At 48.0% G+C, this 224504-nt stretch carries 227 protein-coding genes, 1 tRNA gene, 6 pseudogenes, 1 riboswitch and 2 other annotated features; of the genes and pseudogenes, 52 read left to right on the top strand and 182 right to left on the bottom strand.

The window, feature by feature from the left end:
* The 3 genes and pseudogenes from BLS58_RS17825 to BLS58_RS07280 all read right to left on the bottom strand — a co-directional run.
* Positions 1-196: pseudogene (locus BLS58_RS17825) on the bottom strand (IS4 family transposase); the annotation flags it as partial.
* Between the two features lie 568 nt (positions 197-764).
* Positions 765-2576, bottom strand: coding sequence for an ABC transporter ATP-binding protein (locus BLS58_RS07285; protein WP_090397470.1), 1812 nt, complete (start codon positions 2574-2576; stop codon positions 765-767).
* 17 nt (positions 2577-2593) lie between these two features.
* Entirely contained in the window at positions 2594-4342 is a 1749-nt protein-coding gene (locus BLS58_RS07280) for an ABC transporter ATP-binding protein (protein ID WP_090397468.1), read from the bottom strand.
* Positions 4343-4577: 235 nt separating this feature from the next.
* Here BLS58_RS07280 and BLS58_RS18340 point away from each other — a divergent pair, with 235 nt between their 5' ends.
* Positions 4578-4811 (top strand): DUF2512 family protein, encoded by a 234-nt coding sequence (locus BLS58_RS18340; protein ID WP_090397466.1) that lies wholly within the window; start codon positions 4578-4580, stop codon positions 4809-4811.
* Here BLS58_RS18340 and BLS58_RS07270 read toward each other — a convergent pair.
* Positions 4794-4895, bottom strand: a pseudogene (locus BLS58_RS07270) (helix-turn-helix domain-containing protein); the annotation flags it as partial. The gene BLS58_RS18340 and the pseudogene BLS58_RS07270 overlap by 18 nt on opposite strands.
* A 201-nt stretch (positions 4896-5096) precedes the next feature.
* On the opposite strand from BLS58_RS07270, the gene BLS58_RS07265 reads away from it, so the two are divergent.
* The gene (locus tag BLS58_RS07265) at positions 5097-5813 is read left to right on the top strand and encodes a TspO/MBR family protein (protein ID WP_342705517.1); all 717 of its coding nucleotides are present in this window, start codon (positions 5097-5099) and stop codon (positions 5811-5813) included.
* Between the two features lie 8 nt (positions 5814-5821).
* Here the strand turns inward: BLS58_RS07265 and BLS58_RS17205 are convergent, their stop codons facing one another.
* From BLS58_RS17205 to BLS58_RS07250, 3 genes are all read right to left on the bottom strand, one after another.
* Positions 5822-6127 carry a hypothetical protein gene (locus tag BLS58_RS17205; protein WP_143018885.1) on the bottom strand — a complete coding sequence of 102 codons (306 nt, stop codon included), beginning with the start codon at positions 6125-6127 and terminating at the stop codon, positions 5822-5824.
* Between the two features lie 385 nt (positions 6128-6512).
* Positions 6513-6824, bottom strand: a complete 312-nt coding sequence (locus BLS58_RS07255; RefSeq protein ID WP_090397460.1) for a reverse transcriptase family protein — start codon at positions 6822-6824, stop codon at positions 6513-6515.
* A 383-nt stretch (positions 6825-7207) separates the two neighbouring features.
* The gene (locus BLS58_RS07250) at positions 7208-7615 is read right to left on the bottom strand and encodes a YugN family protein (protein WP_090397457.1); all 408 of its coding nucleotides are present in this window, start codon (positions 7613-7615) and stop codon (positions 7208-7210) included.
* A gap of 344 nt (positions 7616-7959) precedes the next feature.
* Here BLS58_RS07250 and BLS58_RS07245 point away from each other — a divergent pair, with 344 nt between their 5' ends.
* Positions 7960-8415: a TIGR02328 family protein gene (locus BLS58_RS07245; RefSeq protein ID WP_090397455.1), complete on the top strand. Its 456-nt coding sequence runs from the start codon at positions 7960-7962 to the stop codon at positions 8413-8415.
* Here the strand turns inward: BLS58_RS07245 and BLS58_RS07240 are convergent.
* A complete protein-coding gene (locus BLS58_RS07240) occupies positions 8321-8809 on the bottom strand; it encodes a DUF1722 domain-containing protein (protein ID WP_176764653.1) in 489 nt (162 codons plus the stop codon). The two genes, BLS58_RS07245 and BLS58_RS07240, sit on opposite strands and share 95 nt — an antisense overlap.
* A gap of 43 nt (positions 8810-8852) precedes the next feature.
* On the opposite strand from BLS58_RS07240, the gene BLS58_RS07235 reads away from it, so the two are divergent.
* On the top strand, positions 8853-9476 hold the full coding sequence (locus BLS58_RS07235) for an NAD(P)-dependent oxidoreductase (protein ID WP_090397452.1): 624 nt from the start codon (positions 8853-8855) through the stop codon (positions 9474-9476).
* Here BLS58_RS07235 and BLS58_RS07230 read toward each other — a convergent pair.
* Positions 9473-9937 carry an SRPBCC family protein gene (locus tag BLS58_RS07230; protein ID WP_090397450.1) on the bottom strand — a complete coding sequence of 155 codons (465 nt, stop codon included), beginning with the start codon at positions 9935-9937 and terminating at the stop codon, positions 9473-9475. The two genes, BLS58_RS07235 and BLS58_RS07230, sit on opposite strands and share 4 nt — an antisense overlap.
* 485 nt (positions 9938-10422) lie before the next feature.
* Between BLS58_RS07230 and BLS58_RS07225 the strand changes: the two genes are divergently transcribed.
* Positions 10423-11538: an IS4 family transposase gene (locus tag BLS58_RS07225; protein ID WP_090397513.1), complete on the top strand. Its 1116-nt coding sequence runs from the start codon at positions 10423-10425 to the stop codon at positions 11536-11538.
* A gap of 198 nt (positions 11539-11736) precedes the next feature.
* Here BLS58_RS07225 and BLS58_RS07220 read toward each other — a convergent pair whose 3' ends face one another.
* From BLS58_RS07220 to BLS58_RS07200, 5 genes are all read right to left on the bottom strand, one after another.
* Positions 11737-12057 (bottom strand): acyl-CoA thioesterase, encoded by a 321-nt coding sequence (locus tag BLS58_RS07220; RefSeq protein WP_245723086.1) that lies wholly within the window; start codon positions 12055-12057, stop codon positions 11737-11739.
* Positions 12058-12152: 95 nt separating this feature from the next.
* Positions 12153-13331 (bottom strand): iron-containing alcohol dehydrogenase, encoded by a 1179-nt coding sequence (locus BLS58_RS07215; protein ID WP_090397448.1) that lies wholly within the window; start codon positions 13329-13331, stop codon positions 12153-12155.
* 15 nt (positions 13332-13346) lie between these two features.
* On the bottom strand, positions 13347-14825 hold the full coding sequence (locus BLS58_RS07210) for a sodium:solute symporter family protein (protein WP_090397446.1): 1479 nt from the start codon (positions 14823-14825) through the stop codon (positions 13347-13349).
* A gap of 105 nt (positions 14826-14930) precedes the next feature.
* Positions 14931-15419 carry a hypothetical protein gene (locus tag BLS58_RS07205; RefSeq protein ID WP_090397444.1) on the bottom strand — a complete coding sequence of 163 codons (489 nt, stop codon included), beginning with the start codon at positions 15417-15419 and terminating at the stop codon, positions 14931-14933.
* Between the two features lie 42 nt (positions 15420-15461).
* On the bottom strand, positions 15462-16460 hold the full coding sequence (locus BLS58_RS07200; protein ID WP_090397442.1) for a LacI family DNA-binding transcriptional regulator: 999 nt from the start codon (positions 16458-16460) through the stop codon (positions 15462-15464).
* A 230-nt stretch (positions 16461-16690) separates the two neighbouring features.
* Here BLS58_RS07200 and BLS58_RS07195 point away from each other — a divergent pair, with 230 nt between their 5' ends.
* Positions 16691-18103: an NAD-dependent succinate-semialdehyde dehydrogenase gene (locus BLS58_RS07195; protein WP_425433676.1), complete on the top strand. Its 1413-nt coding sequence runs from the start codon at positions 16691-16693 to the stop codon at positions 18101-18103.
* A gap of 242 nt (positions 18104-18345) precedes the next feature.
* Here the strand turns inward: BLS58_RS07195 and BLS58_RS07190 are convergent.
* The 31 genes and pseudogenes from BLS58_RS07190 to smc form a co-directional block, all read right to left on the bottom strand.
* Positions 18346-19686 (bottom strand): annotated as a pseudogene (locus BLS58_RS07190) (IS4 family transposase).
* A 79-nt stretch (positions 19687-19765) separates the two neighbouring features.
* Entirely contained in the window at positions 19766-20827 is a 1062-nt protein-coding gene (locus tag BLS58_RS07185; protein ID WP_090397437.1) for a tartrate dehydrogenase, read from the bottom strand.
* An 82-nt stretch (positions 20828-20909) separates the two neighbouring features.
* Positions 20910-21116 (bottom strand): hypothetical protein, encoded by a 207-nt coding sequence (locus BLS58_RS07180; RefSeq protein WP_090397436.1) that lies wholly within the window; start codon positions 21114-21116, stop codon positions 20910-20912.
* Positions 21117-21208: 92 nt separating this feature from the next.
* Positions 21209-21409 carry a hypothetical protein gene (locus BLS58_RS17975; RefSeq protein ID WP_245723085.1) on the bottom strand — a complete coding sequence of 67 codons (201 nt, stop codon included), beginning with the start codon at positions 21407-21409 and terminating at the stop codon, positions 21209-21211.
* Positions 21406-21744: an MDR/zinc-dependent alcohol dehydrogenase-like family protein gene (locus tag BLS58_RS18335; protein WP_425433673.1), complete on the bottom strand. Its 339-nt coding sequence runs from the start codon at positions 21742-21744 to the stop codon at positions 21406-21408. Before BLS58_RS18335 ends, BLS58_RS17975 begins: the two co-directional genes overlap by 4 nt.
* A 175-nt stretch (positions 21745-21919) precedes the next feature.
* Positions 21920-23194, bottom strand: a complete 1275-nt coding sequence (gene hisD / locus BLS58_RS07170) for a histidinol dehydrogenase (protein ID WP_090397433.1) — start codon at positions 23192-23194, stop codon at positions 21920-21922.
* A 4-nt stretch (positions 23195-23198) separates the two neighbouring features.
* A complete protein-coding gene (locus tag BLS58_RS07165; RefSeq protein WP_090397431.1) occupies positions 23199-24740 on the bottom strand; it encodes a class I adenylate-forming enzyme family protein in 1542 nt (513 codons plus the stop codon).
* A gap of 24 nt (positions 24741-24764) precedes the next feature.
* A complete protein-coding gene (locus tag BLS58_RS07160) occupies positions 24765-25712 on the bottom strand; it encodes a 3-hydroxyacyl-CoA dehydrogenase family protein (RefSeq protein ID WP_245723084.1) in 948 nt (315 codons plus the stop codon).
* Positions 25706-26482 carry an SDR family NAD(P)-dependent oxidoreductase gene (locus tag BLS58_RS07155; RefSeq protein WP_090397429.1) on the bottom strand — a complete coding sequence of 259 codons (777 nt, stop codon included), beginning with the start codon at positions 26480-26482 and terminating at the stop codon, positions 25706-25708. The genes BLS58_RS07160 and BLS58_RS07155 overlap by 7 nt, the downstream gene beginning before the upstream one ends.
* Positions 26483-26540: 58 nt before the next feature.
* Positions 26541-27812, bottom strand: a complete 1272-nt coding sequence (locus BLS58_RS07150) for a TRAP transporter large permease (RefSeq protein ID WP_090397428.1) — start codon at positions 27810-27812, stop codon at positions 26541-26543.
* Positions 27813-28307, bottom strand: a complete 495-nt coding sequence (locus BLS58_RS07145) for a TRAP transporter small permease (RefSeq protein ID WP_218126179.1) — start codon at positions 28305-28307, stop codon at positions 27813-27815.
* A gap of 911 nt (positions 28308-29218) precedes the next feature.
* A complete protein-coding gene (locus BLS58_RS07140; protein ID WP_090397425.1) occupies positions 29219-30256 on the bottom strand; it encodes a DctP family TRAP transporter solute-binding subunit in 1038 nt (345 codons plus the stop codon).
* A 738-nt stretch (positions 30257-30994) separates the two neighbouring features.
* Positions 30995-32593: an acyl CoA:acetate/3-ketoacid CoA transferase gene (locus BLS58_RS07135; protein WP_090397424.1), complete on the bottom strand. Its 1599-nt coding sequence runs from the start codon at positions 32591-32593 to the stop codon at positions 30995-30997.
* A gap of 117 nt (positions 32594-32710) precedes the next feature.
* Entirely contained in the window at positions 32711-33586 is an 876-nt protein-coding gene (locus BLS58_RS07130; RefSeq protein WP_090397504.1) for a 3-hydroxyacyl-CoA dehydrogenase family protein, read from the bottom strand.
* Between the two features lie 27 nt (positions 33587-33613).
* Positions 33614-34354 carry a 3-oxoacyl-ACP reductase FabG gene (fabG, locus tag BLS58_RS07125; protein ID WP_090397422.1) on the bottom strand — a complete coding sequence of 247 codons (741 nt, stop codon included), beginning with the start codon at positions 34352-34354 and terminating at the stop codon, positions 33614-33616.
* 19 nt (positions 34355-34373) lie between these two features.
* Positions 34374-35555: a thiolase family protein gene (locus BLS58_RS07120; protein WP_090397420.1), complete on the bottom strand. Its 1182-nt coding sequence runs from the start codon at positions 35553-35555 to the stop codon at positions 34374-34376.
* Positions 35556-35573: 18 nt separating this feature from the next.
* Complete coding sequence (locus BLS58_RS07115) at positions 35574-36647, bottom strand: LacI family DNA-binding transcriptional regulator (RefSeq protein ID WP_245723083.1); 1074 nt, start codon at positions 36645-36647, stop codon at positions 35574-35576.
* A 529-nt stretch (positions 36648-37176) separates the two neighbouring features.
* Positions 37177-37545 carry a thiol-disulfide oxidoreductase DCC family protein gene (locus BLS58_RS07110; protein ID WP_090397419.1) on the bottom strand — a complete coding sequence of 123 codons (369 nt, stop codon included), beginning with the start codon at positions 37543-37545 and terminating at the stop codon, positions 37177-37179.
* Positions 37546-37619: 74 nt separating this feature from the next.
* Positions 37620-37808: a hypothetical protein gene (locus BLS58_RS07105; protein ID WP_090397417.1), complete on the bottom strand. Its 189-nt coding sequence runs from the start codon at positions 37806-37808 to the stop codon at positions 37620-37622.
* Between the two features lie 45 nt (positions 37809-37853).
* On the bottom strand, positions 37854-38621 hold the full coding sequence (locus BLS58_RS07100) for a ribonuclease HII (RefSeq protein WP_090397415.1): 768 nt from the start codon (positions 38619-38621) through the stop codon (positions 37854-37856).
* Between the two features lie 20 nt (positions 38622-38641).
* The gene (ylqF, locus tag BLS58_RS07095; RefSeq protein ID WP_090397413.1) at positions 38642-39487 is read right to left on the bottom strand and encodes a ribosome biogenesis GTPase YlqF; all 846 of its coding nucleotides are present in this window, start codon (positions 39485-39487) and stop codon (positions 38642-38644) included.
* A gap of 73 nt (positions 39488-39560) precedes the next feature.
* The gene (gene rplS, locus BLS58_RS07090) at positions 39561-39905 is read right to left on the bottom strand and encodes a 50S ribosomal protein L19 (protein ID WP_090397411.1); all 345 of its coding nucleotides are present in this window, start codon (positions 39903-39905) and stop codon (positions 39561-39563) included.
* 247 nt (positions 39906-40152) lie between these two features.
* A complete protein-coding gene (trmD, locus tag BLS58_RS07080) occupies positions 40153-40869 on the bottom strand; it encodes a tRNA (guanosine(37)-N1)-methyltransferase TrmD (protein WP_090397407.1) in 717 nt (238 codons plus the stop codon).
* Positions 40866-41393: a ribosome maturation factor RimM gene (rimM, locus tag BLS58_RS07075; RefSeq protein ID WP_090397405.1), complete on the bottom strand. Its 528-nt coding sequence runs from the start codon at positions 41391-41393 to the stop codon at positions 40866-40868. The genes trmD and rimM overlap by 4 nt, the downstream gene beginning before the upstream one ends.
* On the bottom strand, positions 41374-41799 hold the full coding sequence (locus BLS58_RS07070; RefSeq protein ID WP_090397403.1) for a YlqD family protein: 426 nt from the start codon (positions 41797-41799) through the stop codon (positions 41374-41376). Before BLS58_RS07070 ends, rimM begins: the two co-directional genes overlap by 20 nt.
* 56 nt (positions 41800-41855) lie before the next feature.
* Positions 41856-42086, bottom strand: a complete 231-nt coding sequence (locus tag BLS58_RS07065) for a KH domain-containing protein (RefSeq protein WP_090397401.1) — start codon at positions 42084-42086, stop codon at positions 41856-41858.
* 8 nt (positions 42087-42094) lie between these two features.
* Positions 42095-42367 carry a 30S ribosomal protein S16 gene (gene rpsP / locus BLS58_RS07060; protein WP_090397399.1) on the bottom strand — a complete coding sequence of 91 codons (273 nt, stop codon included), beginning with the start codon at positions 42365-42367 and terminating at the stop codon, positions 42095-42097.
* A gap of 97 nt (positions 42368-42464) precedes the next feature.
* A complete protein-coding gene (gene ffh / locus BLS58_RS07055) occupies positions 42465-43820 on the bottom strand; it encodes a signal recognition particle protein (RefSeq protein ID WP_090397397.1) in 1356 nt (451 codons plus the stop codon).
* Positions 43821-43831: 11 nt separating this feature from the next.
* The gene (locus tag BLS58_RS07050) at positions 43832-44161 is read right to left on the bottom strand and encodes a putative DNA-binding protein (protein ID WP_176764656.1); all 330 of its coding nucleotides are present in this window, start codon (positions 44159-44161) and stop codon (positions 43832-43834) included.
* A 256-nt stretch (positions 44162-44417) separates the two neighbouring features.
* A complete protein-coding gene (ftsY, locus tag BLS58_RS07045; protein ID WP_090397394.1) occupies positions 44418-45407 on the bottom strand; it encodes a signal recognition particle-docking protein FtsY in 990 nt (329 codons plus the stop codon).
* A 68-nt stretch (positions 45408-45475) separates the two neighbouring features.
* Positions 45476-49069 (bottom strand): chromosome segregation protein SMC, encoded by a 3594-nt coding sequence (gene smc, locus BLS58_RS07040; protein WP_176764652.1) that lies wholly within the window; start codon positions 49067-49069, stop codon positions 45476-45478.
* An 86-nt stretch (positions 49070-49155) separates the two neighbouring features.
* On the opposite strand from smc, the gene BLS58_RS07035 reads away from it, so the two are divergent.
* Positions 49156-49389, top strand: a complete 234-nt coding sequence (locus tag BLS58_RS07035) for a DUF1128 domain-containing protein (protein ID WP_090397390.1) — start codon at positions 49156-49158, stop codon at positions 49387-49389.
* A gap of 53 nt (positions 49390-49442) precedes the next feature.
* On the opposite strand, the gene rnc is transcribed toward BLS58_RS07035, so the two are convergent.
* The 10 genes from rnc to BLS58_RS06985 form a co-directional block, all read right to left on the bottom strand.
* Positions 49443-50204, bottom strand: a complete 762-nt coding sequence (rnc, locus tag BLS58_RS07030; RefSeq protein ID WP_090397388.1) for a ribonuclease III — start codon at positions 50202-50204, stop codon at positions 49443-49445.
* A gap of 77 nt (positions 50205-50281) precedes the next feature.
* Positions 50282-50524: an acyl carrier protein gene (gene acpP, locus BLS58_RS07025; RefSeq protein ID WP_090397386.1), complete on the bottom strand. Its 243-nt coding sequence runs from the start codon at positions 50522-50524 to the stop codon at positions 50282-50284.
* A 58-nt stretch (positions 50525-50582) separates the two neighbouring features.
* Complete coding sequence (gene fabG / locus BLS58_RS07020; RefSeq protein ID WP_090397385.1) at positions 50583-51326, bottom strand: 3-oxoacyl-[acyl-carrier-protein] reductase; 744 nt, start codon at positions 51324-51326, stop codon at positions 50583-50585.
* Complete coding sequence (fabD, locus tag BLS58_RS07015; RefSeq protein WP_090397384.1) at positions 51327-52274, bottom strand: ACP S-malonyltransferase; 948 nt, start codon at positions 52272-52274, stop codon at positions 51327-51329.
* Between the two features lie 6 nt (positions 52275-52280).
* Positions 52281-53273: a phosphate acyltransferase PlsX gene (gene plsX, locus BLS58_RS07010; protein WP_090397383.1), complete on the bottom strand. Its 993-nt coding sequence runs from the start codon at positions 53271-53273 to the stop codon at positions 52281-52283.
* A 28-nt stretch (positions 53274-53301) separates the two neighbouring features.
* A complete protein-coding gene (gene fapR / locus BLS58_RS07005) occupies positions 53302-53859 on the bottom strand; it encodes a transcription factor FapR (RefSeq protein ID WP_090397381.1) in 558 nt (185 codons plus the stop codon).
* A gap of 77 nt (positions 53860-53936) precedes the next feature.
* A complete protein-coding gene (recG, locus tag BLS58_RS07000; RefSeq protein WP_090397379.1) occupies positions 53937-55979 on the bottom strand; it encodes an ATP-dependent DNA helicase RecG in 2043 nt (680 codons plus the stop codon).
* Positions 55980-56009: 30 nt separating this feature from the next.
* Complete coding sequence (locus BLS58_RS06995; RefSeq protein WP_090397377.1) at positions 56010-56870, bottom strand: DegV family protein; 861 nt, start codon at positions 56868-56870, stop codon at positions 56010-56012.
* Positions 56871-56893: 23 nt separating this feature from the next.
* Positions 56894-58597: a DAK2 domain-containing protein gene (locus tag BLS58_RS06990; protein WP_342705504.1), complete on the bottom strand. Its 1704-nt coding sequence runs from the start codon at positions 58595-58597 to the stop codon at positions 56894-56896.
* A 20-nt stretch (positions 58598-58617) separates the two neighbouring features.
* Entirely contained in the window at positions 58618-58980 is a 363-nt protein-coding gene (locus BLS58_RS06985; RefSeq protein ID WP_090397375.1) for an Asp23/Gls24 family envelope stress response protein, read from the bottom strand.
* A 150-nt stretch (positions 58981-59130) separates the two neighbouring features.
* On the opposite strand from BLS58_RS06985, the gene rpmB reads away from it, so the two are divergent.
* On the top strand, positions 59131-59319 hold the full coding sequence (gene rpmB, locus BLS58_RS06980; RefSeq protein ID WP_090397373.1) for a 50S ribosomal protein L28: 189 nt from the start codon (positions 59131-59133) through the stop codon (positions 59317-59319).
* A 175-nt stretch (positions 59320-59494) separates the two neighbouring features.
* Here rpmB and spoVM read toward each other — a convergent pair whose 3' ends face one another.
* The 15 genes from spoVM to BLS58_RS06905 all read right to left on the bottom strand — a co-directional run bounded on the left by spoVM (position 59495) and on the right by BLS58_RS06905 (position 75990).
* The gene (gene spoVM, locus BLS58_RS06975; RefSeq protein ID WP_090397371.1) at positions 59495-59575 is read right to left on the bottom strand and encodes a stage V sporulation protein SpoVM; all 81 of its coding nucleotides are present in this window, start codon (positions 59573-59575) and stop codon (positions 59495-59497) included.
* 276 nt (positions 59576-59851) lie between these two features.
* On the bottom strand, positions 59852-60496 hold the full coding sequence (rpe, locus tag BLS58_RS06970) for a ribulose-phosphate 3-epimerase (protein WP_090397369.1): 645 nt from the start codon (positions 60494-60496) through the stop codon (positions 59852-59854).
* Positions 60497-60499: 3 nt separating this feature from the next.
* Positions 60500-61363 (bottom strand): ribosome small subunit-dependent GTPase A, encoded by an 864-nt coding sequence (rsgA, locus tag BLS58_RS06965; RefSeq protein WP_090397368.1) that lies wholly within the window; start codon positions 61361-61363, stop codon positions 60500-60502.
* An 18-nt stretch (positions 61364-61381) separates the two neighbouring features.
* Positions 61382-63334 (bottom strand): Stk1 family PASTA domain-containing Ser/Thr kinase, encoded by a 1953-nt coding sequence (pknB, locus tag BLS58_RS06960; protein ID WP_090397364.1) that lies wholly within the window; start codon positions 63332-63334, stop codon positions 61382-61384.
* Positions 63331-64077, bottom strand: a complete 747-nt coding sequence (locus BLS58_RS06955) for a Stp1/IreP family PP2C-type Ser/Thr phosphatase (protein ID WP_090397500.1) — start codon at positions 64075-64077, stop codon at positions 63331-63333. Before BLS58_RS06955 ends, pknB begins: the two co-directional genes overlap by 4 nt.
* Before the next feature lie 5 nt (positions 64078-64082).
* The gene (rlmN, locus tag BLS58_RS06950; protein ID WP_090397362.1) at positions 64083-65153 is read right to left on the bottom strand and encodes a dual-specificity RNA methyltransferase RlmN; all 1071 of its coding nucleotides are present in this window, start codon (positions 65151-65153) and stop codon (positions 64083-64085) included.
* Positions 65150-66466, bottom strand: coding sequence for a 16S rRNA (cytosine(967)-C(5))-methyltransferase RsmB (rsmB, locus tag BLS58_RS06945; protein ID WP_245723082.1), 1317 nt, complete (start codon positions 66464-66466; stop codon positions 65150-65152). Before rsmB ends, rlmN begins: the two co-directional genes overlap by 4 nt.
* Positions 66450-67400 (bottom strand): methionyl-tRNA formyltransferase, encoded by a 951-nt coding sequence (fmt, locus tag BLS58_RS06940; protein ID WP_245723081.1) that lies wholly within the window; start codon positions 67398-67400, stop codon positions 66450-66452. Before fmt ends, rsmB begins: the two co-directional genes overlap by 17 nt.
* 15 nt (positions 67401-67415) lie before the next feature.
* Positions 67416-69815, bottom strand: coding sequence for a primosomal protein N' (priA, locus tag BLS58_RS06935; protein ID WP_090397360.1), 2400 nt, complete (start codon positions 69813-69815; stop codon positions 67416-67418).
* Positions 69787-71013: a bifunctional phosphopantothenoylcysteine decarboxylase/phosphopantothenate--cysteine ligase CoaBC gene (gene coaBC, locus BLS58_RS06930; RefSeq protein ID WP_090397359.1), complete on the bottom strand. Its 1227-nt coding sequence runs from the start codon at positions 71011-71013 to the stop codon at positions 69787-69789. Before coaBC ends, priA begins: the two co-directional genes overlap by 29 nt.
* A 158-nt stretch (positions 71014-71171) precedes the next feature.
* A complete protein-coding gene (rpoZ, locus tag BLS58_RS06925; RefSeq protein WP_425433672.1) occupies positions 71172-71372 on the bottom strand; it encodes a DNA-directed RNA polymerase subunit omega in 201 nt (66 codons plus the stop codon).
* 3 nt (positions 71373-71375) lie between these two features.
* Positions 71376-71990, bottom strand: a complete 615-nt coding sequence (gmk, locus tag BLS58_RS06920) for a guanylate kinase (RefSeq protein ID WP_090397492.1) — start codon at positions 71988-71990, stop codon at positions 71376-71378.
* 36 nt (positions 71991-72026) lie between these two features.
* On the bottom strand, positions 72027-72287 hold the full coding sequence (gene remA / locus BLS58_RS06915) for an extracellular matrix/biofilm regulator RemA (RefSeq protein ID WP_090397356.1): 261 nt from the start codon (positions 72285-72287) through the stop codon (positions 72027-72029).
* A gap of 22 nt (positions 72288-72309) precedes the next feature.
* Complete coding sequence (locus tag BLS58_RS06910; RefSeq protein WP_090397354.1) at positions 72310-73182, bottom strand: YicC/YloC family endoribonuclease; 873 nt, start codon at positions 73180-73182, stop codon at positions 72310-72312.
* Positions 73183-73296: 114 nt separating this feature from the next.
* Entirely contained in the window at positions 73297-75990 is a 2694-nt protein-coding gene (locus tag BLS58_RS06905) for a cation-translocating P-type ATPase (RefSeq protein ID WP_090397352.1), read from the bottom strand.
* A 96-nt stretch (positions 75991-76086) separates the two neighbouring features.
* Here BLS58_RS06905 and BLS58_RS06900 point away from each other — a divergent pair, with 96 nt between their 5' ends.
* The 3 genes from BLS58_RS06900 to BLS58_RS06890 all read left to right on the top strand — a co-directional run bounded on the left by BLS58_RS06900 (position 76087) and on the right by BLS58_RS06890 (position 79761).
* Entirely contained in the window at positions 76087-77790 is a 1704-nt protein-coding gene (locus BLS58_RS06900) for an Rqc2 family fibronectin-binding protein (protein ID WP_090397350.1), read from the top strand.
* Between the two features lie 226 nt (positions 77791-78016).
* The gene (locus BLS58_RS06895) at positions 78017-79165 is read left to right on the top strand and encodes a cation:dicarboxylate symporter family transporter (protein WP_090397348.1); all 1149 of its coding nucleotides are present in this window, start codon (positions 78017-78019) and stop codon (positions 79163-79165) included.
* A 248-nt stretch (positions 79166-79413) separates the two neighbouring features.
* The gene (locus BLS58_RS06890; protein WP_090397346.1) at positions 79414-79761 is read left to right on the top strand and encodes a hypothetical protein; all 348 of its coding nucleotides are present in this window, start codon (positions 79414-79416) and stop codon (positions 79759-79761) included.
* A 131-nt stretch (positions 79762-79892) separates the two neighbouring features.
* On the opposite strand, the gene pyrE is transcribed toward BLS58_RS06890, so the two are convergent.
* The 39 genes from pyrE to BLS58_RS06695 all read right to left on the bottom strand — a co-directional run bounded on the left by pyrE (position 79893) and on the right by BLS58_RS06695 (position 121309).
* Positions 79893-80546, bottom strand: a complete 654-nt coding sequence (gene pyrE / locus BLS58_RS06885) for an orotate phosphoribosyltransferase (RefSeq protein WP_090397344.1) — start codon at positions 80544-80546, stop codon at positions 79893-79895.
* Positions 80539-81255 (bottom strand): orotidine-5'-phosphate decarboxylase, encoded by a 717-nt coding sequence (gene pyrF, locus BLS58_RS06880; RefSeq protein ID WP_090397342.1) that lies wholly within the window; start codon positions 81253-81255, stop codon positions 80539-80541. The genes pyrE and pyrF overlap by 8 nt, the downstream gene beginning before the upstream one ends.
* Entirely contained in the window at positions 81252-82178 is a 927-nt protein-coding gene (locus BLS58_RS06875; protein ID WP_281240997.1) for a dihydroorotate dehydrogenase, read from the bottom strand. Before BLS58_RS06875 ends, pyrF begins: the two co-directional genes overlap by 4 nt.
* Positions 82175-82957, bottom strand: a complete 783-nt coding sequence (locus BLS58_RS06870) for a dihydroorotate dehydrogenase electron transfer subunit (protein WP_090397341.1) — start codon at positions 82955-82957, stop codon at positions 82175-82177. Before BLS58_RS06870 ends, BLS58_RS06875 begins: the two co-directional genes overlap by 4 nt.
* Complete coding sequence (gene carB / locus BLS58_RS06865; protein ID WP_090397340.1) at positions 82951-86145, bottom strand: carbamoyl-phosphate synthase large subunit; 3195 nt, start codon at positions 86143-86145, stop codon at positions 82951-82953. The genes BLS58_RS06870 and carB overlap by 7 nt, the downstream gene beginning before the upstream one ends.
* A complete protein-coding gene (locus BLS58_RS06860; protein WP_090397338.1) occupies positions 86146-87072 on the bottom strand; it encodes an aspartate carbamoyltransferase catalytic subunit in 927 nt (308 codons plus the stop codon).
* A 1-nt stretch (position 87073) separates the two neighbouring features.
* Positions 87074-88408 carry a uracil-xanthine permease family protein gene (locus BLS58_RS06855; RefSeq protein WP_090397336.1) on the bottom strand — a complete coding sequence of 445 codons (1335 nt, stop codon included), beginning with the start codon at positions 88406-88408 and terminating at the stop codon, positions 87074-87076.
* Positions 88409-88570: 162 nt separating this feature from the next.
* Positions 88571-89110, bottom strand: coding sequence for a bifunctional pyr operon transcriptional regulator/uracil phosphoribosyltransferase PyrR (gene pyrR, locus BLS58_RS06850; RefSeq protein ID WP_090397334.1), 540 nt, complete (start codon positions 89108-89110; stop codon positions 88571-88573).
* A gap of 355 nt (positions 89111-89465) precedes the next feature.
* Positions 89466-90377: an RluA family pseudouridine synthase gene (locus BLS58_RS06845; protein WP_090397332.1), complete on the bottom strand. Its 912-nt coding sequence runs from the start codon at positions 90375-90377 to the stop codon at positions 89466-89468.
* Positions 90367-90918, bottom strand: coding sequence for a signal peptidase II (gene lspA, locus BLS58_RS06840; RefSeq protein WP_090397330.1), 552 nt, complete (start codon positions 90916-90918; stop codon positions 90367-90369). Before lspA ends, BLS58_RS06845 begins: the two co-directional genes overlap by 11 nt.
* Positions 90905-91555 carry a TraR/DksA C4-type zinc finger protein gene (locus tag BLS58_RS06835; RefSeq protein ID WP_090397328.1) on the bottom strand — a complete coding sequence of 217 codons (651 nt, stop codon included), beginning with the start codon at positions 91553-91555 and terminating at the stop codon, positions 90905-90907. The genes lspA and BLS58_RS06835 overlap by 14 nt, the downstream gene beginning before the upstream one ends.
* 78 nt (positions 91556-91633) lie before the next feature.
* A complete protein-coding gene (ileS, locus tag BLS58_RS06830; RefSeq protein WP_090397326.1) occupies positions 91634-94396 on the bottom strand; it encodes an isoleucine--tRNA ligase in 2763 nt (920 codons plus the stop codon).
* Positions 94397-94436: 40 nt separating this feature from the next.
* Positions 94437-94651: a binding site (T-box leader), on the bottom strand.
* Positions 94652-94708: 57 nt separating this feature from the next.
* A complete protein-coding gene (locus tag BLS58_RS06825; protein WP_090397324.1) occupies positions 94709-95236 on the bottom strand; it encodes a DivIVA domain-containing protein in 528 nt (175 codons plus the stop codon).
* Between the two features lie 27 nt (positions 95237-95263).
* Positions 95264-96040, bottom strand: a complete 777-nt coding sequence (locus BLS58_RS06820) for a YlmH family RNA-binding protein (RefSeq protein WP_090397322.1) — start codon at positions 96038-96040, stop codon at positions 95264-95266.
* Positions 96041-96056: 16 nt separating this feature from the next.
* Positions 96057-96311 (bottom strand): YggT family protein, encoded by a 255-nt coding sequence (locus BLS58_RS06815; protein ID WP_090397320.1) that lies wholly within the window; start codon positions 96309-96311, stop codon positions 96057-96059.
* A gap of 38 nt (positions 96312-96349) precedes the next feature.
* Entirely contained in the window at positions 96350-96760 is a 411-nt protein-coding gene (locus tag BLS58_RS06810; protein WP_090397318.1) for a cell division protein SepF, read from the bottom strand.
* A 22-nt stretch (positions 96761-96782) separates the two neighbouring features.
* The gene (locus BLS58_RS06805; RefSeq protein ID WP_245723080.1) at positions 96783-97475 is read right to left on the bottom strand and encodes a YggS family pyridoxal phosphate-dependent enzyme; all 693 of its coding nucleotides are present in this window, start codon (positions 97473-97475) and stop codon (positions 96783-96785) included.
* A gap of 5 nt (positions 97476-97480) precedes the next feature.
* Positions 97481-98296: a peptidoglycan editing factor PgeF gene (pgeF, locus tag BLS58_RS06800; protein ID WP_090397314.1), complete on the bottom strand. Its 816-nt coding sequence runs from the start codon at positions 98294-98296 to the stop codon at positions 97481-97483.
* Between the two features lie 64 nt (positions 98297-98360).
* Positions 98361-98618, bottom strand: coding sequence for a YlmC/YmxH family sporulation protein (locus BLS58_RS06795; RefSeq protein ID WP_090397313.1), 258 nt, complete (start codon positions 98616-98618; stop codon positions 98361-98363).
* Between the two features lie 136 nt (positions 98619-98754).
* Positions 98755-99537, bottom strand: a complete 783-nt coding sequence (gene sigG / locus BLS58_RS06790) for an RNA polymerase sporulation sigma factor SigG (protein WP_090397311.1) — start codon at positions 99535-99537, stop codon at positions 98755-98757.
* Between the two features lie 159 nt (positions 99538-99696).
* The gene (gene sigE, locus BLS58_RS06785) at positions 99697-100407 is read right to left on the bottom strand and encodes an RNA polymerase sporulation sigma factor SigE (RefSeq protein WP_425433675.1); all 711 of its coding nucleotides are present in this window, start codon (positions 100405-100407) and stop codon (positions 99697-99699) included.
* 36 nt (positions 100408-100443) lie between these two features.
* Entirely contained in the window at positions 100444-101373 is a 930-nt protein-coding gene (locus BLS58_RS06780; RefSeq protein ID WP_176764651.1) for a sigma-E processing peptidase SpoIIGA, read from the bottom strand.
* Positions 101374-101591: 218 nt separating this feature from the next.
* Positions 101592-102752, bottom strand: a complete 1161-nt coding sequence (gene ftsZ / locus BLS58_RS06775) for a cell division protein FtsZ (protein ID WP_090397305.1) — start codon at positions 102750-102752, stop codon at positions 101592-101594.
* 39 nt (positions 102753-102791) lie between these two features.
* On the bottom strand, positions 102792-104072 hold the full coding sequence (gene ftsA / locus BLS58_RS06770; protein WP_090397304.1) for a cell division protein FtsA: 1281 nt from the start codon (positions 104070-104072) through the stop codon (positions 102792-102794).
* A gap of 504 nt (positions 104073-104576) precedes the next feature.
* Positions 104577-105341, bottom strand: coding sequence for a cell division protein FtsQ/DivIB (locus BLS58_RS06765; protein WP_143018884.1), 765 nt, complete (start codon positions 105339-105341; stop codon positions 104577-104579).
* Between the two features lie 14 nt (positions 105342-105355).
* Entirely contained in the window at positions 105356-106444 is a 1089-nt protein-coding gene (murG, locus tag BLS58_RS06760; protein WP_090397299.1) for an undecaprenyldiphospho-muramoylpentapeptide beta-N-acetylglucosaminyltransferase, read from the bottom strand.
* Between the two features lie 21 nt (positions 106445-106465).
* Positions 106466-107569 (bottom strand): stage V sporulation protein E, encoded by a 1104-nt coding sequence (gene spoVE / locus BLS58_RS06755; protein WP_090397296.1) that lies wholly within the window; start codon positions 107567-107569, stop codon positions 106466-106468.
* Positions 107570-107679: 110 nt separating this feature from the next.
* Entirely contained in the window at positions 107680-109041 is a 1362-nt protein-coding gene (gene murD / locus BLS58_RS06750; RefSeq protein WP_090397294.1) for a UDP-N-acetylmuramoyl-L-alanine--D-glutamate ligase, read from the bottom strand.
* Positions 109038-110021, bottom strand: a complete 984-nt coding sequence (mraY, locus tag BLS58_RS06745) for a phospho-N-acetylmuramoyl-pentapeptide-transferase (protein WP_090397291.1) — start codon at positions 110019-110021, stop codon at positions 109038-109040. The genes murD and mraY overlap by 4 nt, the downstream gene beginning before the upstream one ends.
* Before the next feature lie 38 nt (positions 110022-110059).
* Positions 110060-111532: a UDP-N-acetylmuramoyl-L-alanyl-D-glutamate--2,6-diaminopimelate ligase gene (locus BLS58_RS06740; protein WP_090397290.1), complete on the bottom strand. Its 1473-nt coding sequence runs from the start codon at positions 111530-111532 to the stop codon at positions 110060-110062.
* A gap of 97 nt (positions 111533-111629) precedes the next feature.
* A complete protein-coding gene (locus BLS58_RS06735; RefSeq protein ID WP_090397289.1) occupies positions 111630-113549 on the bottom strand; it encodes a stage V sporulation protein D in 1920 nt (639 codons plus the stop codon).
* A 136-nt stretch (positions 113550-113685) separates the two neighbouring features.
* Positions 113686-115824: a penicillin-binding protein gene (locus BLS58_RS06730; RefSeq protein WP_090397288.1), complete on the bottom strand. Its 2139-nt coding sequence runs from the start codon at positions 115822-115824 to the stop codon at positions 113686-113688.
* Between the two features lie 30 nt (positions 115825-115854).
* A complete protein-coding gene (gene ftsL / locus BLS58_RS06725; protein WP_090397287.1) occupies positions 115855-116202 on the bottom strand; it encodes a cell division protein FtsL in 348 nt (115 codons plus the stop codon).
* Positions 116203-116215: 13 nt separating this feature from the next.
* Positions 116216-117160, bottom strand: a complete 945-nt coding sequence (gene rsmH, locus BLS58_RS06720; RefSeq protein ID WP_245723091.1) for a 16S rRNA (cytosine(1402)-N(4))-methyltransferase RsmH — start codon at positions 117158-117160, stop codon at positions 116216-116218.
* Between the two features lie 16 nt (positions 117161-117176).
* Positions 117177-117608, bottom strand: a complete 432-nt coding sequence (mraZ, locus tag BLS58_RS06715; RefSeq protein ID WP_090397488.1) for a division/cell wall cluster transcriptional repressor MraZ — start codon at positions 117606-117608, stop codon at positions 117177-117179.
* Positions 117609-118056: 448 nt separating this feature from the next.
* Entirely contained in the window at positions 118057-119679 is a 1623-nt protein-coding gene (bshC, locus tag BLS58_RS06710; protein ID WP_090397283.1) for a bacillithiol biosynthesis cysteine-adding enzyme BshC, read from the bottom strand.
* A 185-nt stretch (positions 119680-119864) separates the two neighbouring features.
* The gene (locus BLS58_RS18165) at positions 119865-120389 is read right to left on the bottom strand and encodes an RsfA family transcriptional regulator (RefSeq protein WP_090397281.1); all 525 of its coding nucleotides are present in this window, start codon (positions 120387-120389) and stop codon (positions 119865-119867) included.
* Positions 120390-120590: 201 nt separating this feature from the next.
* Positions 120591-120770 carry a 50S ribosomal protein L32 gene (gene rpmF / locus BLS58_RS06700; RefSeq protein ID WP_090397279.1) on the bottom strand — a complete coding sequence of 60 codons (180 nt, stop codon included), beginning with the start codon at positions 120768-120770 and terminating at the stop codon, positions 120591-120593.
* Positions 120771-120784: 14 nt separating this feature from the next.
* The gene (locus tag BLS58_RS06695) at positions 120785-121309 is read right to left on the bottom strand and encodes a YceD family protein (protein ID WP_090397277.1); all 525 of its coding nucleotides are present in this window, start codon (positions 121307-121309) and stop codon (positions 120785-120787) included.
* Positions 121310-121726: 417 nt separating this feature from the next.
* On the opposite strand from BLS58_RS06695, the gene BLS58_RS06690 reads away from it, so the two are divergent.
* A complete protein-coding gene (locus tag BLS58_RS06690) occupies positions 121727-122953 on the top strand; it encodes a nucleotidyltransferase (RefSeq protein WP_143018883.1) in 1227 nt (408 codons plus the stop codon).
* On the opposite strand, the gene BLS58_RS06685 is transcribed toward BLS58_RS06690, so the two are convergent.
* Positions 122950-123996, bottom strand: a complete 1047-nt coding sequence (locus BLS58_RS06685) for a YlbL family protein (protein WP_090397274.1) — start codon at positions 123994-123996, stop codon at positions 122950-122952. The genes BLS58_RS06690 and BLS58_RS06685 overlap by 4 nt on opposite strands.
* Positions 123989-124783, bottom strand: a complete 795-nt coding sequence (locus tag BLS58_RS06680; protein ID WP_245723079.1) for a patatin-like phospholipase family protein — start codon at positions 124781-124783, stop codon at positions 123989-123991. Before BLS58_RS06680 ends, BLS58_RS06685 begins: the two co-directional genes overlap by 8 nt.
* 183 nt (positions 124784-124966) lie before the next feature.
* Between BLS58_RS06680 and ylbJ the strand changes: the two genes are divergently transcribed.
* Positions 124967-126169 carry a sporulation integral membrane protein YlbJ gene (gene ylbJ / locus BLS58_RS06675; protein ID WP_090397270.1) on the top strand — a complete coding sequence of 401 codons (1203 nt, stop codon included), beginning with the start codon at positions 124967-124969 and terminating at the stop codon, positions 126167-126169.
* Here ylbJ and coaD read toward each other — a convergent pair.
* The 3 genes from coaD to BLS58_RS06660 form a co-directional block, all read right to left on the bottom strand.
* Positions 126162-126647, bottom strand: coding sequence for a pantetheine-phosphate adenylyltransferase (gene coaD / locus BLS58_RS06670; protein ID WP_090397268.1), 486 nt, complete (start codon positions 126645-126647; stop codon positions 126162-126164). The genes ylbJ and coaD overlap by 8 nt on opposite strands.
* Complete coding sequence (gene rsmD / locus BLS58_RS06665) at positions 126641-127243, bottom strand: 16S rRNA (guanine(966)-N(2))-methyltransferase RsmD (protein WP_281240999.1); 603 nt, start codon at positions 127241-127243, stop codon at positions 126641-126643. Before rsmD ends, coaD begins: the two co-directional genes overlap by 7 nt.
* A 376-nt stretch (positions 127244-127619) precedes the next feature.
* The gene (locus BLS58_RS06660; RefSeq protein ID WP_090397264.1) at positions 127620-127904 is read right to left on the bottom strand and encodes a YlbG family protein; all 285 of its coding nucleotides are present in this window, start codon (positions 127902-127904) and stop codon (positions 127620-127622) included.
* A gap of 146 nt (positions 127905-128050) precedes the next feature.
* Positions 128051-128266: a binding site (T-box leader), on the top strand.
* Between the two features lie 48 nt (positions 128267-128314).
* Between BLS58_RS06660 and proB the strand changes: the two genes are divergently transcribed.
* The 4 genes from proB (at position 128315) to BLS58_RS06640 (ending at position 132413) form a co-directional block, all read left to right on the top strand.
* Entirely contained in the window at positions 128315-129409 is a 1095-nt protein-coding gene (gene proB, locus BLS58_RS06655) for a glutamate 5-kinase (RefSeq protein WP_176764650.1), read from the top strand.
* Positions 129402-130658, top strand: a complete 1257-nt coding sequence (locus BLS58_RS06650) for a glutamate-5-semialdehyde dehydrogenase (RefSeq protein ID WP_090397259.1) — start codon at positions 129402-129404, stop codon at positions 130656-130658. Before proB ends, BLS58_RS06650 begins: the two co-directional genes overlap by 8 nt.
* 1 nt (position 130659) lies before the next feature.
* Positions 130660-131490 carry a pyrroline-5-carboxylate reductase gene (gene proC / locus BLS58_RS06645; protein ID WP_090397258.1) on the top strand — a complete coding sequence of 277 codons (831 nt, stop codon included), beginning with the start codon at positions 130660-130662 and terminating at the stop codon, positions 131488-131490.
* A gap of 110 nt (positions 131491-131600) precedes the next feature.
* Positions 131601-132413, top strand: a complete 813-nt coding sequence (locus BLS58_RS06640; RefSeq protein WP_090397256.1) for an ion transporter — start codon at positions 131601-131603, stop codon at positions 132411-132413.
* Between the two features lie 55 nt (positions 132414-132468).
* Here BLS58_RS06640 and BLS58_RS06635 read toward each other — a convergent pair whose 3' ends face one another.
* Positions 132469-133839 carry an aspartate kinase gene (locus BLS58_RS06635; RefSeq protein ID WP_090397254.1) on the bottom strand — a complete coding sequence of 457 codons (1371 nt, stop codon included), beginning with the start codon at positions 133837-133839 and terminating at the stop codon, positions 132469-132471.
* A 27-nt stretch (positions 133840-133866) separates the two neighbouring features.
* Positions 133867-134229 (bottom strand): hypothetical protein, encoded by a 363-nt coding sequence (locus BLS58_RS06630; RefSeq protein WP_090397252.1) that lies wholly within the window; start codon positions 134227-134229, stop codon positions 133867-133869.
* 169 nt (positions 134230-134398) lie between these two features.
* Here BLS58_RS06630 and cbpB point away from each other — a divergent pair, with 169 nt between their 5' ends.
* A complete protein-coding gene (cbpB, locus tag BLS58_RS06625) occupies positions 134399-134845 on the top strand; it encodes a cyclic-di-AMP-binding protein CbpB (protein WP_090397250.1) in 447 nt (148 codons plus the stop codon).
* A gap of 46 nt (positions 134846-134891) precedes the next feature.
* Here cbpB and BLS58_RS06620 read toward each other — a convergent pair whose 3' ends face one another.
* The 4 genes from BLS58_RS06620 to BLS58_RS06605 are packed head-to-tail and all read right to left on the bottom strand — an operon-like array spanning position 134892 to position 136493.
* The gene (locus tag BLS58_RS06620) at positions 134892-135332 is read right to left on the bottom strand and encodes a YlbF/YmcA family competence regulator (RefSeq protein ID WP_425433671.1); all 441 of its coding nucleotides are present in this window, start codon (positions 135330-135332) and stop codon (positions 134892-134894) included.
* A gap of 47 nt (positions 135333-135379) precedes the next feature.
* A complete protein-coding gene (locus BLS58_RS06615; RefSeq protein WP_090397246.1) occupies positions 135380-135769 on the bottom strand; it encodes a hypothetical protein in 390 nt (129 codons plus the stop codon).
* Positions 135770-135820: 51 nt separating this feature from the next.
* On the bottom strand, positions 135821-136045 hold the full coding sequence (locus BLS58_RS06610; protein ID WP_176764648.1) for a YlbE-like family protein: 225 nt from the start codon (positions 136043-136045) through the stop codon (positions 135821-135823).
* A 31-nt stretch (positions 136046-136076) separates the two neighbouring features.
* Entirely contained in the window at positions 136077-136493 is a 417-nt protein-coding gene (locus tag BLS58_RS06605) for a YlbD family protein (RefSeq protein ID WP_176764647.1), read from the bottom strand.
* Positions 136494-136635: 142 nt separating this feature from the next.
* On the opposite strand from BLS58_RS06605, the gene BLS58_RS06600 reads away from it, so the two are divergent.
* Positions 136636-136986, top strand: coding sequence for a YugN family protein (locus BLS58_RS06600; RefSeq protein ID WP_090397239.1), 351 nt, complete (start codon positions 136636-136638; stop codon positions 136984-136986).
* A gap of 50 nt (positions 136987-137036) precedes the next feature.
* Here BLS58_RS06600 and BLS58_RS06595 read toward each other — a convergent pair whose 3' ends face one another.
* The 6 genes from BLS58_RS06595 to cyoE all read right to left on the bottom strand — a co-directional run bounded on the left by BLS58_RS06595 (position 137037) and on the right by cyoE (position 142849).
* Positions 137037-137585 carry a DUF420 domain-containing protein gene (locus tag BLS58_RS06595; protein WP_090397237.1) on the bottom strand — a complete coding sequence of 183 codons (549 nt, stop codon included), beginning with the start codon at positions 137583-137585 and terminating at the stop codon, positions 137037-137039.
* Between the two features lie 220 nt (positions 137586-137805).
* Positions 137806-138150 carry a cytochrome C oxidase subunit IV family protein gene (locus BLS58_RS06590; protein ID WP_090397235.1) on the bottom strand — a complete coding sequence of 115 codons (345 nt, stop codon included), beginning with the start codon at positions 138148-138150 and terminating at the stop codon, positions 137806-137808.
* Positions 138151-138155: 5 nt separating this feature from the next.
* Positions 138156-138773 (bottom strand): cytochrome c oxidase subunit 3, encoded by a 618-nt coding sequence (locus BLS58_RS06585; protein ID WP_090397233.1) that lies wholly within the window; start codon positions 138771-138773, stop codon positions 138156-138158.
* A gap of 3 nt (positions 138774-138776) precedes the next feature.
* Positions 138777-140597, bottom strand: a complete 1821-nt coding sequence (gene ctaD / locus BLS58_RS06580) for a cytochrome c oxidase subunit I (RefSeq protein WP_090397487.1) — start codon at positions 140595-140597, stop codon at positions 138777-138779.
* Between the two features lie 78 nt (positions 140598-140675).
* Entirely contained in the window at positions 140676-141788 is a 1113-nt protein-coding gene (gene coxB, locus BLS58_RS06575) for a cytochrome c oxidase subunit II (RefSeq protein ID WP_090397231.1), read from the bottom strand.
* A 125-nt stretch (positions 141789-141913) separates the two neighbouring features.
* Positions 141914-142849, bottom strand: a complete 936-nt coding sequence (gene cyoE / locus BLS58_RS06570) for a heme o synthase (RefSeq protein WP_090397229.1) — start codon at positions 142847-142849, stop codon at positions 141914-141916.
* Between the two features lie 373 nt (positions 142850-143222).
* Between cyoE and BLS58_RS06565 the strand changes: the two genes are divergently transcribed.
* Positions 143223-144113 carry a COX15/CtaA family protein gene (locus BLS58_RS06565; protein ID WP_090397227.1) on the top strand — a complete coding sequence of 297 codons (891 nt, stop codon included), beginning with the start codon at positions 143223-143225 and terminating at the stop codon, positions 144111-144113.
* Positions 144114-144162: 49 nt separating this feature from the next.
* Here the strand turns inward: BLS58_RS06565 and BLS58_RS06560 are convergent, their stop codons facing one another.
* The 3 genes from BLS58_RS06560 to BLS58_RS06550 all read right to left on the bottom strand — a co-directional run bounded on the left by BLS58_RS06560 (position 144163) and on the right by BLS58_RS06550 (position 149224).
* Positions 144163-145338 carry a GNAT family N-acetyltransferase gene (locus BLS58_RS06560; RefSeq protein WP_090397225.1) on the bottom strand — a complete coding sequence of 392 codons (1176 nt, stop codon included), beginning with the start codon at positions 145336-145338 and terminating at the stop codon, positions 144163-144165.
* Positions 145339-145361: 23 nt separating this feature from the next.
* Positions 145362-148811, bottom strand: a complete 3450-nt coding sequence (pyc, locus tag BLS58_RS06555; RefSeq protein ID WP_090397224.1) for a pyruvate carboxylase — start codon at positions 148809-148811, stop codon at positions 145362-145364.
* 125 nt (positions 148812-148936) lie between these two features.
* A complete protein-coding gene (locus BLS58_RS06550) occupies positions 148937-149224 on the bottom strand; it encodes an Fpa/YlaN family protein (protein WP_425433670.1) in 288 nt (95 codons plus the stop codon).
* Positions 149225-149546: 322 nt separating this feature from the next.
* Here BLS58_RS06550 and BLS58_RS06545 point away from each other — a divergent pair, with 322 nt between their 5' ends.
* Positions 149547-150005: a hypothetical protein gene (locus BLS58_RS06545; RefSeq protein ID WP_090397222.1), complete on the top strand. Its 459-nt coding sequence runs from the start codon at positions 149547-149549 to the stop codon at positions 150003-150005.
* 161 nt (positions 150006-150166) lie between these two features.
* Here BLS58_RS06545 and BLS58_RS06540 read toward each other — a convergent pair whose 3' ends face one another.
* Entirely contained in the window at positions 150167-151495 is a 1329-nt protein-coding gene (locus BLS58_RS06540; protein WP_090397220.1) for a PhoH family protein, read from the bottom strand.
* A gap of 145 nt (positions 151496-151640) precedes the next feature.
* Between BLS58_RS06540 and BLS58_RS06535 the strand changes: the two genes are divergently transcribed.
* Positions 151641-151802 (top strand): YlaI family protein, encoded by a 162-nt coding sequence (locus BLS58_RS06535; protein WP_090397483.1) that lies wholly within the window; start codon positions 151641-151643, stop codon positions 151800-151802.
* 127 nt (positions 151803-151929) lie between these two features.
* Here the strand turns inward: BLS58_RS06535 and BLS58_RS06530 are convergent, their stop codons facing one another.
* Positions 151930-152187: a YlaH-like family protein gene (locus BLS58_RS06530; RefSeq protein ID WP_090397482.1), complete on the bottom strand. Its 258-nt coding sequence runs from the start codon at positions 152185-152187 to the stop codon at positions 151930-151932.
* An 84-nt stretch (positions 152188-152271) separates the two neighbouring features.
* Positions 152272-154107: a translational GTPase TypA gene (gene typA / locus BLS58_RS06525; RefSeq protein WP_090397218.1), complete on the bottom strand. Its 1836-nt coding sequence runs from the start codon at positions 154105-154107 to the stop codon at positions 152272-152274.
* 145 nt (positions 154108-154252) lie between these two features.
* On the opposite strand from typA, the gene BLS58_RS06520 reads away from it, so the two are divergent.
* Positions 154253-154447 (top strand): DUF5325 family protein, encoded by a 195-nt coding sequence (locus tag BLS58_RS06520; RefSeq protein WP_090397216.1) that lies wholly within the window; start codon positions 154253-154255, stop codon positions 154445-154447.
* 47 nt (positions 154448-154494) lie between these two features.
* Here the strand turns inward: BLS58_RS06520 and BLS58_RS06515 are convergent, their stop codons facing one another.
* Both BLS58_RS06515 and BLS58_RS06510 read right to left on the bottom strand, forming a co-directional pair.
* On the bottom strand, positions 154495-155283 hold the full coding sequence (locus BLS58_RS06515) for an inositol monophosphatase family protein (protein ID WP_176764646.1): 789 nt from the start codon (positions 155281-155283) through the stop codon (positions 154495-154497).
* A gap of 139 nt (positions 155284-155422) precedes the next feature.
* A complete protein-coding gene (locus tag BLS58_RS06510; protein WP_090397213.1) occupies positions 155423-155611 on the bottom strand; it encodes a hypothetical protein in 189 nt (62 codons plus the stop codon).
* A 182-nt stretch (positions 155612-155793) separates the two neighbouring features.
* On the opposite strand from BLS58_RS06510, the gene BLS58_RS06505 reads away from it, so the two are divergent.
* The gene (locus BLS58_RS06505) at positions 155794-156426 is read left to right on the top strand and encodes a YktB family protein (RefSeq protein WP_090397211.1); all 633 of its coding nucleotides are present in this window, start codon (positions 155794-155796) and stop codon (positions 156424-156426) included.
* Positions 156427-156619: 193 nt separating this feature from the next.
* Here the strand turns inward: BLS58_RS06505 and BLS58_RS06500 are convergent, their stop codons facing one another.
* The 3 genes from BLS58_RS06500 to BLS58_RS06490 form a co-directional block, all read right to left on the bottom strand.
* Complete coding sequence (locus BLS58_RS06500; RefSeq protein WP_090397209.1) at positions 156620-156904, bottom strand: UPF0223 family protein; 285 nt, start codon at positions 156902-156904, stop codon at positions 156620-156622.
* Between the two features lie 218 nt (positions 156905-157122).
* The gene (locus BLS58_RS06495; RefSeq protein WP_090397480.1) at positions 157123-157239 is read right to left on the bottom strand and encodes a GapA-binding peptide SR1P; all 117 of its coding nucleotides are present in this window, start codon (positions 157237-157239) and stop codon (positions 157123-157125) included.
* Positions 157240-157403: 164 nt separating this feature from the next.
* Entirely contained in the window at positions 157404-158231 is an 828-nt protein-coding gene (locus BLS58_RS06490; RefSeq protein ID WP_090397206.1) for a polysaccharide deacetylase family protein, read from the bottom strand.
* A gap of 231 nt (positions 158232-158462) precedes the next feature.
* Here BLS58_RS06490 and BLS58_RS06485 point away from each other — a divergent pair, with 231 nt between their 5' ends.
* Entirely contained in the window at positions 158463-158828 is a 366-nt protein-coding gene (locus BLS58_RS06485; protein ID WP_090397204.1) for a hypothetical protein, read from the top strand.
* 143 nt (positions 158829-158971) lie between these two features.
* On the opposite strand, the gene lpdA is transcribed toward BLS58_RS06485, so the two are convergent.
* The 5 genes from lpdA to BLS58_RS06460 all read right to left on the bottom strand — a co-directional run bounded on the left by lpdA (position 158972) and on the right by BLS58_RS06460 (position 164845).
* Positions 158972-160381 carry a dihydrolipoyl dehydrogenase gene (gene lpdA, locus BLS58_RS06480; RefSeq protein ID WP_090397202.1) on the bottom strand — a complete coding sequence of 470 codons (1410 nt, stop codon included), beginning with the start codon at positions 160379-160381 and terminating at the stop codon, positions 158972-158974.
* A gap of 3 nt (positions 160382-160384) precedes the next feature.
* The gene (locus BLS58_RS06475) at positions 160385-161680 is read right to left on the bottom strand and encodes a dihydrolipoamide acetyltransferase family protein (RefSeq protein ID WP_090397201.1); all 1296 of its coding nucleotides are present in this window, start codon (positions 161678-161680) and stop codon (positions 160385-160387) included.
* A gap of 59 nt (positions 161681-161739) precedes the next feature.
* Complete coding sequence (locus tag BLS58_RS06470; protein WP_090397199.1) at positions 161740-162717, bottom strand: alpha-ketoacid dehydrogenase subunit beta; 978 nt, start codon at positions 162715-162717, stop codon at positions 161740-161742.
* A 2-nt stretch (positions 162718-162719) separates the two neighbouring features.
* Positions 162720-163784, bottom strand: a complete 1065-nt coding sequence (gene pdhA, locus BLS58_RS06465) for a pyruvate dehydrogenase (acetyl-transferring) E1 component subunit alpha (RefSeq protein WP_090397197.1) — start codon at positions 163782-163784, stop codon at positions 162720-162722.
* A gap of 413 nt (positions 163785-164197) precedes the next feature.
* Positions 164198-164845: a YkyA family protein gene (locus tag BLS58_RS06460; RefSeq protein WP_090397195.1), complete on the bottom strand. Its 648-nt coding sequence runs from the start codon at positions 164843-164845 to the stop codon at positions 164198-164200.
* Positions 164846-165024: 179 nt separating this feature from the next.
* Between BLS58_RS06460 and BLS58_RS06455 the strand changes: the two genes are divergently transcribed.
* Both BLS58_RS06455 and def read left to right on the top strand, forming a co-directional pair.
* Positions 165025-165165: a YjcZ family sporulation protein gene (locus BLS58_RS06455; RefSeq protein WP_090397193.1), complete on the top strand. Its 141-nt coding sequence runs from the start codon at positions 165025-165027 to the stop codon at positions 165163-165165.
* A gap of 275 nt (positions 165166-165440) precedes the next feature.
* Complete coding sequence (gene def / locus BLS58_RS06450; protein ID WP_090397191.1) at positions 165441-165992, top strand: peptide deformylase; 552 nt, start codon at positions 165441-165443, stop codon at positions 165990-165992.
* Between the two features lie 34 nt (positions 165993-166026).
* Here def and BLS58_RS06445 read toward each other — a convergent pair whose 3' ends face one another.
* Positions 166027-166797 (bottom strand): Cof-type HAD-IIB family hydrolase, encoded by a 771-nt coding sequence (locus tag BLS58_RS06445; protein WP_090397189.1) that lies wholly within the window; start codon positions 166795-166797, stop codon positions 166027-166029.
* Positions 166798-167315: 518 nt separating this feature from the next.
* Between BLS58_RS06445 and BLS58_RS06440 the strand changes: the two genes are divergently transcribed.
* On the top strand, positions 167316-167525 hold the full coding sequence (locus tag BLS58_RS06440; protein ID WP_090397187.1) for a DNA-dependent RNA polymerase subunit epsilon: 210 nt from the start codon (positions 167316-167318) through the stop codon (positions 167523-167525).
* Positions 167526-169193, top strand: coding sequence for a ribonuclease J1 (gene rnjA, locus BLS58_RS06435; RefSeq protein WP_090397185.1), 1668 nt, complete (start codon positions 167526-167528; stop codon positions 169191-169193).
* A 78-nt stretch (positions 169194-169271) separates the two neighbouring features.
* Here rnjA and BLS58_RS06430 read toward each other — a convergent pair whose 3' ends face one another.
* Positions 169272-169730 (bottom strand): TlpA family protein disulfide reductase, encoded by a 459-nt coding sequence (locus BLS58_RS06430; protein ID WP_090397183.1) that lies wholly within the window; start codon positions 169728-169730, stop codon positions 169272-169274.
* 142 nt (positions 169731-169872) lie between these two features.
* On the opposite strand from BLS58_RS06430, the gene BLS58_RS06425 reads away from it, so the two are divergent.
* The 3 genes from BLS58_RS06425 (at position 169873) to BLS58_RS06415 (ending at position 172838) form a co-directional block, all read left to right on the top strand.
* On the top strand, positions 169873-170694 hold the full coding sequence (locus BLS58_RS06425) for a mechanosensitive ion channel family protein (protein ID WP_090397181.1): 822 nt from the start codon (positions 169873-169875) through the stop codon (positions 170692-170694).
* 82 nt (positions 170695-170776) lie between these two features.
* The gene (gene mgtE, locus BLS58_RS06420; protein WP_090397179.1) at positions 170777-172138 is read left to right on the top strand and encodes a magnesium transporter; all 1362 of its coding nucleotides are present in this window, start codon (positions 170777-170779) and stop codon (positions 172136-172138) included.
* A 40-nt stretch (positions 172139-172178) separates the two neighbouring features.
* On the top strand, positions 172179-172838 hold the full coding sequence (locus tag BLS58_RS06415; RefSeq protein ID WP_090397177.1) for a phosphatase PAP2 family protein: 660 nt from the start codon (positions 172179-172181) through the stop codon (positions 172836-172838).
* Positions 172839-172965: 127 nt separating this feature from the next.
* Here the strand turns inward: BLS58_RS06415 and BLS58_RS06410 are convergent, their stop codons facing one another.
* From BLS58_RS06410 to BLS58_RS06390, 5 genes are all read right to left on the bottom strand, one after another.
* Positions 172966-173484: a glycerophosphodiester phosphodiesterase gene (locus BLS58_RS06410; RefSeq protein ID WP_090397175.1), complete on the bottom strand. Its 519-nt coding sequence runs from the start codon at positions 173482-173484 to the stop codon at positions 172966-172968.
* Positions 173485-173489: 5 nt separating this feature from the next.
* Positions 173490-174620, bottom strand: coding sequence for an N-acetyldiaminopimelate deacetylase (locus tag BLS58_RS06405; protein ID WP_090397172.1), 1131 nt, complete (start codon positions 174618-174620; stop codon positions 173490-173492).
* A gap of 67 nt (positions 174621-174687) precedes the next feature.
* Positions 174688-175410, bottom strand: a complete 723-nt coding sequence (dapD, locus tag BLS58_RS06400; protein ID WP_090397170.1) for a 2,3,4,5-tetrahydropyridine-2,6-dicarboxylate N-acetyltransferase — start codon at positions 175408-175410, stop codon at positions 174688-174690.
* 80 nt (positions 175411-175490) lie between these two features.
* Positions 175491-176588, bottom strand: a complete 1098-nt coding sequence (locus BLS58_RS06395) for a mechanosensitive ion channel family protein (protein ID WP_090397168.1) — start codon at positions 176586-176588, stop codon at positions 175491-175493.
* 110 nt (positions 176589-176698) lie between these two features.
* Positions 176699-177463 (bottom strand): aminoglycoside adenylyltransferase domain-containing protein, encoded by a 765-nt coding sequence (locus BLS58_RS06390; protein ID WP_176764645.1) that lies wholly within the window; start codon positions 177461-177463, stop codon positions 176699-176701.
* A 267-nt stretch (positions 177464-177730) separates the two neighbouring features.
* On the opposite strand from BLS58_RS06390, the gene BLS58_RS17200 reads away from it, so the two are divergent.
* The 3 genes from BLS58_RS17200 to BLS58_RS17485 all read left to right on the top strand — a co-directional run bounded on the left by BLS58_RS17200 (position 177731) and on the right by BLS58_RS17485 (position 179059).
* A complete protein-coding gene (locus BLS58_RS17200; protein ID WP_143018882.1) occupies positions 177731-177964 on the top strand; it encodes a hypothetical protein in 234 nt (77 codons plus the stop codon).
* Between the two features lie 124 nt (positions 177965-178088).
* Positions 178089-178847 (top strand): hypothetical protein, encoded by a 759-nt coding sequence (locus tag BLS58_RS06380; RefSeq protein WP_090397161.1) that lies wholly within the window; start codon positions 178089-178091, stop codon positions 178845-178847.
* A 38-nt stretch (positions 178848-178885) separates the two neighbouring features.
* A complete protein-coding gene (locus tag BLS58_RS17485; protein ID WP_176764643.1) occupies positions 178886-179059 on the top strand; it encodes a hypothetical protein in 174 nt (57 codons plus the stop codon).
* Positions 179060-179183: 124 nt separating this feature from the next.
* On the opposite strand, the gene BLS58_RS06375 is transcribed toward BLS58_RS17485, so the two are convergent.
* The gene (locus tag BLS58_RS06375) at positions 179184-179780 is read right to left on the bottom strand and encodes an ECF transporter S component (RefSeq protein WP_090397159.1); all 597 of its coding nucleotides are present in this window, start codon (positions 179778-179780) and stop codon (positions 179184-179186) included.
* 173 nt (positions 179781-179953) lie between these two features.
* Positions 179954-180089: riboswitch (FMN riboswitch) on the bottom strand.
* Between the two features lie 160 nt (positions 180090-180249).
* Between BLS58_RS06375 and BLS58_RS06365 the strand changes: the two genes are divergently transcribed.
* A complete protein-coding gene (locus BLS58_RS06365; protein ID WP_090397155.1) occupies positions 180250-180573 on the top strand; it encodes a metal-sensing transcriptional repressor in 324 nt (107 codons plus the stop codon).
* Positions 180574-180621: 48 nt separating this feature from the next.
* On the opposite strand, the gene BLS58_RS06360 is transcribed toward BLS58_RS06365, so the two are convergent.
* Positions 180622-180852, bottom strand: coding sequence for a DNA alkylation repair protein (locus tag BLS58_RS06360; RefSeq protein WP_176764642.1), 231 nt, complete (start codon positions 180850-180852; stop codon positions 180622-180624).
* 115 nt (positions 180853-180967) lie between these two features.
* Between BLS58_RS06360 and BLS58_RS06355 the strand changes: the two genes are divergently transcribed.
* Positions 180968-181043: transfer RNA gene (locus BLS58_RS06355), tRNA-Val, on the top strand.
* Between the two features lie 200 nt (positions 181044-181243).
* Here BLS58_RS06355 and BLS58_RS06350 read toward each other — a convergent pair.
* The 7 genes and pseudogenes from BLS58_RS06350 to BLS58_RS06315 form a co-directional block, all read right to left on the bottom strand.
* Positions 181244-181711: a tetratricopeptide repeat protein gene (locus tag BLS58_RS06350; protein ID WP_425433674.1), complete on the bottom strand. Its 468-nt coding sequence runs from the start codon at positions 181709-181711 to the stop codon at positions 181244-181246.
* Positions 181691-182319 (bottom strand): annotated as a pseudogene (locus BLS58_RS06345) (IS1634 family transposase); the annotation flags it as partial. The pseudogene BLS58_RS06345 and the gene BLS58_RS06350, both read right to left, overlap by 21 nt.
* A gap of 200 nt (positions 182320-182519) precedes the next feature.
* Positions 182520-183860, bottom strand: coding sequence for a TrkH family potassium uptake protein (locus tag BLS58_RS06340; RefSeq protein WP_090397149.1), 1341 nt, complete (start codon positions 183858-183860; stop codon positions 182520-182522).
* A gap of 10 nt (positions 183861-183870) precedes the next feature.
* Positions 183871-184548, bottom strand: coding sequence for a potassium channel family protein (locus tag BLS58_RS06335; protein WP_090397147.1), 678 nt, complete (start codon positions 184546-184548; stop codon positions 183871-183873).
* A gap of 764 nt (positions 184549-185312) precedes the next feature.
* The gene (locus tag BLS58_RS06325) at positions 185313-186422 is read right to left on the bottom strand and encodes a hypothetical protein (protein WP_090397143.1); all 1110 of its coding nucleotides are present in this window, start codon (positions 186420-186422) and stop codon (positions 185313-185315) included.
* A gap of 214 nt (positions 186423-186636) precedes the next feature.
* The gene (locus BLS58_RS06320; RefSeq protein ID WP_090397142.1) at positions 186637-186819 is read right to left on the bottom strand and encodes a CsbD family protein; all 183 of its coding nucleotides are present in this window, start codon (positions 186817-186819) and stop codon (positions 186637-186639) included.
* Positions 186820-186872: 53 nt separating this feature from the next.
* Positions 186873-187046 (bottom strand): annotated as a pseudogene (locus BLS58_RS06315) (general stress protein); the annotation flags it as partial.
* A gap of 158 nt (positions 187047-187204) precedes the next feature.
* On the opposite strand from BLS58_RS06315, the gene cls reads away from it, so the two are divergent.
* Positions 187205-188647 (top strand): cardiolipin synthase, encoded by a 1443-nt coding sequence (gene cls / locus BLS58_RS06310; protein ID WP_090397140.1) that lies wholly within the window; start codon positions 187205-187207, stop codon positions 188645-188647.
* Between the two features lie 383 nt (positions 188648-189030).
* On the opposite strand, the gene BLS58_RS17820 is transcribed toward cls, so the two are convergent.
* The 3 genes from BLS58_RS17820 to BLS58_RS06290 form a co-directional block, all read right to left on the bottom strand.
* Entirely contained in the window at positions 189031-189261 is a 231-nt protein-coding gene (locus tag BLS58_RS17820) for a hypothetical protein (RefSeq protein ID WP_090397137.1), read from the bottom strand.
* A 135-nt stretch (positions 189262-189396) separates the two neighbouring features.
* Complete coding sequence (locus tag BLS58_RS06295; protein ID WP_090397135.1) at positions 189397-189597, bottom strand: C4-dicarboxylate ABC transporter; 201 nt, start codon at positions 189595-189597, stop codon at positions 189397-189399.
* Between the two features lie 77 nt (positions 189598-189674).
* A complete protein-coding gene (locus BLS58_RS06290) occupies positions 189675-191426 on the bottom strand; it encodes a GMC family oxidoreductase (protein ID WP_090397133.1) in 1752 nt (583 codons plus the stop codon).
* Positions 191427-191774: 348 nt separating this feature from the next.
* Here BLS58_RS06290 and BLS58_RS06285 point away from each other — a divergent pair, with 348 nt between their 5' ends.
* Together BLS58_RS06285 and BLS58_RS06280 are read left to right on the top strand one after the other, a co-directional pair.
* Complete coding sequence (locus BLS58_RS06285) at positions 191775-192023, top strand: hypothetical protein (RefSeq protein WP_090397131.1); 249 nt, start codon at positions 191775-191777, stop codon at positions 192021-192023.
* A 33-nt stretch (positions 192024-192056) separates the two neighbouring features.
* On the top strand, positions 192057-192260 hold the full coding sequence (locus BLS58_RS06280) for a hypothetical protein (protein ID WP_090397129.1): 204 nt from the start codon (positions 192057-192059) through the stop codon (positions 192258-192260).
* Between the two features lie 103 nt (positions 192261-192363).
* On the opposite strand, the gene BLS58_RS06275 is transcribed toward BLS58_RS06280, so the two are convergent.
* Positions 192364-193134 (bottom strand): gluconate 2-dehydrogenase subunit 3 family protein, encoded by a 771-nt coding sequence (locus BLS58_RS06275; RefSeq protein WP_090397128.1) that lies wholly within the window; start codon positions 193132-193134, stop codon positions 192364-192366.
* Positions 193135-193349: 215 nt separating this feature from the next.
* Here BLS58_RS06275 and BLS58_RS06270 point away from each other — a divergent pair, with 215 nt between their 5' ends.
* Complete coding sequence (locus tag BLS58_RS06270) at positions 193350-193946, top strand: DUF1640 domain-containing protein (RefSeq protein ID WP_090397126.1); 597 nt, start codon at positions 193350-193352, stop codon at positions 193944-193946.
* Between the two features lie 104 nt (positions 193947-194050).
* Here the strand turns inward: BLS58_RS06270 and BLS58_RS06265 are convergent, their stop codons facing one another.
* On the bottom strand, positions 194051-196105 hold the full coding sequence (locus BLS58_RS06265; RefSeq protein ID WP_090397474.1) for a catalase: 2055 nt from the start codon (positions 196103-196105) through the stop codon (positions 194051-194053).
* Between the two features lie 39 nt (positions 196106-196144).
* The gene (locus BLS58_RS06260; protein WP_090397124.1) at positions 196145-196714 is read right to left on the bottom strand and encodes a spore coat protein; all 570 of its coding nucleotides are present in this window, start codon (positions 196712-196714) and stop codon (positions 196145-196147) included.
* A 144-nt stretch (positions 196715-196858) separates the two neighbouring features.
* On the opposite strand from BLS58_RS06260, the gene BLS58_RS06255 reads away from it, so the two are divergent.
* Positions 196859-197158, top strand: coding sequence for a hypothetical protein (locus tag BLS58_RS06255; RefSeq protein WP_218126176.1), 300 nt, complete (start codon positions 196859-196861; stop codon positions 197156-197158).
* A gap of 88 nt (positions 197159-197246) precedes the next feature.
* Here BLS58_RS06255 and BLS58_RS06250 read toward each other — a convergent pair.
* The 3 genes and pseudogenes from BLS58_RS06250 to BLS58_RS06235 all read right to left on the bottom strand — a co-directional run bounded on the left by BLS58_RS06250 (position 197247) and on the right by BLS58_RS06235 (position 202061).
* Positions 197247-198847: pseudogene (locus tag BLS58_RS06250) on the bottom strand (long-chain fatty acid--CoA ligase).
* A gap of 130 nt (positions 198848-198977) precedes the next feature.
* Positions 198978-199985 carry a CaiB/BaiF CoA transferase family protein gene (locus BLS58_RS06245; protein WP_245723078.1) on the bottom strand — a complete coding sequence of 336 codons (1008 nt, stop codon included), beginning with the start codon at positions 199983-199985 and terminating at the stop codon, positions 198978-198980.
* Positions 199986-200429: 444 nt separating this feature from the next.
* Positions 200430-202061 (bottom strand): BCCT family transporter, encoded by a 1632-nt coding sequence (locus BLS58_RS06235; protein WP_090397118.1) that lies wholly within the window; start codon positions 202059-202061, stop codon positions 200430-200432.
* 233 nt (positions 202062-202294) lie between these two features.
* Here BLS58_RS06235 and BLS58_RS06230 point away from each other — a divergent pair, with 233 nt between their 5' ends.
* From BLS58_RS06230 to BLS58_RS06220, 3 genes are all read left to right on the top strand, one after another.
* Positions 202295-202414, top strand: a complete 120-nt coding sequence (locus BLS58_RS06230) for a YjcZ family sporulation protein (protein WP_143018880.1) — start codon at positions 202295-202297, stop codon at positions 202412-202414.
* Between the two features lie 95 nt (positions 202415-202509).
* Positions 202510-203175: an SOS response-associated peptidase gene (locus BLS58_RS06225; protein WP_090397114.1), complete on the top strand. Its 666-nt coding sequence runs from the start codon at positions 202510-202512 to the stop codon at positions 203173-203175.
* 12 nt (positions 203176-203187) lie between these two features.
* Positions 203188-204138, top strand: coding sequence for an arsenic resistance protein (locus BLS58_RS06220; protein WP_090397112.1), 951 nt, complete (start codon positions 203188-203190; stop codon positions 204136-204138).
* Between the two features lie 197 nt (positions 204139-204335).
* On the opposite strand, the gene BLS58_RS06215 is transcribed toward BLS58_RS06220, so the two are convergent.
* Together BLS58_RS06215 and BLS58_RS06210 are read right to left on the bottom strand one after the other, a co-directional pair.
* Entirely contained in the window at positions 204336-205625 is a 1290-nt protein-coding gene (locus BLS58_RS06215) for a putative glycoside hydrolase (RefSeq protein ID WP_245723077.1), read from the bottom strand.
* Complete coding sequence (locus BLS58_RS06210) at positions 205618-206268, bottom strand: YkyA family protein (RefSeq protein ID WP_090397109.1); 651 nt, start codon at positions 206266-206268, stop codon at positions 205618-205620. Before BLS58_RS06210 ends, BLS58_RS06215 begins: the two co-directional genes overlap by 8 nt.
* A 137-nt stretch (positions 206269-206405) precedes the next feature.
* On the opposite strand from BLS58_RS06210, the gene BLS58_RS06205 reads away from it, so the two are divergent.
* On the top strand, positions 206406-206843 hold the full coding sequence (locus BLS58_RS06205) for a YaiI/YqxD family protein (RefSeq protein ID WP_090397107.1): 438 nt from the start codon (positions 206406-206408) through the stop codon (positions 206841-206843).
* 43 nt (positions 206844-206886) lie between these two features.
* On the opposite strand, the gene BLS58_RS06200 is transcribed toward BLS58_RS06205, so the two are convergent.
* The 9 genes from BLS58_RS06200 to BLS58_RS06160 form a co-directional block, all read right to left on the bottom strand.
* On the bottom strand, positions 206887-207519 hold the full coding sequence (locus BLS58_RS06200) for a YusW family protein (RefSeq protein WP_090397105.1): 633 nt from the start codon (positions 207517-207519) through the stop codon (positions 206887-206889).
* 69 nt (positions 207520-207588) lie between these two features.
* The gene (gene cobA / locus BLS58_RS06195; protein WP_218126175.1) at positions 207589-209061 is read right to left on the bottom strand and encodes a uroporphyrinogen-III C-methyltransferase; all 1473 of its coding nucleotides are present in this window, start codon (positions 209059-209061) and stop codon (positions 207589-207591) included.
* Positions 209003-209710, bottom strand: a complete 708-nt coding sequence (locus BLS58_RS06190; RefSeq protein WP_090397101.1) for a phosphoadenylyl-sulfate reductase — start codon at positions 209708-209710, stop codon at positions 209003-209005. Before BLS58_RS06190 ends, cobA begins: the two co-directional genes overlap by 59 nt.
* 210 nt (positions 209711-209920) lie before the next feature.
* The gene (gene dinB / locus BLS58_RS06185; protein WP_281240995.1) at positions 209921-211024 is read right to left on the bottom strand and encodes a DNA polymerase IV; all 1104 of its coding nucleotides are present in this window, start codon (positions 211022-211024) and stop codon (positions 209921-209923) included.
* Between the two features lie 133 nt (positions 211025-211157).
* Positions 211158-211442, bottom strand: a complete 285-nt coding sequence (locus BLS58_RS06180) for a DUF1664 domain-containing protein (protein WP_090397097.1) — start codon at positions 211440-211442, stop codon at positions 211158-211160.
* Positions 211443-211543: 101 nt separating this feature from the next.
* Entirely contained in the window at positions 211544-212272 is a 729-nt protein-coding gene (locus BLS58_RS06175; RefSeq protein WP_090397095.1) for a metallophosphoesterase family protein, read from the bottom strand.
* Between the two features lie 60 nt (positions 212273-212332).
* Positions 212333-213532, bottom strand: coding sequence for a Bcr/CflA family efflux MFS transporter (locus tag BLS58_RS06170; protein ID WP_090397093.1), 1200 nt, complete (start codon positions 213530-213532; stop codon positions 212333-212335).
* Between the two features lie 123 nt (positions 213533-213655).
* Positions 213656-215302, bottom strand: coding sequence for an alpha-keto acid decarboxylase family protein (locus BLS58_RS06165; protein WP_090397090.1), 1647 nt, complete (start codon positions 215300-215302; stop codon positions 213656-213658).
* A 381-nt stretch (positions 215303-215683) separates the two neighbouring features.
* The gene (locus BLS58_RS06160; protein ID WP_090397088.1) at positions 215684-216640 is read right to left on the bottom strand and encodes an acetamidase/formamidase family protein; all 957 of its coding nucleotides are present in this window, start codon (positions 216638-216640) and stop codon (positions 215684-215686) included.
* 147 nt (positions 216641-216787) lie between these two features.
* Between BLS58_RS06160 and BLS58_RS06155 the strand changes: the two genes are divergently transcribed.
* From BLS58_RS06155 to BLS58_RS06145, 3 genes are all read left to right on the top strand, one after another.
* Complete coding sequence (locus BLS58_RS06155) at positions 216788-217381, top strand: hypothetical protein (protein WP_143018879.1); 594 nt, start codon at positions 216788-216790, stop codon at positions 217379-217381.
* A 143-nt stretch (positions 217382-217524) separates the two neighbouring features.
* Positions 217525-217812 (top strand): DUF3219 family protein, encoded by a 288-nt coding sequence (locus tag BLS58_RS06150; RefSeq protein WP_090397084.1) that lies wholly within the window; start codon positions 217525-217527, stop codon positions 217810-217812.
* 18 nt (positions 217813-217830) lie between these two features.
* Positions 217831-218817 carry an LLM class flavin-dependent oxidoreductase gene (locus BLS58_RS06145; RefSeq protein WP_090397082.1) on the top strand — a complete coding sequence of 329 codons (987 nt, stop codon included), beginning with the start codon at positions 217831-217833 and terminating at the stop codon, positions 218815-218817.
* On the opposite strand, the gene BLS58_RS06140 is transcribed toward BLS58_RS06145, so the two are convergent.
* The 3 genes from BLS58_RS06140 to BLS58_RS18160 form a co-directional block, all read right to left on the bottom strand.
* Complete coding sequence (locus BLS58_RS06140; RefSeq protein WP_090397080.1) at positions 218814-219149, bottom strand: nucleotidyltransferase domain-containing protein; 336 nt, start codon at positions 219147-219149, stop codon at positions 218814-218816. The genes BLS58_RS06145 and BLS58_RS06140 overlap by 4 nt on opposite strands.
* A 171-nt stretch (positions 219150-219320) precedes the next feature.
* A complete protein-coding gene (locus BLS58_RS06135) occupies positions 219321-219920 on the bottom strand; it encodes an Nmad3 family putative nucleotide modification protein (protein WP_090397078.1) in 600 nt (199 codons plus the stop codon).
* Positions 219883-220167, bottom strand: coding sequence for an Nmad3 family putative nucleotide modification protein (locus BLS58_RS18160; protein WP_090397076.1), 285 nt, complete (start codon positions 220165-220167; stop codon positions 219883-219885). Before BLS58_RS18160 ends, BLS58_RS06135 begins: the two co-directional genes overlap by 38 nt.
* A gap of 491 nt (positions 220168-220658) precedes the next feature.
* On the opposite strand from BLS58_RS18160, the gene BLS58_RS06125 reads away from it, so the two are divergent.
* The 3 genes from BLS58_RS06125 (at position 220659) to BLS58_RS06115 (ending at position 224195) form a co-directional block, all read left to right on the top strand.
* The gene (locus BLS58_RS06125; RefSeq protein WP_090397074.1) at positions 220659-221432 is read left to right on the top strand and encodes a DNA-methyltransferase; all 774 of its coding nucleotides are present in this window, start codon (positions 220659-220661) and stop codon (positions 221430-221432) included.
* A 13-nt stretch (positions 221433-221445) separates the two neighbouring features.
* Positions 221446-222528 carry a DNA cytosine methyltransferase gene (locus BLS58_RS06120; RefSeq protein ID WP_090397072.1) on the top strand — a complete coding sequence of 361 codons (1083 nt, stop codon included), beginning with the start codon at positions 221446-221448 and terminating at the stop codon, positions 222526-222528.
* Between the two features lie 74 nt (positions 222529-222602).
* Positions 222603-224195, top strand: a complete 1593-nt coding sequence (locus tag BLS58_RS06115) for an AAA family ATPase (protein ID WP_090397070.1) — start codon at positions 222603-222605, stop codon at positions 224193-224195.
* A 9-nt stretch (positions 224196-224204) separates the two neighbouring features.
* Here BLS58_RS06115 and BLS58_RS18155 read toward each other — a convergent pair.
* The coding region (locus BLS58_RS18155) for a transposase (RefSeq protein ID WP_176764639.1) at positions 224205-224504 on the bottom strand (300 nt) is incomplete at its 5' end.

The following is a 224504-nucleotide window of genomic DNA, read 5'->3' as shown; positions in this document are numbered from 1 at the left end:
TGTTTAAAAGCATTAGCGGAAACACCAACATTAACGTGATGATGTCGGTGACGGGATATCCTTGCTGTTTCTTGAATCCAACCTTATGACAAAGGGAGCGGAAGTTGAACGATTTCATAACATCCCTTACAATAGAATCAATTGAAAATCCATGAGTTTGAATTACTTTTTCAATCTCTTTGGTTTTTCCCCGCATGTGATAACACGTCCTTTTGGCATGATTTGGATTGGTACCTTAATTATACCAAAAGCCCTGTGTTCATGCGGGTTTTTTATGGATTTTATGCGGATTCAAAGGCCATTTTTTCTTGGTTTATCAAGGTGCGAAACTCGAGGAGCGAAAATGGGTATGTCCCTCGTGCGGGAACGAAGAATACAACGAATCTGCGATCATGCGCAATGTCGAAGCATTTACATTTCTTTTTCCAAACGAAAAGATTACAACCAACACGATTTACGACTGGTGCGGGGTTAAAAGTTCAGCAAGTAAAGTGAAAAGGGTTCTGGCGAAAAATTTTACGCGCTATAGCCATGGGAAAGGTTCGTATTATGGCTAGAAGGATTCGGTTGGAGCACTTTTTCGGGCTGATCACCATGCTTCACACTACAACGGATGTGGTTGGAACACTTTTTCCGGCTATACACCGCGATTCACGTTCCAACGCACTCGGTTGAAGCACTTTTTTCCGCAACATACCACGATTCACGCCCCAACGGACTCGGTTGGGTGCCCATTGACCGAGCTCGCACTCCAAGCGACCCCCTCACCCATCCAGCGCCTGGAACTGGCTCACGACGAGGTCATAGTATTTCCCCCTCTCCCGCATCAATTCCGTATGCGTCCCTTGCTCCAAAATCTGCCCCTGCTCCAACACAATAATATTATCCGCGTCCCGGATCGTCGACAGGCGGTGAGCGATCATCACGGAGGTGCGACCTTTTAATAGCCTCCCCAACGCCCTTTGTATTTTCAGCTCCGTTTCCGTGTCGATGCTGGCGGTGGCCTCGTCGAGAATAATGATTTTCGGGTCAGCCAGGAGCGCCCGGGCAAAAGAAAGCAGTTGGCGCTCTCCGACGGACAAGACGTTGCCCCGTTCTTCCACCTCGGTTTCAAAACCGTCCTGCAATTTTAAAATAAACTCGTCGGCACCGATGGCTTCCGCGGCTTGCATCACTTCTTCATCGCTCGCGTCCGGCCGTCCGAAGCGGATATTTTCCATAATCGTACCGGAAAAAATAAACGTATCCTGCAAAACAGTACTGACCTGTTCGCGCAATTCTTTTAAACGATAATCGCGTATGTCTTTGCCATCCAACCACACAACCCCGCCCGTGGGATCATAATAACGGGCAATCAGATTAGCGATCGTCGATTTCCCCGATCCTGTGTGGCCGACGAGCGCCACCGTCTGACCGGCAGGCATGCGAAGCGACACCTCATCCAGCGCTTTCCGTGAGTCATCGTAGCTAAACGTCACGCCCTCAAAAGCAATTTCTCCACGCAAATCACGTGCCCGGTCGCCGTCTTTTTTATCTACTACATTCGGCTCTTCATCCAAAAATTCAAAGATCCGCTCCGAGGACGCCATCGCCACGAGCAATTGATTGTACACTTGCCCGAGCCGGGAAATCGGCTCCCAGAACATGCCGAGATAAAAGGCAAACGAGACGAGCACCCCGAACTCAATCGTCCCTTGCGAAATCAAGTACGCCCCGTACCAAATGAGCACCGCCGACCCTAACGCGTTCGACATTTCCACAAACGGGCGAAAAAACGCGCTCTTGCGTGATGCTTCATCCCAGGCATCATAATTTTCGCGGTTAATCCCGTCGAAATAGCCCATGTTCGCTTTTTCCTGGCTGAAAGACTGCGTCACGCGCACGCCCTGAATGCTTTCGTTCAAATGGGAATTGAGCTTCGCCTGGCGAATGCGCACGACTTGCCAGGAACGCCGAATCCGCCGGCGCAATTTCGTGGAAATCACGAACATGATCGGCACGACAATCAACACGGCAATAGCCAGAGGCGGACTCAACACAAAAAGAATCACGATAATGCTTGCGAGCATGACAACATCCATAAGCAAATTGATGATCCCGTTCGTGAACAGCTCCTGCAAAGCATTGATGTCATTGACGACGCGCACTAAAATCGACCCGGCCGACCGCGAGTCAAAAAAACGATTGGAGAGCGTTTGAATATGGTTGAACAATTGTTTTCTCAATGCATGAATCGCATCCTGCCCGATTTCATTCGTCCATTTGATCCGAAAACGATTGGCGATTAAGGAAAAAATATATAATAATAACGCGAACACGGCGAGCTGCAGCATCAAGCCATAATCTTCGTTGGCAAGGGCGCTGTCCAACGCCCACTGACCGATGATGAGCGGAACGACAAGCCGAACCGCCGTCGTAATCATCATCGCGATAATCGCTTTCGGAATCAGCCCTTTACTCGTTTTCATATAGGCAAACAGCCGCACTAATTTTCCCCAGTTAAACGGCTTCTCGATCGCCGTATCCTGACTGTAGCGAAATCGCCCCATGACCCGCGGGCTCGTTTCTTGCGCCATAACTGTCCTCCCTCCTCTCAACTGGTCGTGTGCACGGCTTCCATATCCTGGTATTGAATATCGTAAATGCGACGATACAAACCGTTATTCGCCAGCAATTGCTCGTGACTGCCACGTTCTGAGATCTTTCCTTCATCCAGAACGAAAATATGATCCGCGTGCTGAACGCTGGAAATCCGATGGGCAATAATGAACGTCGTTCGCCCTCGCATCAGTTCCCGGAACGCGGCCTGAATTTTGAATTCCGTCTGCATATCAACGGCACTTGTCGCGTCATCAAGGATGAGGATACTCGGATTGATCAACAAAGCACGTGCGATGGAGATCCGCTGTTTCTGGCCGCCGGATAAACCCATGCCCCGGTCACCGAGCACCGTCTCATACCCATCCGGAAGCGCCTCTATAAATTCATGGGCATCGGCGCGCCGGGCGGCATCGATGATCTTCTCCATCGACACATCCGGCTCTCCGTAAGCGATATTGTCGCGAATCGTGGAGCTGAATAAAAACGGCTCCTGCAAAACGAACCCGATGTGCTCACGTAGCGACCGAACCGTGTAATCGCGATTGTCAACGCCATCAATAAGCACCTCGCCTTCACTCGGCTCATAAAAGCGGGCAACCAATTGCGTGATGCTTGATTTCCCGGCGCCGGTCGCGCCCATTAACCCGATGACTTCGCCGGCCCGGACTTGAAAGTCAATATCCTGAAGGGCTGCCTTTTCCTCTCCGGGATATTTAAACGTCACCCCTCGAAAAGCAACGTCGCCTTGAATATCTTTCGCCGGCCGTGCGTGTTCACGGTCATAAATATCTTCTTTTTCATTTAAAACTTCAAGCAATCGTTCTCCGGAGGCTTTTGATTGGCTAAACGTATTAATGATAAAGCCCAGATTCATGAGCGGACCCATGATGTACCAGACGAGACTAAAAAAAGCGACGAGTTCTCCGGGCCTGAGTGTGCCGTAAATCGCCAAATAACCGCCATAAGCAAGCAAGAAAACGACCGTCAAATTACCGATAAATTCCATGACCGGAAAGTAACGGGCCCATATGCCGGACGTATATAAATAGGTATCGCGATAATGCGTATTTTTTTCATCAAAACGATTCATTTCAAAATCTTCCCGCGATAACGATTTCACCGTACTGATCCCGCTCACATTTTCCTGCACGCGCGTGTTCAGGCTCGCCATGGAGATGCGTATATTTTTAAACGCCGGGTGCACGAACTTGTCAAACCGTTGCACGGTAAAAAAGAGCAGCGGCATCATCAACAAGGTAACAACAGCAAGCTGCGGCGAATAATAAAACATGACCACGAGACTGAACGTGACGATCAGGACGAAATTGAAAATTTGCGCGAAGCCAAAAGAAAGAAAAAAGCGAAACGCCTCCACATCAGCGGTGAGACGTGACATTAAATCGCCGGTCCTGGCGTTGTCATAATATCGGAAAGGCATAAACTGCAATTTTTCATAGAGCCCTTCCCGTAACTTGTAAACGGTGCGAATGCCGAAGACATCGCCCCAATATTGATTAAAATAAGCCGCGATCCCCTTGAGCAACATGATCAGGATGAAGCCGATGGATAGGAGCGGTATGATCGAGAAATTTTGATTGACGATCCCCTCATCGATGGCAAGCTGTAAAAAGATGGGATAAACTACGGTGAAACCGGTCACAAACAGTAAGGCAAAAATCGACCCAAAAAAATAACGCCGATACGGCCAGTAAAATCGGCTTAATTGTTTGAAAATATCCACAGCCTCACCCCGTACAATGATTTTTCACATAGCGGATTCCAATATATCGTGTTTCGAAATGAATTTCCATAATTATGTATGTTGATTTACTGGCCACATATGCCATAGACTTTAACATTCGCTGATTTTCAAACGATTGCTCCCTTTTTCATTAAACCCCGAGCTCCTTGGCATGTTATGACTGAAACATATGGGCACATTATAATAGAAAACGAATAGACTGGAGGTTGGATAAATGTATCATGTCTTAGCTTTAATCATTAAATTTCTTATGATCACTGCTGTACTAGAGCTGATTATATGTCCATTTTTCGGCATCACATTTGGGAATACCCTTTGGATCAGCCTTACTATAACAGGGGCAGCCTATCTCATCGGCGACTTGTGGATCTTACCACGATTCGGAAACGTTAATTGTACGTTTTTAACAAAAACTTCCAGCATTGCGGATAAAAAGGGCAGGTTGTGAAATATTGCATTTTGCGGCAATTTCCCTGGTCGTCACACCTCGATAGCCTTTTTCCATAAACAACTTTTCAGCTGTCGATAATATGCGGGCTCTTGTATGCGATTGATCTTCTTCATTTGTCGTTTACTCAATTCAATTTATTCCTTGTTAACGTTGTTATATAGCTTAGTATATATACTGGGGTTTCTCATGCCAAATAACAAGGGGTAAATGATTTTTTCCCACCATCATTTCGTGTATAATCTTAAGCCACTACATATGAAGGGGTTGACGACGTTGCAACCAGTGCTGCGAATATTCATCGTGAACATGGGGTTTTTCATTTTAATGTTATTCATCAATTATTCCGTAGGTTCAAGTGTCGGCGATGTCGCAAATGAGCAGCCCGCATTGATTCAACCGGCAGGTTATGCTTTTTCAATTTGGGGGCTGATTTATGCCCTGCTTTTCGTCTGGATCATCAGAGGTTTATTTGTACGTGATGAGAAAACGAATGTATATAGAGACACTCAGGCGCTTATCCCGATCAACTTTCTGCTGAACAGTGCTTGGATTATCACATTTACCCAAGAATATATCTTCCTTTCAACCGTTGTTATCTTTCTCTTGCTATTCTCCCTTATCCCTCTTTATCGTATCATTAAACGAAATCGAAACAGTGGTTTGATGGATCGTCTTCCGTTTTCCATCTATTTGGGCTGGGTATCTGTAGCCAGTATTGTGAACGTATTCACCGGCTTTTCCCGAAGTAATTTAACAACATTTTTAGGAACGGGGGAATTGGGATGGAGCGTTGTAATACTCATGATTCTGACTGTCGTTGCTATTTTGTTGACACGGCTAAACCGGGATATTTGGTATCCACTTGTGTTTATCTGGTCTTACCTGGCTATCTTTATCAGAAGTGATGAAGAGACCATCAGGTGGGTTGCTCTCATTAGCACCGTCCTTCTAGTTATCATCGTTTTGCTGCAGGTGATATATAACTTGAGAAGACGATGAACAATCAGTTAAGCAAGTAAGTGTAAAATCGCAAACAACAAGGGCAGTGTAAATGCAGCCGCAAGGCTTGGAATGAATACCGCGACCGAAGCGAGCGCAGCATCCCCGCCATAATTTTCCGCATACATACTCACAGTTGGCGCACAGGGAGTAGCAGATATAAGTACTGCGATCGCAAGCCAATGAAGGTACGCTTTCATCGTATGTAAGCAAAAGGAAATGGGCGCATCATTGAGTAAATCGAGTAGGAGGCGGTGACTAACCGCCGACCTCTCACACCACCGTACGTACGGTTCCGTATACGGCGGTTTCATTTAAATCCAACGCATGGTTTGATATCGTTTGAAAAGACTCTTGAGCCCTTGTTTGACCTAGTACCGGTCACCGAGGACTCTATGCAAGATAGGGCTGTGGGCCATTCGCCAATAAGCCTTTCTTGTTCATCTAGAACAATGTTGGAAAGGAGCGGACTTAACGGGCCGCCTTATGCAAAGCTTCGCATAACCCACCTTGCGGTGCGCCCAAGGGCGTATCTTCGTACAGCGCTCCTTCCATAACCCCTGCTTTCAAAAATTGATTGATGAGTTGAATAACAGAGCCATCCGTGACTCGTCTACGGAATTGGGTTTCCAAGCGGTCATGCGGGATCGTGTCAAAGTAACTTTGCAGATCCGCATCAATGACATACTCATAGCCCTCTCAGAGGTGTTTGCTTACCTGAGCAAGCGCCATATGAGCGCTGATATTTGGGCGAAATCCGTAACTGCACGACAGGAAGTCTTCCTCAAAGATCGGTTCGAGAATGTTTCGGATCGCCGCTTGAACCACTCGATCCTCCACGGTAGGAATCCCTAGCGGACGCTTCTTTCCATTCTCTTTCTCAATGGTTTTCCGGCGGACAGGTTTTGGATGATAGTCCTTCGTTTTCAGCTTTTGGTGGAGCACTTCTAGATTGTCCTCCAGCTCTGCCTCATAGTCTCCAATCGTTACCTTGTCTACGCCGGGCGCCATCCCGCTCGCGTGCCAACATGGGCCCCAATATGGGTTTCAGCTCTGTTCAGGGATTTGCTTTCAGATCCTCCGCACAATACCTCGCGGTCATCGCACTATCTGTTAGCTAATGCTTACCGGCTGTTCGGTTGCATTCGGGACTCGCACCCTATAATAGCGTATGTGCTGCCACTCGCGAAAAAGAACAAGCGAGTCACCTTCGCTTATTCTTTAGAAAAACTGCCATTAATACGTTTCTGCAGATATCGATATTTCCATTAATTTCCTTATATCAAAAGTTATCGACGTCATATTGTCCCTTTTCTGCAGTTTTGATAATGTCTTTTTTCGACACATTTGCATGAAAACATTGGAATTTTAAACTGGACACTATTTCAGCCATTCTATACCAATAGTGCCTGTTCCACCTCTCGGATAAGGTTCTTCCCTTCCTGAACGTATTGATCTTCAACATAGGCGTCTTTCTCTTCGGGGGAGGCAAATTGATTCCATAATGCGCTGAAAACCGGATTCGCTTCTTCGGCTATTCCGGCCTCATATCTGTGAGATAAAAGGAACGGTGTCCCTAAAACAACCTTAGTCTTGTCACTCCCGACTTCACCTTCGGTTGCGAAAAAAGGTATACGCAGAAATTGGTAGCCGTGATCGTCATCCTCGTCCATTTTATAATCCATATAGCCGTGATCGTACTCCCAGTTGCCTCCCATATCAAAGCCAAGCGGCTTTAGCCTTTGTTCCAATTCTTTTTCCGTCATTTCCAATCCGTTGATTCGTGATTCCAGCTCATACATCAAACACAACCCCCTACATTTGGCGTCTTATCCTTAATAAAATAGCATTCCTCACGGTCATCCAGTTATGCAGAAGACGTCGACTTGAAGGATTTTCCAAACTTTTATCTAAGAATACAGACATAAAAATGAGGAACGTTAATGATGAACTTAAAAGTAAGGGGATGAAAAATAGTGGCCACAGTCGCAATGAGTCAAGGTGCAACACTTGTACAGGAATGCATACAAACGTTCAAGGTACATTGAAAAACGAACGAAAGCCGTTCTTTCTTCGGGAAGATTGGCTTTTTTTACGGGCGAAATTGTGTCACAATGATAGAAATACCTCTGGAGGATTACATGAGATGCGCTTATGGCATGATGATTTAATTCCGTTTTTACCACGCCAGCAATTGCTGGGCCAGCATCGGGAATGTTGTGCATTACGGGGAAAAGGTTGGGACAAGCCCCATTCAACCGTGAATTATGTTTTCCAATACAGTCCTTACCGCCTTTATCTATATCACCAGCGCGTGATGGACGAAATGCAGGAGAGAGGATATCGCGTCGATGAATTATGGATAAATCCGCTGTATCGGGGAAAACACTGTGATCGCCATCACTCTTTGGAGCGCATTTCAATAAAGGAAACCCCTATATATCCTGAGCACAACGATACCTACCTGAACGAATGTCTTGAAAACCTGGAAGAGAAAGGGGTTATCATTACTCATGCTGCTTTAAATGATCCCCATACCACTTCCACGTATAAGGCGCATAACGACTCCCACCGATCTTCATCGCTACGGGAACTTCATTAAAACCGATTTGTCTCCGCCATAAACGGCAAGGCATTAAATACGGTTTCTCATGTTCAAAGGTGAGCTTTTCCAGATCTTGCAGTGCTGTCTCCGGTTTATTTGTAATCAATTGATTCATTTGTTGCCGTTCATCACGGCAAAGCTCTTTTTTGAAATAACCGAGCATATGATAGAGGGCATTGGTAAGCTCGGGGAGATTTGCACTGGCAACTGTTTGATGAGCACGTTCTATTTCAGATAACTGCTCATAAGCATGCAGCAGATCACGCTGATCGGGGCGAAAAGCCGTGCTAATTTGACGATATTGTGCTTGTGAACAAGCCATCACAAAATACTTATTCGCTGCCCATACTGCCTCTGCAGCTTTGCCGACGTTTTTCCGAGATGTGATCACTAACTTGAGGCTCCTTTTCAAATATATATGAGGTGATGCGAGGATGAAAATACTGCTTTTAGGTGCAACCGGAAGGGTTGGGAACATCATTGCCGGATTGGCAGTGAATGATCAACATCACATAAATGCGCTGGTTCGCAGCCCCGAAAAGTTGGATATTGCCAATGATCGTTTAACCATCCACCAAGGAAATGTCCTGGATCAGCAGAAGCTGTCAGAGGCGATGGTTGATGCGGATATTATCATCAATGCACTAAATACGGACAAAAATGACACCCTGTCCCGAAGCATGCCCTTGATCATTCAGGAAATGAAACACCATGGTATCAAAAGAATCATAACGATCGGTACCGCAGGTATTCTAAACAGCCGCACCGAAGAGGGACGATACCGATTTCAGTCCAGTGAATCAAAACGAAGATCAACCACTGCCGCCGAAGACCACTTGGCTGCTTACCACTATTTAAAAGAATCAAATCTGCAATGGCTGATCGTCTGTCCAACCGCTTTGATCAACGGCTCGGCCGAAGGGAATTACCGGGTGGAGGAAAATTATCTACCGGAAAACGGCAAACGAATCTCGGTCGGCGATACGGCGGATTTTGCTTACAGACAAATGAGCCAGCAGGAGGCGTTCATTCACACGCGCGTCGGAATCGCTTATTAATCCATTTTCCCAAAGTATGCTTCCAATTGCTTCTTGCGAAATGAAAAAATCTCCTCAAGACGTTTGTGAACGGCAAGTCGGTGAACGAGACGGCCGAATATGGAAAACGGCATCACATAATGCACCGTATCCCGCATCTCAACGCCACCTTCTATTTCATGAAATCGGTGTTGGTGATGCCAAAACCGAAACGGACCAAACCGCTGCTCATCCACGAAATATTCCCCTTCGCGAACGTGCGTGATTTCAGTGACCCAATGTACGTGAAAACCGGCGAAAGGCTGAATACGATAGCGAATGATCATACCTGCATACATCGGGTCGGAAAGTTCATCAAGAATTTGAAAAGACATATTATCAGGCGTGATGTTTCCCAACTGATTGGGATCAGAGAAGAATCCCCACGCATCGTCACGAGTAATGGGCAGCTGCAGCGTACTGTTTAATGTGTACATTTTCATCCCACGAATCCTCTTTCATCAATCATCTGTTAAAACTACGAACCACGCGTTTGATGCCTAATTAACACTGATTTCCAGCAGTTTTAAGTTTAACCTTTTCTGATGGCATTCATCAAACCTGGATGATGTCTGCGAAGCTTTAGATTGCGATAGCTCTGCTCCGATCCTCATGAAGCCTCATATGGTTTTTACTAATACTTCATCGTTCTTTACATCACGTCTCCACTCAAGATTTTTGTTTCATAAACACTACCATATAAGTCAGAATAACGGATCATCGCCTGAGCTCCCTTCCCCTACTTCAGAAACTTCTTCACGAGACCCAATTTATTTTTATAAGGTGGATCACTAGCATTGCATTAATTGAGACAGAATCATCATAAGACATCGAATGTTCAAAAATAAGAGGATTGGTGCATAAAAAAATCCTTTATAATGGAACGACGGGTGGTATCCTGTCCAAATCTAATATAAAGGACCATAATATGGACAAGCATACCCTATTTTCTTCATTTGGTAAATGGATCTCACCGATTAATTTTCAACAATTGCAAGAACAAGTGACGAGCCTACGTCAAGATGCCTATACGAAAAAGCTGACAACCGAAGCTTATATCAAATTGTTTCTCCTTGCACACCTACAAGAGACCGATAGCCTCGCGGCGATTTCGGACGGTTTGTTAGATGAAGACCTTCAACAGGCGGTTGGTTTCCGAGCCATTAGCCCTTCCCAACTGTCGCGGAAACATCGAGAGATCGATCCTTCCCTGTTGTCGACGATCTTTGTGGATCTCGTGCAACACATTCGGCACTTTCACCAACGATCATCCCCTCGTATGCCGTTAAAGACCATCGATTCAAGCACGATCCCTCTTGATCTCACGCGGTACAGATGGGCGGCGTTCAGGAAAACGAAAGCAGGTGTTAAGCTTCACTTGCGCCTGGTTTATATGGATCGCCACACCACCTATCCGGACAAGGCAATTATGACACCGGCGAAGGAGCACGACCGCGGACAACTCGAAGTGCTGGTCGATGACAAGGAAGCCATGTATGTCTTTGATCGTGGCTACATTGATTACGAACGCTTTGATCGAATGACCGATGATGGGTACTTTTTTGTTTCCCGGCTTCGGAAAAATGCCTTTGTACGTGTCCTTGAATCATTTTCTCTGGCTGAGGACAGTCCTGTGCTATCCGATCAAATGGTGGTGATCGGAACCTATCAAAACCGCACGGAGAATGGGTTTCGCCTTCTAAAAGTGGATGACACCAAAGGCAACCAACTTCTTCTGATTACGAATCGTTTTGATATAAGTGCGGAAGAAATCGCAGATTTGTATCGTGATCGTTGGGCGATTGAGTTATTTTTCAAATGGCTGAAACAGCATGTAAAGATCAAGTCGTTTTATGGATTCGACGAAACCGCTGTCCACAATCAAATCTTTCTTGCGCTTATTGTGTATTGTCTTCATGTACTTATACAGCTGGAGACAAACAGCGAAAAGAGAATTTTACAGATCTCCCGGTGGCTCAAAGCTGCCCTGTGGAAATCATCAAGGGTGTGGATACGCAAGTTTGACAACCGTTCCGTTCCATAAAAAACATCACTTGTTGTCGGCACTAAAGGTCTTAAATGTATAATTTTTCCAATTGGAAGCGACCCTTTGTTCAGGGCTATCTTTTTTTTACTCGATGACTGTAAACAATATTACTGAAATTTCTAACTATATTTATGCAACGCTAGTGTTGTTATATATATAATGCAGTACGTGAAATTTAAAAAATGTCATTTCTTCTTATTTCAGGTTTGAAAGGGCACAAATCGTACCACTTTGATGAATCTCTTCATCTAATTCTAGGCTTGAGTTCCCGATCCGCTTCACCCATGTGTACACGTCAACATTTGTTCCAAAATAAATCTGGCTTACATAATCAATCGATGTATGGAGGATAATCATTCGCCAGTTGTCAAATGAATCATCCGGTGTGAACAATTTAAAAATTGGATTCCGTGCTGCTTCCAACCAGACGGGTAAGGTGGTGTTATTGATATGGCCAACACCGTCTGTTTCAGAAACCCTCGGTTCTATTATTTTTTTGTACATATTTATAACCATGCCTTTCGGTGGACTCTTATGGCACAAAAAAGGGCGAGAAAACTGTCACTTTTAACAATGAGCCAACATCCCATCGGTGTTGGCTCATTGAGTAGTTATTCACCGAATTTTAATTCACCCTCAAAGGCAGCTCTATATCGATCCCGGATATCATCCTGAGTAAATGGCATAGGGCTTCTATCTAGTAATCTTTTCTGTTTGATACCTTCTTCCGCGAGCAAGTCCAAATCATTTTCTTTAACACCAAATGACTGCAAATTGCTCGGAATACCGACCTCTTTCACAATATTACTCAATTCACGAACTGCGGCAATAGCTGCTTCCCGTTTGCTCATATACTCTGTATTGATCCCTAATTTTTCTGCCATGACAGTCATTTTATCAATGCAAGACGGCCAAATAAAATCGTATATATATGGGAGGAGCACAGCATTCGCTTCACCATGAGGAATTTTATAAACGCCTCCTAATGGGTAGGCAAGCGCATGGACACCAGCCACCCCGGCGTTGTAAAAACTTAAACCGGCAATCATGCTTCCCCACGCCATATTTCTGCGTGCTTTTATATTGCCGCCATTCCATACAGCAGTTCGGATGTTGGAAGAGATACGTTCAATAGCATCTAATGCCAACGCATCGGTTAAAGGTGTCGCATTAACAGAAGTTAAGGATTCAACCGCGTGCGTGAGTGCATCAACGCCGGTTGCAGCTGTAATTTTCGGCGGTACCGTATAAGTCAATTCGGGATCCACCACTGCTACATCAGCAATTAAATGTTCATGTGTGAGGACATCCTTCGTATTTTCCAAAGAAAAAACAGCAATATCGGTTACTTCTGCGCCAGTACCGGATGTTGTAGGAATGATTATTTTAGGTAAGCCTTTATCTTTGATTGATTTTGTGCCGGATAGGTTTAAATAATCTTCCACATTACCTTCATGGTCCTTTAATACTGCGGCAGCTTTTGCAATATCAAGAGAACTGCCTCCTCCAATTCCGATGACAAGATCGGCATCAAATTTCTTTACCGCCTGTAAAGCTTTATTGCCTATATCTAACGGAGGTTCCGGTATAAGCTCTGAATAAATTTGATACTCTATCCCCTGCCCTTGTAAGTGCGTTTCAAGTTTTTGAACAACACCTGCATCAATAACCCCTGGATCAGCGTATACCATCACTTTTTGGGCATTAAAAGAATGAATGAGCGACGGAACCTGTTGCATTCCCCCTTCTCCTGTTACAAGTTTTTGCGGTGATACAAAAGATCGAGACATAATAACAGCTCCTTTTTATTTCGATTTATTATGGGGAGGAGATGTGAACATAGTAACAACGTACATCACGATCATACTGACCAAGACCGCTATACCTGCTGCTCCGAATGGATTGGAAAAATCGAAACCGAATGGCAAATACACAATCCAATATACAACATTGCCCGCCAATAGTGAAGATACGGCGGCTTGTTTCGTTGCTCTTTTCCATAGAGCTCCGACGATGATTGGACCGGCTGTAGCTGACATGATACCACCAATACCAATCCACATAAATATGGACAAATACTCTGGTGGTGTCCAACCAACTATAACTGCAGCAATAATAACAACAAAGGTACTGTATCTGCTAATTAAAAGTTCATTGCGTTCTGCCTTTTCTTTCGTGATTTGAATCCTCGGTACGATCGTTTTACGATATAAATCATTGGCAAACAGTTGAGTAATCGAAACGACTAGACCATCCGAAGTCGACATTACAGCAGACAACACCGCTATAGCAAAGAAAGCTGCTATGGCTGGCGGAAAAATTTCACTAAACAAAACTGGTATAATTTGATCCGGATTAATACCAGCATCACTGCCTATAACCGCGATTCCATGCATGCCGCCAAGCGCCATTAATGGAAGGGTGGTCGCAATGACCGTACAATACATGATAAGTTTTTTTAGATCGCGGCCAGATTTTACCGCCATAAATTTATTCCCTAAATGTGGTTGTATAGCAAAAGGAAGATGGGCAATAAACAACAGGGCTACTAGCCAAAAGGAACCGTAGGTGTCATCTCCGGGCAAGAATAATTGATTGAATCCACCTTGCGGTTTTTCTTCATCAATGGTTGAGAGCATATCGCCAAAGCCACCATCGACACCGACACTGCCAACGAAGGAAAAAAATACGACAACAGCGACAACAAGCATTAAAAACCCTTGAATAGCATCCGTCATAATGTCCGAATGCGAGCCGCCCATAAACACATAGATGGAAAGAACAACCCCTGTGATAATAAGGCCCGTTTCATATTCGACACCCATCATCGTTTGGAACATGGTGGCAGCCGCTACAAATTGGGAAACGACATAAAAGATTAATAAAATGGAAATGATCGTTAAGGCTATGCGCAAGAAGTCACTTTGATAACGTTCACCGATAAATTCCGGGATTGTTCTCGTCCCGTATTTATCACCGTATTTTTTGATAACTTTAGCGACAAATACCATCCCGATAACTGTTGCGATTGGGTAAAGTAATGGATACCACAAACTAGGTGTTCCTATATCATAGGCAAGGCCAGGCATCCCCATAAAAGTGGAACCACTCGAAATCCCCGCAGCGATCACAAGCGCGATCGTAAAAGGGCCGTAACTTGAACGGGCAGTGGCGAAATCGTCAGCTGTATTTGTTTTTTTCATTCCAACCCAACCCAGAACAAGCATCATCGCTATGAAAAGGGCCATAAATATCCAAGAATAGATAGTAATAGAATCAGTCATTGCTCAACGCCCCCTAATCATCATTTAATAAATTTGTTTTCCATAGAACAATTGCCATTCCTATCCAGGTTCCGACAATCATAACGGCTCCAATAACAAGAAAATTCATATTTTTCCTACCTTCCCTTCTATGAACTTATAAATCTCCGGAAACTTATCAATTTTATCTAAGGAATTGGACATTGGTTCGAATAAATAGGTTTTTGTTTTCTTGCTGAACCTTCCGGTTTTTTCGATTAATTGATAAGGTATATACACCCATTGACTTGCCAAAAGCTCTATCGTTGGCACACTCCAAGATTTTGCTCTATAAAGATAATGTCGGCGCAGTGTTTCAAATGCTTCCTCTATTGAGGCCTGTTCAGTTATCTTTTCTTCCATTACGTCGGACTCAATAATATCTTCTTTGCGAAGATAAGGAAGTTCATTGGCTATACCGCTGCCTCCCCTCACGCTATCTGTCATTGTAGTTACTTTCTCCTTCCGATGACCGTAAATGGAACGATAGGTAACCATCCACTCTGTATAGTAATGAGGATAATAAAAAGAGGAATAACCCTCTTGTTTTTTACAATCAAATACAGTGGCTTCCATCATGTGTTCACCTCAATTTTTTGAATGCGCATTCACAAAGTTTTATAATTTACGAGTCGTGTTTCTTTGATACAAAACAGGATCTAAAGTAATTTGCACAGGTTTTTGAGACGATTGGTCGCCCTCAATTGCATCGATTAGATACTCAATCCCTAACCTTCCTAAATTTGTGTTTATCTGCAGGCCTATTGTTGTCAGTTTAAAGGAATGATGACTTGAAATTCGTATGTTATCCATGCCGCAAATACTAATGTCTTCTGGAATGCTGTACTCTAATTCGATTAAGATGTCGATCACAAATAAAGCAATTGAATCTGTGCTGGCAAATATAGCCGTTGGTTTATTTTTTCTACTCAACATCATTAGAACGGCTTCCTTAACCCTTTTTTCGCTTGTATCCGTTTCCCTGACTAAGTGCTCGTCAATAGTCATTTGGTTCCTTTGCATTTCTCTCACAAATCCGGCATGCCTTCCATAAAAGGTAGATGTATGCAATGGGCCTCCAATAAAACCAATTCTCTGGTGACCCAATTCCAATAAATGTTGAGCGGCCATTTCCCCTGCTTTTTCGTTATCTATTTCTACAAAGTTCCCTCCTTTGTTATGTTTCCGGTTAAACATAATATAGGGCGTCTTTAAAGACATCAGGTCCTTGTAAACCGGATCATCCATAAATATGGAGGATATGATCATACCATCCACTTGCGCTGACAGTACCGATTCATAAATAGACAAGTTGTCTTCATCGTTTGCAAAAAAGACGTTGGTTTGGTAGCCATTTTCATTGGCGTAATTAACGATTGAGGTTGTTGTATCCACGAAAAAAGGATTGTGTAAGGGCCCGGAAATTAATGCAATCGTTTTCGTTCGTTTGTTAACAAGAGATCTCGCTATGGTGTTAGGACGATAATTCAATTCCTTCATAGCATTCCTGACTTTTTCCAGATTGGCTTTAGTTACTCTGTCAGGTTCATTTAACACGCGGGATACGGTTGATTGAGAAACACCGGCTCTGTTTGCTACATCCTTTGATGAAACCATAATGACTCCTTTTGTATGAATGCGCATTCAAAGATTTATAGCTATAATATTAAAACGAAGTCACTTTTTTGTCAATATGTAAGAGCTTACTTGCGTTAATTATTGACATATTTACTTTTTGACCTTGTATGTTTATAATGAAATTAGTTATGAATACGCATTCAAAGTTAAAGAGTGAGGGTACTTTATAATTCTTTAAAGAAAAGGCGGGTATAAGCATGAATCAAAAAATTTATATTAACAACCACTGGCAGGGAGAAGAACTGGAGCATTTCGACGTCGTTAATCCTGCAACGAAGGAAGTGATCGCAACGGTGCCGAACGGCGGCAGGAACGAAGCAGAGCAAGCCGTAGAAGCTGCTCATGCTGCATTTGAAACCTGGTCCGTATTAACGGCTCAAGAACGCAGCCAATTTTTAGCTAAATGGCATCAATTAATCGAAGAAAACAAAGAAAAAATTGGAAAAATCATGACCATGGAGCAAGGAAAACCTCTAAATGAAGCGATCGGTGAAGTCGGGTATGCCAACGGTTTTATCTCGTGGTATGCCGAAGAGGCCAAGCGAATTTACGGCGAGACTATTCCCGCTTCTCACACGAATAAACGAATATTTGTCCAAAAACAACCGGTCGGTGTGGTGGCAGCTATCACCCCATGGAACTTCCCGGCAGCGATGATCACCCGTAAAGTGGCTCCGGCCCTCGCCGCAGGTTGTACAGCAGTAATTAAACCGGCAGAGGAAACACCTCTGACTGCTTTGAAATTGGCAGAACTCGCTGAAGAAGCCGGAATCCCTGCAGGAGTAGTCAATTTTATCACCGGCAATCCACAAGAGATCGGGGATACATGGATTGAGGCCGAACGTGTCCGAAAGATCACTTTTACAGGCTCCACTGAAGTTGGAAAACAATTAATGAAAGGAGCCGCTGAAACGGTTAAAAAGGTGTCGCTTGAACTTGGCGGACACGCACCGTTTATCGTCATGGAAGATGCGGATTTAGACAAAGCCGTGGAACAGCTAATCGGCTCTAAATTCCGAAATTCAGGACAAACGTGCATTTGTACGAACCGGGTGTATGTACAAGCATCGGTCCTTGAAACTTTCAGCGAAAAATTCAAAGCTGCCGTTGCAAATATAAAGACAGGAAACGGATTAGAAGAAAACGTTGACCTCGGCCCATTGATTAATAAACAAGCGATTGAAAAAGTCCAGAATCATCTAGATGATGCGGCTGCAAAAGGTGGAGAGGTATTAATCGGCGGAAATAGCTTCGTGGAAAACGAGGGCCAATATTTTGAACCAACCATTATATCTGGGGCCACCGACAACATGCTTTGCATGAATGAAGAAACCTTTGGTCCCGTCGCACCCATTGCTTCTTTTCAAACTGAAGAAGAAGTCATTCAGCGAGCAAACAACTCCCCCTACGGCTTAGCAGCTTATGTTTTTTCGGAAAACATCGGTAAAGCCGTACGTGTGAGTGAAGGATTGGAGTACGGCATCGTAGGCGTCAATGACGGGCTTCCTTCTGTGCCGCAGGCGCCATTCGGGGGAATGAAAGAAAGTGGTCTAGGACGAGAGGGTGGTCACCATGGAATTGAAGAGTATTTGGAAGTGAAGTATATTTCTATAGGCGTTTAGATTTATGTAAAAGCGACATACAACTTACGGGGGAGTACTAGCGAGCAGTTTAACACCAATGCTTCTAGCTCCCCCGAGTGTTTTATCTTGATGATACACCAAAAATCCCCATATTATCTCCACTTTACAGAATCCCTTTGAGATTTATTGTGAATAGCTGCTCGATAAGGAGTATATTTAAGAAAATTAACAATGCATCACTGAGTCACTGCATCACTTTTAGCTATAGATAGATAAATAACTCAACTTTCGCAGCCCAAATAAGGCATGTACACCTTGATATAATTGGGTAGACCCGCGATCCATTGTTAGAGTTGACTTTTGATGAATGTTTTCATTTTCTTGTTGCTGTTGTTGAAGACATCTTCAAGAAGCTCGATAAGCTGCTGGAGAGCTACGGCCCAATCGAGCTCACTCACTTCATCACAGACGTCATAAAACATACCGCCAAGCGTTCTTTGGTCGGTGCTGCATCGGTTTTGCCATGCCAGTACGATATATCGAGCGAAAACAATGGTCGTATGGCTGATCAGGGAATCATACGAGCGCCCTTGGAACTCTTTTTGCAACTTTAAAAGGGACTTGCTCGTTTTGAAAAACACCTCAATATCCCACCGCATGCCGTAAATGCGGATGATCTCCTGATCGCTTAATGTACAATCTGTACTCAGAATCGCCAGCCAGTCACTCTTTTTATTTCGATTGCGGACAAAAACAACTTTGACAGGAACCCCGTTGGCCATCGTTGTATGAATGGAGCGAAGCAACGCCTTTTTCCCGGTTCTTGGGACAGCGAGGCGGTAGAGTTGTTCTAAATCAACCTGCTTGCCGTCCACGATATAACGCTGTTTCATTTTCTTGACCATGCCGATGACGTCGAGGCCCTGTTCCGTGATGGCTTGGATCAATGGCGGCTGTGTAAACCAACTGTCCATCAGTACGTAGGAGGCATCAATGCCTGCTTTCGTCGCTCTTTGAAGCATGCTCGGAATTTGTTCTGGAGCTGATTGCAGGGCTTCCAGTCGTCTTTTATAACCAGAGGTCCGTTTATCAATGTGACCAGAAATGCCGTTGATACACGATTTTTTAGAACTGAGCAACGAGAAGTCGACAGGCAGAAAGGTTGCTCCATCTGTCCATCCTAACGTGAGCATTCGAAACCCTTTGTAATAGCGCATCTTTTGAGAAGCATGATCAAAACAACGGGCTAATAATTTCACCTTTTTACTTCGGTTGCGATCGTAAGCGGAATCGTCTAGCACAAACACTTTTGGCCGATCATGACGGGTTAACCTTGTCACTTTTCCAATCGTGTGGGCACTCAGAAAGAGAAGAAATCGACGCCATGCAAAGGTGGGTTCGTCCAAAAATCGATAAACCGTGTCCTTAGCTGGAGACTCATCCGATTTCTTGCTTTCAAGAAATTGAAACCAGTTTTGATGTTCAAAAATTAAACAGAAGACCAACTGAAAAAGATATCCGCAAGAAAAGCCGAATGACTTCGTAATGCCAGCGTTTCGCAGGTGTTTGAGCATTTTTAACTCTTGAAACGTTGATCGCAGTTCGACTATCGAGACGTTCATTTTGCTGAAATCGATGAACGCATTACGAATATCGCTGCTAATCGGCACGGGTTTTTCATCGATGTTTACAATATTCATATTATGTTACCTCAGCTAACTGTTGGATGATTTCATCAGTCACTTCCGTCGTCGTCGCTTTACCGCCGATATCTTGTGTGACGATACCTTTTCGAATCACGCTTTCGATCGCCGTCAGTAGTTGATCGGCTATTTCGGTTTCCCCGAAGTGATCGAGCATCATCTTTGCCGTCCAAATTTGGCCGATCGGATTGGCCATCCCTTTTCCCTCAATATCAGGCGCCGAACCATGGACAGGTTCAAACATGGATGGATATTTTCCATTCATATTGATATTGGCCGCAGGCGCAATCCCAACGCTTCCCATGATGGCAGCACCTATGTCTGTTAATATATCACCAAACAAGTTGCTCGCAACAATTACATCAAACCTTTCCGGACGGGTGACAAAAGAGGCAGCGAGGGCATCGATGTGTTCCTTTTCTGTTTGGACCTCAGGAAAATTATCGGAGACATCTTTAAAGACTTCATCCCAAAAGGGCATAGTGTGGTAGATCCCGTTGGATTTCGTCGCGCTCGTCACTTTATTCCTGCGCTGTTCGGCTAATTCAAAGGCAAACTTCATGGCTCGTTCTGTACCTTTTCTGGAAAAAATCGCATTTTGAATCGCGACTTTGTCTCCCCCCTGGTGAATCGTGCCTCCTGCCTCGCTATATTCCCCTTCGCTATTTTCGCGGACAACGATGAAGTCGAAATCTTCGGAATTAGCCAATTTAGAGCTCAAACCTGCAAATGTTCGCGCCGGTCGGATATTAATGACTTGTTCAAAAGAACGTCTAATATTGATGAGTAATTCCCATAAAGAAATATGATCCGGCACGATGTCCGGGTTACCGACCGCGCCTAGAAAGATAGCGTCAAAATGTTTTAAAGTACCCAAACCATCCTCCGGCATCATCTGTTGATGTTCCAGGTAATATTCACTTCCCCACGGATATTCGCTAACTTCAAATTTTAGTCCGCCATGTATGTTTTCCACCTCACGTAATACCCTTATGGCAGCGGGAACAACTTCTTTTCCGATCCCGTCACCGGGTATTGATGCTATTTTATATGTTTTCATTGTGTACGCCTCCGTTTTTATAAAAATATTAAGAATTCTACTATAAAAACTAATAAATGGTAGAGGGGCGAGCAACAAACGATCACCCATCCTTTTGGCTTTTCCTCTTTTCCATATATAATTGCAAAAAAGGATAGAGCAGCCCGACGAGCGCAAATAATATAATCGCCAACACGATCCCTTCCATATTATCGGTTAAGGTCCAATTCACCACGATTAATATTATCGCTCCAAAAAACACGCCAAAAAGCCATTTGAAATAGGCCTGTACATAATATTGAACACTCAAGGTAAACCCTCCGTTTGTGATCTTCTTTCATCATATCACTTGGTGAGAGGGTATTGCCAGAGAGCGGGAAACGTCGTTTCATTACCTCACATCTACAACCAACTTTCCATACGTCTTCCGATCCCCAATAAGGCATGTGGAACTTCATCAAAAGAGAACTGCTCATAAATCAACGGATTAATTTGGCCTTCATCGTACATGTCACAAAGGGTATGATGTATGCGCACCATCTCTTCTTCATAGAGTCTAGCAATATACCCCCAGTGAACGCCGACGATCGAATAGTTTCTCACCTACGCGTGATTGGTGGGTGCTTCCGGAATCCGTCCGCCGGCGAAGCCGACCACCAGGATGCGCCCGGCGAAAGCGATACATTTACGGGAACGATCGAACGTATCGCTTCCGACAGGATCAAAGATGATATCAGCGTCCCGACCGTCTGTTCTTTTTTGACAATATCGACGAAATCGGCGGCTTTGTAATCAATGGCGATGTCGGCGCCTAAATCTTTACATACTTGGACTTTTTCAGGCACTGCCGCGGTAGCATTACACGGGTGCCGACGGCTTTGCCTAGTTGTATGGCGGCGGAACCCACGCCCGCCGGAACCGGTGTGGACGAGCAGCACTTCACCAGGCTTGATATTCGCTCGATCGTTCAGCGCATAATAGACGATTTGATTTGTGATATATATCGCTGCCGCTTCTTAAAAAGACAACACGAGAAGGACAGTTAAAAACCTAATAAAATGTCAAAAAGTTAGCTAAAGAAAATCAATTGTAAAGCGCTGTTAAAACACTGATCTACTTTTCATAACGGCGAACACGTAAAGAAGCTTGTTTTCTGTGCCCTATAAACCCTTCCAAATCACATAGCCTTTCAGCATACCTACCAATTTCCACGCTAGCTTCTGGGGTAACCCTCTGATACGTGCAGTTTTTTAAAAATTTACCAACCCAAAGCCCACCGGTATATCTAGCTGCTTGTTTTGTAGGAAGGGTATGATTTGTGCCTATAACCTTATCACCGTAAGCAACATTTGTTTCAGGACCAAGGAATAGTGCTCCATAGTTCGTGAGGTTATTCAAGAAATACTCTGGATCTTCTGTGATTACTTCGACATGCTCAAAGGCGAGCTTATCAGCTTCATAAACAGCTTCTTCCTTGTCTTCAACTATTATAATTGAACCATTATCTCTCCATGCGATCCTTGCAATATCTGCCGTAGGTAATGTATTTAATTGTCGAGAAATCTCATCTTCCAGTGATTCAGCCAAGGATTGAGACGTTGTGATTAATGCGCCTGGAGACGTGGGACCATGCTCTGCTTGTCCCAAAATATCAGTTGCTACCATTTCCACATCGGCTGTATCGTCAGCAATCACTAGGACTTCTGTAGGGCCTGCTAATAAGTCAATGCCAACACGTCCAAAAAGTTGACGCTTCGCTTCTGCTACAAAGGGGTTACCGGGGCCTACTATCATATCTACCGAATCTATTGTTTCTGTTCCTACCCCCATGGCTGTCATCGCCTGTACGCCACCTAACAAATAAATATCATCAGCCCCTGCCATATACATGGCAGCGACAGTAGCAGATGGAACTCTTCCGTTTGCCGGAGGGGTGCATGCAATCACACGTTCTACACCAGCCACTTTTGCTGTGATAATACTCATATGAGCAGACGCAACCATTGGATAACGTCCACCAGGTATATAACAGCCGACACTGTTAATCGGTATGTTTTTATGCCCAAGGAATACACCTGAATGGGTTTCTACTTCGATATCTTTAATCGATTCACGTTGATGATTGGCAAAATTTTCTATCTGCTCTTGTGCGAATTTGATGTCATGGATAACATCATCCGGTAATTCAGCAATCGCGGTATCAATATCTTCTTTAGAAAGACGAAAGTTTTTCGGAGACCACTGATCAAATTTTTCCGAGAGTTCTCTGACAGCTGTATCACCACGTTCTTCAATTTCTTGAATGATTTCGCTTACTGCTTCCTGAACTTTCGTGTCAGCTGCTCGTTTTTCCGAATTTGTTTTTCCTTGTTTTAGAAAAATTGTCATTGATCTATACGCTCCCTTTTTTTAATTGAGATTTCAAAACTTTTCCCCCAGGATTTTTTGGAAGTTCATCCACAATTTCAATGAATTCCGGAACTTTGTATTTTGCTAATGATTTAGAAGAAAATTCTTGGATATCTTCAAGATTAAGATTGTCAGATTTTGGCACTATATATGCTTTTACTGCTTCCCCGTACAAAGAATGAGGAATCCCTATGACTGCAACTTCATCTACTTCGTCATATCTACTTAAAACATTCTCTATTTCTATTGAATAGATATTTTCTCCACCACGATTAATCATATCTTTTTTTCTATCCTTAATATAAACATATCCATCTTTATCAATAGAAGCATAATCACCAGAATACCAGAATCCTTCAATAAAATTTTTTTGGTTAGCCTCTTCAAAATTCCAGTATTTTTTTATAATCATCGGACCCTTTATTAATAGCTCGCCAGTTTCTCCTGGCTCACACTCTTTTCCGTCGTTATTTATAACTTTCAACTTAGCTTGAGAAACTGGCAATCCTACTGATTCTACTTTAGACTCTAAAAAATTACGTGGCATTATGGTAGCTGGTGAACAGGTTTCTGTTGCTCCATAACAATTGTGTAAATAGGCATTTGGAAAAATTGCTTTAATTTTATTAAAAAGAGAAGTTTGCATAGGCGCACCTCCAAAAGCCACGGTTTGCACGTGCGCTACGCTTGATATTTTTTCCTTTTCCATGGTCGAAATCAACATAGTGTAAATAGTTGGCACATTAAATAAAAAATCAGCTTGTTCTTTTATCATTTTTTCAATAAAAGGCTTTGTTTGGTACCTTTTTAAAATTATAGAGGTTCCCCCTGCAAAGAATACATGAATTAGCTGACCGATTAAACCAGTTACATGAAATAGCGGTACTGCTATAATTGTTTTAGTGCTAGCATGTGTTTGAAAACAATGGTAGTAGTTCAATACACTGTGAATGACGCCTCCATGATGTAGAAGCGCACCTTTTGGTCTCCCTGTGGTCCCTGATGTATAAATTAAGAAAGCTGGATCTTCTTTATCTATAATTATATCTGGAGCTTTTATAGTTTTTTGCTTTTTTAATAATAATAAATCTCTGCTATAGAGTATCTCCCAATCATTATTCCTTGGAAGATTATCAGCCAAATCAATATCTACAATACATACTTTTGGTTGCGCATCACTTAAGATGTATTGCAATTCATTTTTTTTGAGATTAACATTTAATGGAAGTAAAACAGCACCTATTTTAATGCAACTAAAAACGAGACAAGCATATTCGATGGAATTAGACATCATCGCTGCCACTCTGTCTCCCTTTTTAACTTTTAAAGTTCCCAGTAGATAACTAGCTATATTCCCGCAATGATAATTGGTTTGATTATACGTTAATGTTCGATCATCTTGTTTAAACGCTAGACCATCTTTATTATTTTCCGCAGACATAGAAAATAAGTGATTTAAATTAGAGATCGATTTTTTTTGATTAAACATTTCCCAGACAATTTCTTCATCATATAATTTTTTCACTTTCTTATGCCCTCCCTAAAAAACCTATCTATCCTTTTTTAGAAAACGAACTAATTCTTTTTCTCTTTTCGCATTCATTTCATCATTAAAATCTTGGGACCATTTATAATAACCGTTGCCACTTTTTTGTCCATAATTACCCTTGGCAACATGGTTGTGTAGGTTTGGTAATGGGGATCTATCAATCGCTAGATCTGGAAAGATATATTCTGAAATCGATTTAAATACGTCCAACCCTCCCATATCTGCAGTTTTAAAAGGGCCAGTTTCTCCTAGCCTTCGGCCTATACTTGTTTCGACTGCAGTATCAATATCTTCAACAGAAGCGACTTTATTTTCTAGTAAATACTGGGCTTCACGAAACAACGCATACTGAAGTCGATTACCGACAAACCCTGTAATTTCCCTTTCCACTTTTATCGCTTGCTTTCCTATCTGCTTCATCAATTTCATCGACCGTTCTACAACTTCTTCTGATGTATGTTCTCCTTTAACAATCTCTACTAAAGGAATTAAGTGTGCAGGATTCCAAAAATGAGTAACCATTATACGGTCTTGAAATTCTAGTTTTTTACTTATTTCCGTTGGCTTTAGACTCGAGGTATTACTAGCAATTATCGCATCCCTACTGCATAGCATCTCTATGTTATGAAATAGGCTTTGCTTTAACTCTAAATTTTCTGGTACTGCTTCAATGATAAAAGATGAATTTTTTAGAGCATATGAAAGAGAGGTAGTAGAGATAATATTTTTGGGTATGCTTTCAACATCTGCCTTCGAAATTAGTTCTGATTGATACAAAAACATGACTTTTTCTTTTATTAATCTCACAGCCTTGTGAATTTCTTCATTATTTATTCCATACATTTTTACTTGAATGTTTGAAGACGCGAAGTTCAGGGCAATAGATGATCCCATAGTTCCCGTACCAATGACTACCACATTTTCTTCCACTTCATTACTAACTACCAAGCGGTCCACCCACCATCTACTTTTAATGACGTTCCAGTTACTAAATTAGACATATCCGAAGCCAAATATAGAACAGCTCCTACCACATCTTTCGGTTTGCCTATCTTCTTCAATGGAATATTGTTTATTACTTTTTCTTTAAAATAATCGTCTTTAAAGTACTCTTCAGTAAGTGAGGTTTCAATAAACGTTGGTGCAACCGTGTTTATCTGAATATTGTATTCAGCTAATTCGACCGCCATTGCCTTTGTCATTAGTTCCAAACCACCTTTGCTAGCGCAATAAGCTGTTCTTCCGTAATAACCTACGTGTCCCATTTGTGAAGATATATTAATTATTTTTCCACTCTTTTGTTGAACCATTTGATTACATACTTCTTGTGATAAAAAGAAGGCTCCTTTTAAATTTATATCTAAAATTTGATCCCAATCTTCTTCTGTTATTTCTAGGGTACTTTTAGGTCTATTTATTCCAGCGCTATTAACCAACACGTCAACACTACCAAATGCTGTTACTACTTTTTGAAGTATCTGCTTATTCTCTTCCTGATTAGAAATATCCCCCTGAATTCCAACTATATTTTCATTACCTGTTTTTCTCAGTAATCGTACAGCTTCTTGGATATCCTTACCATCTCTAGCTAAAACAGCTACTTTAGAACCGTTTTCAGCAAATGCTAGAGCAGAATGATAACCAATCCCTTTTGATCCACCCGTTACAAGAACACTACAATCTTTCAATGATTCTTTAAAGTTCCAATTACTGTACAAATTATATCATCCTCTCTTTGAATCATATTTATTTCTTGTGTCATCTTACCCTAATCTTTCATCTCAAGGAAGGAAGCCAAGTTGACAAAAATGGCATGAAACTAATAATCAACACATTAATTAGTAGAATAGCCACAAAAGGAATCACTGCTGTTGTTAATCTCCCAATACTTACATTCGAAATTTGTGAAGCCACAAATAAATTTAATCCTACTGGAGGTGTGAATAGCCCCATAGCTAAATTAACCACCATAATGATTCCAAAATGCACAGGGTCAACACCAAATTCGACAGCAATTGGTAGAAGAATAGGGACAAATATGAGAATGGCTGCTGCTGCTTCTATAAACATACCGACAATAAGGAGAAGAACAGCAGACAACAAAAGAAAAATTATCGGACTTGCAACTGTTCCAACTACTGCATCTGACATCATATTAGGCACACGAAGATTTTGCATAATATAACCGTATAAACCCGCTGTTCCTATAACGCTTAGTATAATTGCCGTCATACTAGCGGATTTTCGAAATATTTCTATGATATCTCTAAGCTTGATTTCACGATAAATAATAACTCCTACAATAAAAGCGTAGATTACTGCAACGACTGCAGCTTCTGTCGGTGTAAAAATACCTCCATAAATACCTCCTAATACTAGGAATGGCATAAACAGTGCCAAAATTGCCTTTCGACCTGCTATAAAGATTTCTTTAAATGAGGTTTTTTTTACACCTACGTACCCTTTTACTTTAGAATATAAATAAGCAAATATAATTAACGACATTGTTACTAGGATTCCTGGTAATATCCCTGCTATAAACATATCTCCTACTGAAACATTAGCTGATACTGCGTAGAGAATTAATGGAATACTCGGTGGAATAATTACTCCTAATGCACCTGCAGAAGCTTGGTTTGCAGCAGCGAATTTTTCGTCATATCCTTTTGTAACCATAGCTGGAATTAAAATAGACCCGATTGCTGCTGTTGTTGCCGCTCCTGAACCGGAAATAGCTGCAAAAAACATAGATGTAATTATTGCTACAATTGCTAGCCCTCCAGATATATTGCCTACTAAGGTATTAGAAAAGCCTATAAGCCGCTCTGATATTCCTCCACTTTGCATTAAGTATCCAGCTAAAATAAAAAACGGGATAGCCATTAAGGGGAAAGAATTGATTGAGTTAAATATTTGCTGGACTACGACCACCATTTGAGTAAAGTCACCCTGCCAAACTGTTATTACGGATGCTAACCCTAAAGCAAAAGCTATAGGTACTCCTAAAAGCAAAAACACTCCCAATAATATAAAAAGTAAACTCGCCATTTAACTATCTCCTTTCTCTATGAATTCATCAATGATCAAAGCAATGGAGTTAAATAATATTAAGATGCCTGAGATAGGTATGGCTAGATTTGGCCAAAACATAGATATTCTAGTACTTGGCGCTGTTTGCGAAGATACTCTGTCAAGTAGATCGAAACCGTAAATAATCAGCGCTAACGCGAAAATAATGCTTATAAATGGCACAAGTATGTTTAGTGACTTGGTAATCTTTCGACCAGTAAATTCAATCAGCACATCTACAGATATTAGGGTTCCTTTTCTATATGCATAAGCAGCACCAATCATAGTCAGCCATATCATTATAAATCTTGCAATTTCCTCAGAAAATTCCAACGGTGAGCCCATAACGAAACGTGCAAATACTTGCCAAGAAATCAAAATTGTCATAACTACTAGCAAGATAGCTATAAACCATCCAGCAATTCTATTTACCCTATCGATTATGGAGTTGTAAGTTGAAAAGACGGTTTTCAATTTTGATTCCTCCCTCAATATAATAAGATTTTCTCCAACATGCTCGTTAGTTCTCAATAATTCACGGGTGTCTGATGGAAGCTACCTCGTAGGACACTTGAGAGCACACACTTTCGGAATATTCCGAAGGGGTGAGATACGGCCTCCCAAAACTCCCCTGCAGGGTAGTTTTCAGCAATTTCTATGATCTCGCTTCTATATCACTCCTCGATCCTCTCTACTTATTTGTTTTTCATGAACCACTCTATAGACTACACTCGACTACACTCTAGATGTCATTGATATAGCCTAAATCCCCTTAGAGCATAGTTCGGGGAATTTTGCATCAATATTTCAGAGTGACAGAAATAAACTTTTGATTCATAGATCTTTATCTTCTCGTTTTACATTTTCTTCCTAATCGGACTGCTTACCAACTTTCAACTTTTGTCTCATGGACTTGATAAAGACATTGAAATTTCTTCGACTACGCCATAGAATTCATTATAACCTCATAATTTCTTATTATCATTTTCTAAGTAATTCACCTCGTATTGCTTTTACTGTTCCTAAGCACTTGCTCGTGTAGCGCAGGACTTAATACTTGGAGGTAGTATCATTCAGTAAAACTCTACCAGCAGACCATTGGGTTTTCCTCGCTCTATTTGTCTGTCCAGTCCACCATACAAAGGCCTGCTGGATTCCCTTGTTCTTCACAACACTGCCACTAAACTACACGATCTTTTCTTGTACAGCCTTACACATAATCTCCTGTCATGATCTGTTCGGGTATTTTCCTCAGATTCTCTACAGACTCTCTACGGTCATCACACTATCACTATCTGACAGCGAACTCTTATGACTACATGGATATATTTAGGATTTCTATTGTACTGCCACTAGTGAGATAAGAGAATAGTCTCCTCTCGTATTTAGTAATCCATGTTAAGAGCAGCTTCTACAAGATCTTCACCGACCGTTGGAGCCCACTCTTCAATTACAGGCTCTGCGGCCTCTTCAAAAGGCTCCAAGTCTGGTTCCGTTACTTCCATACCTTCCTCCTCTAACTCAGCTACAAACTCTTCTTCTTGTCTCATACTTTCCTCTCTTTGTATTGGCAATGCATGTTGTGCCGCTTCTATAATAGCTTCTTGATCTTCTTCAGAGAAGGATTCAAATAAATCTAATCCCATCATTAGAGGAGCTGGTGAATACACATGTTGAGTTAAGTTCAAATAATCCTGTACTTCCCAAAAGTTCATGTCATAAATCGTAGGTAGTGGATTCTCCTGACTATCCATAACCCCTTGCTGGAGGGCAGTATATACCTCATCCCAAGCCATTGGTGTAGCATTTGCTCCAAATGCTTCCCATGTATCTACCTGGACTTGGCTTTCCTGGGTTCTATGATCTATACCCTGCAAGTCATCAGGGTGTTCTATAGGTCTTACATCGTTTGTGTTATATCGAAATCCATTTTCCATCCAAGCCAAGACCTTTACATTCGCATCTTCTTCCAACCTCTGCGCGAGTTCATCACCATGTTCACTGTCTAAAAAGGCATACACATGCTCATTATTATCGAAGATGTAAGGAAGATCAAAGAGTAAAAACTCATCCACAAAACCACCAATGGGTCCAGTTGACGAAATCCCTGCGTCTACTGTCCCTACACCCATTCCTTCTACTACTTCTCTCTCAGCTCCGAGGGCATTGTCGTAGTGAGGTTCAATTGACAGCCTGCCATCTGTTAGATTTTCAAGTTCTTCTCCAAATTCTAGAACCCCTATTCCTTGTTGCGAATCTGGTCCTAGTGGCAAACTCACATCGATAACTTGCTCTTCTTCGTCCCCGTTTTCTTCCCCATCTCCCTCGTCACCTTCTACTTCCTCGCTATCTCCACAAGCGGAAATTATCAAAAGTAATGTAATTGCCACGATTACGTCTCGTGAATTTTTGAAATGCTTCATAATATTTATCCTCCTTAATATTTTTGTGCATATTTGCGAACAAAACCCTTGCAATCAAGTAATTCAATGTGCCAATTTTTCTCACATTACCCTTGCCTTCAATTTTTTCACCTCCCATAAACAACTCCGTTCATTGTTATAATCATGCGTATATTGGTGTTCAATAATCGCTTGATAGTTTTAGCTATCCAAATTCACACCCACCCTAGCCACCACTCCCATTGCCCACGATTCCTGTCTCTAGCAAAACGTTTAGCTATATTATAAAAGCGGATTTTTTTGCCTACACTTTTTTGCTGAAAGATATTAGATGTAATGGCTTAGTCGTTTCCGAATTCTGTTCAAGGATCTTCACGCATTAATTTACCTACCCAAAATCAACTTCCCCTTCGCCACAAGCGGTTATCATAAACACTATTGGAAGTACAATAGTAATTATAGACCATTTCCTGTTTTTCATTTCTTACCCTCCTCGTACAATATCGATCCCAGGTGATGTGCTAGTCATCTCCCCTAAAATACAAATCAGAACAGTATATTTTATAGTTGCTGTATAGTAAGCCTATCATTAAACGTTTCTTCTAGTTTCTTCTAGTTTCTTCATAGTAATATACTTACGCTTCCCATCTTGATAGAGTTAGAAGTATCATACTGTAATCATTTTAGGTTAAACCATATGTTCAAAGATAAACGTCGAGAGATGAATAGAACAGACCCTTGATTGAATGCTTTCAATGATTATATCCTTTCTAGTTGTTCACTTTTTTTCATAAATTCTTTTTTAAATCCCATGGAAGACTTTTGAAATAGACTTTTATCCATCTTCTTCACTTGGGGGTGTATCAATGGTCGAAATTTCATTTGCTTTAATATATCTTCTTCAAGGGATATTCCCGGTGCAATTTCTGTAAGCATGATTCCATCCGTTGTCAGCTTAAATACAGCCCGTTCCGTTACATAAAGTACCTCTTGCTTTTGGTCTCTTGCATAATCTCCACTGAAAGTTACTTGATTTAAGGTGTCGACAAATTTTATAAATTTGCCTTCTTGAGTAATCCGAAGTTCCCCACCCTCCATGGCAACTTGTAAACCGCTTGCCGTAAAGGTTGAACAGAAAATGACTTTCTTGGCATTTTGGGTAATATCTATAAATCCACCACAACCTGTTGTTACCTTTCCGAATTTACTGACGTTGACACTTCCGATACGGTCAAATTCAGCGCCCCCCATAAAGGTGATATCAACTCCTCTGCCATTATAATAATCAAATTGATTGGCATGCTCAATAATCGCTTCCGGACTTCTTGATATTCCGAAATCCGTACCCCCGAGGGGGATGCCGCCGATAGCTCCAGATTCAACTGTTAGATTAATATACTGAAGAATGCCCTCTTCACTAGATACGGGACCGACCATATCTCCAGGAATACCAGTACCAAGATTTACAATAGCCTCGGGAAACAATTCTTGAACAGCCCTGCGTCCAATGACTTTTCTTACATTTAACGGTTTGGGCTCCATTTCCTGATCCGGAGCTTTTTTTGCTCCAGTATATATTGGTGTATAAAAAGACCCGGACGTTTGGCGGTGATTGTTTTCCTCATCTTTCGTTTCAACAATATAATCAACGCATGTTCCCGGAATAATCACATCTTTCGCAGCAAGCGTGCCTCTTTTTACATAGTTCTTTACTTGAACGATGACCAAACCACCATACCTTTTTGTCGATTGCGCAACAGAAAGTGTTTCCAATTTGAGCGCTTCATCTTCCATTGTAATGTTCCCAAATTCATCAGAAGTTGTTCCACGGATGATACAAGCATCTATGGGAACTTGATTATAGAAAAGATACTCTTCATTCTTGATTTTAAGGACATCAACTAAGCTTTCTTTTTGCAACGCTTTTTCATTGACTCTGCCGCCTTCTAAACGTGGGTCAATAAAAGTTCCAAGACCAACTTTTGAATATGTGCCCGGTTTTCCACCAGATGTGTCTCTAAATAAATGAGTCAGTTGCCCTTGTGGTAAACAATGTGCCTCGACTTTGTTCGCAGATATTAGGTCCCCCCATTTTGGTGCCAATCCCCAGTGTGAGCCGATAATTCTTTCTACAAGACCTTCATGGGCTAAATGCTCTATCCCGTTTTCCCGATCACTATGGCCTGCCGCATGAAGAAGGGTTAAGTGATTTGGAGAACCCTCCCGTAGAAAGTTTGATTCAATCTCCCGCAAAATATCCTCGCATGCACCCATAAGGGTAAAGCCGCAGACGGCCAAAGTATCTCTATCTTTTATATTCTTAATAACATCATAAGGCTCAATTTTCTTTCCTTTCATACTTATACCTCCATACCAACGATTCAAGAAGTCATATAAAGCTACATGGAAGGGAAAAGCAGTAAATCAAGGAGATATTTCCATTAAGACCTTCCTGTTACGTGTTACCCAGACTCCTTAATTGTGAACAGGCTCTACTTTTTGTCCATTTTTATCGTATTGATAGAATCCTCTACCACTTTTAACACCATAGTTCCCCGCTTCTACCATTTTCTTTAGAAGTGGGCATGGCCTGTATTTAGAATCACTGAAACCTTCGCATAACCCTTCCATCGTTGCTAGCAAGACATCCAGTCCCACGAAGTCTGCCAACGTGATAGGACCCATACGATGATTAGCTCCAAGTTTCATCGCTTCATCTACATCCTCGGGCTTCGCTCCTTCCATGACGCAGAAAATGGCTTCATTGACCATAGGAATCAACAAGCGATTGACGAGAAATCCGGGATAATCATTACACTTTACTGGTTGTTTCCCAATTTCTAAAGCAAATTGCATCATATCCTTAACTGTTTTACTTGATGTCATGATTGAAGGGGTGACTTCAACAAGCTTCATGATTGGAACAGGATAGAAATAATGAAATCCGATCACCTGTTCTGGTCGTTGGGTGGCTGCTCCGATGGAAGCGATTGAAAGCCCGGAAGTATTGGATGCCATTAAGGCATCTTTAGGTGCCTTGTCGTCTATTTCTTTAAACACATTTTTTTTCACGTCCATGATTTCCGGTACGGCTTCAATGACAAGTTGAACATTACGAATGGAATCAAGATCCACTTCTAGGTTGACTTTCCCGAATACTTCATCTGCTTCTGCTTGCGTTATTCTTTCTTTTGTTACTTTTTTGTTTAGCTGTTTCTTTATCGTTTGGAGGCGTTGCTCGCCTCGTTGTTCATCAATCTCAACCAGGGTTACCTTCTTACCGGCTTCAGCTGCACTTTGTGTGATACCAGCACCCATAAGCCCACCACCAACAACGGCAATTCGATTAATCAACTGTAATCACCTTTCTTCGTTGTTTTAAAGAACCATTCCTCCGCCTACGTTGATTACTTCTCCCGTAATGTATCCCGCTTGGTTCGATGACAAAAATGCGATACAATTGGCAACGTCTTCTGGATCCCCCGGTTTCCCCATAGGGACTTTTTCTACCATCGTTTCCCATGCCTTTTCTGGCATCGACCGTGTCATGTCCGTATCAATGAATCCGGGGCAAATGGCATTTACCGTAATATTCTTTTTCGCAAGTTCTCTAGAGGCAGTTTTAGTGAGTCCAACAACACCTGCTTTCGCTGCAGAATAGTTTGCTTGGCCAATGTTACCGAGCCAGCTTGCGGAGGATATATTTATGATTCGACCTCGTTCTCTTTCTCTCATGTGCTGTGATGCCGGTTTCATAGTATTAAATACCCCGGTTAAATTCACATCTAAAACTTGCTGCCACTGCTCATCATCCATTTTATGGAGCATACCGTCTCGATTAATACCAGCATTATTCACCAGAATATCAATCTGATTATGAGTAGAAATGGTATATTCGATCAGACCCACAGCTTGCTCCGCGTTTGCAACATTACATAAGTAACTGTTTGCTTCCCCCCCGTTCTGGCGAATGATCTCTACCGTATTTTCTGCCTCGTCCTTCTGCAAATCACTCACAACGACATGAGCGTTTAGATCGGCAAGTTTTAACGCAATACCCTTACCGAGTCCTCGGGCGGCACCAGTTACCACAGCAGTCTTACCCTCTAAATTGACCATCATTATCCCACCCTTAACCTTATTGATTTATTTCAAACAAAGTCGCAATTCCTTGCCCTCCCCCAATACACATAGCGGAAATCCCACGACTTTGGTTCCTTCGTTTTAGTTCATGAAGAAGTTTTACAGTAATAATAGCTCCAGAAGCCCCAATAGGATGACCCAGTGCAATTGCTCCTCCGTTAACATTGACCTTTTCCTCAGCAATATCTAAGTCATTTAAAACAGCTACTGATTGGGCTGCAAAAGCCTCATTCAATTCCATTAAATCAATATCATTTAATAAAATGTCACTTTTTTCCACAATTTTATTGACTGCCGGGGTTGGTGCATACCCCATCACTTCCGGATCTACCCCAGCTACGCTTTGCTCACAAATATAAGCCATTGGAGTTAAACCAAGCTCTTCCGCTTTCTCCTCGGCCATTACTACCAGAGCGGCAGCTCCATTGTTCACTCCGGAGGAGTTTCCAGGAGTTACCGTTCCTCCTTCTTGGAAAACAGGGCGCATTTTACCCAATTTTTCTACACTTACTCCTCTGCGCGGGTGTTCATCTGTATTGATAGTTTTTATGTTTCCTTTTCTATCAGTGATTTCTACCGGAACTATCTGGTTGTTAAAGTATCCTTCATCAATGGCGTTTATCGCATTTTGCTGGCTTCTCATCGAAAAGTTATCCTGGTCATCACGACTAATACCATAACGTTCGGCAACCTTTTCCGCGGTTACACCCATATGATATTGACCAAAAGGGTCTGTAAGAGCCGTCAGTAAACCATCCTCAAGTTCGCCGTGGCCCATCTGATAGCCATACCTTCCTTTTCGTACATAATATGGAAGCTGATCCATATTTTCAGTGCCACCCGCCACAACCACATCAGCTTGATTAGTTTGGATTTGTTGAGCTGCATTATTAATCGCCTGTAATCCAGACCCACATAAGCGGTTTACGGTGAAGGCATTTGATGAAGTGGGCAAACCTGCACGCAATGCACTCATTCTGGAAATAAAGGCATTTTCAGCTACCTGCCCAACACATCCCAAGATTACTTCATCGACCTGGTTATGATCGACCCCTCCTCTTTCTAAAGCTGAACTAATGGCTATTGCACCAAGGTCAGCAGCGTGAACATCTTTTAATTCACCACCCATAGTTCCTATTGGTGTTCTGGCAGCGCTTACAATTACGACGTTCCTCATTTTAAAAAAACCTCCCATTTATAGTATTGATAAAGTGCTTGATCTCTCTATCAATTTTGGATCTAATAATATTTGTTGATGTGAATAATTCCCTTTATTCTTGATCAGCTCATTTAATAATTCAAACCCTCTCCTTCCAATATTCCTAGATTGGACGTCAACAGTTGTCAATGGTATTCGGAAGTCTTTCGAAAATGGAATATTATCAGCTCCTATAATTGATATTTCTTCTGGAATTTTCGCTCCATTATCTAAATAGCCTCTTGCGACAGCAAAAGCCATCATATCACTAGCAGCGAAAATTGCTGTGGGTCTTATATCTTTAGGCAATTCATACAATTTTTTTGCTATTTTATAAGTTTTATTACTATCATAATCCCCGTCTATAATTAGGCTTTCGTCAATTTTCAAACCATGGTGATTCATTGCTTTACGAAATCCTTTTTCCCTATCAAAACTGTTTTGTCTTTTGCCACCCACAAAAGAAATTCGTTCATGGCCAAGTTGTATTAGCTTCTCAGTTGCAGTTTCTCCCACCTTTATGGAATCGACACATACCATACTATGATTGTAGTGAGCTGGTGCACGATTTATTAAAATATACGGAATGTTTTCATCCTCAACAAGTTTAAGTGTATTAGATTCATGATTATCAACTGTGCTTAAAATAATGCCATCAACACCTTGGTTTAGCATCGATTCTAGCAATCGATATTCTTTGTCCTCATCATCCCCTGTTGTGCTTAAAATCAAATTATAATTCTGCTGATAAGCTAAATTTTCTATTCCTTTAAGCATATTAGGATAGAATGGATTCGTCAGTTCAGTCACAGTCACACCTATAAGGTTCGTTTTTTTTCCTTTCAACCTCCTTGCAACACGATTGGGACGGTAATTTAACTCTTCAATTGAATCTTCTATACGCAACCTTAACTCTTCACTCACATACTTATTCTGATTAATAACTGCTGATACTGTGGCTGTAGATACACCTGCTTTTTTGGCTACTTCTTTAATACTAGTCATGTGATCCTCAACTTTCAATACAGTCGTTGCTAATATTACCCACTTCGCATTATTATAAGCAATCATAAATACTTTTCTAAAAAAACGTTTAGCTAAACGTTTAACTATAAATTAAACTACATAGACCATACTGTCAAGAGATATTTAAAAATTTTTTTCAGAAGTCAAATGTAAAAAGCATTAAATACATATCATGAGCTAAAACTTCAGTTTTATGGAGTAGGCGCTAACGGAAAGACAATGTTAAGTAAAAACCCCGTATCCCTTTTCATGTCATAGGCTTCCGGATCAAGTTGGCCGAAAGGTGGACAGCTCAATTTCTCTTGCCATTCCCCGAAAGACAATAGAGTAAGTAAGGTTAAACGCCTTTTTGCTTTGGTGGCGTCATAAATTTCTTAAATTCCAATTTTTATGGCGTCATAGACTTGGGGTGACACAAATAACTGATCGGATTCTAATATTATGGCCACATTAGGCTCCACGGTGACGCTATTATCTACCCTAATCCCAATTATTATGGTTTCTTGGATCGCGTCGATGGGATGCGTTCAAAGGCCGTTAATTGCTCGGATAAACCGAGTTTCCGAACCCTATCTCACCCCCGCTCATAATCCACCCGCCCAAACCACCGATACCGCCGTCTCGAAAAATAACGATAAGCGGGCGAGCCAAGCACGCGTGTGAACGGCATATACATCAGTATGGCGACGGGAAATGTGGCCGGCAGCAACGATAGGAGCTTACGCACGGTGTTGTAGCCGGTCAAAAGCTGTTTATCCGTCGTGAGCATATAAATTTCATCATACATATTTTTGTAGGCGTTGGCTTTTTCCCGCGTCGCTTCGCTCACTTCCTGCACGGGGAACCAGTCGACGGCGTCCAGCCAGTCGAGCTTTTGTAAAATAAACTTCACCCAGCGACAGAGCGGGCACTCGGCATCATAAAAAACGACATGTTTGTCCATCGAACGACCACCTCTTTTTGCTACCGTACCACGAAAAAGCAGATGCGCCAACGCGCACCTGCTTTGCTCAAAAACTAACACCCCTGGTCGTCGCTTTCATCCTCGTCTTTTTGTTTCCTTACTTTTTTCGTCATATCCTTGGCCATCGCGTCGGTCTGCTGGACCGAGTGAAAAACGCCGAATTCCCCTGCCAGTTCTTCTTTGTAGCTGTCTACGAAATCCTGGCTAGCTTCTACATCCAATAAATTTTTATTCTTAGCCACACATAAAACCTCCTTTTGGTTTTAGTGTGTACGGATTCAGGGATTTTACGCTTCTCTTGCCGAGACCGGCTGGAACGAGCGACGGTGTACGGGACATGGCCCAAGGCTATCGAGGGCTTCCAGATGTTCTTTCGTTCCGTAACCGGCGTTGCGGTCAAACCGATAAGCGGGGTATTGGTCATGTAATGTTTTCATATATGTATCCCGGGTCACTTTCGCGACGACGGAGGCAGCGGCAATGCTCACGCTTTTGGCATCCCCTTTGATTAGCGGCGTTTGCGGAACATCAAGCGGTAAGTCCATGGCGTCGATCAGAAGGTGGTCAGGTGGATGCACTAAATCTTTTACAGCGCGCACCATCGCCTTACGGGAAGCTTGATAAATGTTGATCTCATCGATTTCCTCAGGCGAAGCCATCCCGATGCCAACATCACCGGCAGTAACGATTTCATTATAAAAAAGTTCCCGCTGCTCGGCTTTTAACATTTTCGAATCCGTTAGTCCCGGCAATTCAAATGCGACAGGCAAAATAACCGCTGCTGCCGTCACCGGCCCGGCTAGCGGTCCTCTCCCCACTTCATCAACGCCCGCCAGTTGGGCGCCCGGAAAACTGAACCCACTTTCGTACACGCGCATGTCTCTAAACTGTTGCAGCTGCTGGGCTTCCCGTTCACGAATGCGTTCGTAACGAACGAGCAATTCCTGAACCCCTTTTCGCTCATCCACGCGCAGTTCTTCCAGCCAAGTTTCCGCTGGCGCAGTTTCCGCGAATAGACGCTCCTTGATTTGCCTGATGGATAATTTTTTCGCCAAGCGGCATTCACCTCTTTCTTTTATTCAGGTTTCTCTAGTGAAATGGGACCCAGTTTTTCGGAGCGGAAATCACGAAGGATCACTTCCGCCGCCTGGTCAAAATCGACATCGCCGCCGGCGATGAGGCAGCCCCGCTTGCGCCCGATCGTTTCAAAGATGTCCACCCCTTCGCTTGGCAGTTCGGACAAGTTGTAGCGCTCCTCCAGTGCTTGCGGATACCACTTTTGCAGCTGTTGAATTAAATAAAGAACGACGTCCTGAAAGTCGAGGCGTTCATCTTTAATCGCGCCCGTGATCGCAAGTTTATAGCCAACCTCCTGGTCTTCGAATTTCGGCCACAAGATTCCGGGCGTGTCGAGGAGTTCCATTTCGTTGCTCACTTTCAGCCAATGATTGCCGCGTGTCATCGCGGGCCTGTCTCCTGTCTTGGCTTGATTTTTACCGACGAGGCGATTGATGACGGTCGATTTGCCCACGTTTGGCACGCCCACGATCATAGCGCGCACCGCGCGTTTTTTTATCCCTTTTTTTTGCAGGGCTTGCATTTTCGGTTGCGCCAGTCTTTTCACTTCCTGAATGAGTTTGCCTGACCCTTTGTTATGCTTCGCGTTCATGAGGACGACGTTTTCCCCGTTTTGTTCAAAATGTTGTTGCCATTGTTTTGTGACAGTTTCATCGGCCATGTCTGTTTTGACCATGGCGAGCACTTTGGGGCGATCGGACAGGACATCATTGAGGACCGGATTACGCGATGCCTGGGGAATACGGGCATCGGCCAGTTCAACGACCACATCCACGCGCTTGATCCATTCCTGGAGCTCGCGCGTCGCTTTGGCCATATGACCCGGATACCATTGGATCGTCATGTGTGTCACCTCCCTAAAGTTTTATCAGCTAAATAAAAAAGAGCCTGGGCCGCCCAAGCTCTTCTTGCGATCATTAACGAAGTTCCTTGACTTTCGCGGCTTTTCCTTGCAGTTTCCGCAAGTAATATAGTCTCGATTGACGAACGCGGCCGCGACGCTTCACTTCGATTTTGTCAATGATAGGGGAGTGGACAGGGAATGTCCGTTCAATGCCAATGCCGGAAGTGGCTTTACGTACGGTGAACGTTTCGCTCACGGAACTTCCGCGGCGTTTTAAAACAACGCCCTGAAACACCTGAACACGCTGGCGTGAACCTTCCACAACTTTCACGTGTACGGCTACCGTATCTCCCGGACGAAAGTTAGGAACGTCATCTTTTAGTTGTGATTTATTCACTTCCTGTATCAAATGGCTCATTTTAGTTTTCCTCCTTTCTTCTCGGATGCTCTTACGGGGTTTTTCTCCTTCCGAAGCGGAACATCGGATTCAAAAGCGTGTTGCCAAGATAAATCATAGCATAGGGAACGCCGTTCAGCAAGAAATGATTTCACGAATCGTTCGGGAGTCATTGCCAGCAGCTGCGGTTGGAATACTTTTTCAGGACACGTTGTCCGTTTCACGCTCCAACGCCTCCGATTAAAACACTACTATCGATCCTACGCCATCATTGCTCTTCAAATTCCCGGAGCCACCTTGTTTCTTCCGCATCCAGCTCGCGCCCTGCAAGCAAGTCGGGACGCCGCTCCCATGTCCGCCGCAATGTCTCCTTCTTCCTCCACTCTTCAATATGGGCATGGTTGCCGGATAACAATACCTCCGGGACTTCCATGCCCCGAAAATCGGCGGGCCGTGTATAGTGGGGGTGCTCCAACAGGCCTGTCGTGAATGATTCTTCGTGCGCTGATGTCTCATTACCCAGCACACCCGGCAGTAGACGAATGACACTGTCGGCTACGACCATGGCCGGCAATTCCCCTCCCGTGAGGACATAATCACCGATGGATATTTCTTCGTTCACGACCGAACGGATGCGTTCGTCATAGCCTTCATAATGCCCACAGATAAAAATCAACTGCTCCTCTTTTGCCAGGGCTTCTGCCTTTTGTTGGGAAAACGGAGCCCCTTGCGGAGTGAGCATAATGACGCGCCCACTGCTCGCCACATCATCGATGGCATCGACCAACGGCTGGGCGCGCAGCACCATCCCCGCACCGCCGCCGTAAGGGTAATCATCCACCTTGTTGTGCTTGTTATCCGAATACGCGCGAAAATCAGTAACCTCGTACTCGGCAGCGCCTTTATCGCTCGCCTGCTTCCAGATCGAGGATGCCGTGATCCCCTGAAACATCTCCGGAAAAAGGGTGAGAAAATGAAGCTTCATTCCTCCAACAGCCCTTCCAACAAGTGCACCGTTACACGCCGATTTTCGATGTCTATCGCTTGCACCACCTCTGACGTGTACGGGAGCAGCAAGTCCTTCCCGGCTCGCTCGACCACCCAGACGTCATTGGCGCCGGGAGATAGAATTTCGCGCACCGTGCCAAGATGATCACCGTCATCCGCGTAAACGTCCGCTCCGATGATTTCATTATAGTAAAATTCATCTTCCGGCAAGGGTTCACGCCGTGATTCATGGACTTCCAGATCTCCGCCTTTTAACGTCTCCGCGTCCGCTTGTGTTTCATAGCCTGTAAAAAGAAGCAGATAAAATTGTTTATGTTCGCGTTTAGCCTGAATTTCGAGCATAACCGTGTCCCCATTTTCTGCTACGAATCGCAGTTCGGAGCAGACGGCAAAACGATCCTCGGGAAAGTCTGTTGTAGCAATGACGCGTACTTCCCCGTTCACGCCGTGTGTATTTACAATTTTCCCAACGTGAAAATAATCAGTGTTGGACGCTGTCATCCCCGTCTTCTCCTTTGGAACGAATCTCGCGGACGATATCATCCTCGATAATAATCTCATCTTCCAGCCGGTGTGTGGCCCAGCGGTCTCCGACCTGGACATCCGTGAACCTTTTCACGGTTTCACCGGTGACAAGTGAACCTGTCGGCAAGGTTTTGACTTTGCTTTCCCTAAAGTTCAAGCTTTCAATCCGTTGCCTGCGCTTGTTCAGTTCGGACGTAAATCTTGATTCAATCGCCGATTTATTGCGGGAATTCGATTCTTTTAACTGCTTTTGATACTGGAACTGCAATTGTTCGTTTTCGGTATTCAGGCGCTCTTTCTCGGAAGCGATTTTTTTTAATAGTTTCTCGCGGTAATCTTCGGTAAGGACGTGGCGAACGAGTACATTTTTTTCAATTCTCATTGCTTCACCTCGTTTGGATTCAGGGAGTGAAAAAAGGAAGGCAGAGCCTCCCCCGTCTAATCAGCAATATTGAGTCGGACTTTGCCCTGGTTTCGGCTCGCAGCTGTTAGCACATTCCGGATCGCGCTCGCGACCCTCCCTTTCTTGCCGATGACTTTCCCGATATCTTCCTCGTGTACGTACAGGGTAAGGACGATGATTCCATCGATTTCCTCTTCTTTCACATCCACGTCATCAGGGTAGTCCACAAGTGCACGGGCAATCGTTAAGACGAGTTCTTTTAGCATAAAACGGCCTACTTGCCGTTTTTGGCGTGATGAACTTTTTCCATCAGGCCTTGCTTGGAAAAGAGATTGCGCACGGTGTCTGATGGTTGCGCCCCTTCGAGCATCCATGTAAGCGCCCGTTCTTCATCCACTTTGAAATCCGAGGGTTGGGTAAGCGGATTGTACGTGCCGATTTCTTCAATGAAACGACCGTCCCTTGGCGCACTGGATTCCGCGACGACGACGCGGTAAAACGGCCGTTTCTTCGAGCCCATTCTTTTTAAACGAATTTTTGTAGCCATTGTATATTCCTCCATTTTTCTAGTAGTCACATATTCACATTTGCATATTATAAATAAGTTTCCCTGGCTTGTAAAGGGTTTTTCCTTTCCATCCTTCTCAACGCATAAAGGGCATTTGCATGCCGCCTTTGCCTTTGCCTTTCTTTTTGCCGCCGCCGGAAGACATTTGTTTCATCATTTTTTTCATGTCCTCGAATTGTTTGAGCAATTTGTTTACATCCTGGACCGATGTGCCGCTTCCTTTGGCGATGCGGCGCTTGCGGCTCGCGTTCATCAGCTTGGGATCCTGCTTTTCTGCCCGAGTCATCGAGCGGACGATCGCCTCGACGCGGTCGATCTGGCCTTCATCCATTTGCATGTTTTTTAGGCCTTTCATTTTGCTGGCACCCGGGAGCATCCCGAGTAAATCTTCGAGCGACCCCATGCCTTTCACTTGTTCCAGTTGTTCCAGGAAATCATCGAAGGTGAGGTCGGCATTGCGCATTTTCTTTTCCAGCTCTTTGGCACGCTCTTCATCCACGTTCGTCTGCGCCTTCTCGATCAGGGACAGCATGTCTCCCATGCCGAGAATACGCGAGGCCATGCGTTCGGGATGAAACGTTTCCAGCTGGTCGATTTTCTCGCCCATCCCCGCGAACTTGATCGGCTGGTCGGTGACCGCGCGAATGGAAAGAGCCGCACCGCCGCGGGTGTCTCCGTCCAGTTTTGTAAGGACGACGCCGGAGACGGGGAGTTGCGCGTTGAACTGTTCCGCAACGTTGACCGCATCCTGACCGGTCATGGCGTCGACGACGAGAAGGACCTCATGGGGCTCTACCGCGTCGCTCATTTTCTGCAGCTCTTCCATGAGCGCTTCATCCACATGCAGACGCCCGGCCGTATCGAGGAGCACATAATCATGGTTTTCCGCTTTGGCCTGCTCGACGCCTTCCCGGACGATATCTACCGGGTTTGCGTCTGTGCCTTTGGAAAAAACAGGCATGTCCAATTGCTTCCCGAGCGTATTCAACTGGTCGATGGCCGCCGGGCGGTAGACGTCAGCGGCGACGAGCATGGGATTGCGGTTCTTTTCCTTGCGTAAGTGATTGGCGAGCTTCGCGGCGGTCGTCGTTTTCCCCGACCCTTGCAGACCGACCATCATGACGACCGTTGGGGCTTTGTCCGCCTGGGCCAGTTTGCTTTCTTCTTTTCCCATCAAGTCGGTCAATTCTTCATTGACGACTTTGATGACTTGCTGGCCGGGGGTTAAACTTTTCATCACCTCTTGCCCGACGGCCCGCTCCCTGATGCGATTGACAAATTGCTTGACGACTTTGAAATTGACATCGGCTTCGAGGAGCGCCAGGCGGACTTCCCGGGCCATCTCCTTGACATCCGCTTCACTGACCTTCCCCTTGCCTTTAATCTTCGACATCGTCGCCTGCAATCGTTCAGCTAAACCTTCAAAGGCCATTGTGTCCCCCCCTATTCTTCAGATCGTTCCAATGCGTCGATGATGGAAAAAAAAGCAGGTGATGTTGACGCGTCAGCTTCTTCCCGAAGTTTTTGATAGAGCTGTTGGCGTTGGCGATAACGCTCGTCCAACCGCAATTTCGCTTCGTATTCTTCGAGTACCTGTTCACTGCGCCGGATGTTGTCATACACCGCCTGGCGACTCACGTTAAAGTTCTCGGAAATCTCACCGAGGGAGTAATCATCGTAGTAGTAAAGGTGTAAATAATTGCGCTGTTTCTCGGTTAATAGAGGGTGATAAAAATCGAACAGCGCGTTCATTCGCATCGTTTTTTCCAGCAATGGCTTCACCTTGTTCATCTGTTAAGTGTAATGCCTTTACAAGGATACAGGGGAAACCTTGAAATGTCAAGGTTTCCGATCACATCTTTGGCTGAAACGTTGACGACCTAATGGCATTCGTCATAACACGTTAGATCGCCATATGCCCTGGATGACGACCTAACGGCTTCCGTCTTGACGCGTTAGGTCTTCATGAGCCTTGGTTGACGACCTAACGGTCTCCACTATAACTCGTTAAGTCGCCAATGACCTAACTCTAGCCGCGATCGTCATCCTCCGCGAGTTCCCGGAACAGCCCATACGTAAACTGTTCGGCATCAAACGGCTGCAGGTCATCAAGCCCTTCGCCGAGGCCGACGAATTTCACCGGAATATCGAGTTCATTGCGAATCGCCAGCACGATGCCCCCTTTCGCTGTTCCGTCCAGCTTCGCAAGCGCGATGCCGGAGACATCTGTGGCTTCTTTAAACGTTTTCGCCTGGGTCATCGCGTTCTGGCCCGTCGTTGCATCGAGAACGAGAAGGACCTCGTGGGGGGCCGACGGTATTTCGCGACTGATGACTCGTTTCACCTTTTCCAGCTCTTTCATCAAGTTCACTTTGTTTTGCAAGCGTCCGGCCGTGTCGCAAAGCAGGACGTCGGCTTTTTTGGAACGGGCGGACTGGATGGCATCGTACATGACGGCCGCGGGATCCGAGCCTGCTTCCTGCTTAATGACGTTCACGCCAACCTCTTCGCCCCAGACAGCCAGCTGTTCAATGGCGCCGGCCCGGAACGTGTCTCCTGCCGCCAGGACGACGTTTTTGCCTTCGGATTTAAAGCGGTGGGCGACCTTGCCGATCGTCGTCGTTTTTCCGACCCCATTGACTCCGACAAACAGAATGACCGTCATGCCTTCGTCATTCATATTCAGGGTGTAATCTTCGCCGCTATAGTCGAGTTTGGCGGTTAATTTTTCACTAATGATCGGCAATACGTCCCGGGGTGACTTGACATTTTGCCGTTTCACTTCCGTACGGAGCTCTTCGGTCACTTCCATGACGGTGTGGACCCCGACATCGGCAGATATGAGCAGTTCTTCCAGTTCTTCAAAAAAATCTTCATCCACTGTCCGATATCTCGCCGCCAGCTCGTTCATCTTCTCCGCGAAAGAATGGCGCGTTTTCTCCAGGCCATCCTTGAATTTCGTAGTGACGGTATCGGTTTGTGATGACACGCGTTCTTTTAGTTTCTTGAAAAAGTTCATGCAGTGTCGCGTCCTCCATTTAAAATTTTTTTACCGGCGATCTTGGGTCGGTTAGCGGCGAACTCTCCTCATCCGCCTGTCTGCAACACGCCTTCGGCTTCATCATAGGCGTAATCTTCCAGCTTCACGGATACGAGGCGGGAGACGCCTGATTCTTCCATGGTTACGCCGTATAAAATGTCGCTGGCGATCATCGTTCCTTTGCGGTGGGTGATGACGATAAACTGGGTTTGGCTGCTAAAGGTGCGTAAATAATTGGCAAAGCGGTCCACGTTTGCCTCATCAAGGGAGGCTTCGACTTCATCAAGGACGCAGAACGGCACCGGGCGCACGTGCAGGATCGCAAACAGGAGGGCGATGGCGGTCAGGGATTTTTCTCCGCCCGAAAGCAGACTTAACGATTGCCGTTTTTTCCCGGGCGGGCGCGCGTAAATGTTGATCCCCGTCTCCAATAGATCGTCGGGGTCTTCCAACAGGAGATCCGCTTCCCCTCCTCCAAACATAGCCGTAAATGTCTCCTGAAAATACGTGCGAATCAAGGCGAAGGTTTCATTAAATTTGCGGGTCATCTCTTCATCCATTTCCCGGATGACCGTTATGAGCGTATCCCTCCCCTCTGTTAAGTCTGCCTGCTGCTCCGTTAAAAACTGATAGCGTTCATTCACGCGCTCGTATTCATCGATAGCTCCTATGTTTACGCTGCCGAGCTCGTCAATACTTTTTTGCACGAGTTTTAAACGTTTTCGCGCGTCCTCCACCGTTTCTTCCTCGAAAGAAGGCCGTTGCCGGGCGGCTTCATAGGAAATCTCATAATCGGCCTGCAAACGTTCGAGCCGCTGGTCCAGTTCCATATCGAGGTGTTGATATGAGACCTGTAATTGGTAACGATTCTCTTCCGCAGCAGCCACACGGTTTTCCAGCGTTGAAAGCTGGTGCTCCTTCTTTTCAATCGCGCGTTGCTGTTCTTCCCGCTGTTGCTTCAAAGCATCGATTTGTTGTTCCAGTTCGCTTTTGCGTTGCTTTAACTGTTCGATCTCCTGATCGAGAGAGTCGGAGCCCCCCTCGACTTCCTGCAGGCGTTGCTCGAGGTTCTCCCGTTCTTTTGTGGCGGCTTGCAAATCTTTCTGCTCAGCGGCAACATCACTTTTCAGACGGTCTACCGTTTGTCTCTGACTGTCCATTTGTTCTTTTCTCGCCGCAGCCTGTATGCGCAACTGGGTAAACTCTTCCTGCAAAGCCTGTTCGGATTCTTCCTGCTCTTCCTTTTCTTTTTCCTTCGCATCTATGTCTGCCTGCAGCCGTTCATTTTCTTCCGTTTCCCTGGCTACTTTCGCCTCCAGGTCTCTCATTTGCTCAGCCCATTGGGCTTGTTCCGCTTCCAGTGATTCCTTTTCCTTCCTGTACAGGGAAAGCTCCGAGTTCATTTTACCCGATTCGGCCTGCAAGTGAACGTGGGCTTCTTTCGCCTCCGCCAGGCGTGTGCGCAGATCGTCGACGGTTTGACGGTGATCGCTCACCGCTTTGTCGGCAGTTTCTACTTTCTTCTTTACAGCGGCTACATTTTTCTCGAGTTTTTCGGTTTCCGCGTCCAGTTGTTTTAACTTTTCTTCCAGTTCTTCTTGTTCCCGTTGCCGACTTAACAGTTCCATTCCCTTGCGCTTGTCGCTGCCACCGGTCATGGAACCGCCGGGATTAATAACCTCACCATCGAGCGTTACGATGCGGTTGCGGTATTGCACCATGTTTGCCAGGCGGTTCCCGCTTTCCAGGTCAACAGCGAGCACCACATGGCCGAGGAGATTTTCGATGACATTCGCAAACCGTTCATCAACCGTAAGCACGTGTGCGGCCACACCGCAAAATCCTTCATCTCCGCGTAATCGGTCCAGCACGGCGCCCGGGATATACCGCGGTTTCATAACGGTGCGCGGTAAAAATGTAGCCCGTCCTTGCCGATTCATTTTTAAAAATTGAATCGCCTGGCGCGCGTCTTTCTCCTGTTCCACGATCACGTGTTGCATCGTCGCGCCCAATGCGGTTTCCACCGCTTTTTCAAAACGTTGTTCCGTTGCAATCAACGCCCCTACCGCACCGTGAATCCCTGCCAGCTTCTGTGCTTCCCCGGCTTGCAGAACCGCCTTTACGCCTTGATAGAATCCGGCATGTTCTTCGTCCATGCGTTGCAAAAGCTGTAAGCGGGAGCGGGCATCTTCACCTTTACGGTAGTTTGCATATAACTTTTGTTCAGCATCATTCTTATCTTCCTGCACTGCCGTCAAATGGGTTTGAGCTTGTTCATACGATTGATTTTCAGTTTGCAGGCGCTCTTCGATCTCCTCGCATTCCCGCTTAGCCTTTTCTTCTTCCCGGACCTGGTCTTCCAGGCGCTCTTGCTCTCCTTCGTTTTGCGAAAGTAACCGTTCCAGCCGCCCCTGGATTCTCTCCTGTTGCTCTTTCGTATAGCGCAGTTCATTTTTGCTCGCTGCCTGTGTATTAAGGGCATCGATATACTTTCCCTTAAGGTCCTCGAGTTCTTTTTCCACATCTGCCTTTGATTTGTTCAATCTTTGCTCGATGGCTTGCAGCTGCTCATTATTTTGTTGTTCCGCGCTTATTTTTTCGTTCAGCGTTTCGGTTTCCTCATCCAGTTGCTTACGTTTTTCTTCCCAGGCTTGCTGAAGCTCGCGGATTCTGCGGTCCAACTCGTCCAGACGCTCGTGGGCATTGCTGCCTCGTTCGACCATGAGGTTGCGATGGCCTTCCTGTTGCTGCAGCGCTTCACTCGTCTCCAGCCATTCGTTCTGCCGCGTATCCAGTTCGCTTTCCAGGTGAGCAAGCGTTTCTTTTTGGCGGGACAGGGCGCCTTTCTCTTCATCGAGGTTCTGTTTTTCGGTTTGCCATTCTTTTTCGATATCGGCCAGCGACTCTTTATATTCTTGCCAGGAGGCGTGCTTCTCCTCGATGTCATGGACGAGAATCCCGATGTCCAACCGTTCTTTTTCTTCCTGGTGCTGTAAGTATTCCTTCGCTGTCGAGGCTTGCTGTTCCAGCGGCGTCAATTGCTCTTCAAGTTCATATAAAATGTCTTGCACCCGATTCAGATTGTCCAGCGTCTCCTGCAGTTTTTTCTCAGACTCATATTTACGGGACTTATATTTTAAAACCCCGGCGGCATCCTCGAAGATCGTTCTGCGGTCTTCCGGCTTCGAGGAAAGGATTTGGTCTACTTCCCCTTGCCCGATCATGGAATAGGCATCTTTTCCCAAACCGGAATCGACGAGCAGGTCGACGATATCCTTTCGGCGACAAGGTTTACGATTTAAAAAATATTCGCTTTCACCGGTGCGGTAAAGGCGGCGGGTTAAGCTGATCTCACTGAAATCGCTCATCATATATTCATCTTCATTGTCAAGTATCAGGGAAACCTCGGCGATGTTGACTCTTTTTCGAGAGTCGCTTCCGGCAAAAATGACATCTTCCATCTTCGCCCCGCGCAGTTGTTTGGCGGATTGTTCACCGAGGACCCAGCGAATGCCGTCGGCCACATTGCTTTTGCCGCTTCCGTTCGGCCCGACAATCGACGTGATCCCTTCGTTAAAATCTATATCCAGGGGAGCGGCGAACGATTTGAAACCGGTCACTTCCAGTCGTTTTAAATGCAAAGGCGCTCCCTCACAATCTTTTTGCCATGAAACCTTTTCAAACAGGCTCATCCCTTCTACAATAGAACTAGAAAAGGAGGCTCGCCATGAACCTTGATGAAGCAACAGAAGAGAATCTGAACTACATTTTTGAAAAACTGCAGGAAAACCTGCAAGTCGTTAACGCGGTTGTTCTCGACCCGGCGTCCTACGACCTCTACTACTACGATGATATTAAGGAGATTTATGACTACGTCACCGGCCAGTCAAACATTAGTGTCAATGAAATGGAGGCCCTCGTTTCCGAGTTGGGAAGGATAAAAGTCGCAAGCGATAAATAACCCCCCGCCCACCTCTCACTTCTCACTTCTATCCCCGGGTGTGCACCCGGGGGTTATGATTCGTTTTCTGTGCTAAAATGCATCAGTGCTTTTTGGGCGGCATGTTGCTCTGCGGACTTTTTCGTTTTCCCTGACCCTTCCCCATGATGATCGCCATCGATGAATACACGGGAGACAAATTCCCGACTGTGCGCCGGTCCTTGTTCAGCAACGATCTCATACGTCACCTTTCCCGCGGCTGCTCGTTGGACAAACTCTTGTAACTGGCTTTTAAAATCCATCACATCCGTGTAGCTGCCGGTTTCGATTTTTTTGTAAACCGTACGCTCAAGAAACGTATCGACGGCCTCCAGCCCCTGATCGAGGTAAAGAGCGCCTACGAAAGCTTCGAAAACATCCGCGAGCAAAGCGGAACGTTCCCGCCCCCCGGTCATGCCCTCTCCTTTGCCGAGAAAGACGAGGCTGCCAAAATCATACTCCCGGGCGAGTTCAGCTAATGATGGTTCGCGCACGACAGCCGCGCGCAATTTCGTCATTTCCCCTTCCTGCATCGTACGAAATCGGCGATAGAGATATTGGGACACGCATAGTTCCAGGACGGCGTCCCCCAAAAATTCCAACCGTTCGTTATCGCTGTCTCCGCCAATCTTCTTTTCGTTCACATAGGATGAATGGGTAAAAGCCTGATACAACAATTGATCATCAGAAAATGTCAATTCCAGCCGGTTTAATAAATCCTGAAATTTTTGTTTATGCTTGCTATCTACGTGTACGTTTTTTCTTTGCCCCTGCCGACGGTTTGAAGTTGATTTCATTCCCTCTTTTTTGCCTCCTTTTATGCAGGAATGGGAAAGCAAGCTTCACCCAACGGTGAAACTTGCTTGCAATCAGATTACTGGGACTGGGCCTCTATGTAGTTGACAACATCAGCGACAGTCGCGATTTTTTCAGCTTCTTCATCGGAGATTTCCATATCGAATTCATCTTCGAGTTCCATCACAAGCTCAACGACGTCCAAAGAATCAGCGCCCAGATCATCTTTAAACGTTGCCTCTCCGATCACTTCCGATTCATCGACCCCCAAACGGTCAACCACAATCTTTTTCACTCTTTCCATCGTCTCTGCTTCTGCCATTTTTCTTCCTCCTTTATGAACGATTATATGATATTTGCCTGGAAAAAACCAGCCTGACTTATGGCATATACATGCCGCCATCAACATGCAGGGTTTGGCCTGTCATGTAGCGGCTCTTGTCGTCGGCGAGAAAACCGACCGCCTCTGCGACATCTTCCGGGCGCCCGAGTTCGCCAAGGGGGATTTGCGAAAGCAAGGCCTCGGTCTGCTCTCCTTCCAGCACATCCGTCATTTCTGTCTCGATAAATCCCGGTGCGACGACATTTACGCGGATGTTCCGGGAAGAAAATTCCCGTGCCAATGTTTTCGTCAATCCAATGACGCCCGCTTTAGCCGCGGTATAGTTGGCTTGTCCGGGATTTCCGAGGGAGCCGGTCACGGAGCCGATATTGATAATCGAGCCCGCGCGTTGCTTCATCATCGGGCGGACAGCGGCTTTCGAGCAGAGAAATACCCCTTTTAAATTCGTGTCCATCACCTCGTCCCACTCGTCGGCTTTCATGCGCATCATTAAATTGTCCCGCGTTATGCCGGCATTGTTCACGAGCACATCCAAACCGCCGAATGAATCGACGACCGTTTTAAAGAGCGCCTTCACTTCCTCTTCATCCGCGACATCAGCCTGGATGGGAAAGGCATTTACCCCGTAGCTTTCGCATTCTTTCGCGGTTTCAGAGGCCTTTTGTTCACTTCCCGCGTAATTCACGGCTACATCCGCGCCGTTTTTCGCAAGGTGTAAGGCAATCGCCCGGCCAATGCCGCGCGAGGCACCGGTGACGAGCGCTTTTTTTCCTTCTTGCATTTACGAACCCCCTTTAATCGCTTCCGCACATGCTTCAACATCGGCCCGGCTTTCCACCGAAAACACATGCACATCACGCCGTTGTATTTTTTTCACCAAACCGGAGAGCACTTGGCCGCTGCCGATTTCTATAAAGGTATCGACCCCATCGGCGAGCAGGAAACGAATGGTATCTTCCCATAAGACAGGGGCAGTGACCTGGGTGATTAAGGCTTGCTTTAATGTTTCAGCATCGGTGGCCGATTCCGCGTACGCGTTCATCACGACGGGAACGTCGCTGTTCTGGAAGGAGATCGGTTCCAGCACATCCTGCAACTGCTCACGGGCAGGGGCCATGAGCTGGGAATGAAACGGACCGCTCACATTTAAGGGAACGACACGACGGGCGCCGCGGCTTTTCGCCCGTTCGCCCGCTTCCTTGACCCCTGCAGCCGAACCGGAAATCGCGATTTGGCCGGGGGCATTCAAATTCGCCAGCTGCACGGCCTCACCTTCCGCGCTCACCTCGGTGACCACTGCTTCCAGGTCGTCCCTGTCCATACCCATCACGGCCGCCATGGCTCCCTGACCGGCAGGGACGGCTTCCTCCATAAATTCGCCTCTTTTGCGCACACACATGACAGCATCCCGAAACGCCATAGCGCCAGCGGCAACGAGGGCGCTGTATTCGCCGAGGCTGTGGCCGGCCACGTAGTCCGGCCGGATACCGACAGCGGAGAACAGTTGCAGGGATGCTGTACTGGCGGTTAACAACGCCGGCTGTGCATTCATCGTTTTTTTCAGTTCGTCCTCGGGTCCGTTTTCCATGATCCCGGTAAGGTCAAAGCCAAGGGTTTCGTCGGCCTGTGTCATAATCGCCTGCGCTGCTTCGCTATCATCAGCAGCTGCCGATCCCATGCCCAGCGCTTGTGAACCTTGGCCCGGAAACAAAAAGGCAATTTTTCCCATATCGAATCATTCCCCCCTCTGTTTCTGCAAATCCGCAGCGATAATATGAGCCACCTCTTCGGATACCATCTGTCTCGCCTGGCGAATCGCATGGAAGAAGGCGGTGTGATCGGATGATCCGTGAGCTTTGACGACCGGTGCCTTTAAGCCGAACAATCCCGCTCCCCCGTAATGGGAATAGCTTAATTTCTGCTGGACATTTTTAAAAGATGGCTTTAACACGGCGGCGGCCATTTTATTTTTCATCGTCGAGGCCAGTTCCGACTTTAAGATGGAAAAAAGGGATTCCGCCGTGCCTTCGATCGATTTTAATACAATGTTTCCGGAAAATCCATCGCAAACGACGACATCACAACCTCCGTTTAATACATCGCGAGCTTCCACATTGCCGACGAATTCAAAGTCAGCATCCTGCATCTGTTCATAGGCCTGCTTTGTCAACTCGTTGCCTTTGCCTTCTTCGGCTCCGATATTAAGCAAGCCCACCCTGGGTCGTTTGCGGTTCTTTACTTTCCGCATATAAACGTCACCCATAATGCCGTACTGGAGTAGGTGAGCCGCACGGGCTTCAATATTCGCACCCACATCCAGCAGAAGAAAACCTTCACCGTCAAGCGTTGGCAGCATCGGTGCCAGCGCCGGGCGTTCCAGGCCTTCAATACGCCCGATTTGCAGTAATCCGCTTGACATTAGCGCGCCCGTGTTTCCCGCGGATATACAAGCGTCGGCCCGGTTTTCGCGCACTTCCCTGACGGCGAGGACCATCGATGAATCCTTTTTGCGTCGCACAGCCTGGGTGGGCATTTCATCGTTTTCGATGACACTCGTCGTATGTAACAGTTTAATGCGGTCATGGCCGGACAGGTGGGGTTGGATCTTTTCCTCATCACCGACGAGCGTCACCTCAAGATCTTCAAACGCACGTACGGCCGCCAATGTTCCGGCTACTTGTGCTTTCGGCGCATGGTCTCCTCCCATCGCGTCAATGGCAATTTTCATGGTCGATTTGACTCCTTTAATAGCAAATTCACATTTCTTTTCCCGTGGACATTACAAATTCCCCTTTAAAAACAAGGGTTTGGTCGACGTAGCTATCGACGGTAATGACCGGCCACTCATCCCGTTTTTTTGTCACCCTTGCTTTGGCCACGACACGTTCGCCCGCGTAGACTTGTCGCGAAAAGCGGACATTCGCCCGACCGGTTACCGCGAACTTATCATCGATGATCGCAACCGCCAGCGAATTCGCCTGGGCAAAGAGATGGTGGCCTCTGGCAATGCCATTGCGAACGAATACATGATCCTCCGTAATATCGAGGATGGAAATCGCCGTTTCATTCAGTTGCAAATCCACGACCTCTCCGATAATCTCCTCATTCTTCAATGCTCTGACATCATCATGATTCGTTTCGGCCAGCTGTTTAATGCGTCTCCTGACTTCCGGAATACCCAATTCGGAACGATCGAGGCGAATGGTTTGTACACTGACGCCAAAATGCTCAGCAAGAGCGTCATCGGTAATGAAGGGGTTGTGTGCGATCATCTCTTCCAAATGTTGTTGTCGTTTTGCTTTCCCTCGTTTCATGCTGCTGGCACCTATTTCTATCACTTGGTCCTAACTGTAGTTTGAATCATCGCCAGGTTAAATTCAAGTTTCTCTCTTTAATCCAATTTTTTTCCGGAGATCGCCCCGGTCTCCTCTAAATCATTGCGGAGCGGCTCGTAGTCGGCATGATGCCAGAATGAGTCCGAATCCAGGAGCGCACTGGCATCTTGGCGTGCCGTCTCCAGGGCTCTGTAATCATGAACAGGGTCGGCAAGGCGAAAGTCAGGCATGCCGCTTTGCTTCTGGCCGAGCAGATCTCCCGGGCCACGCAGCTGCAGGTCTTTTTCCGCCAAAATAAACCCATCCGTCGTCTCGGTCATGATCCGCATGCGTTCTTTTCCCGTTTCCGAAGAGGGGTCACTTAGCAAAATGCAATACGATTGCTCGGCTCCCCGCCCGACCCGGCCGCGAAGTTGATGGAGCTGCGAAAGGCCAAACCGGTCCGCATCATAGATAATCATAACCGTGGCGTTCGCGACATTGACACCCACCTCGACGACGGTTGTGGCGACGAGGACATCCATGTCGCCCTTGGTGAAGCTATCCATGGCCCCTTCCTTATCTTCAGTGGGTAAGCGACCATGCAGGAGGCCGACATGATGAGCGGGCAATAGCGTTTGCAGGTGAGCATGGAGATCCACCGCATTTTGCACGTCCAGTTGCTCGCTCTCCTCAATCAGGGGGCAAATGAGATACGCCTGCCTTCCCGTGTCCGTTTCTTTACGGACAAAATCAACGACCCGCTCGAGCATATCCGGCTTTACCCAGTACGTTTTCACGTCTTTACGGCCGCACGGCTGTTCATCAATACGCGAGACATCCATATCCCCGTAAGCGGTAATCGCGAGCGTTCGCGGAATGGGCGTGGCGGTCATAAACAGGGCGTCCGGATTGCCCTTTTCCCTTAAGGCTCGTCTTTGTTCCACTCCGAAGCGATGTTGTTCGTCGGTGATGACAAGGCCAAGATCCTGAAAAGGCACGCTCGCCTGGATCAAGGCATGGGTACCGACGATCACCGAAATCGTGCCATTCGCCAACCCCGCATGGATTTCCCTGCGCCGGGCTGTTTTTGTCGAACCGGTGAGAAGCGCGAGTTCAATGCCATAGGGGTGAAAAAAATCGGCAAGGCTCTCCGCATGCTGGGCGGCGAGGATCTCGGTCGGAACCATTAATGCGGTTTGCTTACCTGCACTGACAACCGCGTACATCGCGCAGGCTGCGACGACGGTTTTCCCGGAACCGACATCCCCTTGCAACAGTCGGTTCATTTTAAAGTCAGCGCGCAGGTCATTCATGATTTCCTGCAGCGACCGTCTCTGGGCATGGGTAAGCGAAAACGGCAGACTTTCTGTGAAGGGTTGGGTGGCTTCGGCACTGATGTTTAGCGGCACCGCCCGCTCGCTTTCCCTGCGTGTGCGTTTATAGGCCTGAATGCGCAATTGGAAACGCAGAAATTCTTCGTATACGATGCGACGTCTCGCATTTTTCAAGGCTTGGGCGCTTTCCGGTTGATGGAGCGCGACAAGGGCCTCGGCCATCGCGGGCAGTTTGTACCTGTCTCTTATCGACAAAGGAAGCACCTCCGGCGGAAACACTTCTTGCTGGAGCACTTGCTTGATCCATTGTTCCAGTTGCCGGACGTTAAGTTTTCCGGAGATGGGATAGACAGGGGAATAGGCACGCGTTTCGTCAGGTTCCCCGACCTCCAGGCGTTGAGCCGTGAGCACCGCGCGATATCGATCCCATTTTCCGGTAGCGGTCACGGTCGTATCCGGTTGCAGTTTATTCTTGAGAAACGCGCGGTTAAAAGCAACGATCTGCACGAGATGACCACCCGTAAAGAGGCGAAGAGACAGGCGGTTTTTCTTGGCACCATAGTGCCTGACCGCAGGCGGCCCCTGAACGGTACCGACGAGGGTAGCCTGTTCGTCATGTTCCAATTCCTCTACAGGTCGGATTTCCACATTTTCATACCGATGGGGCAAGTGCCAAAGCAAATCTTCACATGTAAAGATGCCGAGGCGTTCCAGATCTTTTTTCATTTCTGCCCCTACGCCTTTCAATGCCTCTACACCTGTTTGCAACTGTAAAGTAGTCATGATTGTTCCAGGAACCCCTCGCTTGAAAAATTATTGATCATCGTTTTTTGCTGGAGCTACTGTAACGGCTATCGTTCCCGGACCGACATGGGCACCGACAACGGCCCCGATTTCCGCTGTCACTTCCGTCTCGACATTAAGTTTCTCCCGCACTTGTGCGGTAATCGTTTCGGCCGTATCGCCGGCGACCGCGTGCATAACGCCGAGTTGCACAGGCTGATTTCCGTAGGTTTGTTCAAGATGGGACACGATGCTGTCAAAGGCTTTTTTCCGACCGCGTACTTTTTCATAGGGATAGATTTCGCCTTCATCCGTAAGCGAAAGGATCGGTTTCATTTTAAGAAGGGACCCTACGAGTGCCGATGCTTTGCCGATTCGGCCGTTCTTTTGCAAATAGTCGAGGGTGTCGACCATGAAAAAAACACTCGTATCCTGCATGAGCTGCTGCAGTCGCTCCCGACATTCATCGCTGTTTGCTCCGTTTTGAGCCAGGCGGGCGATATCGGTCACGATGATTCCGAACGCGTAGCTTGCCCCTTTGGAATCGATAACTTCAACGCTTGTGTCCACTTCTTCCGCGGCGATCGTGGCCGCCTGGTAAGTACCGCTTAATTGCGCGGATAAATGAATGGAAAAGATGACCGTATCCTCAGATGCCAGCTCACGGTACAACGTTTCAAAATCATGCGGTGTCGGTTGGGAGGTCGTAGGTATCTCATCACTGTTTTGCAGCTTCTCGTAAAAACCTGACGGCGTTAACGTTTCCCCATCCGTATACGTTTCCGTTTCCCCGAAATTCACTTTTAACGGAACGACAGCAATGTCCAATGCTTCCACCAAATCTTTCGGTATATCAGCAGTACTGTCGGTGACCACTTTTACGCTTGCCATATATATCCCCTCTCCCCTCGCTTTTACTCGGCAGCGATAATATAATGATAGAGCGGTTGTTTGCCGTCATGCACTTCCGTTTCCACTTCATCATATTGGTCCTCAATATGATCGACGAGCGCTTGTGTACAGTCTTCGTCCGCATCTTCGCCGACGATAATGGTGACCATTTCAATCTCATCATCGATCAAGGATGCGGCGACTTTTTGCAGCGTTTGCTCCAGGGATTCTCCGGAACTGACGATGTTATCTTCGACAATGCCCATGTAGTCGTTTTCTTTTATTTCAATACCCTCAATGGTGGTGTCACGGATCGCCGTCGTCACCTGCCCGCTTTTCACCTCGGAAAGGCCCTCGTTCATCGCCTGTTCGTTCGTTTCTGCATCCTGCTCTTCATTAAAAGCGAACATGGCCCCCAAACCCTGGGGAACGGATTTCGTCGGAATCACCCGAACGTCAACCTCTTCACACTCGTCAGCTGCCTGTTGCGCCGTCATAACGATATTCCCGTTATTGGGAATGATAAAAACATGGTCGGCATGCAAACGGTTAATGGTTTCAAAAATTTGCTCGGTACTGGGGTTCATCGTCTGGCCGCCTTCAATGATCACGTCGACCCCGATACTTTTAAATAACTCTTCAACCCCACCGCCCATCGTGACAGCAACGAAGGCATACGTTTGCTTCTCCTGCTGTTCGTCGCCGGGCGGCTCCTGCTCCGCAGCCTCTTGCTTGTTTTTTTGCGCTTCCGCGTGCATCGAAGAGAGCTCCGCGTGTTGTTCCCGCATATTTTCAATTTTAACGTTAGTGAGTTCCCCGTATTTTTGTGCTTCGTTCATCACATACCCAGGATGTTCGGCATGAATATGTATTTTGAGTAAATCTTCATCGCTCACGACGAGCAAAGAATCTCCATACGCACTTAACGCTTCGCGGAAATCTTCGTCATTGTATGGGTTCTCTTTTGTTTTCTCCTCGTCAAAGCGGATCATAAGTTCCGTACAATAGCCGAACTCGATATCCTCTGCCGACATTTCGCCCTGAACATAATGATGTTCATCTCGCACGAGCTCATCCATCGAAGGCTGTTGCTCGGGCAATGGTTCGGCTGTCGCCTCGCCTCTTAAGGCCGCCTGCATGCCTTCATAGATATGCACCAGGCCCTGGCCGCCCGAATCAACCACGTCAGCCTCCTTTAAGGCCGGGAGTAAATCGGGAGTTCGTTCTACAGAACGCTTCGATTCAGCAATCACTTCCGTGAGTACGGCATCGACATCGTTATGCTTGCGCGCTTCTCTTTTCGCTGCTTTTGCAACGTCTTTGGCTACCGTTAGCATCGTCCCTTCCACCGGTTTCATGACCGCGCGATAAGCGGTATCGACGCCATGTTCAAAAGCGGCTGCGAACGCATGCCCATCCACTTCATTTTTTTCAATTCCTTTTGTAAAACCGCGAAACAATTGGGAAAGGATAACGCCCGAGTTGCCGCGTGCGCCCATCAGCAAGCCCTTGGAAAAGCGTTTCGCCACTTCCGGAGCCCGAAAATCCTCTCCTTCCCGCATCTCCTTTACACCGGAACGGATCGTCAAGCTCATATTGGTTCCCGTATCGCCGTCCGGTACCGGAAAAACGTTTAACGCATCAACGCGTTCAGCATGCCGGTCAAGGGCTTGTGCGCCACCGGCAAACATATCGATTAGCGTTTCACCGTCAATATTCGTCGTCACTGTTCATCCACCCCGTTTTACTAAGGGCTGCTTACGCGCACGCCCTGCACAAAAATATTCACAGATTCTACTGTAAGTCCCAGCATTTGTTCCAGTTGATACTTCACTTTCGTCTGCACATTATAAGCCACTTCCGATATCTTCGTCCCATAACTGACAATAATGTACATATCGATATGAAGGTCATCGTCGATCTCACGGATGACGACACCACGAGAAAAATTTTCCCTTCTTAAGAGTTCGGATATTCCGTCCTTGATTTGTTTTTGTGAGGCCATCCCCACAATGCCGTAACAATCGGTGGCGGCCCCTCCGGCAACGGTGGACACCACTTCCCTGGATATATCGATGGATCCCAATTGAGAATTCATTTCAAGAGCCATAACCATCCTCCTATTCATTCCTCAACATGGTGAACTACTGTTATCATACTATATTTTTGTTTTTCCAACAATGAGCATTGATATAAAGCCCCGCGATGTGCTAATATATTGGGGTGTAATGACTGAAGCGAGATAAAGGGGGTTATATTAATGTCAAGAAAATGTGTCGTAACCGGACGCGGTCCTTCATCCGGAAATAAACGTTCACACGCAAATAATGCAACGAAACGCCGCTGGGGCGCCAACGTACAAAAAGTTCGCATTATGGTAAACGGAAAGCCAAAACGTGAATATGTCTCCACGAAAGCATTGAAAGCCGGCAAAGTCACGCGCGTTTAAAGCGCTGACCGCCGGCTTTTTTTGCTGGGGGACGGGAATTAAAGAAAACTTGGCTCATCGCCATGCCTTTAAGGCGATAAGCCTTAGTTGCGCTTATGCAAGATAAGAAAGTGGTTTATACTTTCTTACCTGCCGAAAAAAGCACCGGCGCAACGGTGCTTTTTCCTTCTCTCTGTCATTCTTTTTTAAAAGAACTGAGAACCGCGCGCACAACTCCTCCCAGAAATTTCGGCAGCTTGATCGTATAAAATTTCATTACTATTCCTCCTTGAAGGCCAGCTTTAAGAAAGGACAATCAGTGACGGCACATACGGATTCTTCTATATGTATATTCACCATAGCCGAAATAGTACATTATTTTTTTCAGGAATTTTAAGGGGATTTACTGTGGCGTGGTGAAGGGAGGGCGAAAATAACGCGGCCAGGGGCATGAAGGAGCTAGGGTGGCGCCATTCGCCGGACGCTATCCACGGTTTTTGGCTTCACTCGGACGGGGTGATCCCACGCTCACTGTTGTTGGCCGGAACGCCCTTCACCCCCGCAATCGCTCGATGGCTTCCCGACGATCGTCGTGTTTAAATACATAGGAGCCGGCGACGAGAAGATTCGCGCCCGCTTGTTTGCATAACGCGGCCGTCTCCTGATCAATCCCGCCGTCCACCTCGATCCAAAGGTTTTTATTCACGTCGGCGGCCATTTTTTCGACAGAGGATATTTTTTCCAAGACGCCGTGGATAAATGATTGGCCTCCGAAGCCGGGATTAACCGTCATCAGCAAAACCAAATCAATATCTTCCAGCACATGCTTAAGCCCCTCGATAGGGGTATGGGGGTTAATCGCCACCCCCGCCTGGGCGCCCTGCTCCTTGATCAAATGGATCGTTCTATGTAAGTGGGGGCACGTTTCCGCGTGAACGGTCACCATATCTGCGCCGGCCTGCACAAACGCCGGGATGAATGCTTCCGGCTGTTCGATCATGAGATGAACGTCCAGCGGCAACGAGGTAGAACGTCGCGACGCTTCCACGATCAGCGGGCCGATCGTAATGTTGGGCACGAAATGACCATCCATCACATCGACATGAATCATATCGGCTCCCGCGTTTTCTACCGATACAATGTCTTCTTTCAATGACGTAAAATCGGCTGCTAATATTGAAGGGGCTATTTTCACCATCGCTTAATACCTCCTGCTCTCTTCAACTTCATTAAAAAATTGCCGGTAATGCTCGTAACGGCTGCGCGCAATGTCCGCTCTTTCAACGGCCGCTTTCACCCCACAGCCGTCCTCTTTTCGATGGGTACAGCCCCGATACTTGCATTCTGTTCTGGCTTCGCTAATTTCCGGAAAACAATCCTGGACCAACGCCGGCTCGATGCCGGTGAAATCGAGAGAGCTAAAGCCCGGGGTATCGGCCACGCGTCCGCCGCCGACACTTAACAATTCCACTTGTCTCGTCGTATGCTTTCCACGGGCCAGCCCCTCGGATATCTCTCCGGTTTCCAGTTGCAACTCGGGCGCGAGTCGATTTAAAAGGGCGGATTTTCCTACCCCGGACTGTCCGGCCAAAACGCTCACGCGCTCGTACATATAAGGCAATAACGTGCGCCGGTCTTCATCATCATCCCTGCTGACGACGGTCACCGGATAGCCGAGATCTTCATATATTTTCCGATAAGCGTTAAATGTGTCCATGTCTTCCGCTGTCGCTATATCCTGTTTCGTGACCACAATGACAGCCGCGACATTCAAAGCCTCGACGTGGACGAGGATGCGGTCAAGCAAGTACGCCGAAAAGGCAGGCTTCGTAATGGAGGAGACAAGAAAAACCTGATCGATATTGGCGATCGGCGGCCGGTGCAGCTCGTTCGTGCGCGGCTCTACTGTTTGAACGTAGTTATCTGCAAACGCGACGTAATCGCCGACCAATGGCTTGATATTTTGTTTTCTGAATAAACCGCGCGCTCGGCACCTAAAAATCCCCTCGTCATTTTTCACATCGTAAAAACCGCCGACTGCTTTCACAATTTGCCCTTCCTGCATGGAACCTCCTTTTATGACTCAGTCTTCATATGAAAATGAATTGGATTGCACTTCATCCCCATTCACATACAACGTATACGACCCGTCGGTATCCGGGGTGACCTCAAGGGGGACGCGATACGTCGTCGATGAGGTGATTTCCTCTTCTTCGTAGACCTCGGTTCCGTCAGTCGTAGAATCTTCATATTCAATTTCAATCTCAAAAACGTCCTGATCATCATTCATTTCCGATACTTCCACGGGAATGACCGCTTCCACCGTTTGCACCGGCTCCTCTTCTTCCTCTTCCGGAGGCGGACCATCAGAGACGATAAAGTTTATTTCATCGCCTTCTTCAACGGTATCATACGGACCGGGATCGTGAGAGATGACACTCCCTTCCGGTACAGAATCGGAATGGTTCGTTTGGAAAGAACCGTTTAGGTTGTTCGACTCCAAATAATTATCGACGCCTTCCTGAGTCGTGCCGGTTAAATCTTCAAGCGTTATCTCCGGGGTTTCACTGTAGACGAGCTGCACCGTCGTTTCATTGGGGACGACCTCTTGATCGGCACTCGGATTTTGTTCCATCACTAAATCGGCAGCGACATTCTCCGCTGGTTCGGAGGTGACATCCACATCCTCGAAGTCTTCCAACTCTTCAACCGCTTGCTCAATCTGTAAGCCTTCAACGTCAGGCATCTCCACCGTTTCCTGGCCTTCGCTCACAAACAGTGTCACGGCTTGCCCTTCAAGCACCGTCCGACCTGCGTCCGGATCCTGATTGAAAACAACCCCTTCTTCTGCCACATCATGAAATTCATACTCGGTATCAGCTTCCAGCCCCAACGACTCCAGCTGCGTGGTCGCCTCTTCTTCCTGGGAGCCGACGAGCTCGGGAACGTCAGCCTCATCAGGGCTTAATAAGGCAGGAACGACCGTAAACGCGGCGATAATAGCCAGAAGCAGCAAGAGAGCAAGCCCTGCGATCTTCCAAAACCTTCGTTTCTTTTTTTCCTTTCCATCATCCCCGGGCTCTTCTTCAGAAGCTCCTTCGTCCCCTTCACCATTCGCCACTTTCGTATCTTCGACATCTTGATGGGGGCCAACGGCGGGGATCGGCCGCGTGCTCTCTTCATCACTATCATCTACAGTTATCGGCGGTTCATGAAACCGCTCCGGCAATAAAGCCGTTTCTGCATCCTGCCGCATCTCTTCAACATTCTCATAGCGTCGCAAAGGGTCTTTGGCTGTCGCCTTCCGAATCATATTGTTAATGCTCCCGGGCAAGTCAGCGCGCAAGTCGCCCGGATTCGGAAAGGGCTCCTGCAAGTGCTTGAGCGCGATGGAAACGGCCGAATCCGCATTAAAAGGAAGCAGACCCGTGACCATTTCAAAAAGAATAACCCCGAGGGCGTATATATCCGTTTTAGCTGTCAGCGTCCCCGCGCGTGCCTGTTCCGGAGATAAGTAATGAACCGATCCGAGCACTGAATTCGTATGGGTGATCGTCGCTGCCGAAGACGCGCGCGCAATCCCGAAATCAGTCACTTTCACGCTTCCATCTTCATCAAGCAATATGTTTTGCGGCTTCAGGTCCCGATGAATAATACCCTGGTCATGAGCGTAAGCAATCGCCACTGCCAATTCGGAAAAAATGCGCATCGTTTCCGGAAAAGACAGCGCCCCCTCGTTTACGATCTTTTCCTTTAGCGTGTTCCCTCCTACATATTCCATGACAATATAAAAAAGACCGTCTTTTTCGCCCAAATCATAAATATCAACGACATTGGCATGCACAAGGCTCGTGGCTGCCCGCGCCTCCCGCTGAAAGCGCCGCACAAACTCGTCATCCTCGGCGTGCTGGGGCTGCAGCACCTTGACAGCGACGTCCCGTTCAAGAATGATGTCGCGGGCACGATACACATGGGCCATCCCGCCGCCGATATAGGCTTTCACCTCATAACGTCCATCGATACGCTCGCCAATCATGAATCGGTCCCCTCCTCGTTCATATCACGGTGAGCGAGGATGAGACTGATGTTGTCTTCGCCGCCACGATCAAGCGCTGCCTGTATGAGGGCATCGGCAGCTTCAGCAACCGTGTTTTTGCTGCGCAAGGTTTCTTCTATATCTTTTTGTCCAAGTCGATCGCTCAGTCCATCCGAACAAAGCAATAACGTCGCAGTGTCCGGAAAATCAAATTCGCTGATGTCCACGTCGATCTCTTCTACAGTCCCAAGGGCACGGGTGAGCACATTTTTTCGGGGGTGATTTTCTGCTTCCTCGGACGGCAGTTGCCCCGTTTTTACCATTTCATTCACGAGGGAATGGTCACTCGTTAATTGTTCCGACGTTGAAGAGTGAAAACGATAGGCTCGGCTGTCCCCCACATGAGCGATGATCATGGCGTTGTCGTAGATGACTGAAGCCACCAGCGTCGTCCCCATGCCTTTAAAAGCGTCGTCTGCCAGCGATTTTTGAAAAACGGCATAGTTCGCTTTTTTAATTTCGGCCTTTAGCCACGCGTCGATCTCGCCTCGCTGCGGCGGACGCTGCTTCCAGGCTTCCCGCAACGCCTCCATAACCATTTGACTCGCAACATCCCCGGCTTTGTGCCCACCCATACCGTCGGCCACGAGCGCCAGGGTCATATCTTCATCGTCGAATATTCCCCCCGCATCTTCATTATGGGCGCGCATTTTACCCACGTCGGTTCTGAACACCGCTTCCATCTGCTTCACCCCGTTTCCTTCTGCCGTTCCTTCGCGCGCAATTGCCCGCAGGCAGCATCGATGTCATGCCCTTGTTCCCGACGGATCGTGACATTAATGCCGCGCGCTTTTAACGTGCGTTCAAAGGCAAAAATATCTTCCCGTGTCGAGCGGACATAGTCTTGTTCAGGTACGTCATTCACCGGGATTAAATTGACGTGCCCTTTCGTATGGCCGATTAAATCCGCGAGTTCTTCGGCGTGTTCGACTTGATCGTTCACCCCGCCGAACAACCCGTATTCATACGTGACGCGGCGATTCGTTGTCTGTTGGTAGTAATCGATCGCCTCCATTAATTTATGGACCGGGAAAGCCCGGTTAATCGGCATTAAACGTCCCCGGATCTCCGAGTTTGGCGCGTGAAGGGAAACGGCAAAATTAATCTGCATGCCTTCATCGGCGAATCGGTAGATTTTCGGCACCATCCCGCTCGTGGAAACGGTAATATGACGGGCGCCAATATTCAAACCTTCGTTATGATTGATTGTTCTTAAGAAAGCCATCAAGGCATCATAATTATCAAAAGGCTCCCCGATGCCCATCACAACGATGGAATCGACCCGTTCCGTCGTCTCATCAAGCGCGCGTTGGACATCGAGCACTTGCGCGACAATTTCTCCGGCTTCCAGGTTCCGTTGCAAACCTCCCAGCCCGGAGGCACAGAACGTACAGCCTAAACGACAGCCCACCTGTGTCGTCACACACAGGCTATTGCCGTAATCGTGACGCATGAGCACCGTCTCGATGGAATAGCCATCCTCCAGGCCAAATAAAAATTTGACCGTGCCGTCGCTGGATGTTTGTCGCATTTTTTCTTTCAATCTCGTTAGTGTAAACGCTTCTTGAAGTTTCTCTCGCAAGGATTTCGGCACATTCGTCATCTCGTCGAAGCTCTCCACCCGTTTTTGATACAACCATTCGAACAGTTGCCTGGCCCGAAAGGACGGTTCACCCTGTTCGATCATCCATTCCTGGATCTCTGCAAATGTGAGCGATAGCAAGGAAGGTTTTAGGGCCGGGCTCGTTTCGGTTTTCATCTCTTGTCACCTCTTTTCGTCATGGCAGCTATGAAAAATCCATCGCTATCATATTGCTGCGGAAAAATAGATCTTACTTCATCCTTGGCAAACGATGTATAGTGCTTTTGTAAAAAAGCGTCCACCACCTCTTCATTTTCCTCCGGCATCAGGGTACATGTGCTATAGACAAGCGTCCCGCCCGGTTTCAATACATAAGCAGCCGCCTCCAGAATGCGAAGCTGCAACGCCGATAGTTCTTTTATCTGCTCCGGATTCATTTGCCATTTAATGTCCGGCTTTGCGCGCACGACACCGAGCCCGCTGCAGGGAGCGTCAACGAGCACGCGATCAAACGTTTCAGCTTCAAAGGTGTCGTCAAGGTCGGTGGCATCCTCTGTTCGCGTCGTTACGCTCTCTAGACCGAGCCGCTGTACTTGTTGCTCAATCAGCATGCTTTTATGAGGGTGGATATCATTGGCGAGCACCTGCCCTTCGTCGTACATCCGTTCAGCGATATATGTCGTTTTTCCGCCCGGAGCGGCACAGGCATCGAGGACATTCAGCCCCGCTTCGACATCGAGCGCCTGCGTCACGAGCATAGAGCTTTCATCCTGAAAAGAAAAGGCGCCTTTGGCAAACGAGGCACTGTGCATCGCCTGTCCTTCCGTCACGATTAAACTGTCCGGACTGAGGTTTCCCGCAGACGTCTCGATACCCTCGGCTTGCAAGTCTCTCTGCAGGGTATCCCGGTCCGTTTGCAAGCGGTTGACCCGCAATGTCGTGTACGCGCGTTTCAAGTTCGTTTCACACATCGCGCGGCAGACGTCCTCGCCATACGCCTGTACCCATTTGCGGACGAGCCATTCCGGGTGCGAAGTCTCAAGAGCGATGCGTTGCACCGGATCGGAGATGCGCTTAAAATCAGGCAGACCTTGACGGGCAACGGTTCGCAACACCCCGTTGACAAATCCTTTCAGTCCGCCTCTTCCCCAGCGTTTCGCCAGTTCAACGCCTTCATTAATGGCGGCGCGCTCGGGGATCCGATCCATATACAGCAATTGATAAGCGCTCATTCTGAGAATCGTTTTGACTCTGCGATCGGTTTTTCGAAACGGTTGTTTCATCGTCTGCTCTAAAACATAATCGAGCGTATTCAGGCGTTTAATCGTTCCGTAGACGACTTCGGTTACAAAACGATTATCAACTTCCGAGAGAGAGCTGTCCTGCAGCGCCTCATTCAAGGCGAGATGGCTATAAGCCTCTTCGAAAAATACGCGATCGAGGATGTGGGCCGCGTTCATGCGCGGCGTATGATTAGTCGTTTTCGCCATGACCGAATATCTCTCCTGTCGCCAGGGATTCTCCCTGCCCTCGCAAGAAATCGCCGACCGTCATCTTTTTTTTGCCGGCGGGTTGCAGATCCTGAATCATCAAACCATATTGATCCCCGCAAACAACGATGATGGCCGTACCCGTGATAAGGGCAACTTCGCCCGGGCTTTTCTGCTCGTACCGCTCATCGGTAAGGGCTGCGCTCCAGATTTTTAACCGGTCATTCCCCCAATAGGTATAGGCGATGGGCCATGGGTTCATCCCGCGAATGTGGTTATACACAGCTTCGGCAGATTGCTTCCAGTCAATACGTTCGCTCCCGCGCGAAAGGTTCGGCGCATACGTCACCTGCGCTTCATCCTGGGGCTCGGACACGACCGTGTTCGCCGGTATCTTCGGCAGCGTGTTTCGGAGCAGCTCGGCACCGACGGTGCTTAACTTGTCATGCAGCGTGCCGACGGTGTCCGTGTCAGCAATGGGGACCGCTTCTTGCGCGAGCATATCACCGGCATCGAGTTTCTTCACCATATACATAAGGGTCACGCCTGATTCTTTTTCCCCGTCGATGACAGCCTGGTGAATGGGGGCGCCGCCCCGGTATTTCGGCAACAGGGAAGCATGGACATTCACACAGCCGTAAGGGGGGGCTGTTAAGATCGCTTCCGGAAGCAACTGTCCGTAAGCGGCGGTGATAATTACATCCGGCTTCGGCTGCAGTGTTTCCGCCACCGCATCTTTAAGCTTCTCGGGTTGTAAAATCTCCAGCCCCTGCCTTTCCGCTTCTTCCTTCACCGGGGATTTGGCAAGTGTTCGCTTCCGACCTTTCGGGCGATCCGGCTGCGTAACGACTTTCAGAATCGTATGCTCTTCTTCTGCTAGCATCCGCAAAATCGGAACGGCAAAGTCAGGCGTTCCCATAAAAACAATATTCACGTCCGTGCTTCCCTCCTACATAAACATGCTCGGATTCCGATCTATGGTCATAAACCTTTGGTCCTGCTGTAATTCTTTTTGATAGTAGGTAAATAAATCATGCAAAAGGTCTGTTAACGCTGGTTCATCCTTGTATTTTATCATGCATTGGCAGCGATATCTATCCTTGATGCGCGCGATCGGCGACGGCGTCGGCCCAAGCACAATCGCATCGTCACCGAGACGGGTACGAAGGACAGCGGCCGCATGCTTCCCGGCTTTCATGGCAGTCTCGAAAGTCGGATGGGCAAACGTAATCAGCGTGAGATAGAAATAGGGCGGATAACCCGCTTGTTTCCGCTGCCCCAGTTCCTTTTTAAAAAAAGACAGGTAATCGTGGGCACGTGCGAGTTCAATCGCGTAGTGTTCAGGCGTGTACGATTGAATGATGACTTCCCCCGCTTTTTCATCCCGGCCCGCCCGGCCGCTCACTTGCGTGAGCAATTGAAACGTTCGCTCCTGGGCGCGAAAATCGGGGAGATGCAAAAGCGTGTCTGCCGCTAGCACGCCTGCGAGGGTGATGTTCGGAAAATCCAGCCCCTTCGCAATCATTTGCGTGCCGAGCAAAATCTCGGCCTCACCTCTGCCGAACTGTTTCAACAGCCGCTCGTGCGCACCTTTTTGTCTGGTCGTATCGTTGTCCATGCGGATGATACGTGCTTCGGGAAGCAGCTGCTGCAATTCTTCTTCCACCCGTTGCGTGCCCGTGCCAAAATAACGAATATGCTCGCTTTCACAAGCGGGACAACGCTCATATACCCCTTCCTCGTGGCCACAGTAATGACATTTCAACTGCCGGTCGCGGCGGTGATATGTAAGGGAAATCTCGCAATGGGGGCACATCCCCACGTATCCGCAATTTCGGCACATGACAAACGTGGAAAAGCCCCGCCGGTTTAAAAAGAGGACGGCCTGCTCCTCCTTTTCAATGCGATCGCGCAATTTATCCAGGAGCGAGGTGGAAAAAACGGAACGATTCCCTTCCCGCATTTCCTTACGCATATCGGCGACCTCAATGGCGGGCAGCGGCTTTTCGTTGATCCGTTCGGGCAAGGAGAGGAGCCGGTAGACCCCCTTGGCGGCGCGCGCATAACTTTCCATTGACGGTGTCGCGCTGCCCATGAGCACCGGGCAGCTATGGTATTCGCTGCGCCAGAGCGCGACCTCGCGGGCGTGATAGCGCGGATGCTCCTCTTGTTTGTACGTGCTCTCGTGTTCTTCATCGATAACGATCAGCCCCAGGTTCGTAAACGGGGCAAAAACTGCTGAGCGGGCGCCGACGGCGACTTGTACGTTTTGTTCCTGAATTTTTTTCCATTCGTCGAAACGTTCCCCGACGGAGAGCGCGCTGTGCAGCACGGCCACGTTCGCGCCGAAACGCCTTTTAAAGCGTCCGACCATTTGTGGGGTCAGGGAAATTTCCGGGACGAGAACGATCGCTTCTTGTCCTTCACGAATCACCTGGTCAATAGCCTGTAAATAGATTTCCGTTTTCCCGCTTCCCGTTACGCCGTGTAAAAGCATGGGCGTCGCCTGCGAATGCGCCATTTTTTCCTCCACCTGTGTGAGCACATGGGACTGATCAGCGGTAAGCGTTGCCTTTTCTTCGCTTCCGTCCCCTTCTACAGCCGTGTAAGGATTGCGGTCGATGACGAGCTCTGTTTCCTGTAAAAATCCGCGCTTCACGAGCGTGTGCACAACGGAGCGGGAGACGTCAGCCTGTTGCATTAACGTCTGGACAGCGACAGGGGACGGGCCGTAGTGTTCGGCGAGATAGGCGAGCGTCTCTTGTTGCTTCGTTGTGTCCGGCGTATTTCCCTCTCGGGAGAGTAGCATCACAGCTTTCACTTTTTTGGGCGCAGCCTGGCCTTTCACTTCAAACCGTTCCGTCACTTGCCGCTGTGCAATCGCCGTCCGAATATCGCGAAGGATACGGGCATCCTTCGGAACCTTTGCCCAGGCCAATTCGTGCGCCTGTCCGAATAACGCCTGCACATTCATGGGCAACTGCTCTCGTTCGGAGGTTACGGCAAGTTTTTTTACAGCTTTCGTACGCATGGCCGCCGGAATCATCGCCTGCAAAGCGGTGATTTGGAAACAGATCGTCTCTTTCGCCAACCAGGCACCCAGGCGCAACAATTCTTCGTTTAACACCGGTTTGATATCCAGCAGTTCAGAGACATTTTTCACTTTTTCCACCGACGTTTCACTTACGATGTCGACGATAAAGCCGGTCAGTTTTCGTTGTCCGAACGGAACGAGCACGCGCATCCCTCTTTCGGCGGCCCGCGCCAGCTCCTCCGGCAAGTAATAATCAAAAGGACGGTCGGTCCCGCCGGTCGGCACATCAACGATGATTTTCGCGTACACGTTCATCGACTCCCTCAAAGAGCGGCTCGATTTCTTCCAGTAAAAGGTAAGCCAAATCTTCCTTGCTTTGTTTTTCATATGTCTTCATGTCACGATCGCGACGAATAATGGTGATTTGATTATCATCACTGGCAAAACCGATGCCGGCTTCATTGACATCATTGGCGACGATCATATCCAGGTTCTTTTCGCTAATCTTGGCCTCGGCATATGCATTCAGCTGATCCGTCTCGGCCGCGAAGCCGACGAGCACCTGCTGTTCCTTGAGACGGCCGAGTTCACCGAGGATATCGGTCGTTCTGGTCATATTGATCGTTAAATCACCATCGCTTTTTTTCACCTTGTGGGCGTATGTTTCAGCAGGTGTATAGTCTGCGACGGCCGCCGTCTTAATGACGAGATCCATCTTCGCAAATAGCGGCTCGATCACCTCCAGCATATCTTTTGCGGAAGTGACGTCGATCCGTTCCACACCCGGGGGTGTGGGCAATTGGACAGGCCCGCTTACGAGCGTGACCTCCGCCCCCTGGGCCTGGGCCGCCTCCGCGAGGGCGAAGCCTGTTTTTCCGGAAGACCGGTTGGACAAAAAACGAACGGGGTCGATAATTTCACGGGTCGGCCCCGCGGAAATGAGTACCTTCTTTCCTTTTAAATACGGCATAGTCGGACGCTGAACTTTCGACATCATCGCGAAAATATCTTCGGGTTCCGCCATGCGGCCTTTTCCGACCCATCCGCAAGCCAAATGGCCGCTGCCGGGTTCGATAAAACCGACACCGCGCGACTCTAGCGTCAAAATGTTCTGGACGACGGCGGGATGTTCGTACATGTTTACGTTCGTGGCCGGCGCGATATAGACGGGGGCCTTTGTTGCCAGCAATGTTGTCGTGAGCATATCATCGGCGATGCCATTGGCATACTTTCCGATAAAATTGGCCGTCGCCGGCGCGATGAGCACATCATCCGCCCAATCGGCCACATCAATATGGGCAACCTTGTCCACTTCTTCCTCGAGAAACGTATCGACATAGACACGCTCCCGTGTTACGACCTGAAAGGTGAGGGGCGTGATAAACTCACGCGCCCCCTCGGTCATGATCACTTTAACGTTCGCACCTGCCTGTGAAAGCTTTGAAGCGAGCGCGGCCGCTTTAAAAGCCGCGATCCCGCCGGTCACTCCGAGTAGAATGTTCCTGTCTTTCATCGTTGGACTCCTTTCCCAGCTCCTTTTCCCGTATTATACCATCCCGGGCGTCGAAATACAGCGATGAATGTCGATTGGACGTGTTGAAGGGCCGGCGGAGAGTTCACGCGGCTCAGGGATAAATAAATCCCGTGCTGCTTTCCAACACGGGACGGTCATTAGTCGCGTTTAGCGGTTAGGTTTCCTTCGTAGATCTCTTCCAGCGCCACACCGACGAGTTTATTGGACGCGGGCTTTGCCAGCGTGGACCGATGGCCTTCCTGAAGTTCACGCGCGCGTTGCGCTGAGATCGACACGATGGAATATTTGGAATCGATTCTTTCCAGTAATGAATCGATCGATGGATAAATCATTGCCATGGGTTATTTCACCTCCACGAATTGGCGGTAATGATCAATCACACGTTCTTTGCGACAGTGTTCGGCCAAAACGATAGATTGAATGCTTTTTACCGCGTTTTCAATTTTATCATTTTCAACGACATAGTCATACTGGGCCATCATTTCTATTTCTGCCTGGGCGACCGACATGCGCTCATTGATGAGTTCCGTATTTTCTGTGCCCCGTTCTTCGATGCGTTTGCGGAGTTCAGACAGATCAGGAGGCGCCAGAAAGATAAACACCCCTTCCGGATAACGTTCCCGTACTTTGGCCGCTCCCTGAACCTCGATTTCCAAAATGATATCGGCCCCCGAACGGACCGTGTCGTTCACATACTGCAGCGGAGTTCCGTAATAATGATTCACATACTTGGCCCATTCCAGCAGTTGGTTGTTCGCGATCATTTCCTTAAAAGCGGCTTCGCTTTTAAAAAAATAATTCACACCGTCTTTCTCACCTTCGCGCGGAGCGCGTGTCGTTGCAGAAACGGAATAAAAAATCGAATCATCGACTTCACGCAACGCGTTGCATACCGTTCCTTTTCCCACCCCTGCAGGTCCGGAAAGAACGATGAGCAGCCCGTGATCTTTTTTCAACATGGTTCATCCTTCCATCGACAATCTCGCTAAATGTTAATCTTCATCATTATCATCTTTCGTCGATAAGCGTTGTGCGACGGTTTCCGGTTGTACAGCCGAAAGGATAACATGATCGCTGTCCACGATCACCACTGCCCGCGTGCGCCGCCCATAGGTCGCATCTATAAGCATATTGCGATCCCGGCCTTCCTGGATAATGCGTTTGATCGGCGCGGATTCAGGGCTAACGATCGCAATGATACGGTTGGCGGAAACGATATTTCCAAAACCGATGTTGATCAACTTAATACTCAATGGTAACCCTCATTTCCTCGCTCTATTCGATATTTTGCACCTGTTCTTTCACTTTTTCAAGTGCACTCTTAATTTCGATGACTAGTTTTGACAACTCCTGGTCGTTGCCCTTGGCGCCGATCGTGTTCACTTCCCGGCTCATTTCCTGAGTGATAAAATCAAGTTTACGCCCGATGGGTCCTGTGTCTGCCAACGTCTCTCTGAACTGTTTGACATGCGATTTCAGGCGAACCAACTCTTCGGTCACATCACTTTTCTCGGCAAAGGCGGCGACTTCGGTCAACAAACGTTCTTCATCGACGTTTTCGGCGAGCGCCTTCATACGCTTTTCCAGACGCTCCTGGTAACGTTTCTGCACACGGGGAATATGCTCGTGCAACGCCTCCAGTGATTGCGAAATATGCTGCAAGCGGCTGTTGACATCCTCCAAAAGCAGCTGGCCTTCTTCACTTCTCATCTCGGTTAATCGCCTGCTCGCAGTTTCCAGTGCTCTCATGAACGCGCGCGCAGCCTCGTCATTTTCTGTTGTCTCTTCATGAATGGAAACGATATTCGGATCGAGAAGAAAGTCGCTAAGGGATAGTTTTCCGTCAAACGCATCCAAATGTTGAAAATGCCTGGCTTCCTGTAAGTATTGCTGCACCAGATCCCAATCGGTTCGTACACTTTTCTTTCTGCCCAGACCACCGGTATGAGTGACGATAATCTCCACCTTGCCTCTCGCCACTTTGTCGTTAACGATCTTGCGGGCCTCTTCTTCCCGGGCGCGGAGAGCCGCCGGCAACTGAAACTGAATCTCGAGAAAGCGATGATTCACGCTCTTCATTTCAATGTTTAGTCGTTCTTCGCCAACGGCTTCTTCTGCGGAGCCGTAACCGGTCATACTCGTCACCATCGTTCATCACCGTCCACTCCTATTATTTTAAACAATTTAAGCGCTGACAACAAGGGTCGGTTCGCCCCACAGTAAAGAGCCCCCTGCTTCTGGCGGGAGGCTCCTGAACTTTTTTTATTTTCGCAATCCCGACCAACCGAGGGCAACCGTCGGAAGGGCGGCAAGGGCAAGGATTAACAGCCAATCATTGACATAAAGCGCCGTCGTGTAAAAAATCGGTTGCAACATCGGTACGTAAATGACGGCCAACATTAAAATGACTGATGACAGGACCGCGAGTAACAATGGTTTATTGCTAAAGGGAGAGCGGTGGAAAACGGAATATTCGCTGCGGCAATCAAAAACATGAATGAGTTGCGCCATGACGAGCGTCGTGAAAGCGACCGTTTGCGCGTGTGTCAGTTCCGGGATGCCCGTGCCGTACAGGGTAATGACAAATGCAGCAAGAGAGACGAGGCCGATGAGCAACCCCCGTGTCATCACCTTGCTCCCGAGGCCGCGGGCAAAAACTCCTTCCCGCGGATCGCGGGGAGCCCGTTTCATCACATCGCTTTCGGCGCGATCGACGCCGAGTGCCATGGCCGGCAGGCCATCGGTGACGAGATTAATCCAGAGGATTTGAATCGCGACGAGTGGCAGCGGCAGTCCAAGTAAAAGCGCGAACAACATGACGAGAATTTCCCCGACATTGGAGGCGAGCATATAGCGGATAAACTTTCGTATGTTATCATAGATATTCCGTCCTTCTTCAATGGCCGCTTTAATGGTTGAAAATTTATCGTCCGCGAGCACTAGGGCGGATGCTTCTTTAGCCACATCGGTACCGGTTTTCCCCATCGCCACGCCAATGTCCGCGGCTTTTAACGCAGGCGCGTCGTTCACGCCGTCACCGGTCATCGCCACGACGTGCCCATTTTGCTGGATGGCTTTGACAATGCGGAGTTTATGCTCAGGCGATACGCGCGCAAACACATAAGTTTTCCCGATTAGCGCTTGCAGCTCATGATCATCCAGGGCATCCAGTTGTTGACCGGACATCACTTCACCGTGAGTCGGCAACATATTAAGATCGAGGGCTACCGCTCGCGCCGTTTCAACATGGTCTCCGGTAATCATCACCGTCTTGATGCCTGCTTCCCGGCACTGTTCGATCGCTTCTTTCACATCGGAACGGGGAGGGTCCATCATCGCCTGCAAGCCGATCAAGGTCATCTCATTTTCAACATCGGTCGCTTGATAACTCCCGCTCCCGGGAAGGGGCTTGACTGCGATCGCGATCGTCCGCAAGGCTTGTTTCGCCATACGCGAGACCGTCTGGTTCCAATCCGCGATCATCGCTTCCGTGAGCGGACGGGTCTCGCCGTTTACGCGCGCGCTCGTACACTTGGATATTAAAACATCGGGGGCGCCTTTCGTCACGACATAACGATGACCGTGCCGGTCTTTGACTATGACGGTCATTCGCTTTCTCGAGGAATCAAAAGGCACTTCATCGAGACGTTTATAGGTTTGCTCTGCCTCTTCCGGGAATAGTCCTGCCCGGGCCGCGGCCAGCAAAAGCGCCGATTCGGTCGGTTCCCCATTCAGTTCCACGTCCCCGTGCTTTTGCAGTTGCGAATGCCTGGACATATCTTCCCGGATCATTTCCGCATTGTTACAAAGCAGACCATTGTAAAGTAAAGCGTGGACATCCTTGCTCTCAGTGGGACTGGACGCTTTCTGAGCGCGGGAAAATGTGGCATCGAGCCCTTCTCCCGCGACGTCCCATTCCTCTGCGAACGTCCAAAGTTTGGTCACGGTCATATCATTTCTCGTTAACGTCCCGGTTTTATCCGAACAAATCACCGACGCGCAGCCCAGGGTTTCCACGGCGGGGAGACGCCTGACAATCGCTTTGTGGCGAATCATCCGTTGGACGCCGAGGGCGAGGGCCACGGTGACAATAGCCGGTAATCCTTCAGGAATCGCCGCCACCGCCAACGATACACCAGCGAGAAACATTTGATACATCGGTTGGCCCTGGATGATCCCGAGGAATACGACGAGCGCTGTGAGCAAGAGCGCGCCGATGATCAAAATCTTTCCTAATTGATCGAGTCTTCGCTGCAGAGGGGTCATCATCGTTTCCGTCGACTGCAGTAAATGGGCGATTTTGCCCATTTCCGTTTTCATGCCCGTTTCGACGATCACCCCTTTACCCCGGCCGCGGCTCACCATCGTGCCTGCAAAAGCCATGTTGTGCTGGTCGGCGAGGGGAATTGAATCGTCTGCGAGTGCAAGGGCGTCTTTTTCAGACGGCAGCGATTCGCCCGTGAGTGAGGATTCTTCTATGGCGAGCCGCATCGTTTCCACGAGACGAACATCCGCGCTGATGCGATCACCATTGTCCAATTGAATGACATCGCCGGGAACCGCTTCCGTCGACGGGATGCTTTGCCATTTGCCTGCCCGTAAAACAGTCACTTCCGGCGCCGACAATTCCTTGAGCGCATGCAATGAACGTTCCGCTTTCCGCTCCTGGGCAAAGCCGAGGAGGGCGTTGACGATGACGATGCCGATAATGACTAGCGCATCTATATATTCCCCGAGCAACCCGGAAATGAACGTCGCCACGAGCAGAATCAAGACCATAAAATCCTTGAACTGTTCGAGAAAAAGGATCGGCCAAGGCGTCCTCGTCTCTTCCAGTAATTGATTGGGCCCATGTTTTTGCAGGCGGCGCCCGGCTTCCCGTTCGTCTAAGCCCGTGCCAATATCGGTATTTAAAGACTTGTACAACGCATAAGGATCGATTTGATGCCATTTCATCTCTTCTTACACCCCACAGCCTGGACTTCTCATTCATCCTATTCAGCAAGTGGGGCAAACATGCTATACTGTTAATGCCCGGAAAGGGGGAGTGCCATGTCTTATGACGGATTCGTCCTGCGTGCCGTTCTCCATGAATGGCAGGAAACGCTTACAGGCGGACGAGTAACCAAAATAAAACAGCCGACGACGACGGATATTTATCTGACCGTTCGTGCAGGCGGGCGCAACCATACGATTTTATTTTCCATACACCCGAGTTTTGCCCGCCTGCACTTTAGTCCCGGCATGGGCGAAGGTCCTGCCGAACCGCCGATGTTTTGCCGGATGCTGCGAAAAAATCTCGAAGGCGGATTTGTGCGTGCCATCGAACAGGACGGACTCGAACGGATCGCGACGCTGCATATTGAAGGCACGAACGAAATCGGCGACCGTGAAAATAAACGTCTCGTCGTAGAGCTGATGGGCAAGCACAGCAACTTGCTGCTCATCGATAAGGAAGACAGGATCGTAGACTGTATGAAACATGTTCCGCCCTCCATCAACCGTTATCGTACCCTTTTGCCGGGGCGTACGTATGAAGCGCCGCCGGATCAGGGAAAACGGAATGCTTTGGAGGCAACGGAAGAGACGGTGCTGAGGACGCTCGATTTTAATCAGGGGAAACTCGACCGGCAACTTTTTCAAAATTTCACCGGCATGTCGCCCCTTCTCGCCAAAGAAATCGTGCATCGGGCCAGTATCGGCCAACGGGAACGGCTCGTCAATGGCTTTTTACAGGTCATGGAGGCGATGAAGCGATTTGAGCTGCAGCCAACGATCGTGCGCGACGCCAAAAAAGAGTTTTTTCACGTTATCGACCTCACGCATGTCGACGGTGAAAAGAAAACATTCGACAGCAGCAACGACATGATCTACGCGTTCTACGAAGGCAAAGCCGACCGCGACCGCATCAAACAGCAAGCCTTCGACCTCGAAAGGTTTATCCGTAATCACCGCGATAAAAATGAGAAAAAGCTGGAAAAACTAAAAGAAACGGCTGAAAGTGCGGAAGAAGGCCTGGAAAATCAAAAGCTGGGAGAACTGCTCACCGCGCATATGCATACGATCCGCCCCGGAGACAGTGTTGCGGAAGTCACCGATTACTACGATGAACAGGCGCCGACGATTCAGATCGACCTCGATCCGGAAAAGACGGCGGCCGACAATGCCCAGGCTTATTTTCACCGCTACAACAAAGCCAAAAATGCCCGCAAAGCCGTGGAAAAACAGCGACGAAACGCGCATCGTGAAATCGAATATTTCGATAGCCTCCTGCAACAGTTGGATAGCATCGAAGCCAAGGACATCGCCGAAATCCGCGACGAACTGGAAGAAGGCGGCTATTTGAAAGCCAAAAGCACGAAAAAACGAAAAAAGAAAAACCATAAACCGGCCCTCGACCAGTATGAATCAAGCGAAGGCATCGAAATTCTCGTCGGCAAAAACAACAAGCAAAACGAATACTTGACAGGCCGGCTCGCGCGACGAACCGACACGTGGCTGCACACGAAAAACATTCCCGGTTCCCACGTCGTCATCCGCGCCGAAGACTTCTCGGACGACACATTGTCGGAAGCCGCACAAATCGCCGCCTATTACTCGAAAGCCCGTGAATCGGGGTCCGTCCCCGTCGACTACACGCTCATTCGCCACGTGCGAAAGCCAAACGGAGCCAAACCCGGCTTCGTCACCTATGATGAGCAAAAAACCGTATTTGTGACGCCGGAAGGTGAGACGGTGCGGGCTTTGCGACAGTAGGAAAGACCGCCCAGCGTGAGAGGACGCGGGCGGTTTTTTTATATCGGCACTTCGACCACTCTTCATGTCTTTGCTCATATTCAAGGCCGATGTGTGACTTTTTTTCTTCCCTAACCCTCCTGTTCGTTGTATAATTTACCTGAACATTCCAATTCAGGAGGCGATACATATAAAAAGCTCACCGGCAATGTTTTAAATCTTTGGAAAATGCATGGGAGGTCGCTACATGAAGCTTATTTTAAAACTCGTAGTAGGCATTATCGCGGGGATCATCATTGGCTTGCTCGTCAATGAAGCGATCATGGAATATATTATGACGTTCCAGTTGATCTTCGGACAATTTCTTGAATACATCGTTCCGTTTATCATTATCTTTTTTATCACGAGCGGCGTGAGCAGCATGGGAAAAGATTCCGGCAAATTGCTCGGTTTAACCGGTGGCATTGCTTACGGGTCGACGGTTGTCGCGGGCATCATGGCTTTTATCATCGCGACCCTCATCCTTCCGATATTCATCGATGAATCCGCGCCTATGATTCAAGATGAAAATGGACTTTCCGCCCTGTTTGAACTGGAAATCGAACCCGCACTGCCCATCATCACAGCGCTCATCACTTCTTTTATTTTCGGTATCGGTATTGCGAAAACGAATGCGCAAACGTTAAAATCTATTTTTGATGAAGGCAAAACGATCATTGAAAAATTGCTCTGGGTCGTCGTTATTCCGGTTTTGCCGTTTTATATCGCGAGTATTTTCGCTGAATTATCCGCCGAGGGAACCGTTTGGGAAACGCTGGCCTCTTTTGGCCTCGTGCTTTTACTGGCATTAGCGACCCATTGGATCTACCTGATCGGCGCTTTCTCGATCGCGGGCGGACTCACGGGGCGAAATCCGTTCAGCCTGATCAAAACGATGTTACCTGCTTATTTTACAGGCATCGGTACGGTGTCCAGCACTGCGACGATTCCGGTCACAACCGAACAGACGAAGAAAAACAATGTCAACCCTGCCATGGCGGATGCGATCGTGCCGCTAGGGGCGAATATTCACCTTGCCGGCAGTACGATCACGATTACGATGGCGTCCATGACCGTCATGATGATGCTCGGAGAGCTGGCATCACCAACATTTGGACTCATCTTTCCGTTTATTCTCGGCCTTGGCGTTATCATGATCGCCGCTCCCGGGGTGCCAGGCGGCGCGATTATCGCAGCATCCGGACTATTGACGTCGATGCTCGGTTTCGGTGAAGCGGCTGTCGGCTTAATGATCGCCCTGTACATGGCCCAGGACAGCCTCGGGACCGGCTGTAACGTGACCGGAGACGGGGCGATCGCCCTCACGGTCAATCGTTTTATCAGGAAAAGTGAATAAAAGATACGGATGGAAAGCGAAGGTCTTTGGGGAGACCTTCGTTTTTTAGCAGGTAAGAAAGTATAAACCACTTCTTAACCTGCATAAGTGCAACTAAGGCTTTCGCCAGGCTTGGCGATAAGCCAAGTTTTCTTTAGCCGATGGTATGGACCCTCAAACAGGAGATGTGTTCCCGGAAACCGTTCGCGCCCAATCGCTTTTCGTTGAAAGTATGGTAAAATGATAGAAAGGAAAGGTGGTGAGCCAAAATGGCGACGAACGATCATGATTTTAAGCAGCTCTTTCAATTAATGACCGATACCAGAAAACTGATGTTAGAGCAGTTTAGTAAGATTGATGAACGATTCGAGCAGATTGATCAACGGTTTGAGCAGATCGATGAACGGTTCGAGCAGATCGATCAGCGGTTTGATAGCATGGATCAGCGGATGGAAAACATAGAGATGAACCAAAAGGAACACACCCGTCGCATCGGGAACCTCGAATCCACCCAGATCGATACGAGCGTACGTCTATCGAAGATCGAAGAAACCCACCGTAAGACATCCGAGGCATTGCACACGATCTCGGAAGTGATGAAGAATCAAATAAAATAAAAGCCAGCTAAGCTTTCGCCTGCCATCTATGAGGGACAGGCGAGAAGATAATCTGGCACTTTGCCGTGATATTCTGGCGCTTTTTGGACATATTCTGGCGCTTTTCTTTCGTATTCTGGCGCTTTTCACTCTTATTCTGGCACTTCGCCAAATTTACGGCTACCCCACGCTTCCGGGTCCTGCTGCCAGGTCCGGATCCCTTCCAGGTCCTCTTCGGCGATCACGCCGTTATGAATGGACGCCGTAATGAGGGCATCGAAATCCGTAAGTGTTTCCAGGTGCACATTCGCCTCAGCAAGATTGCGTCCACCGATCACAAGTCCGTAGGAGAAAATCGCGACGATGCCTAAAACGTCGGCGCCGGCCGCTTCAAGGGCTTTGGTCGCTTCGATGGCGCTGTTGCCGGTAGATACCAAGTCTTCAATCACGACGACTTTTTGCCCACCACGAACGTCGCCTTCGATGAGATTCTGTTTCCCATGTCCTTTTGCCTTACCGCGTACGTACACCATCGGCAACTCCAAGCGGTCAGCCACCAGTGCTGCGTGCGGTATACCTGCGGTTGCCGTGCCCGCGACTACTTCTGTTTCCGGGAAGCGACGAAGAATTTTGCTAGTAAAAGCTTCGGCCAATTTTGTACGGAAAGAGGGGGATGATAACGTTAAGCGGTTATCACAATAGATGGGCGCTTTCAGTCCCGAGGACCAAGTGAACGGGTCGTTCGGTTGCAGAGACACAGCGCCTATCGTTAATAACTCGCTGGCGATTGCCGTTTTTTTATCCATAACTGTATCCCGTCCATTCTTTGAAAATCGTGTCATAAGTTTTCAGCGGCTCGGGGCTCGTTGTAATCGCGCGGCCGACGACGATGGCGTTACTTCCTGCTTGCCGTGCCTCAACCGGAGTTGCCGCCCGTTTTTGATCGTCCGAATTGGTTTCAGCCAGCTGTATGCCCGGCGTGACAGTATAAACGCCTTCCCCAAATGCTCCCCTTATCCGTTGGACTTCGTTAACCGAACAGACGACACCGTCCAAACCCGATCGCACAGCCATGTCCGTAAAATGGAGAACCGTATCTTCGAGCCGCCGTTCTATTAACAGTTCTGTCTGCATTTGCTTTTCCGAAAGACTGGTGAGGGCTGTGACAGCGACACATCGGGGAGCCGTTGTTCCCGGCGGGGCGCCTGTTTCCAACCCTTCTTTAGCTGCTTCCATCATCGCTTTCCCGCCGGAGGCGTGGAGCGTGACGAGGTCAACACCCAGGTTTGCCAGCGTTTGCATCGTCCGTTCGACAGTTTTCGGTATGTCATGACATTTCAGGTCGAGAAAAACGGTATGCCCCCGTGCCTTAAGCTCTTCAACGATCACCGGTCCTGACGCGTAAAACAATTCCATCCCCACTTTCACGGCCGGCCGCTCGTCGTGAAAGCCATCGAGGAACGTCAATGCTTCTTTTTTTGTTGCCATATCCAGTGCGATAAAAAGTGGCCTCATACCGCAGCTTCTCCTTGACCCCGCAAATGCCTGATATGCTCGACACCCAAGCGCTCCAGCCAAGCCGGAAGCTCACGGATGATATTCGGACAGGCGAACGGGTTTGAAAAATTGGCTGTGCCGACCGCGACGGCATCCACGCCTGCCAGCATAAATTCAATCACATCTTCGGTGGATTGAATGCCGCCCATGCCGATAATCGGAAGATCTGTCACCTGGCGCACATCATAAATCATCCGTAAAGCGATCGGTTTGATGGCCGGGCCGGAAAGTCCGCCCTTTTCATTGGCGAGCACGGGTTTTCTCGTTTCCCAGTCGATACGCGTACCGAGAAGGGTGTTGATCAAGGACAGGCCATCAGCCCCCGCCCCTTCAACCGCACGAGCGATCGCCGTAACATCCGTGACATTGGGGGATAATTTTACGTACACCGGTTTGGTGCTCACGCGTTTTACTTCTTTCGTAAGCTCAGCAGCAGCCGCCGGGTCCGTGCCGAAATGAATGCCGCCTTCCTTGACGTTCGGACAAGAAATGTTCAACTCAAAAGCGCCCACATTTGGCGCGTCCGTCAACGTTTTCACAACATCTACATACTCCTCGGGCCTGGACCCGGAGACATTGGCGAGCACAGGCACGTCATAAGTCTCCAAAAATGGAAGCTCTTCATCGCGCACCCCTTTGGCCCCCGGGTTTTGCAATCCGATCGCGTTCAGCATTCCCGAAGGCGTTTCCGCGACGCGCGGTGTCGGATTGCCAAGCCGGGCAGTGCCGGTCGTCCCCTTTATAGCGATGGCGCCCAACTCGTTCAAGTCATACAGCTCGGCATATTCACGGCCAAAGGCAAAACAGCCGGAAGCGGGCATGAGCGGATTTTTCATCGGCAACCCGGGCAATGTCACTTCCAGACGCGGATCTCTCATCATAACAGCACCTCCTTAAAGGGAAATACGGGACCGTCCCGACAAATTTTTCGATAAGACGAACGGTCTTCGGTTTCGCAGACACAGGCAAGACAGACGCCGACGCCACAACCCATGCGCTCTTCGAGAGATACATATCCTTTCGTATGCGGATGCATGCCCGCCTTTTCCACCGCACGCAACATCCCGCGCGGCCCACAGGAAAACAGCCAATCCGGTCGTTTCCCGCGTTCTTCGAACGCTTCAATGACCGTGCCTTTCTGGCCATAACTGCCATCATCAGTCATGATACGCACATCACACCCGGGGAGCTCGCGAAACTGCTCTTCATAAAAGATGGCCGATGTCGTCTGAAACCCGAGGATGACAGATACCGAAACACCCCGGCCTGCCAATTCACACGCGGCGTAATAGAGCGGTGGCACCCCTACCCCGCCGCCGATGAGAAGCACGTCATCGGCCGCATAAGGCTCATCTACAGGAAATCCCTGCTGACCAAGGGGGCCGAGTACATCTACACGATCTCCCGGATGACAACGGGCAAGACGCTCGGTTCCTGCACCCACGTCTTTAAAAATTAGCGTACAGCTGCCCCCTTCATGATCGACAGAAGCGATACTGATTGGCCGCCGTAACACGAGGTCCTCCCCCGGAACGGCTACGTGCAAAAAAGCACCCGGCCGACTGATCTCACTCACCAACGTCCCCGCTAACGTCATTTCATACGTCCCGGCGGCAATCAGCCTATTATCGACGATCAGCATCTTTTCATTTTTCATAATGTCACCTTCTCCTCCGGGTTCACGCCTTGCAGCGCGGGTACCGGTTCGGTGGCGAACGACATCATCTCCAGTACGTGCAGGAGCGCAAAGGCGGTATCCATCGACGTTAAACAGACGATTTCATGTTCCACCGCTTCCCGGCGAATGCGAAAGCCATCGCGGGCGGGTTGTTTCCCTTTCGTTAACGTGTTGATGACGAGCTGTGCGCCCCCTTCACGAATGAGTTCGGCAATATCCGGGGACCCTTCGCCGATTTTGCGCACTTCTTGCACGCGAATACCTCGTTCCTGTAAAAAGGCGGCCGTCCCTTTCGTGGCCATAATTTGAAAGCCGAGTCGCTCATAACGGGACGCCAGCTTCACGGCTTCTCCCTTGTCCTTATCGGCGATGGTAAACAGGACCTGACCCTGACGCGGGATGTTCATCCCGGAAGCTACAAGCCCTTTGTACAAGGCTTTTTCCAGCGTCAGATCACGCCCGAGCACCTCGCCGGTTGATTTCATTTCCGGTCCGAGATGGATATCAACGCGACGCAGTTTCGTAAAGGAAAAGACCGGCGCTTTCACCGCTACCCGGTCGGGTTCCGGGTGATACAGATCGCGATAGCCCAGGCGTGGCAATGTTTCACCGAGGATCACGCGCGTCGCGATTTGCGCCATCGGCACGCCCGTCATTTTGCTCAGAAAAGGCACGGTTCGGCTTGCCCGCGGGTTGACTTCAATGACATACACGTCATCTTCATACAGGACAAACTGGATATTCAAAAGCCCTACGATGTTTAATCCTTTCGCAAGCTGCTCGGTCTGTGCAATCACTTTCTGTTTTACTTTGTCCGAAAGGGAACGGGGAGGATAAACGGCGATGGAATCGCCGGAATGGACGCCTGCCCGTTCGATATGCTCCATCATGCCCGGAATAAAGACGTTTTCACCGTCGGAAATGGCATCGACTTCAATCTCTTTTCCGTAAAAATAACGGTCGATCAACACCGGATGTTCCGAATGCACATGAACGGCCTCTGCCATATAATGCTTGAGTTCTTCTCGATTATCGACGATTTCCATCGCGCGCCCGCCCAGGACATAGGAAGGACGGACGAGCACCGGATAGCCGAGCTCATCGGCGGCTTCCACGGCCTCATTCTCAGACGTTGCCGTTTTTCCCGGCGGCATCGGCACATCCAGTTGTTTTAACGCCTGCTCGAACTTATCCCGATCCTCGGCGCGATCCATATCCTCCAGCGACGTGCCGAGAATCGGCACACCCGCTTTAGCGAGTTCCTCGGCAAGGTTAATAGCCGTCTGGCCCCCGAATTGCACGACAACGCCTTCCGGTTGTTCCAGATTCACCACGTTAAGGACTTCTTCCACCGTGAGCGGCTCGAAGTATAATTTATCGGAAACGCTGAAATCGGTGGAGACGGTCTCCGGATTGTTGTTCATGATGATCGATTCATAACCGGCTTCCTGAATCGCCCACACCGTATGAACAGTGGCATAATCGAATTCGATCCCCTGCCCGATGCGGATCGGACCGGAGCCGAGCACAAGCACGGACGGTTTGTCGCTTTTCGCGGATTCGTTTTCTTCTTCATACGTGCTGTAAAAATACGGCGTTTGCGGTTCGCGATCATCCGAAAATGTGTCGACCATTTTAAACCCGGGAACGATTCCGTTTTCTGTTTTGAAGTTACGAACCCGTGCTTCGGTTGTATCCCAAAGTTTCGCGATTTGTTGATCGGAAAATCCGTTCTTTTTTGCCTCTTCCAGTAGCGCTTCACTCCAGGGATCGTCCGCGAGTTTTTCATGGAAACGCACGAGCGTTTCCATATGCTCAAGGAAGAAACGGTCGATGGCGGTTGCAGCGTGGATAGCCTCAACGCTATATCCGCGGCGAAACCCTTCCGTGACGGCGTACAGCCGTTCATCATCAGCCTTTTTCCATCTCTCTTCCAATGTTTCAGCACTGCTGGCCTGATAATCGTCGACGAGCAAGTGATTTTCTTTCGTATCAAGGGAACGTATGCCTTTTAAGAGCGATTCTCCGAACGTACGGCCGATGGCCATGACTTCACCGGTCGCTTTCATTTGTGTCCCCAGTTTGCGATGGGCGGACGCGAACTTATCAAACGGCCAGCGCGGGATTTTCGTAACGATGTAATCGAGGCTCGGTTCCACATTGGCTTTTAACTCTTGCAAATGATAGCCGACCGCGATTTTTGCCGCCACTTTCGCGATCGGGTAGCCGGTCGCCTTGGACGCAAGTGCCGACGATCGGCTTACGCGCGGATTCACTTCGATGACATAGTAATCATCGCTATCAGGGGCCTGGGCAAACTGAACGTTACAGCCGCCTTCGATGCCGAGGGCGCGAACGATCGTCAGGGATGCGTCCCGGAGCCGTTTCTGATCACGCTCCCTTAACGTTTGGCTCGGCGCAACTACGATCGAGTCGCCGGTATGGATGCCGACGGGATCGATATTTTCCATGTCACAGACGATCATCACGTCGTCATTGGCATCGCGGATCACTTCATACTCCATTTCTTTCATGCCGGCGATGCTTTTTTCCACGAGACACTGATGCACGGGGCTATTCGCCAGCCCGGTTTCCAGGATGTCGCGGAATTGCTCCCACGTATCGACGAGGCCGCCGCCGGTGCCGCCAAGCGTATAAGCGGGCCGGACGATCACGGGCAAACCGATTTTTTCCAAAAATGCCTCGCCTTCCTCCAGCGAATGAACGATGTCGCTCGCGGGAACGGGTTGGCCGAGTTTATACATTAATGAGCGGAAGGCGTCACGATCTTCTGCTTCGCGTATCGCGTCCAAATCCGTGCCGAGCAGTTCGACGCCGAATTGTTCCAACACGCCTTCGCCATACAATTCCATCGCCAAATTCAACCCCGTCTGCCCGCCCATGGTGGCAATCAGACCGTCCGGACGTTCCTGGCGGATGATACGGCTCACAAATTCAAACGTGAGCGGTTCAATATAGACGGTGTCCGCCATATTGGTATCGGTCATGATCGTCGCCGGGTTTGAATTGATGAGCACCGTTTCATACCCTTCTTCTTTTAAGGCCTGACACGCCTGGGTGCCGGAATAATCGAACTCTGCCGCCTGGCCGATAATAATCGGTCCGGAGCCGAGGACAAGCACTTTCTCGATATCGTTACGTCTTGGCATTTAAATCATCTCCTTTATGGGTTCGCGAGAGTGCGCCATAAATTCAGCCGCCGGCGCACATACATATTTTAAAATCGCCATCCGGGCGTAGACCCCGTTTTCCATTTGTTTAAAAATCCGCGAGCGTGGGGCTTCCACGAGTTCAGAAGCAATCTCAACCCCGCGGTTGAAGGGGCCGGGGTGCATAATGATCGCTCCCGGCTTCATTCTTTTTTCCCTTTCCAGCGTTAATCCGTATTGTTCATGGTAGTCAGCGGCATCTTTTCTGCCATCTTTTGTGTGACGCTCGTGCTGGACGCGCAGGAGCATGACGACATCGGCCGTCGTTACCGCCCTCTCCATAGATACCCGCTCGCAGCCAAGTTCCGGAGCATTCACCCAATCGTCGGGCCCTGCCAGCATCACGTTCGCGCCCAGGCGCTTAAGCACCTGCACGTTGGAGCGGGCGACGCGGCTATGATAGACATCCCCTATCACGGCCACGTTAACATCGGCCAACGACTTGAACTCTTCCTTAATCGTCATGACATCCAAAAGGCATTGCGATGGGTGTTCTCCATGGCCATCACCGGCATTAATCACCGGGATCGAAATATCCTTCAGTTGTTCATAAAAGCGTTGGTCGGAATGTCTGACGACGACAGCGGACGCGCCGAGCGCCTGCAACGTTCTCACTGTGTCGTATAACGATTCCCCTTTTTGAATGCTGGAGGTCTCGGCGTCGACATCGAGCAGCTGGAAGCCGAGACGTCTTTGCGCCACTTCGAAAGAAAGTTTCGTGCGCGTACTGGGCTCATAAAAAAGATTGGCAATCAGGGGGGCACCACTAGACATCCACGTTTTCCCTTCCTTAAACAGCGTCGCTTCTTGCAGCAATGCATGAATCGTTGACGCGGACAAGTGCTCAACCGTTGTAAAATGATTCATCTTACTCCACCTCCGTTGTCGTTTTTTCATCGTCCAGACTCGCGAACAACTGGCCATTTCCATAAGCCACCGGTTTGTTGGGCAATACGGCGTGTAAAATCATTCCGATAATCGTAGCGAGGGCCATCGCGGGAATTTCCAGAAATTCGGTGATTTCTATGAAAGCCCCGCCTATCCCGATCACCAGAATCGTTGCCGCGATGACGAGATTGCGTTTATCACCCATATCAAGCTCATTTTCAATCATGAGGCGTAAACCGGCAGAGGCGATAATGCCAAAAAGTAGAATCGATACCCCGCCCATGACAGCGTCCGGGATGCTGGCGATCAAGGCTTCGATCTTCCCGGAAAACCCGAATAAGATCGCGAGAACAGCCGCGCCGCCAATGACGAACACACTGTAGACTCTCGTGATCGCGAGCACGCCGATATTTTCACCATAGGTTGTATTGGGGGGACCACCGACAAGCGCAGCCATAACCGAGGCCACGCCATCGCCGAGCAACGAACGGTGCAAGCCCGGTCGACGCAGAAAGTTTCTCCCCACGACTTTACTTAACACCATTTGATCACCTATATGCTCGGCCATCGTTACGAGGGCAATGGGAGCCATAATAATGATGACGGTCATTGACCACATCGGTGAGACGGTCACAAACGGAATGGCGAAATCGGGAATGTGAAACCACGGTGCCGCAACGACGGGGGAAAAATCAACAATCCCTGCCATAAACGCAATGATGTATCCACCTATCAGCCCGATCAGAATCGGGATGACACTGAGAAAACCCTTGAAAAAAATGGATGTTATGATCGTGATCGCGAGCGTGGCGAGAGCGACACTGAAATGCCTGGCACTGTCCACGTATTCGCCAAGGTCTTCATTGAAATTCATCGCCATATCGATGGCCGTGGACGCGAGTCCCAGCCCGATAACCATAATGACGGGGCCGACGACAATCGGCGGCAACAGGCGCATGAGCCAGCCAACGCCAAAGAGCTTGAGCAAAACGGCCGTCAAACCGTAAACGACACCGGCCGTAAACGTTCCGAGCATCACGGCAGCGGGCCCACCAAAGGACATCGCGGCGATTAACGGGAAAATAAAAGCGAAAGAAGAACCGATATAGGCCGGAATCTGCCCGCGCGTCACGATTAAATAAGATAGCGTCCCTAAGCCGCTTGCGATCAATGCAATCGAGGGGCTTAAGCCTGTCAGGATCGGTACGAGAATCGTCGCACCGAACATGGCGAATAAATGCTGTAGACTGAGCACGAGCCATTTACTCCAGGCGGGTCTTTCATGTACGTCGAGGACTGCGTTTGTTTTTGCCACGAATCAATGCCTCCTTCTTTGGATGTCTAGCCCATAAAAAACCTCTTTGCCCGTGACAAAGAGGAGGCCGGCACGCCTTTTTTCTGCAGCACATATGCATAGCAGATGTCCATGCCGGATTCCTCTTATCAGCCTCACGGGACTGTTTTAAAGAGGACGTCTCTATTCTGTTTGGATGATACTTACTTTATCGACGTTGTCGCTGTTCGCAAACAGGACGCGAATCACTTCCGAGCGCGAGGTTGGGACATTCTTCCCTATATAGTCCGGGCGGATCGGCAGCTCCCGGTGACCCCGATCGATGAGCACGGCGAGCTGGATTTGGCTCGGTCGGCCTTTGTCCATCAAGGCATCCATCGCCGCGCGCACCGTACGGCCTGTATAGAGGACATCATCGACGAGGATAATTTTCCGTCCTTCAATCGAAACGGGTAAATCCAGCTCATGAATCTCGGGATCCGCTTGTTTTTTTTCCAGGTCGTCGCGATAAAGGGTGATGTCGACGCTGCCCACGGGCAAGTCGATGTCTTCAATGTGTTTGAGATTGTCCGCCAACCGTTTCGCCAACGGATATCCCCGCGTACGAATGCCGAGCAAAATGCATTGCTCCATCCCCTTGTTCTTTTCAATCATCTCGTGTGAGATGCGCGTAAGGGCTCGTCGGATCGCGTCTTCATCCAACAGTGTTTGTTCTTTTTCCATTTGCCCACCTCCAATTTAGTTGCGCTTATGCAGGATAAGAAAGTGGTTTATACTTTCTTACCTGCGAACATGAAAAACCCCACTTATCCGCGCGGGACAAGAGGGGTTTCCAGTCTTACAGACATACGAGTGCTCTGGCGTTCGAGCGCTCCGGATACCTTCTCAGCCTCACGGGACTGTGTTAAAGGTCAGTTATTTAATTGTATTTATTATTACAGAAAAGAATGAGGATGTCAACGGGGATTGACGAATTTTATCGAGCCCAGAATTAGGAACGGACGCTTTTAAGGGAAAGGAAGCGCTTTGTCGTACCTTTGAAGCAGGGATAGATGCGACGTGAGGGACGAAAAACACTTTAGCCCGACCGCAAGTTATCTAGCAACGCTTGCATGTCAGCGGGCAGAGATGCCGTTAGCGTCCGTTTTTCCTGCTGGCGGGGATGGATGAATGCGAGCGTCTCTGCGTGGAGGGCCTGACCTGCAAGCGGCGACGAACGCGAACGTCCATATTTCGGATCAGCCACGAGGGAGTGCCCGATGTAGGTCATATGGACACGTATCTGATGGGTACGACCTGTTTCAAGACGGCAGCGGACGAGCGTATGCTCGCTAAATCGCTCCAAAACCGAAAAGTGGGTGACGGCCTCCTTGGCGTTAACGTTGGTAACCGCCATTTTTTGGCGCTGTTGCTGGTCCCTCCCGATCGGGGCTTCGATGGTGCCTTCATCGTGACTTACATTTCCATGCACAAGCGCTATATATAACCGGGTTAAGGATCGTGTCTGCAACTGTTTCGCGAGGTGTTCGTGAGCATCGTTCGTTTTAGCCACGACGATGAGCCCGCTCGTATCCTTGTCAAGGCGGTGTACGATGCCCGGCCGTAATGCCCCGTTCACATCCGACAAGGCATCCGTATGATGAAGGAGGGCGTTGACAAGCGTACCTGAAGCATGACCGGCAGCAGGGTGAACGACCATACCCCGTTCCTTGTTCACGACGAGTACGTCGTCATCTTCATAGCGTATATCAAGGGGGATCGCCTCAGGTTGTGCCGTTAAAGGAGAGGCTTCCGGCGGCGGGACGACCTCAATGATATCACCGGTTCGACATTTATAGTTGCTTTTTATTTCTTTACCGTTCACTTGGACATCACCGCTCGTGATCCATTGCTGAATCGCCGTTCGCGAGACGTCCATATCCCTGGCCAATCGCTGATCGATCCTTTCGTTGTCCTCTCCTTCCATAACGGTGAATGTGCTAGGATTCATCGGCTTTCTCCTTCTTCTTTTTCTCCCGGCGCTCATCGAGAAACATCTTTCCAATCAGCAGGATGATCCCAACGGTGAGGGCAGAATCGGCAACATTAAAAATGGGAAAGCTATACGTCCCGATATAAACATCGATAAAATCAATGACTTCCCCGTGAAACAGGCGATCGATAAAGTTTCCGATCGTTCCGCCGAGCAATATGCCAAGCGGCATGCCGATCCACACGCTTTGTCTCCCCATTTTCTGCATAAAATAGACGACACCGATGACGACGACAATCGTCACGATAAAAAACAACCACATCTGGCCCTGCAGGATGCCAAACGCCGCACCCTCGTTGCGATGCGAGGTGATATGTAAAACACCATCGATCACCGGGATCGATTCTCCAATCTCCATATAAGCCGCTACCAGCCATTTCGTGAATTGATCGAGACCAATGATCACAATGGCCAGAAGATAATAAATGGCAATCACATTGTTCGCTCCTTTTAATGAGATACAATCAGCGAAAAGAAAAGGCGGCTCATAACCGCCCATTCTCCTCTTCATCCATAAGCGCGTAATAATCCTCATTACGGGAAAAGCCCACATGGTCATTCCCGGTGAAGCCCTCTATGCCTGTCGACAGAAATCGCTCCATATCCTCCGTATAACCAGGTGCCTGCTCAACCCAAAAATCAGTCGTTGCCGTTTCCCGATAGCCATCATCTTCTGTCGTATTCATGAGCGCCTCCCACATATCCGTGCCATCGAGGGCGCCATCCCCATTCACGTACATTTCATGGTTTGCCGATGGACTCGCTTCATTCGAAGGAGGATCCACGAAAAAATGAGGGCCGCCGTCAGCGCCTCTGTTTTGACTCTGCGTGCGGGCGGCAGGATGTGCGCGGAGACGTTCAGCGGAAATCTGTTCGCCTGTTGCTTCACAAACACCGTACGTGCCCTGCCTCACCTTATCAAGGGCGTGCATAACCTCCGCGTACTCGTGGTTCCGGTGGTTTCGTAAAGCTTTATCCTTGCTCGCTTCATAGAAAATATCGGCCGAGTCTGCCGGGTGATTGTCATACACGGACAATTCATTGTCCCGGCTGTCCTGATTTTTAATCGCCACCTGATTTTCCAGTTCCGACCTTCGTTCATAAAGCCATTGGATCGCTGCCTCTTTATCGGTCATCGCTTACACTCCCTCTCCCTTCATCCCGCCTTCTTAGCTTCTGATGAAAAGAGAGGGTTTACCCGCAGCGATGACTGGTTAAGCTTCCAGATCGGCGAGATCATATGTCGCGACAACCGCTAAACAGCGCCCGCACAATTCCGGGTGTTCCGCATCAACGCCAACGTCCTCTTTCACATGCCAACAGCGCGCACATGTCTCACCCGTCGCCGTCTCAACGTCCACGATAGCGCTATGCCCTTCGGGAACCGTTTCGCTTTTTTGCACCTCTACCTGGGAGACGATAAATAACTTCTCCGGTTGCTCGAGCTCAAGAAGCAAATGATAAACGGGTTCGGTGACGGCGATGGTCACTTTCGCTTCCAGTGATTTTCCGATCACTTTTTCCTCCCGGGCCGTTTCCAAAGCCTTAAGCACATCGTTGCGCACGGCAAGCAAGGTTTCCCAGCGCTGTTTAAGCTCTTCACGGTTTTCGATGACCGCGGGTTCAGGCATATCGGCAAGTTGTACAAACTCGGTGTCGGCCCCCGCAATATACTCCCACGTTTCTTCAGCCGTATGCGGCGTGATCGGTGCGATCAGCTTCGTCATCGCCACGAGCATGTCGTACATGACCGTTTGCAATGAACGACGCCGCGGGTCATCAACATGATCGCAATACAACAAGTCTTTGGCCACATCCATATAAAAAGCACTCAATTCGACGGCGCAAAAATGGTGAATGGCTGAATACGCGTGGCTGAATACGTACTCGCGATAGCCTTCCTGGGCCCGTTCAATAACATCGTTTAAGCACTCAAGCATATACAGGTCCATGTCCTGCAGTTCGTGAACGGGAACGCGATCGGTCGCAGGATCAAAATCAGCCAGATTGCCGAGCAGAAACCGCAGGGTATTGCGCACTTTCCGGTAGTTTTCCGAAACCTGCTTCAAAATATCATCAGATAGGCGCACATCGGCCTGAAAATCCACCGATCCAGCCCACAACCGTAAAATATCGGCACCCATTTGCTTCATGACATCGAGAGGGTCGATGACATTTCCGAGGGATTTCGACATTTTCTGGCCTTCCCCGTCCATCGTAAAGCCATGGCTCAGGATTTTTTTATACGGCGCATCGCCTGTCACCGCAACGCCGGTAATCAGGGATGAATTAAACCAGCCCCGGTATTGGTCAGACCCTTCCAGATAAAGATCCGCCGGCCGCCGGGCGTCTTCCCGTTCAGCCAGGACGCCTTCATGGGTGGACCCGGAATCAAACCAGACATCCATGATATCCATCTCCCGCGTGAATGTGCCGCCGGGACTATGGCTTGACGTAAAGCCATCCGGCAGTAAATCCTTCGTCTCCCAGTCGAACCAGATGTTGGATCCGTGTTTTCTAAACAACTGGGCAACGTGATCGACCGTTTCGTCTTCAACGATCGCCGTGCCGTCTTCGGCATAAAAGACCGGGATCGGCACGCCCCATGAGCGCTGTCTGGAAATACACCAGTCCCCGCGGTCGCGAATCATGTTATACAGCCTCGTTTCTCCCCATTTCGGCTGCCAGTTCACGCGCCCAACCGCTTCAAGCAAATCTTCCCTCATATTGTCGATGGAGATAAACCATTGTTTCGTGGCCCGGTAAATGACCGGTTTTTTCGTCCGCCAATCATGGGGGTATGAGTGGGTCATAAATTCAAGTTTCAAAAGGGCGTCGTTTTCCTCAAGCGTTTCCGTAATCATTTTATTCGCCTTATCATAAAAGACACCTTCGAAACCGGGCGCTTCCTCGGTAAAAACCCCTTTATCGTCAACGGGTGAAAGTGCCTCAAGGCCGTATTCTCCCCCGATGAAAAAGTCTTCTTCCCCGTGACCGGGCGCGGTATGGACGGCCCCGGTTCCGGCATCGAGCGTCACATGCTCTCCGGTCATGACGAGCGAATCGCGTTCATAAAAAGGATGCCTCGTCACGACATATTCAAGCTTTTCCCCTTTGACGATTGTAAGGACTTCAGTTTCTTGCCAGCCGAGTTCTTCGGTGACTGTTTCATACAGTTTGCTGGCGACGACATACCGTTTGCCTTCATACCGGAAAACACTATAGTCAGACTCGGGGTGTACAGAGATCCCTAAATTACCCGGAATCGTCCAGGGCGTCGTCGTCCAGATTATGATGTTGTCGCCCGCTTCCAGTACGCCTTTTCCATCCGTCACCGTGAAAGCGACATAAATGGAAGGAGAACGCTTGTCATGGTATTCAATTTCCGCTTCGGCAAGGGCAGATTCGGACGATGGCGACCAATACACCGGTCGTTTCCCCTGATAGACATGGCCCTGCTTCGCCATTTCACCGAAGACGCGAATTTGATTCGCTTCGAACTCGGGCGTCAAGGTCACGTAGGGATTTTCCCAATCCCCGATCATGCCGAGACGTTTAAACTGTTCACGCTGATTCTCGAGCTGGTCCCAGGCATAATCTTCACACGCCTGGCGAAACTCCGCCACTGTCATCTTTTTGCGATCGATTTTTTTCGTCTTCGTCAAAGCCGTTTCAATCGGCAAGCCATGGGCGTCCCATCCGGGGATATACGGGGCATTAAAGCCATCCATGGAACGGTGGCGAACGATGATATCCTTTAAAATCCGATTGAGGGCGTGGCCGACATGAATATCCCCGTTCGCATAAATCGGTCCGTCATGCAAGACGAACAGGGGCCGATTCGCATTTTTTTCGGTAAGCTGTTCATATAGATGTTTGTCTTCCCAGTCTTCCTGCCGTTTCGGCTCCTGGGTAGGTAGTTTCCCTCGCATGGGAAAATTCGTTTTCGGCATGAGCAATGTTTTCTTGTAATTCATGCGTGCTCCTCCTTTATAACATTAAAAAACCCCATCCCTAATTAGGGACGAGGTTCACCCGCGGTACCACCCTGTTGGCGCCAACGATGCACGCCGCTCGGATCAATTAACGTTTGATGGCCGCCGGTATTTACTCTGGTTATTTCAATCCGGTGCTCGAGGGTGATCTTCATCAAGGCGACTGATCGGGCTCTCACCATCCCCGATTCGCTTGGCAGCCGTTCTCTTGACTACTGTCCCTGTCGTCACATTCTGTTTACTTTTGCAGAAATTATATGGCAGATTTTCTCTGCCGTCAAGTGAACGCGTCTTTCACGTCTCCGATGTCTGTTCCGATTCATGATAGGCAGATGGAGGGGTCTCTTCCATCTCTTCAAGGGAATCGGCCAGATTGTCCCACTGTTCATCATTAAGCATTTCCATTTGCGACTCGATCAACATTTTAAAGCGCATTCTGTACACAGAAGCCTGTTTTTTGAGCTCTTCGATTTCCATGGCGATCTTTCGGGATTTCGCGAGCGCGTCGTTGACGATGCGATCGGCGTTCTTTTCCGATTCGCGAATGATGAGTTGTGATTCTTTTTGCGCGCTGCGTTTGACGTCTTCGGCCGATTCCTGGGCCACGTAGATGGACTTGTTCAACGTCTCTTCTATGTTCGAAAAATGGTTCAACCTCTCCTCCAAATCGTTGACCTTCTCAGACAGTTCATTTTTCTCCCGAATCGCGTTCTCGAAGTCCTTAATGACCTGATCGAGAAATTCGTTCACTTCATCTTCATCATAGCCGCGAAACGCTTTTGTAAATTGTTTGTTATGAATATCCACCGGGGTTAATGACAATGTTTTACACCTCCGCGAGTAATTTTACTATAATCTTTTCCGACCATAAACAATCCGCAGTCGCCCTTTACGCGAACGCTCCTCGACCGCTATCAGTTTACTTCTCCCCTTGCCGCGAACAGAAATGACATCGCCTTCTGTTACCAGCGTGCCCGGCTGATCAACGACCTTCCAGTTCAGTTTCACCCGTTCCCTCTCTATGTACGGTTTTACTTTTGCACGAGGGAGATGATATATCGCGGCGATGACAACATCGAGACGCAACGAAGAGACAAATCCGGCGTCTTCCTGCCAATGTTCTTCTGTACGCACCGCCTTTGCCAGAGGCTGTGAGCGCAATGCCAGAGGCATGTTTCCGGTTTTTGTCAGGTTCAGGCGAACGAAGTCTCCGATTTCTTCGGCGACGAAAAATTGCAGAACCTCGTTCGTCACCGTGATGTCACCGAAAAGCTCCCGTTTGACGCCCAGCGAGGTGAGCGCACCGAGCAAATCGCGGTGTTGGATGTTTGCGAATTTACGGTCGTAATCGACTTCGAACAATTCAACCTGAAAGCGGTCCTCTTCGGCATGTTCATAAAAGGGGTAGAGAAGGGCCCGTTGTCTTTCGGCTGCGGCCACTCCTCCAAAAAAAGCAACGTTAACCGTGTCATCCTGGCCGACAACGGCGGCGACAATGTCTCGTTCCCGCGGATCCAAAAAGTTGCTTAATTTTGCCTCATACATCGTGCCCACGTTTGTTTTCCAGTCTTCCACCTGCTGGATAAACGGAATTTCTTCTTTTCGAAAGTGTTGATATATATCCATTTTGCTCCCGGCCCTTTTAGAAGAAAATTGCGGCGACGCCGGTGCTCGCAAATTGCAGAGCGATGATGGCCACAATCGGGGAAATATCAATCATTCCAATGGAAGGAATAATCTTACGGAAAGGCTCTAAATATGGTTCAACGATCGTTCCGAGCATTTGCCCGAAGTTCGACTCCCGTAAATTCGGAATCCAGCTGGAAAGTACATAAATTAAAACGGCAAACGAGTATAAATTAAGTCCCATCATTAACATTTGACCAATCATGTGCATACGCCTCTCACCTCTTTTTCTTCAATTCACCCGAATGTCTACCACTCGGCCTGTTCGTAGTGGAGGAATTCGGAAATCGCGCCGCTCACATCGACATTATCCGGCGTGCATAAAAACGTGCTCGTACCGATCTTCTGGATATCCCCGGCTATCGCGTACACCGTCCCGCTCAGGAAATCGACGATTCTTTTGGCCTGGTCGCTGGGAATGCGTTGCATGTTAATAATCACCGAGCGACGATTTTTCAGATGATCCGCGACCTCCTGGGCCTCATCATACGTACGCGGTTCGATTAAAACCATCTTCGCAGACTGTTGGACGCTTTGCAAGCTGACCACATTTTTCCCTTGCTGATCACGCCCACTCTCATTAGCCGACACGTCCACATCTTCGTCGTAATACTCATCTTCAAAATCAAAAAAACGTTTGAATCGAGATTTTAAGCCCATCGTCCTCTCCCTTCACCCCTCTCTATCCATGACTGACTTCACTGCCGACGATGCTTGTCCCTAACCGGATGAAAGTGGCCCCTTCCTCGACCGCCTGTTCATAATCATTGGACATGCCCATGGAAAGATGATGACAGGGGGCGTGGGGCAAATGCAAGTTCTGAATGTGAGCGCGCAGGGAGTGCAACTGTTTAAAATAAGGTCGTACATCTTCCGGATCTTCCACATGCGGGGCCATCGTCATGAGTCCCGCGACTTGAATATGCTCGCAGGAGGAAAGTGAACGTACGAATGATTCCAATTCAGCAGGCGTCACGCCTGCTTTCGTTTCCTCACCGGAGACGTTCACCTGCACCATGCAGGGGATTGGCTTTTCCCGCTTATAGCGTTTATTGATTTCCCTGGCCAGCGACAGACGGTCCAGAGAATGAATAACGTCACACTCATGAACGACTTCTTTAACTTTCCGGCTCTGCAGCCGCCCGATAAAATGCCAATGGACAGGGGTTTCGACGGCTGTTAGCTTAGCCGCCAAGCCTTCGCTCCGGCTCTCTCCGAAATGTTCGACCCCGGCCGCAATCGCTTTCTCTACACGTTCGGGGGATACATATTTCGTGACGACCACAACGGTGACGTCTTCGGGGTTACGCCCCGAACGTGTGCACGCGGCGGCCACTTTATCCAGCACTTCTTCGTAATTTGCCTTTACGTCCACCGTTGTCACTCCCTGTTCAACCCTATATACCCCAGCATACGACCCGTTTTTCCACCTGCGCGCCGGTGTGAGAAAAAAAGTTCCTGATTCGTATACGTGCATGCGTTACTTATGGCCATGCTCTCACGCCTGATGCCCGCTCGTTCAAGCAAGAGAGCGTTCGCCTCTTTTAAATCGACAGTATAACGGTCAGTAACTGTTTGCTTCCACGGCTTTTTGCCGGAAGGTAAAACCTTATCGAGCGCTGAAACCACCTTCTCATCCACTTCATAAGTCTCCGGACCGATGGAGGGGCCGATGATCACTTCGATGTCTTCAGCCGACACATATTCAACTTCCACCCAGCGCCGAACCATTTCCGCTCCGATATTGGCCGCGGTCCCTTGCCAGCCTGCGTGGGCAATGCCAACGAGCGTTTGCCGGCGATCGAAAAAGTATAGAGGAACACAATCGGCAAAGAGCGTCAGCAAGTATAGATTTTTCGTGCTCGTATAGAGCCCATCCGTGCCGGGGATCACGGTATGAAGCGAATGAGCACCCCGGCCGCCATCGTTTTCAGCGACTTTCGTAACCGCATTGCCGTGGACTTGCTCGGCAAAAACCGTGCGCGTGAGCGGGAGATTGAGCCTGTCGGCAAGGCGCTCCCGGTTAGCCAGCACCTTTTCTTCATCGTCGCCGACGTGAAGCCCATAGTTGGCTTCGTTATAAGGAGGGGCGGATTCACCCCCGAGCCGGGTTGTAAATCCCGCCTGCACATGTTCTTGCGTCTGCAGCTTTAGATGTGTTCGTTGCTCACAAAGGGCAAAAGGTTCGTTTTTCATAAAAGGCCTGCCTCTGGTTCGTGTGTTACTTTTATTTTAGCACACTTTACTTCATATTCGATAGTTATTGATGAAAACTCTCTTCCGTCCCGTATACATACACGAGAATGACATCCGTTCCGATTTTGGCGATTTGCTGCCAGGGAATAATCACCTCATCATCACGTCCGAACATCCCCAACAAACGCCCGGCCCCCGTGATAATCAGGTAATCGATAGCCCCGGTCGTCAAGTTTATGTCCACATCCCCCAAAGAACCCAGTCTTTTTCCGGTCTGAACGTTCACCACTTCTTTCGATTGCAGATCGGTGATTTTCAGCATGTTAGGCGCCTCCCTAATAACCTGATCCTTCTCTTCTCACATTTATATGTTTCAAGACAACCGTTTATCTCTGTCCCGGATGACAATTTCGCAGATAAACGTGCGCCCCTATTAAAAAACTCCGGGAGGCCCGGAGTTATTGCGTATGTTTATTCATTTGTTGGACCGCCGCTTTTTCGAGGCGGGAGACTTGTGCCTGGGAGATGCCGATCTCCTCGGCCACTTCCATTTGTGTTTTTCCCTGATAAAAGCGCATGTCCAGAATCTTTTTTTCCCGCTCGTTTAAGCGTACCATCGCTTCTTCAAGGGCGATATGTTCTATCCAGCTTTTATCGCTCACCTTGTCATCGCTCACCTGATCCATGACATAGATGGGGTCACCACCATCGTTATAAATCGGTTCAAACAGTGACACCGGATCCTGGATCGCGTCCAGGGCAAAAACGATATCTTCTTTCGGAATCTCCAATTCCTTTGCTATCTCTTGTACCGTAGGTTCGGTCGCCCGGTTCTTCTCCGACATGAGACGGTCACGCACTTGCAAGGCTTTGTAAGCCGTATCACGGAGAGATCGGGATACCCTGATCGGATTGTTGTCACGTAAGTAACGGCGGATTTCACCAATAATCATGGGTACAGCATAAGTAGAAAACTTCACGTTATGGCTGAGATCGAAATTGTCGATGCTCTTCATCAAACCGATACAGCCAACCTGAAACAAATCATCAACAAACTCGCCTCGATTGTTGAACCTTTGAATAACACTAAGCACCAGTCGCAAATTGCCATTCACCAAAGTTTCTCTCGCCATCTCGTCACCGGACTGCAAACGTTCGAATAAAACGCGCATCTCCTCATTTTTTAAGACGGGCAGTTTCGATGTATCCACACCGCAGATCTCTACTTTGTTGCGTGTCATGTCTTCCCTCCCACGGTGGCTTACGAAAGAACCACAATTCCTCCTGCTTACACGCTCAGTATGTCCGTGCACAGAAAAAATATGCGTAGCCGTACCTCCGTTTTTGGGTGTGGAAGGGAGCTGATATGGAAAAAAACCCTGTTATAAGCCTTTTTTCTTTTACACCATTTTATTAAATTCTTTTTTCAAGCGGCGGATAATCCGTTTCTCCAGACGGGAAATATACGATTGGGAAATCCCGAGCATATCGGCCACGTCTTTTTGCGTTTTCTCCTTTTGGCCGGCGAGCCCGAAACGGAGTTCCATGATTTGCTTTTCCCGGGGATTCAGCGTTTTTAATGCCCGCCGCAGCAGCGATTTGTCCACTTTATCTTCCATGCCCCGTGTGGTAATATCTTCACTCGTGCCCATCACATCCGAGAGCAACAATTCATTGCCATCCCAATCGACATTCAGCGGTTCATCAAAAGAGATTTCATAACGGGTTTTATTGTTTCTGCGCAAATACATCAAAATTTCATTTTCAATACACCGGGACGCGTAGGTGGCGAGCTTAATCTTTTTTTCCGGATTAAACGTATTCACCCCCTTGATCAGTCCAATCGTCCCGATGCTGATTAAATCTTCGATATTGATTCCCGTGTTCTCGAATTTCCGGGCGATATAGACGACGAGGCGAAGATTGCGTTCGATCAGGATGCTGCGGACCTCCGGGTCCCCGTCGGGCAATTGCGCGAGCAACTTCGCTTCTTCTTCTTTCGAGAGCGGCGGAGGCAATGCTTCGCTCCCGCCGATATAGTAAATCCCCTCTGATTTTATGCCTAAAAAGGCGAGGAATTTATACCACCGCTTCAGCCATTTAAATTTTATTCTTTTCCACAAAACATTAATCCCCTTTCTTCATCATTATGAGACCGACGCTTCCGTGTCTTGACTGCTCGGAAGCAAGTCAGGCGGCGCAATACATTGAAAGCGCCCTTCTGCCGATAGCCCGCGGTTTTCAAAGCCGATCAATACATTTTTGTGACGCTGTTGTCGTCCCTGTTGCCTAATAACCACTTCAGAAGCCTGAACGGCAAAAATAAAGCCATGTTCGCGGCCGACACTTCGATACGGAATCAGTTTCATTCGTTCTTCCCATTTCATAGCACCTCGGCTGCCGTGAGAATTCAGCCATTCGCTCATCGCCGTCCATTCCTCGTTTGACAGGAGGGGCTTAAATAAACGGACTTCAGCGAGTAAAACAGACGCCTGCGAAATCGGATCACGCAATTGATTGCCGGTATCGATCAGTGCTGTCGCCTGTACTTTCTCACTCTTTTCATCCATTTTGATTACTACATCGGCAAACTGGGTGAAAGTTTTCTTTTCCAGCTTAATGATTCGTTTGCTTAATTCCGCAAACACGATGATCACGGGTAACGTGGATAGGACGAGCAATCCGTGCATATCATCAAAGAGAACCCAGCGCGACGAGGATTGCCACACGTCCAAAAGTTCAGACGTTTGCCAGAACATGGCCATGGCCATGACCGCACCACCGGAGAGCCAGGATATAAAATAAAACAACACAACGGTTTTGCCAAAACGCGTAAACGTTTGAAATCCGAAGGCCAACAGAATCGTGCCCAAACAAATAAAGCCCTGGATTAACGGATGCAGCAACCAGTCCCCGTACGGGGTTAACCACATAAACAATGGCAGACTTGAGCAGGCGGCAGCGATGAACAGGCGCCCTTTTTTTATCTCATAGCCAATCCATTTTGCCGTCATATAAAGCAAGCAGGCGGTCACGATCGTGTTTAATAAATAGATGATATCTATGTATAACGTCAAAACACTCTGACTCCCCCCTTTGCTCAATCATCCATTCGCTCTTTCTACCAGTATAATTGTGATGGCATTCGAAGTATGTCACTTTATTAGTGGTCGTCTCACACTGATTTTCATTGATTTGATAAAAATCTGTCGAGTCCCTTTGCGGCGGGGGAGAACGAGCGCACGCCGAAAAAAACCCAAGCGGGAAAGCCCGCTTGGGTTTTTCTTTTTCCTTATTAGCGACGGCGTCGGCGATTCCGTAAAAACGCCGGAATATCAATCGATTCCTGCTCCTCTTCTTGATTCGAGCTCGGCCGTTCCGGTGGCTCTTCATCGAAGGAAGGTTGGCTCGCGGCTTGCGGACGCTGCTGTGGTTCGGGTTGTTGCGGGCTTGTCCGCCTTTGCCCGCCCTGTCGTTGATTGCCGCGGGCTTTTTTCTCCGCTCCGTCATCAAACCCGGTCGCGATAACAGTGACCAACACTTCATCTTTCAAATTTTCATTGATGACGGACCCGAAAATCATATTGACATCTGGGTCCGATGCTTCCGATACAATTTCCGCGGCTTCATGGACTTCGAACAGGCTTAGGTCTGACCCGCCCGTTATGTTCATTAATACCCCTTGCGCCCCGTCTACCGACGTTTCCAGCAACGGACTTGAGATGGCTTTTTTAGCCGCTTCTCCCGCCCGGCTTTCGCCGGTTGCGATACCAATGCCCATGAGCGCGGAACCTTTTTCACTCATGATCGTTTTCACATCGGCAAAATCCAGGTTGATGAGCCCGGGTGTCGCGATTAAATCCGATATCCCCTGGACACCTTGTCTGAGGACATTATCGGCTTCACGAAACGCTTCCAGCATCGGCGTGCTTTTATCGACGATTTCCAGCAAACGGTCATTTGGAATCACAATCAGTGTATCCACTTTCTCCTTAAGGCTGGCAATCCCATCCGTCGCATGGGTCGATCGTTTTTTTCCTTCAAAAGTAAACGGGCGGGTGACGACACCTACCGTTAACGCGCCGATTTCTTTGGCGACTTCGGCGATCACAGGGGCGGCACCTGTTCCTGTGCCCCCGCCCATACCGGCCGTGATGAAGACCATATCCGCGCCGGTGAGCGATTCTTCCATTTGCTCCTTACTTTCCTCGGCAGCTTTTTTGCCGATATCGGGGTTTGCCCCCGCACCCAATCCACGTGTCAATTTCCCGCCCAGCTGAAGCTTTGTATCAGCCTGGGAGAGGGACAACGCCTGGGAATCCGTATTTACGGCGATAAATTCAACGCCTTCGAGGCCGTTTTCTATCATGCGATTGACCGCGTTGGAGCCACCACCCCCGACCCCAATGACTTTTATTTGTGCGAGTTGATCCATATCCATTTCAAACTCTAACATCTCGGGTCCCCCTCATCTGTCAAGCTTATGTGTCGGTTATTATTCAAAGAACACTTTGAAAAAACTGCGGACTCTTTTCCTTACTCCGGGTGACTCTTCTCCCTGATCAGTCCGTTGCTTTCCTGCTTTCCTTGCTTTACGCAACGGCGGTTGTTCTTCATCATCATTCGTGGCAACTACCATTTCCATATGGTTCATTTTAACATGAAGGTGGGCAAATTCAATGAGTCCAACGCCATTGGTATAGCGCGGTTCTCTTACACCGATGTAATCAGGGATCGCCATCCTTATATTTCGGCCGAGCATTTCCCGGGCCAGTTCCAGGGAACCCGGCATCATCACCGTTCCGCCGGTCAATACGACACCACCCGGGATATCGCCTATGCTCGACAATTCCTCGGCAACGATTTCATAGATCTCTTCCATTCTGGGCTCGATGATTTCCGCGAGCTCACGCTGGGAGTACTCTTCCTGTTCGTGACTGCCCATCGGCTGTATGACCGCCAATACTTCTTCGGAAGTGTCATCGATATACGCATGTCCATGGGAAACCTTCACACGTTCCGCTTCAACCTGGGTCGCACGTAATCCGACGGATAGATCATTTGTAATATGCGCACCGCCGATGGGAACGACATTCAACGTGACCAATGAGCCATCTTTAAACGTTGAGATGGTCGTTTGACTGCCACCAATATCTACCAATGCGACTCCAAGGTTACGTTCATCCCTGGAAACAGAGACTTCCCCTGCCGCCAACGGCTGCAAAAAGATATCGGAGATTTCCAAATCGGCCCTTTCCACACACCGCAAAAGGTTATGTAAAACCGTTTTTGAGCCACTCACGAGCAACCCTTCCATTTCGAGACGGACGCCGATCATTCCCGTGGGATCGTTGATTTCATCATAGCCGTCAACGATGAACTGACTCGGCACGATGTCGACAACTTCCCGATCCCGCGGAATAGAGACGACTTGCGCCGCATCCATAACCCGATCGATGTCCTCCTGGGTAATTTCCTTATGCGGGCTGGAAACCGCGACAATGCCGTGACACGGTTGCAATTGTATATGACTGCCGTTAATGCCCACCACGACTTGGTTAATGGAGACACCAACCATCCTTTCGGCTTTCTCAACCGCTTGCCGGATAGATTTGACAGTGGCATCAATGTCAACAACGGCCCCTTTTTTAATGCCGTTTGAAGGAGCGGTTCCCACTCCGATGATATTGAGCATGCCTGCTGATATTTCACCGATCATAACTTTTACTTCAGTTGTACCAACATCCAGACTGACATAAATCTCGTTATTGTCCACGAATGGCACCTCCTATTGCAATAATGTTCTGCCCGTTATATTGGGCGCGCCCGTGCGGACGGGAGGTAACCGCAGCAAAGCGGATCATCACCATTCCTTAAAGCCGCGACTACATCAACACGCTTTTTTCATCCAACGAACGCCGATGTGAGGCATGCGGTTGGTTTTATTTCATAGTTTCACAGCTTTGGGAATCTTTGATCTGGGTTACGGTATCTCTGTGTTGATGAGCTTGTATAAAGGACTATCCACTGTTAGAAAACTTGGCTTATCGCCAAGCCTTTAAAGCGATAGGCCTTAGTTGCACTTATGCAGGATAAGAAAGTGGTTTATACTTTCTTACCTGCTAAAAAAGGTTTCTTGTCTCAGTTTACAACAAGTTAAGCCTCGAGAAAAGCGAAAATCGCCACAATTCAACCGTTAGCCCGAAAGAATGATCAATTCATGGGGAAAACCAACCATAAAAAGACTTACCTTCCAGGCTATACCCCGTCACGTTTGGCTTTAAGCATCTTCTTCCTCGTCAGTATCTTCATTTTCAAAATAAGGCCTCATTTTCATATGTAAGACGCCTGGCTCATCAGGGTCGAGCTCTTCGGATACAATCGGGTATGCTGACATGTTTTCGGCGAATTGATTGACAGTCGTCTCCACCTCAATGCCGTCATTCATATATAAACCTAGCCGTTCATGGTCTTCATCCAGGGGGTGCACTTCCGATATCCGGTTCACGATGCCATCGGTAAGCCCCTCCAACTCGGACAGAAATGTCTCCAACTGCCCTTCATCGCTCCAGCCATAAAGGACGGGGGCATCGCCCGGCAGCTGTTCCAGACTTTGCTCGGGGTCGCGTTCCCCGTTCGCGAATACAGGTACGTATTCTTCATCGTCTTCCATATATGCCACACGATTGTGTTCAGCTACTTCGATATGCAAGGTTGTGGGAAATGAACGAGAAACGGACGCTTCCATGACATAGGGGAGGTTCTCTTCAATACTTGCTTCTGCTGCCCGCAGATCGGCAGACCAGATGTTTTCGCCTCTTTCCAGGGTACTGCTGTTAACGACTTCTTCCTCTTCGCCGCTGACAACGCCGTCCACGGCGATCGATTGCACATGGCTTAAAGGAGATTGCAAATAGACGACAATGCCGATCAATAAAAAGATTATGGACAGGGAAATAATGAGGCGGCGATTGGCCCGTTTTTTTCGTTGCTCTTTTAAAGCGGGTATTCGTTCATGAACCGATACTACTTTTCGCTCTCCCAACGAGCCAACCTCCTCTATTTGGCAATAGACGTCATCACATCATACAGTTTGTCGGCGGCATCCGGAACGGCCAGCGCTGTTGCCGCTTTTTTCATTTCCGCTGCCTTGCCTTTCCGAAAAATCGCCTCGATATCCGCCTCGAGCTTATCTCCGGACCATTCCGATTCTTTGTGAACGATCGCGGCACCGACATTTTCCAGGGCTCTGGCGTTCATCTCCTGATGGTTCTTCGTGACGTATGGACTGGGAATCAGGATAGACGGAATGCCAAGGGCGGTGATTTCCGCGAGCGTCGTCGCCCCGGCCCGGCTGACGACCGCATCGACACTGGCGAGTACATTGGGCATATCATGCAAAAACGGCCGGACGACGATATGAGCATGATCTCCCCTATCGGACATGCTTTCTTTCACTTTATCATAATGAACGCTTCCTGTGATGTATAAGTATTGACAGTGTTTGTCGGATAATTGCGGCAAGGCCTCTAAAAACGCATCGTGGATGGGTTTTGCCCCGCGGCTTCCGCCTACGATCATAACGATGGGAAGATTTTCCCTGAAGCCGAATGTTGAAGCCATATTGGCTTTCTGCGCATGAGCCACTTCAGACGCCCGGGGGTTGCCGGTAAAAACAGTCTTATCGTTCGGAAAATAATCCGCAGCTTCCTGAAAGGAAATCGCTACCTTGGTGGCATAGCGACTCAGAAATTTGTTCGTAAGACCGGGAATGCTGTTTTGCTCATGAATAATCGTTGGCACCCCTGCTTTAGCCGCTGCATACATGACAGGGCCCGCGACATAGCCGCCGGTTCCGAGGGCGACATCAGGCCGGAAGTCACGTATGAGTCGTTTCGCCCGGCGGGTTCCTTGCAAAAAGCGCCAAACGGTCCTCACATTTTCAAAGGACAGTTTTCTTTTAAAACCGCTGATCTCAATCGTAGAAAAGGGAATATCATGTTTGGGGACGATATCATTTTCCAATCCATTTTCCGTCCCTATATATAAAAAAGAGGCCGAGGGGTCTTTCGCGCGGATCGCGTTAATCATGGCAAGCGCGGGATAAATATGACCCCCGGTCCCTCCCCCTGTGACCAAAACTTTCATCTTTTCTCTCACCTCCGAGCGCTAGGTTATTCTCGTGTGGGCGCTTATATTTAACAGTATACCGAGGGCGATAAGCATGAGTGTAAGGGAAGAGCCGCCGTAACTGAGTAAAGGCAAGGTAATCCCCGTCACCGGAAACAACCCGATGACCACCCCGATATTAATCAACACTTGCACAAACAATAACCCGATAATGCCAACGGCAAGCAGGGTCCCGAACATGTCCGGGGCAAGCAGTGCCGTGCGCAGGCCGCGCCACATAATGATCCCGAATAAAAGGACGACGACAGCACCTGCGATAAAACCGCCTTCTTCAGCTATAACCGCAAAGATAAAGTCCGTTTGCGGTTCGGGCAAATAAAAGTATTTTTGCCTGCTTTCCCCGAATCCCATGCCGAATAAACCGCCGGGACCGATGGCATAGAGGGATTGGATAATTTGAAAACCGCTCCCGAGCGGGTCGCTCCAGGGATCAAAGAAGGAAGTGATACGGGCGATCCGGTACGGGGCAGACGCGATTAAACCGATGAAGGCGACGGCTCCAATCGCTCCGAGAAAAGCAAAATGGCTTTTTTTGGCACCGGCGATAAAAAGCATGATAAACGATGTCGCAACCATCACCGCTCCCGTGCCAAGATCAGGTTGCAGCATGATCAAGCCGAATGCCGTAAATATAATGGTGAGCAGCGGCAGCATGCCTGCGCGGAAGCTCGTCACTTGTTGTTGGCGCGCGGCGAGCCAATGGGCGAGAAACACGATCATCCCCAACTTCATAAATTCAGATGGCTGAATCGAAAAGGCGCCGACGCCTATCCAGCTCTGGGCCCCTCCACGGATGAGTCCCACCCCCGGGATCAGTACGAGGATCAACAGGCCGAAACAGAGCAAAATAATCGTAAGGACATAGTCACGCCATCTCCAGTAGCCGATGCGCATCATCATGAGCATCCCGATACAGCCCGCTCCCGCAAACAGCAGTTGCCGTTTGGCGAAATGATAAGGGTCCGAGAAACGGTATTCCCCCCAGGCCGCGCTTGCGCTATATACCATGATGACACCTATAATCAACAGTGCACAAATGGAAAACAGCAAAATTCCGTCAACCGTTTGTTTATTATCCTTCACATCTTCACCCCGTCACACACCCGCGATTCACACCCATTCAGATAGAAAGGGTGCTACTCATACGTATGACGGTTTGTCCGTTTTAGAAGTGAGAGGTTGGAGGTTGGAAGTTAGACGAGCTGCTCAATCGCGTTGACGAAACAATCGCCCCGTTCCTCAAAGGTTTTAAACTGATCCCAACTGGCACAGGCCGGGGAAAACAAGAGAATGTCTTCTTTATCAGTAAGTGGATAAGCTTCCTTTACCGCTTCTGCCAGGTGTTGTGTGCTTTTAATGACGGGCACACCGGCGAGCGCTCCGGCTTCCTTGAGCTTGTCGCTCGTCTCGCCATACGTCACCATCGCCTTCACATTTGCAAAACTGCTCGCCAATGACGAAAAATCGTTCCCGCGATCCAACCCGCCCGCGATCAGGACGATGGGCTCCCGGAAAGCTGCCAGGGCGCGGGAGGTGGCAAGCATGTTCGTCGCTTTCGAATCGTTATAAACTTTTCGCCCGTTTAGTTCTTTCACAAATTCCAGGCGATGTTCAACGCCTGTGAAAGTACCAAGCACTTGTTTGATCGCGGCCAAAGATACACCGACAAGCTTGGCCACCGCTAGCGCGGCCAGTACATTTTCAAGGTTGTGGATGCCGGGGAGGAGAATGTCATCGGTGTGAAGCAGCGCCTGATTATGCCAATACACGATGCCTCCTTCATGGGAGGCTCCCTGTGACAGCCTTCTGTGCACGGAAAAAGGGATGTTTGTCCCCTTGCTGTTCCTCGCTATATCTGCAACGACCTCATCGTCGGCATTATAGACAAAATAGTCATCAGCGGTGAGATTATGGGCTACGCGGGCTTTTGAGTGATTATAGTCGGCCCTCGTGCCGTGATAGTCGAGGTGGGCATCGAAGATGTTGAGCAAAACCGCGATGTGCGGGCGAAAATGCAGGGTTCCCTTCAATTGAAAACTGGACACTTCCGTCACCATGTATTCATTTTCCAGGACTGTATCGGCTACTTCACAGGAGGGCAAGCCGATATTTCCCGCCAGCTTCGCGCTTTTTTGATCAGTAAGCAACATTTCATGAATCACTTTTGTCGTCGTCGTTTTTCCGTTCGAACCTGTAATGGCAAGCATCGTACCCCTGAGGAGCCAGGAAGCAAGCTCGACTTCCGTAACGACGGGAATATTCCGGTGCAAGCCTTCCTCGATCACCGGATTATCGTAGCGAATGCCCGGATTTTTGACGATTAAACGAATCCGGTCGGCCGTAAACAGCTGCAACGGATGTCCGCCCGTCACAAACGTGACGCCTAAAGCTTCCAGTTCTTCGGTTCCCTGTAGCTCCTCTTTCGGCTTCGCTTCATTCACGATGACACGGGCCCCGTATTTGACGAGCAAACGGGCCGCCGCTTCGCCGCTTTTGGCAAAGCCGAGGACGAGCACGGTTTCATTTTTTATATTCACCAGCAGCGGATCTGTCATAAGGCCCACACCTCTATATACACACCGATGATCGCAAAAACGATGGCAAGGAGCCAGAAAACGACGACCACTTTCCACTCGGACCAACCCGAGAGTTCATAATGATGGTGCAAAGGACTCATTTTGAATACACGCCTGCCTTTAAGTTTATAGACGAGCACTTGAATGATCACCGACAGCGTTTCGATGACGAAAACACCGCCGATGATTATGAGGAGAATCTCCATTTTCGTAATGATAGCCACCGCGGCGATCGCCCCGCCGAGGGCCAGCGATCCGGTATCCCCCATGAACACCTTCGCGGGGTGGGCATTGAAGACTAAAAAGCCAAGCACGGCCCCGACGACGGTGGCGCAAAAAATCGCCACCTCCGGGAAATCTGCGTTCCAGGCGAGCACAGCATAGGCACCGAAAGCAATGGCAGATGTACCGGCCAATAGGCCATCAAGGCCGTCGGTGAGGTTGACAGCATTCGATGCTCCCACGAGCATGACCGCGACGAGCAATAAATAGAGAATGCCGATGTCGACGCTGAATCCAAGACCCGGGACCTCCACTGCCGTGGAAAACTCATACTGGCGTAAAACGACATAGAAAATAACGGCGACGAGCAATTGGGCAAGTAACTTTTGTTTTGAATTTAAACCGAGATTTCTTTTTAAAACCACCTTAATAAAATCGTCCAAAAAGCCCACGATGCCGAAAGCCACCGTTACGAGTAACAGTAACCATATTTGATAATTAACATCCAGATCCGTGAAAAAGGGAATGACCAGAAACACGGACAGGACGACCGACAAGAGAACGACAACGCCGCCCATCGTCGGTGTCCCGCTCTTTTTCTGATGGCTGGCAGGGCCTTCCTCGCGAATGCTTTGCCCGAATTTCAGCCTATGTAACATCGGAATGAACAACGGGGAAAGGAGGACGCTTAGAACAAAGGATGCTACAATGGCTATTAAAATTGACGGTTCACTCAAGACGTTCACTCCTTTCCGGTCCTACATCCCAGGTATTCTTATGTTTCACGGTCCCTGCGGTCATGAATGGCCTCTTTCGCCTCAACACGATCATCAAAGCTATGAAAGACACCTTCAATTTCCTGATAGGGTTCATGCCCTTTGCCGGCAATGACGATGACATCTTTCTTTTTTGCTTTGTCGACGGCATAACGAATCGCTGCTCTGCGATCGCTGATCGTTTGATAAGTATGAGCGCCGACGCCTGCTTCCATGTCCCGAAGAATAGCGCCGGGATCTTCACTGCGCGGATTATCGGAAGTGAAGATCGCTTCATCGGCGTACTCGATGGCAATTCTCGCCATCTCGGGGCGCTTCGTGCGATCGCGATCACCGCCACAACCGACGACAACGTAAACGTTGTGAGCCGTTAAATCCCGTACCGTTTGCAAAATATTATCCAGACTGTCGGAGGTATGGGCATAGTCGACGATCACCGCAAAATCCTGTCCTTCTTCCACGGGCTCAAACCGTCCCGGGATGGCCTGGGCGGATTCCAGACTTTTCTTGATCGTAGGCAGGGCAACGCCGGAAACATACGCCGCTGCCGCTGCTGCCAGGGCATTATAGACGCTAAAACGGCCGATCATTTTCAGGTTTAAATCCAGTGATTCCCCGCCGACCTCAAGGGTAAAAAAGGTACCCGTCGGACCTGCGTTCAGATCGCGAGCGCGAACATCCGCGCCGGCTTGCAAACCGTACGTCAATATCGGCACGCCCGTGACACTCATCATGTAACGGGCATAGGGATCGTCGTTGTTGATGATCGCCGCTCTTAAATCTTTATCATAAGTGTTGCCAAGCTGAGAAAACAAGAGACCCTTCGCCTGTTTATAATCATCCATCGTTTCGTGATAGTCCAGGTGATCGGTACTGAGATTTGTAAAAACAGCGATATTAAAATCGGTCCCCCGCACTCTGCCGAGCGACAACGCGTGTGAGGATACTTCCATCGTCACATCGGTGACATCCGCTTTTTTCATGTCAGCAAACGTCTGCTGGAGCTGTACCGACTCCGGGGTCGTCAGTTTAGCTTCGAGCACCTCGTCATTATATTTCGTGTAGAGGGTACCAATCAACCCTGTTTTTCTTTCATCTTCCCGAAAAATTTCATCCAGTAGGTGCGTGGTCGTCGTCTTTCCATTCGTCCCGGTGACACCGATGATATTGAGATCATGGGTGGGACGTCCGTAAAAACGGCTGGACATTTGGGCGAGCGCCCGTTTTGTGTCCGTTACGACGATGACAGGCACATCGATCTCTAAAGCTTCTTCAGCGACGACTGCTGCCGCTCCCTTTTCCACGGCCTCCCGTACGTAGTGATGACCGTCAACCGTAAATCCGCGCAGGGCGACGAACAACGCCCCCGCCTTTACGAGACGGGAATCCATTTCCACCGAAGAAATCGGCGGATTTCCTGTTTTCGTTTTGGTATAAGCGAGTAAACCCGCCACACATTCATCCAGATACATTTTTTCTCTTCCCTTCGCTTCCAGACGATAAGAGAACAGCCAAGACATTCCCTGGCTGGTCTTCCATTTATGATTTTAATCGGAATCGTCCGTTTTGTCACCCACCCATGTACAATCTGAGCGTTGAACCCTCTTCCACTCGTTCGCCTGCTGCCGGGGACTGGCGATAAACTTCTTCCCCTTCGCCCTCTATTTCAAGCTCGAGCGGATAGTTGGCATCATGCAACTCTCTTAATGTCAACCCGGTCACATCCGGAACCTCCAGAGACGGGAGATCCGACCAGGTGAGTTCCTTTTCAATTTGCTCGTCTCGGCGCGGGACCCCCATCGCCTCCAGGCTGTCCTCCATGATTTGCCCGACGATCGGAGCGGTCACGACCCCGCCGAATTGCATCGTACCCTGAGGATTGTCGATCGCAACATAAACGACGATTTCAGGGTCATCTGCAGGCGCAAAACCGTTAAACGAGACGATATGGTTGTTCTCCAAATAACGACCGCCTTGCGCTTTTTGGGCGGTGCCCGTTTTTCCGCCTACACGGTAGCCATCAACGAACGCGCCTCCGCCGGTCCCTCTCGCCACGACGTTTTCCAGTGCCCGGCGCACTTCCGATGATGTTTCTTCCGAGATCACATCTCTTTGGGCGATGGGCGTCTGGCTGTCCACGACAGATCCGCTCTCGGGCTCAAGCCAGTCCTTCGCTACATAAGGTTGGTAAAGCGTTCCGCCATTTACTGCAGCAGCCATGGCGGTGACCTGTTGGATAGGCGTCACGGACACCCCTTGTCCGAAAGCGGTCGTGGAACGCTCCAGCGGGCCGACATCTTCTACATCAAAAAGGATACCGGTCCCTTCTCCTTCCATATCGATCCCGGTCTGTTCCCCGAATCCAAACTGATCGATATAATCGAAAAGTGTCTCCGTTCCCAATCGTTCTCCCAACGAAACAAACCCCGGGTTACAGGAGTTTTGGACAACTTCCAGATACGTTTGCTGCCCGTGCCCGCCTTTTTTCCAGCAACGCAAGCGTTCGCCTGCGACTTCAATATAGCCGGGATCATGAAAATGGTCGTTGTCAAGGTCCACTTCATCCTCTTCCAGCGCAGACGCCAACGTAATGATCTTGAACGTTGAACCCGGTTCAAACGTCGACCATATCGGCCGGTTTTGATCATAAATCTCCGGAGAGACCGACTGATAGTCATCCGGATTGTAATGGGGCCGACTGGCCATGCCCAGAATTTCCCCATTGTTGGGATCCATGGCAATCGCGAGCGCGCCTTCCGGGTTATACGTAGCTTCGGCGTTATCCAGCTCCCGTTCGATGATCGTCTGCACCTGATTGTCGATCGTCAACTGCGCGTCCATGCCATTTTGCGGTTCCTGATATTGATCGGCCATGCCCGGCAACCGTTGTCCCTGGGCATCGGAAAAGAAAGAGACGTGTCCGCTCTCCCCTTGCAAATAGTCATCATAGTATCTTTCCACACCGGTAAGTCCCTGATTGTCAATCCCCGCAAATCCCAGCACATGGGCAAGGTGTTCGCCGTGAGGATAATGGCGCTTGTTGTCTTCGACAATATAAACGCCCGGCAACCGTTGTTCACGTACTTCCGAGGCGACCTCCTGTTCAATTTTGCGTCCAAAAGGGGTGAGCCGGACCATCGAACTTTCCTCAGTAATCTGTTCATAGACCTCTTGCTCCTCGGCTTCCAGGCTATCTGCGAGTTGTTCGGCTGTCTCCACCGGATCGACGATCTGTCTCGGAACGACGAGGATGGAAGGGGCACTTACATTTGTTGCCAACACTTCCCCATGACGATCCAGAATTTCTCCCCGTTCCGCTTCAAAAGGCAAATCCCGGCTCCATGACTCCTCTGCTTCTTCCGTCAACCAGCCTCCCAGTGAAAATTGCACGTAACCGAGTCTGACAACGAGCACCAGGGTTATGATCACCCCGGCCAGCAATATGAAAAGCAACCGCCGACGTACAAGCGTCTTCGTAATTTTAGACATGAAAGGCCACCTCGTCTGATAGATACTTCCTTTTCACATCTATGCTTGTACGACGGCTTTAAGAACAAGCAGCGATTATTCGCTTTCTTGGCAGGTAAGAAAGTATAAACCACTTTCTTATCCTGCATAAGTGCAACTAATTTTCGTCATCTGATTCCTCATCACTTTCGCCAAATGCAACGGTGAGCGAGTCATGGCTCCCTGCTTCACTCCCGGGTTCCATACTTTGATCCGTCACGTATCCGGTCCCCTCATGTTCCACATGCATGCCGGTGGCCGTGCTGAATTTAACGACATCTCTTGCCGACCACCCCGTCATATCCGGCATCTCCCACGTATCGTCACTGACAAGAAAGATATTCTCTCCGGCGATGACCTGCTCTCCGGCAAACGGATACTGCTGCTCGATGCGACGTCCCTCTCCTAGTATAAAGGGTTCGAGATTTTGTTCCGCAATCATCTCCGAGGCATTATCCGTGCGCATGCCGCTGGCATCTTCCAGTTCAATGCCTTCAGCATCCAGCGATTCCCTTTCTTCCGAGCTCAATGATTCTTCAGGCTGCATGCGAAAATACTGCATACTCTGCTGCATCACGGTGTTGAATATCGTCGACACTGGCTGTGTGCCGGCTTCGTCGGCAGGCAGGTTCGGTCGATCGACGGCGACGTACATGACAACTTCCGGATCATCTGCCGGCGCCATGCCCAAAAACGAATAAATGTTTTGATTTTCCCCTGATAAATATCCGTTTTCCGATGGGATTTGCGCGGTGCCTGTTTTACCTGCAATATCAATTCCGTCTACCTGAAAGGCACCACCGGTCGCATTTTCCCCGTAGACGGCTTCCTGGAGTTGTTCCCTCACTTCTTCGGCTGTGTCTTCGGAAATAGGCTCCCCGGCGATTTCCGGTTCACTTTCATAATAGGTTTCAGCGACGTTCGGGTTGACCATCTCCTCGACGATATATGGGGACATCATCCTGCCATTATTGGCAATGGCCGTAGCTGCCTGTATTTGTTGAATAGGTGTAACCGCCGAAGCTTGTCCGAACCCTGTATAAATCGCATCGAGCTCACTGTCTGTGATGACGCCCTCCGCTTCACGGGGAAGTTCGATACCGGTGGCCTCTCCGAAACCGAAGCGTTCAAGGGCAGCATAAAAGGTGTCGGCTCCCATTTCTTCGTTCACTAACTTGGATAAGCCTACATTTGAGGAACGTTCCACCGCTTCATCGTAAGTGATGGTGCCCCAGCCCTCTCCGTCATTGTGATCGCTGATGACCGTATCGTAACCCGGATCGTATTCCCCGGATTCGAACTCTTCGTCCCCGTCGTAATCTCCGCTTTCGACAGCCGCTGCCATCGTGAACATTTTCATCGTTGAGCCGGGTTCATAATGATCGGCGACCGCGAAGTTCGTATGGTTTGTGATATCTTCATACTCATTCGGATTAAAGGAAGGGCGATTACTCATCCCGAGAACAGCCCCCGTTTCTGCATGAGCCACAATGGCGGTCATGCGCTCGGGATCGTACTCTTCTTCCACGGCATTCATCGATTGTTCCAGGGCGAGTTGAATATTGGCATTCAAGGTCAGGTGGACATCATTGCCGTCGTAAGCATTCTGAATGTCTTCATTTTGCCCGGGAAGGGGGACGCCGTCACGGGACACCTGATAATTCATGGACCCCTCTTCACCACCGAGATCCTGGTCCAAACGGGCTTCCAGTCCCATCACCGCCTCATTTAAACCACGGTCGAAATAGCCGAGAACGTGGGAGGCAAAATCCTGATTCGGGTAATAGCGTCTAGGCTCCGTTCGAAAATGAATGCCGTCCAGGCCCAGGGCCTCGATGTCTTCTCTTTCGTCGTAACTAAGGTGACGGGCGCCTGTGCCCAATTCCACCTGGAATTGATCACTTGTAAGCATGTTATATAAACGATTTTCGTCCATGTCGATCAAAGGAGCGAGTTCCCGAGCTGTTGCCTCGGCATCTTCCACGGCTTCTTCATAACCGTCTTCGATAATCGCGTAAGCCGTATAACTCGTCACTTCTTCAGCAACCTCTTCGCCATCCGCCGTATAAATGCCCCCCCGCTCCCCGTGCAGAGGTTCCTCGTTCGTCCATCTTTCACTCGCGAGCGCTTCTAAATCAACACCGTCAATTTCCCCGGAAAATTGAACGAATAAAAATCGCCCACCTAATACGGCAATGGTGATAGCTGCAATGCCAAAAAGAACGATGGCTCTGTAAATAATCGCTTTCCGCTTCAACCGTTTCCACCACCCGTATATGTATAATCTTTAAGGTTGCAGCACACGAACATTATCCTCGTTAAGTTCCATTCCGTTTTCCTCTGCGATATTCAGAATGCGTTCCGGATCGCTCAATTCGGACACTTGGTGTTCAAGCCCTTCATTGTACTGCTGTTGCTGACTAATATCATTTTGCAATTGTGATATTTCCTGGTTCTGGGTATACATGCTTGCGTAATTCGAGACCATCAGTATCGCTGAAAAAACAATGGCAGCGCCAATCAATGTGAGCAGACCTTTTTCAGCGCGTGTAAATGTCTTCCTGATCTGCCTTCGGACCGTTTGAACTTCCCTCTGTTCTTCTCTTACATATGGCTTTTCTGCTAAGTTTCTCATCGATGACCTCCTTCTACCTTATTTTCTCGGCAATACGTAACCTTGCCGATCTTGCCCTGCGATTTATTTCAATCTCATCCGATGAGGGGACGATCGGTTTTTTGTTGATCCACTGCATGGACGGTTTCATCTCTTCCGGAATAACCGGCAGTCCGGGGGGAAGTTCCGGTGATTTGCAGTACGCATCAAGCGTTCGTTTCGCGATGCGATCTTCCAGGGAGTGAAAAGTAATCACGGCCATACGTCCACCTGCCGGATGCAACCTGGCGATTAACGACGTCAAGGCATCTTCAAACGCCTGCAGTTCATCGTTGACGGCAATGCGAAGGGCCTGAAACGTTCGTTTGGCCGGGTGGCCGCCGCTCCTGCGCGCCGCAGCCGGGATGCCGTCCTTAACGATCTCAGCCAGTTGAGCCGTTGTGTTAATCCTGTATTTGTTCCGTGCCGATTCGATGGCTCGCGCAATGGATTTGGCATATTTTTCTTCTCCATAGCGGGCAATCACGCTTACAAGCGCTTCATACGTCCAAGTGTGAACGATCTCCTCGGCGGTGAGAGACTGACCCCGATCCATGCGCATATCCAAAGGTTCCTCTCCGCGGTAACTAAAACCGCGGCTTTTGTCATCCAATTGCGGCGAGGAGACACCAAGGTCAAACAATACGCCGTTCAGGGAGTCGACTCCGTATGACTGTAACCGGGGAACCGTTTCACGAAAATTCCCGTGTATAAAGGTTACCTTTCCTTCTTCTCCTGCAAAACGGGCCCGGCCGGCCGAAATGGCTTCTTCATCCGCATCCAGCGCGTACAGATGGCCATTTTCATTCAGGCGTTTTACAATTTCAGCGGTGTGTCCGCCCCGGCCATAGGTGCAATCCACATACGTTCCTTCCTCATGAATATTAAGTCCGTGGATCGCCTCCTGTAACAGCACCGTTTGATGACTGTATGTACCGATGAAAGTGAACCCCCTTCTATAAATCCAGTTCTTCCAACGATTCAGCAATATCACTGAAGGAGCTTTGCGATTCTGCGAAATAGTCTTCCCAAATCGATTGATTCCAAATCTCCACGCGCCTGGAAACACCGATCACGACACAATCCTTTTCCAGTTGAGCATGCTGGCGAAGGGTAGAAGGGATATTGACTCTTCCCTGTTTATCAAACGTGGCCTCGGCAGCTCCCGAAAAGAAAAAGCGCGTAAACGCACGGGCATCTTTTTTCGTGAAGGGCAGCGATTTCAATTTCTGTTCCAGTTGCTCCCATTCCGATTTCGGGTATACGAACACACACTGGTCCATCCCTCTCGTGACCACGAATTGGTCGCCCAATTCTTCACGAAATTTCGAAGGAATAATCAGTCTCCCTTTTTCATCAATAGCGTGTTGGTATTCTCCCATGAACATGGTTTTTCGCCGTTCCCTTCCACTTGGTAACCCCAATTTACCACAATCCCCCACTTTATACCACGGGTGTTTTTTGGATTTTTTTGCGCTTCGGGAGGTGAAAGACGTGTAACATGCGAAAAATGGCGATTTTTGCGGTGTATTCTTTTTTAATTTTTTTATTCTGTTTTGACTCACAGTAAAAAAAGGATGGCGCTGTATGTTTGCAGCGGCCATCCTATCTTCGTTCTTTTTATAAGTGGTGAATGTCACTCATCTATTCGTTTTCCCGGGAGATATAGAGTGCCTTTCCCGAATGAAAAGCATACAGGTCGGATCACATGTAATAATGATGATCATATTAGTGGGGAGTGTCCCTTCGCCCACAGACCCTTTGTCGATACGGGCATATGAACCGTGAAGAGAAGTGTCTATTTCGGATATCGGATGTCAGAAACCGGAAGCCGGACTATAAATAGATAAACTGGTGGCGTAGCATTTCCAGTTCCAGTTGCGCAAACATTGTGAGCACGCGTTCTTCGCCGTATTCATTGAGGAGCTGGACGATATTGAGCACCCGTTCCTGTAGTTTTTCGTGGGGACAAAGACGCTTTTGCAGCTGCTCCAGTTTCTCGACGCGCGGCTGGATGTTCTCCATTTGCTTTCGCTCGATGCGAAGCTGCAGCTCCTTTAATACTTGCTCAAGGCGTTGATAATTTTTATCGGCAAACCTTTCTTCGCTCGGTGCCAGCGTCTCCAAAGCTTTCGCGAGCGTTTGGTGGCCTTCACCCGCGAGAGCCAGGCTTTGCCGAAATAAATCGTCCGTATCCCAACGGCGATTGTTTTCCTTCAGGTCATGAATATGGGCAGACGTACCTTCCGTCGTTACATCTTCAGCCGATAAAGCCTCCACGTCCAAAGTTTTTTCGCTCGTGCGGTCGACATACGTCTGCTGCATGCGAAGGCTGACAGGGGGGACGAAGCGTCTAAACTGATGGAACAGCGGGCCTACCATCGCCCAGTAAGCCGCTTCCCCCGGGCCGGCAATAAAGGTTAAGACCGGTAATAATCTTTCCTGTATATAAGGGCGTGTAAACACGTTCGAACTGAACTTTTCCGGATGTTTCCTCGCTTCCCGGGACCAATCCGTGCGCGACATTTTATATTGGCCATTCTGAAGCGATAACCCTCCATCCTCATGGGCGATCATTTTTTCTCGCCGCCCGTCCACACTGTAAAATAAATGAGCGTTATCACGCGTCGTTTCTATGAACGCTTCACCATCGTTTTCGGCTTCAACACTTTCTTTCCCGACAGCGAATGCCTGGCGCACGCGTTCATTGTCCTCGAGCAATTCTGTCCACGATTGGGTCATCAGTCGCCGAAACGCCGGTTGTTGGGGATCGATGAGTACGAGTCCCTGTTTTCGGAAGAGCCAAAGCATCACTTCGGCAAAAAAATCGGAAATGGTGGCCGATTTTTGCGCAAAGGATTCGAGCTTTCGATAAAGGTCGTATGAATAGGGCGTTTCCCTGTATTCGAGAAAGATTTTTTGTAACCAGCGGCGCATCGCTTCCATGTCGATCGGCTGCTCAGAAACAGGGGCGCCCGTTTTTGTCTCTCCTTCGTATTTGACTTTTTTTACCGTTCCGTCATGACCGTGAATGTAAATGTGGTTCACTTCATCCCAATCATGGTCTTCACCGGCGATCCAAAACATCGGAATGACGGGTACATCCAGGGTGGCTTCTGCTTCCTTGGCCTTTAATAGAACCGTCAAAGCCTTGGAGATGGTATAAATAGGCCCCGTTAACAAACCGGCCTGTTGGCCGCCGACAACGACGACACTGCGTCCGTCCTGAAGCTTATCGATTTGTTCGAGCGCCAAATCATGATTTTCATATGTTTGGTGGTATTGATACAGGGCTTGTCGTAAAGCTTCACGATCAAAATCGCGCGTCTGCAACTCACGATAACGCGCTGTTTCGTCGCCGGCTGGATGATAATCATAACACGCCCGCACCCCTTCATCACCCTGGGCATAACGACGCGCCCACCCCTGCAGTTGCACAGGAAATGATTCTACCGTCATGTTTACCGACCTTTCTTCAGATATGTAAACGCTGAATGATTTTGATATTTATTTTGATATATGGGCATTGACTGAATCACGATTGATCATAGCAAAAATAAGACGACAGGAAAAGGAATCTGCACGCACAATAAATAATCCCGTTCACCGTTGAAGGGAAACGGGATTACAGGAGGAGCGAGAGGTTAAGACTCTTGCTTCCCCTGCCAGGATCTGGCCTTATCCAGTAAAGATAAAAAAGATTTGTAATCGTTACGCACACTTTCAAGTTCTTGTTGCAATGTTTCCACCTGGGAAGCGAGCGTTTGTTTTTCCTCTCGTTCGTTCGCGAGGGCGGTTTGCAGCGAAGAGGTGGCATCTTCCTTTTTCTGCAGTTCTTTTAAATACGCAATCACATCCGCTAAGCCTATGTCAGCTTCTGCGTAGGCTTGACCCGTAGATGGGGCAGATGATGCCTCCGTACCACTGTCTTCTGGCTCTCTTCTCGTCTTTTTCTTCTGTTGCCTCGCCATTTTCACGGCTTCATCATACTTTTTCCGAATCGTTGCATTCCAGCGGAACCCACACGCAGCCGAGGTTCGCTCCAGCCTTCGGCCCACTTCTTCAAAAGCTTTCAGCTGGGTCGACCCCTCGCGAATATGTTTGAGCACAACTTCCGCTAAAATTAAATCTTCCTCCTCGTTCCACGCGTCCTGCCTGAGTGCACTCATAACCTTTCCCTCCAATTCTTTTATAGGTTGACGGGTTTTCATAGAATTCATCACCGGCTTTATCTCTCATTATGTACGTTTATGCACGTTTCTATCCTTCTATGATTGCCATTTCACCTACAGGACGCAAAAAGTAGAGCAGGCTATTAGAGCTTCTATAAAATAAAAACCCCCGTTACTCAGCAACGAGGGATGTCTCCATTAATCTTTCGGTTCGGTCACTTCTTCACCTTTATAAGTTCCGCATGCTTTACAAACGCGGTGGGAACGTTTCAACTCCCCGCATTCCGGGCATTTAACCATCCCCGGTACAGCAAGTTTGAAATGCGTTCGCCGTTGTCTTTTTACTGTTTTAGATGTACGTCTTTTTGGTACGGCCATCTCTTGCCACCTCCTTATAACGGTTCCTTATCATTAAAGAATTTAGCCAAATCGGCCAGCCGAGGGTCCACCTTTTCTTCTGTTTCCGATGGTTCTTCCTCGCTGATCACGTGCCAATCGGTTCCGGATTGCGGCGCCGGACCTTCCTCATCCGGGTTTCTTACTCGCATGGGAATCGCCAGTAAAATATGCTCCTTGATATAGGGGAGAAGATCGACATAACCGTTCTCCGGCTCGTGCATCGTTTCATCCTCGTCAGGGACTTCCTGGCCATCAAGGCGGAAGCTTTCGGTTATTTCTATATCAAAAGGAACGGCGGTTTCCGCGAGTGTGTTTGAATCCGGCAGCGTCATGGTGCCCCGGACAGTCATATGAAAATGAGCCATCTCCCGCTCAACATCAACACCGCCTGTAACATGTGCTTCTGATATGGCCATTAATTCTTTATCACGTTCTACAAGCTCGCTCACATCAATATAGCGATCGATGTCAATGCCATTTGCAGTGCTGGCCAAAAGTTGTTGTATCGTCCAGCGCAATCGTCTCACCTCTAGACAACAAAAGTTATTATAGCTGTCATACTCAAGATTTGTCAATACAAATTTATTCCATTATACTGGGGGTATGCGTGATCTCAGGACATTCTAACATACAGACGCTCGGCAATGCTAGATGTGGGAAGTGGGAGGTAACTCCCTGATTTGGAAACGACCGTGCGATTTTTGTACCTCTCGTGCTACCGATACCCGCTTTTGGGGTATGACTGACCGATTTTCATACCTCGCGCGATACCGATAGCCGCTTTTGGGGTATGACTGAGCGCAGGGCGGCATCTCATATGATTATCCTTTTACTGTGACACGTCGTAAACGAAAAAATTACACTTAATAACAAGGAGAAAACCAGACCGTTGCGTGCTTTTTTCGCCCGCAACGACGTTTTGGAGCGCATTAACCATGAAAGCCATCGGTCTCATCGTCGAATACAACCCTTTACATAATGGCCATGCCTATCACCTCCGAGCTTCAAGGGATGTTTCCGGAGCTGATATCGTCATCTGTGTCATGAGCGGCTATTTTTTACAACGGGGCGAACCCGCGGCCTTCTCCCGTCGTGTGCGTACGGAAATGGCCCTCTCCGTAGGCGCAGACCTCGTCGTTGAACTGCCGTATGCCTATTCAACCCAACACGCCCACTGGTTCGCCAGGGGCGGCGTCTCTATCCTTGATGATTTGTTCGCGGATGAATTTTATTTTGGCAGTGAAGCGGGTCATATTGATGATTTCCATGAACTTGATACATTTATGCACGAAAACACACAGTGTTTGCAGGAGAAGGTGCGCGCCCATGTCAAAAGCGGCATTTCCTATCCGTCCGCGCAGGCACGGGCCTTTTTCGACTTAAACCCGCCGGCTCATCTGCCGGATCTATCCCAGCCGAACAATATCCTCGGCTACCATTATGTCAAGGCTGCTTCCCGGCAATTGGGAGCCAGGATCGCGTCGCAAACCATCCCGCGCATCAGCGCTGCCTATCATGATGACACCTTGCCCCCGGACCAATCGATCGCGAGCGCCACCGCGATTCGGAAAATGCTCTCCGAGAGCGGGGATGCAGCGATCATTCGCCCTTACGTGCCGGAACAAGTGTATGAAATGATTAACCGCTTCTACGTCCAAGACCAGCCCATGCACGAATGGGAAGCTTATTATCCGTATTTGCAGCTGCTGTTAAGTACCCGTTCGGCCGAGGCCCTCTCCCGAATCTATGAAGCCGAAGAAGGGCTTGAAAATCGCCTGATTAAAACCGCACTCACCCAACCAACCTTTCATGATTTTATGCACGCGGCCAAAACGAAACGTTACACGTGGACGCGCCTGCAGCGCTTGAGCACACACATACTTACCGGTACGGCCAAAACCGATATCGACGAAGCACTGGGCGTCCCGGCACGTCCGCGCTCCGTCCGCATTCTCGGTTTCAGTGAATCCGGACGAGCATACTTAAACCGGATTAAAAAACATACCCCCCTTTCGTTGTATCACCGACCGCCCCAGAACAAAAACGCCCAACAATGGTTGGACGAACGAGCAGCCCGTGCCTATTATGCGATTTTGAACGGTTCCGAACGCGTGGATAAGTGGAAGGAAGAATATACACAACCACCGGTTTACCCCGATTAAGTTTCCTGCGCCTGCTCCAGAAAGTCAACGGCATCCCGAAGTTCCAGAACCGGAACGATTTCCATCGAGGTGCCAATGTCTTCAGCTGTTTCGATCGCGAGTTCATAATCAGACGTGTCCGTTAAGCCGGTGTCCTGCGGTGCAAAAAAAACGTCAATATCGGCGTTATCCGAGGCCACGACCTTCTGACCCACCCCGCCGATACGCCCGACATTGCCTTCTTCATCGATCGATCCGGTTCCGGCGATGTCCAAACCATTCGTCAAGTCATCGTCTATAAGTTGATTATAGATCTCCAGTGAAAACATAAGACCCGCTGACGGACCGCCGATCTCACCGGCATCGACCGTAACCTCGGGGATGAAATCTCGCTGGTTGACAGGGTACTCGATGCCGAGACCAACCGGCGGACTCCCGCCGTGATCCATCGTTTCCGGGAACGCGACGACTTCCACGTCGACATCCATTACTTCTCCTTCACGATTGATCGTGAGGGCGGCATCTTCACCATCTTCCTTGTCCGCGATCGTCTCATTCAACTCCGTGATATTGCCAATATCCTCGCCGTCCACAGCCGTAATGACATCCCCGGAATCCAGCACCTCATTTGCTCCCATGTCATCCACGAATTGTGTGACCAGCACCCCGTTTTCCTGTACTTCAGCACCTGCCGCCTCGTAGGCGGAGACTTTGGCTGCATCCTGCGATTGTCGCATGGAATGCATTTGCCTGTTTTGATAGTCTTCATCGGTTTCCCCTTCCATACGAATCGCATCCACTGGCGTTAACGTCCGATAAGGACTCAGAAATGACCATGCGTATAAAATAAGATTCGCCTGGCTTTGGTGAATCGTCGTCAAGTAAAACTCCCCTTCTTCACCGGTCCCGTCTTCAACCGTAATGAAATCATTTAAACCTGTGGCATCTCCGGGTTGAGAATAATAATAGGGCATGGGTATCTGATAGATCAGTAACAACACGATGACGATCCCTATGAGGATCCATGTTCGCGAAAGGCGCCATCTCTTTTTTTCTTCACTCATGATCTCTCCCCTTCCATGCCTCTATTTTTTCCAGGATACGCGGTAATACACGCTCGGCTTCTTCCCGCCCTTGTTGCACCAACGCCTCCGCGTCCTCGAAGACGATCGCATTACGTTCCTCTCCGATCGGTTCCATAAGGATGTCGGCGTTAATCTGTTTGGCCCTCACAAGCTCGCGGGACATGATCTCCATGCTATGCATAATAACATCATAAATCGTCTCGTTGGCCGGCTTCTCGGGAAAATACGAGACGTCGACCGCGAGGACAATGTCTGCCCCCATCTCTGTAACGACGCTCGCAGGGACGCGGTCAATGACTCCGCCGTCTACGAGCAAATGATCCCCGTACCGGTAAGGGACGAAAATACCGGGGATGGACACACTTGCCCGCACGGCCTTCGCGATTGAACCTTCCGTAAGAAGCACCCGTTCCCCGCTGTTTAAATCAGTAGCCACAACAGACACCGGCGTCTGTAAATTTTCAAGGGATTCCCCTTTTGTCAACATAAAAAAAAGTTCTTCCAGGCGTTTGCCCGTCACAAATCCCATCTTCGGAACGGTAAAATCAATATAATATTTACGGCGAAACAAGCTGGCAATCTTTCTTAAATCCGCCACTGACTGACCACCGGCAAATAACGAGCCAATAAGGGCACCCACACTACTCCCGGAGATAAAATCAACCGGAATTCCCTGCTCTTCAAGGACTTCAAGAACGCCAATATGGGCGATGCCACGCGCACCCCCGGATCCCAGTGCGAGGCCAATAAGCGGTCGATCTTTCACAGTGATATCCTCCTTGGTCGCTAAACACATTGGTCTAAATTCGTTTTTTCTATCGTATTGTAATTAATGATGGACCAGCTGTTTCAGAGGTCAGATTTCACAGGTCAGAGCTCTTTCATCCGACATTCCGGCATCAGACATCTGACCTCCGGAAAGGCAAGCTTTCTAAGAAGGAGAGAGAAAATGACGCGTTCTCAATGGAAGTCATTAGGGCTCGGGGCAAGTACAGTCATTCTTGCAGCTTCCCTTATGATATTTCCACAAGCCGCTTTTGATGCATCCTTGCGAGGGCTTTCCATTTGGTGGGATGTCGTCTTTCCTTCCTTGTTGCCTTTTTTTATTATATCAGAACTGCTCATCGCCTTTGGCGTTGTAAGCTTTCTCGGTGCCTTTATGGAACCTTTCATGCGTCCTTTGTTCAAGGTTCCGGGGACAGGGGGCTTCGTATGGGCGATGGGGATCGCGAGCGGGAACCCCGCCGGCGCGAAAATAACTACCCGCCTTTGGAAGGAAGGTCGCATCTCGACGATTGAAGCTGAACGTCTCGTATCTTTTACGACCGCATCCAATCCGTTGTTTATATTCGGGGCGATCGCTGTCGGTTTCTTTCACGATCCCGCGCTCGGGATCCTGCTTGCGGTTGCCCATTATACAGCCAATATTATCGTCGGGCTGATCATGAGGTTCCATGGAAAAAACGATCCCGCTCCCTCCCGAAAAAAAAGCGCGTTTCCTTCTCCGAAAGAGGCCTTTCAGTTGCTTCATGAAGAACGGTTACGTGACGATCGGCCGATCGGAAAAAAATTGGGAGATGCCGTGCAATCTTCCGTTCAGACACTGCTCATGATCGGCGGGTTTATCATTCTGTTTTCGGTGTTGAATGAAATCCTCGACATCCTCAATGTGACGGCCGCCCTTGCGATGGTTGCAGGCATGTTTCTAACGATTTTTCAGCTTTCTTCCGAATTCAGTGTCCCGCTCGTGTCGGGCTTATTCGAAATGAGTCTCGGGAGTCAACTTATGAGCCTTACCGAAGGGTCCCTCAAGCAGAAAATGATCGTGACGAGTTTTATCCTTGCCTTTGCCGGCTTTTCCGCGCAGGCGCAGGCGGGAAGTTTATTGGCGGATACCGACATCAAGTTTCAGCCGTTTTTCATCGCCCGCATTTTGCAAGGGTTTATCGCTGCGTTTCTTACATTTTTGAGCTGGGATTGGTTGTATCGACCGGAAGGCATTGCCATATCCACCGCCTGGCAACATACACCGCTCGTGCAAACAGTCTGGGATACGTTTCTTTCCTGGTCCGGACTCTTTACACTGGGCATGCTCTTGATCTCTATTATTATTTTTCATCGACGGGCATCTTCAAAAAGTCACGCTAAATAAGATTATACTTCTGTTTCAGGGCTTTTTGCACGTGCGCAGGTACAAGTCCGGTGACATCACCTTTATTTTTGGCCACTTCCTTGACGATGCTGGAACTTAAGTACGAATACTGATTGTTCGTCATCATAAAAAACGTTTCAATCTGTTCATCCATTTTTCTGTTGATGGATGTCGTTTGCATTTCATACTCGAAATCGGTTACCGCCCGCAGACCACGGACAATCACCTGAGCATCTTTGGAACGAACGTAATCAATCAAAAGCCCATCAAACGAATCCACTTCCACATTGGGATAATCCCGGAATGAGTCTCGCAATAATGCCACCCGTTCTTCAATATTAAAGAGCGGGGTTTTGTTTCTGTTTATCAGTACGGCGACAATCACTTTATCAAATATTTTTGTACTGCGTTCAATGATATCCAGATGTCCATTTGTCACCGGATCGAAACTGCCCGGCGCTACAGCTGTCGTTACCATTCCTGTTCGTTCCTTTCTATATTTTGATATGTATACATGCTGATTTGTGTATCTCCGTAGGTTTTTGCCCGATTTTTGCGGAAATGGCCGATTTCTTCGGATAACGCGATCGCCGTTGCATGCTCGGTTACGATCATCGTCTCAGGAGTGGTCAGCTCAAAATCCTGCATTAAGGTGATATCCCGGACGAGTTGCTGCTCTTCATATGGGGGGTCGAGGAGGACGAGTGAAAATTTTCTCTTTTCGTCGCCGAGGTGCTTGATCAGCGCCGCTGCTTCGCGCTTGTAGATATACGCCTCATTTTCAAAGCGGCAATTTTTCACATTTTCCCGGATGACCTTGATGGCAGCACCTGCCTTGTCGGCGAAATACACTTTTTCGAGCCCGCGACTGAGCGCTTCAATCCCGAGCGCCCCACTGCCTGCATATAAGTCGAGGCCGATGCCTCCATGAAAGTATGGCCCGATCATCTGAAAAAGGGCTTCCTTTACTCTGTCGGAAGTCGGGCGAGTGTTTGCTCCCGGGACGGCTTTTAACCGCGTACCTTTCCTCTTTCCTGTAATCACTCGCAATACATGCTCCGCCTTTCTTTTTATGCGCTTCTATCCTATCACATTATGCGTTATGATGTCTTTTCGTTGGGTGTAAATGTCGATCATGTCGCTTTTTCTTATCATGCATAAGTGCAACTAAGGCTTATCGCCTTAAAGGCTTGGCGATAAGCCAAGTTTTCTTTATCGCTTGTGTATATTTACCATCTTAGCGGGCTAGACTAGGAATAGCAACATGATCCCATGTTGCAAGATAACCGCGGAGAACGCTTACATTTCCCCATAAGCGCTTCCTCCGGTTTCTCCTCTCCCATTGCCTGTAATGTTTACAACAGGCGCCGCGTACCGGGACGGTACGCGGTTTTTATTTTGTCGCAAACGTAAAGGCTTGGCGTGAAAGAGCGCCAAGCCGTAAATGAACCTATGCATGAACTTTGTCGCTGCGCCCGCGACGGGTTGTCCCAGGTTCCTTCTCTTCTTTTTGAAAGTTCGTATCCAATTGCGGGCGCTTCGAATATTCGACATCCGTCACAAATGACAGACGTTTGATACTTTCGCTTAAGTGCTCAGCCTCGCGCTGATTACAATAAAGGATCGCGTACTTCATTTTCTCGGATACATACTGAAGATGTCCATATGTGCGAAGTTGCCGTATATGCTTTACGTTTTGGAACCAAATGACCAAACCTTGACGTGGCTCATACATGGCACCCTCTCCTCGGTAAATGATTTACACGTAGTTTATCATTATGAAGGCCGCTGAACAATCCAACCATTGCCGTTGGAATGTGATAATTTTTTCTTGCACACCGGATGAGAACATGATATATTATCATCACTTATCATTCATACGAATAAGCGTTGATAGGAAATAGTAAATGATCGTCATGCCCCAGAGAGCGAATGACTAGCTGCAACATTCGCGCCACTGACGACTTGAACCCATCCTGGAGCTGTCAGGAAATATAACCTGAACCGTTTGCTTTGCGATAAAAAGCCGTGAGCGGATGTCTCCCGTGGAGATGTCAACGAAGGTGGTACCGCGGAAACCTCTTTTCCGTCCTTGTGATCAAGGGCGAAAAAGAGGTTTTTTTTATTCATGAGGGGTGTCATAAATTGGAACGAAAACGGATCGTCGTCAAAATCGGAAGCAGCTCCCTCGCCCATCGGGAAGGTGGCATTGCCATCAGTCATCTCACGCAATATTCCAAAGCGATAGCCCATCTACACAGACAAGGGCATGACCTTATTTTTATTACATCAGGGGCCGTCGCCGCCGGTTTTCAACGTATAGGTTACGCGACGAAACCCGTAACGACGGAAAAAAAACAAGCAGCGGCGGCTCTCGGACAGGGGCTATTAATGGAAGCCTATCAACATGCGTTCATGCAGGAAGGGATCGGGGTAGCGCAATTGTTGCTCACCCGGGAGAGCTTTCAACAGGAACATCAATACACGAATGCTTACGATACGTTACAGGAATTGCTCAAACGCCGGATCATCCCCATTATCAATGAAAATGACTCGATCGCGGTGGAAGAACTGACCTTTGGCGACAACGATTGGCTCGCCAGTTTAGTCGCCGGTCTTACAAGGGCCGACACCCTTATTTTGCTTACCGATGTCAACGGCGTTTATGATCGACACCCTCACCATCCGGACACCCGAAAAATAAACCGCATCGAAACCGTCACCCCGGAAATGCTTACGGAAGCGGACCAGCATCGTTCAACCCTCGGGAGCGGGGGCATGCGCTCTAAGCTGGAAGCAGCCCGCAATGCCCAATCTTTTGGGATTGAAACCTTTATCGGCAAAGGCAACGATGCCCATGCCTTGCAAGCCATCATTCAAGGTGAGGGCGACGGCACCTACGTATCCGCCATAAGCGAGCACGCCTGGCCGAAAGAAAAACAATGGGTAGGCATCTATTCCCCGGTTGAAGGCGAGATCGTCATTGACGACGGTGCCAAAGACGCGTTGCTTTACGGCGGGAAAAGTTTACTGTCCGTCGGCGTCCGGCATATCCACGGTTCTTTTACGAAAGGCTCCGTCATCGCCGTGTTCGATGAGGTTCATGAACCTGTAGGCAAAGGGAGAGCCGCGCTCTCGGCGACGGATATGCGCTCTGTTCTTAACCGGCAACCGGCAACCATTTTTATCCACAGAAACCATTGGGTAAGTACTTCGAAAGGAAGTGTTTTCAGTGACTGAATGCAAGGAGCAAGCCCTGGCAGCCAAAGAAGCAAGCAGGCAAACGGCCTTACTCACAACATCGGAAAAAAACGCCGCCCTACAGACAGTCGCCCAGGAAGTGATCAATCGGGAAAAAGACATTCTTGCAGCGAATGACCGGGACATTGCAGCCGGACGTCAAAACGGGTTGTCCGATGATCTGCTCGATCGCCTGCGTTTAACCCGTGAACGATTACAGTCCATGAGCGAGGGGCTGCAATCTTTGGCCGATCTTCCCGACCCTGTCGCTGCCGCCCCCGAGACATGGACACGTAATGACGGACTCGTCATCGAAAACCGCCGTGTCCCCCTCGGTGTCATCGCCATGGTTTATGAAGCAAGGCCGAACGTGACCGTCGATGCTGCCGGGCTTTGTTTAAAAGCCGGAAATGCCGCGCTGCTTCGCGGGAGCTCATCGGCAACCCGCTCCAATGAAGCTCTTGTCGCCGCCATGCGTGCAGGACTAAAGGCGAGCGGCTTACCGGAGACAACGGTTCAGCTCATCGACCCTGAAAAGCGCGACAGTGTACGGGAGCTCGGGCAAATGCGCGGACTCGTCGATGTCATCATCCCCCGGGGCGGCCCCGAACTGATACAAACCGTGATTCGCCAGTCGACGGTCCCGGTCATTGAAACCGGCGTCGGCAACTGTCACCTTTATATCGAAAAATCAGCCGACAGAGACACGGCCACCTCCATCGCCGTTGATGCGAAAACCGATCGCCCTTCTGTTTGCAACGCCGTCGAAACGATTATCGCAGATCGCGAATGGACGGAAAAATACGGTGCGGAACTCATTGAAGCGCTGCTCGCGGCCGGAGTGACCATCAAGGGCGATGAGCAGATGCAAAAGTTGAATAGCGATGTGCAACCGGCAACGGCTGACGACTGGGCTACCGAGTACCTGGCGCCGACCGTCGCCCTCGGCACCGTTTCAGACACCGCTGCAGCTATTGCCCACGTTCGCCAATACGGAACGAGCCACTCGGAAGCGATTGTGACAGAAAACGGGGAAGCTGCCAGTGCTTTTCAGGCGCAAATTGATGCCGCCAGTGTTTATCATAATGCTTCGACCCGTTTTACCGATGGCGCGGAATTTGGATACGGGGCGGAAATCGGCATTAGCACACAAAAACTACATGCTCGCGGCCCACTGGGACTCGGGGCGCTTACGACGAATAAATACGTCGTAGCAGGCCGCGGACATGTGAAAGGAGCAAAGGTATAAAATGCTGTCGCGCCAACGGATCACTTTCATCGGTGCCGGAGCCATGGCTGAAGCCATCATCTCTGGTTTGCTCGCGGACAACCGCGTTTCAGGTGAGCAGATCACCGTGGTAAACAAAAACAATGACGAGCGGCTCGACCACCTGGAAAAAAATTATGGAATAAAAACCAGCAAAGACAAAAAACGCGCCGTTGCAGATAGCGATCTGCTGATTCTCGCCATGAAACCGAAAGATGTCGATGAAGCGCTTGAAAGTATTCAGCCTCATATTCGTGAACATCACGTCATTTTCTCCGTCCTGGCAGGCACGACGACGGATGACATTGCCCGTCTCGTCGACGTCGATTGCCCTGTTGTGCGCGTGATGGCGAACACTTCGGCGAAAGTCGCCGCTTCCGCGAGCGCTATCTCCGGCGGCCGGCACGCTTCCGCCAAAGATATTGATCTGGCTGCAGAACTCTTTTCTGCGATCGGAACGATAACGGTCGTCCCCGAAGAAAAGATGAACAGTGTAACAGGCGTATCCGGAAGCGGTCCCGCTTATTTTTACTACCTGCTGGAAGGGCTGCAGACGGCTGCGGTCGAAGCCGGTTTGTCTGAAGAAGAATCCAAGGCCCTGCTCATTCAAACGATGGAGGGCGCCGCCAAACGCTGGTCACAGTCTTCGGAGTCGCTGCGTTCCCTGTATGAAGAAGTGATGAGCCCCGGGGGCACGACGGAAGCCGCCTTTTCCGTTTTACAAAAACACACGGTTCAGGAACATTTAACGACGGGCACGAAGGCCGCCATCGATCGCTCCATAAGCCTCGGGCAGCCGAAAAAACAAGTATGAGACACATAAACGGGGACTTGTAAGAGGCAAGTTCCCGTTTTTTTCATTATGTCGGCAATGAGGTATAATGGGCAAAGTCGAGTCTTGGATTTTGGGGGTAGAATGAGGGAATGAGCGAACGAAAGTCGTATTGGCGCCAAAGGATAGCTTTTTTCACGGAACATCGGAACTTCACGATCATCGTTATGTCGTTGATTTTTATCAACGCTGTCGTCGTCGGAATGGAAACGTATCGCGAACTTTATATTCCTTATGCTGACTGGTTTCATCTTATCGATCGTATTCTCCTCTGGGTATTCACGATAGAAATCGCGATGAGAATGATAGCGGTCAAACCGTTTCATCTTTTTTTCCGCAGCGGCTGGAATTGGTTTGATTTTCTGATCATCGCCGCGGGTCATCTTTTCGCGGGGGCTCATTTCGTTACGGTTTTAAGGGTGTTGCGTGTCCTCAGGGTTTTGCGGGCCGTAACCGTTATCCCTTCCCTGCGCAGGCTCGTCGATGCCATGATGCGCACGATTCCATCACTGTTCAACATTCTGTTCCTGATGGGGCTTATCTTTTATATATACGCGGTCATAGGGACGATGCTGTATGGAACTGTCTTTCCCGAATATTTCGGAAATCTTCAGCGTTCATTGTTAACCTTGTTTCAAACGGTCACACTGGAATCTTGGACCGAAGCTGTGTTACGTCCGCTGCTTGAAATGGAACCGTTAAGCTGGATATATTTCATTTCTTTTGTCCTCGTTGGCACATTTCTTCTCTTCAACTTACTTATCGGTGTCATTGTGAACAATGTTGAACGCGCGGCCGATGAAGATGACCCATCCGAAAATGCTGCGAGAAAGAAGGATATTGAAGACTTGCACACAGAGGTCAGGGAACTTAAAGAGATGATAAAATCCAAAAACGACGATTAAAAATAAGGCATGGCTTCTACGGAGACAGAAACCATGCCTTATTTTTTAGCTGTCTTCATTCATACAGCTGCTTTGCATAAAATTCATTATAGATCGCCTTGACCGTTTCATCACAGTTGCGTTCCTTCACGGCAAACGCGAGTGACACTTCCGAGGAGCCCTGGTTAATCATTTCCAGATTGATGCCGGCGTCCGCGATGGCTCCGGTGGCTCGCGCCGCGATACCGACCGTTTCGTCCATCCATTCGCCCACGAGCATAATCATGGCGAATCCGTGTTCAATATACGCGTCATCCACGCCAAGTTCTGTCTGAATGCGCGTCAACAGGTGATTCTCGCTATCGAGGGACAGTTCCGCTGTTCGTAATATTACGGATGAGTCATCGATGCCTGACGGTAAATGTTCGTAGGAAATGCCCTCGTCTTCGACCATTTCCAATAAGCGACGCCCAAAACCGACTTCCCGGTTCATCAAGTATTTATGAACGTAAATAATGCTAAAGCCTTCATCCGCGGCAATACCCGTGATCGGATACTTGCGGTGTTTCTCCGACCTTTCGGCCGTAATGAGTGTCCCTTCACCTTCCGGATGATTCGTATTCTTGACACTTACCGGGATGCCATGTCTAAAGGCAGGAATCAACGCAACATCATGAAAGACTGTGAAACCAGCGTATGAAAGTTCACGCATTTCCCGATACGTCATGTGATGAATAGGTTCGGGGTTATCAATGACTTTAGGGTTGGCAACACATACGGAATCGACATCCGTGAAATTTTCATATAATTCCGCGTTTACACCGGCCGCTACGATGGCGCCAGTAATGTCCGAGCCTCCCCGTGGGAAAGTCACCAGTTGTCCATCCGGTTTATAGCCAAAAAAACCCGGGAAAATAAGAATCTCGTCGTAATCTCGTATTTTTTCAAGTTCTTCATAGGCCTCTGCCATGACATGGGCATTCCCGGCCTCACCCTCTACGAGAAGTCCCGCGTCACGGGGATTCATGTAGCGGGCATTAATACCCTGATGATTAAAATGTGCGGCGATGAGTTTGGCATTATTATCTTCCCCGGCCGCTTTTATCTGGTCCATAAAGATGCCCTCATCTGCAGGGTTATAGGCGACACGGGTTTGCAGGTCCGCTTCGATTTCTTCGGCTATCGCTCCTTCGATGCCGAGCTCTCTTGCAATGGAGCGATAACGCTCCACGCTTTGTTCGATCGCGGTCTCGGTCGCCTCCCCTCTGAGACATTTCTCGCCCAGGTCAATGAGCATATCGGTAACCTTCACATCATCATCCTCGCGTTTGCCGGGGGCCGATACGACCACGATCCTGCGTGCCGGGTCATCCGTAATGATTTTCGTCAACTTCTCAATTTGATTGCCAGTCGCGACAGAAGTTCCACCAAATTTAGAGACTTTCATAATCAGTTAAAACGCTCCCTCGTCTTTCTAGCCTTCCATATTTTCATTAAGCAAATCTTCTTCCGACCACTTCTGATCGTAAACACCAATCATCTGCAGCATGGCCATGAAGAGCGGAACGTCCGACTCCTGAAAAAACTCAACCGAACACGTCGATTCCGCTTCATAGTCAAGGGACAGAGCATGGCTATAGGTGGTTTCCTGTAAATAGTTCGTAACTTCCGCGTCATCGATACAAGTAGGTGATACATACTCCTGGGTTGAATGGTCGACGATCGTTCTCGTCTCCGACGGAGCGCTGACGTCTACATTGATCACAAAGCCGCCCACAAGCAATACAACGATGACTAAAAGCAAACTCATGATGAGCTTGTGATCTTTATTTTGCATAGTTGAATGAAATCACCTCATTTTTTCATAAAATCATTATACGTGGATTTTATCATCTGGTCCAGGGGGCTGCCAGTAACATTTGCTTGACAAAACGAGAGTGCACTTCTACGATTAAAGTGTTGACTTATACTTCCGCAAAAAGTATGGGACAGGGAGAAGTGACAAAATGACGATAGACGCCCTTAAACACAGGCAACTCATGACCGAAGAAATCAGTGATTTGATCATTTCCCACGAAAAAGTCGCCCATGTCCAGCTGCAAAACCCACTCGATCACGCGCTGTTAATTTTAATTAAATCCGGTTACACAGCCATCCCAGTACTGGATAAGGATTACCGCGTTCAGGGACAAATCAGTAAAAACGAAATTCTTGACTCTATTCTCGGGCTGGAACGCCTGGAAATGGAACGTCTCCATGACATTACAGTCGAATCGGTCATGAACAAGCGGATCCCGCGGTTAAAGACCGATGCGACATTTGCAAAAGCATTAACGACCTCGATCAATCACCCTTTTATCTGTATCGAAAATGAAGAGGCCGCTTTTGTCGGAATTTTAACACGAAGTTCGATTCTTGCGTTGATCCACCATTATTTGCAACAGAGCAAATAAACCCGGCAGAAAACCCGCTTACGTCCTGTAAGCGGGTTTTCTGCATTCAGCAAGCACAACTTCCGCCACTGCCACAACCACCACTGCACGAAGAGTTGTCAAAATATGGATTCCCGGAAGGGACTTTAACATTTTGCGACACGGAAGAAGCCAATATCTCACTCACTTCCGCGAGTAACTTCTCCAGGGCACGCTCGGCTTCCTTGTAAGCATTCACACTTTCATGAAGGTCCATTTCCCGCTTTGAGATCCGCAAGGCTTTAGTCACTTCGCTATAATCAGGGTGGTATTTCCCGAAGCGCTGTACTTCGTCAAATTTCACCTTCTGGTCATTAAAATGCCGGATCAGCCGCTCGGCTTCTTCGTCTTCCAGCATCGTGCGGCGTGCCTCCACGAAATTGTGATATATGTGTGTAGAAAGGATCATCCTCGATAATTCTTCGGATTCATCAAACAATTCAATCGGGGTTGATACAACGGTTTGCAACAATAACACCTCCGTGCCGTCATTGTAACATGTCTTGGGAGAATTGTTTACTCATACATAGTAATTGCAAACGTTTCTTTTAGATCGAGAGGCTGATCATCTTCATCATAGGCCTCCAGCTCCATGGTATGTTCTCCCGCTTCCAGCCCTTTGACGATAAATGCCGCGCGATGAATTTCCTCTTCGTAATCATCGTTCACCCGTAGCATTAAATACCCCTGAATATCTTTATCGTGATGCTGATTCGCGTAAAAACTAAAATCCGGCAGATACGTTTCCACGTAGACTTGTCCATCACTCACTTCATAATGAACGTCGAATTGTTCTACGTCTGTCCGCGCCTCTGTCTGCATCACCGGCAAGGGTTCGATTTCCAGTCCCCCCGGTACATTGGCCAAAATCAACACGGCCGCCAGCCATACCTTTACACTTGGCATTTTTCAACCTCCTTTGCCATAGTATGCAAAAAGGAGGTCGCCATTATCCGTTTATCTTTTTAACAGATTAAGCAATTGAATCGTTAAACCCAACCCCTGATTCATACGGGCTACACGTTGCGGCCACGTCTGTCCGTTAAAAAGACGTGCCTCTTTTTCCATTTCCTCCAGGCGCTCCGGATGCCGGGCCAGAATCTGATACCAGGAAGGTTCTGACCGCAAATAGTGCTTGACATCCGGCTTCGCGGAAATATATTGCATTAAATCGGAACGCATGCTGCGTACATCCCTCCCCTTCGCAAACGACTTAAAAACCTCTGAATGAAAATGGCTGGTCATAGGTCTCTCTTCGTTGCCCGGACCCCGGTTTTGTCTGGAATTGATTCATCAGCTCCTGAACATTTCCCATGACGCCGCTGAATTGATTTAAATAATTTTGCACATCATTGACATTCATTTCACCGAGTTTTTTAACGAGCGAGCCCACGGTTTGATTCCCATTCAGCAATCCTTCGATTGAAGAAGACGAATAATCCGAATGAACATGATCTGTCCCATCCTTATAGGATGCCCAGTGCCTCTCGTCATCACCGAGAATCACCCAATCCTGGTATAATCCATTCCATGTCGCCTGACCGGCCCTCACTTCCCGGACCAGCTTCGGATGTCTCTTCACAAAATCCCTGAAATCACGTACCGAAGGGTCCAGTTGCTCATGTTGCACCAAGATCTCCTCCCTCACGCCATATTCCCTACTCATCACTATACGCACATCCACCCGCCTGCGTTCGCCCAAACTTGCGTTGCATTATGGATGCATTCATAATAAGATTAAGGATAGATTGAGTTTCTGAGGAGGTAAAACGTTGAAGCTAACAGACTTTAACTTTCCGGATAAAGAAATCAGGTTCGGAAGTTTATTGGACATCATGAGAGGGAAAGGCTTTATTTTTGCGGAACAATGGGATTACGAGCGTGCGATGTTTGATTTAAAAATGCCCGTGGAGGGAGACCCGGGCGTCTTTTATCTGCGTGTACCCGTCTTTGCCGTCGATGGAGACATTCCCGGCGATGAGACAACCGTGAAATTGATGACGCCCATACTGGGAAGGCATTATTATCCTCACGGGGTAGAACACGGAGAAGAGGAAAATTTCCCGGATCATATCGTAGACAAATGCAAGCAACTGTTAACGTCGGTTGACGAAGAATTATAGCAATAATGGACAGGGGCTGCCATAGCCCCTGTCCATTATTTTCTCCCTTATTACGTGTAATAAGGGGATATCATAAGATAAATGAGGACGCCGGTGATGCTGACGTACAACCATAACGGCATCGTCCAGCGTACGATCTTGCGATGTTTGTGCAGTTGATTCGTATATCCCCAAATCACGGACAACAACGCGAGGGGGACGATCAGCGCGGCTAACGGGATGTGCGTGGCGAGAATAAAGTAATAGATCCCGGCCATGAGGCCGTCTCCGCCATATGTGGTAGACTCCGCCAACCCGTGGTGCAACAAGTATGTGACGAGAAAAAGGGTCGTCGTTGCCAACGCTGCATAGATAAAACGACGGTGAGCCTTGACGTTCTTCTTCATAATCGCGTACAGTGCCGCCAATAGAAAAACGGTCGTAAAGCTGTTATAAATCGCATTCAACATTGGCAACAGCGTTACGTCAAAAGGGGCGGACGCGCTTGCGCCATCCAGAAAAAAGAACACGGCGATCGATCCGTTAATGACGATCGTTAGCGTCACGACGAGCGGGATATAATTTTTTCCTTTTAGTTGTGACTCTGTTGATTGTTCCATGAGGTCAACCCCCTTCTCCCCGCATTATACTAAAGATCATGGAGTGCGCCAAATCCGGCTTTTGACGATCCTCTGACACATTCGCAAATTAGAAAACTTGGCTTATCGCCAAGCCTTTAAGGCGATAATCCTTAGTTGCACTTATGCAGAATAAGAAAGTGGTTTATACTTTCTTAGCTGCCGAAAAAAACCGGGCTAACGCGACGTTAGCCCGATTTTTTTAATACTTGACGATTCCGATGAGCAATATGAGCGACACGACCATCGGTGCTGCCAGCACAAGCCCCGAAATCATAAATGAATTCGGCCAGCCGTGATCCTTATCTTTCAGGTGCATGAAATAATAAAGCTGTAAAATCAACTGTACAAAGGCGAGGAAAAGGATAAACGGAATCGTGAACACACCCGGGAGCTGTTCGCTTCCTACGGCGAGAAACGCGAGTATCGTGATCCCGATCATAAAAGCGAATGCGATGATCTGAATCCGCTGTTCACGATTGATCTTTCGTTTTTCCTCATTGGACATCGAACTTTCTTCAAACGATTGATCCAGGTTTTCAGCCATTTCGATCACGCTCCAATTCCCATGAGGTATACGACAGTGAAAATAAACACCCATACCACATCAATAAAGTGCCAGTAAAGACTAAACGCGTAAAATTTCGGTGCGTTGCTCAAAGTGACTCCCGTCCCCCTGTAGCGAAGAAGAAGGAGGAGGATCCAGCCGAGTCCGAACAATACGTGGGCGCCGTGTAAACCGACGAGTGTATAGAAAGAGGAAGCAAAGGCACTTGAAGTATACCCCAAACCGTGCTCGTAGTATTCCACGAACTCGTAAATCTCCAAACTAAGGAATGACACTCCCAGAAGGAAAGTCACCCACATCCAGAGCTTCAGCTTCTGAAACTGGTTCTTCTTCATCGCATACACTGCGAGCACACTCGTCAGTGAACTCGTCAAAAGTATCATCGTCATGATAAACACGAGCGGCAGCTGGAAGAGATCCGCCGGTTCGGGCCCCCCGGCCGTCCCATCTCTCAGGCCGAGATATGTCCCGAAGAAAGTGGCAAACATCGTCACTTCACCGGCGAGGAAGACAAACATACCAAGAAATTTATTTTTGCCTTCGAGCGTCGCTTTTTCCGGATTGGTGGGAAGTCCTTTTGAGAGATCAGCTGTATCTGCCATCGGTTAGCTCAACTCCTTTTCCATTTCTTCCACGGTTTCTTTCGAAATGTGATAACCATGATCAGTCTGCATGGAACGTAGCCCCATTGACCCAAAGGTTACAATCCCACCAATCGCAATCAATACATACGGCGAAATAAACAGGTCCAGGTGGAAGCTAATGAAACCAAATCCGGCGATAAACAAGCCAAGACTTATGAAAAACGGAAGGATGCTTCCACTTGGCATATGAATGTCATCGAGCGGTTCTGCCGGTTTCATCTTTCCGTTCCCATGTATCTTTTCGTAAAAGACAGGGTCGAGCGAACGCACTTGCGGCGTTTGCGCAAAGTTGTACTCCGGTACCGGCGTATGGGTGGCCCATTCCAGCGTACGGGCGTCCCAGGGGTCGTCGACGGTAACCGGTTCCGACTTAAGCGCTGAGTAGACGATATTGATGATGAGAATAATGACCGCGACGGCCATCAAAAATGCACCAATCGTTGAAATGAAATTCATCGTATCCATACCCTGGCCTTCCAAATACGTATAAACACGTCTCGGCATGCCGACAAGCCCGAGGATATGCTGAATAAAGAAGGTAAGGTGAAACCCGATGTAAAATAACCAGAACATGATCATCCCGAGGGTTTCATTTAACTTATGTCCAAACATCTTCGGATACCAGTAGAATAACGCGGCAAAAATCCCCAGGACGATTCCACCCACAATAATGTAGTGAAAGTGAGCGACGACGAAATACGTGTCATGGTAGAGATGGTCGACAGGCGCCATCGCGAGCATGACCCCGGTGACACCGCCGAGGACGAATGTAGGAACAAAGGAGGCTGCAAAGATCATGGCCGTGTTGAAGGTGAGCTTGCCACCCCACATCGTAAACAGCCAGTTAAAGATTTTAATCCCCGTCGGAACAGCGATCGTCATCGTTGAAATCGCAAAAATCGAATTGGCAATCGGGCCGATACCGACGGTAAACATGTGGTGCATCCATACCATAAATGACAGAAAAGCGATGATCAGAACGGCGAACACCATTGATGTATAGCCGAACAACCGCTTCTTGGAAAAGGCGGGAATCACTTCTGAAATCATCCCGAAGGCAGGAAGCACGAGAATATAGACTTCCGGGTGTCCGAAAATCCAGAAGATATGTTGCCAAATGACGACGTTACCGCCCTCGCCGGGTATAAAGAACTGGGCATCGAAGATTCGATCCAGCATTAATAACGCAAGCCCGGCCGCAAGCGGCGTAAAGGCGAACACGATCAGAATGGATGTCAAAAGCGTCGTCCAGCAGAATAAAGGCAGACGCATCATCGTCATTCCCGGCGCGCGCATATTAATAATTGTCACGATAAAGTTAATCCCGGACACGAGTGTCCCAAAGCCGGAAATTTGCAGACCGAGTACATAGAAATCTATGCCGACCCCTCCGAATTCCCGGCTGGCGAGCGGTACATACGACGTCCAGCCGGCATCCGGTGCCCCACCGAAAAACCAACTGAGACTAAGTAAAAGGCCGCCGAGGAAAAATAACCAGAAACCGAGCGCGTTGACGAATGGAAAAGCCACGTCACGCGCACCGATTTGCAATGGTACAACAAAGTTCATAAACGCAAAGAAAATCGGCGTCACGGCAAGGAACAGCATAAGCGTTCCATGCATCGTTATAAATTCATTAAAGGTTTGACCACTTATAAATTCCATTTCCGGAGCTATGAGCTGTATCCGAAAAATAACAGCCATCAAGCCGGCTTTAAGGAAGAAGAGCGTACCGGCCAATAAGTATAAGATGGCGATTTTTTTGTGGTCGACGGTTGTCATCCAGTCCCAAAACACGCTCTTTTTGAGCGTGTTTGTAGCCTCACTTACCACGTGTATTAACCTCCTTCACAGGCGTAACTACTGTATCTCGAGTTCCTCTGTCGTTTCATCATCCACTGCTTCCAATTGATCCAGGTAAGCGATAATCGCGTCCAGTTCATCATCTTCAAGTCCGGGTGAAGCCGGCATATTAGTCCCTTGCTTCAATGCACCCGGATCTCGGATCCAGTCTCGTAAATTTTCCTCGCTGTAATCGAGGAAGCCTGCAATTTGGTTGCGATCACCGAAATTCGTTAATGTCGGGCCTTGTGCGGACCCTTCGCCTTCGACAGCGTGACAGGCAAGACAGCCTTCTTCTTCAAAATGTTCACGGCCTTGCTGGGCGAGGGTTTCCTCCGGTTCTTCTTCCTCTTGTTGCATCTCCTCGTTCCAAGCGGCGTAGTCATCTTCTTCCATGGCAATCAATTTAAAGTCCATCAACGCGTGCGACGGGCCGCAGAGCTCGGCGCATTTCCCCATGTAAACGCCGGGTTCATCCGCCTCCAGCCACAAGTGGTTCGTCACCCCGGGGATATTATCCACTTTGCCTGCCAACGCGGGCACCCAAAACGAGTGGATGACGTCTTCGGCTTCCAGTTGAAAGACGACTTCTTCACCTTCCGGGATGTATACTTCGTTACCGGTCGTAAACCCTTCCGGGTAATCGAATTCCCACCAGAACTGATGAGCGGTGACATCAATGACATACGCATCCTCGGCAATGTCTTCCTCGGCGATTTCTTCATCGGCGTCTCCCAAGTCTCCGATGTCCTCTTCATCCTCGGCAATGTCTTCAGCGCCGACACTTAAGTAGAATTGGCCCGTGATCGTCGGAACCGCGAGGATCGCCAGCAGCAGAATAGGAATGACTGTCCAGGCGACTTCCAGTTTCGTACTTCCGTGCACTTGCTCCGGATATTCGTCATCCCCTTCTTTATGACGAAACCTTATGATGATAATAAAAAAGAGAACAAAGACGACAACAATGACGAGAGCCATGACGTAAAGACTTAGAAGCATATTGTCGAAAATCCATTGCGATTGCGGCCCCATCGGGTCTAATGCTGACAGCCCCTGTTCACCGCAGCCGGCGAGCAACAGCACGATGGCCATTAAGGGCGCAAACTGCAAAAACCTCTTCCAACCGTTCATTGCTTTTCAAACCCCTCTTTCTTTCTAGCACTTCCTTATCTGCCTCTCTTAGCGGCTGTTCAAGATAGGCACTACGTCGTAACTTATGTAAACTCCGGTAAAGGAATCCGCCCTGAACGAGCGGATCATATGTGAACGACAACCATGATGACGAACAGGACGGTCAAATAACTGAGTGAATACATAAACATGGACCGTGCCCATTTCGTATCATCCTTAGAGCGAACACCCTTCAAACCCAGGGCTAACCAGCCGATACCCAGTGCTGCCGCCACGATTGTATAAATCATTCCAAACCCGAAGAGCAGTAACGATATAGGGATAAGGGCGGTTATATAGACAAGAATTTGCCTCTTCGTCATCCTGAAGCCTGCCACAACCGGCAACATCGGAATGCCGGCATAGCGATATTCTTCAACTCTCATCATCGCCAATGCCAAAAAATGCGGTGGCTGCCACATGAACATAACCGCGAACATTAACCAGGCATACATGTGCAAGCCCGGATCAACCGCTGCCCACCCGATCAATGGAGGTACAGCTCCGGCCAGGCTTCCGACGACGGTATTGAGTGAATGGGTCCGTTTTAGCCACATGCTGTAGGCCATGACATAAACGACAAGGCCGATCATCGCAATGAAAGCAGCCATAGGCTGAATGGCAAGTAAAGCCGCTATCCCCACCGCAGATTGCAGCAGGCCGGCATAAAGCACTTTCTTTGGCTCAATCGTCCCCTTCACGGTCGGCCGCTCTTTCTTACTTTCCATCAACGGATCGATATCCCTGTCAATGTAATTGTTTAAGGTGGTCCCTCCGGCGAGCACCAGCGCGATCCCGAGCATGGTCAGCAAAAGGATGTGAAAATTGCCTCCGAGACTATATCCGCTCGTATACTCCACTGCTAAGTAAAAACCGGCAAACGCCGTTAACAAATTGGACATGACGATGCCCGGCTTTGCCAACTCAAAATAAATCTTCCACGGCTTGTCCGCTGTCTTCTCTACGGTACCCTGTTTTTCTTCGAGGGCTTCTGCTGCTTTGACTGCCGTATTCGACTTCATCCCTTCCACCCCCTTTATGGTACGTTTGCCTTACATCCCTTCACCCATCTTACTATATTACTAGCTCATATCGGAAGGGTTTTGTCCTATCTTATCCTGCATAAGTGCACCTAAGGCTTTCGGTTTCCTTTATCATTATAGCTCAAAAAGGAAATCGTTTCATTAAACTTCACTTTTTTTTACGGCTTCACGATAAAATTGACATTAAATGTTCACCGGCGAAAAAATTGACTTCTGAACAGCTTGTTCTTACTATTTTCAATAAGGCCCGCTTTTATGTTATCAATTAAAATAGATACAATAAAAAGATATCCATTCGGGTGCTTTTTGTCAATCGTGCCGAGTTAAATGTTTTAGAGAAGGTGATGATTTTTTGAATAAAGGGTTAAAGATTTTCGGCGTTTTGACCTCGATCGGCATGCTGATCGTTCTATTACAGGGTTCCGTCGTTACGAAGACGGATTCCGGGGACGGTTGCGGCGAGACATGGCCGCTCTGTTTCGGCGAATTCGTCCCTGCATCTCCCGCCCTCGCCACCTTAATCGAATACAGCCACCGGATGGTTTCCGGTGTCGTCGGTTTAATGGTCGTGATTCTGGCGTTTTGGTCCGTTAAAAAACTATCGCATATGCGGGAAACAAAATTTTGGGCATTGATGGCTGTGCTCTTCATTATCTTTCAAGGTTTAATGGGCGCGGCCGCCGTCGTATTCGGCTCTTCAAGTCTCGTGCTCGCCCTTCATTTCGGAATATCGGCGATTTCTTTTGCCACGGTCGTCATACTTACCGCTCTTGCCTTCGAGGACGGGAGGCGACTACCTGCTCCCCGGGTCAAAAAAGGGTTCCGCGGTTATCTGTTTTTCGTCCTTGCCTATACCTATGCGGTCATATACAGCGGGGCTTATGTAAAACATACCGGTTCTACATACGCGTGTGCACAATTCCCCCATTGCGGAGATGTTGCCAACTTTGGGTTCCAGGCAGGCGTACAGATGACACACCGGATCGCGGCCATCGTTCTCGTCGTCCTGCTCTTTATCTTGTTCGTACAGGCTTTCAGATACCGCTATGAAAGCAAAATGCTCGCCGGGAGCGGTATCGCTGTCATTATCCTCGTAATGATTCAAGCTGGCGCCGGCATAGCGATTGTATTCTTCCCGGACGCGTATTTAGCCACTGCGCTCACCCATTCGCTAACCGTATCGTTACTGTTCACGGTCCTTTGTTACATGGCCATGATTGCCACGAGAAACCGCGCCTATTAGTCCGAATAAGGGGCTGCCCCGCAAACAGGGGCAACCCCTTTTTTTCATGTTAAAACGCATCATAAAGGAAGGGTTTCCCTTCGGGAATCGCCTTTTCCCATAGCGTAATGGCCGCTTTGGACCCTTTGATGATCCCGCTATTATGAAGCGTTTCCCCATCGACATAGCGAAACAAAAACGGAATCAGCCCCTTGATGTCGGTTTCCAGAACGAGCCCCGTCGTTGCGGGGTTTTTATGAACAACTGTCTGCTCATTCTTTTTTTCAACTTGATAGCTGCCCGTGTTCCATTCGGCGAAATCATCGCTGACGGAAAGCGATAATTGCTCACCTTCTTCAAGCTGAAAAGGAAACTGCGCCAGAAAACGTTCCATGTCCACAATCCGGGCCATAAAGTGAATGCTTCTTTCCTCAAGGGCATCCGGGTTTTGCATAAAGAAGCGCCAATGCAAATCATTTGGCATCGTTATGCGCATCTCTTTGACCATCGAATCATGATTGGCGATGAGCCGCCATAATTCCGATTCCGCTTCCTGATCAACAGCGACGAACTCGGACACTTTCATGACCTCATTTTTCACGTTATAGAACACGTAACCGCGATCATTTCCCTCGTCATCCTGATAAACGATCCGCCGCTTATTTTTAAAGCGGGCGTTTAGCAAAATATTCTTCCACCACCACTCATCACGGTCGATCATCCCGCTATACCTGGGGGCATACTGGTCATAGATCTCCTTGAAGACCCCCCAGTCCTCGTCTTTCACGCGGCGGAACCTCCCTGTACCGCCCTTGCTCGGGACTGGGAATTCTTCCTTTTTTAAAACCGCTGTCGTTTGATCGCAGTACAGTTCCCAGCCGAATTTGCGATAGTAACTGACCGCAAAAGGATCAAGGAGGGAGAGAACGTGCCCGCGTGACTTCATGTCACGCAGACTTTGCTTTAACAATTGCCGGACATTTCCGCCGCGGCGCCCTTCGGGCCAGGTAGCCACGCCGGAAACACCCCCGGCAGCCATTGAGGCGCCGTACACCCACATGCGTGTAGGCAGAATGTCTACCTTTGAAAGAATTTGGCCGTCGTCCACGGCCACCCAAATATTATCCGGAATCATCCGCTCCCTGAATTCCCTGCTCTGTTCTTCTGTCGGTTCAAACTGAAAGGCAAAGGCATCGAGGTTTTCCGCTTCTTTTTTTTCTTCTTCTTCAAGTTTACGGATGTCCATTGGCTTGTTCCCTCCTGAAACTTTTAATCGGAGATTTCGATCAGCAAGTCTCCGCTGTCAATCGCTTCGCCGTTCTCAACCCGAATCGATTCAATCTTGCCGTCCCGGGGGGCTTGTACCGTCGTCTCCATTTTCATCGCTTCGGTGATGATTAATTGGTCGCCTTTTTTGACCTCTTCGCCTTCTTTAACGACGACTTTCAAAACGGTTCCGGGCATCGTTGCCCCGATATGGCTCGGATTTTTCTTGTCGGCTTTTACCTTTTCCGCCGCGGTGCTTTCAATGCTGCGGTCTTTAATGATCACTTCGCGCGGTTGACCGTTGAGTTCAAAATAGACGATACGATTACCGGTTTCCCCGGCTCTGGAAATGGAGATGAGCTTCACGATCAGCGTCTTCCCGGGCTCAATTTCAACCTCTATCTCCTCGCCGAGGCGAAGGCCGTAGAAAAAGGTCGGCGTATCAAGGACGGAAACGTCGCCAAAGTAATTGCGAAACTGTTCAAACTCTGCCGTGACTTTCGGATACATCGTATGATTCATGAGGTCGTGAGCGGTCACCTCGCGTTCGAGTTCGTCAAAAAGCTGGCCTTCCAGCTCGTCGAACTGAATCGGTTCCATATGCTTTCCGGGCCGGTCCGTGTAGGCTTCCCGATTTTTCAGGATTATACTTTGCAGCTCTTCGGGAAAGCCTCCCGGCGGTTGGCCGATTTCTCCCTGGAACATTTCCACGACCGATTCGGGAAAATCAAGGGCGTTGCCTTTTGCAAAAATGTCCGCTTCCGTCAAGTCGTTTTTCACCATGTACAGCGCCATGTCACCGACTACTTTTGACGAAGGGGTCACCTTGACGATATCGCCGAAGAGTTGGTTTACGCGCGCATACATGTCCTTGACATCATCCCAGCGACCCTTAAGACCGACGGCTTTCGCCTGTTGCTGGAGATTGCTGTACTGGCCGCCGGGCATTTCGTGCTCGTAGATGTCCGGGTGCGGCGCGAGCAAGCCACTTTCAAACCCTTGATAATAGCCGCGCACATCTTCCCAGTAGCTGCTCAGTTTGCTTGCCTTTTCAACGTTCAGGGCCGGTTCCTTTCCGGTTCCCTTCAACGCGTAATACAAGCTTTCCATACTAGGTTGCGACGTGGAGCCGGCCATCGCGCTGATGGCGGTGTCGACAACATCGACGCCGGCGTCAATCGCCCTTGCATACGTGAAGACGCCATTTCCGCTCGTATCATGCATATGCAAGTGAATGGGAAGATCAACCGTCTCTTTCAGCTCGCTCACGAGCTGATAGGCTGCCTCGGGTTTGAGCAGCCCGGCCATATCCTTAATGCCGAGAATGTGCGCCCCTTCGGCTTCCAGCGCGCGCGCCAGTTCTTTATAATAATTCAGGTTATACTTCTCGCGATTGGGATCGAGAATATCGCCGGTATAACAGATGGCCGCTTCCGCGATTTTACCTGTATTCCTTACCGCCTCAATGGCCTTCGTCATGCCTTCAAGCCAATTGAGCGAATCAAAAATACGAAAGACATCGATACCTGCATTAGCGGATGTGCTGACAAACCGTTCGATCACATTATCGGGATAATTTTTATAGCCGACTGCATTCGCGCCGCGGAGAAGCATTTGGAATAAAACGTTCGGCATCTTTTCCCGGAGCGAAAGCAAACGGCCCCAGGGATCTTCATGCAGAAAGCGCATGGCGACATCATAGGTCGCCCCGCCCCACATTTCCGTTGAGAATAACTGCGGCAGCATACGGGCGGTCGGTTCGGCAATCTGGCGCAAATCATGGCTGCGGACACGGGTCGCAAGCAATGATTGGTGGGCATCGCGGAAAGTTGTGTCCGTCAGCAACGTTCGCTCCTGAGCTTTCAGCCATTGCGCGAGTCCTTCCGGCCCCCGTTCATCGAGGATTTGCTTGCTTCCCGTCGGCATCGGAGCATCGCGGTCGACCTTCGGCAAGCGGGGCGCTGAAAAGACAGGCTTTTTCTGGTCTTCCAGACCCGGATAGCCGTTCACAATCGTTTCCCCGATGAATGTCAGCATTTTCGTTCCCCGGTCTTTGCGGCGCGGAAAGACGAATAATTCAGGGGTGTCATCGATAAATGACGTGTTGTTCTCCCCGTTTAAAAATTGCGGGTGCTGCACGACATTCTCCAAAAAGGCGATATTCGTTTTAATCCCGCGAATGCGAAACTCACGCAGGTTCCGCAACATTTTCGCAGCTGCGACGTCGAACGTCAGCGCCCAGGTGGAAACCTTGACGAGGAGTGAATCATAATGGGGGCTGATTACCGCACCCTGAAAGCCGTTTCCTGCGTCGAGGCGCACGCCAAAACCGCCGCTGGAACGGTAAGCCATGATCTTGCCGGTATCCGGCATGAAATCATTTTCCGGATCTTCCGTCGTCACGCGGGACTGGATCGCGTAGCCGTGTGTTCGGATCTTTTCTTGCGACGGCAAGCCGATCACTGACCCGTGGAGGGTTGAACCATCCGCGATGTACAATTGCGCGTGGACGATGTCCACCCCTGTGACCATCTCCGTTATCGTGTGTTCCACCTGGATACGGGGATTGACTTCGATAAAATAAAACGAGCCGTCTTCGCCGACGAGAAACTCAACCGTACCGGCATTAAGGTAATTGACGTTCTTGGCGAGATCGAGGGCTGCTCGGGATATGTCTTCCCTTAATTGTTCGTTGAGGGCGACGCTGGGGGCGATTTCGACGACTTTTTGGTGCCGTCTTTGCACGGAACAATCCCGTTCGTATAAGTGCAAGTGATTCCCCTCATCGTCCCCGAGCACCTGCACCTCGATATGTTTGGGGTTTTCGATCAGTTTCTCGACGTAGACCTCATCGCTTCCGAATGCGGAGCGGGCTTCCGAACGTGCGCGTTCGTACGAATCTTTTAATTCCTCGGCATTTCGAACGATTCTCATCCCGCGGCCACCGCCTCCGAGACTCGCCTTAATGATAAAAGGATAGCCGTGCTCGGCGGCGAACGTCTCAATCTCCTCTACGCCGGATACAGCACCGTCACTTCCGGGGATAACCGGCAGCCCTGCTTCGATCGCGGCCGTGCGTGCCTGAATCTTATCCCCGAACGTATGTAGGTGCTCACTGTTCGGGCCGATGAAAATGATCCCCTCTTCTTCACAACGTTCGGCGAAATGCGTGTTTTCGGCAAGAAAGCCATAGCCGGGATGGATAGCATCCACATCCGTGCGCTTGGCGAGAGAAATGATATTTTCAATATCCAAATACGCTTCAATCGGTTTTTTGCCTTCCCCGACCAAATAGGCCTCGTCCGCTTTATAACGGTGGAAGGCGCCTGTGTCTTCCTTGGAATAGACCGCAACGGTCCGAATGTGCAGCTCTGTACAGGCTCTGAAGATTCGAATGGCAATTTCTCCACGATTGGCAACGAGTACTTTCTGAATGTTATTTAATGTACTCACGTCGGTTCCTCCATTCCCACTTTAATTTTTCTTTAAAGGTTTCTCACTATAATAGCATTTCTTACAACTTGAATCTACATCATGGGAAATAAAAAAGCCAACCCTATACGAAATAGAATTGGCTTTCATCCGTTCACCGTCGCTTCATGTAAAGCTGATAACTTTCTTTCCAGCTCATTAATAATATGTTTGCCAGCCTGTTCATCAATAAGATTAAGTCGAATAGCGAAATCTATCTGACGGGACAGTCCAAACATCTGCGTGTCCAGCACCTCTTCATAGAGCGGGCATTGCGGCATCGTTAAATTGTCCATCTGTACTTCGATCAGTTGTCTGATCTTTTCAGCGTCTGCCTTGAGGACAGCATAGGCCTGATCGCGGCTCTCGGTAGCGGTCTCCATATGCACATGCATCCCTCCAGAATGAACTCCTACGTATATCTTATCGGCTCAAAAAAAAAATTGCAAGCATCGGTTGAAAAATACTTTAGGCTTTTCGCCGTAGTGGGAGGCGTAAAATGAAAGCGCGGAAGAGGGACCTCACCTGGAAGGGGTGACAAGTGCGATATCATACCCCAATGGCAGATCGCGTCGCGCCTTGAGGGATGATTTTCGCGTTTTCATACCCCAAATGCAGACCGCGCCGCGCCTTGAGGGATGATAATAAGCCTTCCCACCTCGCACCTCTAAAAATGAGTATGTTACGATTGGGAAAAACAAGAATGGAGTTAAAGAAATGGAACCTTTTATCGTCCCCGTATCAGGTAAAGTTAACTATCGAATTACCATTGACCCGACCGTTTGGATTTTTGACAACCGTAAAATAGAGCTTGAATCATATTTTAAAGACCCGCAAGCGTGGGAAGAAAACACGGAAGAAGGAAACGGGCATCGACGCTGGCAAACCAATCAAATCCGCTCGAAAAAAGAAGCCGTCATCGAAGGTTCGTATGGCATGCCCTTACGCCCATTTATCGACAATGCCGAACCTTCGCCTTCCGCTTCCACGCTCGTCGCCATCACTTCCTCGGGCGAGGAAATCACCGCCTCGCTGGAGGAAGGGAAAACATGGATTGCGGGCTTCTCGGCCGAGGGGCAAGCATTAAAAGAAGATGGTCCCATTCATATTTATTATGCTGATGGTTCCAACCAGCAATCACCGGTGACCAATGTTGTCGCTCTACGGGTAGACTGATAGACGAGGTATCACCCAGACTTCGGCGGTCACTCCATCGACCTCATCTCAGGCCTTTGCCTTGTATTCGCGGTTCAATGTAGGACCCGCTTCGACCACTTCGCAGGCCATCACCTGTATTCGTGGTCGATGTTGGACTCCCCTGCCGCCCCAGCCCCACCTTAAAGCAAATCAGCCGCCAATTGGGCGAGGGTTGAGCGTTCCCCTTTCTGTAATGATACGTGCCCGCTTAAGGCCTGGTCTTTAAAACGCTCGACGGCATATGCGAGGCCGTTATTATAGGCATCCAGATACGGATGATCAATTTGTTCCGTATCTCCCATCAAGACAATTTTCGTCCTGTCCCCGACTCTCGTTAAGATCGTTTTCACTTCATGTTTCGTTAGATTTTGCGCTTCATCGACGATGATCAGCTGACCGGGCAGACTGCGGCCACGAATATATGTGAGTGCTTCCACTTGAATGGACCCCAGCCCCGGCAAAATATTTTCCACTTCTCCAGGTTTATTCGCATTGAACAGAAATTCGAGGTTATCAAAAATCGGTTGCATCCACGGGCGCAATTTTTCGTCCTTTTCACCCGGCAGATAGCCGATATCTTTGCCCATCGGTACGACGGGACGCGAAATTAATAATTTTTTATAAAGCTTTAAATCCTCGGTTTGCAATAATCCGGCCGCCATGGAAAGCAATGTTTTTCCCGTCCCCGCTTTCCCGGTCAGCGTCACAAGGGACAAACGTGGATCCAGCAAAATATTTATGGCCATCTTTTGCTGAACATTTCGCGGTTTAACCCCCCAAACGCTTTCGCGGTCATGGGTGATCGGTCTCAACATCTCCCCGCTTTCATCGACACGACCTAAACCAGATATCGATGGTTGCAGCTCATTTTTAAGGATCACGAAAGAAAAAGGATACAGAGGTGAGCCCGGAAGATCTGTCACCGGGATATTTTTATCCTGATAAAAGCATTCCAACAGGGCAGGCTCAACATAGGCGACCGTGTATCCTTTATAAAGATCATCGTCCACGAGTACCCGGTCGCTGAGAAAATCTTCGGCCTTGAGGCCTAAGGCTTCTGCTTTTATGCGAACGAGCGCGTCTTTACTCACGAGGATCACTTGCTCATCGCGCCCGGCTTCTTTACGTTCTTCTTCCAGATTTAACGTCAATGCAAGCAAACGGTTATCGCTGGTGGCTTCGGGCAGCGTCTCCTTCATCTTTTCATAGGAAAGGTGATTCAACTCCACACGTAATTGTCCGCCGTTTTCCAGAGGGACCCCTTGATGCAACGGTTTCAGGCCTCTTAGCTGATCCAGAATTCTCGCTACTTCACGGGCATTTCGTCCGATTTCATTCATGTATTTCTTTTTCGTGTCCAGTTCCTGCAACACAATCGCGGGGACGAGAACATCATTCTCCTCAAAGGCAAAAAGCGCGCGCGGATCCTGCAAAAGTACATTCGTATCGAGCACATAAATTTTTTTCAATTCGTTACCTCCCGGTTTACGAATCACGCCTCTTACTTTTGTTTATGCATTCGCTGGCGCAAAGTTGACAAGTCTTTTCCCCGGATGCGAATCGCGTGTTACAATGGAAAATGAATGCTTTCGAAAGGATCCAGTGAGTGAAAAAATGAGAGCTCAATGTTTATTATGCCATCGCATCGATACGATTAATGATGATGACCCCCTCGCGAAACGGCTCCGCAACCGGCCGATTCACACGTACACCTGCCCCGAGTGTTACGACCGTATTGCTCACAAAGCCAAGACAAGGCGAGGGGAAAATAATTAAGTACGTAAAGAAAACTTGGCTTATCGCCAAGCCTGGCGAAAGCCTTAGTTGCACTTATGCAGGGTAAGAAAGTGGTTTATACTTTCTTACCTGCCAAAAAAAGCCCGGACAGAACGTCCGGGCTTTTTTATCCTGCTACTTGTTGTTTTCTCTTGTGGATTCGCAAACGAATCCGGTAGATGCCGAGGACTGCCGCGATGGCGATAAGGGCTTCGACGACAGGCATGAAAATGGCAAAAAAAGTCAAGACAAAACAACCGATAACGAGACCGGTATACACGACGACATTTTTCAGCAACGGCAATTTTCTCGCGAAACCGAGGTTAAATACGATGACGCTTAGGACGACGACCGCGATATACAATAGCCAAAAACCGAGGGCCATGTTGTCGTATATATTAAATAGCTGTGCAAACCAGGAAAAATCACCTTGCGAGAGTTGGCCACCTTCTTGCACTTCGCTTACCCCCTAATTGATTTGCTGCTTTTTGCGTTTTTGTTCGCGCTCACGTGCGGTCGTGTCCAGCGTTTTCTTACGAAGGCGTATCGCCATCGGCGTCAGTTCACAGTATTCATCGTCATTCAAGTACTGGAGCGCTTCTTCCAATGTCAGAATGTGAGGCTCTTTTAAGGTTGTCGTTTGTTCCTTGAACGCTGAACGAAAGTTATTGGCCGCTTTTTCCTTTGTAATATTGACGCCCAGATCGTTCTCCCGATTATGCTCGCCGACGATCATCCCTTCGTACACCGCTGTACCTGGTTCTACGAACATCTTTCCGCGATCTTCCAGATAGTTCATGCTGTACGTCGTCGCCTTTCCCTTTTCATTGGACACGAGCACACCTTCGCGGCGTCCGGCAATTTGTCCTGCAATGGACGGCTGATAGGAATCAAACGAGTGATTAATGATACCATAGCCTTTCGTTTGGCTCATAAATTCGGTCGTATAGCCGACAAGACCACGCGCGGGGATTAAAAATTCAAGTCGTGTTTGCCCCTCGCCCTGCTGTTCCATATTTTTCATTTCGCCCTTGCGTTCTCCCAGGGATTCCATGACCGCCCCCGTGTATTCTTCCGGAATGTCGATCTGTACGTGTTCATACGGTTCACTTTTGACCCCTTCAACATCTTTTATTATCACTTCCGGTTTGGACACTTGCAGCTCATAGCCTTCCCGCCGCATATTTTCAATGAGGATGGATAAGTGCAATTCGCCGCGGCCGGATACCGTCCAGGCGTCGGGGGAATCGGTTTCCTCCACTTTCAGGCTCACATCGGTCTCCAATTGACGCAGCAAGCGTTCTTCGATTTTACGGCTGGTGACATAGTCGCCTTCCAGTCCGGAGAAGGGGCTATTATTGGCCAGAAAAGTCATTTGCAACGTCGGCTCATCAATCCGAAGCGCGGGCAAGGCTTCCACATGGTTCTCGAGGCAAATCGTCTCGCCAACGTTAATATCGTCGACACCGGCGATCGCGATAATATCCCCGGCACCTGCTTCGTTAATCTCCCGTTTTTCGAGACCGTGAAAGCCAAACATTTTGCTGATACGAAAGCTCCGTTCCTGTCCATCTCTTGTCACCAGAACCGCTCGGTCGCCATGAGAGACTTTCCCGCGGAAAACACGGCCTACACCAATACGGCCGAGGAAATCATTATATTCCAGCATCGTAATCTGGAATTGCAGCGGCTCATCGCGATTATCTTTAGGAGCGGGCACGTTGGCAATGATCATGTCAAAAAGAATGTCCATACCCTGATTGTCATTGGCTTCGGGATGTTTAGCCATGCCTTGAACGGCTGACGTATGCAGGACGGGAAAGTCGAGTTGGTCTTCAGATGCACCCAATTCGATAAAAAGATCGAGCACTTCATCGACGACTTCTTCCGGCCGCGCGCTTTCCCGGTCGATTTTATTAATAACGACCACCGGTGTCAGATTTTGTTCCAGCGCTTTTTTTAACACAAATCTCGTTTGCGGCATACACCCTTCATAGGCATCGACGACGAGAAGGACGCCGTCTACCATTTGCAAAATCCGTTCAACTTCACCCCCGAAGTCGGCATGCCCGGGCGTGTCCAGAATATTGATCTGTTTATCCTGATAACGTAAAGCTGTATTTTTCGCCAAAATCGTAATGCCACGTTCTTTTTCCAGGTCGTTGGTATCCATGGCACGTTCGGCGACGTGCTCATGAGCGCCAAACGTTCCGGATTGCTTCAGCATTTCATCCACGAGCGTCGTTTTACCGTGGTCGACGTGGGCAATGATAGCGATGTTGCGTAAATCGTCTCGAATGCTCACTTTGATTTCTCTCCTATCTGTATATCTGTTCAACTTTATAATTGTACCATAATGAACGGCGAGTCTTCAAAGCGCAGGATACATCTATTGCTATCCCCGCCCGATGTGTTTTACACTGTAGATAACGAAAAAAGCAGGTGAAACGATGAATAGAATTTACTGGCCATTACTCTTGTTAGCCTTTCTTGCGACAGCTTCCATCCTCGCTTATGGGGTGGCGGTAGCGCAACGGAGTTTCCTTATCGCTATTATTGCGACGGTGGTGCTTGTTTTATCCTTTAAAGGCGCGTCGATGTATCGAAAAAAGAAAATCGTTCCCGAAAGTGACGGGAGCCAGTGAAAAGAACAGTCCTTCCATACCGGAAGCGCTGTTCTTTTCTGCGCGGATCACTCATTGCATCTGTTTAATATTTCCTCATGCACATGCTTTTCTCCCGCGAGTACGGTACATGATTCCATAAATAACTGATCTCCCCTGAACAGCGGCGTACACTCGGCGCCTGTTTCAGCAATCAAAACAGCCGCGCCCGCGTAATCCCACGGAGAGAGGCGCATATTGACATACGCGTCGAGACGTCCGGCCGCGATATAAGCCAACTCCAAAGATGCCGACCCGTAAGAACGTGTAGCCCGGACATCCCTGACAATACCTGCAAAGACTTCTTTTGTTCCGGGTCTTGCCCGACCCACGAGCCAGCGAGCATTAAAGCCGATAATCGCCTGGGAAAAATTCACTTTCCGGCGGGGGAGTAATTTTTTGCCGTTGAGGTACGCCCCTTCGCCTTTGACGGCCGTAAACATTTCATCGGCGATCACGTCATAAATGACGCCGACTTTGCCTTCACCTTCAAAATAAATCCCGATGGAAATAGCAAAATTCATGTATTGATGAACGTAGTTGGTCGTCCCATCGATAGGATCGATGAACCAGGTCACGGTATGTTCAGGAATCCGTTCTTCATGCTCGCCTTCTTCACCGACGACAAAATGCCCGGGGAAGGCTTCTTTAATTTTTTTCGTCAAAAATCGCTGCACCGCAAAATCATTCTCGGTCACGAGGTCATCCGCATCTTCCTTCGTTTCAATATCCAGCTTTCGAATCGCGGGATCGTAAAGACGGTGTGCGGCTTCCGATATAAATGAAATAGCTCGATCTTTTATTGCTGTCCAGTCCAAGGGATGAACCCTCTCTTTCACTTTTCGTGTTGATTAAATGGATATCGTTAGTATCTCACACTTGCTATGTATAATGGAAGGGGCGCCGGTTTTAATGGCAGACATACAAAAAAGCGGGCATCGGCCCGCTTTTATATCGCTACGCTTCCAGTCGTATGAGCTCTTGTCTCAGTTGTTTCAAGCGTTGTTTTGTTTGCACAACACCATCGGGATCATTGCCTTTCATTGCATCGTGGAGCGTGACAAGTTCGTAATCGATTTCCAGACGTACCACCGGGATCCTCTCTTCCGCGTCAGTCCTCTTAAGCGCTTGTATCACTTGTTCCATCACACACACCCCTCTTTTTTTTAAACCTCTGGTGCCGACAAGCAATGACATGATTAATTATTCTGATTTTGATCATTATATCATATGCGCTCCATATTTCAAGCGTCCTGTTTGCCAAAAGGTTTGCTGTTTGCTTCCGCACGCTTGAGACGCTATCATATGAAATAAAAGGAGTTTTGCCAATGAACCTGCCAACATTTACACAACACGACTTTCAGACGTTCGAAATCGACGGGCTCGAGCCCCGGATGGAGGCGATACGGGAGCGGATACAACCGAAATTCAAAGCACTCGGAGAGCCGCTGGCCGACGAGTTGAGCGACTTAACCGGGAACGATATGTTCCTGCACATCGCCAAACACGCCCGCCGCAAAACAAACCCGCCTACGGATACATGGCTCGCTGTCGCCCATGACAATCGCGGTTACAAAAAACATCCCCATTTCCAGGTTGGGCTGTTTGATGATCACCTCTTTATGTGGCTCGCTTACATTTATGAGCTCCCGAACAAAAAGGAGATCGCGGAGCGTTTGTTGGCGCAGCAAACGCACCTTGAGCAGCTTCCCAACGATTATGCCGTTTCACTGGATCATACGAAGAAAAACGCTCAAACACTCGTGGAGATGGACAGTGAAGACATGGAAAAAAGCCTCGTCCGTTTTCGCGATGTGAAAAAGGGCGAATTTCTTATCGGCCGCCAAATCGCCCATGACGACCCGCTCCTCGGAGATGGGGAAAAATTATTCACCACAATTATGGAGACGTTCAGAACGCTGCAGCCATTCTACGAACAAACGACGCAAATGCACACCTGAAAAAACATTCGGGAACGCGGCCAGTCAAGCCAACGCACCTGGAACTGGGCATACATTCCATTTTGAAGGACGCTGGAACCTTCCAGCGTCCTTCTGTCTGTAAAATATATCCATATCGAGGGGTGCTGGAAACGCCAGCGTCCCTCAATTTGGGTAATTCTTCCATTAAGAGGGGCGCGGGGATGATGATCTCTTACGTGTGGCGCACGACGGTATCCGGATCTTCTGCTTTTCGCGCCATCTGCACCGTGCGCCAGCACAATTGCCCGGCACGCTTGTCATAATCCCGAAAATACGTCTTTTCTTCATCCTTGGCCGGGACCACTTTTTTAAATTGGTTATAAGCGTTGAGAAGCTCCCCAGCTCTCACTCCCTCGCCGTAAGCACGATCCACGAGTGTAAAAAAATGTACGACCTTCACGATCTCCTCTTCAGACCAATCCGTAGAAAAAGGGATAGACACTTCTTCCTCATTCATCGTTAATCCACCTTATAAGTCAAGTCCCTCTATTATAGCAGCTAATCATCCTCCATTTCAGCCTCATCCCTAATTTCGTCGTATGAACAGGATGAAAATATCGCTCGTTTCATCGCGGAAAGAATTGAGGAAATTCTCGAGGAAATGGACCTAAAAGGGAAAAAAACGCTTAATGAAGCAGGGGCTGTCAAGAAAAATATCTTAACAGCCCCTCTCCATTATTTCGTAGCCCGCTTTTTCTTGCAGTGATCGCAATTGCCGTACAACGTGGCCATCTTGTCTGCCTTGAAATGCTCAATGGTACAGTCACACTCGGAACAAACGATAATTGCCATTTCCATCGCACTCCCTTGAAAGCGTTTTATCATTCGGTACTCTTATAATATGATGTCATAATCGATTTGTCAACGGGTAATTGTATAACACATTCCATTCCATATATCAGAAATCAAAAACCGGAAGCCCGAAAAGCCCGCACGTGAGACGCGCGGGCTTCAGATCACTCCTGCTCCAGTTCTATTTGTTCCGGGTCGATAAAATCATAGCCCTCGTCTTCGAGGCCGATAATAATATCTTCAAGCGCCTCGTTCGTCCATTCCCGGTCATGCATGAGAATATTGGCGCCGTTTTGCAAGTATTCCGTCTCCACCATAATATCCGCCAGGGCGTCGGGATCGGTATATTCTTCTTCCCAGTCAAATCCGTACGTCCAATTCATGCCGAGCATGTCCTCTTCTTCCACAACTTCCCAGCTTCTGTCTGTATTCATGCCGTGAGGGGCCCGAAAAAAGTCCGGCCGTTCATCGGTGATCCGTTCAATTTCATCGCTCAGCTCGACGATTTCTTCTTCCACGTCCTCTTCGGGTATTTCCGCCAAATTGGCATGTGTCATCGTATGATTTCCGATTTCATGGCCATGTTCCTTGATTTCCAGGAGCTCTTCCTCCCCTTCTTCATCATCTATAAAATGATGATTCACGAAAAAAATCGCCGTGACCCCTAGATCATCAAGGGTTTCAGCCATTTCCGGCCCGTGTTCATCAGGGGCATCATCGATGGTGATCAATACTGCTTCCTCCTCGGCATCATCGATGGGCTCCAGTGCCCAGTTACCCTCATTCAATATGTACTCGGGTTTAGTTTCTTCTTCTATTTCTTCTTCTGTCGCTTCAGCTTCTTCATCGGCCTCTGATGGGGACTGGTCATCCTCGTTTTCTTCTTCTTCGATCTCATCCAAATCTACTTCCTGCTCCGTCTCCTGGCAGGCAACGAGTAGCGAAGCTGAAATCCCCAGACATAAGACACCTTTAGCATATGTAAACCTCATGATCTCTCCCCCATTATCTATTTTGCTTTCCCCATCATACACCATGACACGCTCTATGTCATAGTTTGCTAGATTCTGAATATGTTCATGTCAGACACCGACGTTTTCTGTCAGTTTAAATCTGTCTCGTCTGTTTTTCTTTTTGATTACAGTTTATTTAAATTGAGCCATAATCGCCCTTTGGCATGCTATGATCAATAAAAGTCCAAAAGGACGGGAGACAACTTATCGATGAAAATATCCGCTGTTATCATCATCAGTTTTTTGTTCGTATTTATATCAGCATCCTGTAGCAACTCTGAAGATGTTGGGGGCCTCTCGCACGCCAATGAACCCCAGGCATTACTATTTACCGATGAAAATACAGAAGATATCGAGCGGCAATACTATGAAGCACTCATCGACTTTCAACACGAAAACGATGAACAAACCGATGTAACCATCGTCCGCGAAAATGAGCCCTCGGTTGCCGACTACGATATCGAAGAATATCCGACGCTTATCCTCATCAAATGCGATCAATCCGATACGTCCATTAGTGGCGAACATACCACAGAAGAGATTAAAACGTTACTTCAGAAGCATTTTTCGGAGTGAAGAAGCTAAAGAAAACTTGGCTTATCGCCAAGCCTGGCGAAAGCCTTAGTTGCACTTATGCATGACAAGAAAGCTATACTTTCTTGTCTGCAAATAAAAACGCCGCTACTGCCATGGCAGTAGCGGCGTTTTGTGCTCACGTTCTATTTAACATGAATCGGGGTACCAAGAGCCACGTCAGCCGCTTCCATCGTAATTTCTCCAAGGGTCGGATGCGCGTGAATGGTCATCGCCACATCTTCGGCCGTCATGCCGGCTTCAATGGCAAGACCAACTTCCGCGATCATATCGGAGGCACTCGGTCCTGCGATCTGTGCACCGATGACAAGACCATCGTCTTCGCGCGTGACGAGCTGCATAAAGCCATCCGAATCGTTTAAGGAAAGGGCGCGACCGTTGGCCTGGAAAGGAAACTTCGCTGCTTTGGCTTCAAAGCCTGCTTCTTGCGCTTCATCTTTCGTATACCCTACAGAAGCCAACTCGGGTTCGGAGAAAGCGACTAGCGGGATACCCAGATAGTCTATCGCAGATGCTTCACCGGAGATCACTTCTGCGGCGATTTTCCCTTCATAAGAAGCTTTGTGAGCAAGGGGTGGGCCATCCGTAATGTCTCCAATGGCAAATATGTTGGAAACGCTCGTGCGCGCCTCCTTATCGGTCTGGATAACGCCCTGGTCGTTCATTTCCACGCCGATTTGCTCAAGGCCAAGTTCGTCTGTATTCGGCTTGCGGCCCACGCTCACGAGCACATAGTCCGCATCGATGTTTTGTTCTTCGCCTTTCACGTCCGCTGTCACCGTTATGCCGTCTTCACTCTCTTCTACACCGTTTGCCATCGCTTCGGTGTAGAACGTGACGCCTTTTTTCTTCAGGCGACGTTGAACGAGTTGCGACATTTGCTTTTCAAAGCCGCCGAGAATACGCTTTTCACCTTCTAAAACGGTGACTTCACTGCCGAGATTGGCGTAAGCACCGGCCAGTTCAATGCCGATATAGCCGCCGCCGATCACGATAAGTTTTTTCGGAACATCTTCCAGTGCCAAGGCGCCCGTGGAATCAATGACTCGCTCACTATATTTAAGATTGGGCAGTTCGATCGGTCGCGAGCCTGTTGCAATGATACAGTTCTTGAATTTGTAGGATTGTCCACTACTATTCTCGCCGGAAACCCGGACCGTGTCTTCACCGGAAAAATAGGCTTCTCCCTCGACAATGTTCACCTTGTTCCCCTTCAACAGGCTCTGGACACCGCCGGTTAGTTTTTCGACAACCCCGCTTTTCCATTCCTGTAACTTGGTAAAATCGAGAGAAACGTTTTCGGTCGTGATGCCCAATTCGGCATTGCCCTGCGCCTTTTCATAGCTGTGACCGGCTTCAATCAATGCCTTGGAAGGGATGCACCCTACGTTTAAACAGACACCTCCCAAATCACCTTTCTCTACAATCGTCACGGACTGCCCGAGCTGAGCAGCGCGGATGGCTGCCACATAACCCCCGGGGCCGGATCCGATGATGATGGTATCCACTTCTTCTGCCAAATCTCCTACGACCATGTACTACCCCTCCATAATTAGTAATTCTGGATCGTTCAGCAATCGTTTGACATGATTCAGGGCCAGCTGTGCGTTGACACCGTCAACGAGACGGTGGTCATAACTTAAGGATAACGCGAGCATCGGCCGAACGACAACTTCACCGTCCCGGACCACCGGTTTTTCTTCGATGCGTCCGATGCCGAGAATAGCGACTTCAGGGTGATTGATTACCGGCGTGAAGTACGCGCCGTTTGCCGAGCCGACATTGGAAATCGTGCTCGTCCCGTCTTGCATCTCAGCGTTCGTTAACTTGCCGTCTTTGGCCTTTTGAGCCAGCTCATTAATCTCCTCGGCCAGCATGAAAATCGACTTGCGATCAGCTTCAGGCACAACCGGTACGACCAGTCCCCGGTCCGTATCGGCGGCTATCCCCATATTATATCGCTTTTTGTAGACGATCTCTTCATTTTCATCGTCGATGGACGCATTCAGGCTCGGAAATGCACGTAAAGCCGACGTGTACGCCTTAACGACATACGGCAAGTACGTCAATTTGATTTCCTTTTCCTCAGCGAGCGGCTTGAATCGTTTCCGGTTAGCGACGAGGGCGCTCACATCCACTTCATCCATATGCGTCACATGGGGGGCGGTGCGCTTGCTGTTAACCATTGCATTCGCGATCACTTTCCGCATACCCTTAAACGGCACTCTTTCTTCCATCGCTTCGGCGGCAGGGGCAGGCGTCTCTTCTTTTGGTTCTTCCCTTTTCTCTTCTGCCTCCGTCTCCTGGTCGCCGCTTATAAATGCTTCAACGTCTTCTCGTAAAATGCGGCCGTTCTTGCCGCTCCCCTTGACGTCACTGATGGTTACGTCTTGCTCACGGGCATATTTGCGAACCGAAGGCATCGCAATGACCCGTTTTTCTTCATCTTCATCCGACGAATCTTTGTCGTCTTCTTGTTCTTCGCTTTGCCGATCTGGTTTTTCCTCGTCTTTTTGCTCCGCTTCCTCCCTGGAGGACTCTTCCCCGGAGGATGGTGAATCATCGCCGTCGTCTTCGTCTTCCTCTTCTTCACCGCTTCCGTCATCTATCGTGACAACGACTTCTCCGACCGTTACAGTGGCACCTTCATCCACTTTCACATCCAAAACGGTTCCGTCTACCGGTGAAGGGATCTCCATGACGGCTTTATCATTTTGCACTTCAAAGAGCACGTCGTCCTCTTCGACTTTATCTCCTGCCTTGACCATCCATTGAGCAATTTCGCCTTCCTCAATGCCTTCACCGACATCCGGGAGTTTAAATTTATAAGCCACTGTCAGACCTCCTTTATCGTGATCCCCCTCTTATGGGGATCGCTGTTTGCTTCACGTTTCTAGAAATTCCACGTTTCTTTCGCTTTGGTTACGATATCTTCATGATCAGGCAGCCAAACATCCTCATCAGAAGCAAACGGATAGACGGTGTCAGGTGCGGTGACCCGGGCCACGGGCGCTTCCAGATGAAGAATCGCACGCTCGCTGATCTCCGCGGAAATGCTGGCGGCCACACCCGCTTGCCGCTGGGCTTCCTGGATGACGACGGCACGGTTTGTTTTCTTGACCGATTCGACAATCGTTTCAACGTCAAAAGGACTTACGGTACGCAAATCGATGACTTCAGCCTCGATATTGTCTTCACTGAGCTGCTCGGCCGCTTTTAACGCGGAATGGACCATCGCCCCATAAGCCACCAGGGTCATGTCTTTGCCTTCCCTTTTAACCTCTGCCTTATCGAGGTCAACCGTGTAAGCCTCTTCGGGAACATCGCCTTTTAACGAACGATACAGTTTCATATGTTCCAGATAAAAGACAGGGTCATCCGAACGGATCGCTGCGATGAGCAGACCCTTTGCATCATAAGGGTTCGACGGAATAACGACACGGATACCCGGGGTTTGCGCCATCAACCCTTCGAGGCTGTCAGGATGCAGCTCCGGGGTCTTAACACCGCCGCCAAAGGGGGCACGGACCGTAATGGGGCTGTTGTAATACCCGCCCGTACGGTAGTGCATGCGTGACATCTGTCCGGCAAGACCATCCATGACTTCATAAAGGAAACCGACGAACTGTATCTCCATAATCGGACGGAAACCGGTGACCCCTAAGCCGATGGCCAATCCGCCGATACCCGATTCGGCGAGAGGTGTATCGAAAACACGATCCTCACCAAATTCTTTCTGCAAGCCTTCCGTCGCCCGGAAGACGCCGCCATAATAACCGACATCTTCCCCGAAAAGAAGAACATTGTCATCGTTGTTTAATTCCGCGCGCATGGCATCTGTCATTGCTTGTATCATTGTCATTTCTGCCATAATTAATTCGACTCCTTCGCCCGATACTCCTCCAGTTGTTCCTGAAGGTTATTCGAGAGGTCATTCCCCATAATTTCAATCAAGTCACTGACTTTTTGGCGAGGTATCTCTTCGGCTTTCTTCATTGCTTCTTTCACATCTGCTTTTGCCTGGTCGACGATTTTATTCTCTTTTTCCTCTGTCCACAGCTCTTTTTCCTCGAGGTACTTTCTAAAGCGCACGAGCGGATCGCGTCTTTCCCATTCACCGTCTTCCTCTGAACTGCGATAGCGAGTGGGATCATCCCCGGAAAGTGAGTGTGGGCCATAACGGTAACAGAGCGTTTCAATCAAGGTCGGACGGTGGCCTTCCTGCGCTTCTTTTCGTGCTTTTTTCGTCACGACGTAAACCGCGAGGGGATCCATGCCGTCGACCTGGACACCTTCAATGCCCGCGGCTACGGCTTTCTGTGCGATGGTTTCCGCCGCTGTCTGCTGGTCGGCGGGGACAGAAATGGCATACTGGTTGTTTTGCACGACGAAGATCGCCGGAACCTGAAACGCGCCTGCAAAGTTTATCCCTTCGTAGAAATCTCCCTGCGAAGCACCGCCGTCACCCGTGTAGGTGATCGCGACTTGCGATGATCCTTTTTTCTTCAAGCCGAGGGCAATGCCTGTCGTTTGCACATAATTGGCCCCGATAATGATCTGGGGAGGAAGCGCGTTGACGCCCTCGGGCATTTGCCCGCCTTTATAGTGACCTTTGGAGAACAAATAAGACTGCCAGAGCGGATATCCTTGCCAAATCAACTGGGGAACATCACGATAGCCCGGCGCAATCCAGTCGTCTTGCTCCAGGGCAAAATGAGAGCCGAGCATGGACGCTTCCTGGCCCGCGACCGGAGCGTAAAAGCCCAACCGGCCCTGACGACCCAACGAGACGGCCCGCTGGTCAATGACTCTCGTATAAACCATCCGATACATTAGCTCCTGTAACTCATCGTCGGATAAGTCAGGAAGCTCGTCCTCGTTCACAACTTTTCCTTTTTCATCGAGGATCCGGAACGTTTCAAACTTATGTTCAGCCATAATGGCTCACCTCTTCCTTCCTAATCATTGGCAGATAAGAAAGTATAACTTTCTTATCATGCATAAGTGCAACTAAGGCTTTCGCCAGGCTTGGCGATAAGCCAAGTTTTCTTTATTGCCGAAGCGCTCATTAGCTTTCATTTAGATAACAACACTCCCCCTCATTCGACATGCGCTTATACTTTACATTACCCGAAAACGCTTGTTTTCAATCTTTTTTTCGGCGACCATTTCTGTTTCACATTTAATAAAAAATGACTGATACAATCATTTTAAATTAAGTCTACATTACTGGCATTTGATCCGTCAATGCTTATGATTAAAGGATTAAATCCCGCTTCCAGGACATAGATTCTGTTATACATCAATGCGTTCATTTTCGTCGGTATTAATATAACAGAAAAGCACATAGCCTACTCAGACGCATTCATTAACCCGGCCATCGTGTAGAAAGCTTCTTTTTCTTCATTAAAACTTGCGGTGTGCTCGTTGAAGATGTCTCTGTGATGTTCGACGGTCTCGTATTTGTCATTAATGGCATCGATTTGGTTTTCCAGATCTGCAAAGGCCAGTTCCTCATCGGAAAAAAGTCCATAAAGCTCCCGGTCCAATTCAATAGCCTGTGTATATGCTTCATATAAGTCATTATGGGCTTCATACCGCTGTTCCATAAGGCCCAGCAATGTTTGGGCCTGTTCCCGGATCTGTTCATTTTCGAGCCCAGGGACATAGGTTGCCGCCTCTTCAACCTCCGCGTAGGCCTGAGCAAGACTTTCCCTTTCCGTCTCCAGGTGTTCTTCCCGCTCCTCGACATATGTAACCGCTTCGGAAACGAGTGTATCGATGTCATCCATGTCCGACAATCCCGATGCCAGCATGTCTTCAAATCGTTCATTTTCCTCTTCTTCTGCCGCGAGGAGAGGCTCTTGTTGATTTACAAATGCCTCTTCCAGTTCCACGGCCCTCTCCAGATGCATTTGCATGCTCTCCTCAGGCCGTTCACCGCAAGCTGTAAGCAGGCAGAGTATCATGAATCCTAAAGCGATCGTCCATGTTTTCACCGATCAACCCCCTCGTTTACATGATCTTTCCATCCGCCACCATCATACTAGGAAATGGTAAACGGTTGCAAAAAAGTTCATGCCCCTGAATTGGGTGTTTAACCAAACGCGTTCATTTTTTTCGCATAAGCTGTAGGGTAAACGCTCAAGAAAGCGTTAAAATCAAAGGAGGATTATTCATGTCTTATGGTTACGGTGGAGGCTATGGCGGCTACCATGGCGGCTATGGCGGGCAAAAAGGCGGGGGCTTCGCGCTCATCGTCGTCCTCTTCATCCTGCTCATTATTGTCGGAGCCGCGTATACACCCGATAAAAAATAATGGAAAACACTCTGCTTTTCCGGCAGAGTGTTTTTTCCTTCTGTCTGAACGTGGGCCGTGGGCCATGGGCTTTTGTGAATCGATATCATCTGCTATACTAAAAGCATAAAGAAAACTTGGCTTATCGCCAAGCCTGGCGAAAGCCTTAGCTGCACTTATGCATGATAAGAAAGTTATACTTTCTTATCTGCAAAGTAAAGGCAAAAGGAAGCTTTGACGAATAGCCTCCGTCTGTGCCTCACCAAACACCAGTCCGCAAAAGGAGGCGCATCGTTATGATAACGATGGACGATATCGCACGCGAGGGCAACCCCGTGCTCCGGGAAGTTTCCGAACAGGTAAAGCTTCCCCCGACAAAAGAAGAAAAAGATTTGTTACAGGACATGTTACAATTCCTTATCAATAGTCAGGATCCGGACATCGCAGAAAAATATGAGCTCCGTCCGGGCAGCGGACTTGCAGCTCCGCAACTGGGGATCACCAAGCGAATGTTTGCCATGCATGTCAGCGATGAAAAAGAACGTTTGCACAGCTACGGATTCATCAATCCCCGGATTATCAGTCATTCGGTTGAAGAAACCAACCTGGAAAACGGGGAGGGCTGCCTTTCGGTAGATCGGGAGGTTGAAGGCATTGTACCGCGGTATGCCCGTTTAAAACTACGCGCGTACACCCTGGAAGACGGGGAAGTCACATTACGGCTCCGAGGATTGCCTGCAATCGTCGTCCAGCATGAGATCGATCACTTGAACGGTGTCATGTTCTACGATCGTATTGAAGACTACACCGGCCCGTATAAAAAACCGGCACCCGCACCTACTATTTAAAACGAAAGGAGCCTGCTTCGGCCCCTTTCGCCAACTATGATAAAAGCCCCAGTTTCTTCAACCCTTTGGCGATTCCTTCTTCATCAACGGCCGCCGTGGTAAAATCCGCCGCTGCTTTTGTTGCTGCCAAAGCGTTGCCCATGGCCACGCCTGTCCCTACAAGCTCGAGCATCTCTATATCGTTCAAGGCGTCACCGAATGCGAGCGTATCCTGAATATCCACATCCAGAATGTCCGCAGCTTTCTGTACCCCTTTTGCTTTTGACCCGCCCGCCGGCAGAACATCCACGGAAAATTTATGCCAACGTACGAAATTAAAATCACGATAATGATCATACGAAAATGGTTCATTTTCCTCCGTAAACAGCAGTGCCTGATAGATATCCCCTTCGGGCCGCTTAAGACTTATTGGGGGATAGTCCATATTCAGTTCGCCCAGACATTGCGCAATTCGGGAATGATTCTCAACATCGGTGATGGCACCCTCGTGGTCCATGAACACCATGACATGTTGATCGTCGCTCGCAGCTTCGTGCAGGGCGGCCAATGCTTCTTGTTGCAATGATCTGGCTAGCACCACTTCCCCTGCCACGACAACGTATGACCCATTAAAACTCACGTACGTATCAATGTCAAATGCTTGACGAAGGCTCTCAAACATAAACGGAGCCCTTCCCGTCGCGATCGCTACTTCATGTCCCCTTTCCTTTAACGTTTCAATCGCTTTTTCGGTCGCATAAGGCACCGTCTTTTCGTCATCATAAAGCGTGCCATCAATATCAAAAAAGACCAATTTCTTATCCATACGGCTACTCCTTCTCCTTTAATGTCTATACCACCATTATGTCGTAAGCGGCCTGACTTGAAAAGTAAAAAAGTGTAAGCCCGATTTTCTTCCATCAATTTACTCACACATTTCAGGCGCTATCTACACACGCTAAAAATAAAGAGAGCAGGAGGGATATCACATGCTGAAAAAATTGCGAAAACGATTGCGTAAGCGCTATCGTTCTTTACTCCCCAAACAACGTTCCATTCGTACTTAAAAAATTCAATCAATTGGCAAACCTTTACAATCGTTTGCTTTCTATCAAAAAGTAAGCTACAATGGAATAACTGTATGCAGAGTCGACTTCTATGTATGCATAAGCCCTCTGTCATTATGATCCCGCCGAGCATGTAATAATGACGCAGAAAAAGATGCATACTGAAGGCTCTGACACGAACGGAACCCAATTTGTAAAAGCAAAAGCAGGGTGAATCGCAGGATTTCACCTGTCTTTTGCTGCTGAGAAAAAACGATTGTTAAGGAGAGAATGTTTAGTGATTTTTAAAGTATTGTATCAACCGAATTTTGATGAAATGCCGGTTCGGGACGAAACACGAACCCTTTTTATTGAAGCCGAAAATGAAAGAGAAGTACGAAAAAAACTTGCTGACGACTATATCAACATCGAGCTTGTCCAGGGATTATCGGATGCTCATCTTAAATATGAACAACGCAGCGAAGACTTTAAGGTGGAGAAAAGATAGATGAAACAATTACAAACTGACCAGATTGCCATTTTCGCCCTCGGAGGGCTTGGTGAAATCGGCAAGAATACGTATGCCGTTGAATATAAAGACGAAATCATTATTATTGATGCAGGAATCATGTTTCCGGAAGATGAATTGCTCGGCATTGATTACGTCATTCCAGATTACTCGTATCTATCCCGAAACGCCGACAAAATAAAAGGCGTTTTTCTGACGCACGGCCACGAAGACCATATCGGCGGTATCCCTTATTTATTACGGGAAATTAACATTCCCGTCTACGGCGGAAAACTGGCGATTGGCCTCTTGCGCGGAAAGCTTGAAGAACACGGTTTACTGCGGCGAACGGTGCTGAAAGAACTGGATGAAGACGACGTTATTACGTTTAAGCACACATCGGTTTCTTTTTTCCGTACCACCCACAGCATCCCTGATTCTTTGGGTATCGTCGTTCACACCCCGGAAGGAAATATCGTCCACACCGGCGACTTTAAATTTGATTTCACCCCGGTGGGCGAACCGGCCAACCTGACCAAGATGGCCAAGCTCGGCGAAGAAGGGGTGCTTTGTCTGTTGTCGGACAGCACAAACAGTGAAGTGCCTGATTTTACGATGCCGGAGAGAAAAGTCGGCGACAGCATCAACAATATTTTCCGGGAAGTGGAAGGCCGGGTTATTTTCGCGACGTTTGCTTCCAACATTCATCGTCTGCAGCAAGTCGTTGAATCCGCGGTCACCTACGGGCGAAAAATTGCCGTGTTTGGGCGCAGCATGGAGTCAGCCATTACCATCGGCCAGGAACTCGGCTATATTCGCGCGCCCAAGGATACGTTTATTGACAATAGCCAAATCAACCGGTTGCCCGACAATGAATTGACGATTCTCTGTACAGGCAGTCAGGGCGAACCGATGGCCGCACTCTCAAGAATTGCCCACGGCACCCATCGCCAGATTCAAATTATCCCGGGGGATACAGTTGTGTTTTCCAGTTCGCCGATCCCCGGAAATGCCCTGAGTGTGAACAAAATTATCAATCAATTGTTCCGGGCCGGTGCCAACGTCATCCACGGCCCCCTGAATGATATCCACACGTCGGGACACGGCGGACAGCAAGAGCAAAAATTGATGTTAAGTCTCATGAAACCGAAATATTTTTTCCCGATTCACGGCGAATACCGGATGCTCGTCAATCATAAAAAACTGGCCGTAGATTGCGGCATCCCCGAAGATCGTATCTTCATCATGGAAATCGGTGAAGTGCTCGCCCTTAAAAACAACGAAGCCAAAAAAGTCGGCAAAGTGCCTTCCGGCACCATTTATGTCGACGGGAACGGGATCGGTGACATCGGCAATATCGTCTTGCGGGACCGGCGCATACTCTCGGAAGAGGGGCTCGTCGTCGTCGTCGTAAGCATCGATATGAAGAACTTCAAAGTGGCCGCAGGCCCTGATATTATCTCAAGAGGATTCGTTTACATGCGCGAGTCCAGCCATCTCATCCACGACGCCCAAAAAATGCTGGACAGACACATCGCCGAGCTCATGAAACGCCAAACCTCCCAATGGTCGGAGATCAAAAATGAAATTATCGAATTGCTGAACCCCTTCCTGTATGAAAAAACAAAACGAAAACCGATGATTTTGCCCATCATCATGGAAGTATAACGAGCAAGCGGAAGCCTCTTTCGCTTGCTTTATTTAGCAGACAAGAAAGTATAGCTTTCTTGTCATGCATAAGTGCAACTAAGGCTTTCGCCAGGCTTGGCGATAAGCCAAGTTTTCTTTATTCAGATAGCTTTGCAGCACATCTATGTTGATCTTTCCTTCCTGCACATGGAGAAGTCGATCTCTCCCATCAAAAAGATAATAGGCCGGGAGCTTCCGAACGCTGAAAGCGCTAGCGATATACTGCTCCCCGTCCATACCGAGGGGAACATTGATACCGGCCCGTGCGGCAACAGCTCTTACCTCATAGGGATTCCGATCATCATTTCTGTTGGGGACGTGAATGGATACACACTGAACATTATAAGCGTACTTTCCGAACATATCCCCCGCTTCCGGAAGTTCGAGCCGCGACGTTTCACAACTGAGCGACCAAAAATGAATCAACGTCCATCGGTTTCGTTTTTCGGTATAAGGATTGAGCCACTCGGTTACTTCATCCATACGGGGAATGGACATTCCCAACGGTAAACCCATGGATACCACCCTTTTCCCATAAAAGTATCTTGAATCGACAGAAAAACCTACATTTTCCTTCAGCAAGATATGACAATATGTTATACTACTCAACGTTACAAAAATTGTTCCGGTTCATGGATATAAAGGAGTGAATAAAGGCATGGATTTTTTACTGGATGATTTCCTGGGGCCAGCGTTGGTTGTCATCGGACAACTCTTGCTCGCATTCATCGGTTATCTCATCGCCCGCTCGATCGGCAAGTCGATGATCACTCGGTCATTTCGTCGGTTGCAGGAAAAACGCAAAATGAACGCCAATCGTACACAAACGCTGGAAAAATTAAGCACAAGCGTTTTAACTTACACTTTATTGTTTATTTTGATCGTCGTCGTTTTCGGGATCTTCAATCTTCCGATCGGACCTATGCTCGCGAGCGCCGGTGTCGTCGGTTTGGCCATCGGATTTGGAGCACAGGGACTGGTGAGCGACGTCGTCACCGGCTTCTTTTTGTTACTGGAAAAGCAAATCGATGTCGAAGATTACGTCACGGTGGCAGAACTGGATGGCATTGTCGAAGAGGTTGGTTTACGAACGACTCGCCTTCGCGCATTCGATGGTACACTGCATTTTATTCCCAACCGTAATATCACCAGCGTCAGCAACCATTCACGTGGAAGCATGGAAGCCCTCGTCGATATAGGCATTTCCTTCAATGAAAATATCAGTGAAGCCATGAAAGTGCTACAGGAGGCTTGCGACCGTTTGGCCGAGGAAGAAGATGCGATCCTCGAAGGACCTGATGTTCTCGGCGTCGGATCGATTGACGAATACGACGTTAAGATTCGCATTCTTGCTTATACCGAGAACTTGCAACAGTGGGGAATGAAACGCAAGCTTCTCCAGGCAAGCAAGGAAGCGCTCGATGAGGCCGGCATCGAAATCCCGGTCCCGCAACAAGTATATATTCAGGATAAAAAATAGCGAGATAGCCTTCCGGGCTATCTTTTCTTTATGCAAGTTACGGACGTTTATGGGTTACGCTAAATGGCAAAGGGGGCGCATGATGAAACGCTTGGATCGAAAAAACCGGGAAGCATATGCAGAAGCAATCATGCAATTATTGCGTAGGGAAGATATCTCCGCTTTTCGCCAGACATATCTCAGTTTGCACCCCATGGACCAGGCTTCCGTTTTCGTCTCCCTGGATCCTTCGGAAAGGGCTGGTTTTTTTGATTACATATCCGCTGAAGAGATCGCGAACATGTACCAAAACCTCGATAAAGATATGCAGTTGGCGATCCTGACAGAAATGGATGAGACATACGCCGGGGATATCATTAATGCCATGAACGTCGATAACGCGACTTCCCTTCTTTCTAAATTATCGGAAACGACACGAAATCATCTTCTGCAAAAATTGAATGAAGCGAAAAAAGCAGACGTTGAAGAATTACTCGCTTACCCAGCAGAGACCGCCGGGTCGATTATGACCAAAAGTTATTTGACGATCAGGCCAGCTACCACTGCCCAGGAAGTTCTGGAACATTTGCAAGAGGAAAGGCCCAGGGTGGAAACGATTTATTATTTGTACGCGGTCGATGAAAGCGGACGATTGGCAGGGGTCTTATCGTTACGTGATTTACTTACTCACGACCCTTCAGAACGAGTGGATCATTTCATGAGCACACAGCCTGTGACTGTCCGGGATCGAGACGACCAGGAAGATGTCGCCCGTCTCATCCAATATTATGACCTTTTGGCGATCCCTGTGTTAACAGAAGACGAGGCGCTGGTCGGGATTGTAACGGTCGATGACGCCATTGATGTTCTCGAGGAGGAAGAAACGGAAGACGTGGGTGAGTTTTCCGCGACCCGCGGGGCCACGGGTGAAAAAGTCACAGCCTTTCAGGCCGCGAAAAAGCGGGCACCCTGGATTGTCTTGTTAATGTTCCTGGGCCTGATTACAGCCGGCATGATTGAGCAGTTTGAGGAAACGCTTGAAGCGATTGTATTACTGGCAGCGTTTATTCCGATCATTATGGATTCGGGAGGAAATACGGGGACGCAGTCGCTTGCCGTCATTGTTCGAGGGCTCTCGACAGGCGCCCTTGATCACATCGGCGTTTTAAAGATTATTTGGCGTGAATTTAAGACGGGTATGATGATAGGCCTGTCTACCGCACTTGTCATCCTCCTGCTCATTATCTTCGTTTTTGATCATGCCATGATCGCTCTGGTCGTTGCTGTGTCGATCTTTTCGACGCTCAGCATGGCCACGGTGATCGGAACGATATTGCCGCTTATTATCAATAAGCTCAAGCTTGATCCCGCGATTGCATCGGGCCCATTTATCACGACGATGTGTGATATCCTAGGACTCTTGATTTATTTTTCGATTGCAACATTCCTGTTGGATTATCTATAATGGAGCAGTGTCAAAAAACGCGGGAGAAAGTGTGTGGCTTATGCCATTATTGGGAACGAGACATTGGCTTATAGCGCTGGGCTGTTTCGGCTTGTTTATGTTATTATCTGTGTTCACTTTCCGGGATGACTGGGCGGCCCTTGATCAAGCCGTGAGCACGTGGGTTACCGAAAACGTTTCACCGTTTGTCGTTACGTTGATGGAAACCCTTACCGTGATGGGCTCAAGTGAGTTCACCATTCCCGTCAGCTTCGCTATAGCCGTCGGTTTATTATGGCGCAAACGATGGCAACATGCTGTTTTTTTATTGGTGCTTACATTTGGCGGTATGGCCGTAAGCTTTTTGCTGAAATTTTTGTTTCAGCGGGAAAGGCCCGGGGAGATGAGTGTCGTTGAAGCTTTTGGGCAGTCTTTTGAAATCGCCTCTTACAGTTTTCCCAGCGGCCATACGGTAAGAGGCACGCTTTTATTCTTGTTTGTCATCTACATGTGCTATCATTTTATGAGTAAAAACGGGTGGAAAGCAGGTGTCATCGTTGTTTCATCGGCGTTGATCGCCGTCGTTGCCAGCAGTCGCGTCGTTGTGGGCGCCCATTTTCCGTCCGACATTCTGGCGGGTGTCGCCATCTCCATCGTCTGGTTTTATGTATGTTTGTGGCTCCTTCGCTTCATATTGAAACAAGTACGGGTCCGCGCCTAAAGAAAACTTGGCTTATCGCCAAGCCTTTAAGGCGATAAGCCTTAGTTGCACTTATGCAGGATAAGAAAGTGGTTTATACTTTCTTACCTGCTGAAAAAGCGTCCTCGACCACTTTCCAGGCCCTTTCCTACCCCTTTATCTTCTTGTCAGAGATAATCCCGTTCACCCCGATCGCTTCCATGTTGGCTGCAATCGCACTATTATTGACCGTATAGGGGTAGACTTCCAGCCCTCGTGCCTGCCAGTCCCCGACCTCTTCTTTCCTCACGAGCGAATGATGGGGATGAAGAGAGTGAACGGTAAACGGGGAAAACAGGCGAAGATAAGCATCCATATTCACGACGCGCAGCTGAAAAAGCAGGCCGATGTTGACGGCCGGGTTCAGTTGTTTCAACCGATATAAACTTTCATGATCAAACGAAGACACGATCGTTTGCTTCACACGGTTATGTTTCACGAGTTCAGCGTTCAGCTGTCTCTCCATCCCTTCGGAAAAAGACGGGATATTTTTCATTTCAATATTGAGCAGCATATTCCGGGGAATCAGCGGCAGAACTTCCTCGAGACTTTCGATCGCCTGCTCAAAAGCCGGAAAGGTGTTTTCCGGTGCTTGGCTCGACAAACCACGGTGGGCAATCCACAACACGCTATTTAACCTCCCATTTCATCATTCAGATAGTTAATAATATGGTGAACGGCAACGGGGATGGCCCCCTCATCCGGGTTGAGCCCGGGATCATGCAAGCCATATGCCGGGCTGTCGACACCGAGCCAAAACATAAATCCGGGAATCTTTTCCAGAAAAAATCCAAAGTCCTCACCCGTCATCGCCATGTCTGCCTGTTTAAATGTCACATCATGACTGGCTTCGGAAAAAGACATAAACGAAGACACTTTATCACTGTTCCAGACTTGTTTATACTGTGAGCCCCATTCGACTTCCACCGTACAGTCGAAACTTTCGGCAATGCCCGCGCCGATTTTACGCACGTGTTCCTGGACGAGGTTCATCGCTTCCGCCGACAATGTACGTATCGTTCCTTCCGTATCCGCACGTTCGGCAATAATGTTCTCTTTTGTTCCACTCTCGATTTTACCAATCGTAATGACCGCGCTATCCAGCGGGTCAATTCTGCGTGCGACGACGGATTGTATCTGGGTGACGAAGTGGCTCGCGGCTACGACCATATCATTGGCCAGATGAGGATACGCCGCATGTCCGCCGCGCCCGCCGAGGTGAACCATAAATTCCGCTGTGTTGGCGAACAATAACCCCTGTCGCGTCGTCACTGTTCCAACGGGTTCATTCGGGGCGATGTGCAGGGCAAACATCCAGTCCGGACGCCATTGTTGAAAAAGATCGGCTTCCAGCATGGGTTCCGCGCCCCCAGGTCCTTCTTCCGCAGGTTGAAAAACAAACAGGAGGTTGTCTTTTGGCTGATTCTCCGCGTAGTAGGAAAGGATGCCGAGGGCGATCGTCATGTGCAGGTCATGTCCGCACGCGTGCATTTTCCCATCGTATTGCGAGGCAAATGAAAGCCCGGTTTCCTCTTTGATCGGCAAACCGTCCATATCCGTGCGATAACCAATCGTTTGCGTGGCAGCATCGCCTGCAACGAAAACGAGAATGCCCGTTCGCCATGTCTCCACTTTGAGATGATCGGCTGGCATCTCGCTGATCTTGGCGAGCAAAAAACGCTGCGTTTTATATTCTTCAAAACCCAGCTCCGGTTGAGCGTGCAAAAAGCGACGAATGTCACTCATCTCTTCTCTCGTGTACATGTCTACCCCTCGATTCCGTTTTTAGAAAAAAGCCCCCTGCTCGTCTACACAAGCAAGGAGCCAACGATTAGTCGTCCTTGAGTTTTCTTAACTCTGACTTAATCTCCGTTTTCCCGCGCGTGCTTTCATCAATATCTTTGACGACTCGCGCCGGGGTTCCGGCCACCACTTTATTTTCCGGAACATCTTCGGTTACGATGGCACCGGCAGCGACGACGGAGCCTTTCCCGACCGTGACGCCTTCGAGCACAACCACGTTCGCGCCAAGTACGACGTCATCTTCGATGATGACCGGCGTGGCGGATGGCGGTTCAATTACCCCTGCCAACACAGAGCCGGCGCCGATATGGCAATTGTTACCGACTGTTGCGCGTCCACCGAGTACCGCGTTCATATCGATCATCGTATTTTCACCGACGACGGAGCCAATGTTAATCATCGCGCCCATCATGATAATGGCGTTTTTCCCAATGTCGACGCGATCGCGAATGACCGCTCCCGGTTCAATACGCGCAGGGATCTCTTTCATATCGACGAGGGGTACGGCTGAATTGCGACGATCATTCTCGACGACGTAGTCTTCAACTTTTTCCTTATTTTGCTCAATCGCGTCCCTGATCGTGCTCCATTCTCCGAATAGGACCGCGGAAGCATCCCCGGAGGGGAAAACCTTCGTATCCGCCCCGAAGTCGAGCGCGGAGACCTCCCCTTTTATATATACCTTTACAGGTGTTGATTTTTCACTATCTGAGATAAATTGAATAATCTCATTACCGTCCATCATTTCCATGTTGGTATCCTCCCTTAAGTCCATTAACTTCACATCTTACAGATTATCATAGTCTCTCCTGCGACAAAAGCAATGAGGAACTATTCGTCGGTTTTTTCAGAGGGCGTTTGTCTGGCTTGCTCCTCCTGCATGTACAGATCCCGGCTCGGCAAGGCGATTTCTACATTTTCCTCTTCCATTATTTCCAGGATCCGCATATTGAAATCCTGTTTCACCTGCAACCACTCTGTCCAACGCGTTTTGTAGGTAAAATAATAAAGCAACATTTCCATGCCATTTTCCTCAAATTCTCTCACGTAAACTTCAATTTCTTCCGGATGGATTTCAGGGCTGTCCCGGAGCTCCTGATCGACCCTATTCAATACATTTCGGACGTTTTCCACCGGTGAATTGTACTTTAGGTAAATGCTGGAAAACACTTGTCTCGTTCTCATTTCCGACCAATTTGTGATCGAGTCATTGGCCATGGTTGAGTTCGGAATCGTTACAAGTCCTTCAGCAAACGTTCGGACTTTTGTACTCCGAAAGGCAATATCTTCAACAACCCCTTCGACCGTAGACGTTTCAATCCAATCCCCTTTTTTGAAGGGCTGCTCTGTAACGAGAATGACACCGCCAAAGAAGTTCGCGATCGTGTCCTGTGCCGCCAACGCGAACGCGAGTCCTCCGAGCCCGAGACCGGCGATGAACCCATTAATATCATAGTCCCATTCCATGGCAATCACCGTAAACATGAGTACGATGATCAGACCGCGCAGGACTCTGGATATAAACGGGATCAACATACTGTCTTTATCGTCGTCAATCTTGCGGCCCAACCGGGTAAATAAATCCGAAGACGTTCCCGAGAAATTAAAAAATCCCCAGCCGAGAAACACAATCAGGAACGTGCGCAGCAGCCGGTTCACCACGACCATGACGTCGGGTTGCGGGCTTAAATAGACAATGGCGAAGTAAACGCCGAGAACCACGATGAGCATGCGCATAGGCTTCTCAAACGCGTAGAGCAAATTCTCCAGGAAGGGACTTTTTCCATGTCTGGAGATCTTTTTTACGATGGCAAAAATAATACGGGTAAAAAGCTTTCGCAATACCAAAAAAAGCAATACGATAAAGGCTGCCACCACATAATGCAGCCACGGCCAGGCTTCCAGCCACGCATAGTACCAATCAAACAATGTCTTATCCTCCTGTGATAGATGGCTGGCTATATCCTAACATGGAATGCCGTTGAGCAACATAAAAAAGCCCGCGTCGTCTGGTGACGCAGGGGCCACGTTCACGTTTTTTAGATGACTGAGGGTATTTTTGACAGATTTTTACTGATGACGTAACGAAGGAAAGGTTGAATCTCCTCTACGTTCACGAGATCATGCCTTTGTCCATGGCGAATGGCGAGCGCATGGCGAATCACATCTGCATCCGGGAATAGTTGCAGAGCCCATGTCGCAGCTTTCGTTTTGGATGTAAGGACACCTGTCTCCTTAAAACACCACGATCGGCAGGCATTCAGCACGGCTTCATGTCCGTACGGATCGTAAAAAGGATGAAAGATATGTTTTTCGTGCCAACGCAATGAGCCATTCATGGCTTCATGCAGCCATGGTTTGGGGATCTTACCGAAGACGTCTTCTTTTGGACGCCCTGTGAGCGTACGACCGGATTGTAAAATCAACGCGAAATCCATCAATAATCCTTCGTCCACGCCTTCTTCTTCAACCTTGTCAGTGAAGGTTTGACCAGTTAAAAGCGCAAATTCATAAGAGGGTAGGGAGTGCGGGTGGGCGGCTTCTTTTTCCACAACGACGTAAAATTCCAGGCCCACTCCCGGCGATGGCAAAGCGTTATCAGATAAGCCTTGAACGAGCGCCTGCTTCTCTACCGCTTTCAAAGGACGCTTGACGACACAAAGCACATCGATATCACTGACGTGCTTGTTAAAGTCATCCAATACCGCCGAACCACTCAAATAAAGACCAACCATACGATCGTGTAACACAGCATTTACAACTTCCGTCAGTTGATACAAATATTCATCAATCTGGTCATCCATGAAGAACAGCTTCCCCCATCCATTCGTCATTTTGATCAACATGTTTAACCTTATTCAAATTATAATCTATATATAATAAGGATATCCTATTCCGGCCGACGACGCAATGGCTTTTTCTGTTCTATTAAAAAAAGCAAGCAGACAAAAAACAGTCTGCTTGCTGACGATCATTTGGGAGGAATTCTGACTCATGGTCTATCTGTCCGAATCAAAGTAAATTTTAACCTTAACGTCATCAAGCACGTAGTCAGGCTTGGCGTGATGCCTATGGCGGTGGTGGTCCCGGCGGCGCTGACAATCGGAACATCCACACCCACGGTGTCTGCGACAATGTTTTCTCTCGTCCTCTTCCTCTTCTACAAAACGACACCTGCATTCAATGCGGTCGAAATCGGCTTCCTCTTCTTCTTCTTTCTTACAACCTGCACCGAACAAGATGCGATCCCATTTGCTGTAACCCATGATATTCTCCCCTTTCACAGTAATATCGCCGTACACTAAATCATATGTAAAAAAAGTACATGCTTGTAATGCAATAACCTATAAACCTTTAAAAATCATCATACGTCCCGTAGACGCTCATAATCCCCGAGCCTTCCGCTTACATATAAAAGAGGTGATTCTCTTGCGAACGACGGTGGAAGCATTTTTCAGACAGCAGCCGGAATGGGTTTATTTTATTACCGGCCTTATCATTGTCATCGGTTTAGTCACCATCTTCATCCTTATCGGTCGCGCAGCCATGAAATATACGGAAAAAATCGATAAAGAACTCGGCTTTCAAAAAATTCAGCGTGAATTGCACGACACGAAGTACCAGGCGGCGATTCACCAGGATATTTCCCTGCAGACGATCCACGCGCTCAGAAACGCCGAACGCTTTCTCGAACAACTTCAGCAAGCCCGAAGATTTTCCGTGCAGGCCGAAGAAAATCTGCAAACCTATGAAAATTTGATGATTCGCGTCGTTCATGCCCTCAGTTCAGACATTAAGTTTCAGCCCGGCGAACAACACCGCTCTGCCGTCTGGATCGAAGAAGCGGAACAACTCGTTTATTTTACCGGAAGTAATGCCTTTGATGACCGGGACGGCAATCAAATTCTGCCCATGAATGATACGATCGCCGGCCGTTGTTTTCGCAAAAAAGAAACCCAGCTCGTTCCCGATGTGAGCGCCGATGTCGACGGCTCGCCAAGTCAAAACGGGTACGGGGCGCTTCTTTGCATCCCCCTGTCAGAATGGGGCGTATTAACCGTGGATGCCCATCATGCTTTCCAGGAAGAAGTGCTTTACATCTGCCGCCTTTACGCGCGCGTGATCGATCTCGCATTCTTTGAATATAGTCAAATAATTGATGATGGTTATATCGCTCAACAATTTTAGCGAACGTGAATAGATTAACTATGTAGGGAGGGTCTCCGGTGAGCAGACAGGAAATATTAAAAAAAGCAGCGGCCAAATCGGCAAAAAGGCGAGGGATTCTTTCCGACAAAAAATACCGGCAGTGGGTAGAGGGTCAGACCACGCAGACGTCCTCCGAGCCGAAAAAAGCAGAGGCAACAAGTCGTGCAAAGAAAGCCCTCTTAAAACGATAAAAGCACTCCTCGGCGAGGAGTGCTTTCTTTTTAGCAGGTAAGAAAGTATAAACCACTTTCTTATCCTGCATAAGTGCAACTAAGGCTTATCGCCTTAAAGGCTTGGCGATAAGCCAAGTTTTCTTTATTGATTCGCTGCTGTTTTCCGTTGCAAATGAGCGCCATATGATTTTTCCTGCAGCAATGGAAATAACTTCAAAAACAGCGGAATGAACAGCAGTGAAATAAACAATCCCTTGAAAAGGTTAAACGGCAAAATGCCGGCAAGCGCGATGGACAGCAACCCCTGACTGCCCAAGTCAAAGTCCATCAGCCACGTGTAAGCCGGTAAAAATACCAGATAATTCAACAACGCCATCATGCCCGCCATAAAGACGGTGGCAAGCCCCAGCCCGGCTATCAGGCCTTTGACACTACCAAAATGACGATAAACATAGGCGACAGGCAAAACGAATAATAGACTGGCCATAAAATTGGAGACCATCCCGATCGGATCACCGGCGCCCATAAAAAGGGTATACAGTAATATTTTAATACCAGCCACCACGATGCCCGCTATCGGCGAAAAGAGCAAGGCAGCAAACAAAACAGGCAATTCACTGGCATCAATGCTCAGAAAAGATAAAAACATCGGCATCGGAAAACTGAAAAACATCAACGCCGCCGCCATGGAACCCAGAACCGCGTACATCACTAACCGAAACGTCTTCGTTTGCTTCATCTATAACTCATCCTCCCGTTCTTCGGTAAAGCTTTAGAGCTAAAAAAGAACGAAAATGCAGAGTTTATCCGTCCTGTCGCAATAATAAAGCCCCTAAGCTCAATGTGCTCAGGGGCAGTAAACGCAACGGAAATCCACACACAGGAATCAGTCTCCCGTGCCTCAGAGTTCTCTGTCATCTTCTCCCATCCAGACTTTACTGTCGGTTCCGGAATCACACCGGCATCCACCGCTCACGCGGGTCACGGACTCGTCGCCCCATGGGCGCATACCGTCGGTCGGGAATTTCACCCTGCCCCGAAGATTTTAATATTTTTTTAGATTAAAGTTATACTATCATTATTCTGACATGAGAGCAAGAGATTTGTTTGTTTGATGTGGAGGCGCAATCATGGAGAAGATGACCGTATCATGATCTTCGCATTTAATGGTATACTTAAAGAAAACTTGGCTTAAGGAGGACTTAATTATGGAGGATGTGAACCCATCCATTTCCCCTCAACCTGAAAAACAACCGGCACACCCTCATTCACCCGCTGAAAAAGAGCGCATCCAAAACCGATTGAAAAGGGTTGAAGGCCAGATTCGCGGTTTACAGCAAATGGTGGAAAATGACCGTTACTGCGTTGATGTCCTCGTGCAAATCACCGCAGTCCAGTCGGCATTAAAAAAAGTCGGCTATACGTTACTTGAACATCACGCCAAAACCTGCGTCGTCAGCGACATTCAAAATGGCAATGAAAAGGAAAGCATCGACGAGCTTCTAAAAGTCATCGAACAATACGCGAAATAGTGAGGAAGATACCTATTGAAGGTATCTTCCTCACACAACTTGGTTGATTTAAAAACGTAAAAATAAACGTTCGTCTTCGTTTAACCCGCATGTACCACACTGGATTCGATATTCCGGGCCACTATAGGGGATATGAAAAGGATCGAGCTGAGTTTGTTCAAACTCCTGGATCACTGCACCATTTTCAGGATCCATCTTCACCGCTCGCGGTGATTGTTCCATAAAGTGAAAACGGGAACGATTGGTTTTACAACGTGGACAGACATACATTTTTGACACAAGCCACGCCTCCTTTTCCCTCATGATACCCATCCAGCCAAATTTTATCCGCTCAAAATCATTGACATCCTTCTCAACTGTACGGTATGATTCCTTATGTTAGTGAAAATAAACTGTTCCGTTAGCTCAGTTGGGAGAGCGCCACCTTGACAGGGTGGAGGTCGCTGGTTCGAGCCCAGCACGGGACACCATAAATCGAACAGCGAAATCCCTGATATACAGGGATTTTTATTATTTTGTTCCCCTGTTATATTTATACACGAACCCTGCATATCGCTGTATTGTTGCCGAATTGTTGCCGAAATTTTTACGTTCGAACGATTGTTTGTATTTCAGGCAAAATTGGTTTTCTTATTCAACAATCGCCCACCTATCTGGAATAATTAACGTGTCACCAAGTTTCTTTCAGTCTAGGAGCGTAAAATTCAATTGCTTTTTTATAGCTATTCAAATTTGCATCATTGGATGTTGCCACAATGCATTTTAGCAATAGTTCTGTAGATTCATCATAACGACCTAAATTAAAAAGTGTCATAGCATAGAACACTTTAAGTGCATTATCGTTTGAAAACCGTTCAATTCCCTTTCTTAATACTTGTTCTGACTCTTTATACATACCTAATGTTCGATAGGTGCTACCTAATCCTAGATATGCGCCTTGCAAATCATGTTGTTTCAGTCCCAAACTAATTGCCTTTTCATAGTACGGATAAGCATCCTTTTCTTTCCCTAAAGAATCACAATTCGATGCGTAAAGATAATACAAGTAACCATCGTTGTTATCCTTCTTAATAAGTTCAAATAAAACCGTATTGGAATCTTCTAACTTCCCCTCTACCGGATCATACCAATCGGTCAAAGCATTCAAGACATGCTTGTTCCACTTTTTATCGTCTTGATTGCCGTTTAAAATCTCGGCATACATCGGAATGCCTTCCGGTGTCGTTCCCATGCCAAGCTTAAATTGGGGCAGGTCAGGCCGATGATCCTTGGATAGGCGCACACGATCTTCAAAACGTCTTCTTCGTCCTTGGGCTGTCCCGTGTACACAAAGGACGTGGTATCAAAATGAAGGCCTTTCCATGTGAGGTTGATCGGGGCTTGAACAGCCTGAACGGCGGTCTTGCAAACCTTCTCGATTCCCGCGTCATGAAGGGCGTCTAACGCCCGGGCGAGCGCATCGTCATTGAAATCGCTCGCTTTCGTTCCGGCGCCAAAAAGCAATGCGACATCTTGGTTTTGATAGAATTTTTCCATCTGGTAAAGCGCTTTGCGATCGGATAACTGATTGATGATCATAGCAGCCACACATGTTCCTACAGACACATTGCAGTCTTTCTCTTTGACAGGAGAAAGCTTATCGATGGCCTCAATCAGTCCCATTTTATCCATCAGTTGGCGGATCACAGGTGTTGATCCGATACGAACGGGTTGAATATCGGCTAGATCTTCTGGTGATAGGGTCAAAGGAATGACCTCATGGTCGGTGTTCCCTTAAACTTTGATATGCGCAGGACAAATTCCTGCCAAAAATTAAAAAACGTGCTCAAATGGGCGCGAAATGTGAGATATTATGCAGCAATATAATTTATAAATCATACAAGGTCAACCCAATTATTTGAAATGTATCCGACTTTTTATCTAGTCTTTTTCTAATGGAGGTCGTTTCAACCTATAAGCACCTTATCTTCAGGATAACTGATTTTAGTTGGCGTTTGTTTATATGTTAGCGCGTATGCCAGCGTCAACGGTCCTAGTCGTCCCACGAACATGGTCACCATCATAATGACTTTACCGATAGAGGAAAGTTCTTCTGTTAAACCCATGGACAGTCCCGCGGTACTAAAGGCTGAGACCACATCAAATAATGTCGTTAGAAAATGGACATCATAAATGCCTTCAGTCATTGTTAACAACAGCGTAGCCCCAATGATCCAAGCTAACGAACTCACCACGACCGCTAACGCTCGCATAACTGTTTCCAAGGCAATTTTTCGATGAAAGGCATGGACTTGATGGCCACTTCTAAACGTATTGATCGTAGCGAGCACGAGAATGGCAAATGTGTTTGTTTTAATGCCTCCCCCAGTGCCCCCAGTAGAAGCACCAATAAACATAAGCACAATAATAAAAAACTGTGAAGCGACAAACATACTACCCACATCAAAAGTATTGAAGCCTGCACTTCTTGCAGTCGCGCTTTGAAAATAAGCGGACCATAAACGTTCGGATAAGCTTAATCCTTCGGTTGCCGGATTAAAAAGTCCGACGATGAAAAGAAAAAGGAACCCCCCAACCAAAAGCACGCTTGAGGTTACAAGCACTAGTTTGGAATGTAAGGAAAGTTTCCGTAACGATCGTTTCCGGTATAAATCAACCAGCACCATAAAACCAAGGCCACCCATAATAAAAAGTACGGACAAGCTAAGATTGACAATGGGATCCCCGATATAATCTTCCATACTGTTGTCAAAAAGGGTAAATCCCGCGTTATTAAAGGCCATCACGGAATGAAATAGAGCCGAGTAAGCGGCCTCTGTCCATCCAAATTCACTACTCCAATGAATCGTAAGAATAATCGCTGTTATGGCCTCCAGAGATAAGGCCAAAAGCAAAATCGTCACCGCTAATCGGATGATTCCGCGTGCTGAAAACGTATTGGTTGTCGGTTGAAGAAGCAAACGATATTTCATCCCCATCACTTTTCCAACCAAAATAGCGACCGATACCCCGAAAATCATAAACCCGAGCCCGCCCAACTGGACGAGAACAATGATAATCGCTTGACCAAAAACGGAAAAGTCGCCCCCGGGTTCCAATACTGCCAGACCAGTGACACATACGGCTGAAACAGCCATGAACAAAGCATCCAAAAAACCAATGCTCTCGCCATTAGCTGATGCCTGAGGGAGAGCCAACAAAATCGTACCTATGATAATCAAAATAATAAAACCGAGAATAATCCATTGAGGTGGACTGAATTGAATGGTCTTTTTAGGCGAAATCATAAGTATACACCTACTTCGGTCTGCTTTTCTCCCGGTAATCTTTTTGCAGGCGACGAATATCCTTATGCTTTCCGATGATTGTAAGAATATCACCCTGATGAATTTGATCTTCAATGTGAGGGGAGATATTGACCTCTTCGTTTTCGTCCTTGATCGCCATTATAATACAACCATACGTCTTGTTAATATTTAATTTCTGCAGGGTGCATCCATCCATCGCTTTCGGTGCTCGGATTTCGGCCATATTATACTCAGATGAGAGTTCCAGATAATCAATCAGATTGTTGGAACTAAGCAAATTCCCCAACCGATCTCCCATATCCCGTTCCGGAAAAACAATATTGTCGGCACCGATTTTACTGAGCACTTTTCCGTGGTGATCATCTCTTGCCTTAGCTGTAATCTCGGCAATATTCAATTCTTTGAGCATCAATGTCGTTAAAATACTAGCCTGTAAATCTTCGCCGATCCCAACAATGGCATGGGAAAACTTATGTAAACCTAATTGTTCTAATGCGGTCTCATCTGTCGCATCTATTTGCACGGCATGTGTGACTTGCGGAGCGATCTCTTGTACGATTTGTTCATCTTTATCAATCGCTAACACATCATTTTCATTTTCAATCAGCGTTTTCGTCACACTCTGCCCAAATCTTCCTAAGCCGATAACGACAAATTGATTTTTCATACCAATCCCCTCAATCATGCCTAAGTTTCATTCCCAATATTTTCTCTGCAGTTAAGTATAACCCAAATATTACAAGATTAAATATCAAATTAACTCACCACCCATCCAGGATGGCGACATTTGACCATCCAACAGCTCTTTATGGGCAAATAGACGTGCCCTTTCCCCAGGGATGTAAAACGAGGTCGAATATGCTTTGTTCCCATCTATGATTTTAAAAATTGGAAATTGGAACCGAGATTTTTGTACGGTAAGACCGTTTCTTGACCATAATGGTGGCGTCATACTTTGCTCACGGCAACACCCCCGAATTAATAATAAGACGAATAAGATCAGCTGTAGAATGTGGTAAGTATGACAGTAGTAACTTGCCTTTTATCTATCGATTCGTGAAAATTCTCCACAAACACGATTTGTTCTTCTGTGTCTAGTTCTTTAACTTTAGGAGTAATGTCTTCTAACGTCGATTCATATTCTTCTAAATCACTTAATTCGTACTAATTGTTGAAAACAATTGATTTACTTGTGTAAACATTTGAGATATCTCATCAATTCTGTCATACACAGGTCTCGTGGATTCAGTAACCTGTTTATTAAACACTGCCACAGTGCTTTGCAGTATATTCATTTGAGCTATGAAATCACTTGAGGTAACTAGCCTTGAAATTTGCTTCCAGTTCTCCTCTGTAAATTTTAAGCCTGCTATCATGAGCAAAGGATCCGATAGTGGATGAAGAATGATTTTTCCAACCATATGTGTCAGGCTATTCGATTTCTATCGTCCAGCTTCCGTCTGCCTGAATTTCAAATACGTAAACATCATCGTCGGCAAGATTTTGTGACTGGGAACCTTCGTAGCTGCCGATGTCGTTAACAAGCAAATCCATGCCATTCAATAAAACGATAAAGTTTGCTTCGCCATCGTGCGTAAATTCAAAGCGCTTGTTTCCGCTTTCCATGTCTACAAATATGACAGAATCCCCGCTACCTTCGATTTGTTCATCTTCGCTTTCGATGTCGTCATCTCCCGGCATTGTTTGTGTAACCTCTGCTTCCCATGCTCCGTCAGCATCAATATCGAAATGGTATTCGCCTTCGCCCGGAATAAGCGCGAATGTTTCACCGTCGTAATTCCCGATTTCATTAACAAGCAGTTCTTGGTCTCCACTCTCATCTTTTAATTCAACAATAAAATTAGCTTCTCCTTGGTGGTTTGCGTCAATAACCGCAAAGCCAGGCTGTAGGTCAAACGTTTCTGTGGCTACATCCCCACTTCCGTTCAGCTCGATAGGGGTAGCGTTGACTGCAGTTTCTACAACACGTATTTCTCCGTATTCGTCAATATCATCGTTTTCAATAAATTGACCTTCTTCGCCGTATGTTTCCGTGATTTCTTCGGATTGATTAAACGGGTAATAACCAAATACAACTTCAATTTCTCCAACGCTAAGATCTTCAATATTGATATTTTCGCTGAATGTGCCATCTTCAACTTCTAAATCACCGTCTAGCATTTCATCTATATCGTCATTGTTAACGATCTGATAATCAAGGTTGGTCCCGTCGTCAAAGTTCGTTTCTCCTTCGATCACTACTTCTTCTTCACCAATGTCAATCGTCGGATCAAAATCGATGTCATGGACTTCTGGTTCTTCTTCCTCTGTTGCTTCTACATCAGCTTCTTCGTCTATATCTTCTTCCTCTGTAGCATCTGCATCCGCTTCTGCAACTTCTTCTCCATTACCATTATCTTCGTCCTCGTCATCTGCGACATAATCATCTGTCTGCCCGACCATTCCAATTACGACGACACCTATAATGACAAAGAACCACCAACGCTTATAGAATGGCTTCTTCTGTTTTTCTTCACTCAAACTATGTAACCCCCTACTGGTTAATTCTTCTTGAGTGTACCAACGAACAATGATTTAGTAAATCCTCAAATGAAACTTTTTACTTATTTATTACTAATAACACTGAAAAATACTCACTTCATTTGTCATTATTTATATGATATTCTTTGTTTCTCACTCCAAAATATAAAGGCCCATAAGAGTTCTCCGCTCTCATGGGCCAGCTAAACGTTACTCATTTCTTTTCTTCTTTCTTCTTAGCTTCGCCTACTTCATCCTGGGCGGCCCCTTTGGCTTTATCCTTCTTACCTTCGCCCTGCAATTTGGTATTATCGGTGGCGTTTCCGATTTGATCCTTGGATTCGCCCTTGACCTTGTTGACGGCACCCTTGACTTTTTCCGATATTCCTTTACTCATTTTGATCTTCTCCTTTCCTTATAAACAGAGTTTAAACTTAACGGGTTTTCTGTTCACGATTTAATAGCCACGCCCTCCGGCACTTCCGTGGTTGCGACGATGACAACCCCTTTGTCCAGTTCATTTTCCAGGTGCTCCGCTTCTCCTTCTGTAAAACCGATCTCCTGTAATTTGGCCCTTAGTTCATCTCCCTTTTGACGAAAGATATTTTTTACGGAAACCCCAAATCCAGTTTCATCCTTATCATCTCCTTCTTTAGAGCTTTAGACGTTGGGATGAATATTCCCACTCTTAAACAGCTATAAACACCTTCTTTTGCAAACGCGTTTAATGGGAATTACTATAGGGGATAGTTTATTATCGTTAGTGAAGGGAAAAACATCAAATGTCATGGACGGAGTTACTCATTCTCAGTATTTTATTTTTAAATATCATTCTTGGACTTGTCATCATTTTCCGGGAACGTAAAAGTGCCCAGGCGACGTGGGCGTGGCTGATGGTTTTGCTCTTTCTGCCCGTGGTCGGGCTCATCTTTTATTTTATCTTTGGAAGAGAACTGAAAAATAACCCCTGGAATGAAAATTCTCTTTTTAAAACAAATGCACTCCTCCTCCATCAGCGGGAGGGATTTGCAGAAGGCACACTGACTCGCAACACACCGAACTTTGAGGGTCTTGAGGGCTTAATCTATATGCACCTGACCCACAGTCACGCCCCGCTGACAAATGCCCAATCAGTTGAATTGTTGACCGATGGCAAAGAGAAATTCGAAACGCTGTTTGAAGATATCCGCTCGGCGCGGGATTATATTCACCTGCAATATTTCGGCATTAATACCGATGAGTTGGGGGAGACGTTCATTCAGCTGTTGCAGGAAAAAGCGGAACAAGGGATAGAAGTGATGTTGCTTGTCGATGGTCTCGGTTCCTATAAGCTAACAAATCGCTATTTAGAAAATTACCTCAATGCCGGCGGCGAGGTGAGGAGATTCTTCCCCCCGAGCTCCATGTTCACGTATGGCAGCCTCAATCACCGTAACCACCGCAAGCTTGGGGTGATCGATGGGGTCATCGCCTACATGGGTGGCTTTAATATTGGAGATAAATATACGACCGCAAACGATGATATGGGCTATTGGCGCGATTCCCATCTGCGTATAACCGGGAGTGCGGTCCATCACCTCCATGACCAGTTTATTTCCGATTGGAATAAAGGGAGAAGATGGGCCTCACACGAATTTCACGACTATAAAGTGCCCGTCTCCTCCTCTCTAAAGGGCGGGATCCCTATGCAAATTGTGACAAGCGGGCCGGGCCTCGATCATGATCAAGTGAAAAACGGATTCGTCCGCATGATTCAAAAAGCCAGGCACTATATCTATATCCAAACTCCTTATTTTATCCCTGATTTTGGTCTGTTTGACAACTTGCGTGTCGCCATTTTAAGCGGGATCGATGTGAGAATCATGATTCCGAATAAACCCGATCACCCTTTTATCTATTGGGCAACATACTTTTATATCGGTGCGCTCATTAAACTCGGCGCCACTGTCTATATTTATGATCATGGTTTTCTGCATGCGAAAACAATAGTTGTAGATGATTGTGTAAGCACACTCGGGACGACGAATATGGACGAGCGAAGCGTCAGTCTGAATTTCGAAGTCAACGCATTTATGTATGATGAAACGATGGCATTGCGCATGAAAGAACAATTCCAACATGATCTTAATTATTGCTACGAACTGACCCTTGAACAATACGAACAACGTTCTAACTGGATTCGTGTAAAAGAGAACCTCTCGAAGTTATTGTCTCCGTTGTTATAGAACCAGGGCATTATTTTCAGGAAAGGAGCCATACGCATGGCAGCTACTGTATCTACTGATATACTAAATAAAATTGACGACTTATGGAGAGAAGAAGTTGATTTTCTCCAGGAGATTAGCCGTTTTCCGAGTGTTAGCGGGAAAGAAAAAGCACTGCAGGCTTTTTTGGCTGATTATTTCACCTCGGAGTTGGGGATGGATGTCGATCGCTTCACACCGGACATCAAGGAAATTTCGTATCACCCGGGATTTTCCCCGCCCGAGTGGGGATATGACGAAAGTGATGTCGTTATCGCCAAGCAAGTCATCTTCTTTATTTTTAACCACTATCCAATTAGTCGCCAGGGCACTTTCCAACGTTCGCAATATATCGTTTTACATAATCAATTTTCTGAACTCTCCGTTTTCATCCGATATCCTTGTAAAACCGCTCTTTCCAGGTCCTCCCCGTACTTATGCGCACGGTTGAATAATTCATCATATTTGAAATATTTACCGCTCGCCTCATTCAGAAAATCTACGTCTTCGTTGCGAATCGCCCGTTGTAATTGTAACTCAAATAACCCTTGTTCCCGGGCATGCTCAAGAAGGATAGCGCTTACTTGTGAAATCAACGGTTACTCAACCACTTAAACGTGCGTATTCATTTGTGTCAAAATTGTTAACTGAATTTCAATGGATACATAAGCATCATGTCAATGATTAAGAAAAGCCCCTGAACGCTCAAGGGCTCATTAACATTATGTCATTCAAAAAATAAGCGGAATGATAATTAACGTTATCGCTCCGAGTGCGATGGCAATCCAGGCCAACCCTTTCTGGGGTGTAGCCAGCGTAATCAAACCGAGGACAATAGCGACGATGCCCAAAAAAATCGGCGCCCAAAAAAACCCTATGACCGCGGCTATAATCCCTATCCAGCCGAGCCACTGACCCGAAGTTTCATTCATGAAATAACCTCCTTAACGTAAAGAACATGCGTCATTATTATGGGAGTTACACATTGTTTTTATTCCACTGCCGATCATTAAGCCTTTTGTTCAGGATTCGCTGCTTTTCCTTTCACCAGCATCCCGCCATCGTTTTCCAGATATTGTTCAATGCCCTCAGCAGCGCGATACGCCAGGGCTCCAACGGTACCCGTCGGGTTATAATTTCCGAAATGAGGAAAGGCAGACGCGCCCACGACGAACAGATTTTCAGCGTCCCACATCTGTAAATAATTGTTGACAGCCGAGGTTTCAGGGTCATCACCCATGATCGCCCCACCCGCGTAATGGCCGCCTGAATAATGATTGTCGAATTCTTCGGGGATTTCATCTTCATCTATAATGTCTGCGCCCATCTCTTCCAATACCTCTCTACAAACATCAATGCCATGGCGAATAAGATTTTTGTCTTGATCGGTGTATTCATTCGTCACACGAAGAAGTGCGTCTCCGTACATATCTGTATATGTTGGATCGAGATCTGTGTAATTAAATACCCATGGTAAAGTTCCTGGTTGAAATCGTACATGCAGGTTACGATTGGCATAAAAGATAGATTTTTCTTTGAAATCTCTTCCCCAATTTGGTGTCCCCTCTGGAACATGATTACTTTCAATGGGTCGTTCACCGTATTGTCTGATTTCGACTTCACCCCCATGAAGGAAATCTACGTCAGTATGATCAATATTATCTCCACTATAATCATCAAACGTAGCTCCGAGCGCACCAGCTCCCATGTATAGATTAAATTTCCTTTCATCAAAAAAGCCTCTAGCCCCCATCATAGAAAGAAAATGGCCCGTGAAGTTCTTTCCGATCACTCCTTCACCTGTCTCTGGATTATAGGGGATACCAATGTCTGAAAGCAGCAATAATCGTGTATTTGTAAACGTGAAACCAGCTAAAACAACAACACCCGCCGGTTGTTCATACTCGGTCCCTGTAGCCGTATCTACATAAACAACCCCTGTTGCTTGTTCGCCATCATACGTGATCCGACGAGCGTGGGCTTTCGCTCTCATTTCAAAATTTCCTGTTTCCTTAGCCGTAGCAAGGACGGTCACGATCGGATCAGCTTTCGCACCGTAATCACATCCATAGGCGTTGCAAAAAGCACAGTACTGGCATTGGGCAATCGTTTGTCCATCCGGATTTTCGTAGTTCTCGGTGATGTTAGCAGAAGGGTGTTGATAAGGATGATACCCTAAATTAGCCGCTGCTTCTTTAAAAAGGGCAATGTTAGGGGTGTCCACCATGGGTGGATTTGGATATGAATCTGAGCGGTATGGCCCGATAGGATTTTCTTCTGCCGATATCCCCGCGGTTTTTTCATAGCGATCATAATAGGGTTCTAATTCATCGTAAGTAATCCCCCAATCCTGTAGAGTCATACCTTCCGGAATTTTATCTTCTCCATATTGTTCCACAGTCTGACTGTAGATTTCAAAATCATAAGGCAAAAACCGAAACGTAGCGCCGGACCAGTGAACACTCCCCCCTCCTTCGTCATTGCCGACCATCATGTCATCCTGTGTTCTCACAGGTAAAGCCGTAATATCCCTTTTATGTCTGGATGTGATCGTTTCCTTCGATAAATCCTGCATCATCTGGTAGCGGGTGGAAAAACGCAATTCATCTTTCACGTGCATGTAATCTTCGATCGCTTTTTCTTCGCCCCGCTCCAGACAGACGACTTCATGACCGGCTTTAGCCAGTTCTGCACTAACAATCCCACCAGCCCAGCCGCTTCCGACGACGAGCACCTCTACCGGATCCAATTGTGTTGGCATGTTATCCCTCCTGTGGTTAGACCAATATGTATTTGGTAGTGTTTCACAACAAGCTCACACCATGCATAAATTTCGCAATTCCTTTTCCTAATTGATAATATACTTGGTAAAGATAAATTATATTAAGATATTCAGGAAGAATCATCGTGTTAAAATTAAGTATTGTAAACGGTAAGACAGGAAGCAACGGTTTAAAGGATATATAAGACTGAAGTTCATCAAATAGATACAAAATTCATTCGTCCGTTTTCATTAACGGGCGATTTTTTTTGTGGCTTTTATTTCGTATGTGAATGAATGCTTATGGACAAACTTAGTTCACAATGAGCTACAGGAAGGGGAACTAAAATGAATAAAAAAATACTGTACGGGACCCTATCGCTCTTATTTGCGTTCAACATATTAAGCGCTTGTAATGGCGGGGCGCCTGAAGAAGACGATATGGATAACGGCACCGGCGAGGAAGAGGACATGGGTGGCGATGACTTGGACGAAGACGTTGAAGATGAGGGAATCGAAGAGGAAGATGATCCGGAAGAAGATCCTGAAGATGAAGGGGATGATCAAAATAATGAGGAAGAAATATATAGTAATTAAAGCGTCAGGAATAACGAGATGGAGGGAACTAAATTGAATAAAAAAATACTGTACGGCACCCTAACGTTCATATTTGCGTTCAACGTATTAAGCGCTTGTAATGGCGGGGCGCCTGAAGAAGATGATTTGGACGAAGACATTCAGGATGCAAGGTTCGAAGATCGTATTAATCCGGAAGCAGAAACCGAGGACATCGGGGACGATCAAGATAATGTAGAGGAAATATATAATAATTAGAAACGTCCCCGGCATGCTTCGACCACCGGTGTTGTCCTCGCTCCTGCATCATAGGGTAAAGCCTGTGAATATAAACATCCACAGGCTTCCTTCCAGCTCTTCCTTAATGATGATCCCTGAGACTTAGCGGCTCCATCTCCACAAATTCTTCGCTCTCGATCACGTCAATATACGCAGGCTGGGCGCCGGGATACTCTTTCATGCGCCAACCGTCCATATTTCTGTTTCCGCCGTAAAGCGGGTCGGAGTAAACACCTTCAATCGTCGCTTGCCTTAACAATGAAAAAAACAAAGTCGAGGAAACCCCATCCATGTCCACTTCATCATTATCAAAGGCACTGAGTATTTCGTTTTGTTGTTCTTCTTCCAGATCATCAAAATTCTCGTCAAATTGCTCGTCGCTGACATCATTGATACGCCTGACACCTTGTGTAAAAATTTCGCCTCTCGTCATCGCTGACTGATATCCTTGTTCAGGTTCCCCTTCCTGAAAAGGCCCGCGCATATACTCTTTGGCATTGACGCCCCATTGACCCGCCAACTGTTTATCTATAAAATAAGGCGCTCCTAAAGCTATTGCTCCGGGACCATTATCATCCTCGGGGAATATCCTTTCCGTAGCCGCGCTCAGAACATTGAAATCCATATCACGGCTAAAGAACATTCTTGCTTCGTCAAAATCATTCGTATCGTCTTCTTCATCCGTCGCACCGCCGGTTTCCGTCTGTGTACCGGTTTGCCACTGGTTGCCGATAATGCCACCCAGCAACCCGCCCCCGACGATGCCACCGGTCACCAAACCGGTATTTTTGATAAACGTTCGGCGACTGATCCCTGAATCGGCATTGGTGTTGTCCGTGTTGTTGTCAGCCATCTCCTCACTCCTTTATATGAGATATAAGTATATGAATTAGTATGGCTTGCGAATGTAAAAATCATGCACCTGCTCCAGGATTTTTTCTATGAGTTTCTGCTTGACCAACACTTCCAATTGGACGTTTGTTATAATAAAGAAAACTTGCAATTAAAAAAAGGATAGAGTAGAATATTAATAAACAAACAAATATTCCCGTGAAGGAGGGTGACGAAATGAGTGAGACATTGTTACAACAGTTATTAAGTGAAATGAAGGGGTTCAAACAGGAATTCACCGATTTCAAAACAGAGATGAAGACGGACATACAGGACTTGAGAACCGAGATGCAGACCGACATGAAGAACTTGCGGACTGAAATGAAAAGCGACATGCAGGACTTGCGGTCCGAGATGCACAGTGACATGCAAAGCTTGCGCTCCGAGATGCAAAGCGACATGCAAGGTCTGCGCTCCGAGATGCACAGTGACATGAAAAGCCTGCGCTCCGAGATGCAAAGCGACATGCAAAGCCTGCGCTCCGAGATGCAAAGCGACATGCAAAGCCTGCGCTCCGAGATGCAAAGCGACATGCAAAGCTTGCGCTCCGAGATGAATCAACGCTTTGATCAGGTCGATGCGGAGCTGTCTGTTTTAAAAGGCGGACAGAAAGGCATTCGCACGGAAATAACCGATCGATTTCGGGAAACAAATGAAAATGTCGGCCACTTGCATCGCCAAATCCATTTGCTCGATGCCGACTATCATTTACTACTCCGCAAAGCAGCTGACACAGAAAAAGAAGTCAACCGCCTCACGCACAATCAACAATAAACATCGCAATTAAAAAAGCTATCATCGCTACGCGTTAGATCAGTAAATTTTTCCTAAAGCAGGAACCCCCACTTCTATTAAGCGGGAGTCCTTTAAATCGGTATTCACACCATCTTTCGCTCCCAAAAACGGTGGGCGGCAATGGCGTCGATGAATGGTTGTACGAAATCGGTGTCATTATTTGCTTCCACGACGCCGAGGCTGTCGGGCAAGTTTAAGTTTTTCAGCCAATTTAACCCTTCATTGCTGGCCGCGATGGGCTTGAAATGTTCAAAGGCCTGCTTCATAAACTTGGACGCGCCTCTGTCAAACCAGGCATCGGCCGTTTGCCCGCCGTCGACGTAGACGGCATCAAAGGCGACGGACGCATCGGTTTGAAACGTGTGCTTAGCCTCGACTTGACTGTCATTGTTCCCTGTAATAGGGCCGAGTACGTCACTGATAATCCTTGGTTCTGCGCCTGCTGCCGACAAGGCGTCAATCATGGCTTCCACCTTTTGCCCGTCGTAGCCTTCAGCAACGATAATCGCCACTTTTCGCGTCATTGCACTTTTCGTCGTGTTCGCCTGGCTAAGCGCCGGTGAATGTTTTTTTACATTGGAACCTCCAGAACTTGGCGGCGTGCTTCCAATCGTTTTGGCAAAGGCCGCCGTCATGTCCACATCCACGTTGGAGAACATATCGACGATCCTCTGACGAACGTCTTTACTTTTCACTTTGCCGACCTCGAACCGGAATGCGTCAATAATATGCTGTTTCTCCGGAGCACTCATGCTATTCCAGAACAATTTCGCCTGCGAGAAATGATCCTTGAAGCTGTCACTGCGCGCGCGGATTTTGTGCCCGTCGACTTTTTCCTGATAATGGGCAAAGCCCCCTTCTTCTTCACTGACGGTATAAGGTGAACTATTGGCGAGCGCATTCCGGTGATGAGCCACGTTTCCTTTATTGACCGTCTGCCGCATAAAGCCGTCGCGTTGATTGTTAAAGAACGGACAAACCGGACGGTTAATCGGAACTTCGTGATGATTCGGGCTCCCGAAACGAAGGATTTGTGTATCAAGATACGAAAACAGGCGGCCTTGCAGCAACGGATCATTGGAAAAATCAATGCCCGGGACGATATTGGCCGGGTGGAAAGCCACCTGCTCCGTTTCCGCGAAAAAATTGTCCACGTTGCGGTTTAACGTCATTTTGCCGATGATTCGCACCGGCACATCTTCTTCCGGCCAAAGCTTGGTCGCATCCAGAATGTCAAAATCAAACTTGAACTCATCTTTTTCTTCAATGATTTGCACGCCGAGCTCAAACTCCGCGTTATTACCCAGGTTAAGGTTGTCCCATAGGTCGCGGCGGTTAAAATCAGGATCCGCCCCGCCGACGATTTCTGCTTCCTCCCAGGCAAGGGAATGAACACCCAATACAGGTTTCCAGTGGAATTTTACAAAATGGGCTTTTCCTTCTTCATTGACGAACCGAAAGGTGTTTACACCGAACCCTTCCATCATTCGAAAGCTTCGCGGTATCGCACGATCACTCATGAGCCACATGATCATATGAGCGGTTTCCTGGTTTTGCGAGACCCAATCCCAAAACGTATCGTGAGCGGCGGTCGCCTGCGGAATTTCGTTATCGGGTTCCGGTTTAATGGCGTGTACGAGGTCCGGGAATTTTATCGCGTCCTGCATAAAAAAAACCGGAAAATTATTCGCAACCAAATCGTAGTTGCCTTCTTCGGTGTAAAATTTCGTGGCAAACCCGCGGACGTCGCGTGCGGTATCTTTTGATCCGCGAAAACCGACAACGGTGGAAAACCTTACGAAAACCGGCGTTTTCACGTTTGGATCCTGCAAAAACTTCGCTTTCGTATACGGCTTCATCGATTCGTATACTTCAAATTCACCATGCGCAGCAAACCCGCGCGCGTGCACGACCCGCTCCGGAATACGCTCATTATCAAAATGCGTCATTTTCTCCCGGAAATGAAAATCATCCATAATCGTCGGGCCGCGCTCCCCCGCTTTTAAAGAAAATTCATCCTCGCTCATTTTGAGCCCTTGATTGGTCGTCATCGGTTTGTCTTCATTGTCTGAACTTCGAAACGCTTCCAATTGTTCATTTTTGCTGTTTTCATTAAAGTTGGGTTCTTCTTCATTAATGTTTTTTTTATCCTTCACATTGCCACTCCTTAAACCTGTTTATGATTGAACGCCTTGTTGTTTCAAAACGGGATAAATTTTGCCTACACTTTGTATTTCCATCGCCGGGGCCGGAGCTAGTGGGTAATACCCTTTGTTCACCATATACTGCCATATTTCGTACGCATGATGGCTGGTGCTCAGATAGGCATTCTCCAGGGCTGTTCGCAAATCCGGATTCGCGCATTCCAAAGCGCCCTGGGCATTATTTTTGGCTGAGGCTTTCATATCGAGTAAATAGGCGGTTGCGATTTCCCGGTCGTTCGGTTGCGTTTCTGTCAAACGCATTTCCACCGGGGGAAGGGGCGTGACCGGTGATTCCGTATAGCTGGCCAAATTAGGCGTGTACGTGTCGGCTTCAGATTTGGCGATGTCAGGCGCACCTGCGTCTTGTAAAAACTCCACTTTCAGGTTATAGTCATCGATATGCGTGGAAAAGTGCTTGGCGAGAAGCTGTTGCAACTCCTGGTCCTGGGCTTGCTTCATCCATGTAGACATACAGGAAACGGTGTTGAAACACCCCATGGTTAGTTCGCTTAATTCGTGGAATTCATGTCCGGCTAATTGCATAGTTTATTCCTCCTAAATGTTTTTTACAGACATAGCATATCCGCGGGTATTTGAATTATTCGCGCCCTGCTGAGGCTTCTATTTAGAAATAATTAACTTTAACGTGTTAGTATACGGAAGATAAGTCAACGTATGGGTGAGGAAATGATGATAGCGTTTTTCGTCGCACTATTACCGATTATAGGGATTTTCGTTCTCCTCTTTCTTTTTAGGCAGTCGTCTTTGCGGGCAGGTTTGTTTGCCTATGCTGTTGCCGTATTGATCACGCTTTTTCATTCAACGTTTTCACTGGACTTTTCAAGTGTCATGAACGCCACGATTCAAGGCCTTTTAATCTCATTTATAGCGGCCTATGTGCTTACTGCTTGTCATATTAACCGCATCAGCATGGTTGTGGCTATTATAAAGAAAACTTGGCTTATCGCCAAGCCTTTAAGGCGATAAGCCTTAGTTGCATTTATGCAGGATAAGAAAGTGGTTTTTACTTTCTTACCTGCTAAAAAAGAGCCGTGTATTCACGACTCTTTTTGGTCTATTGGTTCACTTTATCCCTTAACGCTCGCTTCAAAAACTTCCCTACCGACGTTTTTGGGATTTCATCCATAAACACGACGTCGTCGGGAAGCCACCATTTGGCGAATTGCGGGCGAAGGTAATCAATAATATCACCTTTCAATGTCGATGCTTTATAATCATCTTTGACAACGACACAGGCCACGGGGCGTTCTTGCCATTTCGGATCAGCCATCGCGACGACGGCCGCTTCCTGTACGTATTCGTGAGCCATAATCGCATTTTCCAGTTCTACGGACGAAATCCACTCGCCCCCGCTTTTGATCAGATCTTTCGTGCGATCGACGATGCTGATGGCACCTTCTTCATCAATGGTCACGACGTCGCCGGTGTGGAGCCATCCATCCTGAAACGCCTCCGCGCTCCGTTCATCGTTATGATATTCATCCGCGATCCATGGCCCGCGGATAAGCAGTTCACCCATCTCCTCGCCGTTCCATTCGATGTCACCGTTTGCATTAATGGCTTTAATATCAATGGCCGGGACCGCCATCCCCTGTGTCGAGCGCATATCCAAACGGTCGTCGTCAGGCAGATCCTGCTGGTAACTTTTCAGGCGGGATAGGGTTACAAGAGGTGTCGTCTCCGTCATTCCGTAGGCATGAATGAAAGGAACGTTGTAATCCTTTTCAAATTTCTCGATCATTCCTTTCGGTGCCGCGGAGCCCCCACAGAGAACAGCCCGCAAACTGCTCGTATCATAATTTCCCTGCTCCAGCACTTGCAATAAACCGAGCCATATCGTGGGAACGCCTGCAGTCACCGTTACTTTTTCATTTTGAATGAGTTCTGCTAACAACCTGGGGGTGAAATTTGGTCCAGGCAACACCTGCTTGGATCCAAACCACGTGGCCGAGAAAGGCATGCCCCACGCGTTAGCATGAAACATGGGGACAACAGGCATACTGACATCGCTCTCGGAGGCCGCCGCCGAGTCAGCGAGTCCCAGTGACATTGTGTGCAACGCGATACCGCGATGGGAATAGGTTACGCCTTTCGGCATCCCTGTCGTCGCCGACGTATAGCACATCGCCGCCGGTTCATTTTCATCGATATCCTGTAAAAATTCATACGCAGTGTCGCCTTCACTGATTAATCGTTCATAAGAATATACCGGTGCCAGCGATGTTTCCGGCGATGTTTCCTTGTCGGTCATCACCACATACGTATGCACGGACGTAAGTTGTTCCTTGACGTTTTCTATCAAAGGCAGCAGTCTTCGTCGATCAGGAGCACACGATCTTCGGCATGATTAATGACGTGCACGAGATGCTCTTCCGGTAGACGGATATTGATCATGTGCAACACCCCGCCCATGCCGGGCACACCGAAATAAGCTTCCAGGTGACGATGATGATTCCACGCGAGCGATCCGATCCGTGCGCCTCTTTGCACGCCGATGCTTTCCAGGGCGCTTGCCAACGCGCGCGTCCGTTTGCCAATATCCCTGTATGTCAGGCGATGCACCGTATCCAGCGTTCTGGAGACCACTTCTTTTTTCGGAAAATACGTCTCCGCACGCTCCAGCATCGGGGCTACGGTTAATGGTGTATTCATCATTGCCCATCACTCCCTTTATGGTTATCATTTAATTCTGCCAACAGTTCTTCCGTATGTTCTCCGAGCCGAGGCGCTCCTGAGTGGATAGAGGCCGGGCTCTCCGATAATTTAATGGGGAAACCGATCTGTTCTACATCGTTATAGGTTTGGACCATCTTGCAAGGACTTGCGGGTCGCGGGTGACTTCTTCCATCGTGAGCAGCGGCGCCACACAAGCCTCTTTGTCCTGAAACACATCCAGCCATTCCGATAAATTTTTTTCGGAAATAACGGCTTGTATCTCCGCTTTTAAGCGGTGTTGTTCCGCTATAGAAGCATACTGCAGAGGGATCAATGAATCCTTTCCGATCCCTTTGCAAAAAGTTTTCCAAAACTTCGGTTCCAGGGCTCCGACCGACAACCAGCGTCCATCCTTCGTTTCGTAAACTTCATAACAGGCGTTTCGACCGGCGAGTGGCTGGTCTTCTTTTTGATTTGTTTGATTTTTCACAAAATAAGCCGGGAGGATGGTTTGCAGCCAGGAAATCACGCCATCCAGCATGGAAATATCGACAAATTGCCCGCGACCGGTCTGCTTTTTTTCCAAAAGCGCGAGCAAAATGCCCACGACGGCAGGTAGGGCACCGCCGCCAATGTCCGCGATTTGCACGGATGGGATCGTCGGCTTTTCATTCGTTTCGCCCATTAAATGAAGAATACCCGCGTAACTGAGATAATTAATGTCATGGCCGGAGTAGTGCGCGTAGGGGCCGGTTTGGCCGTAGCCGGTCACCGCGCAATAAACGAGGCCGGGGTTGACGAATTTCAATGTTTCATAGTCGAGCCCTAACCTGTCCATAACACCCGGTCGAAAGGACTCGATAACGACATCGGCCGTCTCGACGAGTTTTAAAAACGTTTCTTTTCCTTCCGCTGCTTTCAAATTGAGCGTGGCGCTCTTTTTATTGCGGTTCAAGGAATGAAACAAGGCGCTGTTGTCATCGACTATCGGCCCCATCGCGCGCGCATAGTCACCCGTCTCTGTTTCCTCGATCTTGATCACTTCCGCGCCAAAGTCAGCGAGTAGCATCGTCGCGTAAGGCCCGGGCAGAAGGCGTGTAAGATCCAGGACGCGAATGCCACTCAGCGTCGTTGCCATTCGATTACCTCCCTTTTAATGTTAGCGTTTACAACCATAATTTAATCGTAGCAGTTTGTTTGTGACCGGACAAGAGAATGTTCGAGTAAAAAAATAAGATAACATAGAAGTACGCCAAATTATTGGAACAGCTACCGTATCTGAAAGAAGCCTACGTCCCGATTTGGAAGTGCGTTGGAGTGGCCCGCGCACCTCAATATTGCCTACGTCCCGATTTGGGGGGCGCTGGAGTGGCCCGCGCACCTCAATATTGCCTACGTCCTGATTTGGGGGGCGCTGGAGTGGCCCGCGCACCTCAATATTGCCTACGTCCTGATTTGGGGGGCGCTGGAGTTGCTATATGGGGTAGAATAGATATTTTCACGACCCCATGATTATATTTGGACTTTGACGAGACCCTACCTGCAAAAAAAACAGCCCAAAATCTGGGCTGCTTTCAAAAGCTTATTGTTTTTCCTCCCCTTCGATCTCGACCTCTTCTTCAGGGAGCGATTGCTCGAATTCCTCGCGTTTTTCTTCGAGCTCACGTTTGGATTCTTCCTGATAATCAGGTTCAAACTCTTTTTGTTTGTTCTCCAGGCGTAAAATGTCGTACTCGCTGCTCAGCGCTTTGACGAGTGATATGCCCATCAGGATCACGACAAACGCGAATGGGAATGCGGCAATAAGCATTGCCATCTCTAAGGCTTCCAGACCCCCGGACCATAAAAGGACCATGGCAGTCCCGGCAAGAATCGCGCCCCAAATGAGTTTAATATTCATGGAGGGGTTTAGTCGTCCTCCGGTCGTCAGCATAGCAAGCACAAATGTCCCTGAATCAGCCGATGTTATAAAGAACGAGGAAATAAGGATAACGGCGAGCCCCATCACAATGGGAGCCAGCGGTAAATTTTCCAGGAAGCCGAACAAGGCCACTTCCTCGCCTGCCTCTGAAATCAGTTCATATAAAGCGCCGGCGCTCGCATTATCCATCTCGATGCCAGCGACACCCATAATGGCGAACCAAATCGCGGTGAACACGAGAGGGACTGCCGTAACTCCGAGGACAAATTCCCGGATCGTTCTGCCTTTGGAGACACGAGCTATAAACGTGCCGACGAACGGCGACCAGCCGATCCACCATGCCCAATAGAAGAGCGTCCAGTCATTGAGAAAATCCCGTTCCCCGGTGAATGCATTCATGTTAAAGGTCATGCTGGGCAGGTTCTGTATATAATTCCCCATGGTCGTCATAAACGACTCAAGCATCTGCACCGTTGAACCGAGGATGAATACAAAGACCATCAGCGAGAATGCAATAACCATGTTCGTCCAACTTAAATAGCGGATACCCCGATTGATACCAGTGGCTGCCGAAAGAATAAACAGAAGGGTAATGATCACGATCACAAGCATTTGCGTGAAAAAGTTATTTTCAATCCCTTCAAAACTGAAACTTAACCCGGCAGTAATCTGCAACGCTCCCAAACCGAGCGAGGTGGTAATCCCAAAAACAGTGGCAAACACGGCCAATACATCAACGCCATGTCCCCATCCTCCTCTCATTCGGTCACCGAATAGAGGCGATAACGCAGAACTGATCAGGGCCGGAGACCGATGCCTAAATTTAAAATAAGCAAGCGTCAGCGCAACGACGGCATATGTAGACCACGGATGCACACCCCAATGGAATAGCGTATATTGCATCGATTCTTCCGACGCGGCCGTCGTTCCTGGATCCGTGGATGGCGGAGCGTAATAATGGGTTAACGGTTCGGCAACACCGAAGAACACCAGACCCACGCCCATACCAGCGGTAAAGAGAAAGGAGAGCCATGTAAAAACACTGTATTCCGGCTTGTCATCCGGCTTTCCGAGTTTAATCCGTCCAAATGGACTAATTATCATAAAGATGGCAAAGATCACAAAACCCGTCATGACCAATAAATAAAACCAGCCAAAGTTTGAAGCTAGAAAACCATCAATAAATCCAAGTACCGCCTCAACATTCTCGGGAAGAAAGGCACCCCAAGCAATAAAGACGGCGGAAATGGCCACCGCCACCCAAAAGACGGTGGTTACTTTTTTATTTTTCATCCTAGAACCTCCTGACTATAGTATGACGAAAGCTGTCGTCAGTATAACATCATAGTAAAATTTAGCAAAGAAATTATGACGATTCAATGGCTGAGAATCAATATAACCAATCCCGACACCCATTCCAACCAAAACGCTTAAAAAATGACGAATATAGTGTAGTCGCCTGCCCTTTCATTATTTACCCATTGATCATACATTATTACTGACACGTGATGAAAGGAGGATAAATGATGTCTTATGGTGCCGGTGGTGGATTTGCGCTCATCGTTGTGCTGTTCATCCTTCTGATTATTGTAGGAACGTCTTATGGTGGTCATGGTAAAGGACACGGCTATGGTGGCTTCTGGTAAATAACCACTCCCACTTCTGATAAGTGGGAGTTTTCTCCTTCATATCTTTACATATGATATAGTGATGGGAGAACGAACTTGCAGGAGGCTTTTCCATGTGCGGACGCTTTACATTGTACGATCAAATTAAAAAAATCCGGGAACGATTCGGCATTGATGTCAGTGCTGTTACTGATGTAGACCCCAGTTTCAATATCGCCCCGAGCCAATCCATATTAGCGATCATCAATGATGGCGAGCAAAACCGATTAGGGCGACTGCGATGGGGACTGATTCCGTTCTGGGCCAAAGACACAAAGATCGGCTACAAAATGATTAACGCCCGTGCGGAAACGGTCGCGGAAAAAAACAGCTTTAAGCAAGCCTTCAAATGGCGGCGCTGTCTGATCCCGGCAAACGGCTTTTATGAATGGACGACCACCGCTGGCCAAAAACAACCTTACCATATTCAAATGCAGGATGGAGCACTGTTTGCTTTCGCCGGTTTATGGGAGAAATGGACGGATGGCGAAGAAGACATTTTCTCCTGCTCGATCATAACGACGGAAGCGAATGATTTGATGCGCGACATTCACGATCGCATGCCCGTCATTCTCAGCCGGGAACACGAACAAAAGTGGCTGGATCCAACGATGAATGACCCGGAAAAAGCGACCAACCTTCTCCAACCCTTCCCGGCCAACGAGATGAAAGCCTATCAAGTGTCTACTAACGTCAACAGTCCGAAAAACAACCATGCAGCCCTGCTCCACGCGCTGTAAGGAATGATAACAGTGAGTGTACTGGAAAGATGGCAAACGGTTTTCATTATGATTTCCATAGGTGTCGGCTTGCTGTTGGGACAAGCCCCCGTGATCCAGGCACATGCCGAACCCTTCATTCTCCCCTTTTTAATGCTTATGCTCTACAGCCTCTTTCTCGCTATCCCCGTGAAAGAGTTCAAAACCGCTTTTGCGAACCTCACCTTTGCGAGTTCTACCCTGGCGATCAATTTCCTCTGGTCGCCTTTGCTCGCGTGGGGGTTAGGGGCGGTATTCCTCTCCGAGCACCCGGCGGTATGGCTCGGTTTTATCATGTTAATGGTGACCCCCTGCACCGACTGGTATTTGCTTTTTACCGGCGTTGCCAAAGGGAACGTTCCTTTGTCGACATCGATATTGCCGATGAACTTGTTCCTGCAAATTTTGTTGCTGCCGGTTTATCTTTCGTTGTTTGCCGGGGAGAGCATTCCCGTGGATTTCTCTGTTCTATTGGAAAGCATTCTTTTCGTTTTCGCGGTGCCGCTTGGGCTCGCGATGGCGACGCGCTTTCTCCTGCGTAAAAGACGGGCCTTTTTTCATCAGAAAATGCTTCCTTTTTTTGCCAACGGTCAGATGATCTTCCTGGTGCTCGCGATTACAGCCATGTTCGCCTCACAAGGCCACTACCTGCTACAAAATGCAGGCGTGATTTTGCTGTTACTCGTGCCGATACTCTTTTTCTTTATGATTAACTTTTTCCTCGGTCGGTTTATGGGACAATTTTTCAACTTTTCGTACGAAGATACCGTAAGTCTAAACATGACCATCATCGCCAGAAATTCACCTGTTGCCCTAGCCATAGCTGTCTCCGCTTTTCCCGGCGATCCGCTTATCGCGTTAACGCTTGTGATTGGATCATTGATCGAGCTCCCCGTGCTCGCAGTCGTCTCGCACCTGTTATTGCGGCGGAGAAACGCGGCGTAAGTGGAAGCGAGCTTTAGATAAATCGGGATTGGGTGGCCGAGCAAAGTTGGACACATCTTGCGGTCGCTGCATACCCCTGAATGGAAAAATTATCCTGTATGAGGGACGGGAGACGACTCCCGTGCACCTCAATATGGAAGAAATATCCTCGTTGAGGGACACGCGAGACGCGGATCTTCCTTTTAGTTGCTCCCACACTAATCCTCCCCGACGATATCCTGTTCCGCATCGAGTTCGTAATCCACCCCTTCGGAATAGTTATTCGCCGCGTCCCAAAGGAGAAACTCGTAAATATCATTATCATAAAGTGCCTGGATTTGCGCCTCTACTTCATCCGCGCCGTATTCCATCCAGTCGCCATCCGGTAAATAGGAAGCGGTAAAGTCCTGGAGCCAGGGTCTGGAGATCGGTGGGTCTTCCATGTCATCCATCAGTTCGTTTTCCAGTTGTGAGTATTCATCAATGATATTATAGGGCTCAAGATCGGGTTGATCGATACCAAAATGCGGTGTCCAGTGGCTTGGATAAATCATCGAAGACATAATATCTACGTTTTCGGCGATTTCTGTGAAGTTCTGTCCAATCCCCGGTGTCTCATCCACCGTCGCTGCATACCCGAAGATATCGGCGGATAATTTCACCCCATAAGGCCTTAACTCTTCACGGGCATACTCAACGAAATCAGTAACAGCGGCTACACGGTTTTGAACATTATCCTCACCGGATTCGGCATAGTCCCCTTCGGAATATTCGAGATCCTCGTCACGGTTTTCAAAGCCTTCGGGAAAACGGATATAATCGAGCTGAATTTCTTTAAACCCTGCCCGGGCCGCTTCTTTTGCTACCTCAACATTGTACTCCCATACTTCTTCAACGAACGGATTGACAAACGATTCTCCGCTGTTGTTCGACCATACGCTCCCATTATCCAAAAAGGACAGTTCCGGTTCTTCCTCGGCCAACTCTGTATCCTTGAAAACAACAATCCGGGCGATAGGATAAATGTCGTTTTCCTCGAAGGTATCCATCATGCCGTCCATGTCGTCGATGATTTCATTGGTATTGGCCTGGACACGCTCATCGTCCGAATCCGTTTCATAGGTGACGAACCCGTGATCATCTTTAACGTCCACGACAATGCTGTTCAAAGACGTATCGTTGACCAGGCCGAAGAGATCCTCAGCATTGTCGCCTCCCATGGAATGAGCCGTCGAGAAAATCCCCTTCACACCGTCCTCCGGGTATTCGATCTCAACACCGCTGTCATATGTAAAACGATCGGGAATCAACCTCGGCATCGCGAGCAGGTCATCATCGCTTACATCGAATAAAGCTTCTTCGTCTCCGCCGTTTTCTTCCTCTTCGTCGTTTTCCTCTTCGTCCCCGGTGTCATCGTCGTCATCATCAGCAGCAGCCATGACCGCAGGAGAGTAGCTGCTGAAAATGAGCATACCGCCCAATAAAAATACAAAAAGCTTTTTACGCATCTTTAACATCTCCTTCTTCGTCCGGGACATTTTCGATGGCTGTTTCCGCGGATAATAACGCGTCCTGAACATTATCAAGCTGGGCGTGGATGTCTTCCTGGGAATCATTAATTTCCTCGATGCCCTCTGTGAGGAACTCAAAATCATCATCCTCACCTAAACGGTTGAAAAAAGTGGCTTGTGTATCAAGTTCCGACTCATATTGAGCGATATAATCGGAAAGGGCGTTATGTAAGTAAGCGATTTCTGCATGCAAATCTTCCAGCTCTTCCACAGGCAATGCCTCGTCGTCACCGTCCTGGACCACATTCCCGATCATTTCATTTTCCACTTGCAATGTTACGTTCGCGTCATCGATATCGGATAAAAGAGCTTGTCTCTCTTCCAGGCTCGAAAGTACCTGCGCTTCCTGATTGGCAAAAAGTTCCGCTTCATTTTCCGCCAGATCTTCTTCAAATTCTTCCTGCATCCCTGCTTCCAAAGCCAAAATATCATTGATGTTGGATATCACAGCGTCTTTTTGGTCCTCGATTTCGTCTTTGGACGTGATCGCATCCTCGATGTCGACCGATTCACTGCAGCCAGCGATCCCCAACACGCCTGCGCCTATCATGATCATGCCCCATCGCACATGTTTTTTCATTAAGATCCCCCATTATAAAAATACGTCGAAAAAGCTCATTTCATAGTATAGCAGCTTTTGATCCATGTCTGAAGACTTTTTTATAAAAAAATAGTGTATAATGAAAGTGGGAAAGATTTGCACGAGGAGGGTGACATGTGAAAATATATGTAGACGCCGATGCTTGCCCCGTCAATGATATTGTGATCGATGAAGCGTTATCAGCCGATATTCCAGTTATTCTGGTAAAAAGTTATGACCACTTTTCTATCGAAGATGATCCCGCCGGCGTGGAATCCATCTACGTTGACACCGGTTCCGACTCAGCCGATTATCGCATCATGGCACTCGCGGAGCCAAATGATGTTATCATCACCCAGGATTACGGCCTGGCTGCACTGGGACTGGCCAATAACTGTACCGTCCTCCATCATAACGGCTTCGTATACACGAATGATAATATCGAATCATTGCTCCATAATCGTCATACCCATGCCAAAATGAGACGAAGCGGCCAAAAAACGAAAGGGCCGAAACCGTTCACGAACGACGACCGAGCGCGCTTCAGGAAGCGCTTGCAAAGGAAAGTGCATTGATTTAAAAAAAACGAGGCAGCCTGAGCGCCTCGTTTTTTTAATCTTAAAATGTTTGTTGTATGTTGAACATTTCATCGGTTTCCATTTCGATATAGAGGTCCATTCTATAAACGTCACCTTCATCTAGATCGAACGCGTTTAGAAACTCCTGGGCCATTTCTTCGTCCCCTTGTTCAGTGTTCAATTGTACTTCCTGCAGGACGCCCTCGATCTCTTCTCTTGCCTCTTCGCCTTCGGTTTCCTCTTCATCGTCTCTGTCTACCTCGGCATCAATCGAGCCATCATCTTCCGTTTCGTATTCGAATTCCCATTCCGTATCATCGGTGAACTGAATATCCAGCTCCATTTCACGGACACCCTTGTCAAGAGCGGTTTCTCCGTCACCTTCTCCTTCAGCAGCTCCTTGTCCATTATCCCCGTTCAAGTCATCCATTTCATCTTGCATGCCCGTGTCATCGCCGGCCATGTCATCACTTAAGTCCTCGGTCATGTTGGCGTTATCTCCTGTCGCCTCATCACCATTCATCTGTCCGTTCCCTTCCATTTCCTCGCCGTTTCCGTTTGCGCCTCCATTATCTCCCGTTCCGTTGCCATTTCCACCGTTTTGATCATCGGGGGCTCCGCAAGCAGCAAGCAGCAGAGCGAGACTTACGATCATGGTTCTTTTCCACTGCATGGTGATCCTCCTTTAATTCTGGATGTAAGCTCGCTCTTATCCTGTCCTGCTTCCGGCAAACTATGCAGTTTATCCGCTAACAATCCCATCTGAACAAAGCACCGAGACCAACGCTTCGTGACTATGATTCTCCGTATATTTATGAATGTCTACAGCGAATGTTTTTAACACACGAAGCGTTTCTTCCCCTGCACAGACAACCCTTTTATCCGCACAATAAGTCTTCAGGCCCTCTGCCAACCTGTGATCGAGAGCGTATATCTGTCCCGGCGCGGTAAACAATACCGTGTTGATCCATTCTTCCGAATCCAATCGGGAAAAAATATCTTCTTTTAATACGGAGGGGTGTCGATCAGCGATTTGCCAATGTTCATGTTCGCCATCCCCTTCGCGCGTGCTGATGACAAGGTCAGGGTTATTTTCTCCATCCGGAGGCAGCCCCTGCGCCACAAGCGCTTTTCTCGTCTCATCATCCGTTCCCGATACATGGGCGGGCAATAAACGTAAGTCATATCGCCTGGATTCCCAAAACTGAAAAAAGAAGGACACACTGGTAGCGTCTTCGAAGTGTACGCGTTGATAAGTCGGCAAAGGCGCCGAGAGCATTGGCGGGTTAAATGTGAAAACATCTCCGGGATAGGAAAAGACATGGGCTCCGAGACGTTTTAAGGCGTTGGCCGTATCTGCTCGATCAGGCCCCCCATCGTTGGCCCATAGTATCGATTCACCTTGCAAAGGCAATGCCTCATACCAGCTTAACACGGGATGACATTGTGCTGTTTTCCCGACGATGACAAGCGCGGGATTCATCAGCTTTTTTCTATTGGCTTCATCTGCTATCGTCATGAGCGTGCCGCTTGCCGTCCGCTGCTTCGATGTCGTACTCCATTGCACAATCACAACCGGTGTTTGCACGTCCCAGCCTTCTTCCATGAGGCGTGCCATCCAGAAAGAAAGATAACGCATGCCCATGTAAAAGATGAGCGTATCCGCAGAAGGAATGGCGACGTCAGACAACGGCATCTCCTTACGGGAATGCCCGGTCACCAAAGCTACACTCGTACTTAAAGAACGATAAGTTGCCGGCACACCTGCGTAGACAGCGCCGGCAAGGCCCGCGGTGAGTCCGGGCACCATTTCAAAGGGGATGCCCGCTGCCTGCAACGCTTTGGCTTCTTCTCCAAGATGAGCAAATACACCCGGGTCGCCTCCTTTAAGACGAACGACATTCTCCCCTTGTTGGGCGAAGTCCATCAACATATCCTGAATGGTCGATTGGCGCATCGAATGACCCCGCGGGATCTTGCCGCTATAAATGCGGCGCGCGTCTTCTTTCGTATGTTCCAACAATAGAGGATGCACGAGCCGGTCATACACGACGACATCAGCGTCTGCCAATAACGCTTTTCCTTTTTCCGTTACCAGTTCCGGGTCTCCCGGCCCGGCACCTACAATCGCTACATGGCCTTTATTCAACATTACTCTACCAGTGCAAGCCACATTCGGTTTTTTGCATCCCGCTCCATCTTCCGCTTCTTTCATCGGAACCATCGAGCACCTGGGCCGTGCACGGCGCGCAGCCAATGCTCGGATAATGATTGTCGTGGAGCGTATTGTAAGGGAGATCACGCTCATGGATGTGGGCCCAGACATCTTCCTGCGTCCAATGGATCAATGGACAGATTTTTAACAGGGAAAAACGCTGATCCTTATCTATAAAAGGAGTGTCCTTCCGTGTCGGGGATTGTTCCCGTCGCAATCCGGATATCCAGGCCGTATAGTGGGAAAGTTCTTTTTCGAGCGGCTCAAATTTGCGCATCTTGCAGCACAGATCAGGACGACTCGCCCAGAGACGATCACCATACTGTTGCTTCTGTTCTTCCACCGTGTTTTCCGGCGTCAAAGCTTTTATGTTTAACGTTGGAAAACGTTCCCGGACCTCATCAAGGAGCGTATACGTTTCTGCAAAATGCAAGCCTGTATCAAGAAAGACAACATGAGCGTCGGGATGAACTTCTGCAATCAAGTCGAGAAGCACCATACCTTCCGCCCCCAGGCTACAAGCATACACGAGTTGATCACCGAATGTCCTATATGACCAGGCCAATACGTCTTTAGCGCTGTGATTGACCAATACCCCTTCATTAAGATGCTCGGTCTCTTGATCTGAAAGCGTAGAAACGGTTAACAATGGACGGCCCCCTTCGTTTTATTCATAACTAAATTCATCGGATTTATATGTATTCTATGCCTTCGTTTTAAATAAGTCAATAAAGAAAACTTGGCTTATCGCCAAGCCTTTAAGGCGATAAGCCTTAGTTGCACTTATGCAGGATAAGAAAGTAGTTTATACTTTCTTACCTGCTAAAAAAAGCCCCACGCCTATGTGGTGGCGGAGGTTTTAAAATAATGTCATCGGCCGGTATTGAATAGGGTCTAAATTGGTAACGGTAATCCCGAGTAAGCGTATGCCTTTATTTGCCATGCCTATGTTTTCCCACAGTTCGACCGCGTGCTGATAAATGTCTTCGGGCTTTTCCAAATAATCGGGTGCACTCGTTTGCCTTGTTAACGTTTCAAACGAGCGGTATCTTATTTTTAAAACGACCGTCTTTCCGTGCTTTTGCACACGTTGCAGGGAAGCGATTACTTCCCTGGCGATCTTCCAGAGTTCCGCGGTGATTTCATGGTCTGTCGTTAAATTATGGAAATAGGTATGTTCTTTCCCGACCGACTTTCGCTCTCGTGTCATATTCAAAGGCTTATTATCAATCCCGCGGACACGATGATAGTATGACATGCCCGCCTTTCCGAACAGGGAAATGAGATCCATTTGTTCCATTTGATATAAATCTTCGCCGGTGAAGATGTTGAGTTCGTGCATTTTTTCCGCCGTTTTAGGACCGATGCCCGGGAACTTTTCAACCGGCAATTGTTTTAAAAAGGGAAGCGCTTCATCAGGAGGGATCACGGTTAATCCCGCCGGTTTTTGCATGTCGGAAGCGATTTTGGCGATGAATTTGTTATAAGAGACGCCGGCTGAACTTGTTAATGTCGTCTCCTTCCATATGTCCCTTTGGATTTGTTTGGCGAGAATGGTGGCACTGGGGATTCTTTTGTTGTTCGTAGTGACATCCATATACGCTTCGTCAATCGATACCGGCTCGACGGCCGGGGTGTATCGCTGCATAATTTCCCTTATCCGTAAGGAAGCTTCCTTGTAAGCCGGGTAATTGCCATCGATAAAGATACCGTGCGGACACTGTTCATACGCTTTATAAGCACTCATGGCCGAATGGACGCCATACTTTCGCGCTTCATAGTTGGCCGTTGAGACGATGCCTTTTCCGCCGGTCTTTTTCGGATGTTTGGCAATAATGACCGGTTTTCCCTTTAAGGATGGGTTATCCCGCTCTTCAACGGAAGAAAAGAACGCATCCATATCGATATGTATGATTTTACGTGATGTATCCCGATAGGGCTCCGGAAGCTGGAAATCATGCACGATGGTTATTCCTTTCGATTTCATTCTAATGATATGATATCGAACATACGATCCGTTGTCAAGTCGTAAAAAACCTTAAAGCGCGTTCACTTTAAGGCGAAGACATCAAGCCTATATTTATGTTTATCCAATGCTAGTTTCTGGATTCAACTTTCCCCTTTAGGTCAAATAATCGCTTGTACAAGGACTGAATATCGCTTTCGTGATGCTCGACTGTTCCGCTGATCCTTGTTACATCTTCGGAAAGCTGCCCCACTCGTTCGTATATGCTGTTCTGCTTTTTCTCCACCTTATCAAAGCGTTCGTTAACTTCGTTTCTAAAGGATTGAATTTCTCCACGAAGTTCTTTGTTCATCCCGGTCATTTCTGTCTGCAGTTCGCGAATGGCATCCAACAGCTTTTCATTCGTCAAGCTCAATTCTTCACCTCCTCTTTAACCTTATTTCACAGAACTAATGTTCCTTAGTCAAGCACAAATTTGAAAAACACTCCCGAGCGTTCAAGGAGTGTTTTAGCCTATTATGACGGCGGTTGCGCTTCGCGAACGACGCGTTGCATCGTTTCCGCGTTCGGATATCCGTAATCGGCATATTGTTCGGCGACTTTTTCCACGTCATACGGCACACGTTCAATGCTGACGCGAAAACGGTCTTCATCCGCTTCCACCACGACATACGAGGCTTTGCTCTGCCCGTCAAAAGGCAAACCGACACTGCCGAGATTCGCCAGGCATTTCCCTTCGACATAGCGCACATACGGAAGATGAATATGGCCATATAAGTACAAATCCGCGTCTTTTTCCACCATGAGTTTTTCATTCAATCCGCTCGGGCTCTCCTGGGGCATAACAACGTCAAATAAACTCTCGGGTGTGGCATGAAAAGTATGCAATTTCAGACAGGAATTCAAATCCCAATGGAATTGATGAGGCAATTGCTCCAGATAGTTCAAGTCATCCTCGTCCAATTGCGAAACGGTCCAATCCCGTTCTGCGTTCATCATAGTGCGCGCCTGCTCCGGCACTTCGCCTTCCCTCACCCCTCTGACGACCCATTCGTCAGCGTTGCCCTTGATGACCGGACAATGCAGTGAGCGGATCCGGTCCAACGTTTTTTTCGGTTCAGGGCCCCTGTAACACACATCTCCCAACACGGCAATGCTGTCGACATTGAGTGAATGAATGTCTTTCAGCACCGCGTCCAAAGCCACCGCGTTTCCGTGAATGTCCGAAATGAACGCCATCTTCATCGTTACGTCCCCCTTTTAACCAGCATAGTAAAAAAAGAGGGATTCGTAAAACACGAGCGGTTATTGCTCCTGATCTCGTGTCAATTTAAAGAATGCCAACATCCCCAGCGCACAAGTGATAAACAGTGTCGCGCCCATGGGAACGGCCGTTTCTTCATCAATGCCGACAAGCGGAGCCACCGCCGCGCCGATCAAAAGCGGCAACATCCCGAGCAACGCGCTTGCACTCCCGGCCCGATGGCCTTGTTTGGCAATCGCGAGTGTAAACGATGTCGTTAAGACCATACCCATGCACGTCATGTAAATAAAAATCGGAATGACAATCGTCGCGAGCGGCCCCTCGATAATCGTCATGATGAGTAAAAAGGCCGTCGCGCAGGATCCCGTAATGACAGCTGTGCGCAAAAAGGTACGCTCCGGGATTTTACCGGTAAGCCGACCGACCAAAAAACTCCCGGTAATAATCGCGGCTCCGTTCATGCCGAAGAGTATGCTGAACGTCTGCGGTGAGACGTTATAGATATCCTGGTAGACAAACGGGGTCCCTGAGACATAAGCAAAACTTCCTCCGTGAACTAATCCAAGCGTGAGCGCGTAACCGATGAATGAGCGATCCTTCATTAAATCTCCGAGGGTGCGGACGGTATGCCCAAGTGAACTCGGGCTCCTTTTTCCCACCGGCAACGTTTCTTCCAGTTTCCAGGAAATAATGAGAACAATAAGCACACCTAAAAAGGCAAGAAAGTAAAAAATCGTTGTCCAGTCCGCGAACGGAATCAGTAAAATGCCACCGCCGGCCACCGGCGCAAGCATAGGTGCCACCGCGTTAATCACCATCAGAAGCGCGAAAAACTTCGTCAACTCCCGCCCGCTGAAAACATCTCGAACGACCGCCCGGGAGACGACAATGCCCGCCGCGGCCGTGAATCCCTGCAGAAAACGGCCAATGATAAGCGTCGTAATATTAGGGGCGAGCGCACAAAGGAGCGATGCCAGCGCGAATAATAGAATCGAAATAATGAGCGGTTTTTTTCGCCCTTGGGCATCACTAATTGGACCGACCACGACCTGTCCGACACCGAGCCCGATGAGACACGTCGTCAGGCTCAATTGCACGAGCGAAGCCCTGGCATCCAAGTCCTCCGCGATCTCCGGAAAACTCGGCAAGTACATATCGATATTCAATGGCCCGAGAATGGCTAACATTCCTAGCAAAATCGCCAGGCCTATCCGTTGTATTCCTGTCGGGTTCTGTAACACTGGAAACGACCTTTCGTAGAAACGTAGATTCAAACAACGCTATTTTAAGAGAGAAGGCCGCGAATGTCCAGTGGTCGGTTTTGGGGCGGCAGGGCTCTTCACATTTCTGCCGCCCCACCGGTGCTATCCTTCCTTCTCATTCTCCCGCAGGTTATGCAAATATTCGGGCGCGTCCATCGGATCCGTGACGATAAGTTCAACCAGGCTCATGCCATCATATTGTTCCGCCTGCTGAATAGCCTCGTCCAGCTCGCCATTCGTTCGTACTTCCGTCTTAAACAGATCGCGCCCGCCCGCAAATCCTGCAGCCAGTGTCATATGATCCCATCTCGGAATATCGTTATAATCGGCATAAGGATGATCGATGTTCAAATACCGTTCAATCGTGTATCCTTGGTTATTCAATATAAAAATAATCGGTTTGCAGCCGTTTTCGATGAGCGAGCTGAGCTCCTGCACGGTAAATTGCAACGCTCCTTCACCGATGAACAACAACACACGACGCTCGTCTGCCGCAATAGCTGCGCCTAAGGCTGCCGGGGTCGCGTAACCAATGCTCTGCCAGGCGCCGTGAGAAATGAATAGCGCCCCGCTCGGCAAACGAACCTGGCTCATGCCATAAGAAAGAGTGCCGGTATCAATGATCATGACATCATCCTGTTTGAGCATGTTCTGAAAGCGCGGATAATACGTGGCTGCCGCCAGCTTTTCTTCCGGCGCACCGACCACTTCATCATAGATTGAGGTTATCCGTTCTACCGCGCCCTCCTCGCGATAATCCCATTCCTGCAATGCTTTCAGCGCATCCACAGCATAAATATTTTCGTATTCCCTTTCAGCAACGGCCATGGATCGCGGATGAACGACGATCATCTTTTCAGTATCCAAATCCGCGGTATATTTTGCCATGTTAAAGTCAGACCATAACAACCCAACTGCGATGATACAATCAGCCTCTTCCACCTTGGCGCGGACATCCTGATCGCCCAGGGCGCCGGCGTACATCCCGATGTACTGGGGATGTTCTTCGTCGAACCCGCTTTTTCCCTGCAGCATTTGCGCCACCGGAACATTCATTTTTTCAGCAAGGGCTTGCACGTGAGACTCCAAATCATAGCGCAAGGTGTTGAAATCGACGAGCAGGACAGTGTTGCCCGCCTGATCGAGCTGCTGCTTCGCCTGCTCCAATGCGGCATGCAATGGCTCACTGTCCGTACCCTCCTCGTTCTCTTCATCCTTACTCGGACCGACAGGCTCCAGAACCTGATCCATGGGAAAATCAAGATAGACCGGTTTCTTGTTTTCTTTAGCGATCCGAATCGCTCTCGGAATCTCGATCCCGGCGTTGTCCGCCGTTATTTTAACAGCGTAAGCGGTGATGTGTTCATGGACTTTTCGGAACACGTCAAAATCCCCGTTCATCAAGCTGTGATGGATCTTACGCTCCGCTTTTTGATCATTCGAATCCGGTGAGCCGACAATATGTATAAGCGGAATATTTTCGCTGTAAGCCCCGGCAATGGCGTTGCTGGCACTCAGCTCGCCCACGTCAAAGGTCGTAATCAGCGCGGCCATCCCCTTCACATGGGCATAGCCATCCGCTGCATACCCGGCATTCAACTCATTGCGGTTATCGATTAAATCGATGCCTTCATAACCTTCAAGCGTATCCAGTAATGGAAAATTAAAATCCCCCGGCACGCCGAAAATTTCGGTCATACCCTCCCGCTCTAGACATTGAAATAAAAATTCGCCGACGGTCACTGTCATCGTAGCCAATCACTCCTATCTGTAACGGTCTTTAGTTAGGTGTTCCCCATTATCAAGATCGTTACACACATAGGCAAAAACAAGACAAGGTAAAACCAAAGAATTAAAGAGAGATAGACCCGTGAGGGATCAGATGCGCGGTGTGATCCCTCTAAAGCTAGGGGGCCGATCCGTGAGGGGTCAGAGGCTCGCTGTGATCCCTCAAACGCCAGGGGGGCCGATCCGTGAGGGATCAGAGGCTCGCTGTGATCCCTCTAAAGCCAGGGGAACCGACCCGTGAGGGATCAGAGGCTCGCTGTGATCCTTCTAAAGCCAGGGGAGCTGACACGAGAGGGATCAGAAACTCGATTCCGCATTCCAGGAAAAAATCCCCTGCTCATGTCACCTAAAAATACTATTCGGCAAAAACGCGGAAACAAGGCAATGCGGCATATTGACGATTTCGCTTATGCGCAGATCCACCGCAATGCTACAGAGCATATACGCTTCTTCATCAGTCATTTTATACGTATCCACCAGGTGTTCGACCATATAACGGATCGCGTTTTTGGATGCGGTCATAAAATCTTCCCCATGCCCCGTAGTGACATAATACCCGCGGCTATCGGCTTCCGGCGTTGGCGGCCCGGGGATTTCATAGCGCGGTTCGGCGATCGATTTCCCTTTGTGCAGCTTGAAGCGGACGGAAGCTTCCATCGATGCTTCGATAGCTGTTCCGCACACTTCTCCATCCCCCTGGGCTGCGTGAGTATCCCCAATCGAAAACAAGGCGCCCTCTACCCAAACCGGCAGGTATAATTTAGTGCCGCGTGTAAGATGGCGAATATCCACATTTCCGCCATTCTTTCGCGGAGGCACGACACTGAAATTCCCTTTTTCAGGAAGGGCAACGCCGGCTGTCCCCGGAAAAGGTTTTAAAAAGATATCGATCCCATCCAAAAATTCCGTTTTATGCGCTCCCGTCAAATCAAACGTCTTGATGGCCGGGTTTTCAAACTCATCCGCCAACAACCCGAAGCCCGGAATCAGCGCCGTCCAACCCCACTCCAAATGACGAAAATCGAGCATTTCCACTTCCAACGTATCACCCGGCTCGGCACCTTTCACATAAATAGGACCGGCCACCGGGTTCACTTTGCCGAAATCAATATTTTTTACGTCATCTACCGTCGAATGCTTCGTAAATTGCCCGTCCGAAGCTTCTGTAATTTGATAGTTTACCGTCTGTCCAGCATCTACCTCTGCGATAGGTGCAAGAGCATTGTCCCAGCCATAATGCTTGTGAGAGACAAAATCATGAATGGTCGTGTACGCGTGATGATGGTGGTGAATGGTCATGTTTGACACTCCTCAGTATAATAATCGTTCAATTTCTATCATTCATTATACCAACCCGGAACCAACGCTCTCGTTATTAAACGAAAAATTCCCCCGCAAGGATGAAAAGATGATACAATGAGTACAAACATAGAAAGGACGATATATATGAGCACAATCGAACAGAAAATTGAAACATTGATTGAAGCTGTTACAGAAATGCAGAAATCCCAGGCCGGCATACAGGAATCTATTACAGAATTGCACAACTCCCAGACCGACATGCGAGGGTCCATCTCAGAGCTGCAGAAATCTCAGGCTGGTATGCGGGACTCCATTTCAGAGCTTCAAAAATCTCAGGCCGGCATGCAGGAATCTATTACAGAGCTCCAGACATCCAATACTGGCATACGGGAATCAATATCTGAGCTACAGACATCACAGACCGGCATACGGGAGTCAATATCTGAGTTACAGACATCACAAACCGGCATACGGGAGTCAATATCTGAGTTACAGATATCTCAGACTGGCATGCGGGAGTCAATCTCAGAACTACAGCAAATCACACGAGCTCTTCGCAACGGCCTAGAAGAAACAGCGGCAAAGTTAGACGCGCTGGGATCAGATGTAGAGACGATAAGAATCGATTTGAATGCCGTTAAAAACAACACCGCCACCAAAGAAGACTTTGTCTATTTTGACCGAAAAATCGGTGAACACGACCGAGAGCTGGACAAGCTGCAACGACGTTCTGGTTAAAAAACAAACCCCAAGTGCGATGCGAACAGACGCATGCCTCCCCGACAACGCTCCACCTCCAACCACTTTAGGTTCACGCATATATTTTGCCTCGCGATTGCCTAAGTGCTATCCTTTTCCTTAGGAAAGAGAGGATGGTTCTTATGGTTAACGAAGTCCTACTAAATAACTACCCCATTAAAGTTGAGAGCTATGATGAAGAAGAAAATGTCGATGGCTTATATAAAATCACCATTGAGTTTAAAGTGACGAGCACGGAATATCACGACATCACCACTCTGCTATATGAAGGGACGTTTGATATAAAAGTGCCGGAGAGAGATCTAGCCTTCCGAGGGACGATCCAGCAATATTTTACCTCGATTACGAACTTATATATCGAGGGACAAGTGGGAGATTATACATTAAGTTTAATCGAAGTTAACAGCTAAGAAAGAAGGCGTGCATTCATGAAGCTAAGCATATTGGATCAATCTCCGATTTCGTCGAATCAAACGGCTGAAGAGGCACTGAATGAATCAATGCTGCTGGCACAAGCGGGTGAAAGGCTGGGATATGAACGTTTCTGGATGACCGAACATCATGATTTGCCGGGACTTGCCTCTGCAGCGCCTGAGGTCATGTTAGGTTACATTGGCGCAAAAACGAACACGATTCGCCTCGGCACCGGCACTATTTTGCTGCCCCACTACAAACCGTACAAAGTCGCAGAAGTCCACAACCAACTAGCGACACTATTTCCGGATCGGATTGATCTAGGTATCGGCCGCGCCCCGGGCGGCTCTGCAGAAGTGACGAATGCTTTAAATGATAACTTTTTGCAAAACGTCTATAAGATGCCTGATTTAGTAAAAGAACTGCTCCATTATTTGGACAGACAGGATCCAAAAGTCTCTGCCTCTCCACTCCCTGACGTCCCGCCCACGCCCTGGATGCTTGGTACGAGTGAAAAAAGTGCCTTACTTGCAGGCGAAAATGGGGTGAACTATGTGTTCGGGCAGTTCATGAGCGATGCAGATGGACCTGCCAGCACTCGAAAATATTTGGATGCTTTCACGCCCAGAAAACAAGGGCAAACGCCGCAAGTCATCGTAACCATATCCGCCGTCTGTGCAGAAACGACAGCAAAAGCGGAAGACATCGCTCTAAGCTCACTCATTTGGCAATTGCAGCGGGATAAAGGCGAAGGCGAAGAAGGCATACCCTCGATTCAGACAGCCAGGGACTATCCGCTGACGGATAAGGAAAAAGAAAGATTTGCAGACATGAAACAGCAGATGATCATCGGCGATCCGCAAGAAGTAAAGGCACAAATCAAAGAAATGCAAAAGACGTACCATGCAGACGAAATCATGATCATGACGACCACATATGATCCGGACGATCGCGTGCGGTCGTATGAACTTATCGGCAGGGAATTATCCCTGACTATCTAATACACCGGCTGTGAAAACACTTCATAGCCGTTTTCAATTATTTCTTTGACGAACGGATGATCCGATTGAAACTCCTCAATCTGAAACGGGTGAGGTTCAATACGGACATCCACCTTCCTGCGAATTCTCATCAGACGCATCGTATCTTCAATGACATCCCCCGTAAAGTCATCAGCGACAACCGCCACATCAATATCGCTATCTTCAGTAGCATCACCATTTACGTATGACCCATAAATATAAACATGTCGAAGTGATAATTCTTGTTCCAAATGCTCCGTATACGCTTGAACAACCTGTTCTATTTCCTGTCCAATTCTGCTTCGAGCCATGAGCGTATCTCCTTTATTTTTTTAAATATATTTTGCGGTAAACGCTTCGGAATCTTACGAAAATATAATCCCTTTCCGCTCTAACCAATAAAATATGATTTTCTCTGTATCAATCACCATACTCCTCGGCACCATCAGGCCACCTTGATACATTAGCATTCGAGTCTCGTTCTATTCATAAACCGTACAATTCATAATTAACTCCTCCGCCCACTTAACAACCTCCGGATTGCTGCTTACATACATTTCCTGATCTCCCCTTCCGATGGTTTGCATTTCAATCATACCGTCGGGCAGCACATTCCATGTTCTTATTCCGGAAGTGAATTGATCTTGCTCTCCCTGAAAGCAAGCGGGCAACTTCCAAAATGAACGTGCAGTTTTGTCTTCATTGGTAAGGACAAGCCGTGGATCGTAGTGAAAACAACCCCACCCTGGCTGTTCGGTATTTTTGCTGAACTCTGAAGTTGCCATATACACACTATTTCCGCCTATTCTGTGCTCATGACTGTTTTTTATATGAGGATGATAGGCTGCCCATGGAGGAACTAGATCCCCTGCCTTGATATCCAGTTCACGATCAACTTCCAAATACCCATATAGTGCGTGTATATTGGGGGCATGAGGGACATACTTCCAAACGCCATCTTCTTTCCTTGCTTCCTTAAACCACCCGAAGAAAAGAAAAATATCCCCTTCCCCGACATCCCGATAACGTAACGTCCCCAGCGAATTACCGGATTGCCCAAATAAACCTCGCCATTCCTTCATGACGTTCTTCCAAGAGCGAGCGTTGCAAATCAGGGTCTAAATTCGCTTCGGAAAACATTTTGATCCCTAAATATTTCATTATCTTCAGGTAATTTCCCTCTGAAGACAACGATAAATCTTTATAAAAAATACCAGATTCTGCTCTTGGAATGGGCAAAGACACGAACTTGTTATCCAAAATCGGACTCGGTTTGCCGCCTGCGGATCCATCAAAACCTTTTCTGCTGAGGATGACTTTTCGGGACATGAAACACCCCTACTACTTGTAAAAAATGAAATTTCTCTTCCAACTTCTCCCTTCATTAGAACAATTCGGTTTTTCCGAATCGTTAAATCTTCATCCAGTATGCCCTCACCAAAATTCTTACTAAGACAGCCCCGAAGTTGCTTGAATGAAATGAGAAGTAGGACGGTCAGCAACCCCTAAATTATTATTCATTTCTCCCTGAACATCATGTACTTTCTATACGTGATTGTGTCCTATGGTTAGTGATAAGAACATTAATTTATACAAACCTTCTCTATTCTTCTTACTTCCTTTCCTTCATCCATCCAATGAAAAGAAAAAAAGTATCGCTTTGCTCAAATTACTATCTTTGCGAACAGAAATTTGCTACAATAATAATACAAACAATGGTTCGTAACAATAATCTAACTGGTTACAAAATGACTTAACTATAATATAATAGAATTTATCGTTACTAAATCTTATACAATAATATAGAGAAGGGTGATTTAATGAAGTTTGAACCAACTATATCGTTATATAACCGTGATTGCATTGAAACGTTACTCAATCTAGAAAGTAACAGCATTGACTTCATACTTACTGATCCTCCTTATAACCTAGCGAATTTCATGAAAAAACGGCAAACAAATTTAAAACGAATGCGAGAAAACTTTTTTGGTGACGCGGGCTGGGATGAATCACAAAGTGATGACTGGATAGAATTTATGAAGAAGTTCTTTTCTGAGTCAAACAGAGTGTTAAAAAAGGAAGGCACTCTCATTGTCTTTATGTCCCTAATCAGAGTAGAATCTGTTGTTAAAATAGCTGAGTTGCATAGCTTCTATTATAAGACAACAGGAATATGGCACAAAACGAATCCAATGCCTAGAAATATGAATCTTCACTTTATTAATTCTACAGAGGGTTGGATCTACTTTATTAACAGTGGCCGCACAGGTACATATAATAACGATGGGAAAGCTATTCATGATTTTATTGAAACTTCAGCAGCTACAAAAAAGGAAAAAAAACATATTTCACATCCAACTCAAAAACCACTAGCTTTAATGGAACACTTTATTAGATTAATGTCAAATCAAAATGATACAATACTAGATACGTTTATGGGAAGTGGAACAACTGGTGTAGCAGCAAAAAAATTAGGTCGTAATTTTATAGGATGTGAAATTGAAAAAAATTATTATGAAGCAGCCAAGAAAAGAATTGACGAACAAGCTTCAGATGATAACATAATTGAAATAACAAATTTGATTGGTGAATGAGGAATGGATTGGTATGTTGAGTGTAATGGATTTGTTTTCGGGCGTAGGTGGGTTATCCCATGGCTTTAGGAATGCAGGATTTAAAATAGTACTATCAAATGAAATTGATTCTGATATTGCATTTTCTTACCAATCAAACCATATTGGAGTTAATATGCTAAATGAGGATATAACAAAGATAGATAGCTCTTATTTTCATCCATATAAAGGAAACGTCGATGTTATTATCGGAGGACCTCCATGTCAAGGCTTCTCACAAAAAGGACATAGGAACATATTAGAAGATGATAGGAACTTTTTGTTTAGGTTTTTTTATAATGTAGTCGAGTACATTAGACCAACATATTTTTTAATAGAGAATGTACCCAACATCCTTACGACTAACAATGGCCATTTCAAGAAAGTAATATATGATATGTTTAATGAAATAGGCTATAATTTAGATTCTGCCATTATTAATGCGTTTGAATATGGAGTCCCACAAATTCGTCGGAGAGCTTTTATACTTGGTAAATATAATGGCCATATTAGCTTACCATTAGGAACATCAGATCGTGTTACAGCAATAGATGCAATAGAGGATTTAGCTTTTTTAGATTCTGGCGAGGGAGAAGAAATACAAGAATATAAATTTACACCCCATTCGTTTTATCAAAGCGAATTAAGAAAAGGTTCTACAAAACTGTTTAATCACGTGGCTACAAAACACTCTAAGCTGGCGATTGAACGGATGAGAATGGTTCCAAAAGGTAAAGGAAGAGAATCATTACCGAAGGAACATCATACAAAGTCCATTTACAGTGGTACTTGGGGAAGAATTATTGAAGATCAACCATCAGTAACGATGACTACCAGATTTGATACACCCTCATCCGGGAGGTTCACACATCCTTTCTTGCATAGAGCCATTACAGTTAGAGAAGCTGCAAGGTTCCAGTCCTTTCCTGATACATTCAGATTCTATGGAACAAAATCCTCTCAAATGAAACAAGTGGGAAATGCAGTACCTCCTAAACTAGCCCTAAAAATTGCTGAGGTAATTTATAGAGACATGACTATACCAGAAAATATAGTAGTTTCTGGAAAGGTTGATTAGAGAAAATTGTTGCCATATAATTAAAGCTGATATTTTTTATTTACCTGTGCACATAATGGAGGCAACTCATCTATATGATATATCCTAAAAAAATAAATGATTACAAAAAAACAGAGCTTAAACTAGGAATTAAATCTTCTCTTCCAAAAGTAAAGCCACTACTAAGCCTAATATATGTACTTTGGAAGATAAACGATGAAAAAGCTGAATTATATTACTCGCAAGAAGCAGCGGATAATAAAATAGCATTAAAGGATGAATTGAAGGAGCAAATCAAAGAGTACTTCTCGGCAGAGCTAGAAGAGACCGATTTGGATGAAAATAAATTTAATAACATATTAGATTATAATAACTTGGTGCGTTCTCAAATAGAACACCTGATTGTAGGTTTAGAATTAATTTGGAAGATCGTTATCATTGATTTTGAAAATGATAAGCTTGCTGATAGTGCGGAGAGAGAGGGAGGAGATCGATATAAAAAAGTATTACGCTTTACAAAAGTCATTGATCAATTAGATCTTCTTATTAGTCTTAAAGAACAAGATTTTAAGAAGGTATTGTTTACATGGCTAACAGAAGAGAAACTACAATACGATGCTTCTTTTGAAAAGAAATTAATAAAGGCATTCACACATTTATCGGAAGAAACTGTTTACAGAGTACAGATTAATGATGACGATGATATTAAATTCTTTCAATCGGGAATTTACACCCAGTTAATTAATGGTGAAACTAATGTGAACATCACAGGCGAAGTGGAACCAAAGGGGCCACTTCGTGTTCTCCGCAATATATTAAGTCAAAATCTAAACTTTTATATAAAAAGACAGGACAACGAAGCAATAGTAAACGATGGTGTGGATATAGAAGAACTAAAACAATATACAGAACGGATTAACAACTATTTGCCTCTTACAAATATAACTATTGATGTACTAGATCAAGACCCCCAAAGAGAAAACAGCGATATACAAAAGCTTGATACTATTGATAAGCCATACAACAGAATTATATATGGGGCACCTGGTACAGGAAAAAGTCACTTGCTTAACATTGATAAAGAGCAGTTTGGTGAAAACTTTGAAAGGGTTACTTTTCATCCGAATTACTCTTACGCTCAGTTTGTAGGATCATACAAACCAATTCCTATATATAAAGAACATGGTAAATCGGAAAGATACTCTAGAACTCCATATTCTGTTGAAGATGTAATTAATATAAATGATGAAGAGTATGAAGAATTATATCCCATTATTAACGAGCCATCAGTAACTTATGAGTATATAGCCGGACCATTCCTTCGAATATTGACCAAAGCATTAAAATATGAAGAAGAAAATTATTTGTTGATCATAGAAGAGATCAATCGTTCAAATGTTGCTGCCGTGTTTGGTGATATGTTTCAAATACTCGATCGAGATGATGACGGATTTAGTGATTATAGTATTTCAATACCTTATGAAATGGAAATGTATTTACGAATGAATGGAATAGATATAGATCACTTATACTTACCAAACAATTTGTATATATGGGCAACAATGAATAGTGCCGACCAAGGAGTTTTCCCTTTAGATACTGCCTTTAAAAGAAGATGGGAATTTGAATATATTGATATAAATTCCGGGGACGAATGGTTGGATAATAAACTAGTGCAAAACGGCTGAAATAAGTGATCACACCTGCAAAGGACGACCTTTGAACGTCCAATGGAACGGCTTGGCCAAATGTTGATTATAATATTCGATATATTGAGCTAAGCGATAAGCTAAGTCATCAATGGATGTAAAGCTAGCTCTCGGGTTGATTAAATCCCGACACAGAATACTGAACCAGCATTCGATTTGGTTGAGCCATGAGCAGTGTTTCGGTGTATAAACGAACTGGATGCGATGACTTTTGTCTTTGAGAAATTTCTTTCGGGTTTTCTTGGTTTTTAAGATGCCGGAATGCCCTTTCTTCCCAAGTGAACCCTG

Origin of the sequence: Natribacillus halophilus (assembly GCF_900100185.1) — a bacterium.
GTDB lineage: Bacteria > Bacillota > Bacilli > Bacillales > Marinococcaceae > Natribacillus > Natribacillus halophilus.
Note: the sequence above shows the minus strand (reverse complement) of the source record. Positions and strands in the feature narration are given on the sequence as shown.

Bases quoted from the DNA above. Each gene is read 5' to 3' on its own strand.
- BLS58_RS07285 (WP_090397470.1), bottom strand. From the start codon at position 2,576: ATGGCGCAAGAAACGAGCCCGCGGGTCATGGGGCGATTTCGCTACAGT.
- BLS58_RS18340 (WP_090397466.1), top strand. From the start codon at position 4,578: ATGTATCATGTCTTAGCTTTAATCATTAAATTTCTTATGATCACTGCT.
- BLS58_RS17205 (WP_143018885.1), bottom strand. From the start codon at position 6,127: ATGAAACCGCCGTATACGGAACCGTACGTACGGTGGTGTGAGAGGTCG.
- BLS58_RS07255 (WP_090397460.1), bottom strand. From the start codon at position 6,824: ATGGCGCCCGGCGTAGACAAGGTAACGATTGGAGACTATGAGGCAGAG.
- BLS58_RS07250 (WP_090397457.1), bottom strand. From the start codon at position 7,615: ATGTATGAGCTGGAATCACGAATCAACGGATTGGAAATGACGGAAAAA.
- BLS58_RS07245 (WP_090397455.1), top strand. From the start codon at position 7,960: ATGCGCTTATGGCATGATGATTTAATTCCGTTTTTACCACGCCAGCAA.
- BLS58_RS07235 (WP_090397452.1), top strand. From the start codon at position 8,853: ATGAAAATACTGCTTTTAGGTGCAACCGGAAGGGTTGGGAACATCATT.
- BLS58_RS07230 (WP_090397450.1), bottom strand. From the start codon at position 9,937: ATGAAAATGTACACATTAAACAGTACGCTGCAGCTGCCCATTACTCGT.
- BLS58_RS07225 (WP_090397513.1), top strand. From the start codon at position 10,423: ATGGACAAGCATACCCTATTTTCTTCATTTGGTAAATGGATCTCACCG.
- BLS58_RS07220 (WP_245723086.1), bottom strand. From the start codon at position 12,057: ATGGTTATAAATATGTACAAAAAAATAATAGAACCGAGGGTTTCTGAA.
- BLS58_RS07215 (WP_090397448.1), bottom strand. From the start codon at position 13,331: ATGTCTCGATCTTTTGTATCACCGCAAAAACTTGTAACAGGAGAAGGG.
- BLS58_RS07210 (WP_090397446.1), bottom strand. From the start codon at position 14,825: ATGACTGATTCTATTACTATCTATTCTTGGATATTTATGGCCCTTTTC.
- BLS58_RS07205 (WP_090397444.1), bottom strand. From the start codon at position 15,419: ATGGAAGCCACTGTATTTGATTGTAAAAAACAAGAGGGTTATTCCTCT.
- BLS58_RS07200 (WP_090397442.1), bottom strand. From the start codon at position 16,460: ATGGTTTCATCAAAGGATGTAGCAAACAGAGCCGGTGTTTCTCAATCA.
- BLS58_RS07185 (WP_090397437.1), bottom strand. From the start codon at position 20,827: ATGAAAACATATAAAATAGCATCAATACCCGGTGACGGGATCGGAAAA.
- hisD (WP_090397433.1), bottom strand. From the start codon at position 23,194: ATGACAATTTTTCTAAAACAAGGAAAAACAAATTCGGAAAAACGAGCA.
- BLS58_RS07150 (WP_090397428.1), bottom strand. From the start codon at position 27,812: ATGGCGAGTTTACTTTTTATATTATTGGGAGTGTTTTTGCTTTTAGGA.
- BLS58_RS07140 (WP_090397425.1), bottom strand. From the start codon at position 30,256: ATGAAGCATTTCAAAAATTCACGAGACGTAATCGTGGCAATTACATTA.
- BLS58_RS07135 (WP_090397424.1), bottom strand. From the start codon at position 32,593: ATGAAAGGAAAGAAAATTGAGCCTTATGATGTTATTAAGAATATAAAA.
- fabG (WP_090397422.1), bottom strand. From the start codon at position 34,354: ATGGTCAATTTAGAGGGTAAGACTGCTGTGGTAACTGGTGCCGCCCGA.
- BLS58_RS07120 (WP_090397420.1), bottom strand. From the start codon at position 35,555: ATGAGGAACGTCGTAATTGTAAGCGCTGCCAGAACACCAATAGGAACT.
- BLS58_RS07115 (WP_245723083.1), bottom strand. From the start codon at position 36,647: ATGATTGCTTATAATAATGCGAAGTGGGTAATATTAGCAACGACTGTA.
- BLS58_RS07110 (WP_090397419.1), bottom strand. From the start codon at position 37,545: ATGGACAAACATGTCGTTTTTTATGATGCCGAGTGCCCGCTCTGTCGC.
- ylqF (WP_090397413.1), bottom strand. From the start codon at position 39,487: ATGACGATCCAATGGTATCCGGGTCATATGGCCAAAGCGACGCGCGAG.
- rplS (WP_090397411.1), bottom strand. From the start codon at position 39,905: ATGAGCCATTTGATACAGGAAGTGAATAAATCACAACTAAAAGATGAC.
- trmD (WP_090397407.1), bottom strand. From the start codon at position 40,869: ATGAAGCTTCATTTTCTCACCCTTTTTCCGGAGATGTTTCAGGGGATC.
- rimM (WP_090397405.1), bottom strand. From the start codon at position 41,393: ATGACAGCGTCCAACACTGATTATTTTCACGTTGGGAAAATTGTAAAT.
- BLS58_RS07070 (WP_090397403.1), bottom strand. From the start codon at position 41,799: ATGAGAATTGAAAAAAATGTACTCGTTCGCCACGTCCTTACCGAAGAT.
- BLS58_RS07065 (WP_090397401.1), bottom strand. From the start codon at position 42,086: ATGCTAAAAGAACTCGTCTTAACGATTGCCCGTGCACTTGTGGACTAC.
- rpsP (WP_090397399.1), bottom strand. From the start codon at position 42,367: ATGGCTACAAAAATTCGTTTAAAAAGAATGGGCTCGAAGAAACGGCCG.
- ffh (WP_090397397.1), bottom strand. From the start codon at position 43,820: ATGGCCTTTGAAGGTTTAGCTGAACGATTGCAGGCGACGATGTCGAAG.
- ftsY (WP_090397394.1), bottom strand. From the start codon at position 45,407: ATGAACTTTTTCAAGAAACTAAAAGAACGCGTGTCATCACAAACCGAT.
- BLS58_RS07035 (WP_090397390.1), top strand. From the start codon at position 49,156: ATGAACCTTGATGAAGCAACAGAAGAGAATCTGAACTACATTTTTGAA.
- rnc (WP_090397388.1), bottom strand. From the start codon at position 50,204: ATGAAATCAACTTCAAACCGTCGGCAGGGGCAAAGAAAAAACGTACAC.
- acpP (WP_090397386.1), bottom strand. From the start codon at position 50,524: ATGGCAGAAGCAGAGACGATGGAAAGAGTGAAAAAGATTGTGGTTGAC.
- fabG (WP_090397385.1), bottom strand. From the start codon at position 51,326: ATGCAAGAAGGAAAAAAAGCGCTCGTCACCGGTGCCTCGCGCGGCATT.
- fabD (WP_090397384.1), bottom strand. From the start codon at position 52,274: ATGGGAAAAATTGCCTTTTTGTTTCCGGGCCAAGGTTCACAAGCGCTG.
- plsX (WP_090397383.1), bottom strand. From the start codon at position 53,273: ATGAAAATTGCCATTGACGCGATGGGAGGAGACCATGCGCCGAAAGCA.
- fapR (WP_090397381.1), bottom strand. From the start codon at position 53,859: ATGAAACGAGGGAAAGCAAAACGACAACAACATTTGGAAGAGATGATC.
- recG (WP_090397379.1), bottom strand. From the start codon at position 55,979: ATGACTACTTTACAGTTGCAAACAGGTGTAGAGGCATTGAAAGGCGTA.
- BLS58_RS06995 (WP_090397377.1), bottom strand. From the start codon at position 56,870: ATGGCAAGCGTAAAAGTGGTCACCGACAGTACTGCTGATATACCGAAA.
- BLS58_RS06985 (WP_090397375.1), bottom strand. From the start codon at position 58,980: ATGGCTCTTGAAATGAATTCTCAATTGGGATCCATCGATATATCCAGG.
- rpmB (WP_090397373.1), top strand. From the start codon at position 59,131: ATGTCAAGAAAATGTGTCGTAACCGGACGCGGTCCTTCATCCGGAAAT.
- spoVM (WP_090397371.1), bottom strand. From the start codon at position 59,575: ATGAAATTTTATACGATCAAGCTGCCGAAATTTCTGGGAGGAGTTGTG.
- rpe (WP_090397369.1), bottom strand. From the start codon at position 60,496: ATGGTGAAAATAGCCCCTTCAATATTAGCAGCCGATTTTACGTCATTG.
- rsgA (WP_090397368.1), bottom strand. From the start codon at position 61,363: ATGCAGGAAGGGCAAATTGTGAAAGCAGTCGGCGGTTTTTACGATGTG.
- pknB (WP_090397364.1), bottom strand. From the start codon at position 63,334: ATGATTGGCGAGCGTATCGATGGACGTTATGAGGTGAAAGCCTATATC.
- BLS58_RS06955 (WP_090397500.1), bottom strand. From the start codon at position 64,077: ATGGAAGCGGTGTTCAGAACCGACGTGGGTAAAATGCGCGCCCATAAT.
- rlmN (WP_090397362.1), bottom strand. From the start codon at position 65,153: ATGAAAACCGAAACGAGCCCGGCCCTAAAACCTTCCTTGCTATCGCTC.
- rsmB (WP_245723082.1), bottom strand. From the start codon at position 66,466: ATGGCGAAAACGACTAATCATACGCCGCGCATGAACGCGGCCCACATC.
- priA (WP_090397360.1), bottom strand. From the start codon at position 69,815: ATGAACGTGTACGCGAAAATCATCGTTGATGTGCCGACCGGCGGGACC.
- coaBC (WP_090397359.1), bottom strand. From the start codon at position 71,013: ATGAAAGACAGGAACATTCTACTCGGAGTGACCGGCGGGATCGCGGCT.
- rpoZ (WP_425433672.1), bottom strand. From the start codon at position 71,372: ATGGCAATGATTTATCCATCGATCGATTCATTACTGGAAAGAATCGAT.
- BLS58_RS06910 (WP_090397354.1), bottom strand. From the start codon at position 73,182: ATGGTGACGAGTATGACCGGTTACGGCTCCGCAGAAGAAGCCGTTGGC.
- BLS58_RS06905 (WP_090397352.1), bottom strand. From the start codon at position 75,990: ATGAAATGGCATCAAATCGATCCTTATGCGTTGTACAAGTCTTTAAAT.
- BLS58_RS06900 (WP_090397350.1), top strand. From the start codon at position 76,087: ATGTCTTATGACGGATTCGTCCTGCGTGCCGTTCTCCATGAATGGCAG.
- BLS58_RS06895 (WP_090397348.1), top strand. From the start codon at position 78,017: ATGAAGCTTATTTTAAAACTCGTAGTAGGCATTATCGCGGGGATCATC.
- BLS58_RS06890 (WP_090397346.1), top strand. From the start codon at position 79,414: ATGGCGACGAACGATCATGATTTTAAGCAGCTCTTTCAATTAATGACC.
- pyrE (WP_090397344.1), bottom strand. From the start codon at position 80,546: ATGGATAAAAAAACGGCAATCGCCAGCGAGTTATTAACGATAGGCGCT.
- pyrF (WP_090397342.1), bottom strand. From the start codon at position 81,255: ATGAGGCCACTTTTTATCGCACTGGATATGGCAACAAAAAAAGAAGCA.
- BLS58_RS06875 (WP_281240997.1), bottom strand. From the start codon at position 82,178: ATGATGAGAGATCCGCGTCTGGAAGTGACATTGCCCGGGTTGCCGATG.
- carB (WP_090397340.1), bottom strand. From the start codon at position 86,145: ATGCCAAGACGTAACGATATCGAGAAAGTGCTTGTCCTCGGCTCCGGA.
- BLS58_RS06860 (WP_090397338.1), bottom strand. From the start codon at position 87,072: ATGAATCATTTTACAACGGTTGAGCACTTGTCCGCGTCAACGATTCAT.
- pyrR (WP_090397334.1), bottom strand. From the start codon at position 89,110: ATGGAAAAAGAACAAACACTGTTGGATGAAGACGCGATCCGACGAGCC.
- BLS58_RS06845 (WP_090397332.1), bottom strand. From the start codon at position 90,377: ATGAATCCTAGCACATTCACCGTTATGGAAGGAGAGGACAACGAAAGG.
- lspA (WP_090397330.1), bottom strand. From the start codon at position 90,918: ATGGGCGGTTATGAGCCGCCTTTTCTTTTCGCTGATTGTATCTCATTA.
- BLS58_RS06835 (WP_090397328.1), bottom strand. From the start codon at position 91,555: ATGACCGATAAAGAGGCAGCGATCCAATGGCTTTATGAACGAAGGTCG.
- ileS (WP_090397326.1), bottom strand. From the start codon at position 94,396: ATGAATTACAAGAAAACATTGCTCATGCCGAAAACGAATTTTCCCATG.
- BLS58_RS06820 (WP_090397322.1), bottom strand. From the start codon at position 96,040: ATGGATATATATCAACACTTTCGAAAAGAAGAAATTCCGTTTATCCAG.
- BLS58_RS06815 (WP_090397320.1), bottom strand. From the start codon at position 96,311: ATGCACATGATTGGTCAAATGTTAATGATGGGACTTAATTTATACTCG.
- BLS58_RS06810 (WP_090397318.1), bottom strand. From the start codon at position 96,760: ATGGGCTTAAAATCTCGATTCAAACGTTTTTTTGATTTTGAAGATGAG.
- pgeF (WP_090397314.1), bottom strand. From the start codon at position 98,296: ATGAAAAACGAACCTTTTGCCCTTTGTGAGCAACGAACACATCTAAAG.
- BLS58_RS06795 (WP_090397313.1), bottom strand. From the start codon at position 98,618: ATGCTGAAAATCACCGATCTGCAATCGAAAGAAGTGGTGAACGTTCAG.
- sigG (WP_090397311.1), bottom strand. From the start codon at position 99,537: ATGACACGCAACAAAGTAGAGATCTGCGGTGTGGATACATCGAAACTG.
- ftsZ (WP_090397305.1), bottom strand. From the start codon at position 102,752: ATGTTAGAGTTTGAAATGGATATGGATCAACTCGCACAAATAAAAGTC.
- murG (WP_090397299.1), bottom strand. From the start codon at position 106,444: ATGAAAGTTTTGGTCACAGGGGGAGGGACCGGGGGTCATATTTATCCC.
- murD (WP_090397294.1), bottom strand. From the start codon at position 109,041: ATGACAGATCCGCTGCTGGTGAATATAAAAAATGAAACCGTGCTCGTC.
- BLS58_RS06740 (WP_090397290.1), bottom strand. From the start codon at position 111,532: ATGTATCTGGATGAATGTGTGGCGGGTTTACTCGCTTATACCAAAACG.
- BLS58_RS06735 (WP_090397289.1), bottom strand. From the start codon at position 113,549: ATGTCTAAAATTACGAAGACGCTTGTACGTCGGCGGTTGCTTTTCATA.
- ftsL (WP_090397287.1), bottom strand. From the start codon at position 116,202: ATGAGAAACTTAGCAGAAAAGCCATATGTAAGAGAAGAACAGAGGGAA.
- mraZ (WP_090397488.1), bottom strand. From the start codon at position 117,608: ATGTTCATGGGAGAATACCAACACGCTATTGATGAAAAAGGGAGACTG.
- bshC (WP_090397283.1), bottom strand. From the start codon at position 119,679: ATGACGGTAGAATCATTTCCTGTGCAACTGCAGGGGTGGGCGCGTCGT.
- BLS58_RS18165 (WP_090397281.1), bottom strand. From the start codon at position 120,389: ATGAGTGCACTCAGGCAGGACGCGTGGAACGAGGAGGAAGATTTAATT.
- rpmF (WP_090397279.1), bottom strand. From the start codon at position 120,770: ATGGCCGTACCAAAAAGACGTACATCTAAAACAGTAAAAAGACAACGG.
- BLS58_RS06690 (WP_143018883.1), top strand. From the start codon at position 121,727: ATGAAAGCCATCGGTCTCATCGTCGAATACAACCCTTTACATAATGGC.
- BLS58_RS06685 (WP_090397274.1), bottom strand. From the start codon at position 123,996: ATGAGTGAAGAAAAAAAGAGATGGCGCCTTTCGCGAACATGGATCCTC.
- ylbJ (WP_090397270.1), top strand. From the start codon at position 124,967: ATGACGCGTTCTCAATGGAAGTCATTAGGGCTCGGGGCAAGTACAGTC.
- coaD (WP_090397268.1), bottom strand. From the start codon at position 126,647: ATGGTAACGACAGCTGTAGCGCCGGGCAGTTTCGATCCGGTGACAAAT.
- BLS58_RS06660 (WP_090397264.1), bottom strand. From the start codon at position 127,904: ATGTATGAGCCACGTCAAGGTTTGGTCATTTGGTTCCAAAACGTAAAG.
- proC (WP_090397258.1), top strand. From the start codon at position 130,660: ATGCTGTCGCGCCAACGGATCACTTTCATCGGTGCCGGAGCCATGGCT.
- BLS58_RS06640 (WP_090397256.1), top strand. From the start codon at position 131,601: ATGAGCGAACGAAAGTCGTATTGGCGCCAAAGGATAGCTTTTTTCACG.
- BLS58_RS06635 (WP_090397254.1), bottom strand. From the start codon at position 133,839: ATGAAAGTCTCTAAATTTGGTGGAACTTCTGTCGCGACTGGCAATCAA.
- BLS58_RS06630 (WP_090397252.1), bottom strand. From the start codon at position 134,229: ATGCAAAATAAAGATCACAAGCTCATCATGAGTTTGCTTTTAGTCATC.
- cbpB (WP_090397250.1), top strand. From the start codon at position 134,399: ATGACGATAGACGCCCTTAAACACAGGCAACTCATGACCGAAGAAATC.
- BLS58_RS06615 (WP_090397246.1), bottom strand. From the start codon at position 135,769: ATGCCAAGTGTAAAGGTATGGCTGGCGGCCGTGTTGATTTTGGCCAAT.
- BLS58_RS06610 (WP_176764648.1), bottom strand. From the start codon at position 136,045: ATGCGTTCCGATTTAATGCAATATATTTCCGCGAAGCCGGATGTCAAG.
- BLS58_RS06595 (WP_090397237.1), bottom strand. From the start codon at position 137,585: ATGGAACAATCAACAGAGTCACAACTAAAAGGAAAAAATTATATCCCG.
- BLS58_RS06590 (WP_090397235.1), bottom strand. From the start codon at position 138,150: ATGGCTGAAAACCTGGATCAATCGTTTGAAGAAAGTTCGATGTCCAAT.
- BLS58_RS06585 (WP_090397233.1), bottom strand. From the start codon at position 138,773: ATGGCAGATACAGCTGATCTCTCAAAAGGACTTCCCACCAATCCGGAA.
- ctaD (WP_090397487.1), bottom strand. From the start codon at position 140,597: ATGACAACCGTCGACCACAAAAAAATCGCCATCTTATACTTATTGGCC.
- coxB (WP_090397231.1), bottom strand. From the start codon at position 141,788: ATGAACGGTTGGAAGAGGTTTTTGCAGTTTGCGCCCTTAATGGCCATC.
- cyoE (WP_090397229.1), bottom strand. From the start codon at position 142,849: ATGAAGTCGAATACGGCAGTCAAAGCAGCAGAAGCCCTCGAAGAAAAA.
- BLS58_RS06560 (WP_090397225.1), bottom strand. From the start codon at position 145,338: ATGGACATCCGTAAACTTGAAGAAGAAGAAAAAAAAGAAGCGGAAAAC.
- BLS58_RS06550 (WP_425433670.1), bottom strand. From the start codon at position 149,224: ATGCATGTGCATATGGAGACCGCTACCGAGAGCCGCGATCAGGCCTAT.
- BLS58_RS06545 (WP_090397222.1), top strand. From the start codon at position 149,547: ATGGAACCTTTTATCGTCCCCGTATCAGGTAAAGTTAACTATCGAATT.
- BLS58_RS06535 (WP_090397483.1), top strand. From the start codon at position 151,641: ATGAGAGCTCAATGTTTATTATGCCATCGCATCGATACGATTAATGAT.
- BLS58_RS06530 (WP_090397482.1), bottom strand. From the start codon at position 152,187: ATGGCCCTCGGTTTTTGGCTATTGTATATCGCGGTCGTCGTCCTAAGC.
- BLS58_RS06520 (WP_090397216.1), top strand. From the start codon at position 154,253: ATGAATAGAATTTACTGGCCATTACTCTTGTTAGCCTTTCTTGCGACA.
- BLS58_RS06510 (WP_090397213.1), bottom strand. From the start codon at position 155,611: ATGGAACAAGTGATACAAGCGCTTAAGAGGACTGACGCGGAAGAGAGG.
- BLS58_RS06505 (WP_090397211.1), top strand. From the start codon at position 155,794: ATGAACCTGCCAACATTTACACAACACGACTTTCAGACGTTCGAAATC.
- BLS58_RS06500 (WP_090397209.1), bottom strand. From the start codon at position 156,904: ATGAATGAGGAAGAAGTGTCTATCCCTTTTTCTACGGATTGGTCTGAA.
- BLS58_RS06495 (WP_090397480.1), bottom strand. From the start codon at position 157,239: ATGGCAATTATCGTTTGTTCCGAGTGTGACTGTACCATTGAGCATTTC.
- BLS58_RS06490 (WP_090397206.1), bottom strand. From the start codon at position 158,231: ATGAGGTTTACATATGCTAAAGGTGTCTTATGTCTGGGGATTTCAGCT.
- BLS58_RS06485 (WP_090397204.1), top strand. From the start codon at position 158,463: ATGAAAATATCCGCTGTTATCATCATCAGTTTTTTGTTCGTATTTATA.
- lpdA (WP_090397202.1), bottom strand. From the start codon at position 160,381: ATGGTCGTAGGAGATTTGGCAGAAGAAGTGGATACCATCATCATCGGA.
- BLS58_RS06470 (WP_090397199.1), bottom strand. From the start codon at position 162,717: ATGGCAGAAATGACAATGATACAAGCAATGACAGATGCCATGCGCGCG.
- pdhA (WP_090397197.1), bottom strand. From the start codon at position 163,784: ATGGCTGAACATAAGTTTGAAACGTTCCGGATCCTCGATGAAAAAGGA.
- BLS58_RS06455 (WP_090397193.1), top strand. From the start codon at position 165,025: ATGTCTTATGGTTACGGTGGAGGCTATGGCGGCTACCATGGCGGCTAT.
- def (WP_090397191.1), top strand. From the start codon at position 165,441: ATGATAACGATGGACGATATCGCACGCGAGGGCAACCCCGTGCTCCGG.
- BLS58_RS06445 (WP_090397189.1), bottom strand. From the start codon at position 166,797: ATGGATAAGAAATTGGTCTTTTTTGATATTGATGGCACGCTTTATGAT.
- rnjA (WP_090397185.1), top strand. From the start codon at position 167,526: ATGAAACAATTACAAACTGACCAGATTGCCATTTTCGCCCTCGGAGGG.
- BLS58_RS06430 (WP_090397183.1), bottom strand. From the start codon at position 169,730: ATGGGTTTACCGTTGGGAATGTCCATTCCCCGTATGGATGAAGTAACC.
- BLS58_RS06425 (WP_090397181.1), top strand. From the start codon at position 169,873: ATGGATTTTTTACTGGATGATTTCCTGGGGCCAGCGTTGGTTGTCATC.
- mgtE (WP_090397179.1), top strand. From the start codon at position 170,777: ATGAAACGCTTGGATCGAAAAAACCGGGAAGCATATGCAGAAGCAATC.
- BLS58_RS06415 (WP_090397177.1), top strand. From the start codon at position 172,179: ATGCCATTATTGGGAACGAGACATTGGCTTATAGCGCTGGGCTGTTTC.
- BLS58_RS06405 (WP_090397172.1), bottom strand. From the start codon at position 174,620: ATGTACACGAGAGAAGAGATGAGTGACATTCGTCGCTTTTTGCACGCT.
- dapD (WP_090397170.1), bottom strand. From the start codon at position 175,410: ATGGAAATGATGGACGGTAATGAGATTATTCAATTTATCTCAGATAGT.
- BLS58_RS06390 (WP_176764645.1), bottom strand. From the start codon at position 177,463: ATGGATGACCAGATTGATGAATATTTGTATCAACTGACGGAAGTTGTA.
- BLS58_RS17200 (WP_143018882.1), top strand. From the start codon at position 177,731: ATGGCGGTGGTGGTCCCGGCGGCGCTGACAATCGGAACATCCACACCC.
- BLS58_RS06375 (WP_090397159.1), bottom strand. From the start codon at position 179,780: ATGAAGCAAACGAAGACGTTTCGGTTAGTGATGTACGCGGTTCTGGGT.
- BLS58_RS06365 (WP_090397155.1), top strand. From the start codon at position 180,250: ATGGAGGATGTGAACCCATCCATTTCCCCTCAACCTGAAAAACAACCG.
- BLS58_RS06340 (WP_090397149.1), bottom strand. From the start codon at position 183,860: ATGATTTCGCCTAAAAAGACCATTCAATTCAGTCCACCTCAATGGATT.
- BLS58_RS06335 (WP_090397147.1), bottom strand. From the start codon at position 184,548: ATGAAAAATCAATTTGTCGTTATCGGCTTAGGAAGATTTGGGCAGAGT.
- BLS58_RS06320 (WP_090397142.1), bottom strand. From the start codon at position 186,819: ATGAGTAAAGGAATATCGGAAAAAGTCAAGGGTGCCGTCAACAAGGTC.
- cls (WP_090397140.1), top strand. From the start codon at position 187,205: ATGTCATGGACGGAGTTACTCATTCTCAGTATTTTATTTTTAAATATC.
- BLS58_RS06295 (WP_090397135.1), bottom strand. From the start codon at position 189,597: ATGAATGAAACTTCGGGTCAGTGGCTCGGCTGGATAGGGATTATAGCC.
- BLS58_RS06290 (WP_090397133.1), bottom strand. From the start codon at position 191,426: ATGCCAACACAATTGGATCCGGTAGAGGTGCTCGTCGTCGGAAGCGGC.
- BLS58_RS06285 (WP_090397131.1), top strand. From the start codon at position 191,775: ATGAATAAAAAAATACTGTACGGGACCCTATCGCTCTTATTTGCGTTC.
- BLS58_RS06275 (WP_090397128.1), bottom strand. From the start codon at position 193,134: ATGGCTGACAACAACACGGACAACACCAATGCCGATTCAGGGATCAGT.
- BLS58_RS06270 (WP_090397126.1), top strand. From the start codon at position 193,350: ATGAGTGAGACATTGTTACAACAGTTATTAAGTGAAATGAAGGGGTTC.
- BLS58_RS06260 (WP_090397124.1), bottom strand. From the start codon at position 196,714: ATGCAATTAGCCGGACATGAATTCCACGAATTAAGCGAACTAACCATG.
- BLS58_RS06255 (WP_218126176.1), top strand. From the start codon at position 196,859: ATGATGATAGCGTTTTTCGTCGCACTATTACCGATTATAGGGATTTTC.
- BLS58_RS06245 (WP_245723078.1), bottom strand. From the start codon at position 199,985: ATGGCAACGACGCTGAGTGGCATTCGCGTCCTGGATCTTACACGCCTT.
- BLS58_RS06235 (WP_090397118.1), bottom strand. From the start codon at position 202,061: ATGAAAAATAAAAAAGTAACCACCGTCTTTTGGGTGGCGGTGGCCATT.
- BLS58_RS06230 (WP_143018880.1), top strand. From the start codon at position 202,295: ATGTCTTATGGTGCCGGTGGTGGATTTGCGCTCATCGTTGTGCTGTTC.
- BLS58_RS06225 (WP_090397114.1), top strand. From the start codon at position 202,510: ATGTGCGGACGCTTTACATTGTACGATCAAATTAAAAAAATCCGGGAA.
- BLS58_RS06215 (WP_245723077.1), bottom strand. From the start codon at position 205,625: ATGCGTAAAAAGCTTTTTGTATTTTTATTGGGCGGTATGCTCATTTTC.
- BLS58_RS06210 (WP_090397109.1), bottom strand. From the start codon at position 206,268: ATGAAAAAACATGTGCGATGGGGCATGATCATGATAGGCGCAGGCGTG.
- BLS58_RS06200 (WP_090397105.1), bottom strand. From the start codon at position 207,519: ATGCAGTGGAAAAGAACCATGATCGTAAGTCTCGCTCTGCTGCTTGCT.
- cobA (WP_218126175.1), bottom strand. From the start codon at position 209,061: ATGAAAGAAGCGGAAGATGGAGCGGGATGCAAAAAACCGAATGTGGCT.
- BLS58_RS06175 (WP_090397095.1), bottom strand. From the start codon at position 212,272: ATGAAGATGGCGTTCATTTCGGACATTCACGGAAACGCGGTGGCTTTG.
- BLS58_RS06165 (WP_090397090.1), bottom strand. From the start codon at position 215,302: ATGACAGTGACCGTCGGCGAATTTTTATTTCAATGTCTAGAGCGGGAG.
- BLS58_RS06160 (WP_090397088.1), bottom strand. From the start codon at position 216,640: ATGACCATTCACCACCATCATCACGCGTACACGACCATTCATGATTTT.
- BLS58_RS06155 (WP_143018879.1), top strand. From the start codon at position 216,788: ATGAGCACAATCGAACAGAAAATTGAAACATTGATTGAAGCTGTTACA.
- BLS58_RS06150 (WP_090397084.1), top strand. From the start codon at position 217,525: ATGGTTAACGAAGTCCTACTAAATAACTACCCCATTAAAGTTGAGAGC.
- BLS58_RS06145 (WP_090397082.1), top strand. From the start codon at position 217,831: ATGAAGCTAAGCATATTGGATCAATCTCCGATTTCGTCGAATCAAACG.
- BLS58_RS06140 (WP_090397080.1), bottom strand. From the start codon at position 219,149: ATGGCTCGAAGCAGAATTGGACAGGAAATAGAACAGGTTGTTCAAGCG.
- BLS58_RS06135 (WP_090397078.1), bottom strand. From the start codon at position 219,920: ATGAAGGAATGGCGAGGTTTATTTGGGCAATCCGGTAATTCGCTGGGG.
- BLS58_RS18160 (WP_090397076.1), bottom strand. From the start codon at position 220,167: ATGTCCCGAAAAGTCATCCTCAGCAGAAAAGGTTTTGATGGATCCGCA.
- BLS58_RS06125 (WP_090397074.1), top strand. From the start codon at position 220,659: ATGAAGTTTGAACCAACTATATCGTTATATAACCGTGATTGCATTGAA.
- BLS58_RS06120 (WP_090397072.1), top strand. From the start codon at position 221,446: ATGTTGAGTGTAATGGATTTGTTTTCGGGCGTAGGTGGGTTATCCCAT.
- BLS58_RS06115 (WP_090397070.1), top strand. From the start codon at position 222,603: ATGATATATCCTAAAAAAATAAATGATTACAAAAAAACAGAGCTTAAA.